The 230686-nt window shown below is 49.4% G+C and carries 208 protein-coding genes, 1 tRNA gene and 3 pseudogenes (2 of these 212 running past the window's edge); 64 read left to right on the top strand and 148 right to left on the bottom strand.

Going from position 1 to position 230686, the window contains the following annotated elements; translation table 11 throughout:
- A protein-coding gene (locus ABWH99_RS09785; RefSeq protein WP_375586093.1) for a SusC/RagA family TonB-linked outer membrane protein crosses the window boundary here: on the bottom strand, nucleotides 1–134 show its 5' portion. Its footprint begins 3178 nt before the window's first position; 134 of the gene's 3312 nt are visible here — the first part of the coding sequence; the start codon lies at nucleotides 132–134; its stop codon lies off the left edge, out of view.
- A 259-nt stretch (nucleotides 135–393) separates the two neighbouring features.
- A complete protein-coding gene (locus tag ABWH99_RS09780) occupies nucleotides 394–2385 on the bottom strand; it encodes a glycoside hydrolase family 127 protein (RefSeq protein ID WP_375586092.1) in 1992 nt (663 codons plus the stop codon).
- On the opposite strand from ABWH99_RS09780, the gene ABWH99_RS09775 reads away from it, so the two are divergent.
- Together ABWH99_RS09775 and ABWH99_RS09770 are read left to right on the top strand one after the other, a co-directional pair.
- A complete protein-coding gene (locus tag ABWH99_RS09775; protein WP_375586091.1) occupies nucleotides 2365–2676 on the top strand; it encodes a hypothetical protein in 312 nt (103 codons plus the stop codon). The genes ABWH99_RS09780 and ABWH99_RS09775 overlap by 21 nt on opposite strands.
- 379 nt (nucleotides 2677–3055) lie before the next feature.
- Nucleotides 3056–3388: a YegP family protein gene (locus tag ABWH99_RS09770; RefSeq protein WP_375586563.1), complete on the top strand. Its 333-nt coding sequence runs from the start codon at nucleotides 3056–3058 to the stop codon at nucleotides 3386–3388.
- Nucleotides 3389–3545: 157 nt separating this feature from the next.
- On the opposite strand, the gene ABWH99_RS09765 is transcribed toward ABWH99_RS09770, so the two are convergent.
- Complete coding sequence (locus ABWH99_RS09765; RefSeq protein ID WP_375586090.1) at nucleotides 3546–4949, bottom strand: hypothetical protein; 1404 nt, start codon at nucleotides 4947–4949, stop codon at nucleotides 3546–3548.
- A 199-nt stretch (nucleotides 4950–5148) separates the two neighbouring features.
- Nucleotides 5149–6795, bottom strand: coding sequence for an arylsulfatase (locus tag ABWH99_RS09760; RefSeq protein ID WP_375586089.1), 1647 nt, complete (start codon nucleotides 6793–6795; stop codon nucleotides 5149–5151).
- 281 nt (nucleotides 6796–7076) lie between these two features.
- Here ABWH99_RS09760 and ABWH99_RS09755 point away from each other — a divergent pair, with 281 nt between their 5' ends.
- Nucleotides 7077–8039: a Na/Pi cotransporter family protein gene (locus ABWH99_RS09755; RefSeq protein WP_375586088.1), complete on the top strand. Its 963-nt coding sequence runs from the start codon at nucleotides 7077–7079 to the stop codon at nucleotides 8037–8039.
- A 58-nt stretch (nucleotides 8040–8097) separates the two neighbouring features.
- Here the strand turns inward: ABWH99_RS09755 and ABWH99_RS09750 are convergent, their stop codons facing one another.
- On the bottom strand, nucleotides 8098–9513 hold the full coding sequence (locus ABWH99_RS09750) for a sulfatase (protein WP_375586087.1): 1416 nt from the start codon (nucleotides 9511–9513) through the stop codon (nucleotides 8098–8100).
- A gap of 176 nt (nucleotides 9514–9689) precedes the next feature.
- The gene (locus tag ABWH99_RS09745) at nucleotides 9690–9887 is read right to left on the bottom strand and encodes a hypothetical protein (RefSeq protein WP_375586086.1); all 198 of its coding nucleotides are present in this window, start codon (nucleotides 9885–9887) and stop codon (nucleotides 9690–9692) included.
- A gap of 381 nt (nucleotides 9888–10268) precedes the next feature.
- Here ABWH99_RS09745 and ABWH99_RS09740 point away from each other — a divergent pair, with 381 nt between their 5' ends.
- Both ABWH99_RS09740 and ABWH99_RS09735 read left to right on the top strand, forming a co-directional pair.
- Nucleotides 10269–13484, top strand: coding sequence for a discoidin domain-containing protein (locus ABWH99_RS09740; RefSeq protein WP_375586085.1), 3216 nt, complete (start codon nucleotides 10269–10271; stop codon nucleotides 13482–13484).
- Complete coding sequence (locus ABWH99_RS09735) at nucleotides 13436–13939, top strand: T9SS type A sorting domain-containing protein (protein ID WP_375586084.1); 504 nt, start codon at nucleotides 13436–13438, stop codon at nucleotides 13937–13939. Before ABWH99_RS09740 ends, ABWH99_RS09735 begins: the two co-directional genes overlap by 49 nt.
- A gap of 263 nt (nucleotides 13940–14202) precedes the next feature.
- Here the strand turns inward: ABWH99_RS09735 and ABWH99_RS09730 are convergent, their stop codons facing one another.
- The 3 genes from ABWH99_RS09730 to ABWH99_RS09720 form a co-directional block, all read right to left on the bottom strand.
- Nucleotides 14203–14874: a phosphonatase-like hydrolase gene (locus tag ABWH99_RS09730; RefSeq protein ID WP_375586083.1), complete on the bottom strand. Its 672-nt coding sequence runs from the start codon at nucleotides 14872–14874 to the stop codon at nucleotides 14203–14205.
- A 149-nt stretch (nucleotides 14875–15023) separates the two neighbouring features.
- Nucleotides 15024–15731, bottom strand: coding sequence for a hypothetical protein (locus ABWH99_RS09725; protein ID WP_375586082.1), 708 nt, complete (start codon nucleotides 15729–15731; stop codon nucleotides 15024–15026).
- Nucleotides 15732–15991: 260 nt separating this feature from the next.
- Nucleotides 15992–17164: a lipase family protein gene (locus tag ABWH99_RS09720; protein ID WP_375586081.1), complete on the bottom strand. Its 1173-nt coding sequence runs from the start codon at nucleotides 17162–17164 to the stop codon at nucleotides 15992–15994.
- Between the two features lie 219 nt (nucleotides 17165–17383).
- Here ABWH99_RS09720 and ABWH99_RS09715 point away from each other — a divergent pair, with 219 nt between their 5' ends.
- Nucleotides 17384–20113, top strand: coding sequence for a hypothetical protein (locus ABWH99_RS09715; protein ID WP_375586080.1), 2730 nt, complete (start codon nucleotides 17384–17386; stop codon nucleotides 20111–20113).
- A 331-nt stretch (nucleotides 20114–20444) separates the two neighbouring features.
- Here ABWH99_RS09715 and ABWH99_RS09710 read toward each other — a convergent pair whose 3' ends face one another.
- The 3 genes from ABWH99_RS09710 to ABWH99_RS09700 all read right to left on the bottom strand — a co-directional run bounded on the left by ABWH99_RS09710 (nucleotide 20445) and on the right by ABWH99_RS09700 (nucleotide 22970).
- Entirely contained in the window at nucleotides 20445–21653 is a 1209-nt protein-coding gene (locus ABWH99_RS09710; RefSeq protein WP_375586079.1) for a flavin monoamine oxidase family protein, read from the bottom strand.
- Nucleotides 21654–21710: 57 nt separating this feature from the next.
- Entirely contained in the window at nucleotides 21711–22253 is a 543-nt protein-coding gene (locus ABWH99_RS09705; protein WP_375586078.1) for a porin family protein, read from the bottom strand.
- A gap of 144 nt (nucleotides 22254–22397) precedes the next feature.
- Nucleotides 22398–22970 carry a Crp/Fnr family transcriptional regulator gene (locus ABWH99_RS09700; protein WP_375586077.1) on the bottom strand — a complete coding sequence of 191 codons (573 nt, stop codon included), beginning with the start codon at nucleotides 22968–22970 and terminating at the stop codon, nucleotides 22398–22400.
- Between the two features lie 437 nt (nucleotides 22971–23407).
- On the opposite strand from ABWH99_RS09700, the gene ABWH99_RS09695 reads away from it, so the two are divergent.
- Complete coding sequence (locus tag ABWH99_RS09695; RefSeq protein WP_375586076.1) at nucleotides 23408–24673, top strand: aminotransferase class V-fold PLP-dependent enzyme; 1266 nt, start codon at nucleotides 23408–23410, stop codon at nucleotides 24671–24673.
- A 247-nt stretch (nucleotides 24674–24920) separates the two neighbouring features.
- On the opposite strand, the gene ABWH99_RS09690 is transcribed toward ABWH99_RS09695, so the two are convergent.
- The 27 genes and pseudogenes from ABWH99_RS09690 to rimO all read right to left on the bottom strand — a co-directional run bounded on the left by ABWH99_RS09690 (nucleotide 24921) and on the right by rimO (nucleotide 52173).
- Nucleotides 24921–25304 (bottom strand): hypothetical protein, encoded by a 384-nt coding sequence (locus tag ABWH99_RS09690; protein WP_375586075.1) that lies wholly within the window; start codon nucleotides 25302–25304, stop codon nucleotides 24921–24923.
- A gap of 8 nt (nucleotides 25305–25312) precedes the next feature.
- Nucleotides 25313–26377: a serine hydrolase domain-containing protein gene (locus tag ABWH99_RS09685; protein WP_375586074.1), complete on the bottom strand. Its 1065-nt coding sequence runs from the start codon at nucleotides 26375–26377 to the stop codon at nucleotides 25313–25315.
- Between the two features lie 95 nt (nucleotides 26378–26472).
- The gene (locus ABWH99_RS09680; RefSeq protein ID WP_375586073.1) at nucleotides 26473–27588 is read right to left on the bottom strand and encodes a helix-turn-helix domain-containing protein; all 1116 of its coding nucleotides are present in this window, start codon (nucleotides 27586–27588) and stop codon (nucleotides 26473–26475) included.
- 550 nt (nucleotides 27589–28138) lie between these two features.
- The gene (locus ABWH99_RS09675; protein ID WP_375586072.1) at nucleotides 28139–28822 is read right to left on the bottom strand and encodes a DUF2490 domain-containing protein; all 684 of its coding nucleotides are present in this window, start codon (nucleotides 28820–28822) and stop codon (nucleotides 28139–28141) included.
- 16 nt (nucleotides 28823–28838) lie between these two features.
- On the bottom strand, nucleotides 28839–29297 hold the full coding sequence (locus ABWH99_RS09670) for an SRPBCC domain-containing protein (protein ID WP_375586071.1): 459 nt from the start codon (nucleotides 29295–29297) through the stop codon (nucleotides 28839–28841).
- 21 nt (nucleotides 29298–29318) lie between these two features.
- Nucleotides 29319–30044, bottom strand: coding sequence for a hypothetical protein (locus ABWH99_RS09665; RefSeq protein WP_375586070.1), 726 nt, complete (start codon nucleotides 30042–30044; stop codon nucleotides 29319–29321).
- A gap of 141 nt (nucleotides 30045–30185) precedes the next feature.
- Nucleotides 30186–30809, bottom strand: coding sequence for a hypothetical protein (locus tag ABWH99_RS09660; protein WP_375586069.1), 624 nt, complete (start codon nucleotides 30807–30809; stop codon nucleotides 30186–30188).
- A 348-nt stretch (nucleotides 30810–31157) separates the two neighbouring features.
- Nucleotides 31158–31580 carry a hypothetical protein gene (locus ABWH99_RS09655; RefSeq protein WP_375586068.1) on the bottom strand — a complete coding sequence of 141 codons (423 nt, stop codon included), beginning with the start codon at nucleotides 31578–31580 and terminating at the stop codon, nucleotides 31158–31160.
- Between the two features lie 24 nt (nucleotides 31581–31604).
- Nucleotides 31605–32552: a hypothetical protein gene (locus tag ABWH99_RS09650; protein WP_375586067.1), complete on the bottom strand. Its 948-nt coding sequence runs from the start codon at nucleotides 32550–32552 to the stop codon at nucleotides 31605–31607.
- Entirely contained in the window at nucleotides 32552–34330 is a 1779-nt protein-coding gene (locus ABWH99_RS09645; protein WP_375586066.1) for an arylsulfatase, read from the bottom strand. Before ABWH99_RS09645 ends, ABWH99_RS09650 begins: the two co-directional genes overlap by 1 nt.
- Complete coding sequence (locus ABWH99_RS09640; protein WP_375586065.1) at nucleotides 34327–34959, bottom strand: hypothetical protein; 633 nt, start codon at nucleotides 34957–34959, stop codon at nucleotides 34327–34329. The genes ABWH99_RS09645 and ABWH99_RS09640 overlap by 4 nt, the downstream gene beginning before the upstream one ends.
- A complete protein-coding gene (locus tag ABWH99_RS09635; RefSeq protein ID WP_375582540.1) occupies nucleotides 34895–36478 on the bottom strand; it encodes an IS66 family transposase in 1584 nt (527 codons plus the stop codon). Before ABWH99_RS09635 ends, ABWH99_RS09640 begins: the two co-directional genes overlap by 65 nt.
- Nucleotides 36479–36552: 74 nt before the next feature.
- Nucleotides 36553–36900, bottom strand: a complete 348-nt coding sequence (tnpB, locus tag ABWH99_RS09630) for an IS66 family insertion sequence element accessory protein TnpB (protein WP_375582539.1) — start codon at nucleotides 36898–36900, stop codon at nucleotides 36553–36555.
- Nucleotides 36901–36902: 2 nt separating this feature from the next.
- A complete protein-coding gene (locus tag ABWH99_RS09625; protein ID WP_375582538.1) occupies nucleotides 36903–37199 on the bottom strand; it encodes a hypothetical protein in 297 nt (98 codons plus the stop codon).
- Nucleotides 37200–37254: 55 nt separating this feature from the next.
- Entirely contained in the window at nucleotides 37255–37887 is a 633-nt protein-coding gene (locus ABWH99_RS09620; protein WP_375586064.1) for a hypothetical protein, read from the bottom strand.
- Nucleotides 37888–38652, bottom strand: coding sequence for a hypothetical protein (locus tag ABWH99_RS09615; protein WP_375586063.1), 765 nt, complete (start codon nucleotides 38650–38652; stop codon nucleotides 37888–37890).
- A 160-nt stretch (nucleotides 38653–38812) separates the two neighbouring features.
- Nucleotides 38813–40618, bottom strand: coding sequence for a hypothetical protein (locus ABWH99_RS09610; protein ID WP_375586062.1), 1806 nt, complete (start codon nucleotides 40616–40618; stop codon nucleotides 38813–38815).
- An 85-nt stretch (nucleotides 40619–40703) separates the two neighbouring features.
- Nucleotides 40704–41540 carry a hypothetical protein gene (locus tag ABWH99_RS09605; protein ID WP_375586061.1) on the bottom strand — a complete coding sequence of 279 codons (837 nt, stop codon included), beginning with the start codon at nucleotides 41538–41540 and terminating at the stop codon, nucleotides 40704–40706.
- A 4-nt stretch (nucleotides 41541–41544) separates the two neighbouring features.
- A complete protein-coding gene (locus ABWH99_RS09600; RefSeq protein WP_375586060.1) occupies nucleotides 41545–42354 on the bottom strand; it encodes a hypothetical protein in 810 nt (269 codons plus the stop codon).
- Nucleotides 42355–42960: 606 nt separating this feature from the next.
- Nucleotides 42961–43710 (bottom strand): DUF1835 domain-containing protein, encoded by a 750-nt coding sequence (locus tag ABWH99_RS09595; protein ID WP_375586059.1) that lies wholly within the window; start codon nucleotides 43708–43710, stop codon nucleotides 42961–42963.
- A 158-nt stretch (nucleotides 43711–43868) separates the two neighbouring features.
- Nucleotides 43869–44324, bottom strand: coding sequence for a GNAT family N-acetyltransferase (locus ABWH99_RS09590; protein ID WP_375586058.1), 456 nt, complete (start codon nucleotides 44322–44324; stop codon nucleotides 43869–43871).
- Between the two features lie 616 nt (nucleotides 44325–44940).
- Nucleotides 44941–46680 carry a hypothetical protein gene (locus tag ABWH99_RS09585; RefSeq protein ID WP_375586057.1) on the bottom strand — a complete coding sequence of 580 codons (1740 nt, stop codon included), beginning with the start codon at nucleotides 46678–46680 and terminating at the stop codon, nucleotides 44941–44943.
- A complete protein-coding gene (locus ABWH99_RS09580; RefSeq protein WP_375586056.1) occupies nucleotides 46677–47351 on the bottom strand; it encodes a hypothetical protein in 675 nt (224 codons plus the stop codon). The genes ABWH99_RS09585 and ABWH99_RS09580 overlap by 4 nt, the downstream gene beginning before the upstream one ends.
- A gap of 70 nt (nucleotides 47352–47421) precedes the next feature.
- Complete coding sequence (locus ABWH99_RS09575) at nucleotides 47422–48594, bottom strand: tyrosine-type recombinase/integrase (protein ID WP_375586055.1); 1173 nt, start codon at nucleotides 48592–48594, stop codon at nucleotides 47422–47424.
- A gap of 224 nt (nucleotides 48595–48818) precedes the next feature.
- Nucleotides 48819–49655, bottom strand: a complete 837-nt coding sequence (locus ABWH99_RS09570; RefSeq protein ID WP_375586054.1) for a penicillin-binding transpeptidase domain-containing protein — start codon at nucleotides 49653–49655, stop codon at nucleotides 48819–48821.
- Nucleotides 49652–50814, bottom strand: a pseudogene (locus tag ABWH99_RS09565) (hypothetical protein). Before ABWH99_RS09565 ends, ABWH99_RS09570 begins: the two are co-directional and overlap by 4 nt.
- A 33-nt stretch (nucleotides 50815–50847) precedes the next feature.
- Nucleotides 50848–52173, bottom strand: coding sequence for a 30S ribosomal protein S12 methylthiotransferase RimO (gene rimO / locus ABWH99_RS09560; protein ID WP_375586053.1), 1326 nt, complete (start codon nucleotides 52171–52173; stop codon nucleotides 50848–50850).
- Nucleotides 52174–52665: 492 nt separating this feature from the next.
- Between rimO and ABWH99_RS09555 the strand changes: the two genes are divergently transcribed.
- Both ABWH99_RS09555 and ABWH99_RS09550 read left to right on the top strand, forming a co-directional pair.
- Nucleotides 52666–53298 (top strand): hemolysin III family protein, encoded by a 633-nt coding sequence (locus ABWH99_RS09555; RefSeq protein WP_375586052.1) that lies wholly within the window; start codon nucleotides 52666–52668, stop codon nucleotides 53296–53298.
- Between the two features lie 115 nt (nucleotides 53299–53413).
- Nucleotides 53414–53806, top strand: a complete 393-nt coding sequence (locus tag ABWH99_RS09550) for a DUF302 domain-containing protein (RefSeq protein WP_375586051.1) — start codon at nucleotides 53414–53416, stop codon at nucleotides 53804–53806.
- A 432-nt stretch (nucleotides 53807–54238) separates the two neighbouring features.
- Here ABWH99_RS09550 and ABWH99_RS09545 read toward each other — a convergent pair whose 3' ends face one another.
- Entirely contained in the window at nucleotides 54239–54910 is a 672-nt protein-coding gene (locus ABWH99_RS09545) for an FAD-binding oxidoreductase (RefSeq protein WP_375586050.1), read from the bottom strand.
- Nucleotides 54911–55019: 109 nt separating this feature from the next.
- Between ABWH99_RS09545 and ABWH99_RS09540 the strand changes: the two genes are divergently transcribed.
- From ABWH99_RS09540 to ABWH99_RS09520, 5 genes and pseudogenes are all read left to right on the top strand, one after another.
- Nucleotides 55020–56327 carry an MFS transporter gene (locus ABWH99_RS09540; RefSeq protein ID WP_375586049.1) on the top strand — a complete coding sequence of 436 codons (1308 nt, stop codon included), beginning with the start codon at nucleotides 55020–55022 and terminating at the stop codon, nucleotides 56325–56327.
- A 192-nt stretch (nucleotides 56328–56519) separates the two neighbouring features.
- Nucleotides 56520–57137, top strand: a complete 618-nt coding sequence (locus ABWH99_RS09535) for an NAD(P)-binding domain-containing protein (RefSeq protein WP_375586048.1) — start codon at nucleotides 56520–56522, stop codon at nucleotides 57135–57137.
- Nucleotides 57138–57394: 257 nt separating this feature from the next.
- A complete protein-coding gene (locus tag ABWH99_RS09530; RefSeq protein WP_375586047.1) occupies nucleotides 57395–58318 on the top strand; it encodes a LysR family transcriptional regulator in 924 nt (307 codons plus the stop codon).
- Nucleotides 58319–58518: 200 nt separating this feature from the next.
- Nucleotides 58519–58959 (top strand): hypothetical protein, encoded by a 441-nt coding sequence (locus ABWH99_RS09525; RefSeq protein ID WP_375586046.1) that lies wholly within the window; start codon nucleotides 58519–58521, stop codon nucleotides 58957–58959.
- Between the two features lie 29 nt (nucleotides 58960–58988).
- A pseudogene (locus ABWH99_RS09520) lies at nucleotides 58989–59947 on the top strand (sodium-dependent bicarbonate transport family permease).
- Here ABWH99_RS09520 and ABWH99_RS09515 read toward each other — a convergent pair.
- From ABWH99_RS09515 to ABWH99_RS09505, 3 genes are read right to left on the bottom strand one after another with little or no spacing between them, the layout of a single operon-like run.
- The gene (locus ABWH99_RS09515) at nucleotides 59944–60840 is read right to left on the bottom strand and encodes a DUF5777 family beta-barrel protein (protein ID WP_375586045.1); all 897 of its coding nucleotides are present in this window, start codon (nucleotides 60838–60840) and stop codon (nucleotides 59944–59946) included. The pseudogene ABWH99_RS09520 and the gene ABWH99_RS09515 sit on opposite strands and share 4 nt — an antisense overlap.
- Nucleotides 60837–61358 (bottom strand): YceI family protein, encoded by a 522-nt coding sequence (locus ABWH99_RS09510; RefSeq protein ID WP_375586044.1) that lies wholly within the window; start codon nucleotides 61356–61358, stop codon nucleotides 60837–60839. The genes ABWH99_RS09515 and ABWH99_RS09510 overlap by 4 nt, the downstream gene beginning before the upstream one ends.
- A 34-nt stretch (nucleotides 61359–61392) precedes the next feature.
- On the bottom strand, nucleotides 61393–61893 hold the full coding sequence (locus ABWH99_RS09505; RefSeq protein WP_375586043.1) for a ubiquinol-cytochrome c reductase iron-sulfur subunit: 501 nt from the start codon (nucleotides 61891–61893) through the stop codon (nucleotides 61393–61395).
- Nucleotides 61894–62135: 242 nt separating this feature from the next.
- Here ABWH99_RS09505 and ABWH99_RS09500 point away from each other — a divergent pair, with 242 nt between their 5' ends.
- Nucleotides 62136–63107 (top strand): hypothetical protein, encoded by a 972-nt coding sequence (locus tag ABWH99_RS09500; RefSeq protein ID WP_375586042.1) that lies wholly within the window; start codon nucleotides 62136–62138, stop codon nucleotides 63105–63107.
- A 51-nt stretch (nucleotides 63108–63158) separates the two neighbouring features.
- Here the strand turns inward: ABWH99_RS09500 and ABWH99_RS09495 are convergent, their stop codons facing one another.
- Together ABWH99_RS09495 and ABWH99_RS09490 are read right to left on the bottom strand one after the other, a co-directional pair.
- Complete coding sequence (locus ABWH99_RS09495) at nucleotides 63159–63302, bottom strand: hypothetical protein (RefSeq protein WP_375586041.1); 144 nt, start codon at nucleotides 63300–63302, stop codon at nucleotides 63159–63161.
- Nucleotides 63280–64005: an alpha/beta hydrolase gene (locus ABWH99_RS09490; RefSeq protein ID WP_375586040.1), complete on the bottom strand. Its 726-nt coding sequence runs from the start codon at nucleotides 64003–64005 to the stop codon at nucleotides 63280–63282. The genes ABWH99_RS09495 and ABWH99_RS09490 overlap by 23 nt, the downstream gene beginning before the upstream one ends.
- 156 nt (nucleotides 64006–64161) lie before the next feature.
- On the opposite strand from ABWH99_RS09490, the gene ABWH99_RS09485 reads away from it, so the two are divergent.
- Nucleotides 64162–65280, top strand: a complete 1119-nt coding sequence (locus tag ABWH99_RS09485) for a DegT/DnrJ/EryC1/StrS family aminotransferase (protein ID WP_375586039.1) — start codon at nucleotides 64162–64164, stop codon at nucleotides 65278–65280.
- A gap of 3 nt (nucleotides 65281–65283) precedes the next feature.
- On the opposite strand, the gene ABWH99_RS09480 is transcribed toward ABWH99_RS09485, so the two are convergent.
- A complete protein-coding gene (locus ABWH99_RS09480; RefSeq protein ID WP_375586038.1) occupies nucleotides 65284–66747 on the bottom strand; it encodes a deoxyribodipyrimidine photo-lyase/cryptochrome family protein in 1464 nt (487 codons plus the stop codon).
- A 39-nt stretch (nucleotides 66748–66786) separates the two neighbouring features.
- Here ABWH99_RS09480 and ABWH99_RS09475 point away from each other — a divergent pair, with 39 nt between their 5' ends.
- The gene (locus tag ABWH99_RS09475; protein ID WP_375586037.1) at nucleotides 66787–67053 is read left to right on the top strand and encodes a TIGR03643 family protein; all 267 of its coding nucleotides are present in this window, start codon (nucleotides 66787–66789) and stop codon (nucleotides 67051–67053) included.
- Between the two features lie 28 nt (nucleotides 67054–67081).
- Here ABWH99_RS09475 and pgi read toward each other — a convergent pair whose 3' ends face one another.
- Complete coding sequence (gene pgi / locus ABWH99_RS09470) at nucleotides 67082–68728, bottom strand: glucose-6-phosphate isomerase (RefSeq protein WP_375586036.1); 1647 nt, start codon at nucleotides 68726–68728, stop codon at nucleotides 67082–67084.
- 621 nt (nucleotides 68729–69349) lie between these two features.
- Between pgi and ABWH99_RS09465 the strand changes: the two genes are divergently transcribed.
- Both ABWH99_RS09465 and ABWH99_RS09460 read left to right on the top strand, forming a co-directional pair.
- Nucleotides 69350–71353 carry a tetratricopeptide repeat protein gene (locus ABWH99_RS09465; RefSeq protein ID WP_375586035.1) on the top strand — a complete coding sequence of 668 codons (2004 nt, stop codon included), beginning with the start codon at nucleotides 69350–69352 and terminating at the stop codon, nucleotides 71351–71353.
- Nucleotides 71354–71557: 204 nt separating this feature from the next.
- A complete protein-coding gene (locus ABWH99_RS09460) occupies nucleotides 71558–72217 on the top strand; it encodes an MCP four helix bundle domain-containing protein (protein WP_375586034.1) in 660 nt (219 codons plus the stop codon).
- Here the strand turns inward: ABWH99_RS09460 and ABWH99_RS09455 are convergent.
- The 6 genes from ABWH99_RS09455 to ABWH99_RS09430 all read right to left on the bottom strand — a co-directional run bounded on the left by ABWH99_RS09455 (nucleotide 72214) and on the right by ABWH99_RS09430 (nucleotide 79983).
- Nucleotides 72214–73701, bottom strand: coding sequence for a sodium:solute symporter (locus ABWH99_RS09455; RefSeq protein WP_375586033.1), 1488 nt, complete (start codon nucleotides 73699–73701; stop codon nucleotides 72214–72216). The genes ABWH99_RS09460 and ABWH99_RS09455 overlap by 4 nt on opposite strands.
- A gap of 19 nt (nucleotides 73702–73720) precedes the next feature.
- Nucleotides 73721–74746, bottom strand: a complete 1026-nt coding sequence (locus tag ABWH99_RS09450; RefSeq protein WP_375586032.1) for a dihydrodipicolinate synthase family protein — start codon at nucleotides 74744–74746, stop codon at nucleotides 73721–73723.
- On the bottom strand, nucleotides 74718–75872 hold the full coding sequence (locus tag ABWH99_RS09445; RefSeq protein WP_375586031.1) for an exo-alpha-sialidase: 1155 nt from the start codon (nucleotides 75870–75872) through the stop codon (nucleotides 74718–74720). Before ABWH99_RS09445 ends, ABWH99_RS09450 begins: the two co-directional genes overlap by 29 nt.
- Before the next feature lie 2 nt (nucleotides 75873–75874).
- Nucleotides 75875–77473 carry a fucose isomerase gene (locus tag ABWH99_RS09440; RefSeq protein WP_375586030.1) on the bottom strand — a complete coding sequence of 533 codons (1599 nt, stop codon included), beginning with the start codon at nucleotides 77471–77473 and terminating at the stop codon, nucleotides 75875–75877.
- A gap of 132 nt (nucleotides 77474–77605) precedes the next feature.
- The gene (locus ABWH99_RS09435) at nucleotides 77606–78826 is read right to left on the bottom strand and encodes an FG-GAP repeat domain-containing protein (protein ID WP_375586029.1); all 1221 of its coding nucleotides are present in this window, start codon (nucleotides 78824–78826) and stop codon (nucleotides 77606–77608) included.
- Entirely contained in the window at nucleotides 78823–79983 is a 1161-nt protein-coding gene (locus ABWH99_RS09430) for a sialidase family protein (RefSeq protein ID WP_375586028.1), read from the bottom strand. The genes ABWH99_RS09435 and ABWH99_RS09430 overlap by 4 nt, the downstream gene beginning before the upstream one ends.
- Nucleotides 79984–80138: 155 nt before the next feature.
- Between ABWH99_RS09430 and ABWH99_RS09425 the strand changes: the two genes are divergently transcribed.
- On the top strand, nucleotides 80139–81506 hold the full coding sequence (locus tag ABWH99_RS09425; RefSeq protein ID WP_375586027.1) for a Gfo/Idh/MocA family protein: 1368 nt from the start codon (nucleotides 80139–80141) through the stop codon (nucleotides 81504–81506).
- A complete protein-coding gene (locus tag ABWH99_RS09420; protein WP_375586026.1) occupies nucleotides 81499–82671 on the top strand; it encodes a hypothetical protein in 1173 nt (390 codons plus the stop codon). The genes ABWH99_RS09425 and ABWH99_RS09420 overlap by 8 nt, the downstream gene beginning before the upstream one ends.
- Nucleotides 82672–82726: 55 nt before the next feature.
- On the opposite strand, the gene ABWH99_RS09415 is transcribed toward ABWH99_RS09420, so the two are convergent.
- The 12 genes from ABWH99_RS09415 to ABWH99_RS09360 all read right to left on the bottom strand — a co-directional run bounded on the left by ABWH99_RS09415 (nucleotide 82727) and on the right by ABWH99_RS09360 (nucleotide 94468).
- A complete protein-coding gene (locus ABWH99_RS09415) occupies nucleotides 82727–84193 on the bottom strand; it encodes a Gfo/Idh/MocA family protein (RefSeq protein ID WP_375586025.1) in 1467 nt (488 codons plus the stop codon).
- Between the two features lie 193 nt (nucleotides 84194–84386).
- Nucleotides 84387–84626 (bottom strand): VF530 family DNA-binding protein, encoded by a 240-nt coding sequence (locus ABWH99_RS09410; RefSeq protein WP_375586024.1) that lies wholly within the window; start codon nucleotides 84624–84626, stop codon nucleotides 84387–84389.
- A 121-nt stretch (nucleotides 84627–84747) separates the two neighbouring features.
- A complete protein-coding gene (locus ABWH99_RS09405; RefSeq protein WP_375586023.1) occupies nucleotides 84748–85458 on the bottom strand; it encodes an energy transducer TonB in 711 nt (236 codons plus the stop codon).
- 246 nt (nucleotides 85459–85704) lie between these two features.
- Entirely contained in the window at nucleotides 85705–86193 is a 489-nt protein-coding gene (locus ABWH99_RS09400; protein WP_375586022.1) for a hypothetical protein, read from the bottom strand.
- A gap of 9 nt (nucleotides 86194–86202) precedes the next feature.
- Complete coding sequence (locus tag ABWH99_RS09395; RefSeq protein WP_375586021.1) at nucleotides 86203–87492, bottom strand: aminopeptidase P family protein; 1290 nt, start codon at nucleotides 87490–87492, stop codon at nucleotides 86203–86205.
- Nucleotides 87493–87752: 260 nt separating this feature from the next.
- Nucleotides 87753–88016, bottom strand: a complete 264-nt coding sequence (locus ABWH99_RS09390) for a DUF4235 domain-containing protein (protein ID WP_375586020.1) — start codon at nucleotides 88014–88016, stop codon at nucleotides 87753–87755.
- 79 nt (nucleotides 88017–88095) lie between these two features.
- Complete coding sequence (locus ABWH99_RS09385) at nucleotides 88096–89229, bottom strand: acyltransferase family protein (RefSeq protein ID WP_375586019.1); 1134 nt, start codon at nucleotides 89227–89229, stop codon at nucleotides 88096–88098.
- Nucleotides 89230–89281: 52 nt separating this feature from the next.
- Nucleotides 89282–90403, bottom strand: coding sequence for a family 20 glycosylhydrolase (locus ABWH99_RS09380; protein ID WP_375586018.1), 1122 nt, complete (start codon nucleotides 90401–90403; stop codon nucleotides 89282–89284).
- 21 nt (nucleotides 90404–90424) lie between these two features.
- Nucleotides 90425–91630: a DUF5009 domain-containing protein gene (locus tag ABWH99_RS09375; RefSeq protein WP_375586017.1), complete on the bottom strand. Its 1206-nt coding sequence runs from the start codon at nucleotides 91628–91630 to the stop codon at nucleotides 90425–90427.
- Nucleotides 91631–91637: 7 nt separating this feature from the next.
- Entirely contained in the window at nucleotides 91638–92150 is a 513-nt protein-coding gene (locus tag ABWH99_RS09370; protein WP_375586016.1) for a phosphoheptose isomerase, read from the bottom strand.
- Nucleotides 92151–92225: 75 nt separating this feature from the next.
- Nucleotides 92226–93080 (bottom strand): ROK family protein, encoded by an 855-nt coding sequence (locus ABWH99_RS09365; protein WP_375586015.1) that lies wholly within the window; start codon nucleotides 93078–93080, stop codon nucleotides 92226–92228.
- Entirely contained in the window at nucleotides 93077–94468 is a 1392-nt protein-coding gene (locus tag ABWH99_RS09360; protein WP_375586014.1) for a hypothetical protein, read from the bottom strand. Before ABWH99_RS09360 ends, ABWH99_RS09365 begins: the two co-directional genes overlap by 4 nt.
- A gap of 235 nt (nucleotides 94469–94703) precedes the next feature.
- Here ABWH99_RS09360 and ABWH99_RS09355 point away from each other — a divergent pair, with 235 nt between their 5' ends.
- Nucleotides 94704–94922 (top strand): PspC family transcriptional regulator, encoded by a 219-nt coding sequence (locus ABWH99_RS09355; RefSeq protein WP_375586013.1) that lies wholly within the window; start codon nucleotides 94704–94706, stop codon nucleotides 94920–94922.
- On the opposite strand, the gene ABWH99_RS09350 is transcribed toward ABWH99_RS09355, so the two are convergent.
- Complete coding sequence (locus tag ABWH99_RS09350; protein ID WP_375586012.1) at nucleotides 94919–95929, bottom strand: glycosyltransferase family 2 protein; 1011 nt, start codon at nucleotides 95927–95929, stop codon at nucleotides 94919–94921. The genes ABWH99_RS09355 and ABWH99_RS09350 overlap by 4 nt on opposite strands.
- Nucleotides 95929–96261 carry a YbaB/EbfC family nucleoid-associated protein gene (locus tag ABWH99_RS09345; protein WP_375586011.1) on the bottom strand — a complete coding sequence of 111 codons (333 nt, stop codon included), beginning with the start codon at nucleotides 96259–96261 and terminating at the stop codon, nucleotides 95929–95931. The genes ABWH99_RS09350 and ABWH99_RS09345 overlap by 1 nt, the downstream gene beginning before the upstream one ends.
- A gap of 217 nt (nucleotides 96262–96478) precedes the next feature.
- Here ABWH99_RS09345 and ABWH99_RS09340 point away from each other — a divergent pair, with 217 nt between their 5' ends.
- Complete coding sequence (locus tag ABWH99_RS09340) at nucleotides 96479–96772, top strand: hypothetical protein (RefSeq protein ID WP_375586010.1); 294 nt, start codon at nucleotides 96479–96481, stop codon at nucleotides 96770–96772.
- A 13-nt stretch (nucleotides 96773–96785) separates the two neighbouring features.
- On the opposite strand, the gene hisS is transcribed toward ABWH99_RS09340, so the two are convergent.
- Entirely contained in the window at nucleotides 96786–98159 is a 1374-nt protein-coding gene (gene hisS, locus ABWH99_RS09335; RefSeq protein WP_375586009.1) for a histidine--tRNA ligase, read from the bottom strand.
- A 165-nt stretch (nucleotides 98160–98324) separates the two neighbouring features.
- Here hisS and ABWH99_RS09330 point away from each other — a divergent pair, with 165 nt between their 5' ends.
- Nucleotides 98325–98471, top strand: a complete 147-nt coding sequence (locus tag ABWH99_RS09330) for a hypothetical protein (RefSeq protein WP_375586008.1) — start codon at nucleotides 98325–98327, stop codon at nucleotides 98469–98471.
- A gap of 36 nt (nucleotides 98472–98507) precedes the next feature.
- On the opposite strand, the gene ABWH99_RS09325 is transcribed toward ABWH99_RS09330, so the two are convergent.
- Nucleotides 98508–99008: a metallophosphoesterase family protein gene (locus ABWH99_RS09325; protein WP_375586007.1), complete on the bottom strand. Its 501-nt coding sequence runs from the start codon at nucleotides 99006–99008 to the stop codon at nucleotides 98508–98510.
- A 207-nt stretch (nucleotides 99009–99215) separates the two neighbouring features.
- On the opposite strand from ABWH99_RS09325, the gene ABWH99_RS09320 reads away from it, so the two are divergent.
- Entirely contained in the window at nucleotides 99216–100196 is a 981-nt protein-coding gene (locus tag ABWH99_RS09320) for a pyruvate dehydrogenase complex E1 component subunit beta (protein WP_375586006.1), read from the top strand.
- A 210-nt stretch (nucleotides 100197–100406) separates the two neighbouring features.
- Nucleotides 100407–100937, top strand: a complete 531-nt coding sequence (locus ABWH99_RS09315) for a hypothetical protein (protein WP_375586005.1) — start codon at nucleotides 100407–100409, stop codon at nucleotides 100935–100937.
- A 312-nt stretch (nucleotides 100938–101249) separates the two neighbouring features.
- Here the strand turns inward: ABWH99_RS09315 and ABWH99_RS09310 are convergent, their stop codons facing one another.
- The 15 genes from ABWH99_RS09310 to ABWH99_RS09240 all read right to left on the bottom strand — a co-directional run bounded on the left by ABWH99_RS09310 (nucleotide 101250) and on the right by ABWH99_RS09240 (nucleotide 118380).
- Nucleotides 101250–101834, bottom strand: coding sequence for a hypothetical protein (locus tag ABWH99_RS09310; protein ID WP_375586004.1), 585 nt, complete (start codon nucleotides 101832–101834; stop codon nucleotides 101250–101252).
- A 180-nt stretch (nucleotides 101835–102014) separates the two neighbouring features.
- Entirely contained in the window at nucleotides 102015–102848 is an 834-nt protein-coding gene (locus ABWH99_RS09305) for a metallophosphoesterase (protein WP_375586003.1), read from the bottom strand.
- Between the two features lie 358 nt (nucleotides 102849–103206).
- Complete coding sequence (dnaN, locus tag ABWH99_RS09300; protein ID WP_375586002.1) at nucleotides 103207–104331, bottom strand: DNA polymerase III subunit beta; 1125 nt, start codon at nucleotides 104329–104331, stop codon at nucleotides 103207–103209.
- Between the two features lie 239 nt (nucleotides 104332–104570).
- Entirely contained in the window at nucleotides 104571–106259 is a 1689-nt protein-coding gene (gene gldG / locus ABWH99_RS09295; RefSeq protein ID WP_375586001.1) for a gliding motility-associated ABC transporter substrate-binding protein GldG, read from the bottom strand.
- Nucleotides 106252–106974 carry a gliding motility-associated ABC transporter permease subunit GldF gene (gene gldF / locus ABWH99_RS09290; protein WP_375586000.1) on the bottom strand — a complete coding sequence of 241 codons (723 nt, stop codon included), beginning with the start codon at nucleotides 106972–106974 and terminating at the stop codon, nucleotides 106252–106254. The genes gldG and gldF overlap by 8 nt, the downstream gene beginning before the upstream one ends.
- 4 nt (nucleotides 106975–106978) lie before the next feature.
- Nucleotides 106979–107887 carry an ATP-binding cassette domain-containing protein gene (locus tag ABWH99_RS09285; protein ID WP_375585999.1) on the bottom strand — a complete coding sequence of 303 codons (909 nt, stop codon included), beginning with the start codon at nucleotides 107885–107887 and terminating at the stop codon, nucleotides 106979–106981.
- Between the two features lie 250 nt (nucleotides 107888–108137).
- Nucleotides 108138–109337, bottom strand: a complete 1200-nt coding sequence (locus tag ABWH99_RS09280) for a phosphoglycerate kinase (RefSeq protein ID WP_375585998.1) — start codon at nucleotides 109335–109337, stop codon at nucleotides 108138–108140.
- A gap of 37 nt (nucleotides 109338–109374) precedes the next feature.
- Nucleotides 109375–110337, bottom strand: a complete 963-nt coding sequence (locus tag ABWH99_RS09275; protein WP_375585997.1) for an L-threonylcarbamoyladenylate synthase — start codon at nucleotides 110335–110337, stop codon at nucleotides 109375–109377.
- The gene (locus tag ABWH99_RS09270; RefSeq protein ID WP_375585996.1) at nucleotides 110337–111050 is read right to left on the bottom strand and encodes a tetratricopeptide repeat protein; all 714 of its coding nucleotides are present in this window, start codon (nucleotides 111048–111050) and stop codon (nucleotides 110337–110339) included. The genes ABWH99_RS09275 and ABWH99_RS09270 overlap by 1 nt, the downstream gene beginning before the upstream one ends.
- Nucleotides 111051–111135: 85 nt before the next feature.
- Nucleotides 111136–111687 carry an NUDIX hydrolase gene (locus ABWH99_RS09265; RefSeq protein WP_375585995.1) on the bottom strand — a complete coding sequence of 184 codons (552 nt, stop codon included), beginning with the start codon at nucleotides 111685–111687 and terminating at the stop codon, nucleotides 111136–111138.
- Between the two features lie 3 nt (nucleotides 111688–111690).
- A complete protein-coding gene (locus tag ABWH99_RS09260) occupies nucleotides 111691–112278 on the bottom strand; it encodes a hypothetical protein (RefSeq protein ID WP_375585994.1) in 588 nt (195 codons plus the stop codon).
- Nucleotides 112275–114197, bottom strand: a complete 1923-nt coding sequence (locus tag ABWH99_RS09255; protein WP_375585993.1) for an ATP-dependent DNA helicase RecQ — start codon at nucleotides 114195–114197, stop codon at nucleotides 112275–112277. Before ABWH99_RS09255 ends, ABWH99_RS09260 begins: the two co-directional genes overlap by 4 nt.
- A 64-nt stretch (nucleotides 114198–114261) precedes the next feature.
- Nucleotides 114262–116244 (bottom strand): ComEC/Rec2 family competence protein, encoded by a 1983-nt coding sequence (locus ABWH99_RS09250; protein ID WP_375585992.1) that lies wholly within the window; start codon nucleotides 116242–116244, stop codon nucleotides 114262–114264.
- A gap of 727 nt (nucleotides 116245–116971) precedes the next feature.
- Complete coding sequence (locus tag ABWH99_RS09245) at nucleotides 116972–117421, bottom strand: GNAT family N-acetyltransferase (RefSeq protein ID WP_375585991.1); 450 nt, start codon at nucleotides 117419–117421, stop codon at nucleotides 116972–116974.
- On the bottom strand, nucleotides 117418–118380 hold the full coding sequence (locus tag ABWH99_RS09240) for a PhoH family protein (RefSeq protein WP_375585990.1): 963 nt from the start codon (nucleotides 118378–118380) through the stop codon (nucleotides 117418–117420). Before ABWH99_RS09240 ends, ABWH99_RS09245 begins: the two co-directional genes overlap by 4 nt.
- 100 nt (nucleotides 118381–118480) lie before the next feature.
- Here ABWH99_RS09240 and ABWH99_RS09235 point away from each other — a divergent pair, with 100 nt between their 5' ends.
- From ABWH99_RS09235 to ABWH99_RS09225, 3 genes are all read left to right on the top strand, one after another.
- On the top strand, nucleotides 118481–119251 hold the full coding sequence (locus ABWH99_RS09235; RefSeq protein ID WP_375585989.1) for an S-adenosyl-l-methionine hydroxide adenosyltransferase family protein: 771 nt from the start codon (nucleotides 118481–118483) through the stop codon (nucleotides 119249–119251).
- A gap of 167 nt (nucleotides 119252–119418) precedes the next feature.
- Nucleotides 119419–119500, top strand: a tRNA-Leu gene (locus tag ABWH99_RS09230).
- Nucleotides 119501–119571: 71 nt separating this feature from the next.
- Entirely contained in the window at nucleotides 119572–120822 is a 1251-nt protein-coding gene (locus ABWH99_RS09225) for a site-specific integrase (protein WP_375585988.1), read from the top strand.
- Here the strand turns inward: ABWH99_RS09225 and ABWH99_RS09220 are convergent.
- From ABWH99_RS09220 to ABWH99_RS09175, 10 genes are all read right to left on the bottom strand, one after another.
- Nucleotides 120801–121259 carry a hypothetical protein gene (locus ABWH99_RS09220; protein ID WP_375584292.1) on the bottom strand — a complete coding sequence of 153 codons (459 nt, stop codon included), beginning with the start codon at nucleotides 121257–121259 and terminating at the stop codon, nucleotides 120801–120803. The genes ABWH99_RS09225 and ABWH99_RS09220 overlap by 22 nt on opposite strands.
- Nucleotides 121256–122086, bottom strand: a complete 831-nt coding sequence (locus ABWH99_RS09215) for a hypothetical protein (protein WP_375584291.1) — start codon at nucleotides 122084–122086, stop codon at nucleotides 121256–121258. Before ABWH99_RS09215 ends, ABWH99_RS09220 begins: the two co-directional genes overlap by 4 nt.
- Complete coding sequence (locus ABWH99_RS09210; protein ID WP_375585987.1) at nucleotides 122083–124356, bottom strand: hypothetical protein; 2274 nt, start codon at nucleotides 124354–124356, stop codon at nucleotides 122083–122085. Before ABWH99_RS09210 ends, ABWH99_RS09215 begins: the two co-directional genes overlap by 4 nt.
- On the bottom strand, nucleotides 124357–124854 hold the full coding sequence (locus ABWH99_RS09205; RefSeq protein WP_375585986.1) for a hypothetical protein: 498 nt from the start codon (nucleotides 124852–124854) through the stop codon (nucleotides 124357–124359).
- A 7-nt stretch (nucleotides 124855–124861) separates the two neighbouring features.
- Nucleotides 124862–125398, bottom strand: a complete 537-nt coding sequence (locus tag ABWH99_RS09200) for a phage holin family protein (RefSeq protein WP_375585985.1) — start codon at nucleotides 125396–125398, stop codon at nucleotides 124862–124864.
- Nucleotides 125399–125511: 113 nt separating this feature from the next.
- Entirely contained in the window at nucleotides 125512–125952 is a 441-nt protein-coding gene (locus ABWH99_RS09195) for a hypothetical protein (RefSeq protein WP_375585984.1), read from the bottom strand.
- A gap of 243 nt (nucleotides 125953–126195) precedes the next feature.
- Nucleotides 126196–128007, bottom strand: coding sequence for a hypothetical protein (locus tag ABWH99_RS09190; RefSeq protein WP_375585983.1), 1812 nt, complete (start codon nucleotides 128005–128007; stop codon nucleotides 126196–126198).
- Between the two features lie 2 nt (nucleotides 128008–128009).
- Nucleotides 128010–131546: a phage tail tape measure protein gene (locus ABWH99_RS09185; RefSeq protein WP_375586562.1), complete on the bottom strand. Its 3537-nt coding sequence runs from the start codon at nucleotides 131544–131546 to the stop codon at nucleotides 128010–128012.
- A 7-nt stretch (nucleotides 131547–131553) separates the two neighbouring features.
- Nucleotides 131554–132111, bottom strand: a complete 558-nt coding sequence (locus ABWH99_RS09180; RefSeq protein ID WP_375585982.1) for a hypothetical protein — start codon at nucleotides 132109–132111, stop codon at nucleotides 131554–131556.
- A 2-nt stretch (nucleotides 132112–132113) separates the two neighbouring features.
- A complete protein-coding gene (locus ABWH99_RS09175; RefSeq protein ID WP_375585981.1) occupies nucleotides 132114–132491 on the bottom strand; it encodes a hypothetical protein in 378 nt (125 codons plus the stop codon).
- Here ABWH99_RS09175 and ABWH99_RS09170 point away from each other — a divergent pair.
- From ABWH99_RS09170 to ABWH99_RS09155, 4 genes are all read left to right on the top strand, one after another.
- Complete coding sequence (locus ABWH99_RS09170) at nucleotides 132475–132861, top strand: hypothetical protein (RefSeq protein WP_375585980.1); 387 nt, start codon at nucleotides 132475–132477, stop codon at nucleotides 132859–132861. The genes ABWH99_RS09175 and ABWH99_RS09170 overlap by 17 nt on opposite strands.
- 247 nt (nucleotides 132862–133108) lie before the next feature.
- Nucleotides 133109–133522 (top strand): hypothetical protein, encoded by a 414-nt coding sequence (locus ABWH99_RS09165; protein ID WP_375585979.1) that lies wholly within the window; start codon nucleotides 133109–133111, stop codon nucleotides 133520–133522.
- A gap of 2 nt (nucleotides 133523–133524) precedes the next feature.
- Nucleotides 133525–133995 carry an ArdC family protein gene (locus tag ABWH99_RS09160; protein ID WP_375585978.1) on the top strand — a complete coding sequence of 157 codons (471 nt, stop codon included), beginning with the start codon at nucleotides 133525–133527 and terminating at the stop codon, nucleotides 133993–133995.
- A 2-nt stretch (nucleotides 133996–133997) separates the two neighbouring features.
- Nucleotides 133998–134639, top strand: a complete 642-nt coding sequence (locus ABWH99_RS09155; protein ID WP_375585977.1) for a RadC family protein — start codon at nucleotides 133998–134000, stop codon at nucleotides 134637–134639.
- 440 nt (nucleotides 134640–135079) lie between these two features.
- Here ABWH99_RS09155 and ABWH99_RS09150 read toward each other — a convergent pair whose 3' ends face one another.
- Together ABWH99_RS09150 and ABWH99_RS09145 are read right to left on the bottom strand one after the other, a co-directional pair.
- Nucleotides 135080–135274 (bottom strand): hypothetical protein, encoded by a 195-nt coding sequence (locus tag ABWH99_RS09150; protein ID WP_375585976.1) that lies wholly within the window; start codon nucleotides 135272–135274, stop codon nucleotides 135080–135082.
- Between the two features lie 72 nt (nucleotides 135275–135346).
- Complete coding sequence (locus ABWH99_RS09145; protein ID WP_375585975.1) at nucleotides 135347–135715, bottom strand: hypothetical protein; 369 nt, start codon at nucleotides 135713–135715, stop codon at nucleotides 135347–135349.
- A 117-nt stretch (nucleotides 135716–135832) separates the two neighbouring features.
- On the opposite strand from ABWH99_RS09145, the gene ABWH99_RS09140 reads away from it, so the two are divergent.
- The gene (locus ABWH99_RS09140) at nucleotides 135833–136015 is read left to right on the top strand and encodes a type II toxin-antitoxin system HicA family toxin (RefSeq protein WP_375585974.1); all 183 of its coding nucleotides are present in this window, start codon (nucleotides 135833–135835) and stop codon (nucleotides 136013–136015) included.
- 48 nt (nucleotides 136016–136063) lie between these two features.
- Nucleotides 136064–136450, top strand: a complete 387-nt coding sequence (locus ABWH99_RS09135) for a hypothetical protein (RefSeq protein ID WP_375585973.1) — start codon at nucleotides 136064–136066, stop codon at nucleotides 136448–136450.
- Nucleotides 136451–136634: 184 nt separating this feature from the next.
- On the opposite strand, the gene ABWH99_RS09130 is transcribed toward ABWH99_RS09135, so the two are convergent.
- The 19 genes from ABWH99_RS09130 to ABWH99_RS09040 form a co-directional block, all read right to left on the bottom strand.
- Nucleotides 136635–137066, bottom strand: coding sequence for a hypothetical protein (locus ABWH99_RS09130; protein ID WP_375584278.1), 432 nt, complete (start codon nucleotides 137064–137066; stop codon nucleotides 136635–136637).
- Nucleotides 137063–137980 carry a hypothetical protein gene (locus tag ABWH99_RS09125; protein ID WP_375585972.1) on the bottom strand — a complete coding sequence of 306 codons (918 nt, stop codon included), beginning with the start codon at nucleotides 137978–137980 and terminating at the stop codon, nucleotides 137063–137065. The genes ABWH99_RS09130 and ABWH99_RS09125 overlap by 4 nt, the downstream gene beginning before the upstream one ends.
- Nucleotides 137977–138996 carry a hypothetical protein gene (locus ABWH99_RS09120; protein WP_375585971.1) on the bottom strand — a complete coding sequence of 340 codons (1020 nt, stop codon included), beginning with the start codon at nucleotides 138994–138996 and terminating at the stop codon, nucleotides 137977–137979. The genes ABWH99_RS09125 and ABWH99_RS09120 overlap by 4 nt, the downstream gene beginning before the upstream one ends.
- A gap of 2 nt (nucleotides 138997–138998) precedes the next feature.
- Nucleotides 138999–140378, bottom strand: a complete 1380-nt coding sequence (locus ABWH99_RS09115; RefSeq protein WP_375585970.1) for a hypothetical protein — start codon at nucleotides 140376–140378, stop codon at nucleotides 138999–139001.
- The gene (locus ABWH99_RS09110) at nucleotides 140375–140656 is read right to left on the bottom strand and encodes a hypothetical protein (RefSeq protein ID WP_375585969.1); all 282 of its coding nucleotides are present in this window, start codon (nucleotides 140654–140656) and stop codon (nucleotides 140375–140377) included. The genes ABWH99_RS09115 and ABWH99_RS09110 overlap by 4 nt, the downstream gene beginning before the upstream one ends.
- An 81-nt stretch (nucleotides 140657–140737) precedes the next feature.
- On the bottom strand, nucleotides 140738–140974 hold the full coding sequence (locus ABWH99_RS09105) for a hypothetical protein (protein ID WP_375585968.1): 237 nt from the start codon (nucleotides 140972–140974) through the stop codon (nucleotides 140738–140740).
- 323 nt (nucleotides 140975–141297) lie between these two features.
- The gene (locus ABWH99_RS09100; protein ID WP_375584272.1) at nucleotides 141298–143046 is read right to left on the bottom strand and encodes a hypothetical protein; all 1749 of its coding nucleotides are present in this window, start codon (nucleotides 143044–143046) and stop codon (nucleotides 141298–141300) included.
- Nucleotides 143015–143944, bottom strand: a complete 930-nt coding sequence (locus ABWH99_RS09095) for a hypothetical protein (protein ID WP_375585967.1) — start codon at nucleotides 143942–143944, stop codon at nucleotides 143015–143017. The genes ABWH99_RS09100 and ABWH99_RS09095 overlap by 32 nt, the downstream gene beginning before the upstream one ends.
- Before the next feature lie 44 nt (nucleotides 143945–143988).
- Nucleotides 143989–144225, bottom strand: a complete 237-nt coding sequence (locus ABWH99_RS09090; RefSeq protein WP_375585966.1) for a hypothetical protein — start codon at nucleotides 144223–144225, stop codon at nucleotides 143989–143991.
- A 254-nt stretch (nucleotides 144226–144479) separates the two neighbouring features.
- Nucleotides 144480–145067, bottom strand: coding sequence for a hypothetical protein (locus ABWH99_RS09085; RefSeq protein ID WP_375585965.1), 588 nt, complete (start codon nucleotides 145065–145067; stop codon nucleotides 144480–144482).
- Nucleotides 145064–145741, bottom strand: a complete 678-nt coding sequence (locus ABWH99_RS09080) for a hypothetical protein (RefSeq protein ID WP_375585964.1) — start codon at nucleotides 145739–145741, stop codon at nucleotides 145064–145066. Before ABWH99_RS09080 ends, ABWH99_RS09085 begins: the two co-directional genes overlap by 4 nt.
- 55 nt (nucleotides 145742–145796) lie before the next feature.
- Nucleotides 145797–146705 (bottom strand): hypothetical protein, encoded by a 909-nt coding sequence (locus tag ABWH99_RS09075; protein ID WP_375585963.1) that lies wholly within the window; start codon nucleotides 146703–146705, stop codon nucleotides 145797–145799.
- A 65-nt stretch (nucleotides 146706–146770) separates the two neighbouring features.
- Nucleotides 146771–147334 carry a hypothetical protein gene (locus ABWH99_RS09070; RefSeq protein ID WP_375584266.1) on the bottom strand — a complete coding sequence of 188 codons (564 nt, stop codon included), beginning with the start codon at nucleotides 147332–147334 and terminating at the stop codon, nucleotides 146771–146773.
- A gap of 15 nt (nucleotides 147335–147349) precedes the next feature.
- Nucleotides 147350–148768 (bottom strand): hypothetical protein, encoded by a 1419-nt coding sequence (locus tag ABWH99_RS09065; protein ID WP_375584265.1) that lies wholly within the window; start codon nucleotides 148766–148768, stop codon nucleotides 147350–147352.
- Between the two features lie 164 nt (nucleotides 148769–148932).
- Complete coding sequence (locus ABWH99_RS09060) at nucleotides 148933–149874, bottom strand: S49 family peptidase (RefSeq protein ID WP_375585962.1); 942 nt, start codon at nucleotides 149872–149874, stop codon at nucleotides 148933–148935.
- A gap of 1020 nt (nucleotides 149875–150894) precedes the next feature.
- Nucleotides 150895–152856: a DUF1565 domain-containing protein gene (locus tag ABWH99_RS09055; protein ID WP_375585961.1), complete on the bottom strand. Its 1962-nt coding sequence runs from the start codon at nucleotides 152854–152856 to the stop codon at nucleotides 150895–150897.
- A gap of 2 nt (nucleotides 152857–152858) precedes the next feature.
- Complete coding sequence (locus ABWH99_RS09050; protein ID WP_375585960.1) at nucleotides 152859–154736, bottom strand: hypothetical protein; 1878 nt, start codon at nucleotides 154734–154736, stop codon at nucleotides 152859–152861.
- Nucleotides 154737–154738: 2 nt separating this feature from the next.
- Entirely contained in the window at nucleotides 154739–155173 is a 435-nt protein-coding gene (locus tag ABWH99_RS09045; protein ID WP_375585959.1) for a hypothetical protein, read from the bottom strand.
- Nucleotides 155174–155228: 55 nt separating this feature from the next.
- Nucleotides 155229–155756 carry a hypothetical protein gene (locus ABWH99_RS09040; RefSeq protein ID WP_375585958.1) on the bottom strand — a complete coding sequence of 176 codons (528 nt, stop codon included), beginning with the start codon at nucleotides 155754–155756 and terminating at the stop codon, nucleotides 155229–155231.
- Between the two features lie 845 nt (nucleotides 155757–156601).
- On the opposite strand from ABWH99_RS09040, the gene ABWH99_RS09035 reads away from it, so the two are divergent.
- The 4 genes from ABWH99_RS09035 (at nucleotide 156602) to ABWH99_RS09020 (ending at nucleotide 162837) form a co-directional block, all read left to right on the top strand.
- Nucleotides 156602–157198 carry a hypothetical protein gene (locus ABWH99_RS09035; protein ID WP_375585957.1) on the top strand — a complete coding sequence of 199 codons (597 nt, stop codon included), beginning with the start codon at nucleotides 156602–156604 and terminating at the stop codon, nucleotides 157196–157198.
- Between the two features lie 9 nt (nucleotides 157199–157207).
- Nucleotides 157208–158179, top strand: a complete 972-nt coding sequence (locus tag ABWH99_RS09030) for a hypothetical protein (RefSeq protein WP_375585956.1) — start codon at nucleotides 157208–157210, stop codon at nucleotides 158177–158179.
- Nucleotides 158180–158325: 146 nt separating this feature from the next.
- Nucleotides 158326–162006 carry an Eco57I restriction-modification methylase domain-containing protein gene (locus tag ABWH99_RS09025; RefSeq protein WP_375585955.1) on the top strand — a complete coding sequence of 1227 codons (3681 nt, stop codon included), beginning with the start codon at nucleotides 158326–158328 and terminating at the stop codon, nucleotides 162004–162006.
- A gap of 309 nt (nucleotides 162007–162315) precedes the next feature.
- Nucleotides 162316–162837 (top strand): hypothetical protein, encoded by a 522-nt coding sequence (locus tag ABWH99_RS09020; RefSeq protein WP_375585954.1) that lies wholly within the window; start codon nucleotides 162316–162318, stop codon nucleotides 162835–162837.
- Between the two features lie 32 nt (nucleotides 162838–162869).
- Here ABWH99_RS09020 and ABWH99_RS09015 read toward each other — a convergent pair whose 3' ends face one another.
- The 14 genes from ABWH99_RS09015 to ABWH99_RS08950 all read right to left on the bottom strand — a co-directional run bounded on the left by ABWH99_RS09015 (nucleotide 162870) and on the right by ABWH99_RS08950 (nucleotide 169176).
- Nucleotides 162870–163046 carry a hypothetical protein gene (locus tag ABWH99_RS09015; protein ID WP_375585953.1) on the bottom strand — a complete coding sequence of 59 codons (177 nt, stop codon included), beginning with the start codon at nucleotides 163044–163046 and terminating at the stop codon, nucleotides 162870–162872.
- 39 nt (nucleotides 163047–163085) lie between these two features.
- On the bottom strand, nucleotides 163086–163310 hold the full coding sequence (locus ABWH99_RS09010; RefSeq protein ID WP_375585952.1) for a hypothetical protein: 225 nt from the start codon (nucleotides 163308–163310) through the stop codon (nucleotides 163086–163088).
- Complete coding sequence (locus tag ABWH99_RS09005) at nucleotides 163307–163543, bottom strand: hypothetical protein (RefSeq protein ID WP_375585951.1); 237 nt, start codon at nucleotides 163541–163543, stop codon at nucleotides 163307–163309. The genes ABWH99_RS09010 and ABWH99_RS09005 overlap by 4 nt, the downstream gene beginning before the upstream one ends.
- Nucleotides 163544–163545: 2 nt before the next feature.
- On the bottom strand, nucleotides 163546–163938 hold the full coding sequence (locus ABWH99_RS09000) for a hypothetical protein (protein ID WP_375585950.1): 393 nt from the start codon (nucleotides 163936–163938) through the stop codon (nucleotides 163546–163548).
- 24 nt (nucleotides 163939–163962) lie between these two features.
- Nucleotides 163963–164160: a hypothetical protein gene (locus ABWH99_RS08995; protein WP_375585949.1), complete on the bottom strand. Its 198-nt coding sequence runs from the start codon at nucleotides 164158–164160 to the stop codon at nucleotides 163963–163965.
- Nucleotides 164153–164452, bottom strand: coding sequence for a hypothetical protein (locus tag ABWH99_RS08990; protein ID WP_375585948.1), 300 nt, complete (start codon nucleotides 164450–164452; stop codon nucleotides 164153–164155). Before ABWH99_RS08990 ends, ABWH99_RS08995 begins: the two co-directional genes overlap by 8 nt.
- The gene (locus tag ABWH99_RS08985; RefSeq protein WP_375585947.1) at nucleotides 164445–164741 is read right to left on the bottom strand and encodes a hypothetical protein; all 297 of its coding nucleotides are present in this window, start codon (nucleotides 164739–164741) and stop codon (nucleotides 164445–164447) included. Before ABWH99_RS08985 ends, ABWH99_RS08990 begins: the two co-directional genes overlap by 8 nt.
- Nucleotides 164734–164952 carry a hypothetical protein gene (locus tag ABWH99_RS08980; RefSeq protein WP_375585946.1) on the bottom strand — a complete coding sequence of 73 codons (219 nt, stop codon included), beginning with the start codon at nucleotides 164950–164952 and terminating at the stop codon, nucleotides 164734–164736. The genes ABWH99_RS08985 and ABWH99_RS08980 overlap by 8 nt, the downstream gene beginning before the upstream one ends.
- Nucleotides 164949–165176 (bottom strand): hypothetical protein, encoded by a 228-nt coding sequence (locus tag ABWH99_RS08975; RefSeq protein WP_375585945.1) that lies wholly within the window; start codon nucleotides 165174–165176, stop codon nucleotides 164949–164951. Before ABWH99_RS08975 ends, ABWH99_RS08980 begins: the two co-directional genes overlap by 4 nt.
- A gap of 5 nt (nucleotides 165177–165181) precedes the next feature.
- On the bottom strand, nucleotides 165182–168067 hold the full coding sequence (locus ABWH99_RS08970; RefSeq protein WP_375585944.1) for a hypothetical protein: 2886 nt from the start codon (nucleotides 168065–168067) through the stop codon (nucleotides 165182–165184).
- Nucleotides 168067–168414, bottom strand: a complete 348-nt coding sequence (locus tag ABWH99_RS08965; protein ID WP_375585943.1) for a hypothetical protein — start codon at nucleotides 168412–168414, stop codon at nucleotides 168067–168069. Before ABWH99_RS08965 ends, ABWH99_RS08970 begins: the two co-directional genes overlap by 1 nt.
- Nucleotides 168415–168422: 8 nt before the next feature.
- Complete coding sequence (locus ABWH99_RS08960) at nucleotides 168423–168653, bottom strand: hypothetical protein (protein WP_375585942.1); 231 nt, start codon at nucleotides 168651–168653, stop codon at nucleotides 168423–168425.
- Nucleotides 168631–168867, bottom strand: a complete 237-nt coding sequence (locus tag ABWH99_RS08955) for a hypothetical protein (RefSeq protein ID WP_375585941.1) — start codon at nucleotides 168865–168867, stop codon at nucleotides 168631–168633. The genes ABWH99_RS08960 and ABWH99_RS08955 overlap by 23 nt, the downstream gene beginning before the upstream one ends.
- A gap of 87 nt (nucleotides 168868–168954) precedes the next feature.
- On the bottom strand, nucleotides 168955–169176 hold the full coding sequence (locus ABWH99_RS08950; protein ID WP_375585940.1) for a hypothetical protein: 222 nt from the start codon (nucleotides 169174–169176) through the stop codon (nucleotides 168955–168957).
- Nucleotides 169177–169302: 126 nt separating this feature from the next.
- Here ABWH99_RS08950 and ABWH99_RS08945 point away from each other — a divergent pair, with 126 nt between their 5' ends.
- Nucleotides 169303–169707: a TetR/AcrR family transcriptional regulator gene (locus ABWH99_RS08945; RefSeq protein WP_375585939.1), complete on the top strand. Its 405-nt coding sequence runs from the start codon at nucleotides 169303–169305 to the stop codon at nucleotides 169705–169707.
- Between the two features lie 139 nt (nucleotides 169708–169846).
- Here the strand turns inward: ABWH99_RS08945 and ABWH99_RS08940 are convergent, their stop codons facing one another.
- From ABWH99_RS08940 to ABWH99_RS08890, 11 genes are all read right to left on the bottom strand, one after another.
- The gene (locus ABWH99_RS08940; RefSeq protein WP_375585938.1) at nucleotides 169847–170587 is read right to left on the bottom strand and encodes a hypothetical protein; all 741 of its coding nucleotides are present in this window, start codon (nucleotides 170585–170587) and stop codon (nucleotides 169847–169849) included.
- Between the two features lie 177 nt (nucleotides 170588–170764).
- Nucleotides 170765–170980, bottom strand: a complete 216-nt coding sequence (locus ABWH99_RS08935; protein WP_375585937.1) for a hypothetical protein — start codon at nucleotides 170978–170980, stop codon at nucleotides 170765–170767.
- Between the two features lie 71 nt (nucleotides 170981–171051).
- Entirely contained in the window at nucleotides 171052–171636 is a 585-nt protein-coding gene (locus ABWH99_RS08930) for an RloB family protein (protein ID WP_375585936.1), read from the bottom strand.
- A complete protein-coding gene (locus tag ABWH99_RS08925) occupies nucleotides 171614–172924 on the bottom strand; it encodes an ATP/GTP-binding protein (protein WP_375585935.1) in 1311 nt (436 codons plus the stop codon). Before ABWH99_RS08925 ends, ABWH99_RS08930 begins: the two co-directional genes overlap by 23 nt.
- A gap of 139 nt (nucleotides 172925–173063) precedes the next feature.
- Entirely contained in the window at nucleotides 173064–173243 is a 180-nt protein-coding gene (locus ABWH99_RS08920; RefSeq protein WP_375585934.1) for a hypothetical protein, read from the bottom strand.
- Between the two features lie 46 nt (nucleotides 173244–173289).
- Entirely contained in the window at nucleotides 173290–174210 is a 921-nt protein-coding gene (locus tag ABWH99_RS08915) for a coiled-coil domain-containing protein (RefSeq protein ID WP_375585933.1), read from the bottom strand.
- A 13-nt stretch (nucleotides 174211–174223) separates the two neighbouring features.
- Complete coding sequence (locus tag ABWH99_RS08910) at nucleotides 174224–174790, bottom strand: hypothetical protein (protein WP_375585932.1); 567 nt, start codon at nucleotides 174788–174790, stop codon at nucleotides 174224–174226.
- Between the two features lie 49 nt (nucleotides 174791–174839).
- Entirely contained in the window at nucleotides 174840–178268 is a 3429-nt protein-coding gene (locus ABWH99_RS08905; protein ID WP_375585931.1) for a DEAD/DEAH box helicase family protein, read from the bottom strand.
- Nucleotides 178269–178280: 12 nt separating this feature from the next.
- The gene (locus tag ABWH99_RS08900; RefSeq protein WP_375585930.1) at nucleotides 178281–179429 is read right to left on the bottom strand and encodes a restriction endonuclease subunit S; all 1149 of its coding nucleotides are present in this window, start codon (nucleotides 179427–179429) and stop codon (nucleotides 178281–178283) included.
- Nucleotides 179426–181009, bottom strand: coding sequence for an N-6 DNA methylase (locus tag ABWH99_RS08895; RefSeq protein ID WP_375585929.1), 1584 nt, complete (start codon nucleotides 181007–181009; stop codon nucleotides 179426–179428). The genes ABWH99_RS08900 and ABWH99_RS08895 overlap by 4 nt, the downstream gene beginning before the upstream one ends.
- Nucleotides 181010–181642: 633 nt before the next feature.
- Nucleotides 181643–181882 (bottom strand): hypothetical protein, encoded by a 240-nt coding sequence (locus ABWH99_RS08890; RefSeq protein ID WP_375585928.1) that lies wholly within the window; start codon nucleotides 181880–181882, stop codon nucleotides 181643–181645.
- Between the two features lie 336 nt (nucleotides 181883–182218).
- Here ABWH99_RS08890 and ABWH99_RS08885 point away from each other — a divergent pair, with 336 nt between their 5' ends.
- Together ABWH99_RS08885 and ABWH99_RS08880 are read left to right on the top strand one after the other, a co-directional pair.
- A complete protein-coding gene (locus tag ABWH99_RS08885; RefSeq protein ID WP_375585927.1) occupies nucleotides 182219–183922 on the top strand; it encodes an asparagine synthase-related protein in 1704 nt (567 codons plus the stop codon).
- Between the two features lie 356 nt (nucleotides 183923–184278).
- A complete protein-coding gene (locus ABWH99_RS08880) occupies nucleotides 184279–184659 on the top strand; it encodes a hypothetical protein (protein WP_375585926.1) in 381 nt (126 codons plus the stop codon).
- 14 nt (nucleotides 184660–184673) lie between these two features.
- On the opposite strand, the gene ABWH99_RS08875 is transcribed toward ABWH99_RS08880, so the two are convergent.
- From ABWH99_RS08875 to ABWH99_RS08865, 3 genes are read right to left on the bottom strand one after another with little or no spacing between them, the layout of a single operon-like run.
- The gene (locus ABWH99_RS08875) at nucleotides 184674–185393 is read right to left on the bottom strand and encodes a DUF4197 domain-containing protein (protein WP_375585925.1); all 720 of its coding nucleotides are present in this window, start codon (nucleotides 185391–185393) and stop codon (nucleotides 184674–184676) included.
- Nucleotides 185390–186328, bottom strand: a complete 939-nt coding sequence (locus ABWH99_RS08870) for a hypothetical protein (RefSeq protein ID WP_375585924.1) — start codon at nucleotides 186326–186328, stop codon at nucleotides 185390–185392. Before ABWH99_RS08870 ends, ABWH99_RS08875 begins: the two co-directional genes overlap by 4 nt.
- A 6-nt stretch (nucleotides 186329–186334) precedes the next feature.
- Nucleotides 186335–187564 carry an MBOAT family O-acyltransferase gene (locus ABWH99_RS08865; RefSeq protein ID WP_375585923.1) on the bottom strand — a complete coding sequence of 410 codons (1230 nt, stop codon included), beginning with the start codon at nucleotides 187562–187564 and terminating at the stop codon, nucleotides 186335–186337.
- Nucleotides 187565–188056: 492 nt separating this feature from the next.
- Between ABWH99_RS08865 and ABWH99_RS08860 the strand changes: the two genes are divergently transcribed.
- Nucleotides 188057–189121 (top strand): AI-2E family transporter, encoded by a 1065-nt coding sequence (locus ABWH99_RS08860; protein ID WP_375585922.1) that lies wholly within the window; start codon nucleotides 188057–188059, stop codon nucleotides 189119–189121.
- Nucleotides 189122–189340: 219 nt separating this feature from the next.
- Here ABWH99_RS08860 and ffh read toward each other — a convergent pair whose 3' ends face one another.
- Nucleotides 189341–190678: a signal recognition particle protein gene (ffh, locus tag ABWH99_RS08855; protein ID WP_375586561.1), complete on the bottom strand. Its 1338-nt coding sequence runs from the start codon at nucleotides 190676–190678 to the stop codon at nucleotides 189341–189343.
- Between the two features lie 285 nt (nucleotides 190679–190963).
- Between ffh and ABWH99_RS08850 the strand changes: the two genes are divergently transcribed.
- The 6 genes from ABWH99_RS08850 to ABWH99_RS08825 all read left to right on the top strand — a co-directional run bounded on the left by ABWH99_RS08850 (nucleotide 190964) and on the right by ABWH99_RS08825 (nucleotide 201515).
- Entirely contained in the window at nucleotides 190964–191452 is a 489-nt protein-coding gene (locus tag ABWH99_RS08850) for a DUF6508 domain-containing protein (RefSeq protein WP_375585921.1), read from the top strand.
- A gap of 291 nt (nucleotides 191453–191743) precedes the next feature.
- The gene (locus tag ABWH99_RS08845; protein ID WP_375585920.1) at nucleotides 191744–196108 is read left to right on the top strand and encodes a gliding motility-associated C-terminal domain-containing protein; all 4365 of its coding nucleotides are present in this window, start codon (nucleotides 191744–191746) and stop codon (nucleotides 196106–196108) included.
- A gap of 1 nt (nucleotide 196109) precedes the next feature.
- Complete coding sequence (locus tag ABWH99_RS08840) at nucleotides 196110–197087, top strand: type IX secretion system membrane protein PorP/SprF (protein WP_375585919.1); 978 nt, start codon at nucleotides 196110–196112, stop codon at nucleotides 197085–197087.
- Nucleotides 197088–197192: 105 nt separating this feature from the next.
- A complete protein-coding gene (locus tag ABWH99_RS08835) occupies nucleotides 197193–199622 on the top strand; it encodes a hypothetical protein (protein WP_375585918.1) in 2430 nt (809 codons plus the stop codon).
- Complete coding sequence (locus tag ABWH99_RS08830; RefSeq protein ID WP_375585917.1) at nucleotides 199619–200665, top strand: glycosyltransferase family 4 protein; 1047 nt, start codon at nucleotides 199619–199621, stop codon at nucleotides 200663–200665. Before ABWH99_RS08835 ends, ABWH99_RS08830 begins: the two co-directional genes overlap by 4 nt.
- Nucleotides 200658–201515: an FkbM family methyltransferase gene (locus ABWH99_RS08825; protein ID WP_375585916.1), complete on the top strand. Its 858-nt coding sequence runs from the start codon at nucleotides 200658–200660 to the stop codon at nucleotides 201513–201515. The genes ABWH99_RS08830 and ABWH99_RS08825 overlap by 8 nt, the downstream gene beginning before the upstream one ends.
- Here the strand turns inward: ABWH99_RS08825 and ABWH99_RS08820 are convergent, their stop codons facing one another.
- Together ABWH99_RS08820 and ABWH99_RS08815 are read right to left on the bottom strand one after the other, a co-directional pair.
- The gene (locus tag ABWH99_RS08820) at nucleotides 201516–203822 is read right to left on the bottom strand and encodes a T9SS type B sorting domain-containing protein (protein ID WP_375585915.1); all 2307 of its coding nucleotides are present in this window, start codon (nucleotides 203820–203822) and stop codon (nucleotides 201516–201518) included.
- A 10-nt stretch (nucleotides 203823–203832) separates the two neighbouring features.
- The gene (locus ABWH99_RS08815; protein WP_375585914.1) at nucleotides 203833–204474 is read right to left on the bottom strand and encodes a hypothetical protein; all 642 of its coding nucleotides are present in this window, start codon (nucleotides 204472–204474) and stop codon (nucleotides 203833–203835) included.
- 187 nt (nucleotides 204475–204661) lie between these two features.
- Here ABWH99_RS08815 and ABWH99_RS08810 point away from each other — a divergent pair, with 187 nt between their 5' ends.
- On the top strand, nucleotides 204662–206152 hold the full coding sequence (locus ABWH99_RS08810) for a lipopolysaccharide biosynthesis protein (RefSeq protein WP_375585913.1): 1491 nt from the start codon (nucleotides 204662–204664) through the stop codon (nucleotides 206150–206152).
- Here ABWH99_RS08810 and ABWH99_RS08805 read toward each other — a convergent pair.
- Together ABWH99_RS08805 and ABWH99_RS08800 are read right to left on the bottom strand one after the other, a co-directional pair.
- Nucleotides 206149–207435 (bottom strand): glycosyltransferase family 4 protein, encoded by a 1287-nt coding sequence (locus ABWH99_RS08805; RefSeq protein WP_375585912.1) that lies wholly within the window; start codon nucleotides 207433–207435, stop codon nucleotides 206149–206151. The genes ABWH99_RS08810 and ABWH99_RS08805 overlap by 4 nt on opposite strands.
- Before the next feature lie 63 nt (nucleotides 207436–207498).
- Nucleotides 207499–208965: an NADP-dependent isocitrate dehydrogenase gene (locus ABWH99_RS08800; protein ID WP_375585911.1), complete on the bottom strand. Its 1467-nt coding sequence runs from the start codon at nucleotides 208963–208965 to the stop codon at nucleotides 207499–207501.
- Nucleotides 208966–209279: 314 nt separating this feature from the next.
- Between ABWH99_RS08800 and ABWH99_RS08795 the strand changes: the two genes are divergently transcribed.
- The 14 genes and pseudogenes from ABWH99_RS08795 to gcvH form a co-directional block, all read left to right on the top strand.
- Nucleotides 209280–210065 (top strand): enoyl-CoA hydratase/isomerase family protein, encoded by a 786-nt coding sequence (locus ABWH99_RS08795; protein ID WP_375585910.1) that lies wholly within the window; start codon nucleotides 209280–209282, stop codon nucleotides 210063–210065.
- A gap of 18 nt (nucleotides 210066–210083) precedes the next feature.
- Complete coding sequence (locus ABWH99_RS08790; RefSeq protein ID WP_375585909.1) at nucleotides 210084–211613, top strand: lipopolysaccharide biosynthesis protein; 1530 nt, start codon at nucleotides 210084–210086, stop codon at nucleotides 211611–211613.
- Complete coding sequence (dut, locus tag ABWH99_RS08785; RefSeq protein WP_375585908.1) at nucleotides 211603–212034, top strand: dUTP diphosphatase; 432 nt, start codon at nucleotides 211603–211605, stop codon at nucleotides 212032–212034. The genes ABWH99_RS08790 and dut overlap by 11 nt, the downstream gene beginning before the upstream one ends.
- 193 nt (nucleotides 212035–212227) lie before the next feature.
- Entirely contained in the window at nucleotides 212228–213973 is a 1746-nt protein-coding gene (locus ABWH99_RS08780) for a tetratricopeptide repeat protein (protein ID WP_375585907.1), read from the top strand.
- Nucleotides 213966–214709 (top strand): DUF4292 domain-containing protein, encoded by a 744-nt coding sequence (locus ABWH99_RS08775; protein ID WP_375585906.1) that lies wholly within the window; start codon nucleotides 213966–213968, stop codon nucleotides 214707–214709. Before ABWH99_RS08780 ends, ABWH99_RS08775 begins: the two co-directional genes overlap by 8 nt.
- A complete protein-coding gene (locus tag ABWH99_RS08770; RefSeq protein WP_375585905.1) occupies nucleotides 214678–215961 on the top strand; it encodes a murein hydrolase activator EnvC family protein in 1284 nt (427 codons plus the stop codon). Before ABWH99_RS08775 ends, ABWH99_RS08770 begins: the two co-directional genes overlap by 32 nt.
- 113 nt (nucleotides 215962–216074) lie before the next feature.
- A complete protein-coding gene (locus tag ABWH99_RS08765) occupies nucleotides 216075–216284 on the top strand; it encodes a twin-arginine translocase TatA/TatE family subunit (RefSeq protein ID WP_092176689.1) in 210 nt (69 codons plus the stop codon).
- A gap of 4 nt (nucleotides 216285–216288) precedes the next feature.
- Nucleotides 216289–217723: pseudogene (gatA, locus tag ABWH99_RS08760) on the top strand (Asp-tRNA(Asn)/Glu-tRNA(Gln) amidotransferase subunit GatA).
- Between the two features lie 13 nt (nucleotides 217724–217736).
- Complete coding sequence (locus tag ABWH99_RS08755) at nucleotides 217737–219128, top strand: LysM peptidoglycan-binding domain-containing protein (RefSeq protein WP_375585904.1); 1392 nt, start codon at nucleotides 217737–217739, stop codon at nucleotides 219126–219128.
- Between the two features lie 78 nt (nucleotides 219129–219206).
- Nucleotides 219207–220304: a DUF4837 family protein gene (locus ABWH99_RS08750; RefSeq protein ID WP_375585903.1), complete on the top strand. Its 1098-nt coding sequence runs from the start codon at nucleotides 219207–219209 to the stop codon at nucleotides 220302–220304.
- A 32-nt stretch (nucleotides 220305–220336) separates the two neighbouring features.
- Complete coding sequence (locus tag ABWH99_RS08745) at nucleotides 220337–222601, top strand: NADP-dependent malic enzyme (protein ID WP_375585902.1); 2265 nt, start codon at nucleotides 220337–220339, stop codon at nucleotides 222599–222601.
- Nucleotides 222598–223200 (top strand): Holliday junction branch migration protein RuvA, encoded by a 603-nt coding sequence (gene ruvA / locus ABWH99_RS08740; protein ID WP_375585901.1) that lies wholly within the window; start codon nucleotides 222598–222600, stop codon nucleotides 223198–223200. The genes ABWH99_RS08745 and ruvA overlap by 4 nt, the downstream gene beginning before the upstream one ends.
- A gap of 103 nt (nucleotides 223201–223303) precedes the next feature.
- On the top strand, nucleotides 223304–230374 hold the full coding sequence (gene sprA, locus ABWH99_RS08735; RefSeq protein ID WP_375585900.1) for a cell surface protein SprA: 7071 nt from the start codon (nucleotides 223304–223306) through the stop codon (nucleotides 230372–230374).
- Between the two features lie 50 nt (nucleotides 230375–230424).
- Nucleotides 230425–230686, top strand: partial view of a glycine cleavage system protein GcvH gene (gene gcvH / locus ABWH99_RS08730; RefSeq protein ID WP_375585899.1) — the 5' portion only. 116 nt of this gene lie beyond the right edge of the window; 262 of the gene's 378 nt are visible here — the first part of the coding sequence; its start codon is at nucleotides 230425–230427; the stop codon falls past the right edge of the window.

Genomic DNA, 230686 nt, shown 5'->3' with positions numbered 1-230686 from the left:
AGGGGACCGGTCGCGAATATCAGGCAGGCCAGGCACCCAAGAAAATAACCCGGGAACCTTTTGATAAAAGCGACTGATCGTTGATCAAGCCGCTTATCTTTTAGTTTAACTCTATCAGTATCAGTTGTTTTCATAATATTTTGGTTAAATAAATGATTCTTAAATGTATCAAGACCACCCGGCTTTCCTATCCAGTATTTTAACCAAAATGTGTCCTATGTTGACAAAGGAGCCTTTCGGCACCACCTAAAAGCAAGATTTCATCTGGATTGAATAAAAAAAACAGCCCGCAGCAAAGGGCTGTTCGATCGGTCGAAGGATATGCGAAAGGGCCCATAGGCATGCGGGGAACGGGCAAACCGTGGCATTCCCCTCAGGTCGGATGGACCTCGATTAATCCGAACCTGCCCATACCTGCATCTTCCCATTTTTTCGGTTGGCCCATCGGTGGTAGGGCACAAAGGTCAGGTCGAGGGATTCGTTTTTGGCATTCGTAGCGCGGGCTGTAATGGCGACTACTCCTTCGAGCAGGTTGCTCTCAAACCCGTTTTCCAGTTTTTTGTAATGAATTTGATACCTTTCCCTGTCCTGAAAATACTCCGGATTATCCACCTCTTCCATGCAATATACCAACGGACCCCGCACCAAGGCTACCTTGCCCCTGGTGTCTTCAATTTCCGGACGACCCACGACCGCTCTCGCCTCCATGGGGAAAGAAAGGGTGATTCGATCCCCCGGCTGCCAGGCACGCTCGATGAGCAGGTATCCGTTGGAAAGGATTGGATCTTCTAAAGGTACGCCGTTCAAAGCGATTGAAGGAATTGAAGCCGCAGAATCCATTTTATCAGCAAAGGTATACAAGTCGCTGCCGGGAAGGAAGTCTCCCCTGCTCCATCCGGGAATACGGATATGTATGGAAAAAAAACTCTTTTCTTTCGGATTCACCAAAAGCGATACGTTTCCCGCCCAGGGAAAACCGGATTCCATCTGAAGCGAAACCGGTTGGTCCTTCACCAGCAGGTGGGCCTCGTTTCCAATAAACTGGTGAATATAAATGCCCTGTTCGTCCTTCGCATAGACCAAACCGCCTATTGCTGGAAGAAAGCGCACCATATTGCTGGGACAACAGGCCGGATTAAACCAGGGCCTTCGTTGGTACTCTCCGTCGGATTCCAGTAAGTTTCGATAAAAAAACCGGTCCCCTTCCATCGATACGCTGGAAATGGCGGCGTTGTACATCAGGTATTCCACGAGGTCGGCATACTTGCTCTGTCCGAATAGCAAGCCCATTCGATTGTTCCATAGCGTAAATCCAATACCCGAACAGGTTTCGCTGTAAGCAGAAGCATTGGGTAATGTATAGGGGCTGCCAAAGCCTTCGTCCCGAAATTCATGGGTGCCAATTCCTGCCGTTACGTACATTTTTTTGGTGACGATATCCGACCATAAGGAATCCAGGGCAGGCAGGTACCGGCCTGTCCTGGATTCCATTTCCAGGTCTGCCATGGCCGAATACATGTACACCGCCCGCACGCCATGTCCCCTGGCACGGTATTGCTGGTCCACCGGCAAATGGTCCTGCCGGTAAAAGGGATGCCTCCATCGTAAGGGCGTATTTGCAAAAGGATCGACTTTGGGAGGTACCGTATCTATACGTTGCGGATTTCCCCGCTCGTCCAGAAAAAAGGCGGCGAGCCGGAGGTATTTTTCCTCTGCGGTGGTTTGGTAAAGCCGGTACAAGGCCAATTCAATCTCCTGGTGACCCGGTACCTCCTGCCGCTTGTTGCCCGGACCAAAAATGGAATCGATATGGTCCGCAAACCGGATCGCCACATCCAATAGCTTCCGTTTTCCGGTCGCTTCCTGGTAGGCAACCGCAGCCTCAAAAAGGTGCCCGGCACAATACAATTCGTGGTCCCGGTTGATATCGGTCCATCTTCTCGTCCGGTCACCGGCAATATGAGGTGTAAACAAGTATCCATCGGGCAATTGGGCGGCGGCGATCGTGTCGATCAGTTGATCGGTAAATTCTTCCAGTTCAGCGTCCGATTCGTGATGAAGCGCATGGGCCACACCTTGAATTAGTTTATACACGTCCGAGTCGCTGGCCATCATTTGATTGTGCTGCCCCTGGCGCATGCCCGCCGCAATTGCGAAGTTGGCCAGGGAAGATTCGGCTTCGCTGAAGACAGAACGCAGGCCGTTCACCCTGCTCCGGTGGATTTTTGGACCCCAAAAATCATCAACGATGCGGACATCCCGGTAAGAAACAGCCTCCAGGTAGGCGGGTTGATCCGAAGCGAGTTGGTCGGAGCCGGGCTGCTCGGTACAGGCAGTACCAATCGTTGCCGCCAGGAGAATCCAATGGTAGAAATTTTTAGGCATTATACGGTCTTTTTGTTTTTTTGCACTCCTGATAGCCAGGGAAGAGGGACCATCGGTTTCGTCCGCTGCCAGCGAGAACGGACAGGCCGCCCCAGTTCCTACCTGTTACCGGCAAATTCACCCATGATTCTGGGTGGAGAAGGTGTCTGGATGCAGGTGCATCTTTCCGAACACAATCAGCCGGTGTCCGATTTACAGCAGCTGGCACTACCGGAAGGACTACCCAGAGGCCTCTTCAAACAGGCGGGGAAAGATAGGTACATTGGCTTGGAAAGGCATCCTTCATCTTGACCAAAATGCATGCTATCTTACCCTTTCTGTACCACACTTGCTTTGTAATGCCTCCTCACCGGGGCTGTCCGATAGCCGGTTTACCGTACAGGCCCCGGTATTCGGAACACGCTCTACCTGTACCCCAACAAATATCCTCCCTGGTCGCACCTATTCTACCCATGAATGCGTCGTGCTGTCGGCAGCAATTTTGCGCGGGTATTTAGCCATTTCGCCCATCCACAACCCCGACGCGCTGTGCCCATTCGGTGTCTTTTTGGAGCAGGAAGGCGGCCTTTTCGGGAGGAGAAAAAAATAAGAAAACTCCATACGTTTTTTCCCGGGAACGGCACCGATATAAAAGGAATTTTTTATATTGATTTCGAATCCAACGTAACAAATTATGGGAAAATTTGAAGTTTATACCGACAAGGGTGACAAGTACAGATTCCGATTGAAGGCGTCCAATGGTCAGCCCATTCTGGCTAGTCAGGGTTATGCCTCAAAAGCCAGCTGTATGAAGGGCATCGAATCCGTTAAAAAGAATGCCGGTGACGATGCCAAGTTTTTACGACTAACTGCAAAAGACGGAAGCCCTTATTTTGATTTGATCGCCGAAAACAAACAAGTCATCGGCACCAGTCAAATGTACAGCTCCAAAGAGTCCATGGAAAATGGCATCGCTTCGGTCAAGAAGAATGCCCCCTCCGCTCCAATTGAGGAACTGTCGTAAGGCAGTGTTGATCGAAAGTGAAGGCCACCCCTGCGTGGCCTTACTTCCCCCCATACCCATTCCGGCAAAAAAATCAAACCCCCACGACTTTCCAGCAGTCTGCGCTTCCCAGGCAGAGGAACGGTATTGGTTTCCTATGAAATACACGAGTCGAAGGTTACGATGCGAGTAAGTTGGCTCGGGAAATGGACGCTGAATTCAGACGTTTTGCCTGCAGGCTAACATACAAGGCAGAAGCCAAAAAAACGAAATGAACAAACAATACCCGAACCAGTAGATCAGGCAGACCCTGGAATCGGAATGCCCCCTCGATGAAAATATCCGAAAACAGACTGACAAATGCCACTACAACGGTAGACCAGATCAATAACTGAAATAGGGAATAGATTACCTCTTCTTTCCGGCTACTGACAGCTACCAGGTAGGCAACGAGCAATGTAGATAGAAACACGACGGATACCTGGATCCAGGCGGAAACTTCCACTTCAGGAGAGGGCCGAAGATCGCGCATGTAGTCGATGGCGGTATGGCAGAAGGTCAGTGTAATCCCCACTTGCCAGGCCCAGGCACTTCGATAAAGAGCGATCACCACAAACACCAATCCGTAAAATGCGTAGGAATCAAATACCTGAAGGAAGTGTAGCAATACCCCCCCGTTACCATCCGGATAAAGGGTATCCATGATTGTGTCAACGAGCCAGGGAAATACGTAATAGACCAGCGCCACGAGGATACCGGACAGCAACCATTCGAAACCCGGAGAAACAGTTTTCGGTGCCTCGATATCCGGGTCTCCGATCTCTTTTCTTGACTTCCAGGCGGCGTATCCCAGGCCCGCTCCAAACAAAAAACCAAAAGAAAACTCCATCATCTTCCACCAGCTCTTAAACAGCACTTCAGGAAGGAGACTTCCGAGGAATATCCACAAGCCGCCTAGACCAAATCCAAGGCCTCCCGCGATCAGTCCGTAACTGCTAAATCGAGCAACCAACTTGAAAAGCGGCTTTTCGATCGTGAATCTCAGGTAGCCAATCAGCGCAAGTGCACCCAGCAACAAGCCTGCCCAGGATTCCGATCGGGGTTTATTTACCGGATCAGAGAAATAAATCAATTGGGGTGTATTGATCAGCCCAATTCCCAGGACCAGCCCAACGATCAACAGCACGAGCGAAAGGACGACCGTAGATTTTTTCAGCTGATGATGAATAAGGCCCAGACCGAGCAATGCACCGCCACCCAGGCCCCAGACCGCGCCCTTAACGGTTGTTCCCATGCATCCCCACCACAGCGTATCGGGATCACGCAAAAACCCAAGGGTCTGACCATAGGTCATTTCTCCGCCGAGGCCTATGCCTACCACCCCAAAAACAACGACCATCGAAAGGAAGGAAGGCCTCAGGCGCAGCAAAATTCCAATGGCAAGGGCGACCATCGCTCCGGGTATCATGGCTCCAAAAGGCCCTCCCCCGATATAGCCACGCAAGCCCCAGCCCAAAAGCATGGCAACTCCCGGAAAGAACAGGAACAGGGAAAGAGTGGCTTTGGATGGTTGTTTTTGCATAAGACCCAAATGATTTTCTACAATACTATTAAATTTCAAACCAAACACGATCAAAATCATCATTTTTTTCCGCCTGTTTGGTTTCACCGGCCAGAACTCAGGTTGCGTCAACCATTTCCCTGGCAAAAAAACGAGCCCTGCACCGAGCTGGCTGCCAATCGGGAAGGGCTATTTCTACCTGTCAAATAGCAGCCCTGCCTCAGCGATTCCGCCAATCCACAACCCCGACTCGCTGGGCCCATTCGGTGTATTTTTGGAGCAGGGAGGCAGTAATTTCGGGGTGTACTTTCGCCAGATCACGCGTTTCCGTTCGGTCAGCTTCCATGTCGTACAATTCCCATGCTGCTTCCGGTCCTTTGGTCGCTACCAGCTTCCACTTCCCCTCCCGAAAACCCCGGTTTCCTTCGTGTTCCCAGCCAATGGGCACATGAACAAAGGATTGGTTTTGAAAAACCGGAACCAGACTTTGCCCCTCCATGGGTTGGATGGTCTCGCCCCGGTACGCCTCCGGATAGCTGGCCCCCGTTACTTCTACAATAGTAGGCATGATATCGATGATGTGTCCCAGTTGCCGGGAAATCCGGGAAGGATTTCGGATCCCCTCCGGCCAGAACGCAATCAAGGGGGTGGCAATGCCTCCTTCGTGCACGTAATGTTTGTACAGGCGAAAGGGCGTATTGCTGACCTGGGCCCACTCCGCCGAATAACTCATGTAGGTGGCCTCCGGACCCGGCATGACCTGTACGTCGTTTCCCCGGAGCAAGGGAGCACCGCCTCGCTGAAAAGCGGGAAAATGAAGAGAACGGGGCCAGCGATCCGTCAACACCTCGTGGCAGCCGCCGTTGTCCTGCAAAAATAGGATCAAGGTATGCTCCAACTGCCCCGTTTCCTCCAGGGCCCGGATAATCTTGCCGATCCCCTGATCCATCCGATCCACCATGGCCGCATATACTTCCATACAGGCAGCCCACCAGGCTTTGTTCGCTGCAGATTCCCAGGATGCGATTTCCGAACCGCGTGGGCTGAGTGTCCAGTCGGCAGGAATGATGCCCGTTTTTAGCATGCGTTCCATCCGTTCCTCCCGGAGCCGGTCCCAACCCGCATCGTACCTGCCTTTGTATTTGGCGATGTCTTCGGGTAGGGCATGCAGGGGCCAATGGGGGGCCGTGTAGGCTATGTATCCAAAGAAAGGCGCATCCTCGCTTGCAGATGCCCCCAGGGTCCGAATCTGCCTGGCGGCATGATCGCTGATGGCGTCCGTATAATAAAAGTTTTCCCCCGGAGATACCGGCGTGTTGTTTTGGGTAAGCGTGGCGGGGTCGTAATAGCTGCCAGCACCGTGAATGGTACCAAAAAAGGTGTCAAATCCTCGCTGCAGGGGCCAATTTTCCTTGGACAAATAGATCTTCTGCTCGGGGGTCAACCAGGTTCGCCAGCCGTCCACATGCTTGGTCAAATGCCACTTACCGGACATAAAGGTGCGGTAACCGCTGGCCTTTACCGTTTCCGCGATGGTGACGCATTGCCGGTTAAGGTCTCCCCGGTAGGAAGCAACGCCCCGGTCGTTGGTCATGCCGCCCATCCCTGCCTGATGGGGATACAGCCCAGTGAGTAGGGAAGCCCGGGTGGGACAACACCTGGCCGCATTGTAAAACTGAGTGAATTTGATCCCCCCTTCTGCCAATCGATCCAGGTTAGGTGTCTCGATTTCTCCTCCAAAGCTTCCCATGTCCGAATAGCCCATGTCGTCCGCCATGATCAGGAGAACATTGGGTCGCTGCTGGGCAGCAAGCGAGTGATAGGCAAACACGGCAGCAATAAGGGGAATAAAACGGAAAAATGTCACGGCAATTTGGTTGGAGTATACATTGAGTCTATATGCTTAAATTTATTGGATTTTTTTGGTTAAATACCATGCCACAGGGAATTAATCGTCGCAAAACCGGATTTTCTGCCAGCCAGGACTCGTTGCCAAGCCGGGCAATCGACCTCGGTTTACGATAGGACGTATCCGGGTCTGTTCTCAAAAAGCCCCACTATCAAGAAAACTTCATCGTTTGATAATACTGCCGGCGGCATAAAGGATCAACCATTCCTTATTTTTACAGTCCGCATTGTTCACTTCAAATGGTTGCTATTCTATTATCCTTGGTCGCTGGTCTGGTCTTGTTCCTGTTTGCCGTGGGGAGTTTGTCCAGAACCATTCAACGAAGCCTGGGGGACAAGTCAGCGTACTTGATTCGACGGTACACCTCCACCATTTTCAGTGGTATTCTGGTCGGTACCGGAATAACAGCACTTTTGGGATCCTCGTCGGCGGTTATCATCATCGCCATTGTGTTAGTGAACGCAAAGGTTCTACCTTTCAGGCATGCAATGGGCCTGGTACTAGGTGCAAATATCGGAACCACCGTCAGCAGTCAACTAATCGCATTGGATGTGGGTAAGTACTCCCCGCTGCTGTTACTGATTGGGTTTCTTCTACTTTTTCTGTCCAAATCGGAACAAGTCCGTAACAGCGGCAAAATCATTTTTTTCTTTGGCCTGTTGTTTTTCGGCCTGCTCACCATGGAAACAGCGGTGGCTCCGCTCAAGGAAGAAGCATTCTTTTTTGACTGGATGAAAAAAACGGAAAATCCACTTCGCGGCAGCCTTACGGGGGCGCTGGTTACCCTGCTTGTCCAATCCTCATCGGCTACCGTGGGCATGGCGATTGTTCTGGCCAAACAGGAACTGCTAAGTATGACCGGGGGATTGGCCATTATGCTGGGAGCGGAATTGGGTACCTGCAGCGATACCCTGATCGCAACCATTCGGGGAAATGCTGCGGCCCTAAAGACAGGATTATTTCATGTCACCTTCAACCTAATGAGCCTACTGCTGGGTTTGCTGTTTTTCCTCCCGTTTGTAAACCTGGTAAAAATCCTCAGTATGGATGCACCGATCGAACGTACAATTGCCAACGGACACCTGCTGTTTAACCTACTTGGGGTAGCGTTTTTTGCCTGGACCATTCCCGTCTTTGAACGGGTGCTAAACCGGCTGCTTCCCGACCAGCCCTTAATTGATACCGGTGTCTCCCGCGGCTAGGTAAATGGTTGCTGCAAAGGGGAGGCAATTGGAAACCTAACTTGGCGGCCAAACTGTTTTACAGGCCTGGAAACCAGAATTCCTCAAATTCTTTCCGAATTCCCTGCAAGGCATCGCGGTAGTCCGGGTCTTCCGTGACATGGGTGGTTTCATAGGGATCCGTCTCCAGGTCCATGAGCCGCTCCTCAAACCCTGCCGCGTCGTAGCGAATGTATTTCATTCCGTCTGCCTGAATCACCGCACGGCTTATTTCTCCTTCGATGCCCAGGCTTTGTCTCCACGCCACCGGGCGCCCCTCAAATAACGGTTGCAGGCTCCTACCCCGGGGATCCGTACCGGCGGACAGGCCGGCATATGCCGATAAGGTGGGCAGGAGGTCCAGGCCCACCGAAACCAGTTGCCGGCTAACCTGTCCGGGAGGGATCCGTCCTTTCCACATGGCCGTTAAGGGTACCTTTACCGATTCCTCGTAAAGCACATTCTTGTGTTCCAGTCGGTGCGAGCCGTCGTTGTCACCGTGGTCGCTGGTAAAGATCACCAGCGTATTTTTCTCTTTTCCGCTTTCGATCAGCGCATCCAGCAGGACCTGTACATGAGTATCGACCATTTCGGTCAGCCGGGCATACGCCCAACGGTGCATGCGCCACTGTTCCTCGCTGTAGTCCCGTCGGGCCCCGGCCCGAAACGAGCGGGGATCCCGATTGAGAAACAGTTCAATGGCTTTTGCTTCGTCTTCCTGGGGCTCAAAATTGGCTGGCAGGGGCGGACAGTAGTTCTCAAAAAACTCCTCCCGGCTGACGCCTGCCGGCAATTCCAGGGCTTTGTCCAGCAAGGCCAATTCCGTTGCAAAATTTCGCTCCAATTGCTGCCGGTAGCTGGAGTCGGCGAAGTCCCGAATGGCCATGAAACAAATATCGTGCGGATTGATTAGGGAAACCACCATAAAAAAGGGTTTTTCCCGGTCCTCCCGGATACGATCGGCAGCCTTTTGCGCCAGTTCTCCCCGCGCATCGTTGGTCAAAACCTGAAAGCCAAGCACTTCGGGCTCCAGGAAAGAAGGCAGGTGTTTTTTGCCTCCGTACACCAACTCATAGCCCGCTTGCTGCAGGTAGTCGGGTAAATTGGCCCGAAAGGCCTCTGGAAGGGAATCGGGAATATTCATGGCTCCCGCGTTGTTGCGCACCAACTGCCCGCTGGAATCGGTAAAAAAGCCGGGGAATCTTCCCGTCAACATACTGACCCGGGAAGGGGAACATACCGGATTGGTGACATAGGCGCGGGTAAAGCGGATGCCGTTTTCAGCAATGTAATCCATGGCCGGTGTACGCAGGTAGGGATTACCCGAACTACTCATCATGGATTCACTCTGCTGGTCCGTAACGATCAATAGGATATTTGGCCGATTCGCCTGTTCCGTACAGGACATTAAAAACAGCAGCAGGGCTGCGACAGCAGAAATGGTTGGGTGTTTCATGGAGGTACCGGTGTAATCAGCCGCATAAAACAAAATTTACGGAACATTTACAACTACTCCAAAAAAAAGCAATGACTGTAGTCAGCGGTCATTGCAACGCGCAAGGGCATTCGATGCAGGGATTCGCTACCAGGCAGTGCTTCCGGAAATTTCCGAGGGCCAGAAGTAAGCGCCCACTATCTGTCGAATGGACGTATTTCCGTGCAAGTATCGAAAGCGTTCGACAGGTAGGACAAGTCTTCCGTCGTCTCCAGGAAAGCGGTTGATTTTTCCGGAAAGCCCAAATCGGTAATCAGAGACCCGATCAGCAGTTGGTATTTCCTGGTAACCGGTTCATTGGCATCGATAACTAAGTCCCCGTTTTCTTTCGGCATCGTTAATTTTTCAAAGGCAGATGCACGCGCTTCGAGCTTTTTTAGGGCTGTGTCCGGCCCATACAACGGCTCGCAACGTTGGCATGTGCTTCTTTCATTACCACCACTTCCAACGTGTAACCGACAATTACCTGCGGCGGTTTACGGGTATTTCCAAGCCATTGCCTTCAACCAGGTAGCTGGCAGCCGGGGGCATTCAACCGGTCTTCACCCTGCCGCACCTATCCAAAAAAAACCAGCAGCCAATACCCGGCAAGCCCAGCGTCCAGACAGCAGCCTTCCGGCCCACAAAAACGAACCCAAATACCCTCTCCCTTCGGATAGCTCGCCGATGTCGATATTATTCTAAAGTCCATTTTTATGTGTTTCAAATGCTTTTTTATGATTTTTTATTCCGTTTTCCTTCTTTTTCCCGCAATTATCCCTATCTTTCATGCACAATCCAACCAACCCATCTGCATGTACCGTATTTACCTACTGCTTTGCCCTTTGCTAGTTTGGGCAACGGCTTCCATTGCCTTATCCGGAGAGCCCAAACTTACCCAGGTGACTGGCACCGCCACTGCCAGTTCCTCTGCCGCCAATTTCCCCGCCCAAAACGTACTGGACGGTGACCTCAATACCTCCTGGCTATCCGCCAATCCCTTTCCAAACGGATATTTCAGCAATCAGGAACAAAATATCCTGCTGGGACTGCCCCTCAGCAGTCCGGCAGGCACCGACCTCAGCCGCGCCACCGATGGAAAACTGGGTACCTACAGCCCCCAGATTCCCTTGGTCAATGGTTGGGCGGGGGCGGAATTTCTCTTTTCCGAGCCAAAAATGCTGCACCTGCTTGGCCTTCGGCTCGGCGGTCTGCAAGCGGATGTTGTAGTGGAAATCTGGGATGAAGCGGGAGCCCTGACCACCTTTTTGTACACCCCCCAGCAAAACAACGCGACCATCCGCCTGACACCAAACATCGAGAATACGGTCAAAATCAGCCTGTCCAGCACCGCGCCCTTTTTCATCTACGAACTGGCAGCCCTGGACCAATCCGCGGTTGAATACCTCACCATCGAACTCGAACAGGCGGAATGGATCAAAGAGATCCACAGCAAGCATTGGGCGGGCTGGGGCAATGCATCGGCTACGGCGTTATTGCTGGGCACGCACCCCGACAGTCTGGTACAGGTAGCCAGCCTCAACCCCGCTGAACTTTCCATGATCATCACCGAATTGCCGCAGGCCATAAAAGCCCGTTACATCCGGATTGCGCATACCCTGGTGCCTGAAAACTACAAAAAAGTATCGGTCTTCGAACTGGAAGTTTATAGCGAGCCCGCACCCGAGCCACCGCCTTCCCGTACCTGGGACCCTCATGCAGGGCTGTACCCTTCCCTCTCCTCCGAAGCAGGGGTACTTCCAAGCTCCACCGCTCCCGGTGAGCAAAATCAAGCGGAGCGGGTACTGGACAATGACTTTTCCACGGCCTGGGTATCGAGTAATCCCCTACCCGACGGGTACGTTTCCAACCCCCGACAAAACCGATTGCTCGGCAGAAACGGGGAGGCTTCAAACGGTGTGCCCGTGGACCGAGCCACGGATGGCTCGCTGGGAAACAGCACCCCGGACATACAGCCGGCCGAAGGGGAAAGCCTCGCCTGGTATCGGCTTGTCCTTCCCGCAATGCCGATCCATCGCCTGGGCCTACGCCTTGCAAGCAATTTTACCGAGACGGTAAGCATACGCCTCAGCCGTTCGGACGGCTCTGAAATCTCCCGTACCTATGCAGTGGGCAGTAGCGGCCACCAGCGCTTTATCATCGAATCGGATCAGGTGGTTGAGATTTTTCTAAGCTCGCCGGCAGCCTTTCGTATTCAGGAGATCGCCGCCTACAGCGAGCCACTCACGGAATATCTGACCCTGGACCTGGGCGAGACCAAACCCGTGTCCTGGATCCGGTCCCGGCATTGGAACGGTCGCGGCACGGCACGCGCCGCCCGGCTTTTGCTGGGGAATTCCCTGGACAGTCTGGTGGCCGTGACCGATCTGGATCCAAATCTGCTGGATTTCCAAACCATTCAGTTGCCCCGGCCGGTACCGGCGCGCTACGTGCGTGTGGAAGTGACGCTGGCCGATGAGAATTACAAAAAAGCTTCCATTCAGGAAATCACGGTTTACGACGAATACGGCGTGTACGGACCGGCCCCTGCAGCCAGGCCGCAGGATCGCAGTTTTGGGGAGCTTTTTGGCCTGAACACCGTCTGGGCCTGGGGAACCAAAAAGGTACCCAACCTCCAGGGACCCGACGAGGGAGCCCAGAAATTTATCCGGGCTGCTTCTCAGGCACGAAATTACCACAACATTCACTGGGATACACCCGACCCGGACCAGATTCCCAGCTACGACCCGGATAACCTGCAGGTACACCTGAAATGGACGCAGTGGGAACAAGAATATTCGGATTGGAAAAGAAAAGGATTTACGGTGGACGCCACCTATACGTTTGACCGCTTCCGGGAATCCGATTGGGATCGCCCTTACGAGTCTGCCGAAGCCCTGGGACAAGCCTTTGCCGGGACTTTTGGGCCAGGCAATCTCAACCTGATTCGCTCGGCAGAGATCGGCAACGAACCCTGGGATTACAGCGATACCACCTATCGCCGCATTTTGGAAGGCATGGCAAAGGGCATGAAATCCGCTGATCCGGACCTGATCGTACTGCCTGCAGCCTTGCAAGCCTCCAACCCCGAGGCCGGGAATTCGGGCATTAGCAAAAATTACATGGGCTACAAACTGTCCGAGGACGCCGCTCCCTACCTGGATGGCATCAACCTGCACCTGTACAGTTACATCCGAAACGAACAGGGCGTCCGGCTGGCCGTGCATCCCGAGCACCCCGCCTCCGAAATGCGGGCGCTCTTTGCAGGGCTGCGATTCCGGGACCATAATTTACCGGGAAAAGAAGTGCATGTTACGGAATGGGGCTGGGACGCATCCAGCGCCAACGAAACCGCTTCCAATAGCGAAGCCGTATCGGCCATTTCCCAGGCAGTTTATGCCGTACGAGGACTGCTCTGGCTCAGCCGAATGGGAGTGGATCGGGCCCATTGGTACTTCTACGCCAACGTGGACCTGGAAAGCAACGATTCCGAACGAAACTACGACCGCTCCGGCCTTACCGACTCGCGCAATTTCAATTTTCAGGAAAAACGGTCTTTTGTGGCTGCCGAGGCGGTTCAGAACAATCTGGCAAACCTGCGCTTTCAGGAGGTGCTGAAGGAAGACGAGGACGCCTACATCTACCTGCTCCGCAACGAAGCCGGAGAAGACAGCCATTTGGTCGCCTGGAGGCCGGTAACCGGAGACGATACCCTGGCCATTAACACACCTTTCCCGCATGCGCTCCCGGCACAGGATGCCCGGTACCTTTCCGGATTGGATCCCCGGGGGAAGCCGTCACCGTTGCCTACGAAAACGGGGCCCTTCAGCTGCCCCTTTCCTCCAAGCCCCTGCTGGTTTCCCTGTCACCCTCTTCCGAAGCTACCCTCCGGGTCGGCCAGGAAGTGCAACTGCTTTCCGAAGAGGATGCAGGAAAAATCAAGCTTACGCTGAAAACCGGAACTCCCCTGGAGAACGTAGAAAGCATCGAATTGACCCAAGCCATGCAGCCGGCAGATGCATCCCCAATCTGGGAAGCCAGCGGTGAGGGGACCTGGCAGACCTATCTGGAACACCTTCCTCCGGGTAGCTACACCACGGCAGCCATGCTGCACGGAAAGGACGGGGCTTTGTTGCAAACCAATGCGGTAACCTTTGAGGTCAATAGCCACTTTTCCCTGCAGCCCAATCCCTCCAGGGGTTGGGTCAGCCTTCGGACAAAGCGCCCTTTTCCAGAACCCAGCCAGCTGTCCATTTTATCCGTGGACGGACAGGTTCTGGAAACCCATGTGTTGCCCACCGCGGAAACCATACTGCTGCTGAACCTCCATCACCTGAATACCGGAATGTATGTATTCAAATTGGAAAACAGCAGCATGGTAGATCGGCTGCGGTTTTTGAAGGAATAGCGCTTTCCAAACGGGAAAAGCTGCCGCTGCCGGAAAATCGAACGCAAATCCCTGCGGACACCATGGAGCATTACCGGATACGGTTGACTTTTCTCCGCTAGGTGCTGAAAAAAACTTCCGGAACAGGCGGCACGGGTCTGCCGGCTACGGCTGCGAAGGGCCTTTGGGTAGTGTGCCCGGTTATTCCCAGGGCTGCGCCCGTTTCGACAGTCTAACGTGTATTTCCTCAGGCTTTTGGGACGAAACCCAGAATGGCTTTCAGCTCAAGTAATGAGTCGATCACAGCATCCGGTGAGGCCTCGGCGAAGCTGCGCCGCCGTCTGCGCTCCGGTGGTGACCCCGAGCCTCAATCCGCATCCGGCGGCCTTTCCTTCGGCAATATCCACCATGGAATCGCCTACTTTGGCTACCTTGGATGCCTCAGAAATGCCACAGCGCTCCATGGCTACCAGGATCATGTCCGGAGCGGGCCGACTGTTTTCCACGTCGTCTGCAGTGACCAGGACATCGAAGGTCTCTCCCTCCTGCCAGTGTAGTTTTTCTAAAAGGGAGCGAGCCGTCTGTTCGTTGTAGCCGGTATTCAAGGCTACCTTCACGCCATTCGCTCGCAAAAACGCGAACAATTCCTCGGTTCCGGGGTAGGTGGAAACCTCCAGCACCGCATAGGCCTCTTTGAGTAGCTGCAGAAAATCGGCAAAGGCAATCCGGGCATTTGCTTCCAAATCCGCTGCCGTCGGGTAGGCATCCTTCATGATATCGCGCACCGCCTGTAGCTTTTCTTTCCCTCCTCCGTGCAACAGCACCTGTTCCAGCGAGTAGCGGTGGCCCAGTTTGTTAATTGCCTGTTGGAGGGATTTGTAGACGACATTGTTTTCGTTTACGGTGGTTCCGGCCATATCAAAAACAACCAGGTCGATGGTGGGGTGTCGATCCATTTATTCGATGGGTTGGTGGTGAAAATAAATTACTAGCGGGGGCTTTTTTTTACACAAAAACCCCCAGGCGAAGCGTTCCGGCCGCGTTCCTCGCCTCCCTTCGGGAGCGATCCGGCGAAAGGCTTTCCCAGGGCCAGCTTGCAGGCAATTTAGTCGCTAGCTAGCAACTTGCCAATGCTTTCCCCGATTTCCTGAATCGTTACTAGTACGGCCTGATTTTTTATTCGATTTGCCGCTTCGCTGTCGTTCAGTTCCGCTTCCAGTCGTTTCGACTGGAACTCTTTGGTGACGATGGTGGTAAACGGGATCAGCCCGGTCCGTACATCCAGCACGACGAGTTGCGTGGTGGCAAAAGCTTTGATATCCGATTTTGAAAACAGTTTATAATTGGCATACAGGTCGCTGGTAATGGTATAGACTACCACGAGATCGGATTGTGTGCGGACGGCAGCCTCCCGAATACTGGTAAAGGTAGGGCGATCCGAGACCAACAATTCAGGCAATTGAGCGACCCGGGTTACCCGGTCCGATCGAAGAAATGCAGCGCTCAGGGAGTCCACATACGCCTGTTGGGATTTGAGGTATTCTTCGCTGTTCCAATAGTAAGTGCTCCGGCCGGAACCTGGTTCGAGCTTTACCAGTGCAACCCGCAGGTTTTTTGGCAGGGAAAAACTCCCGTCAAGAATTCTACGGATGTTTTCTTCCGAAATCGTCGAGGAAGCATCGTCAAATAACGACTGGGTAATGCTCGGCTCGGGGGTATAGGTCGGTAGTCCCTGACTGCCCGATCCCATTGGTCTGCTGGTCGTACAGGAAACCGCTGCAAGGAGCAGCAACAAGTAGCATACATGCTTCATGGTATACGTTTCTATTCTTTTTCATCCGGGGCCGGACAATTGATCCAGGTCGCTGCGAATTTCCCGAATGTAACGGGATTTCCGAAAATTTACGAGAAGTTTCGTCAAAAAAATTACCCCTACCTCAGGGGAGAAGCGCGGCGGCACCACCCCTGCTAGATGAGAGCCGTCGCCCGGCACGCCACCCAAAAACCGCTGGATTTTCCCGATACCCCCGGGGGCGAGCGCCGGTAGGCGCAAGTTTCCGTAGCTGCCTACCGCTACAGCCGACTGGCTAAAAATAAATACGGAACAATCAGGTGATGGGTCCAAACCTCGGTGCTAGAAGGGGTATTCGGATACCGATCCCAATACGCTTGATCGGGTACCAAAACAATTGTTCGTCCCGTTCGCACGTAATGGTTGCTTTCGTAGTATTCCGGCAGTTGAATGTCCGGAAGCTGCTTTTTTACTGCCACCGAAACCTTCTCCCCCAAATACTTTTGGTAGTTTTTCTGGGCTTTCAGACTGGGTTTGCTCAATTTGTTATACAAATGTTTCAGCACCAGGTTTTTTGGGAATTTCTGTTTTTTTACAACCTGATCGGCCTGGCTAAAGGGATTTACTTCGGTAAAATCATTAATTGTCTGCAGAGAAAACGGTACATCCGGCACCCAATCGGCGGTATTTACCACATTAAAGGCCCAACCACCGTCCGTCATTTTTTCGTATTCGTAGGCAAAAAACAGGTTACCGGGTTTGGGACCCGCGCTGCAATAGGTTTTGAATTGAATGTCTGCCGGGAGGCGGTTGTTCTTTTGCAGGGTACGCAGGTATGCAGTCAGCAGGTACGTGATGCCTCCACCCTGGCTGTGGCCGGTAAGGATAAAATCCTTCACTCCGGCCTGGTAACTGGAATCGATTTTTGATTCAATCGTTTCCGTTAGATGGGCCATGGCCAGCAGCCAGCCCACGTGTACGGCGGCCTTGGGACTTTCCGCGAGCGCGTAAGGAAATTTCGTTGTTTTTCCCCATTCGATTTCCCCTTTTGCCGGGATCATCGCCGCATAAAAATTAGCCAACCAACTGGCCTCCGTTGCAATGCTCCCCCGAACGGATAGCACCGCGATCGGCTGTGTTTTGTGAAACCACAGATCCCAGCGATTGTCAAAGGCCAGTTCGGGTGATCGATAGCTAAATGCATACTTCTCGGGCATGGTGACCAGGCTGTCCGTCGCCCACTTTTCCAGGGGAAGGTGGGTCTTTTTATTGATTTTCAGCAATTCCACGTACTCCTCTTTGTCAAAATGTGGCTGCAAGACCTGGGTGTAGGCGGTGGTGGAAAGCAGGCAGAACAAAAACAATAGTCGGGTAAGCACGATGCAGTCGTTGGTACCCGTCCAAGATACAACAAAACAGTCGTTGTCCCAAGGATACAAAAGTCCCCTACCCATTTTTTACCCGATAGGATGAAATAGTAGTTCCTACCCTAGAGCCTACCCTATCCCAATCCCGGCCCTTTGCATCGGATCCTGTTGGGAACTCCGCCGTTTTTTCACGCATCGAACGTATTTTTAACGAAAAAACCCAGGATATTATCCACTACACCTGTACATTGGGCCACAAATAGTACCTTCGTTTTCAATCAAACGGACAAAACAGATTTTCATTCCATGCGAAGCACCTCTTATTCCCAGGCCCCTCTCTTTCTCATTGCCGCCCTTGGACTACTGCTGGCCCTCGGAGGCCTCCAATCCAGCCTGGCACAAACCGGAGACGATACCACCGTGTACCACAACGGAGGAAATCGGGTGCATGTAGTGGATTGCATCCGGTTTCAGCGACTTGGAAGTGCTGCACAAGCGTCCATGCAACCCATGACGCTGGCAGCGGCGCGAGCCCGGGGACTTGCCCTTTGTTCGCGGTGTCCGGCAGATACGGCCTCCCGGCAGCAGACCGACCTTCCCCGGTCTTGGGTAAGCCCGGCGCCTGCAACGGTACCCACCCATGCGTTCGAACCCAGTCCGCTGCAGCCCCTGGTGGCTCCGGGCCCGGACGGAAAACTTGTTTACCGGCCTTACAGCGATCGGGGTGACCGGCTACTCGATTGGTCCCAAACCGGGTACCGACAAAGCAATGTTCCCATTCCCCTGGTCCCGATCCGGAAGACCATCCGCCCTTCCCAGGGAGAGATCCTTCCGGACGGCTCCATGGCCTATCCCAAAGGACCCGATAGTTGGGCAGAAATTCAAGACGCCCTGCAGGCCGTCGGAAACCTTAAGCCCGATAGCCTGGGCATAAAAGGCGCCGTCCTGTTGAGCGCCGGTACCTACTACATACATGCAAGCCTGCAGGTCCCCTCCGGTGTGGTCCTTCGCGGGGAAGGCTCCTCGGAAAACGGTACCCGACTGATCTTTCGTACGGAGCAGGGAGGCGGAAACGCCATTGCGATCGGTGAAGGAAAAATCAAGCAGTTTCCGGAAAATGCCGTTCGCATCACGGACGACTATGTACCATCCGGCAGCTACGAGCTGTCCGTAACGGACGCCAGCTCCTTTGCAGCGGGTGACTTTGTATACGTCCGGAAAACCGTCAATCAACAATGGATAGACGAACTTGGCATGGGGGAACGGCTGCGTCACATTCGCGGTGGAGCAGAAGGAGCCAAGAAAAAACCCTGGAAGCCGGAGTCCTTCCAATTTATGCACCTGCGGCAAATCGAAGCCGTGCTGGGCAACACCCTTCGCCTTCGGGTCATGCTGCCTCAATCTATCGCAAAAGAACATGGCGGCGGAGAGGTATTCCCGGCGGATCTGGGTTCGCTGGCCACCCACTGCGGAGTGGAGTCCCTGATGATCGTATCCAATTACGACACCCGGGTGGAAGATACCGGCAAATCGGCAAATTTTATGAATTTCAGAACGGCCGTGTCCATCAGCAATGCCCGGGACAGCTGGGTTCGGAACGTTCGGGTCAAACACCTGCAATTTGCGGCAGTTGCCCTGGGAAAAGGCTCGCAACAGGTGACCGTTCGCGATTGCGCCTACCTGGAACCCGTCGGTCCGAATCGGGGTGGATTCCGGTACGCCTTTGTGATGGGCGGCGGAACCGGCCACCTGGTATACAAGTGTTATTCAGAAGATGCCCGCCATGATTTTGCGGGAGGTGCCCGGACCATGGGACCCTTCGCCTTTGTACAGTCCACCGCGGTCCGGGGCCAGCAATCCGAGCCCCATCATCGATGGGGTACGGGCTTTCTGTACGACAACATTACCAGCAAAGACGGAAGCATTGCGGCGATCAATCGCGGGGATTCCGGCACCGGGCACGGATGGTCGGCCGCCAACACGGTGATTTGGAACAGCGATGCACCCAGTATCGTCGTTTTCGATCCCGAAACCGTTGGAGAAAACAACTTCGCCATTGGCTACACCGGAGATAAGAAAGAGGGCTTCGATGCCAATGGCGTCCGGTACGCCAACACCCGTTCCGGCTACTGGGACACGCATCAGCAGGGGAAATTCTATGGATACGCATTGATGGGCAGCGGCTATATCGAAAGTCCGGACGGGCCCGTTAGCCCCCAAAGCCTCTTTGTGCAGCAGCTTATCGATCGTATCGGGCGGCAGCAGGCTATGCGTGTACTTGACGATGCACCGGAAACGGAGCCCCGGGTTCTTTTTGAAGACCCGATGACGGGAGACTGGCAGGAAAATTGGTTTTTGGACGGAAAACATGCCCGCCTGCGCTCATCGGAGGAGGGTTTGTTTTTCTCCGGAGGGACCGTGACCAAAGAAGAAGATTCCCTGGCCTACCATGCCCACCACGCGGTACTCTGGACCAAAAAGGAGTTTGAAGGCGATCTTACCATCAGTTACGAGATGCGCCGCATCGACGAAAGCGACTACGGTACCACCCTGTTGTACATTCAGGCGCAGGGCATCGGAACCGCACCCTATCTGAAAGATATCTCCACCTGGAATCACCTTCGGGAGGTTCCCGACATGAGCATTTACTTTACCTACATGGACTTGCTCAGCCTGAGTTTTCGCGAAAACCTCCGCAACAGGCGCTACCCCTGGCGGGACGAGGAGCTGAACTGGTATCCCGGCAGGGGCCTGATCGAACCCATGGTCGACTACGGCGAAATTCTTCCCGGAAAAGCCTACCTGGTGCGTGTAGAAAAGCGAGCCGGCTCCCTACGGCTCCGTTTGGTTGAAAAAGACAGTGGCCGCTGCATGATCGATCATACCTGGAACACCGATGCCATCGCCGAGGGCATTGCCCCCAAACGCATTCAAAAAGGTCGCATCGGCTTGCGCCACATGGCTACCCGGCAATTTGTCTACCGCAATTTCAAGGTGGAAAGCTACGAAACCCAACTGACCGCAACTAGTAAGTAGTTGGCAACCGTGCCAGCAGGGTACGGTGGTACGGCAGGTATCGGAAACCCGGATACCCGTCGCAACAAAAATCCAGGTTACCCGGATACGGGGTATGCCGTACGATAGGGATTTCCTTCCAGGACAAAGCGGCGCAGCCGAAGGAAGTGATTGCCCTGGCCAAAAAAAAACGCCAAAAAACCGGTAGACCTGCTTCCCCGGGAATCAAAGGCAGTTGTACATTCAGGGCTGCCCCGTCGGTCCTCCACTTTCCTGCCTTTCACGGAAAGCTTCGCACCGGTCCCCAGGAGGGGTAAAACCCGCGCCGCCGGCAAACCTCCGTTGCGGCAGGTTACGCTCCTTCCATCATGCGGGCCACGGTGGCTTGCGCCGATTCGCAGGCCCCATGCACCGTCGCCTGGTGGTCGAGTGAAAGTGCTTCCCCGGCAAAAAAGATCTTATTCCCTAGGGGTTTTTCTATTTCCCCGACAATACGTCTGCGATTTCCGTCAAAAGTATAGGAATACGCCCCTTGGATATAGGCTTCCCCGGACCAGTTCTGCAGCAGGTGCTTTACATAATTGGCCGATGCTTTTCCCTCGAATATCTCGTCCAGCTCGCCTAGCACCTTCTCGATGATCGCAGCCTCACTTTTCAATTGGGTGTAGGCCTGCGCCATTTCGTTGATCGCAAACAGGCCCAAAATATGCCGGTCCGACTCTTTCCGGAAAGCGGCATCGTAGAGGATTTTGTTTTCCTCACGCATGGCCCGAGACAGCTTATCAAAGACCAGAATATCCGGATAAAATCGTTCCCTGAATTCGATAAATAGCTTCATTCCCTCGCCCATGTACACCCGGTTGATGGCCTTCGTTTTGGCAAGGGGCAAGGCGGGCACAAAGGCAATTTGTTGCTGCTGAAGGGTCTTGATCGAGCTGGTGAGGAGCACCTTGTCTGCCTCGTAGTGCTCGCCGGCCTGCGTTGTCACGCGCACTTTTTTGCTTTCATAGTTGATTTCGGAAACCGGTGCACGAAGTGCCAGCCGATCGGAAATCGTTGGCACGATGAATTGCTCAAAAAAGTCAAACCAGGTCGTGCTGGCAAATTTCCATTCCCGGTAAAAATTCCGGACGAAATTGTGGGAGTTGAGTTTTCCCGCATGCCAGCTTTTGATGGTTTGGGGATGGTAATCCATGATTTCGACCGGGGTAGGCGCATTGGGATCGTTGCGAATGGCCGACAGTACCCTCGGGTGGGTATGAATCCACTCCGCCCCCAAATCCAGGGGGAAATCGGCAAAATCATCGGCTTTTTTTAGCCGCCCGCCGTAGACCGGGGCCGCTTCCATCAGCTGAAAATCTACGCCGTACTGCTGGAGCAAATACCCTGCGGAAAGACCCGCAGCACCCGCTCCGATGACGATGATTTTACCCCGGAAATTCGTTTTAAATTCCGGTAAGCGCAATCTTTCTCGCCCGAAGGCAGGCAGCAGTAATGACGAAAATAAGGGAAGAGCGGCACCCATGCGCAGGCTCTTTTCCATAAACTCTTTTCGTGTCATTTTCTCTTGGTTTTGACGGGTAACCGGGCCAGGCAGTAATGCTGGCAGGCCGGTCGCCTAAAACAGTCGGTGAGCAATACCCAGGTAGACGACGTTGTTTCGCAAATCCCTGTCCGCAACCACCGGGGTCAACCCCTGGCAATAGCGTATTCCTATGTACCAATCCTCCGTCCATTCGTATCCCAATCCGGCATTTACTGAGAAATCAATCGTTTCCACATTTTCCAGCTGCAGATGATCGGGTACGGACTTGCTGGTAGTAAGGGTAAGGAAGCCCAGTTGTGGACCCAATTCCGTATAAAACTTCCCCTCCGTCCATTTCAACATCAGCGGTACGTTGATGTAAGAAATTTTGTACCGCCCGTTTTCCTGCGATTGCTCCCCTTGCAGGGACCAAATCATTTCGGGCTGTAGTTTCAGCACCTTTGAGACCTTGAATGCGGCGTAGGCACCCAGCGAATAACCGACTTTTCGGTCACTTTCCGGAAGGGCGTCGGTGCCCCATAATTCGGCAAAATTCACACCTGCCTTGATCCCGTACTGTGCCTCCCCCTTACCCCCGGTTTCCTGCGCGGGTACCGGCACAGCGTGCAGAAGCATCAGGCACACAGCGCCGGTTACCAAGAAAGGAAATCGTTTGAATGGATTCGGGGCGGGCAATCGTTGGAGATAACGCAAGGGACTCAGTTTTTTTTGTAAAATACGTCAATAAACGCGACAGGACATTTGACATGGATCACAAAATCACCGGGACCGCAGGCGACTCAGCGTTTCCCGGGAGATACCCAGATAGGAAGCGATGTAGGTGAGCGGTACGCGCTGAAACACCTCCGGTTGATGGGTCAACAGGGCACGAAACTTATCCGCTGCTGATTTCATGTGTAGGTCAAAAAATTTGTCTTCCATAAAAAGCGCGTATTCCAGAATGGTTTCATTCACAAATCGCAATACTTCCAGGTTTTCCGCCATCAGGCAACGAAGTCCGGGCAGGTCTATGGCGATCAAGATGCTGTCTTCCAACAGTTCGATGTTTTCCCGGGAGGGAAGCTCGTGGAAACATCGTAGCGAACCGATGACTTCCTTTTCGAAAGCAAACCAGGTGTGCACCTCTGTGCCGTTTTGCAGGTAAAAACTTCGGGAGGCTCCCTTGCCTATCCAATAGAATTTGTTGCACACCTCTCTTTCCCGAACCAGCAGCTGCTTTTTGGATACGGTCACCTCTGTTAACAGGGGATACAGCTGGGCAAGGGCCCTTTCCGATAGCTTCGGCTCAAAATCCGCCAAAAAATCTGCAAGGTGGGGTGTCTTTTCTGTCATAGCATACATCGTTTGAAGGCAGGCTGCCAGTCGAACAGGCCGAACAGGTTCCACCTTCCCAAGGCTAGCGGCTACCCCGCTGTCCGCGGTTGCCGGGCTTTTCTGCCGATCGGCCCGACCATTTGCCGTAACAAGCTACGGAAAAAACTGCTATCTGCGAAAAAGCAAAAAATCTCCTCCGCTTTCTAGCTGCGGCATGCAATGAAAAAGAACCGACACTACCCCCATTAAGGGGCCGAATACGCCTTTGCCGGAAATCCGCTGTGCCTTCCTTCGGGCAGCTCTGCCCAGCGGTGAGAAGGAAAGCACACCCCCGCTGCTGAGAGGACTGCGAGCGAGGCCACCGGTTCATGAACGGCATCCCGCACCTACCGTACGTAGCATACCCCTTTTATTTTCGCTTTGTTTTTTTTACTTTCCGCAAAACGTTTTTACCGATGAAAAAAAGATCCTTCCTGAAAAATCTTCTGGCCCTGGGTGTTACGGCCAGCCCCGGCGTTCATTCCTTTGGCAAGGCCCTGTCCCGGTTTGAGCACATCCCCCCGGCGCAACTTGCCTCCAACGAAGACTTCTGGGCTGGAATTCGGGCCGGTTACAAACTCAAACCCGACTACATCAACCTGGAAAATGGCTTTTATTGCTTTGTACCGCAGGAAACCCTTGAAAATCTGATCGGGCATGTGCGGGAGGTAAATTACCAGGGATCCTGGTACATGCGGAACGAACGCAAGGCAAACAAAGCGGCCACCACGGCCCGACTGGCGGAATTAGGGGGCTGCAGCCCCGAGGAAGTGGTGATCACCCGAAATGCCACCGAGTCCCTGGATTTGATCATCACCGGCATTCATTGGAAGGAAGGAGACGAAGCCGTCATGGCCGAGCAGGACTATGGCGCCATGTTAAATCAGTTTAAACTGGCCGCCAAACGATACGGGGTGGTAAACAAGGTGGTATCTGTTCCCAACCTGCCCCAATCCGACGAAGAAATCGTAGACCTGTATGCGGCTGCCATTACGCCCAGGACAAGACTGCTGATGATCTCGCACATGATCAACATCACCGGGCAAATCTTGCCCGTACGGAAAATTTGTGACATGGCCCATAGCAAAGGGGTGCAGGTGTTGGTGGATGGAGCCCATGCCTTTGGCCATTTTCAATTCAACCTACCCGAGCTCCACTGCGACTATTACGGGTCCAGCCTGCACAAATGGCTGAGTACACCGCTGGGTGCCGGCCTGCTCTACGTAAAAAAGGGAAATGCGCAACACGTATGGCCGCTGCTTGCCGAAGGGGAGCGAGACCCCAACGACATTCAGCGCCTGAACCATATCGGTACCTACCCGGCCTATACCGATCTGGCCATCAACGATGCCATCAACTACCACCATGCCATCGGAGGAAAACGAAAAGAAGAACGGCTCCGGTATTTGCAAACGTACTGGACCAGCAAGGTCCGGGAGATCCCCGGAGTACGGGTCAATACGCCCGCCGATCCGGCACGGTACTGCGGTATTGGTAACGTCGGCATAGAAGGAATGAAGCCTGCAGATTTTGCAAAAACCCTGATGGAGCAGTACAAGATTTTCACGGTACCGATCGACGGATCCAATGTGCACGGCTGCCGGATCAGCCCCAACCTCTACACCACCCTGGAGGAGCTGGATGTGCTGGTAAAAGCCTGTACCGAACTGGCCCGGGCCTGAGCGCCACACTAAAAAAAGGGCGCTAGGACAGACAAGAAATGGGAAAGGAGGGTTCCACATTAGGCCGTAGGTGTTGCCGGATCCCTAAAAAAAGAAAACATTTGATTTGGGCGACTGTATATGCGGCAAGGAACAGGGGTGTCATCGGGTAGCGGCGCCGAAATCTACGCTCTGTTCTTTTCTTGATTCTGATTTTTTTAAGTAACACCCAAACGGCTATTGGTTTTATATAATGGAACACTCTTTTTTACTCGATTCTCCGGCCCTTCCATGGCTGTATCAAATTTCGATTCCTACTATAGGTAAGTCCCTCTATCCTATTGCCATCGATTAATTTTATAAAGTGATAGTAGGTACTTGACTGATCGTTCGTCGTAAATGCCAGGAAAACAGAATCAAATTTTTCGTTTACCAATCCATCTTCAAGGCTACTTTCATAAAAAGTACCTTTTAATGATGTCCCCGAGATTTCAGTGATTACTAAATATTGAATAAAAGGCTCAGAATCAGGGCTGGGCCGCAAATCAACCTCCCAGGTACCCAGGATGTTCGGTAGATTTTCCACACTTTGTGCATGAAGGGTGATCAGGCTGAAAGCTGTCAATACAACGGTAACAAATAGATTTTTCATAACGAAAGTTACTTATAAAGTACATGAATCAATTTTTCCCTTAAATTTTCGGGATCTCCATATGAATCCGGGTTGAAACGGTCATCATTACTCAAGATGATAAGGGTATACTTCTCACCAGTTAACCGCACCAGTACCACATTCGCCCCTCTTATTTTCCCTCTTCGCTCCATTATGGTAGGCCTAGCCGCTACAAATGGGTAATCATAGTTCCACACACCATAGCCCGCATACCCGTATTCTGGGTAGGATTTACTAAGCAATCGCTTGCTACTCTCGGATAGTAGTGCCTCTCCGTAGAGCGCCTGATCGAGTTTTAGCAAATCTGAGGCGGTTGAATACATACTACCTGCCGCATAAAAATTTTCTATAAACCATAACGGATCCTGCTTCAATCCACTACGTCCATTGCTAAAGGTGTAGGCAAAATTTTGTGGATAATAGCCATATTCCAGAAAGCCGGTCTGACTCATCTTTAACGGTGTTAGAATCGCATCTGAAATCTCCTTTTCCCAGGAATTACCCGTGAGTCTTTCTATAATCAGGCCCAGGAGCACGTAATCGATATTATTGTAGTTGAATACACCCCATCTGCTCTTTGTTCGGTGTGCTAAGACTTTTTTTACCCAAGCTTCAGGTTTGAATCGGCGTTGGTACATCTTACCCCGTTCTTCAGGTAATCCAGAAATATGAAGAAGCAAATGGTGTATAGATACGTCATTCGAAACATACTCTTGGTACTCCGGTAAATAGGTATTGATCGTGTTTTCGAGAGATAGTTTTCCTTCTTCCTGCAATTGCAAAATCCTTATTGACGTAAAAAGTTTGGTAATGGACGCTATCGAAAAACAGTCCTCTTTCCGAAGGGTATCTGGAGTCGAATAATAGGCAAAACCATACGATTCGTGAAAAATCGGTTGGCCTTCATTAGCGACTAAAATAGTACCTGAAAAACCGTTTTGACTGATATAGCTTTCAACAGCTTTTGAGATTTCTGATTCATTTTTGCTTTGTGAAAAACCCGAAGCTACGAAACCAATTGACAATAGAATTATCCCGATCACTCTACGCATGCCTTGTTTCTTTACGTGTATGTACAGGGCAAACTTCTCACGATTTGGCCGTTTGATTGTCTCAATTCGTTCTTTGAGACGACCCAATTCATGAATTAGGACTCTTTAAGGAAAGATGAGGGGCTTTTTCCCTCCATTTTTTTGAATACACGATTAAAGGTTGATTTGGAATTGAAACCACTCTCGTAGGCAAGCCCCAAGAGGCTTAGGTGTTCAACTTTTTTGCTGCTCGCCAATTCCTTGAAACGCGCAACACGATATTGGTTAATAAAATCAATGAACGTCATGTCAAGGCCTCTATTGATGAGACGAGATGTTTCTCTGGGAGATAGCCGGAAATGCTCTGAAAAGTCTTTTAACGTGATATCCGGAATAAGAAAGAGTTCTTGCTTTATTAGAATGCTTACAATTCTTTTTACTTCTTCCGGGTCCACCTCCTCATCGAATTCTTGAAGGGCTTTCGTATCCAGAATTTCGTCCGATAGGTCTTCCGTCGTACGAGATACGTCTTTTTGCAGAATCCCTCCAATGGCTATCAAGAGAAGGATGAAACCTATGGTTAGTGACGAATATGGGGTGACTGGGTAAACGTTCCACGCAAGCCTGGCAATTGTTTCAAATAGCCAAAAAAATGAAAGTATAAACAAAGCAAGCTGCAGCTTATTTAGCCAACTAAGCGTAATTCTATCCACATCCGAAAAAGAGTTTTCAATTTTTTTCCGATACCGTACGACCTGTTTTCGGCTTCCCAGTAAATAAATCAGCAGCAACAAAAAACTCAGCGCCAGCTCAATGTCATAGGTGTATGGGCGGTGGATTTCAAGCCAAAACTCACGTCTGTAGCTATAGTCCTTAATTTGTAGGTGAACATAAAAAAGAAATTGAATCCATACAGGTAGGAAGTGAAAAATCAGTCGGGGAGAAAAGTGAAATTCCTTTTTTGTCAATTGTAGGGTGTAAACGTAAATGAGTGGACCGAATCCGAATGAAAAGTAAATGGGTAGGAAGTAAAATTTTGGTTCCTGCTCGTAAACACCAGCCATTCGAAAAAAGGTATCAAAAAGCCAAAGGGAAAGAAAAAAAACAAGTAGTGCCAAATACCGATTGGCTATTCTGTTTTCCCGCTTTAGAAGTAATAGGATGGATGCGAATAGCCCGCTAGAGATGAGGGCAAACACCACCATACCGGGTATGTTGAGTGTTAGGTTCATTTATCCACGGAGTGCTCGGTACATGGTCAAAACGGTGCCGGGTAGCCTGTCATAATCGACACTAGAAATTCTGCACGGTCGAAATGCGTGTGCGCAGCATGCGCAGCTGGTGTCGAAGATACCAAATTATTCCTGCCAACGAAAGTAACAGATAAGCAATATTTCCTGATAAATATCGGTACAGCTTGGCGTTATAAACCCGGATTAGGAGGTCAGCATCACCGGAATATCCGCAGTAAATAAACAAGGTAAAAATTGCCTTCGTTTATTTATATTTAAGACGTACCATCCAATTCCACTTTAAATGAAACAGGCGCTTGGCGAATGGAAGAAAGATCACCCTTAATGACACTCAGTCCTGTGAGAGGCACACTCTCCTTGAAATGGTAAAGCCGATAGCGGTACTAATTATCAGGATATTGTGTACTCCCTTGCAACTCATTGTTGGTGATGAAGAAGGTTTTTAGGAGAAAACCTGTACCAATTATAGGAGGATAAAGGAAACTTTATGAGGAACTCCGAAAAAATAAAGCGCTTTTTTCCTTGAGGTTTAGAATGAATAACCAGATAAAAAAATATACCCATTTCCCCGTTGGGTTTCTCTATTATAGAATTCCTCCAATCTAAAGATGAAGTAAAATTCATGTTTGTTTTTTAATCTTTTGGTCACCATTATGCCATAATCCCTTTCGTTGGGGAATCGTTCAAATGTAGACGGGTCCCTTATGAGGAACCATTCAACATAGGGACGTATAACCCATGAAGACTCCCTTTCAACAGGAATTGGGATATCCATACCTATTTGATAGCGAAATCGCCTATAGTTTTCTCTTCTCGAATTGTTTTCCTTGGTGTAGAAAAACCGCCATTCGTATTTGAGTCTTTGCCTTAACGTCATGTCCCCAAAGATTGGAATCCTGTATTGTACAGCTGTCCATGGCCGGACTTCAAAGAAGTTTGTGATACTTCTATTGAAGGTATAATAACTGTTTGCGCCAGCGAGAATATTGAATCGTTGAATTCTACGAACTCCGGCGAATGATAGGCCCCATCTTCTCCAAGCGGGTTCATCATAGAGGTATTTAAAGTTAGCTTCACCGACAAACTCCCATTCTTCTTGCTCAATCAGGGTTTTTTCTAAAACTAATTCATGGAAAAATTCATGCTGACCCAGTGCCTGATGACTTATAATAATAAACAAAGATCCTAAAATACGTAACAAATACTTCTCCATATCGTTCGTTGGGGAATCAATCTTTTGGGTAGAGAAATTCTACCCGCGTTTTTAGTTCTTTATTGAACTTCTTATACATTGCTGTCATTTTGTGCTCCGCAAGAAAATTGAAAAATGCGCTGTGAGGGCCGTGTAATCCGTCCTCTTGCTTAAATAGTGTTGTTCCATTTTGCGTAGTTTCTAATGAATAGATATGATGATCTGTTACCTTTCCAACGATATCACCTGACCATCCAAATTTTTTGCCTTCTTCATAGTCCGTGCAAACATGCGCTAATTCAATGACTTTACCCGTAATCGGGTTTTTGAAGTAGGAGATGAAACGCTCACCTTTCACCATCTTTTCAGTAGAAATCCCTATGAAAGAGGAGCTCCATTCTATTAATTTGCCCCAATCCGTCAAGACATTCCACACCTGCTCTGTCGTGGCATCGATTTCTATTTCGGTAAATACAGCATTCTTTTGATTTTCCATGAATTTGCACAACGAGTTTTCCTAAAAACTATAACCAATAGAAACGGCATAGCGAAATGTCCAGTACCAAAAACTGGTTTCACCTGACGAACTATTGAGCTCGATTTCCTTGTAATTTCCTCCAATACCAAAATTTCGACTTAAAGCATCTGACAACTTGTCAAGGTCACTGTTACTTAAGGCGCTACTGGTATTATAGTTAATCCAATTAGGGGAATAACCCAACCCCCCAATTTCAAAATCAATTAGCCAATTATTTAAATTGATTTGATAGCCCACCATTGGCCCAAAATTGAAGGACCGAAAATCCAAAGCGATCTTGGTGTCAAGATTGGTGCTATTACTTCCAAATTGTAGATCAGAGGAAATACTTAGACTGTTATACCGAACAAATCCACCTGCATAAAAGCCATGTAATGGAATATGGTCACAACCACAGAAATCAATATAGCGGCGTATTTCAGTTAAGAAGTAGCGATTTTTTATATCTCGGTTTAAAAAACGCAAATCAGCACTCGGATTTAACACAAAATCGGATAGATTACCCCTCAAGTTGGCTCCAATAGCCGCAACAATACTCAGATTTGGTTGTAACAAACGCTCATACGAAATTTCGCTTGTAGCACTCAGAAGGGGAGGCACAATATTACTTTTGATTGCATTTTTTCGATATTGTTCACTGTTGAATTGACCGTGAGCAATGGAAGTAGCCAAACAAAACACAACTATTAACAGCGATTTTATCATTTTTCTTAATTAAATATTCCATTTCCCTTTAAGTTGTCAATTTTGTTGCAAGATGTGTTCCGCTAGCATCGACCTACTCTGATGTTGCATTAATTTCTATTTCTATAAAAACATGGTTTCTATCGTTCACCGTGATCACAATTAGTTAGCGAGTCGAAAAATAAGCCCTGCCCCTAAGTCGGCTTGGATAAAATATGCAGAAGCGCTAGCAGAAGCTCCTGATCCCCCTGTACCCGCATAAAACCCAAAACCATTGAACTGCACAGGGAAATTTAAACGCCCATGAAACCTTAACCCTAAAATGTCCGAAAGGTAAATATTCGTACCCGTTTGAAGCCCAAAGGATAAGGCAGTCTCGTTATATCGGCTAGGTGAGGAATCCAAATTAAAGTTTGTCAATCCCAGAGAAGCTCCTGCAAATGGTACAACCTTTTCATTGGTGCCAAATCTTTGCCTCACACCTACATGGTACCAGCTAATTCGTAAATCAGAACGCTGATTATTGAGGTCTGGGTTGAAATAGTCCCGGTAATTTCCAGTGGTAGGTTGATAAAAGTATTCAATTTGAAAAGAGGTCTTTTTATTTACAATATCAAGTGATATGCCATAGCTCTCACTACCTTGTATTTTTAGTTCCCCATACCGACCATGTATTTTCCCTCCAAAGGTATAGTTACTTTGAGGAATTATCTCAATATGCTGTGCCTGAGTACGAACGGTAATTGCTAGGAACAGCAATAATGTCAATTTTATAATTTTAAACATGTGTTTTTATTTTGGTTGCTGCATATCGGATTATCTCCCATTGTTGGGTTTGTAAAGGGTCTATCGAAAACCTGATAACCTCTTTCGTTATCGTTCTAATTAATCTACTCTAATGGTATAATCTTTATTTTCACCTTCAATTTTTACACTTTCTACAGGTAAGTCAAGTTTCGTTATCGTGATGTGATTTACCCCTGACGATTTGAAGGTTTTATATTGTACCTCCCCAGAAATGGGATTGGCATTCATTTTGGTGGAAAAATGCTTGCTAAGATAAAACTTGGTTTCCGCGTCTATATTAATAGTCAGCTCATCACCATCCACATATATATTTGTCCCTTTTGCGATTCAAACCCCATCTTTTTCAACCACTTCTGCTTTATCGAAAAAGTCGAGTAGCTGACCTTTCGTCATGTAGGTATAAGCCAAGGCATACTTCATAGCTTTAACGACATATTCAGCCTTGCTTTCGATGGCATTTTGCTGCATTTTACCTCGAACACCCGGTTTCTTTTTGATATTGGTTTCGCCGTCCACCAAATTGATGTTTAACTCGCCTTTGTCGCCATAGCTAAACTCGCTGATAAGTATTATTTTATTTCCACCTTCGCCAAAGACGTCTGCATAAAATTTCCAAACATATTCTTTTAGTTTTTCTGTGTTCGTAGCATCTACTTTACTTACTTCTAAGGCTAATTCGTCTTTGTTTATTTGAGAGAATCCCGGTATGCTAAATACCATTAATGCTAATAATGCTAGCCTATTTTTCATGTTTGATTGTTTTATGAAAATCGTTTAGAGATTTGTGATGTTTATGGTTGTTTCAGGGTTTAAATCTTCTCTTGGGTCAGTAAGATGACCTGCTGGAAAGGAAACAGCGATCGGGTCCCCTGTAACATTTAAACAAAGTTCATGGTTGTTATCACCATCTCCCAAATCGGCTATGGCAAAGGGAGTTACTTCTATTTTTCTGCCATCTTTTTGTTGAACGGTGACTTTGTAAAGTTGTCGTTCATTATCATCCACTTCTATACCTCCCGGTTTGGTGACGCCTCCAGCCCATGTTACTCGTACAACTTGCTTAGTACCTTCTGCAACGCCACTTCCACCGCCCCAATTGAGCTCCGTAGCTTTTTCACCAATATGCCACTCGTTTTGGGGCACAATTTCAGACCAAACCATCGTAGGTCCATCTTCTAAGGGAGTAACATCAATGCTCACTCCTTTAAAATTAATTGTTCCATCCAGGGAAAGAATATTGCCTACAACTTCAACCTTAACCGGCTGATCCTCAATGCTACCATAATGACCCGCAAACAAAACGGTTCTCAACTCGCCTTTGTCATCGGCGGGAGCAAGTGTAACCCACGAGATTTTTCCGATTTTGCCGGAAGCAGTCATAACCTTAAAATCACCAGGCTCCAACGTATTTGGGTCGATTTCGTGTGAGAAAATGACAGGCATTCCGTCAGCACCACCCGCTCCTTCACCAATACCTCTATTGGCTGGCTTGGGAAGCGCATCGTCAAGACCATAGAAGGCTGAAATCAATGAAGCTTTACGTCCTTGACTGTCCCGATTTGCAGTAATATTTGTGACTGTTGTGTCTTCCTGAGATGAATTTGCCGTTGGATTGGTATAAGACTTCAACAGTATGGCTTGCTTTACTTTGCTATTTGAGTCGCAACCTGTACCGAGTAGAAGTATCAAGACTAAAATAAAATGGTAATTGATGGTTTTCATTATTTATTTTTTTTCTTAGCTAATCTTTTTATTAACCACACAAGTAAGACTACGATACCAACTAAGAAGATAATGAGATAAACAAGATTGTTTTTTATCATAGATTTAGTTGCTCTTTTAGCTACCTCTCCTCCTGCTGAGTAATCTTCATCCATTTCAATTACGCCCACTTCTCTGGAATAATTCTCATATAAAGCAAGCATCTTTTGAAAGGTTTCTGGTTTTTCAGCCGCCAAGTCGTATACCTCTCCCGGATCACTTTCAATATGGTATAAATGCCATTTTTTATCTCCTAAGGGGATGTTATTTTTTACAATTTTATATCCGTTAAGATAATAAGCAGCACTATTTGCTGATTCTAAACCAACCCCTTGGTCGCTTGCATAAACCGGCCGAGCGGGATTTTCAATATGCGGCAATATGCTTTTTCCAGTAATAGGCGCATATCCCTCATTAGCCGAAGTAGATATCCCAACAATATCATAAATAGTTGGTGCGATGTCTGTAAAAAAGCAAAATGCATCAGAACGTTGATTTTTTGGCATTCCTTTTCCTGTAATAATCAATGGAACACGCACCCCGCCTTCACCTGTGTAGAGTTTGAAGTAAGTGAACGGAGAGGAAACCGCATTCGCCCATTCTGGCCCCAGATACCCAAAAAAACTCTCAGCTCCTTTTTTGTCATAATCACGATTATATCCATTCCTTAGTGCCCACGGCATGCCTAAACGGTAGTCTCCACCATCTGGTCCATTGTCTGAAGTGATGATAAAAATGGTATTATCCATCAGGCCTTTTTGGGTAAGATAGTCCACGTATCTACCAACATGGTAATCCATTGCTTCCAGCATAGCTGCTGTAACGGCCATATTATTAGCATAGCTTTCTTGGTCTTTGGCAGAAAGATCATTCCATTTTTTAAATTGAGGAAATAGATCATTCAATACAGCACTTTCAGGAATGAAGCCCATTTGTTTAGCTTTTTCAAATCGCTTTTTTCTCAAATCATCATATCCATTTTTATAAGTCTCGCGATACTTGTTTATGAATTCTATCGGAGCTTGTACAGGTGCATGAATGGCTTGAAAAGCAATGTACGAGAAAAAAGGATTTTGCTTTTTTACTTCTTCTTCATGAAATGAAATTGTTTTATCAATATAAGTTTTTGATGAATAGAAATCATCTGGGAGTTCGGTTTCCTCACCATCTGCATACCAGTGAGCGATGGGCTTTTGTGGCAAGTACCCTTGCGCTTTGTAGTTGTTTCCGCCGGAACTCCCAAGTATAAAGGAACGATCAAAACCTCTTTTGTTTGGGAGCGTGGTTTCGTCATGCCCTAAATGCCATTTACCTGCAACGTAGGTATTGTAATTGGCTTCTTTTAATCGAGTAGCGATGGTTTGCACACGATCGTTGAGCTTACCTCCATAACCTGGTTTTGTTAGGTATTCTTCGGGAAGCATTTCTGGTAGGTTAGCAACACCAGCCAAATGGCTATCCGACCCTGTCATCAACATGGCTCTGGAGGGAGAACACGAAGGCGAGGAGTGCATATTGGTAAACATCAACCCATCGGACGCTAGCTTATCGATGTTGGGTGTCCGTGCTTCACCGCCGAAAGCACCAAAATCCATTAGGCCTGAGTCATCAACTAAAATGAGTACAATGTTTGGCTTATTTTTTTGGGTCAAGTCATTTTGACTCACCGCAGGCAAGTAAATTCCGAATAGAATTAAAAAGCCAAGTGAATGCCGGCTAATTGCGCTAATTTTCATCATTCTTTTTCTGTTAGCGTTTTCATCATAAGCTGGGCAGTGTCATGACTTGCATTTTGGTTCTGCCCTGTTACAAAGCGCTTTTCCTGGTCAATCACCGTAATGGTGGCGAATTGGTCTATACGCTTAGATCTGTCTGCTTTGTAGATAGCACCGGCTTTCTTGAGTTCTTCTTCCGGATGAAAAGGAGTAAACTCAATACCAAATGATATGATCTGCTTTTGCGTAACCCCGGTCATGGGTCTGCCTTTTATTAGGTATTCACCATTTTTATCCCTCGCTTCTGTAAAAGCCAACGCCCCATGGCACACACTTCCCATTATCACATCGGAGTTATAGTAGGCATCGGACACTTTACTAGCGACGATCTCTGAATTCATGTCATAGGCCGCACCCCAACCACCTGCGAAAAAGACGAGATCGTATTCTTTGAGATCAATGTCAGCAATCGGGATGGAATTTTTTACTTTTGCTTGTAGTGTTTCATCTTCTTCAAATCGTTTGTCTTCCTTGGATTCGAGAAAATAGTAGTATGACTGTAAGCAAACGGCCAACCCCCTATTAAAATTAGCTGGGATTCCCTTGATGATTTTTCCACCTGTGGGGCAGCAGGTCGGAGAACTTGCCGTCATAGGTGGGGTTGTTGAGTTTTCGCAGCACGTCGAGCAGCCAGTCATGGGGATTTACCTCGTGCTTTTTGCAAGTCGCGAACAGGGAGTAGATCATTGCGGCGTTCTGAGCAGTGGCGTGGGTACCAGCGAACAGGTAGTTTTTCCGTCCCAGGGCAATCGGTCTGATGGCGTTTTCAATAAGGTTGTTGTCAATCTGAAGTTGTCCGTGGAGGGTGTATAGCTTCATGCTGTCCATGAGCGGAAGTGCATAGGCGATTGCCCTTCCTATCGGTGAGGAAGGGAGTACCTTGGGATACTCGGCGAGCATCCAGTCGTGGATTTCCCGCAGTATGGGTTGGGATTCCTCCACCCGTTTTTTGACGATGAGGTTTTCGGGAAGGGGCGGTTCGGCTTCCCTGATCTGTTTTTCTACTGCATACAGTTTGGCAATCGTCCCCACCGCCCAAGAAGCCCTATCTCTGTCATAAACTGCTGCCTCGTCGAACTTGCGGCGGATATGAGCCATACAATAATAGTGCTTTATGCCTTTGTTGCGGGCAAAAAGACTATGGTAAACCTCATAGGCATCTGTCTGGACCACGCCCTTGTAATTGGCCAATATCTCCTCTGGGCCGGATTTGTTCCTGGCGGTCCGGTAGTCAAAGAATACCAACCCGTCCACGGGGGCATGATAGGCCCACACGAAACCCCTATGGGAGGAACCCTTCACGCCTCCGTTTTCGAGTACCTGCATCCGGGTTTCGTCTGCCTGTAGATAGAGATTGGCCAGGGTTTCGCGCTTGAGTGCGTTGTAGATTGGGGTGATTGCTTTACAGGCTGCATTGGTGTTGTCGATGAGCGTGGAGGCGGGGATTTCGAGCCCTATTCGCCTGAACATCTGCTGCTGCCTGTACAGGGGAAGGTGATCCACGAATTTGGAGGTAAGCAGGTGGGCCAGAACCGATTCATCGAAGAGTCCCCTGTTTACGGTCCTGGAAGGGATTGGGGCGATCAGCACTCCCTTTTTGCCGGTTTGCGAAGGGTCAATGAGGGCCCATTTCCTGCGAACGGTCCTGCGCACTTTAAAACTGGCGGGTACCATCACCAACACCTCGCTGGTTTCTTCTCCGATGATTTTGTATCCTTCCAGGTTTTGGTTGGGGTCTATGATATCGATTTCCCGCTCCAGGCTTTCGGGAAACACCATGCGGGGACCTCGGGCTGCGGCTTTCCTACGCTTGCGTGCCTGTATGTCCTGCTCCAGGTTCGCCTTTTCCACCTCGGCGGCAGTAAGCTCCTCGGAGGCTTGAACATCGGCTTCCCCGGCACCCAAGGGGAAGAGGCCCAGCTGCCCGTTGCCCGAACCGCTCACCCGGTTGTCGGATTTTGAGGAGGAGAAGTGCCTGCGCCGCAGTTCGGCTGCGTCCAGTAGGGCTAACTTAAGTTTGAGTTCCGTTTCCAGTAGCATGCGCCTGCTTTCGGCCAACTGTTTTTGGCTTTCCAGGTAGAGCGCTTTATAGTCCGGTACGGCTGTATTCATAGTATAAAAATAAATATAAAAAGTGACTTTAAATCATTTAAAGGCCACTTTTTTACAATATTTTTCACTTTTTTTTAAGTGAAAATATTCCTTTCGTACCGCTTTCTGAGTTGTACGGAAGCAAGCTTCACGCCCTGCAAAACCAGGGTCAGCTCCCTGGCGGAAACCAGTGTTTTGCTGTTTTTAGGACGCTCGAACGTACCCGACTCCAGACGCTTGATGTACATGGCGTAGCCGTCTCCGTCCCACTGGAGCAAACGCATTTGGTTGCCGCGTTTGCCTATAAAAATAAACACGTCACCCGAAAGGGGATCAAGTCCCAGATTGTTTTGGACAAGGCCGGCAAGGGAGTAAATTCCGCAGCGCATGTCGGCAGGCTTGTGGTATAGAAAATAGCGTACCGAAGAGGAAAGGGAAAGCATGCTTACGATATCAGCGCTCTGAGCCAGGCGGTATCCGGAAGGCGCTGAAAGGAAAGCCTGGTCCCGTTGGGAAAGTTCAATACCGCAACAGGCTCAGGTTCGGGATCGCTAACACGCAACTCGGTAAAACCTGTGTCCACATTCTTTTCCTGCCCAAACTTCTTGGACCAGTACCGGAAAGTGGCGTACTTGACTGAGGATTGCTTGCAGAACAGACCGACGGAAATACCACTGGCCTTCCACTCTTCATAAAGGGAATGATAATAATCCCTGGGGGAAATAGTTTGTAAATCTTTCATGCAGGCAAAGGTCTCGAACCCCTGCCAGAAAAAATAGATGGGGGTGGGCGTTCGCTTACAAATGTTTAACTTTTTCATCTTTCTTTGGAGCAGAAGCTGATGAATTTGCAACTCTTGGGTTTCTTTGCATTGTTCCCATTAGAAACCCTTCCAACATGCTACCCATCATAATTACCGCACTTACGGTAGCCTTCGAGTCAATGCATATTTGTATTTCATCCCAACGATGTTGTAGTATTTCAGCTATTCCACTTTCCAATCCTAAATTTTTAAAATTGGGTGGTGGCAAGGGTTTTAATTCTCTTTCTGTTGTTATCTCGGTTTCTTCAAAGTTATAGTTAGGGGCTTCTTTTTTTAATTGAGGTTCAATTCCGTTTATCCTTATTTTCAAACCTTCAACCGCTAAAATCTCATTAAGAGTGGTCAAGGCCAACTTGATTTGCTCCCTATCACCACCATAGAGTTTTGGAGATGCTAATCGGAGTATTACTTTTTGCAAATCATGGCCGTTCAAATTTGAAATTATAGATGCAGTCCATGGATTGCGAGAAGAACCATCATGTGTGGCATTTATGCCAATATCCTGGAAAAATCTAGTTAAATAGGATGAACTTCTGTAAATAGGATGCTTCTCATTATTATCTCCGCAAATGAATTCAGCAATTTTATATTTTGTAGAAGCATCCATTTAATCTATAGGTTTAGTTTCAATTGCTAAGTCAAGTAGTCGGATACATTCTTCAATTGAGAAGGCAAAGACTGTATTTGAACCTTCAATTACAGACTGGGCAAGTCCTACCAACTTTCCTGATTCGTCTAAAATAGGAGCACCACTACACCCCCTGTAGTCATCAGCATCTAAAATTACTTCTGGAGTTTTAAAAAGGTGAAAACGTCCGAAACTCCCATTATAAGTTAAATCTAATTTTAACGTAGGTTGACTTGTCATCTGCAAACCTTTAAAATCATGCTTGATTCTACCGCAGAATCCAAATAATTTATCTTCTTCAGGTTTACCTGCTTCATTAAGGTTGAGATAGCATTTAGGGCCTGCATCAATTTTGTAAGCTCCAAAGTCCCATTCTGGTTGAATAATTGGGAATTCTTCTTTTATCTCACAAAAAGTAACATCTAGTGTTTCGTCAAACTCTAAACCTAAGTCTTCAATCTTCTTTATTTCAATTTGACTAAGGTCAGAACTCACTTTATATGAATCGAAATAACAAAGACTACCAACTGAATAAAGTGGGGTCTGTAAATCTTTTGGTGGTAAACCTGTTTCAACACAAGCCCCATAATTTTCAATATCTGTTACATGTGCGACTGATAGCAAATATTTCCTGTCGTTATATTGAACTAAACATCCACTTCCAAAACTCATAGGCTCCATGTCACTAGGTCGACACATTATTATGTGCTGTGAAGATTTAACTATTAAATTGATAATATCCATTTAGTTCGAATTGTCTTTACATGCCCGCCAACGTTTAGTATATGAAAAGTAGGCGATTTCGAAGCACGAAACTTTCAATTAAGCACAAAGTTTGATACGAGCAAAAACTCTTGAGTTTAGCACTAAACCGCCTATTTTTTATATATATTGTTGGCGGTAGTTATTTCTTTATTTTTCCTACCATATTTTTTAAAGTTTTATTATTCAGCTTTAAATAAATCGGACTTGAGTTGTCATTATTCTTTCTAATGTGTAACAGTTCATTGTACAATGTCCCTAAGAAAAAATATATTTCCGGAATTACTATCTCTGCCTTTTTCTTAGCAAATTTCAGTTTAGCAACAGTTGTCCTAGTTTCTAAAAACTCTTGCCTTAATTCAAGTGGAAGCATATTGTAAACATCCTTTTCAACAAGAATTCTTGTAGCAATACATACAGAGATTGGGTCGTAATTTCTTTTACCTGAAATGTAATTTTCAAAATATTCCAAAGTCTTTTCTTTGAACTTTTCTGAATTACACATATCACGATTTGGAATACCTAATTTCTGTTTGAGAAACTCTGTGCTAATCTCCGTTTCTATGTCAATATCAGCCGTGTTAAAATGTAAAAAGTGACTACTTATTTTATCTTGGTATAAACTATCCGTTGAATTATTTCGAGATACTACTATATTTTCAATTGCTCTATCTACACTGCCTTTCCATGGTTGTAAATAATGAACTTTTTGGTTTGAAAAGAAATAGTTCTTAAAGTAGTGTGGGTTTAAATGGGTTAGAATAATTGGGAAAAATGGAATTTTATTTTCTCTAAAAAACTCGATGAATTTCGTAATGTAAAACTGAACAGCTAAAAGATTTGCATCATCGAGATAATCAAATACTTCATCAATAATTAATATTGTAGGTTTTCCTTTAAAATTCATTTGTGCCTTGAACAGTGAACCGATAAAAGAAATTACATCTCTTTCACCATTTGATATGTCTATTGCTTTTGGAAACTGAATTCCAAAATTTTTCTGAATTAGAACTCTCTTTTTCTTTACTTTTCTGTAAATGGGTATTTCTTTTGGTGTTACTCCTTTCCAAGTTGTTTCGAAAGAATTGAAAAGTTCTAATATGTTATCTCTTTGATTACAATAAACTTTATAAGCGAATAATTTTTTAAAATCTTCCTGTTTTGCTTTATAAAGCTCTATTATTTGTAAGGCAATAAGATAGTTTTCGCCTTTATCTGTAACATTAAATTGTTCACAGACTTCAACTATTAATGGAAAAAAATCTGAGCTAAGAATTTCGTGTGTTGAAACATTTAATTTCTTAATTATTCCTTCTTTATTCTCTTCACAAGACTTAATAAAATCTAAAAATCCTTGTGTAAGTTTTTGTTGTGCTTTTAAGGTAAATTTATCAAGAACATTTAGGCTTTGAAGTTTTTCAATAAAAAGAGGGTTTTTCAATAAATGCGAAATATCACTCCAAATCAGTCTGTTGTCAGATATTATTTTTTTGAATTGGGAAACTTGATATGGTAATTCAAATTTATCTGGAATAGCTTCAATGATAAATATATCGCTAATTTCTATTGTCGGACTTGTAATATGATTGCCTTGGATATTTCGATAGTTAGCTTCTGGTTTTAATAGATTTTTAATGATTTCAATGTCGAACACTTTTGATATTTCATTTTTGTCTTTATCTGCAAGAAGTTTTATTGTTGTGTTGTCGCCTTTCGTGATTTCAAGTTCAATTTTAGGCAGCTTTGTAGTATCTCCAAAATGATAGTTGCTTTCATCAAGTTTCAGTCTATCTCGATTTAATGAATTAAAAGCTGTAGCGAATGAACTTTTTCCAAATCCATTTGGTGCTACAAAAAAATTCGGTTTGTAGGGGAATAGTGGTGTAGTCAAACTAAAAGATTCTATGCCTTTTACAAACTCAATATTTATTTCTTTAATGTTCTTCATTTATTTTGCTCTAATTACCGCCAACGTTTTGGGTATGGTGCGTGTCCCGCAGGGCATGCACTATACCTGTTGTTGGGCATATTTTTTAAATTATTGGAGGATACAAATCTTTTTTTGCTGTGATTTTCAAATATTCCTTAGATGCTGATTCATAAGAATCTCTTACTATTTTCTTTAGTGTTCCCATAGCATTCAGAAAATACTCTTCATTAACAGGAATATTTTGTCTTGTATCTGTGGCACGTGCTTTAATTCCTGCTTTTTCAACATAGATTTGATTCACTTTACCTTTGTTATGCACCAATAAATCTCTTGTAGCTTTTACCTCAATATAATCTGCAATCAAATCTTCGTCTAGTTTTATCTGAATGATAGAGCCCAGATATTTAAAGTAGTCCGCTGGAGAAGCATAGAATAATTTATGCAGTTTCTGGTTGATGATTTGATTATAAAGGTCATCAAGCGAAGTGGCACTCAAGACATCTTTAAAATCTACTTTTTTCTCTTCTTGAGCCTCCTTTTTAGTTTTGGAGTCAATGTCTACCGATAATTTACCTGGATGCTTTTGTAGTACTATTCTTATTATTTCCTCAAGGTAGTTTTCAGTCAAAGAGATTGATGACACCAAAGAATTGATAAATAACTCAGATCTTATGCTACTTTTAAGAATTTCAACAATTTTTGATTTGTTTTTTTCTTTTGTTATTTCCATTCCATTTGCAGCAGGGATTTCAATTTCAAACTTGAAAGGGTCGTTACTCTTTAATTCTTCGCGCAGTGTAACTAATCCTTGTCGTGCCAATTTCGTTGTAACATAAATATTGTTGAGTGAGTCAATGTTCTTTGCATATGGCAGAAAAAAAGGATTTTCCTTTTTTAGTTTCTTAATCTTATCAACCCGAAATTTCTTCTTTCTATCCATAGTTTTAGAAGATTGTCTTAATTATAGATTCAACTCCTGATATTAGGTCTTCTACTTCCTCCTTTTTTGGATCTCTTTCTTTATTATGGTCGCATAGGTTTCTAATATCTCCTAAATGCTGAATTTTTCTCCATGTTGGTGTGTCATAAACTGTTGAAGATTTTAAAAGGTCATTAAAATCCGAAATGGATGGATTTTTCTTACGTGTTTTTAAATTGTGATTTAAAAGAACTTGCGCTAGATGTTTCTCGAGAACAACCCCTGCAATTGCACCTGCACCACGCAAAAAATTATTTTTCAATAATTCCCTTGCTGTATCAATTTCACTATCAAATAAGTCTGCCTGTACCAATTGTTGTATGTCGAAAAGGGAACTTTCGAAACGTCTTTCAAGAGATTTTAAAATATTCAACTGTTGTTCGAATTGGTTAAGTGCAGCTTCTGGGCCTACTTTTTTCTCTCCAAAACCACTTCTTACAGTTAAATTCTGCAAATAATCTTCCATAACGTAATTGCCATATTCTATAGCTTTTCGAGACTTGGGTTTTTCATAGAGCCTGATGAAGTCAGATAATCTGTCAGGCATTAATTGCTTTATTAAAACAAGAGATTCAGAATACCAACTTTGATACTCTCGATTAAATGGAAGTATTTTTTTTAAGTATTCATTTGCTTTTTTGCTGTCCTTAAAAGCTGATTTAATTTGCTCTTCTATTTTTTCAGGATAGCATTCGTGCTTTATTGATATGTCTAGTTTGTCCCCTTTTTCAATAAGGAGAGTTAAATCATTCTTGTATTTTTCAATGTTCTTCAATCTGCAAATGTTTATTCTGAATTATGCCCAACGTCTGGGCTTTGGTGCGGTGGGCACTTTCGGAGCCACATCCGCCCGGCTTTCCCGAACTTCATCCAATGTACTAAATTTTATTTTATTCGATTGCTGCCCAATGCACGCAAGCCATTGTTACAGGCAGGGCTACCATTTTTTCTCTTGTTCAGTCGCTGTTGGATCCTAAAAACACGTATCCTCATCTCCAGACATCCTGGACCAGATCGCTTTACCAACACCGGAATGGATTCCCTTTTTAATTTCTGGCCCCTGCTAAATTCACTTTCTGATTTTTCCCAGCAGCATCCCCTAATGACTTCCGGGTTATCCTCATTCTTAAAAATCTTTTCCTCCCTGAATCCACTCGGCCTGGATGCTGGAAAAAATCCCGGATCTGGTCCTTCCTTCATTTCCGATGGGTCGACAACTTTCGTCGAGACCACCTTTTTTTATGTCATTGGCCTTGCCTGTAACGGTTTGCATATGGCTTGTGGCGGTTTCGAAGTACTTTTCTGTCCACCGAAACCAAAGCTGGATACGGAGCGAAAACCTTGCTGGGATTCGTTCACCCGCCATAAGCTATATGTGTTGTTAGCGGTTGTTTTTAATTTCATCATAAAGTCTTTTTACCTGTAAATCGCCGAATCCATAGATGCTTTCACGTTTGTTAAACTCTTTAAATACAGCCCCAAATGAATCTGTTCCTAAATCATCCATTATCTCAATTAGAGTTCGCTTAGGTCGTCCTGGACTACTTTCATTTGGAATTCTATCAATGTGAGCCTCAACAGCGTTCTGAATGAAAGGATATTTTTGCCCTAACTCTTTAGCTACCTCAACCATTCCCTCCATATCATTATTCTGATATAAATTCCACAGACTTGCTATTCTACCCACTTCATCAATTAGAGCCTTTTGCTTATAAGCGTTGATTAGCTCCAATTCGCTTAGTCCGCCAAATCCATATTGAGTGTGAATTGTTGGTCTTATTAGAAAAACTTTGCAGCCATTTACAAAATCCAATATCAGGTTAGTGATAAACCAAAAATTCACCTGGCAAAACAGGTCATCCTCAAACCATAGATTTATCTCGGAATTATCAGGTATTTTTTGAATATTTTGAAATTCTGAAACAGAATCTGAGTAATAGTCCTCTATCGAGTAGTTACCATAAATTTCGGCTATAAACTTAGCACGGATATCAAACAATTCATCTAAAGTATCACTACTTACATCTCCATCGACAAAGCATTCACGAGCAACAATAATCTTTCCGTCAATTTCATTAGGAAACCTTTCTTTCAGGGAATCACCATTTAGTATGTGATACTTATTTTTCATTAATTCTGATTTTAATAACCGCTAACGTTTAGTATATGAAAAGTAGGCGATTTCAAAGCACTAAACTTTCAGTTAAGCAGAAGCTTTGATACGAGCCAAAGCTCTTGATTTTATTACTATTTCGCCTATTTTTTATATACATTGTTAGCTGCAGGCTTTTATTCTATATTTTTCAAAAAATGCACAAGTTCATCTTCTTCCCAGAACCCTATTTTTTTGTGAAACTTTCGAGATTCTATATCAGTTAGCCAAGTATCAGAACCAATTTGGGTGCAGTTTTTTGTTTTCAACCATTGCTCTCCCATTTGCAAAAATCTCTTGGCAATCCCGTTCTTGCGAAATTGGGGTTCAACGTATATTCCTTCTAAATATCCCGTTGGTGTTTTATCAGCTCCTTCCACATAATCTTCTCTAATTGAAAAGATAGAGAAGCCAATTGCAATGTCCTTAGAATTTTTTGCAATCAATATTTTCTGATTATTTAGAGAACAAACTCTTTCTAGTTGTTCTGCTAATTTCGATTCTCCATAGTCCGTCCAAAGTTTCAGTCCCATTTTGAGTAGTGACTCAAAGTCTGACTTCTGAAAAGTAGAATATGTTATTTGTTCTTTCATTTTTTCAGCTTGCAGCTAACGGTCCAGGCTTTGGTGCGGTGGGCGCTTTCGGAGCCCTTTCCACCCGGTTTTCCCAAACTTCCTTAAAAATACTAAATTTTATTTTATTCGATTGCTGCCCAATGCACGCAAGCCATTGTTACAGGCAGGGCTCCCATTTTTTCTCTTGTTCAGTCGCTGTTGGATCCTAAAAACACGTATCCTCATCTCCAGACATCCTGGACCAGATCGCTTTACCAACACCGGAATGGATTCCCTTTTTAATTTCTGGCCCCTGCTAAATTCACTTTCTGATTTTTCCCAGCAGCATCCCCTAATGACTTCCGGGTTATCCTCATTCTTAAAAATCTTTTCCTCCCTGAATCCACTCGGCCTGGATGCTGGAAAAAATCCCGGATCTGGTCCTTCCTTCATTTCCGATGGGTCGACAACTTTCGTCGAGACCACCTTTTTTTATGTCATTGGCCTTGCCTGTAACGTCTCGGCTATGCGTAGTGCGGGATTTCAAGGCTCTTACCTTTCTGTTTAGCAGTTAGTCTATTTAATGTAAATAACTTCATATCAACACTTTAGCCCGCATTACGTATAGCCATTGTTGGGCGTTCGTACTTTTTTTTCAGAATAGTGTCATTTGTTCTGTCGCTTCTTCTTTTATCATTTCACTAAATTTCTCCCAATGTTCGGGTTCTAAGCCTTTTATTTCATTGCTTGCTTGTTCATAACCTGTACTTTCAAATGCCCTTGCAAAATCAATACGCATTAATGTGTCTTTATTGATTGACCTTTTAGAATCCGAAAATATTATTGATTTAAGGAACTTTTGAACTAATTCGGAATTCACCAAATAGTGAGCAATTTCAGCCATTTTTAAATTCTTGAATCCAATAAAATAGCAAGTGTCGTCAAGCATTATTGGTTTAGAATTAGAAGGGCTTACCAATGTAAAATGAGTTGATTTGTAAAGTCCTGAAATGGCAATTTTGTAAGGTGCAAACGAATAATCTCCAATACCAAAAATTGAAAAACTCGGTTTGTCTTTATAAATGGAAGATTTTCGCTTATCGAAATACTCTTTATGAGAAGTCAGATAATTGTAAGTAAGTGGATATTTATCTTTTATGTACTTAGTTTCTTGACCTATCTTTTCTTGAGTTATGATAGTCAACTTCCTAAATGAGTTAGTCTTGTCTTCTTTTAGGTCAGAACTCTTTAATAAGCCATAAGTCAAGTTATTTTCAAGATTGATTTCTTCGCCTAAAGCATTTTTGAAATGACCATTTACTTGTTCAAGCTCCATAACTTTTGAACAATCGTGTTTTACACCCGAACGCCAAACGAATGTTGATTTTCCATCCACTATACTTGATTCATCATAATCTTGAACGGAATACACAAACTTGTTCTTGTACCAACCAAAGGTTGTTAATTTGTCTTTTGTGTAAAAATCAAATGCGGTGCAGGTTAGTTCTGGCTCACAATTTAAATGAGTTAGGAATAAACAAGCATTTACTGAAACATTAAATTCTTTTTTTGAATCAATATTTAAGTTTTCGGTTTGACCAATTCTAAACTTGTTTTGCTTTTGGTCATAAATGAGATTTTTGACAACCGAGTTTTTGATTAAAAACGCGAATGCACCATTATGCCTATCGAAACATCTCAACATTATTAGTGAAATATATTCACCAATGTCAAAGTTTCCTTTACCTGTTATAGCTTCAAAACCACTATGTTTTTTGAAGTTTGATTTTTGAGGAAGATTTTTTGAGTCAATTGAACCGAGTTCTGAATTGGTAACCCAAGGCGGATTTCCAATTATTAAAGTTTTTAAATCTTGTGTTGATTTAGCTAAATCTTCATAAGAAAACTCAAATGCATTGGCGTGAATAATGTCAATTTCGGGTTTAGTATTTTCCTTTACAGAAATAAAGTGTTCTAAGATTTTGAATTTAGTTTCCCAAACGTAAGGTTGATATATTTCTACACCAACGACCTTTTTTAGTTTTTTTGATTGTTTGATTGCGGCAAGCAAGAAATTACCCTTGCCACAGGTCGGTTCTAAGACAAATTCAAAGTCGTTAGATTTAGAGAAAGTATAATCAACAACCTTTTGGGCTAAAATTTGGTTTGTTTGAAAGTCCCCGTATTCTCTTCTATCAGGCTCTGAAACAATTGAGTTATGTTCTTTTATTGTCTCAAGTAATTCATTTGCCTGCTCTTGATTGGTGAAAAAGTCGTTTATTCCACTAACTTCTTTTATGATTGAATTAACCTTGGTGAGGTGCAAGAGAGACTTTTGATTCTTTTGGAAGAACTCAAAAATTGAATCGCTAATATGTGTTTCAAAACAAATCATTTAGTCACTTTGTCTACAACTTTAGTAATACCTTCAACCGCTTCTGCAAGGTTAACTACTCGTGCGTATTGTAATCTCCATTGCAACGCATTTGAAATGGTCAGGTAGCCTTGTTTTGGTGTATTGCTCAAAATCTGGTTTGCAATTAAGCCAAGTGTAATATCATCTGCTGGGATATTTTTGTCGTTAAGATAGGCAATAATGTCTTCTTTGATTGCTCCATCTTTTATCATTTCTCTTATTCTGAATGTCGTTGTATAGTCGGCAGTTCTTTCTTTTTCAAGGAATGAACAGCTTACAAAGTCAAGCTTGGCAGCACTTGTTTTTGGATCATCAACTTTGTCATAGACAAAAACAAGTAGGTTATAACCTAAACCAAATATTTTCTGTTTTGCATCTTTGAATGGGCAAGAAGACTGTGGTTGTCTAATAGAAGTTACTTTAATGTCTGTCTGAATATTTGCTCCTGGTAAATCAATTCCTTTTGCGGACGAACCTTTATCATAGGTATAATGGTCTTCAAGATACTTTTGAAATTTGTGCTCAATGTAAGTTCCAACTGCTTTTCCGTCAGTTACTCCATAGAGGTCTCTATTTTGATAGGTAGATTCAATGTCGCAAAATTCCTTTGCAGCTTTCTTTAATGTTTCTATTGTTAAGTCTGGATTCATTTATTTTTTTTCCTGTTTATTTCTGTTCAAAGTTCGGTTTTCTTGTATGACGCCCAACAATTGTATAAAGCTATGTTTTAGGTGGGGAGTTGCGTGTATATGTACTATGTCCATCCCCCCTCTCCCGGTTTTCATTGGACAAATTAAGGATTTCGGATAAGGAATCAAGCGGAGACACCACATTTTTGTTGGAAACAGCCAGAATATGGCTGTAAATCTCCGTAGTCGTGGACCGGCTATGCCCCAGCAATACCTGGATCATCCGTAAATTGGTTCCCGACTGCAGCAGATGCGTAGCAAAACTGTGCCGTAGGCTATGCACCGTCGCCCAGGGGTTGATCCCGCTGGCTTTGACGGCTCTCCGGAAGACTGCCTGTATGCTTGTCGTTGAATAGTGCCCCCCGTCCTGTCCTTCAAATATCCAATAGGACGGCCGGTAAGCCTTGTAATACGCACGGAGTTCCTGCAATAAAACGGGTGAAAGGACTGTCTTGCGGTCCTTTTTGTTTTTTGCCCCCTTGATAAAAAGGTATCCCTCTGCAGAATGGATGTCGCAGATCCGCAGCCGAATGGCTTCACTGATCCGCAATCCCGCGCTGTAAATAGTCAATAAGATCGTCCGGTGCTTTTGGTTTTCGGTATGCTGTATCAGTCGTACTACTTCTTCCTTGCTCAATACATTAGGCAAACTGTTGCTTCGTTTTGGGCGTTGGATTTCGTAGTATTCTCTGGGCCTACCCAATACATGCTCAAAATAGGCTTTTATCCCGTTGATCAAGCTATTTTGGGAAGATTCGGAAAGTCTGAACTTGCTTACCTGATGGTATACAAAGCCTTCGATCTCTTCCTTGCTCAGATCCAGTAAATCCCGAGACTCAAAAAATTTCAGAAATTTTGAAAAGGCACTTTTGTAATTGCCTACGGTAGACGGACTAAAGCCCATCAGTACCAATTTCTGATGAAGGCGGTCTAGTTCCTGCTGACTTTCTTCGTTCAGGACAAAAACCGGCATTTTAGGCGATTGTGTCGGAGTACCAGAAACCTCCATTTTTTTACCAAAAAGCCTTTTCACAAGCTCAATGTTTTCTTCGGTATTTACCAGACTCCACAAACGCTGGCTGGGATGGTAAAAACTTCCGCTTATTGATTTAAATTGGGCCCGCTCCGTTTTACACGAATAAGGGATATACACCTTAAACCGTCCGGATTTTGGGTGAGGTCGGTAAAGAATTAGCTTTTCCATACATTTTTCTTACCAATAAAAATGTACCGGCATGCAAAAGCCGTAAAATAACCGTTTACAAACGATTATAAATGTTTGTAAACGTTTGTATTCGGATTGATACCGTCTGGCTTTGAGGGCGTATCAGCTGCAAGCAGCTATCGGGCTCCGCCAAAAATAACGGCGAAAGCGCGTACCTGTAACACACCAGGAAGTTGAAAAAGATAATCCCAAAAATTTGGTGCCTACAACATACCCAGCACCCGCAACGCCTCCAGGGTCAGGCTTTTTCGGGCCTCCAGAAAAACGGCATCCGATGTTCCCGGCAAGGGGGCCAGATTGCTGGCAAAAAAATACACCGCTCCCTCCTTCTCCAGATAGCCCACAAACCAACCGTTGTCTACGCCCCGATCCACCGACCATCCGGTCTTGCCACTCAGCCGGTAGCCCTGGCCTTCCTCGATCACCATCAGGGCACGAAATACCGCCAGGGTCTCCGGACGCAGCGCCAAATCCCCCGCATACAGGCGACGCAAAAAGCGGATTTGTTCCATGGGACTGATACGGGAATTTCCCCGCAGCCAAAATTGATCCAGGTTGTCGGCCCGTACGTCCATCTGTCCGTAATCCAGGCGCCCCAGGTACTCCCTCATCCGGTCCAGACCCACTTTCCGGGCAATTTCCTGGTAGCAGGGCACACAGGACCGGTGAAAGGCTTGGGTAAAGGTCAAATCCTGCTCCCATTGCTTCATGGCCCGTGGCGCACCGTCCCAAACGAATAGCGTGGTCGCGCCTTTCGCGATTCCCAGCTCCAGCGCAATCAGGGAATGGGGGATCTTAAAGGTAGAGGCAGGCAATTGTCCGCGCCGGGCATGTTCAAAATCGTTGGAATAGTACCGATCCTCGGCTGCACTGTATACCAGCAGGCTGCCGCTGAGCCCGGAACCCTGCAAAAGCGCGTCGAGCTCGGGGGCCTGACGGCTGCGTTCTTCCTGTGCACCGGCAAACGTAGTAAAAAGCAAACCGATCGCCCCGGTGCAGGCCAGTCGAAGCAGCTGATGAATCGTTCCGGTTTGCCTCATCCCAGTACTTTGTGACGTTCGAAGGGTTTTTCCCGGTCAAAAAGGTACCGGTAGGTATGGTGGGTTTTGTAGATGCTGGCATTGAGTTGCTCGCATACCCGCATCATCTTCGGGTTAAAGTCCCCGATCCAATTCATTTCAATCGTCTCGTAGGACAATTTCTTTTCGGCAATCGTATCCCGGTATTCGGTCACCATGGCGCTTTCCACACCCTTGCCCTGAAACTCCGGCACTACGCCAAATACCAGCCCCAGCATCTTATCGGGCGGATGCAGGGTCTTGTGCCAAAGAAACTTCAATTTGCCCATCAGGTCCAATTTGCCGTTGACGTACTTAAATACCTGATTGATCTCCGGAATGCTTACGAAAAAGGAGATGGGCTCTTCCTTGTAAAAGCCAAAATAGACCAAGTAGGGGTCCACGATGGGTTTCATGTTTTTCAGAATCAGCCGGGCCTCCCGCTCGGAAATGGTCTTTCCCAAATGGCCCGCCCAGGCCTTGTTATAGACCTTCATGAAATATTCCGGAAATCTATCCCAGAGTTCCTTTCCTTTCAGGTAACGAAAGGTGAGGTTCCGGTCTTCGCGTATGGCTTTGGCCCGGGCTTCCATCTTGGGGTCCATCACCACGCCGCGTACCTTGCGCATGTAGGTAAACTGACGGAAATAAATCTGAAAGCCGTATTCCTCAAAAAAGGAGCGGTAGTAGGGGAAATGCCAGTACATATTGTAGTTGGGCGGGGAGAATCCCTCCACCAGCAGGCCCCACCATTTGTCCCGCTCGCCAAAATTGACCGGACCGTCCATGGCTTCCATGCCCTGGGACTGCAGCCAATCCCTTGCCGCATCGAATAAGCGGAAGGCAGCCTCCCGATTATTCACGCATTCAAAAAACCCCAGCCCCCCCGTGGGCTGCTTTTCCTTCCACTTGGGGTTGACAAAGGCAGCAACGCGGCCAATCGTCTGCCCCCCGGCATCCAGCAACAGCCAGCGAATGGCTTTCCCTCCGCTTTTGAATAATTTATTGGTCTCGGGATGAAACAATCCCTCGATGTCCTGGTCCAGCGGGCGGATCCAGTTTTTCTCCCCCGGTACAACCGGACGGCCATTTCGATGAATTCTTTTCGATGTGCTTGGGTGCTGACTTCTACTAATTGCATAATCTGAATGATGATAGGATCGCAACGATTCGCTTATTCCGGACGGGCCTGGACTACCTCCCCGTACAGGTCAAATTCGGTGGCCTCCCGAATCCGGACCCGAACAAAGTCACCGATCCGGCAATACTGGCTGCCGGCGTCGATCAATACCTCGTTATCCACCTCCACGGAATCGTAGGCCGTTCGGCCCACAAAATACCCTCCTTCCTTTTTATCGATCAACACCTGAAAGGTTTTTCCGATTTTTTCCTGGTTGAGCTCGAAGGAAATCTGTTCCTGTACTGCCATCAGCCGATTCGCCCGCTCCTGCTTCACCTCGGCCGGCACCTCGTCGGGCAAGCTGTAGGCATGGGTATTTTCCTCGTGGGAATAGGTAAAAACGCCCAGTCGATCGAAACGCATACGCTGCACAAAGTCCATCATTTCCTCAAATTCCCGCTCCCCTTCTCCGGGGTGCCCGGCGATCAGGGTGGTGCGAATGGCAATACCGGGTACGCGCTCGCGGATCTGCCAGATCAGGGCTTCCTGCTTCTCCCGGCTGGTACCCCTTCGCATGGCTTTCAGCACCGCGCTGGATCCGTGTTGCAGGGGAATGTCCAGGTAATTGCAGATATTCTCCCGCTCTGCCATCACGTCAAGCACCTCCAGGGGAAAGCCGGTGGGGTAGGCATAGTGCAGGCGGATCCAATCGATGCCTTCCACATCGGAAAGCGCCCGCAGCAAGTCGGCCAGGCGCCTTTTCTTGTACAGGTCCAGCCCGTAATAGGTAGAGTCCTGGGCGATCAGCAGCAGTTCCCGGGTACCGTTGGCGGCCTTGTGTCGGGCTTCCTGGACCAACTCCTCGATGGGGCGCGACACGTGCCCTCCGCGCATCAAGGGAATGGCGCAGAAGGAGCAGGGACGATCGCAACCCTCCGAAATCTTCATGTAGGCATAGTGGGAAGCATGCGTGAGCAGGCGCTCCCCTACCAGTTCGTGTTTGTAGTCGGCTTTAAACTTCTTCAATAAGGCCGGCAAATCCCTGGTGCCGAAAAAGGCATCCACCTGGGGAATTTCTACCTCCAGCTCGTCCTTGTATCGCTGCGAGAGGCACCCGGTGACGTAGACCTTGTCGACCAATCCCTGCTCCTTGGCCTGCGCATACTCCAGGATGGTATTGATCAATTCCTGCTTGGCATTGTCGATAAAACCGCAGGTATTGATAATGACGATGTTATGGTCCCCGGCATTGGATTCGTGACGGGCGTCAATGCCGTTTCCCCGAAGCTGGCTCAGCAATACTTCGGAATCCACCAGGTTTTTGGAACAGCCCATGGTGACGATATTGACTTTGTCTTTTTTTAAGGTTCTTGCTTTCATAAATTCCTGCAAAAATACAAAAATAAACCGAGATACCGGCTGTATCCGGACCGGGTTGGGAAAGATGTTACTGAAATATTAACCGGCCGATGATTTTATAACGAATCCTTAACCGGCGATCGCCGGCTTTCCGGATCCTTCAACCTACTTTTGGTACAGTAATACAGCGACCATTTTTTTATTACTCCTTGAATCTTTTTTAAAAAAAGGCTCCGGTGCTCGCCGGGGTCTTTTTCTTTCCGCCGGACCGCCGGAGACCGGCAGGTCGGCCGGGGACAGGTGGCTCTCTCTAAAATCAGTAAAAGCAAGCCTGCGCATCCCGGCGGGTCTGCAGCCCTGCAACCTACCCCGGGAAGCCGGACACCCGGTAACCGTTCCAGGCTACCGACAAATCGGGCAAGCAGCCAATAAAAACAAGGGATAAACCGGGGAACTACTGGTTCCCCGTGCTTTTGTACCCGATATTTGCACCGGTACCCACTGTCCTGCCCCATGGAACGAACGCAACGCCTGAACGAAGAGTTTGCCAATAGCATCACCCATCTTTTTGGGATATTGTTTAGCATCGTAGCCATCGCCTTGCTGGTGGTATTTTCGGTACTGAACGGCAGCCCCTTGCACGTGGCAAGTTGCAGCATCTTTGGCGGTACCATCCTGCTGATGTACACCTTCTCCACCCTCTACCATGCCTTTCCTCCCGGCCCGGTCAAATCCCTGTTGCGTACCTTCGACCATATCAGCATCTACCTGCTCATCGCCGGAACGTACACTCCCTTCCTGCTGATCGGACTGGGCGGAACCGCCGGATGGATCTACCTGGCCATCGTATGGGGCCTGACCCTGCTCGGATTGGTGTTTAAACTCTTTTACACCCACCGGTTTCCAAAATTATCGCTGGCCCTGTACCTGAGCATGGGCTGGCTGGCGATTTTCTTTATCCGACCCTTGCTGGCACAGCTGTCTTTGCAGACGATCCTGTGGATGGGAGCAGGAGGTCTGGCCTACACCCTGGGCGTATTTTTCTACACCCGAAAAAAGATGCGGTTTGCCCATGCCGTCTGGCACCTTTTTGTGCTGACCGGTACGGTGTTTCACTTCCTGGCCATTCTTCGAATGATCAGCTAAGGAGCCGCCCCCGGCTTTTCGATTCGGCAATCACGGCCCCTGTGACCGAAGTCACTGGCCCTGGCACGAATTTCGCGTACCTTCCCTTATTCTTTCAACCAAAATAAACGGAACGATGAATTACCACATGGATCAACTAATGGAAGCCGCTTCCATCGACATAGTCAAAGAAAAAGTAACCGCCGCGCTCAAGGAAGAGGGGTTTGGTGTACTGACCGAAATAGATATTCAGGCCACCATGAAAAAGAAACTGGACAAAAACTACCCGCCCATGCTGATACTGGGTGCCTGCAACCCGGTCTTCGCCGACAAGGTGCTGACGATCGATCCCAACATGACCGCCATGCTGCCCTGCAACGTGAGCATCCGTCAATTGCCTGATGGAAAATTTGAAGTATCGGCCATTGACCCGGAAGCCGCGATGGTACCGGTAGGTAAGGAGGAAATCAAACCCCTGGCCCGGGAAGTCAGGGAACGGCTGGCAAAAGTCATCGCCTCCCTTGCCTGATGCGGTACGGGAGCATGGCTGGAAAAAAGCATTCCTTGCGGCCCCAGCAAAGTTGAGCGGACCAAGGCTCCGCCTGATGCCCCCACTGCCAACCATCTAATCGCGAACAATTCCCCCTTGCCAAGAAAGCAGGGGGATTTTTTTTAACACAAACTGCTCCTCCATCAGGCGTTTGGACGCAATTCCTCTCCTACGGTCTTCGCCGGCATCCATCGATGGGTGTGGGCCAAACCTGTCCATTGGTACGGATCGATTTTTTAGGATTGATCGTCGGTTTCCGCCATTGCAACTGCCTTGATCACCCGATCGATCGGCTACCTGGGGTGGACGATTTTGACCTGGTCACCTCCCGCAATAGATGGCTTAATTACCTACGTCGGGGTAAAATCCAACGCTGGGCACCCCTAAATCCATACATGAATTGGTAGCGGATTACTGTTCAAAAACCAGGGAATCGGGTTTCACACCCAGTTCCCCCAGGGCCTGCTCAACCGCCTTCATGAAGCCCTCCGGGCCGCACAGGTAAAAATGCCGGTCCTGAAAATCCGTGATTTTCTTTTCCAAATACGCCTTGTCGATCCTCCCCTGATCGTAGGCCGTGTCCGCCTGCTTCTCGATGATATTGTAAAACTTATGGCCCAAAATCGACTTCAGTTCCTCAAAGAGGATGATATCGTCGTTCGTTTTATTCGCAAATACCAGTTCGTTGGTAGCTAGCGCATTCTTCTGTCGCAAGTCCCGAAAAATGGAAATAAACGGGGTGATCCCTGCTCCGCCGGCGATAAATACACCCGGACCCTTGTAAGCAATTGCCCCCCAGGCATCTCCTATTTCGAACCGATCGCCCACCTCGGCATCCCGGAGCCGTTTGGTGACCCCTTCGTGGTCCGGATAGGTCTTAATGATAAACTCCAGGTAGGCATCCGAAGGAAGACTCGTGAACGTAAAGGGTCGTTTTTCCTCGGCCCAACCTTCTTTCAAAAGGCTTACTTCCGTCGCCTGCCCCGGTTCAAAGGTATACCCCTTGGGCTTTTCTACCTGGAAAGCGTAGGTATCGTGTGTCACTGCTTGCTTATCGAGAATTTTTACTTGAAATGTATCCATGAGTCGTATTTGTGTTAAAATATACCAACTAACCTGCAAACATTGCACCAATTACTGGATAGGACGGGGATAATTTTTACTTTTGAAGGCAACGATTTCCGGCTCCCGCATGAGAAAAAAAGAGGCTTTGACCGAAAAGGTATACGAATGGATCACAGACGAGGGGGAAGTGCGCGCATGTGCCAATATATCCGATTCGGCCTGTCGGGAGGTTCCCAATAATTTCGCAAAAAATGTCGCGAGCGGGGCCTTGTCCAAATTGGCCGAACAACTGGTGCATCCCGGGACCACCCTGCCCTGGATACTGGCAGCCATCGGTGTTCCGGGCGCCTTCTCGGGTGCCCTGGTTCCGATCAAGGACGCGGGATCGCTATTGCCACAGTTGCTGGTTTCAGCGAAGATTCGTTCCTATCCCCGGAGAAAATGGTTCTGGGTCATTCCCGCCTGGGTTCAGGCACTTTCCCTGCTGGCCATGGCCGGGGTGGTGTGGAACGCAGAAGGCGCCTGGGCTGGCTGGATGCTGCTGGCTTGTCTGGTCGTCTTTAGCGGCAGCAGTGGGGTAGCGAGCATTGGCTTTAAAGACGTCACGGCCAAGACCATTCCAAAGGGGAAGCGGGGACAACTGCTGGCCATGCGGGCCTCGGCAGGAGGCATACTCACGCTGGCGGCCGGATCACTGCTGCTGACCGATCTATCCGAAAACAGCGACCGAACGGTCCTCGCCTTGCTGGTGCTGTCCGGAGCGGTATTGTGGGCGGTTTCCGGCCTTATCTTCAGCCGGATCGTGGAGGACAAAGGCGCAACCTCGGGAGGGAGAACTCCCTTACAGGAACTAAAAAAAGCCTGGGGATTTTGGCGAGCTGACCGCAACCTTCGCCTGTTCGTGGTGACACGGGGACTCTTGATGGCCATCCCACTGGCCCAACCCTTTTTTGTCATCCTGGGGCGGCAGCAGCTCGGAGCGGCTTTTGCCAACCTGGGCTTGATGGTACTGGCAGCAGGGATCGCCGGTGTGATCAGCAGTCCCTTCTGGGGGCGATTTGCCGACCGATCCAGCAAAAAACTCATGCTACTCGTGGCTGCACTTGGTGCAAGCAACGTGGCCCTTATGGCCTCCTTTCCCTTGTGGCCGGATGCCCTGCAGCAAAACTACTTCCTGGCCCTGCTATTCCTGATCCAGGTCATGGTGCACGGGGGCGCCCGGTTGAGCCGAAAGACCTATTTGGTGGATTTTGCCCCGGAGGCGGATCGCCCCTCCTACGTCTCCCTGTCCAATACAGCCATCGGGCTCTTCACCCTCATTGGCGCGGCACTGGGTACGCTGGCAGGGGTTTTTGGTGTGCAGGTGCTGCTTCTGGTTTTTTCCGGACTGCTACTCCTGGCCCTGTTGCCGGGTAGCCAATTGAAAGAAGTCTAGGGAATGTCCAAAAAAAACAATAAAGTTTTATGTGACACTATTTGCTTTTTGTCCCACCTTTACTGTTTTTTATTTTATAAATTCGATTTTTTCAGTATAATATTTTACATTTCCGACCTATTTATGTACATTTCCCAAACGAATGCGCAGTATCATTCGATTGGGTAATAATGAAACGAACGGGAAGATAGGATGAACATCGCAATTTTAGGAGACAGCTCACTGGCCAGGAATCTGGGGTACCGGTACATGAACCGGGGAATCAACGTGGTCTTTGGCGTAAAAAGGAATTACACAATCACGGACATCGCCTGGAAGATTTACAACAAAAATTCCGACAAGGTGCTGCCTTATCCCGCTGCCATTGCCGGTGCGGACCTGGTCTTTATCTGCTGCGAAACCCAATGCCTGCCCGGTATCTGCGACAGCCTGCTGCAAGCCAGGGATCCGAAGAAAATCATCGTGGACTGCACCAATGGTACGTATGAGGAGGAAAACGGCGGAGATGCTTTCCCACTCATGGAAAAGCTAGGTACCAAGAATCTCTACAAAGCCTTCAATAATCTGGGACTGGACTACCCCTTATCCGATCCCCTGGGCATCATTCAGGAAACGTACTTTTGCGGAGAAAACAACGAAAACAAGACCAAACTAAAAAAATGGATAGAGCTGGCCGGTTTCAAGGCAATCGACGCCGGGGAATACGACAGCGCCCGCCTACTGGAGGCATTCTACCAGCTTAAACTGAAAATTGCCAGGCAGCAACAACAACAAAACAAGCTGTGTCATTTTAAGCTGATTTCCCATTAGCTATTTCTTTCTCCATACACCTTCCGGGGCAAGCCCCCAGGGGTTGCAAGGGGCAAGCCAAAAGCGATCCCCCTGCATGCGTTGTGCATCCCCGGTTTCCCCTCCCTGCCAAAAAGACCTTCCCCGCTGGGAAACAGTCGATCCCTCGTGGGAAAGAGCGCGTCGTACCGGTCAGGAGGCGGGTACAAAAGATTTCCCTGGTGAAAATTTAGTAAAAAATAAATAAATAAATATATTTGATGTATAATACATAAGCGATGCATTATACATTAAACCAGCTGCAGGTCTTCCTGACAGTGGCCCAAACGCAAAGCGTGACGAAAGCAGCGGAGCAACTTCACCTGACCCAACCGGCAGTTTCCATACAATTAAAAAATTTTCAAGCGCAATTTGACATCCCGCTGACGGAGGTCGTGGGCAGAAAAATCTACATTACCGAGTTTGGAAAAGAAATTGCGGAAGCCGCCTCCGAAATCATCAATCAGGTAAACGGCATCAACCAAAAAACCCTGCAATACAAGGGGCAGCTGGCAGGGCGACTGAAAATCTCCATCGTCTCTACGGCAAAATACGTGATGCCTTACTTTCTTTCGGAGTTTTTGCGAAAGCATCCGGGCGTGGAATTACTAATGGACGTAACGAACAAACAGCAGGTCATCGAAAGCCTGGAGGATAACGCGGTGGATTTTTCCATGGTATCCATTTTGCCCCAAAAACTCAATCTGGAGCACATTGACCTGCTTCCAAACAAGTTGTACCTGGTAGGGAATTCCAAAGCTACTATAAACGATAGCCTGACGGTCAACGAACAGTTTAACGCCCTGAACTGGATTTACCGGGAAAAAGGGTCCGGAACCCGGCAAATGATGGAGGTCTTTGCGGAACAAAGCCACTGGTCCATTTCCAAAAAAATCGAATTAACTTCCAATGAAGCCGTCAAACAAGCGGTCATCGCCGGACTGGGATTTTCCATCATGCCGCTCATTGGATTGAAAAACGAGCTGAATAACGACGATATTAAAATTTTCCCCTTGGAAGGACTGCCCATGGCCACCATGTGGCAATTGGTATGGGTGAAAGGAAAAAACCACAGCCCCGTCGCCCAGGCCTTTATCGCTTATATCAAAGAAGAAGCCCCCGCCATTATCCAGAAGAATTTTGAATGGTATCTCAAATACTAGACAAAAACAGGCAACTCATCGAGTTTAGCAAGGTATTAGTATAAATTTTTGTTATGCATTTTATAATAATTATAAATTTTCATTAATAAGATATCCTACTTAAGTTTGCAAGGACAACGAAATGCTGTACCATGCAACGAAATCTGTACTTAGTTTGCCCGATTGGTTTTTCGGAAAGCTACATCCAAAGAAAATTCGGAATGCACCATTATTTCCTAACCGCACTGGGTTCGGTATTTCAATTTCAGGAAGTCCGCTTTATCGAAGCGGTCGTCGATTTTTTAAGAAAGGGGCAAGTGGAGGAAATCAACCTGGTCCACAACCTGGACTGTCCGTTAAAGAAAAAAATCATCGGCCATTCACAGGAACTGGATTCCCGTGCAGAGAAACAGCTATTTGACCTATACATCGACCATTACGACCGGATTAACCGCTGCGAATCGGAACGGGAAAAAGTGCGCGAACTGGCGCTACTGCACATGGAGCGTTTCATCCCGACCCTGGCCGGACATCCGTTGTTAGCCAGAGTCATCGCTGAGGAAGGAATCCGAATGAACGGCATGCTGATCGATACCCAAAGCCAAAAAATAGAATGCCTGCCCGCAAAAACTTGGACGAGATCGGTTTATTCTGTTAATTAAGGCTGCGAATCGTCCCTTAATCCCTTCTCATGAACCTACAATTACTTTTGGAGAGCCTGACCAATCCGGCCCTCCTGTTTTTTTTCTGGGAATACTTGCGGTAAAACTGAAAAGTGACCTGAAGATCCCGGAAAATTCCTCCAAATTTATCTCCCTGTACTTGTTGTTTGCGATTGGCTTTAAAGGCGGGCAGGAACTGGCCCACAGTCCTTTTGGCATGGAAATCGTATGGTCCATCCTTTTCGGCATGGTCACGGCTTGCCTGATTCCCTTGTACACGTTTTTTATCTTGAAAAAACGCATGGGAATCGAAAATTCCGGGGCAATCGCTGCTGCCTACGGATCGGTGAGCGCGGTCACGTTCGTGACGGCGGCCAGTTTTCTGGAGATACAAAACTACACGTTTAGCGGCCATATGGTTGCCATAATGGCGTTGATGGAAGCCCCGGCGATCATACTCGGGGTATTGTTGATTCGCTGGTTTGGCGGTGGTGAGGGCAAGCAGACCAGCCTGGGCGGCCTGTTGAAACATTCCATGACCAATGGAAGCGTATTCCTCATCCTGGGTAGCCTGGTCATCGGTTTTCTTGCAAACGAACAGGAAGCAGAGGGAATCAAACCGTTTACTACCGATATTTTCAAGGGCTTCCTGGCGATCTTTTTACTGGACATGGGAATCACCAGCGGAAAGAAATTATCCGACTTCTTACGGTCCGGCTGGTTTACCAGTTTGTTTGCCGTGGTCATTCCACTTATCAACGGCTCCTTGGTCGCCTTGCTTAGCGCTTGGGTCAGTCCGGAGCCGGGAGACCGTTTCATGCTTGCCATACTGGCCGCTTCAGCCTCCTATATCGCTGTTCCCGCAGCAATGAAGATGGCTGTTCCCAAAGCGAATCCGGGCATCTTCTTACCCATGGCATTGGCAGTAACCTTCCCCATCAACATTACCATCGGCTTCCCCATTTACTTCATGCTTATCCTTCTCTAGCGGACCTGCGCCCCCATCTGCAACGGGCCCCTAGTTACCGCCGGTAGCAAAGATGCGGTTGACGTTGAATCCGAGGCGAAACGCTTCCCGGGAGCTCCGTTGCCTCCCGCCAGGAGGTACTGTTCGTTTAAGTTCTGGGACGTGACGAAATAGAGTTGAAACACGTGCCCTCCTGCTTCCAGGTCGATGCCCAGTCCCAGGTTGTTCTGCAGATCGCTGTTCAAATTCGGAATCCATTGCACCGTCAGCGAAGACTTTCCGGTAATCTTGTATTTTCCGGAGAAACCCAGTGCCAGATACAGTTGCTGCTCTCCTTCGATGAGGAAAGCGGGCAAGGTTTCGGTGAAATAGGCTGCCATGGGGCTGACTTGCAGGCTGAGTTTTTCCGAAAACTTTCTCGCCAGCATCAGTTGCCCGGCAAAACTGCTCCGCTCCGCAAAGTCTGGTGCTGCTTCCTGTAAAAAAGCATAATCTGACGTGTTGACGCCTGCCGCGCCCATTAGCGAAACAGAAAGCGGCACGCTGCCACTCTCGGTTTGCTTCAGCAGGTGGTACCTCCCAAACAAGTTGTAGAATTTATCCCGTCCGGAGCGGGAAGCACCCAGGGAAAACCGTTCGTCGAATGCGTATTCAAAGCTAAATTGGATATTGGCCCCATTATCCAGGCCGTACAGATTCCGCAGCCCTCCGGACACCGGACCGAAGGTATGCATGATCGCAAAATGCAATACCTTTTTGTCCAGCGGCTCCACCGTCAGCAGGTTGATGTGCCGGGGTGCATGGAAGGTCAGCTCGGTAGGACGATCGGCATCGGCCAGTTTTCGTTCGAGCTGGGCCTGGGATACTCCCTGAACCGCCAGTAACGCCAGGGTGAAAAGAAATAAACGGATCATAAGTCAACTTTTTGTAAACGTGCCTGAATGGTGACCGTTTGCGTTTCGGATAATTCGTAAAACATCAGTTTTGGAATTTCAATGTCAAAATCTCCTAACGTCACTTGAAAACCCGTTTCCAACAGGATTTCCGAGGGAGAAAGCCGGGTGAGGGTCCCGGTGATGTTTAGGGATTTCTCCTTTCCATGGAGTGTAAAGGTTCCCCGGGCCTGCACCTCCGTGGGCTTGTTTACTTCCAGCGGGCCGGATTTTTCCAGCTTTCCGGTGAATTCTGCAAAGGGATACTTTTTTGTCTCCAGGTAATTGTCGCGCATGTGTCGATCGCGCAGACCGATGCCCGTATCCAGGGTATTCAGGTCAATGTAAAAATCAACCAGTCCGCTGTCCATGTCGAGCAGCCCGTTTAATTGGCCGGACTCTCCCGTAAATTCGTTCAAGGCGGCCGTTGACAAAAACTCAACCGCTCCGGACTCGGTCCGGTACTGCTGGGCACCCGCATGCAGGCACAGCAGCAGCAAGCAGCCCCCCAGAGCGAACCAACTACACCTGCCCTCATGACAAGCTAATGGTCAGATTCTCCCCGTCCCGGCTGACCGGATAGGATCGCAGCGGGCTGGCAGCCGGCCCGTTGACTACCTGCCCGTTGGTATCAAAGCGGGAACCGTGGCAGGAACAGGTAAATACCTCGTTGCCATAGGACCAGTTTCGGTCACATTGGGAGTGGGTACAAACGGAGGTGAGCGCATTGAACTGCCCATTGACGTTGACCACCAGTACCCGGGCCTGCGTGATCAGCAACCAACCCCCCGAACTGGCCAGGGCCTCGTTTCGATCCAGATCGATCTGAACCGCCTGCTGTGTCACCTGAATGCCATTGCCGGCCCCACCAGCGTTGCCGGCATCGGGATCGGCCATGGGTTCGTCGGCATCCGTACAACTGGTAAAAAAACCCAGGCCAAAAAGGGCCATACAGGACACCATTCCCGACTTTTCCAGGAACAGTCTCCGATCGATTGCTAATTTTCCTTGCTTACATGCGGCTGTCTTTCTCATTGTTGTTGATTTAGTTAGTGGGTACTGATTACCCGGTTAAACGTCGTGTTTTCTAAGCTACGCAGTAGGTCGTGGATTTGGATCGATTTCACGGGTCGATTCGCAGCAAACCTTTGCCGCCGAACGCTCCCGATGCACCACCTGATCCCGGTAGGCCACCTGTCCGCCGATCAAAACCGAAACAAACACTTGTCAATTATCCCGTATCCGCTACCTTTACAGCGATCAATAAACCGGAGGAAATGAAATTTGTTTTTGCAGCTTTAGTTCCCATCGCCTTCCTGCTCTCGTCTACAAGTAGGGCTCAATCCACAGACCTACACCTTGTACCTAGTTTCGAGCAGGTCTTTCACGATTTGCCTACCGAACCTACGCAAACAATTTTTCTCGAATATCACCGGACATTTGACCCAAGCGGTGGACACCTGCAGGGAATTCAGCGCTGGGGAGATTCACTTCTGTACCTGAGCGGCAGTACGGAAACACACAGCTACATGGCCCTGGGAAACACACAAAGCAATCGGATCCTGGGGGTGGATCGCCTGATGCCTGCCCCCTTTCGCCACGCAGGGGGCTTTCAGATTTACGGCAGGTACCTGGCGGTAGGAATTGAGGACAACCAAAAACGAACGATTTCGCGTGTACAGATCTACGACCTGCAGGCCGCTAATCCCTGGGCCCTACCGCGCTACACCCTCCCCCGGGAGGGAGCCTACGAACGGGTCACGGCCGGGGCCGTTGGACTTACCGCCTACCGGAAAAAATTATGGCTACTGGTAGCAAACTGGGACAGTAGAAACCTGGATATCTACAGCTGCCCCAAAGCCGCGTTTGAGAAGGGGAGCGGCTCTTTTGTGCTGGAATTCAGCCTGGACATGAAGGCCCATTCCCGCTCCTCCTGGTCGGACCCGGTTTGGAATTCCTACCAAAACATCAACTTGTTTACCGATCAGCAGGAGCGCCTGTACCTGGTCGGTACAGGCAGAGACGAGCAGGGAAATCACTATGCGGACTTGTTTGAGCTCCTGCTGCATACACCCGGGGCTACCATCCAAAAATTAGCGGGAAAGGTCTTTTACCCCGGACAGCCGGTGGATTTCAAAGCAGCTGCCGGGTTGGTCATGGGCACAGACGGCAGCCTGGAGTTGGTAGGTGCACCCTACCAGCTGGAAGACCGTACCCGCATTGACGTGTTCGCCTCTCAACCAAGGTAAGCCTTTCCTATCCGGTAAAGGAACGAAAGACCCCGGATCAACCCCCGAGGATCAGTCGATTTCCTGTACAAAATCCCGCACCCAGCGAAATGCCCTTCCGGGCGTGTACAGAAACTGCGCCATCATGGCTACGTGCCGTTTATTTTTTTGGTAGTTGAAATTCGGATCGTCCTCAAATTCCCGGTAGGCATCCATAAAACGCCTGGTTCCTTCCAGAATGCTTTCGTAGGTTTTTCCACCCATCAGGATGAGCAAGGGGGGGCATGTCCTCGTGTAGGAAGTAGATCGGCGATGCCGCTTTCCATACCTCGGGATCATCCGTAAACGTCTTGAGATGCGACGTCCCTGGCGCATAGGCCTGTTCCCTGAGGTAATGGTACATGTCCAAGCCGGCCGCGTCGATCAGTGCGGCGCCAGCTACCGGATTATCCACCCCCAGTCGCTCAAAATACCGATTGTTGAGCGTCACCAGTGCAGCAAGGTGCCCGCCCGCCGAGTGGCCCGACACCACGATCCGACCGGGGTCGCCTCCATAATCCCCGATGTGGGTGGCGACCCAATCCAGGGCTTTGGCCGTGGCCAGGCCCATGGCATGCACCTGATAGGCAGGACTCAGCGGGTAATCGATGATGACGGTCAAAATCCCCCGACGGGCCATCCGTCTGCCGAAAAAACCGTACCGCTCCTTATTTCCCGATCGCCAACTTCCCCCCTGAACAAAGACCAGCACCGGCAGGGGTGCCGCTGCTTTTTTGGGAATGAATAACGAAAGGTGCTTTTCCGGCAATTCCCCAAGGAAGCCTTCCTCCATGTAGCGAATGTTTTCGCTCACGGTAATCCCCCGAAACGAGCAGGAGGCCAACACCGCAAAAAGCAGCAGGTAAAGATAGTGTATCATGAATTCGTTTTAATACCTACCTTTGGTAGGTGAAAAGAGACCAATTTTCCGGCAATAAATGAAATATCCCAACATAAAGGAAATGAACGGGGAAATAGTGTGTTTCCCGATTTGGATTCGCTCGTTTTCCCGCATTCAACAGGAATCTTGTTTTCCATGAAATCCAGCACCTACATCCCCTTTCTCGACCTGAAGGCCATCAATCAGCGCTACGAGCCGCAGCTGAGCCGGTCTGCCCTGGAAGTAGTGCAGGAAGGGCAGTATTTGGAGGGAGCACAGACCCGGCAATTTGAGCAGGAATTCGGAGCCTTTGTCGGTACCCAGCATGTCCTGGCGGTGAGCAACGGCACCAATGCCCTGGAGCTCATTCTGCGAGGTTATCGGGAACTGGGTCTGCTGCAGCCAACCGACGAAATACTGGTTCCAGCCAACACCTTTATTGCCACCTTGCTAGCGATCGTCAATCAGGGCATGGTGCCGGTGCCGGTGGACGCCGAACTACCGACGTTCCTACCGGACCTACGGAGCCTGCAACGTTCGGTGGGTGGGAAGACCAAAGCATTGGTGCTCGTCCACCTTTACGGGAGAACTGCCTACTCGGAAGCAATTGCCGATTGGGCAAAATCCCGGGGCCTGCTGCTGATCGAAGACAATGCGCAGGCTGCGGGAAGCCGATGGGGCAACAAAAAAACGGGCAACCTGGGGCATGCCGCGGCCCATAGCTTTTACCCCACCAAAAACCTGGGCGCGCTGGGGGATGCCGGCGCCGTGACTACAAACGATCCGGAATTGGCCGGTTGCGTACGGGCCCTGGCGCATTACGGTAGTACCGAAAAACACCGGTATGCCTATACCGGATTCAATTTTAGGATGGACGAGATTCAGGCCGCTGCTTTACGGGTGAAGTTGCCCCATTTGGATAGGGACAACCAAAACCGGGCGGTGCTCGCTGCCCGCTACCTGGAGCAGATCAGGCATCCCGATTTGCTTCTCCCGGGACCAGAATACCGGCCTTTTCACCATACCTGGCACCTGTTTACCGTTTTGACCAAAAAAAGGGACTCCCTGCGCGCTTTTTTGGCGGAACAGGGCATCGAAACGGCCTTGCATTATCCGAGGCCCCCGCATCGGCAGCCGGCTTTCGCCTCGCTGCTACAGGGATACCGCTTGCCGGTAACCGAGAAAATTCATCAGCAAACCCTCAGTCTGCCCCTTCATCCGGCGCTGAGCGCGGAGCAGCAGGAATACATCATCGACCGAATCAACCGCTGGTAACCCTTACCGCCAGCGTTTTGCCAGGGTATGCTTGGCAAGGATTCGTTTCGCATCGGCCTTTACTTGGGGCAGGGATTGCGCTTTCCAGATGGTTTCGCGCGCTTTTTTTGAAGCCCGCTCCAGATCCACTACCGGTAAAGGGTAGGTTTCGCCCAGCCTGAACCGGTAAAATTGTTGCTCAATGGGCGGTATTTTCCAGGGTTCGTGGATATACGGAATGGGAATGTCCGCCAACTCCGGCACCCATTTTTTGATAAAGAGACCCTCCGGATCCTGCTCCCTGGACTGTTTGATGGGGTTGTAAATCCGCACCTGATTGATGCCGGTGACACCCGCCTGCATCTGCAACTGCGGATAGTGGATGCCGGGTTCGAAATCCAAAAACAGCCGGGCCAAATGGGCCGCTCCCTCCCGCCAGTCCAGGTGCAGCTGATGGCTGAGGAAGGAGACCAGCATGGCCCGCATGCGGAAATTCAGGTAACCCGTCTCGGTCAGGCAGCGCATGCAGGCATCCACCAACGGAAAGCCGGTAGTCCCCTGCTTCCAGGCGTCCAGCAGAGCGGGATTTTTATCGTACCCGTAGTCGCTAAAGCCAGCATTGATGGGGACCGACTCCATCCCAGGCTCCATTTCAAACTTTTGGATGAAATGGCAATGCCAGCGGAGTCGGGATTGAAAATTCCTGAGCTGGCCGGCATACCGACCGCTTTTGCGCAAGGCCTCCGCCGCCTGAAACACCTGCCGCATCGAGAGGTTGCCCCAGGCAAGGTAGGGAGAAAGCCGGGAACAACTCCTGCGACTTGCCTCCGGTTTGCTGATGTGCCGACTGTACCCCACGACCCGTTCTTCCAGAAAGCCACGAAGGTATCGAATGGCTTTGTTTTCGCCCCCCTGCTGCATACCCGGGGGATTGGGAGCCGGGGGCTGCTTCCAAAAGGCCTCCCTCAGAAAGTCCAGTCGCTCGGGGTTCAGAAAACTACCGCAGCCCCAATCCGGATTTTCCAGGGGCCGGTTCATAAATGCTTCCCATTGCTCGGTCCAGCCGTCACGGTTTTTCCTCCCCCGCTCTACACCCTGCTGCCGGAATTCATGCCAGGCAATTCCCTCGGAACGACAAAACTTTTTCACCGCTTTGTCCCGCTCGTAGGTAAGGCGGATACCGGTCTCTTGGTGAGAATACAAGTGGCGGATGGAAAAATGTTGCCGAATGAGCGACAAGGCCGGAAGGACCTCCGAATGCATGCTCAGAATCTTTGTTCCCAATGGCTTCAGGGCTTCGTTCATCTCGCACAAACCCTCCCATACAAAGCGCCAATGCCGGGGATCGCTTTGAGCGGCACGCAGCAAGGAGGGTTCTGCGAAGAAAACCAGCAAAATCGGGAGCCCCCGTTCTATGGCCCGTTTCAGCGGAGCATGGTCCCGCATCCTCAGGTCTCTTTTCAGCCAAACCAGGGTAATTTCTTCCATACCCGGAAAACCATTGGCGCAAATAAAAGTTTACCAGACATGGAACGACCGACCGAAGAACTGGACCGCATCGTGGAAATGGCCTGGGAAGATCGAACCCCCTTCGAGGCCATCTTCCGCCAATTTGAGCTCACCGAAAAGGAGGTCATCCGCCTGATGCGTCGCGAACTAAAACCGGGAGCCTTTCGCCGTTGGAGAAAACGGGTACAAAACCGGCCTACCAAACACGAAAAGTTGCTCCCCAAAAAGGAGCCCCGGTTTAAATCCACCCGACAAAAGTCCATCAGCCACAACCAAATAACCTGATTCAGCGGAGGAGAACGGCTGGAACGTATTACTCCTGTCGGAATTTTTTGAACGCGTTGATCAGTCCATTGGTAGATGCATCGTGCCCGGTGACTTCATCCGGCGAAACCAAATCGGACAAAACGGATTTGGCGAGCACTTTCCCCAATTCCACGCCCCACTGATCAAAGCTGTAAATATTCCATATCACTCCCTGAACAAAAATCTTGTGCTCGTAGAGAGCGATCAAGGCGCCCAAGGTTGAGGGATTGATCTTCTTCACCAAAATCGAGTTGGTGGGTCGGTTGCCTTCAAACACCCGGTGAGGAGCAATTTTGTCGATGATCTCGGGAGCTTTCCCTTCCTTTTCCATCTCCTCCCTCACTTCTTTCAGCGATTTTCCATTCATCAGGGCTTCTGTCTGTGCAAAAAAATTGGACATCAATTTGAGGTGGTGATCGCCGATGGGATTGTGGGTGTGTGCAGGGGCAATAAAGTCGCAAGGCACCAACTGGGTTCCCTGATGGATCAATTGGTAAAAGGCATGTTGGCCGTTGGTACCCGGCTCGCCCCAGATGATCGGGCCGGTGGTATAGCTGACCTGCCGACCTTCCCGGTCAATGTATTTGCCGTTGCTTTCCATATTTCCCTGCTGAAAATAAGCAGGAAACCGGTGCATGTACTGATCGTACGGAAGAATCGCTTCGGAGGCAGCTCCCAGAAAATTGGTATTCCAGATTCCAATCAGGGCCAGTAACACCGGCATGTTCCGTTCAAAGGGTTCAGTTCTAAAATGGGTATCCATGGCATGCGCACCTTCCAGCAGTTTTCGGAAGTTGTCAAACCCGATCGAGCAGGCGATCGTAAGGCCGATTGCCGACCAGAGCGAGTACCTTCCTCCCACCCAATCCCAAAATTCAAACATGTTGTTGAGATCAATGCCGAATTCGCGTACGGCATTGCCATTGGTCGAAAGGGCCACAAAATGCTTGGCTACCTCTTCCTTATCCCGGGCATTTTCCAAAAACCAATCGCGAGCCGTATGGGCGTTGGTCATCGTTTCCTGCGTGGTGAAGGTCTTCGAGGCGATAAAAAACAGGGTGGTTTCCGGATTTACCTGTTTCAGCACCTCGGTGATATGGGAGCCATCTACGTTGGATACAAAGTATGTCTTCAGGTGGGGAAACTGGAAGGGCTTAAGCGCCTCCGTTACCATGACGGGTCCCAGGTCACTTCCTCCGATGCCAATATTCACCAGCGCAGTGATGGGTTTTCCCGTATATCCTTTCCACACCCCCTTGGAAACCTTTTCCGAAAAAATTCGCATTTTTTCCAGAACCTTGTTTACTTCCGGCATTACGTTTTTCCCGTCCACGTAAACAGGGGTATTCGATCGGTTTCTCAATGCGGTGTGCAGTACTGCCCGGTTTTCGGTACCATTGATCAGTTTGCCCTCAAACATGGCTTCGATGGCCGCTTTTACCTGGGTCTGTTCGGCCAAATCCAGCAATTTTTGTCGGATATCGTCCGTAATCCGATTTTTGGAATAATCCAATAGGATTTCCTTGAATCGTACCTGGTAAGTATCGAACCTTGCTGAATCCGTTTGGAACAGCTCTTTGATGACAATGGGCTCCTTGGCCGCCTCGGAAAGGGATTTCCAGGCCTTTGTGGTGGTGGGATCTATGTTTTTCATGGATGGGTATGTTCGCATTTCGTCGGTAAAACTAAAAATAAAACGGTAGCTTGTGAAATTCAGGGCTCAAATTGCTGCGTTTGCCCCTGCCGGTAACCGGCCGATCCGGGGCCTTTTGGATAGAACCGGAAGGCATCGGAGGTAAAAAACAGAAAATCAGTATTTTGCAGGGGAATGCAGGCCTCAAAATAGTGCCATGCCCCGGTAAATTATCAGGCAGGCATAAAAAATTGCCGATTTTATCTGCTTAATTATTTAAATTAAAACAAAAATTAAATGAAAATGAATAAATTAGGGCCGTATTCAGATCCAGCCCTACAGTTATTTGGTTTATTTTTTAGATTAAAGATTTCTGAACATTTCTGAACCGAAGTTAATTTTGATAGGATATAAATAGGTAAATTCTCTGTGTTCAAACCTGTATGAAAGAAACCGGCTCTAATGCGTACATAATCCCAAAATTGCACCATTTTTGCAACTAAATTTGCTAGTGGTATCAAAAATCAATTACACGGAATCTTGAAAGTGATCTTGAATTCGAAAATTCTTTTTCTCTCAGTAACCTTTGTTGCAGTTACCTGGTCGTCCTACTCTTTTGGCCAGAGAGAAACGATTGATTCCATGAAATGGCAATTGCAGGACATCGAACGCCGGGAAAATTTTTCTCCGAACAAATCGTATATCGACTTGATCAATCGATTGGGAGAACTGTACTACAACGTGGATCCCGACAGTACCTTTCTTTTGGGAATGAAAAGCCTGAACGCCAGCGAAAAGATAGGCTACCTTGAAGGCATGGTCGATGCCTATCGAAACATCGGAGCGTCCCACAACGTGCGAGGCGACTACGAGCAAGCCATGGGCTTTTTTGAGGAGGCGCTGGGCATGGCCAAAAAAAACCAATACTGGAAGGGGCTGGCCAATACCTACAATAGCATGGGCCTTAGCTATCACGACCGGGGGATTTTGGATAAATCGGTGGACACCTACTATCAGGCCCTGGAAATAAAAGAACGGCACCTATCGAAAATCGAGCAAAGCAGCACCCTGAGTAATCTGGGCCTGGTGTTTCTGGATTTGGGAGATACCGACAAAGCCCTCGATTACCACCAACGAGCGCTGGAGATACGCAGAGAAGCAAACAACCCGCTGGGTATCGCTTCTTCCATGCTAAACCTGGGAGATGTATACATGCACACCGGTGCCTACGAACGTGCCCTGGAAAACTTTCAGTCTACACTGGCCATCGGGAAAAAGATGGACAACAAACAACTGGTATCCGTAAGTCATTTCAATATGGGTGAAATCGCCCTGATACAGAAAAACTATCCGGAGGCATTGTTCCATTTTGAATCGAGTCTGAGCCTGGACCAGGAGCGAAACGACAAGGCAGGTACAGCCGAAGATTACCTGGGCATCGGCGAAGCGCAGATGAATTTGGGGAAACTGTATGCCGCCAGAGATGCTTTTCAGAAAAGCTTGGAAATGGCGATGGAAAGCAATCTCAAATCCGTGCTACAGCAGGCTCATTTGTTGCTAAGCGAACTGAACGAGCTGCAAAAAAAACCCACCGAAGCCCTGTACCATTTCAAGCTACACAAAGCCTACCAGGACAGTATATTGAATCAGGAGACCGATAAGAAGATTCAGAAACTGGCCGCAGAGTATGACTTCGAAAAAAAGCAGGCCGAACTCGTCCGGCAACAACGGGAAAACGAGCTTCTGAATGAGGCCCGGATGGAACAACGGCTGCGGATCGGCACTACCATTATCCTGGTGATCTTGTTGATTGCCTTTTTCGTGGCGCTTCGATCCATCCGCTATCAGGTAAAAGCGAGAGGCGTCGTGACGCGGCAAAAAAACGAGTTGGAGAAGCTCAATAAAAAAATCCTGCAGCAGAAAAATGAAATTGAGAAAGTGGCCAATCAGCTATTCGAGGTAAATCAAACCAAGGACAAGCTTTTCAGCATCGTCGGCCACGACCTCAAAAGCCCGATCAATAGCCTAAAAGGCCTGATGCAATACGTGGTCGATGAAAAGTTGAGCCAGGAGGAATTTCTGTTGGTATCGGCACAGCTAAGAGACGAGGTCGAGCAGGTACATTTCACCTTGATCAACCTGTTACATTGGGCAAAAAGCCAAATGAAAGGAATTGTAACGGACACGGAGAAAGTATCTCTCAATAAAGTTGTCAAAGAAAATATCGGCCTTTACAAACCGGTGTCGGAAGCGAAGGACATTACCATTCTCGACCAGCTTTCTCCGCGAACCAATTGCCTGGCAGACCGGGAACAATGCAATCTAATCGTCAGAAACCTGCTGAACAATGCCTTGAAATTTACCAACCGAGGCGGTCAGGTCTCTATTTCTAGCAACAAAATCAACGATTCCTTCTGGGAAATCTCTATTCAGGATGACGGCATCGGCATGGACAACACCACCCTGTCCCGATTGTTTACACCCGTCCTGAAGGAAAAACACCGCTATGGTACCGCCGGGGAAAAAGGGACGGGTCTGGGGCTCCAACTCACCAAGGATTTCATTCACAAAAACGGAGGAGAAATCCACGTCGAAAGCGAACCCGGTAAGGGAAGTAAATTTACGTTTACCTTACCCATCGCCTGAATATTTTCCCTCTGTAAGCGGTTATTGTGCGGGGTAAATTGCTAATTCGGTTTATTTTTTCTTTATTGAAAACGATAGAAAAATAAAAAATCTGGAAATAAAATGATTGTTTTTTGCAAGTATGTTGCTTTTCGCAGGTATATTTAAGCAGGCGTTTCTCAGGAAGCCGGAAGCAACTAATTCACGCACCAAATAGTAATAACAATGACTGACCGTTCTTCTAAAGCATTTAAAATCAAGATAGCCATTGCGCTGTCCCTGGTACTGTTTCTGATTTTTGCAAAAAGTCTTGTGGACAAAAGCAACGTGGATGAATTGGAAGCCTCCTTCGTCACCGTATACGAAGACCGGCTGGTGGTACAGGACTACATTTTCAATATAACCGAGCTCCTTTTTCGCATGCGTTTGCTGGTAGCGGATACCGAATCGCTGGAACAATACCTTTCGGTGAAGAAACAAGTGATGGATTACCACGATCAAATACTCAACATCATTTCTTCGTTTGAGGAAACACACCTCACGCCCAAAGAGTCTGAATACTTAAAGGAATTCAAATCCCTGATTACGGAAAAACTGGAGATTGAAAGTTATTTTACCGATCTGGAAGAATCGGAACAAAACTACCAAACGACGGTGGAAAAGTTCAATACGGACTTCGAACGGGTTTTTTACGATTTGAGAGAGCTTTCGAAAATCCAGCTCAGAGAAGGTGAAAAACTCACCAACCTGAGTTACCGCATCAAAGCCCGGTCCGATATCTGGATGCAGTTTGAATACGCGGTGCTATTCGTGCTGCTCATCATCATCAGCATGCTGATCTATTCCTCCAGAGGAATTCCAAAGAAAGAGGAAACAGCGTCCTAAGCTGCCTTTTTTCGATTGGCGACTGCGGACAATAGAAATCCAACCAAAAAGATGACCAGGGTGCCGAAGACAATGGTTAGATTGGCATGAAACGGGCTTCTGAAAGCCATTCCCTCATCCAGGATTACCGGCGATAGACTCATCCACCCGATGAGCAACACGCCAAGTATTACGCCAATGGCGGCGTATTTTTGCCGAATATTCCTGCCGATAAACCCTAATAAAAACAAGCCCAAAATACCTCCGCTAAAAATGGCAGAAAGTGCCCACCAGGCATCCAGCGCACTCGTCACCCCATTAAAGGCGATGGCGATCACGATGCTGAGACAACCCATTACCAGGGAAGCGATGACCAATACCTTCATTTCTGCTTTTTCCGGTAGGTCCGGCAAAAGGTACTTTTTGAAATGATCGGTCAGAATGATCGTCGCCGAACTGTTGATGCTGGTAGAGATGGTACTCATCCCTGCTGCAAAGATAGAAGCGATCAACAGACCGGTCATCCCCACCGGCAAGCCATTGACAATAAAATAGGGAAATACCTTATCGGCCTGTTCGCTACCCCTAAATTCTGCCGGCAACAAATCCGGCGATGCCTGGTAGTATGCAAACAGGGCGGTTCCGATAAAGAAAAACAACAACGATACCGGCACATAAAGCAAACTGCCCAATAAGGTAGATTTTACAGCCTCTTTGTCGGTCTTGGCGCTCAGGTACCGTTGTACATAGTTTTGATCCACGCCGAAATTTTGCAAATTGATGAAGAGTCCATAAATTAGGATGACCCAAAAGGTAGCCTCCGAAAAACTAAATCCGAAGCTACCGAGGCTGAATTTTTGGTGCTCCGAAGCGATGGCAAACACCTGACCGGGCCCCTCGGGCATGGAAAAAAAGATGATACCCAAACAGGCCACTGCACCGCTGATCAAAATGATGCCCTGAATGGCATCCGTCCAGATCACCGCTTCAAAACCTCCCATGATCGCGTAAATGAGTACGCTGATTCCGGTGATGACAATAATTACCGGTACGCTCCAACCGAACAAGACGTTCATGGGCAGCGCCAGCAGGTACATGATTGCCCCCATGCGTGCCAATTGCGTCAGCAGGTAACAAACCGAGGCATAGGTCCTTGCCCAGGCGCCAAACCTTGTCTCCAGGTAATAATAGGCCGAAGGACTTTTGATACCCCGGTAAAGTGGAACAAAGAACTTCACCGCCAGTACGGCGGCAATGGGAATGGAAAGACTAAAGACAAAACCGTTCCAATTGGAAAGGTAGGCGTTTCCTGGCAACGCCAAAAAGCTAATGCTGCTGACAAAGGTGGCAAAGATAGACATGCCAATCGCCCAGGAAGGGAGTTTGCCCCCTCCCGTGATGAAATCTTCAGAGGAACGCTTCTTAAAATAAAAGGAGGCACCAAACAGAACAATCGCCAACATATAGGCCAAAAATACAACTAAATCAATAATGGGTAGACTCATCGGTTACCTGAATTTGAATTTATCGGTTTTTAAAGCAATAGTGGTACGCAGCCAATCGGGGCAACTTTTCCTGTATTTCGGTCAACCGCTCCCCTTCGAAGGCCGTCAGGGGAGCTGCGAGCAATCCATTTCCGAAACCCAGGTAGTGCAAACCCGCTTTCAAGCCCTTCAGAAAACTCGATCCATAGCTTCCCAGGTTGTAAAGTTCCGCGGAAATCTCCATCACCATCGCTTGCAACCGCGCCACCTCCGGTAAATTACCAGCTGCTGCCGCCTCGTACAGGTCCACGTATAGTTTTGGGAACATATTTGCACCCCCACTTACGCCTCCGTGGCCTCCCATCAGCACCGCAGATGCCAACATTTCTTCCGGACCCACCAGCAGGGTAAAATCCGGCTCCTCACGAAAAGCATGGGCCATGGCATTGAAGTACACGGCATTGCCCGAACTGTCTTTCAATCCCAAAATATTGGGGTGCCGGGACAGCTCAATCACGGTATTTTGACTTAGCATGGTTTTCGTATGCGAGGGCATGTTGTACAGGTAAAGGGGCAGTGGCAGCTCGTCGGCAAGTTTCTTGAAATACGCCAGAACCTCGCGCTCCCCCAGACCAAAGTAATACGGGGGAGCAGCCACCACAGCATCCGCTCCGGCATCCCGGGCCACAACTGCCAACCGCAGACTCTCCTGAAACGATGTGTCGGTCACACCCACCAATACAGGAAGGCGCTGGTTCGCTTCCCGGCAGGTCAGCTGTATCAATTCCCGCCGCATGGCGTAGGATAGGTTGGTACATTCTCCCGTGGTGCCCAGAATAAACAGGCCCTGTACGCCACCATCCATGAGGTGGGCCAATAGCTTCTCCATGCTCTCGGTGTCCAGGCGGGTATCGTCCAGTAATAACGTGGCCACCGGGGGAACGATTCCCCGGAGTGGCTGTTTGATTAAGTCTCGTTGCATGTATCGTGTTCCTACTTCGTGTAGCGATAAAAACCAGTAGTAGCTGGCAGTTTCTTTAAATTTTTGATGGATCGATGACTGCATATTTTACCGATATGCGGTCGTACGTGTACGTTAGGTGCACCATGCCGTCTTCGGCCTGAATGATGGCCGGATAGCTGTATCCGGCGTTGTTGGGTTCGTTTTCCAGCGTCATGAAGGGATGCCAGGTCTTTCCGTCTTCCGAAATCGCCAGGTTGAGGATATTTCTGCCTTTGGGCTCCTCTCCCTCTTTGGTGCTATGATTGTAAACCAGCAGATGTCTTCCGTCCTGCAGCGTCACTGCATCCGTACCGGAATTGGGATTCGGTAAGGGAGTCGCTTCCATTTCGGACCAGGTTTGTCCCTGATCCCTGGACCAGCTTTCGGCAATCACGTTCTGCCGGGTACGGCAAAGTACCTGCAGGGCACCGTCTTCGTGAATCAATACACTGGGCTGGATGGCATCAAAAGCTACCCCATCGTTGATGGGTCCCACCACCTGCCAGGTCTTGCCCATGTCCTTGCTGATCTCAAAGTGTACTTTCCAGAAGGTCTCCCCATCGGCTTCGATTTCGGTACTGGAAGGACTGATGATCGTGCCGTCTTCCAGCTGTACGGGCTTGTTTTTTACAGGCCCCAGCAACGCTCCGATCGCCGGATCCTCACCCAGCCTCACAGGAGATGACCAGGTTTTGCCGTTGTCTTCCGAGGTGATCAACATTCCCCACCAATCGCGGGGAGTTGGCCCCACTTTATAAAACAACATCAAGGGACCCTGCTCCGGCTGAAAAAGGACGGGATTCCAGCAGGGGTACCGGAGGCTGTCGTTTTGTACCCCATTGACTACTTCTTCGGGCCAGGACCAGGTACCGTTTTCCAGGTGGCTCACCCGGATGCCAACGTCTGGATTGCGCTCGTGGGTTCCGGAAAAAAAGGCCGCTACGATCCCTTCGGATGTCTCTACCAACGTGGACGCATGTACCTGCGGCGTGGGCCGATTATCCAGGGGATAAATCAACTCCGCATGCACCAGTGCCCCCTCGCCTACCACTGCTTTGGGAGGTAAGTAGTAATTCCCGGTAATGTCGTTTGGTTTCTGGTTGTGTTCGGTTTGAGAGGTGGGTTCTCCACCGCAGCCAACCAATGTCAGGGCAATTGCGGAAGACCCCATAACCGTTGCGAAAATCATTTTTACCCGATACCACATAATGCTGTTTTTATTCCTAGTTCATCCATGGCTGCGGCTTTTGCAATGCATGCCTCCAGCGCTTTTTCTTTACTTGGCGCATAGACCACCTGAATGTGGTTGGCCTTGTGGCGCGCCATCATTTGATCCCTACTCACGCCATGCAACACCCCGTGCATGATGGGCCATTGTGGCGTGGTCATGTCCCAACGGCGTTGGGTTTCCTCCGGGGGCAATGCTGCTACCTCTCCGGTACCGATATCGCAATGCAGCCGGTCATTCATGATGTATACCCGGCTCCAGACAATGTAGCCGGGTTTGCTGACTCCTTTCAGGCTACCCCCACCCAGGTGAAAATACATCGGGGGCTGTCGCTCGCTACTAGCCCCGGCATACCCACCGGTAAAATGCGATGCCGGAGCCGCTCCGGATATCAGAAACACCCAGACAAAAGCTTCTCCGTCTGCCAGCGAATAGTCCTCCCCATAGCGGAGATCGTGCAGGGTGTTGTCTCCTTCCAGGCCCAGTTGCTCCCATAACCGATAGGTAAGCAAGCTGTCCAGTCCGGCACATTCGTCTACTTCATTGAAATGAGGGAGTGCTTTTCCCGGTAGGATTTCTTTTCCCTCCCTTCCGAGGACCGGCGGTCGTTCCGTACAATTCAGCAAGCCCTCTGCCAAATCGCTGGCGGGGGTCAAATCCTTCAAGCCTTGCTGGTATTGGATCCCGACGGTATCGCAGCCAAACTCCTCCGCAAGCCGCAGGGCGGCAACGTACATTTTGCACTGCTCCAGCGTCTGTGCTTTCGTAAGCTCCGTGGCAGGATCCTCTCCCCAGACAAAGGTCATCCCCCGGTCCAGCAACCAGGCCAGCACCTGGGCCGCCTCTTCTTCCGAAACGGTTTTCATGGCGGCATAGAGCGTAGACTGGCTTAGCCGTTCCTTAAAAATCCCGGTGGGATGCAGCAAATGATCCGGAATAATGGCATTAAACATCCCCATGCAACCTTCGTCAAACACCCCCATGATCGCTTTTTGCTTGCGAAATTCACGGGCAAAACGACGGCCCGTTTCGGCAGGTCCTTCCGGAAAAGCCGCCGGATCGAAGTCCCGTACATGGCGCAGGTCATGGGTCACTTTTCCAGAGAAAATCCATTCCTTCAGCCCATTGAGGAAAAAGTCATCGGAAAAATCCCGACTCCAAAGGCTGGAATAGGACACCCCTGCTTTGGTCAACGAACCGTTCAGGTTCAGCATCCCTACCAGGCCGGGCCATTGCCCGTCCCAGTTGGCCAGCGTCAAAATCGGCCCTTTGTGTGTCGTCAGTCCGGCCAGGACGTGGTGGGAATATTGCCAGACACTTTCGGCAACTACCAGAGGCTTGGCCGGATCCAGGTTGCGAAAAACCTGCATTCCCATTTTCTGGGAATCGATGAAACCATGGCCTTTTTCCGCCTCATAGGGATGGGCTCGGATCACCTCCACGCCCATTTCGCTGAAAACGCGCCCCAGCTTTGCCTCCATTTCTTCTTGCGCCTGCCAGCAGGTTTGATTGGCTGCCAATCGCAGATCGCCGCTTGCTACCAGGTAAACTTCTTTTATCATACGTATATCTAGTTATTCACTTCTTCTCTTGCCGGTACCTTGGACCGAATTGCGGTCCTGCCCGGAATTAGTACGCCAAATTCTTCCAATCGGGCCCATGCCTGATTAAGAAATTTATTCCCGACAACCGGCTTATTTTGCCGGGTTTTCGTACCAAATTACACCCAGCCCTTTTTTACTTCCGTCTGCGGCTGTTTCCTCGGAAGTAATCAGGTCGGGATCCCCGTCTTCATCCAGATCGATGGCCGTAACAAAATCGTACTTGACGCCCTCCGGACCGCTGATGTCTACCAGCTTCGGGGAATTTGCCCGAAAATCCATGAGTGCCGCCAAACCGGATTTTCCCAGGGCCCCCTCAAAGGAGAAAATGAGGTCCGTTTTTCCGTCACCATCCAGATCCGTCAGTAGGGCGGATTTGCCTCGGGTTCCCACACCTTCCGGATAAGCCCGCCACTCGGAAAGCCAACGTTCGCCCTGCCGGCGAAAAAGCGCCCACCCTTCCAGCAAATCCGCGACAACGATGGCCTGTGGTGGCGCATCGGTACCGGGTTCCCTACCCAAAAACATGGGTTCACCGGCGCGCATGCCTAACACATGAGGCCTCCAACCACCCCGAACGCCGGAAAAACCTGGATTTTCAAACCAACGAAGGCCCCGAAGCGATCCTTTTCTGTCGGTAATTAACAGGTCCGGCCTACCGTTACCGTTCATATCTACCCATTCGATGGACATGATCCAACCCGCCGGAGAAATCTCGTGATACACCCACCCCTCCATGTTTCGCGGATCCGCCGGAGCCTCCAACCAGCCGATGGTCCCATTGGGATCCTTGGATCCGACAAGCAAATCCGGGCCGTTCAGTCCATCCAGATCCGCTGCCCTTCCAAACATCCATCGGGTCTTTCCCAAGGTGGCTGGAATGGCTTCGGACCGCCAGGCTTCCGAATCCAGGTATTTTTCGGGATCAGCGGGAGCCCAATGGATGGTGACTCGCTGATGCGCGCCCTCCGAGCAGGTGATCAGATCCCACTGTCCGTCACCGTCCAGGTCGGCAGCAAACGCATCCTCCACATCCGGCGCAGGTACTTCCACGTAGGGCCAGGTTTTTTTGGGATCCGCTGGCTGCAGGTACACACGCGCCACTCCACCTTCCTCCCAGCCTACCACCAGGTCAAGCTTCCCGTCGGCGTTCACATCTGCCGCTTTGGTACCGTCCGATCCCAGGGAGGTATCGTCAATCGTATGCCGCATCCAGGGACCGGTAGCCAGGGAACTTCGCCCCTCCTGCCCCTGGCCCGCCTTTGGCAAAAACGCCAGAACAAGTAATACGCCTAGCCGGATACCTGTGTTCATTCGCTTTTTGATTTACTACTGATGATTTTTCTCGACCGAAATACCCGGTACATCGCTTCGTCGTGGGCGCTATCCCACACGTCCTCCTCCCGAAAAGTCACCTTCAAAATTTCCCGCGCACCCGTGCGGTCGCGGTCGTATACCAGGTGAATGGTTCCGTCCTCCGACTGCTGTCCGTCCGGGTAGGATACACCGGAGCGTTGGTCCAGCAGAAGCCCCCGGGACCAGGTAAGCCCATCGTCACGGGAAACAAAGGCCATCAGGTGGGAGCGTCCGGTCCGCTGGGTCAATGGCCCGTGCTTTATCAGGAGCAGGTTTCCGGAATGGAGGCGGCGAATAAAAAAGCGGGCGCTCGGATGGGAAAACATAGCGGGCTGCAAGGGGGACCAACGCCTTCCCCCGTCCGTAGAATAGCTTTCTCCGATGCCATAGTTGGTTCGCAGCAGCGCCCAAAGCTTGCCGTCCTTTTTCTCTACAAATTGGTGTTCGTCGTAAACCCGGTTCGCCTGGGGCACATGAATGGCGCCCCTTACCTGCCAGGTTTTTCCCTGATCCGCAGAAACTACCATTTTGGCACTATTGTCCGTTAACCGCCAGGTCGACGCAGGCAAGACCCATTCCCCGGTGCTCAATACCGTAGGCTTGCACATCATGATGCCATCGGTGAGCCGTTGGGGTGCGGACCAATTGGCTTCACCCGGGGAACCCAGATCGGCCGTCATGGTCCATACGCCGGCCTCCGTTCCGTCCATCCCGATGGTTTGGGCCCAGAAAACCCATAATTTCCCCGTAGGATCGAACCATATTTCCGGATCAAATGCCCGGACCGGACCGGAACCATCGGGATCGATCACCAAAAGCTCTTCCCAGCTCTCTCCGGCATCTTTGCTGTAGGCCAGTACCACGTAGTTGTTTTCGTCTTCCCCGGGACTCGGTCCGGCGTACCAAACCGACCACATTTGCTGCCTGTCTGCGGTAAGGGCCAGACTGGGTATACCGGAAAATTGACGTTGGTCTGCCTGGTGCCGGGGGGCATAGCTGCCTTTCAGGTACACCTGAGGTGCCTGCAGGTAGGAGCGGTTTTCCTGGGCCCGTGTGGGGGAAAACGCATAAAAAAGACCTATAAGAAACAAGGCCGCGGTTATTTTCGGTTTCATGCGGGGTTTAGTCGGTGCAATTCTGAAAAATACACCAAGATTTTACGCTTTGAAAGAAATTTCCTTTAAATGTGGGCATTCCTTACAAAAACACGTATTCTGAGGGATTATTTTTCTATATTCATTCTTTAATCTGGAATAACATAATTTTCGCAATGGACCCTTTACACGTAAACAGAAGAAAATTCATTAAAAGTAGTACTGCCCTCATGGCACTGACCAGTGTTGGGGTACAGGCCATGCCCTGGGGGGCACGGAAATCGCCTTACAAAGTTGGGTTGATCGGAACCGGCTGGTATGGAAAAAGCGATTTATTTCGATTGATTCAGGTGGCCGAGGTGGAGGTCCTGGCGCTCGCAGACCCTGACCAAAACCTACTGGATGAGGCGGCACAGCTAGTCAGCAAACGGCAAGCCTCAGGAAATACACCCAAAAAATACACGCATTACCGACAGATGCTGGCGGAAAATGAATTGGACATTGTTCTGGTGGGGAGTCCCGACCATTGGCATGCCTTGCAGGCCATTGATTCCATACAGGCAGGTGCCCATGTGTACTTACAAAAACCCATCAGCGTGGACGTAATCGAAGGTGAGGCCATCCTGGCGGCGGCTCGCAAGCACAACAAGGTGGTACAGATCGGTACCCAACGGCGCAGCACCCCCCATCTGGTGGAGGCCAAAAAAAACATCGTGGACAAAGGCTTGTTGGGCAAGGTCTCGCATGCAGAAATGTGTTGTTACTACCACATGCGTGCCAACGGCAATCCGGAAGTGCAGCCGGTACCGGATTTTTTCGATTACGAGCTTTGGGTCGGTCCGGGTCCCATGCGCCCCTTTGACGGGCTTCCGCACCGACGTTGGTGGCGTACCATGATGGAATACAGCAACGGCATTACCGGAGATATGTGCGTACACATGTTTGATGCGGTACGTTGGACCCTGGGTCTGGGCTGGCCCAAAAGCGTTTTCGCTACCGGGGGAATCTACGTACAAAAAGGCGGGAAATCGACCACTGCGGATACCCAGACGGCCACCTTTCATTACGACGAGCTGGATTGTGTGTGGACCCACCGCTCCTGGGGTACCCCTCAAGATCCGGAATATCCCTGGGCCTACAAGATTTATGGCGATAAAGGAACCCTTAAAGCCTCGGTCACAAAATACGAATTTATCCCCCAGGGAGGGGGTGAGGTCATCAAAGGCGACGTGGTCTACGAACGGGAGCGCTACCCCGAAGATTTGACGGAAAAAGACATCGAACTGCACGCAGCCCCTGCTACCCGGGATCACATGCGCGATTTCCTTCGGGCCATCGAGCAGGGCGGACGTCCCGTTGCTGACGTGGAAGAAGGTCATATTTCTACCGCAAGTTGTATTCTGGCTAATATGTCCATGCAACTGGGCCGACCCCTGGTATACGATCCCGAAAAACGGATCGTGGTAGGCGACGAAGAAGCCACCCGCTTGCTGCGCCGCCCCTATCGGGCTCCCTACCAACACCCGGATCCCAACTTTGTCTAACGGAAAGCGGCCTTTCGCTAGTGGAGAGGCCGCTTGTTTTACCCAACCTAACCAAGCCATGGTGCGCTATTCTTCGTTTCCGCCTTTTGTGGCCCTGCTAGGTCTGGCTTTATTGCTGTCAGGCTATCCATCCCCCCCTACATTGGCCCAAACTACGGTAGCAATTCAGGGAGAAAAATTCTTCATCAACGGGGAACCCACCTATCCCAATCGACACTGGAACGGTCAATCGATCGAAGGCCTGCTTATGAATAGTCGCATGGTGCAGGGGATTTTCGACGATCTGAATCCGGAAACGGTGGATCGGTGGCAGTACCCCGACACGGGGGAATGGGATCCCGACCGAAATACGAGGGAATTTATCGAAAACATGGCTCAATGGAAAGCCCACGGTCTGCTCTCGTTTACGCTAAACCTGCAGGGAGGAAGCCCGGAAGGTTATAGCCGGAACCAGCCCTGGCACAACTCGGCGTTTACCGAAAAGGGAGACTTGCTGCCCGCCTACCTGGCCCGACTGAAAAAAATCCTCGACGAAGCAGACCGGCTGGAAATGGTGCCCATTCTTGGCCTGTTTTATTTTGGACAGGACCAGCGCCTGCAGGACGAGACGGCGGTTATCAAAGCCGTTGACACTATCCTCAACTGGTTGCATGCGCAGTCCTACAGACACGTACTCATCGAGGTAAACAACGAGTGCAACGTGCGGTACGACCATGAAATCCTGCAACCACATCGGGTACACGAGTTGATTCTACGTATCAAAGCCAAGGAAAAAAATGGCTTTCGATTTCTCGTAAGCACCAGCTACGGGGGCGGTTTTGTCCCCTTACCCAATGTGGTCAAAGTGGCGGATTTCCTGCTGATCCATGGCAACGGTGTTTCGGAACCGGACCAGATCGTGCAAATGGTAAGCAAAACCAAATCGGTGGAAGGCTTTCGGGACATGCCCATTGTGTTTAACGAGGACGACCATTTTGACTTCGACAAGGACTGGAACAATTTCATAGCAGCGGTTTCGGCCGGGGCTTCCTGGGGCTTCTTTGATTTCCGGAAGGCGGGGGAAGGTTTTGAACAAGGCTACCAGAGTGTACCGGTGGACTGGAGCATCGGCTCGGATCGCAAAAAGGCCTTCTTTGACTTGCTTCGGGAAATAACGGGGTATTAAAAAAAGCCCCTCGGACCGTAGACCGAGGGGCTCTCACTGAAGGTAAACGCAGGGTTCAGACCTTGAAGCCTTCCCGGTAGGTTCTGCCTACAAACTGATTGGCTTCTTCCAAATTGGTGATTCGCATGTTTTCTCCGTCCCACAGCAGTTTTTTACGGCCAAAGAACTCCGCCTGCCCCTTGCTGTTTTCACGGCGAAGCATGTAGCTCCGGATGGCCAGGTTACCCATAAGCACGGTCTCGGTCATGGGGCCCGCATAATCGAAGGATGACGTGAGTCCTCGGTGTTCGGCGCTGTTGAATCCCGCCTTGCAGGCGTCTACCCATTTGCGCTGGTGGCCGTATTCGGGCTCGTCGTTTTTCTCTACCTCTGGCCCAAACTCGGTGGTACCGTCATTCAGGTACAGCTTGGGCATGAGTGGCGAGCTATCGTTGATATTGGTAGATATAATGCCCTTGTCGCCGATAATCAATACCCCATTGGCGCTGTTTTTTCCTCCAATATCGTCGTCTGCAGGGATGATATCGGGATGAGAAGGACGAATGCCCCCGTCGCTCCAGGTCATCTCAATGGGCGAGCGGCTTTTGACTGTTTCGTCAAAATGCAAGGTGATAAAAGAAGCGGGCGGACAGCCTTTGGGATAATAATCCGCCGTCCACATATCGGTGTAAATGGAGGCCACGCTACATTCTGCATCCGTGGGGTATTTCAGGCCCAAGGTGCGGAAAGGAATATCGATCAGGTGACAGCCCACATCGCCAAGGGCGCCGGTTCCGTAATCCCACCATCCCCTCCAATTGAAGGGGTGAAGGTTCGGAGTGTAGGGAATGTACTCCGCCGGACCCAACCAGAGGTCCCATGACAGATCGTCCGGTTTATTAGAAGGAGCCGGTTCCGGAAAAGGAATCCCCTGTGGCCATACCGGCCGGTTGGTCCATACCTGTACCTTGGATACCTTGCCAATTTTGTCCTCATCGATCCATTTCTGCACCATGTCCAGCAGGGGGTTGGACCCGCCCTGATTTCCCATCTGGCTGACGATCTTGTTGGTTCGCGCCATCTCGGTGAGCATTCTTGCTTCCCGGATATTGTGAGTCATGGGTTTCTGTACGTAAACGTGCTTGCCACGCTCCATAGCATAGGCAGCGGCGGGACCATGTACGTGATCCGGCGTAGAAATGGTCACTGCGTCAATGTCTTTTTCCTTGTCAAGCATTTCCCGGTAGTCGCTGTACCGTTTGGCGTTGGGGAAATTCTCAACAGACCGGGAGGCAGAGCCCGAAAAATCAACGTCGCAAAGGGCAACTACCCGCTCTCTTCCGTTGACCGATGCATTTTTGATATCGCTGGCGCCTTTCCCCCCCGCTCCGATGGCGGCGAGGTTCAGTTGATCACTGGGCGCAGTGTAACCGACTCCTCCCAATACGTGCCGGGGAACAAAAATAATGGAAGAGGCGATGGCAGCGTTTTTAATGAACGACCGCCTGCCGGGATCGGATTTTTCTTTCTTTGGTGATTTCATGGTTATTTCAACTTATTGATTGAATAAAAACTTAATGTATATAAAATTTGCGGTACTTCTAACTTGCAGCTATCAAAACTATACCTCCGACATGCGGATTTCGGCAATTTGCCTTGCCACTATTTCCATAAATGGTCGTATTCCCGGATGAGTTGCTCTCCCGACTGAAAGCCTCCGGGGCCCTGTCGATGGATTACTTTTTAATTGACTCCATATACAATTGCTCTACTTTTGCCCGGGCCCAAGGTGTCTTTCGCAAAAAAGTTAAACTAGACTTCACGGAAGGATCGTGCGTAAAGCACCGAATGCGAATCCGTTTGCCCAGCACTTCCCAGCCATAGGTTTCCACCAAATAATCGACTATATCCACCAATCGAACCCCGTGCAAGGGATTGGCAGGTTGGGACATTATCCGATTTTCTTCCCTTTTCATTCGGATAAAAATAGGTATTCCGGACAGCTTCTCCTAACGAACCCGTATAAAAAAAGAAAGGGCTATTCCGGACTTGTCGTCCATGAATTGCCCTTGGGAGGTTATTCGTCTTCCCTACCTATTATCTAATCAAAGCTGGTAGCGTAGGATTTTTTTCGAAATCAAAGGTAATGGGTAGCACCGAAAGCGAAGCAACTTCTACGTTCTCAACTTCTGCGGGTTCCCATTCGCCGGAAGTAGCCTTAATCGCTTTTATCGCTTGCTCTTCCATGTCTTTCAGGTACCGTTCTACCGATGTTTCAATATTGCTGGTGGTCGTCGCGAACGGAATTTCGCCGTTTTCATCGACGACAAACTTCACAAAGATCGTACCTTCCAACCCCCAATTCTTAGCGGTTTCGGGGTATTTCAGATTACTCAGCACCGTGGTGCGAAGCGCTTCTCGTCCGCCTTCGAAATCTGCTTCCTCATCGACGGAATAAAAGACGCCCATCCGGTTCGCCGTAGTTTTCATCTTGTTTCGATTGCTCTTTAAGTCAAAAAGCACTACTTCCAGCTTCTTTCGATCAATTTCATTATCCACGCCGGTGACGACCACGTCATCCAACTTCCCATCCTTCATCTTATACGAATAAGAAAATGCGGGATAATCTTTGATTATTTCATTGATTTGAAACATGTAATTCATGTTCCGGTCTTGCATGCGTTCTAGCTCACTACCGGATAAATCACTGTCTCCCTGCTGCGCTTGCGCTCCAGCGCTAAGCATCAACAAGAAAAGGAAAGTTACCGGTATGGATAGTAATTTCATGGCGTTGTTTAACGTTTTCATGACATTTCTTTAGTTAGTTCGAAGATTTATTTTCCTGACCAGCCTCCCAGAAAGGAAACCGGCCCTATCGTTCCGATCGGAGGACAGGCCGGACCTGCGGTAAATTTTATGCACAAATCCTGGCTGTCACTCACAACCGAACTAGCTACTAATTCAGGTAGAAAATGTCCAAGGACCATGCCATTGATGGGTATTGGGATAAAAAGTTACGTTTTTGTTAGAATAAAAAAATTTTATCTTATTTTTCTACAAAATATCACTGATTTCGACCGTATGGCCGCGAAAATGAGCAGTTTCCCCTTTGCCCTTTCCTTTCAAAACCTGCACTAAAGGGGAGATGGCGCTAACGCCTTGAATTTCCCCCCGACCGGTAGCCATTTTTCCAAAGGAAGCAGCAACCCAAATCCAACCGATATCCAATAGCAGAAGCGCCCCCTCGCGTACCACCGAAGCCGGTTCGACCGAGAGCGCCTGTACGGTAGATTCCCATTGCCCGAGGGTGTGCCACTGTTTTTCAAGCAATGTCCGGCTCTGACGAATGCTTTCCCGGCCTGTTTCGTATTTATCGCCGGCACTACTTTTTGTATCGGCTGCGGCAGCCTCCTGAAGTGCTAAAAGCTGGCGATGTAGCTCGGCTTTGTTTTCCCGCAGGATATTCAGCACCTCCATTTTCAGGTTTGCCTTAAATTCCCGAATGACATCCGGGGTCCGGGGGTTCAGATCGTCGATTTCCAAGGGATGGGCTTATGCGTTCATCAACGTTTCGATTTCTTCCGGATCAATGGGGATATTTTTCATCAGATCGGTGTACCCGCTGTCTCCAATTACTATGTTGTTTTCCAAACGTATGCCCAATCCTTCCTCCCGAATGTAAATTCCCGGCTCTACCGTGAGCACCATTCCTGCCTGCAAAGGCTCGTACATGGTTCCAACGTCGTGAACATCCAATCCAAGGTGATGGGAAGTACCGTGCATAAAATAGTTTCTGTACGCTGGTTTTTCCGGATCCTGATTGCGGATATCGGTTTGGTCAAGCAGGCCCAGGCTAAGCAACTCGGACTGCATGATCAGTCCTACCTCCTTGTGGTATGCCTGAATGGTAATTCCCGGTCGAAGCAGGTTCATCGCTTCCCGCTGCACCCGCAACACTGCATCGTATACTTGTCGTTGTCGTTTGCTAAATCGTCCATTGACAGGCAGCGTGCGGCTCATGTCGGCATTGTAATTCCCGTATTCCGCACCCACATCAAACAATACCAGGTCTCCGTCCCGGCACAGTTCTTTGTTTTCAATGTAATGCAGGACGCAGGCATTCTTTCCGGAAGCAATGATGGGTTCGTAGGCAAAGCCCCGGCTACCGGATTTTACAAATTCGTGGATAAACTCGGCTTCAATTTCGTATTCCCTGACTCCGGGCTTAACAAAAGCCAGGACCCGCCGAAAGGCCCTTTCCGTAATGTCGCAGGCTTTTTGGAGCTGGGCGATTTCCTCTGGTTCTTTCACGCTGCGAAAGGCATGCATCATGGGAGAAATACGGTGGTACTCATGCAGGGGATGCCGTTCTTTACAGGATTTGATAAATCGGGCATCCCGGGTTTCTACCGTCACATCTGCCCGCAGGTGATCGTTGGTGTTGAGGAACACGTGCTTGCTTAGGGCCATTACGGTATGAAAGATACGCTCAAAATCCGTTGTCCACATGACGTTGCGGATTCCGGATACAGCGGTAGCTTCTGCTTTGGTTAGCTTATGCCCTTCCCAGACGGCAATGTGCTCGCTGGTAGGCTTGATAAAAAGTATCTCCCGCAAGGAAGGATCCGGGAAATCCGGACAAATTACCAGTACGGTCTCCTCCTGATCGATGCCGCACAGGTACAGCAGGTCGTTATTTTGCCTGAATTTCATGGTCCCATCCGCATTGGTGGGCAGGATATCGTTGGAATGAAAGATAGCAATGGATTTTGACGGCAGGTTGCTTTCGATCTTTTTCCGGTTCTTTTCGTACAGGGAAGCAGGAGCTGGCTGGTATCTCATAAGTAAATTGGTTTTTGCAAAGGTAAAAAATAATGCCTCCCCACACATTCCATTCGCCCGGGGATTCAAAGAAAAGTCTCAGCCGGCGGACCGACCCACAGCCCAATCCCCGAAACGGTTCGCATGGCACCGCCTGCCCTATGTCCACCGCCCCAAAAATTAAACCCCCCTTGGCACCATCCCCAGGCGCAATTCATTGGCCGAAACGACTCGATTTGGAACTACCACTGCCATTTTTCCGAAATGCTCTCGGACTGACATCATCGCTCGGATAGCCGATCGGCTCCGGCCGAAAACGTCCAATCCATAAATACCTTGGATACACTGACCAAAATACCCGTTGCCACCGCCCAGGCCATCACTTCCTTCAAGGAGGTTTCGGCCCGGTATGGGCTTGTTGGGGGAGTCTTTCCCGTGGCTTTTTCCCACGACTTCTCCAGGGCTTTCCGAACCAGGAAACCGCCAGCCATCGTCAGTCCGGATAGGGCCAGGGATTGAATGAATTTTTTGTCTTTGTTTTTCATGCGTTCCAGGATTTACAGCTAATGAACGATATGCTAGAAAAATCGTGCCAGTTTAACGCCCTCCTTTCTGTGGAAAGGCCTATACTTTGACATATACTCCCCGTCGATCCATTATCCACCCGATCAGCCAAATAAGCAGCATAAACGAGAGTGCAAAGAATAAACTCGCTATTTTTGGGGGAAACGTCCCCGTGAATACTCCCTCGTAGATCCAGTTTTTCAAGGAAGATCCGTTCACCGGAACCATCAGCATGATCCGAACCAAAACCCCCGAGAGCACGTAAAGCAGCAGCGGGTTTCTACCAAAAACCTCGAAGAAATAGGCCCAGCTTTTCCAGTTCCTGACCTCCAAGAGATACACAAGCAGCGCCAAAAGGCCCGTTACGTAACCCACGGACACCAGGACAAAGGAACTGCTCCAAATTTTCTTATTGATGGGAAAAAGGAGATCCCAGCTGTAGCCAACGACCAATAGCAGGCCAGCGAGCAACAGCAGGCGCGATACGGTTTTCACCCGTGCCCCTTCACCTTGGATAAAAATACCTACTGCGTACCCGGCAAGGACGTTTACTACCGCCGGAAAGGTGCTCAGCAAGCCCTCCGGATCAAAGGCGATTCCCTCTCCCCGGTACAGATTTCCCGCGCCGATCAGCCAAAGATCCAGTTTTCTGGCGGCATTGCCCTCCAGGGAATACGGATCGGGACCGGGATCACCAAAGAAATACATTGCACCCCAATAGGCAAGCAATATCACCGATCCGGTAAGCAGACATGCCCGCAGCCGCAGGAAATACACCAAAGTAGCCGCGATGCCGTAACAAAGGGCAATTCGCTGCAGCACCCCAAGTAGGCGTATGGAGGTAAAATCATACGGAACGAGGCTTCCCTCGACGACCCGGAAAAATGGGAATGCGGTAAGCAATAACCCGATCAGGAAAATAATGGCCGTCCTGCGGATCACTTTTTTAAAATAAACAGCCCCTCCGCGGTCGCGCAACCTGGCCAAACTAAAACTCATGGCATTCCCTACCACAAATAAAAAAGAGGGGAATACCAAGTCTGTAATGGTCAGCCCATGCCAGGGGGCATGCAAAAAAGGCCCAAAATTGGTGGACCAGCTACCGGGTGTGTTGACCACGATCATCAGGGCCACGGTCAGCCCCCGGAGTACATCCAAAGACTGGTACCGGTTGGTTTGAGGCAATGAATTCATAGCAATGGATGGGTCCTTCATAGTAGGTATAATAAATTCTGTAAGAAAAGCGCTAATTTTTTCCGAACATGCGAACAAAGGTCACCCAGGGCTCTTCCTGTACCTCCTCAGCGGGGGTATCTGAAGCCATGTACCGGGTATAGCCCTCCATAAATGCAGCCGCCCCCGACCAGACGGTTAACATCACCCCCTGAAACCGGTTCTTCAACTCCGGCGTTTGGTAGGTTCGGTAGCGGAGCATGTCTTCTACCTGCATCTCAGCCACCTCAGGCTTTCGCCAGGAACAACTGATCACATCAAAGCCTTTCAGGGCAAACAACACCGGCATCTGATCCGGGCGCTCGTAATGCCAATCACAGATGACCACATCTTTGGGGATCAGGTCAATGGCCCGGTGCGTGGAGTTCATGCTCGCCTCCCACATGCCGATTCCCGTGGTTTTGCCATCGATCAGCCGGTCACCCCATATCCAAAGCCGGGTATCCGTCTGCCGCAGGTGATTGCGTATGCGGGTAACTTCTCCGGCGAACAGCTCGGCCTTATCCCTTCCGCTGCAGCGGGGACAGCGGTCGTCTCCTATATAGAAGACCTCGTCCATCCCTGCATGAAAGGCATCCGTTTCGAATACCTCCACAATCTCATCGACCAGGTCAAACACGACCCCGTGCACCTCCGGATGCAGCGGGCAATAACTCTTGCAGTACAGTCCATCCGGATTCGGCCATTCGTATTCCTCCGGAAGCTGCACGTGGGGGGTTTCGTCAAATTCGGGATATACCGTCAACAGATTACCGAGGCTGGATGCCCAGGATTGATGCCCCAACAAATTGATCTGAGGAATCAGTTTGATTTCGTGCCGGTCGGCCGCTGCCACCAGTTTTTTTACTTCGGTTTTCGATAGCACTTCCTCATCGCGTAATTCCGGATGCGATTCGTAGGCATAATTGAAATCCACCCGCAATAGCAAGGTATTGACGCCTCGCGGTGCCAGTACTTCCTCCATGAAACTGACAAAGGAATCCACCTCGCCCGTTTGAGGAGCGGCGATGGCAAGTCCACGAATGGGCAGGCTCGTTGCATTGGTTGACTGCCGGGCCAGCAAGGATCCGGGAAGAAAACAAAACAGGCCGATACAGGCGAATGCGGTAGCGAATGGAAGGATCAATTGCCTCATCGTATATACATTTGATACATGTTAAATTTTTAAACGTACGCGTCTTCGTTCCAGAAATCCGGTAAGCTGTATAATGAGCCAGGCATACAGCAGGGATTTCAGGATTCCCGGCAGTCCCGTCCGCAATACTTCCGGCAAAACCAGCCCCGTCATGGCCAACAACCCGTAGTGAATGTAAGGAAGCAAATAACAGGTAAGCGTACTGGTCCCGGCCGCCCGGATTCCGTCAAACCAGTGCTTTTTCCTATGCTTTTCAACGAGGACAACCAACAAGCCGAAAACGGCCATGCTGATGGCGATACAGATGAGTACCCAGGACGGAGAGGAACCGATCTTATGGATGCCCCACAATGGCCTACTCGCCAACCCAAGGAAGAGTGCGGTCACTGCCAGGCCGGACAGCAGCCACCAGAACCGATCCTCCCTGCCTTTTTTAAAATGGTCTCGATAAAACCCAGTTACCAACATACCTGCCAATGCCAGTGCAGGCGTTGCCCCGTCGTCAATGAGCCAGATATAGGGTTTGATCGGCAGTAAAAACCCGAGCATTCCCAACTTTGCCAGGACACTGAAGCCCATACAGAGCAAAAATGCGAGGCCGATCCAAACCTGTCTTCCTCTGGTCGCAAGGTAAACAAGGGATCCAATCAGGTAGGCCCAGCCAATCAATCCCAATATTCCCCACCAGTAAAATCCCATCCAAATCGGTGCCTCGGGTGTGCCCCCCTCATAGGTAGCCGCCAGTAAAACCAACAGACCCCAGCCCAGCGTTTTTCCGACCCATTTTCTCGGTTTTTTCTCCGGTTCTTTGGGGTAATCCAACCAGATGAGAAAAAAGGACAGGGTCAGCAGCAGCTGCCAAAGCTGCTTGGAAAAGAGGGCCCCTTCGGCCTGATATGACTCTAGATTGACATGAAAAACCCCCATAATGAGCAATGCCAGGGACCGACTTAGCACATGTAATAAAATTTGATGGGTTCGTTCACCTTTTTTCCAGCGGTTGTTGATAGCCAGGGGAATGGACAAACCCACAATAAACAAAAAAGCGGGAAAAACCACGTCAGACAGCCCCATGCCATCGACTCCGGCGGGCACGTGAGGCAGCCACTCGGGCACCCCACGGAGGGTCCAAAGATCGTTGACAAAGATCATCAACATCATTGTTAGCGCCCGGAAAACATCGATCGCGTGGTTCCGGTCGTTCCGGGGTACAGCAGTGGCCGCCATTTAGCGCTTATTCTCTTGCAAAATCATCCTGTACCCGCACTATATCCGTTTCGTCCGAAGGGTTTTCCGGATCGGTGTGCATCCATATTTCAGCCACAATGGCCCAGCGATCCAGTCCCAGCAGGCGGTGCCTTTCCCCTTGCTCCAGGCGGATGACCTCGCCAATTTTCAACGTCTTTGGTTCACCTTCTTTGTCGGTGCTACTGGTGATGATTCCTCCATCGCCGGCGATAAGTTTCCAGATTTCAGCCCGGCGATGGTGGTACTGCCAGGACAGGCGTTTCCCCGGTCCGGCAAGTAGTATTTTTGGACTCAGCTTATTTTTAAGCTGTGCTTCGGTAAACTGCACTTCCGGAAAAAACTGTTCCCGGAATGCCCCGATCTGATCTTCGTCAATGACAAAAAAACCACCCCAGGGTCGGGTTTCGTCCCGACTGACGATCCGGTAGTTAAACCCATCCAACCACTCACCCACCTGCTTAAAAATGACATCTTTTGATACTTCTTTTGATACATTCATACTGACTGCGGTAAATTTTAAAAAACTACTTTTAACAATTTCAAATAAAATTTTCTTAAGATACTAAATTTTTTTTCAGATACCACGATGAATACTTGCCGCGCCGATCATCGCGGCTTTTTCACCAAGCTGGCTGATGCGAATAGCCAATTGCAAGCCCCTTTCGTCGATTAGCTCTCTGACCCGGGGGAGAAAGTGATCCGCTGCTTTCACCATGTTACCGCCCAGCACTACGCCGTCAAGTTCCCGGATTTTCGCCTGCATTTCGATTAGATCCGCTAAATTCCCCGCAAAAATCGCCAGCATTTCCAGGGTCTCTGCGCGTGTCTCCTCTGCTTCCAGCAGTGGCTTTAATCCGATCCCTGTCTGACCAAATCGCTCCTTCGCCCATCGAGAAAAAAAGGAAGTACTTAAATAGTCTTCCGCAATGCCCTCCTTAAAGGGGATGGACCAAAGTGCGCCGTCTTCGGCTAGCTCCCCGGATTTAAATGCCCCGCCGAGACCGGTACCAAAGGTCAGTCCCATGAGTCGCTCCTCCTTTTTCCAACCGGCTACCTGCGCTTCTCCCTGTAAAAAGGCGGCCGCATCGTTTATAAACCGAATGTTCCCGGACGGTAATCCCAATCGATCCGCGAGTTCTTCCTTCACATTCACTTCGTAAAGGGCCTGGTATTTGCCCTGTTCCACCATGAGTGAGATTCCTCTTTCGTAGTCAAAGGGAGCCGGCATGGCGATACCCAGCAAGCTAGTGGCTGAAGGCTTCAAACTTCCGATGCAGTCTGCCCAGGCGGATAAAATTTCCTCCTTAACGGCATGCGAGTTGACTGGCTGCCGCACCAGCTGCCGGTTGGGAATGTCTTTTCCATCTGCCGTTACCAACCCGGCACTTATATGGGATCCTCCGATATCAATTCCCAGGTACTGCCTCATTTCTCCTCAGCTTTTGTGCCCCGCAGCACTTCTTTAAACCCTTCCCGGTCGTGATACTGAAAAAACTCCCGGTCCGAAGGTGCCCGGCGTTTTAGAAAATCATTTCTCTCCAGGGCCTTTCCCAGATTTTCATATAGTTTGGCCTCCTCACCGTTTCGTGCGGCGATTAGCGCCAGGCCGTAAAATGGATACCCATTCGACCTGTTTTGAATGGCGCTTTCTTCAAACTTAATGGTGGCATTGTAATAATCCTTGGCAAGGAAATTGGCTAGCCCATGATTGAAAAGGTTGATAGGGTCCGCAGCGGCTTTATTGAGGTGAATGGATGCCAGCCGGTAATCTCCGTTAAATATGGAAACCGCACCCAATGCCCCCTCGTATATTTCCCGTAATGCGTCCGATTCGGTGAGTGCCAGGGCACGGTAAAAATTCGTATAGGCGCTAAATTTATCGCCCCAAAGCCAAAAAACGACCCCCAGGTTGTATACCGCAACCGGGTTCTCAAAAAAAGCATTGGATCGGTTGAGAGAAAATAGCGCATTTTCCAGCAACTGGTTTCGTTCCCGTACCGATTGCGTTCGCTGTGCACGGTTCAGAAAAACCATTCCCAGGTTGCTGTAAACCCAGGGACTGGGGTACACCTTTTCCATGGCCAGCAGTAACTGCTCTTGTTCCTTCCATCCGGGTTCCCGGCTTACCGCGTGGGCTAGTTCCCGCTCACTGAGTGTATCTGCGGGCACGCTTCCCTGCCGAATGCCTCGAGCCAAAATGGAAAGCTGCATGTCCGAAACGGGAAGCGAAGCCTCGGGTTGCCGACGGATCTCACGTTCAAAGCGCCTCAGCACCTCCCGGTTTATTTCCGGATAATGGGGCAGCCCATTCATTTTCCGCTTTTTGTAACTGTAGTCACCGGGGCCTTTCAAAATCTCAAGAAAAGGGTTTTTTTCGGTAAAAGGTAAATTGCTGTATGCCGACAGGCGGTCCTCCAGTTCTTTCCAGCCGCGGATCCCCATTCCGGCTTTTTCGAGAGAATCCGGAGGGAGCCACGTTCCCAAAACAGGAATTTTTTCCTCTCCCCGGTATTGCCCGATCTGCGAGAGAGAGGCCGTTGTGAGGATGCCATGTGCAAGCACCTCTTCGGTAGCCAGCACCGGGAGATCTTTTCGTCCCTTCCTGATTTCGGTGATCACCTGCAAGTCGCCCTTTTCCATCCCCTCGGAAAAAGGCATGCTGAAGGCTCCTTCCAAAACCACCGGCGCATAAGGGTCCAGGGTATCGCCACGCACCTCCAATTTCTTGTCAAAACGAAGTACCTCCGAACCAAAAGCAAACGTAGGCGTTAAGGAATACCTTTCGTTTCTGGATAGCAGGGAATTTGGTAACTCCACGCGTATCGTAAAACGGACGGAATCTCCCAACCTCTCGAGTACTTTGGGTGCGATAAAAATTTTTTGGTTATCGGCTTTTTTTATAACTTGGCCTTTGTTACACGAACACAGTACCAAAACAGCAAATAAACCTAAAGTAGTACTCAATTTTTTTGCAACAATCATAGGGCAATCCGGTTATTATCAGTAAGTTGTTTGTCTTAAGATGTTCCGTATGGTTAAATAGGTTAAAAGGATGGAAAAGATCAAATTATTCTTTCAAGGCAGCGCATTTGGCGTTTGCTCAAAATTAGGAGAAAAACTTCATTTCCCAATTGACAGCATCCGGTTGTTTTTTATTTACAGCTCCTTCATCACGCTGGGCTCTCCCATCATTCTGTATGTAAGCATGGCCATGTTGATGAAGCTCCGGACCTATTTCCGAAGAATGAACAATCCCATTCTTTTTGATTAGGTAAGGGAGGAGAAATACCGTTTTCCGAGCAAGTAATAGGAAACGATCAGCGAGTAGGGTTGGGTTGATGACTCCGAAAGTACCCTGTTTACCCGAATGGTGCTTCCGGGCGCCTTTTGGTTGCGGTCTTTCAAAAAGTCGAGGTAAGCCCGGCATACCGCCTTGCCTTGTTCCGAGCCAGTTCCGAGCCAAAGGTGCAACGCCGCCGCGGTGTCCAGCAAAACGCGGAAGCAAAACACAAGCCAAAAACTGCCTGACTTCAGGTTGCTATACAGCATAAAAAGACTATTCCGAAAGTTCAGGTACGTTTTAAATGGATTGGTGGCCGCCAGGGTACCGCCGCCGAGGTGATACACACGGGTGTCGCTGCAATGGTGAATTTGAAAGCCGGCGTTTCTCAAGCGCCAGCAAAGGTCTATCTCCTCCATGTGCGAAAAATAATTCGGATTAAATCCGCCAAATTCGTGAAATAGCTCCGCCCGAATGCAAAAGCAAGCGCCGGATGCCCAATCGATCGGCTGGGATCGATCGTATTGCTGCTTGTCCTTTTCCAGGGTATGCAGCATGCGCCCCCTGCAATACGGGTATCCCAGGCGGTCCAGGTAGCCGCCGGCACCGCCGGCATAATCAAAATACCCGCTTTTTTTCAACGAAAGCACCTTAGGCTGACAGGCCGCGAGCACAGGTTTTCCTTCCATGTAGTTTACCAGCGCTTCGTCCCAGCCCTGCACTACTTCCACGTCTGAATTCAAGAGCAGGTAGTACTCAAATTCTCCCTGAAGGCTTTGTAGGCCCAGGTTATACCCCTTGCTATAGCCGTGATTTTCACCCAAGAGCAGCAAGCGAATTTCCGGAAAATGTACTGTCAGGTAGTCAATGGACCCGTCCGTACTCCCGTTGTCCACCACAATTATCTCGAAAAGCGAACGATGAACCACCTGGGAAAGGTAGGTTCTGAGCATGCCTTTCCCATTAAAATTCAGAATGACAACGGCGGCTTTCTTCATCAGACCATGTTGCCAAAATCCATTCCCGGGATATTGGGCATCATCCCGGCGGTGGCCGAACTCATTTTTTCTTTGATTTTCAAATCGATATTTTCGAGGGCTTTGTTCGTGGCGCCGACAATCAGGTCTTTCATCATGTCCTTATCTTTTTCGTTTACCAGCGAACCGTCGATATCGATATCCAACACTTTGCGCTGCCCATTGACGACCACCTTCACCATTCCGGCACCTGCCTCACCCTCAGCCCGTAAGTGAACAAGCTCCGCCTGAGTTTCCTTAATTTTTGCCTGCGCCTCTTTAACCTTGTTCATCAGGTTCATGAAATCCATCATAGGTTTTATAGTCTATAGTTAATGTCCATACAAATATAAGCGAATATCTAACCTTTGCGGCCAGGACTTGTTTGCACTTCTTTCACAAATTGTACACAAGCAGGGAGATACTTTTACGAAAGCAAGATTTTACCAATTATTAAACCTCTTTGAATCATTTTCCGTATGAAATAGCATTGAATCCTTTTTGTTTCAATCAAACCTAACTGACACCTTTATGAATACACTCGAAAAAGAAATCATCACCATTGAGAAAGAGCAAGTGCAGGCCCTGCGTTTTTCCGGCAAGGAAGTTGTCGTCGATCCTGAGGCAAAACGAATGCGCTTGCTTGAATTGCAGAAATCCCAGATACTGGGAAATATTGCCCGAAACAAAGTTTGGATCTACTTTCAGACTGCGGATGGAAACGCTTACCGGATCAATACCACGGTTTGGGCCGTGGGAGAACGTTTTATTTCCCTGAAAGGGGGCATTACCATCCCGATATCTTCCATTTTCAAAATCGATTGAGACGGAAAATCAGCTACCCTTCGAGCCGGGAAATGGCTTTTTCCAGGCTCAGGGTTTCCTGCTGACCGGTACCCATGTTCTTTAGACTCAAGGTATCACTGGCCAATTCCTCGGTTCCCAAAATGGCCACGTAGGGTATATTTTTTTTGTCGGCATAGGTGAATTGTTTTTTGATTTTGGCCAAATCCGGATAGACTTCAGCGGTAATGCCCGCTTTTCTGAAAGCCGCCAGGTAGCGGACGGCCTGCTTCCTTTCCTCAGCACCAAAATGGGCCAACATGACGCGTGTACCCTCGTTTTGGACCTCCGGGAATAGACCCAGCGCATCCAGCACGTCGTACAGGCGGTCCACCCCAAAGGAAAAACCAACCCCGGAAATACCGGGAAGTCCAAAAACACCCGTGAGGTTGTCGTAACGGCCACCACCGCTGACCGAGCCAATGCCCACACCGGCCACTTTCACCTCAAAAATGGCCCCGGTATAATAGGACAATCCCCGCGCCAGGACCGGGTCCAGTTTCAGGAAGCTGGTGTCCTCACCCAGATCGGAAAGAAAATCCAGGACTTCCCCAATTTCGTCCAGACCCCGGGTTCCCAATGCACTGTTCCCGAGGTATTCCCTTAAAAAATCCAGCCATTCCTCGTTGCCTCGTTCCGAATGCGCCAGAACCGGAGTCAGGGCAGCCAAGGCCGCCGGAGAAAAGCCTTGCTGGCGCAGTTCATCCACCACCCGTTCCTGACCGATTTTATCCAGCTTGTCGATTGCCACGCAAAGTTCTGTTTCTTTACCCGCCGCTCCGGCCACCTCCGCAATACCCGATAGTATTTTCCGGTTATTCAGGTGGATGCGGTAGTCGGTCAATCCAAAGGCAGCAAAAACCCGCTTGATCATGCCGATAATTTCCGCTTCGCAAATCAGGCTGTCCGTCCCAACCACATCGGCATCGCATTGGTAAAATTCGCGGTACCTGCCCTTTTGGGGCCGGTCTGCTCGCCATACTGGCTGCATCTGAAAGCGTTTGAAGGGGAAACTAATCTCGTTTTGATGCATCACCACGTACCGGGCAAAGGGAACCGTCAGGTCGTAGCGCAACCCCTTTTCCGCCAGCAGGGGGAGTACGCTGCCTTCCCCGGATTTAAACGCGGTATCGGTCACTTTTTTCAAAAACTCTCCGCTGTTCAACACCTTGAATAACAACTGATCGCCCTCCTCTCCGTACTTGCCCGTGAGCGTACTCAGGTTCTCCATGGCCGGCGTCTCCAGTTGCTCGTACCCAAACAGGCGGAAGGTATCCCGTATGGTAGTAAAAATAAAGTTTCGTCGGGCCATTTCAACCGGCCCAAAGTCCCTCATCCCCTTTGGTAGGCTTGGTTTTTGTTTGCTCATGCGTTGGAAATTTGCTCAAAGTTATAAAATTATACAGGATTGAAAGCCGGAAAAAGGGGTATATTTCACTCCCTTCAAAAACTTCCTTGCCCGAACCTGACAGTTTTTTCCAATAATTTCCTACCTTTGCCCTTCCAATTCAGAAAAACGTAAACAAAAAATACCATGGCTGTTACTACTTTAAAAAGAAAGTTACGGAGAAAGAGACAGGCACAGAACGCCAGAGTTTTGAAAATCAAGCAATTAAATGCCAAGCCCGTGATCAAAAACGTGGATATCGAAGCGATCAAAAAGGAATTCTCCGAAAAGTAAAAACCAAATAAACCCAGCAGCTGTTGGGTTTATTTTTTATAGTTTCCCGCGCCTTCCCAACTCCACTACCTGCAGATTTTTTATTTTTTGGTCCAATTCGAAGGTGAGTAAGGTTTTTACCTGATGAAATCCCTGATTGCCCAATGCCCCGGGGTTTAGATACAGGCAATTCAATTGCGAATCGTAGACCACCTTACAGATATGGGAATGCCCACAGACAAACAGGTCCGGTTTCAAGGCACGAATTTTTGTTTTGACCCCGGTCGCGTAGCGGGGAGGCTTTCCCCCGATATGTAACATGAGTACCTTTACCCCGCCGGTTTCAAAAAACAGTTCCTCCGGATACCGGCTCCTGACCTCCGTATCATCGATATTTCCGAATACAATACGCTGAAGCGGCCCCTTTGGCAGGGAGGCCAGTACCCGCGAATCGCCTACGTCTCCGGCATGCCATATTTCGTCTACGCGCGCCAGAATCCCCTGGGCCTTTTCGGGCAAATCCCCATGGGTATCGCTAATCAATGCTATTTTTTTCATGGTTTGCTGCTTATCGGTGTCCCATAACGCATCCGGAATTGCGCTTCCCAATGCAAGATTCGGTGAGAAAGCGGGCCTGGGTGGGCCCTACACTTCTTCTGCAAATAAAGGCAGAATCTTTTAATTAAACTTCCCGAATGATACATCCTGCTTGGTAATTGTAAGATTCCTTTCTATTTTTACGACGATAGAAAATTTTGCGACTAAATGAGAGAAATACAATTCAGAGATGCAATCAAGGAAGCCATGTCGGAAGAGATGAGACGCGACAAAAACGTGTTTCTGATGGGCGAAGAAGTAGCGGAATACAACGGTGCCTACAAGGCCAGCCAGGGAATGCTGGACGAGTTTGGCCCCGACCGCGTCATCGACACGCCTATCTCCGAGCTTGGTTTTTCGGGATTGGGTGTGGGTGCAGCCATGAATGGACTGCGGCCTATTATAGAGTTCATGACGTTTAACTTCTCCCTGGTAGCCATGGACCAGTTGGTCAATTCTTCGGCCAAAATGCTCGCCATGTCCGGCGGGCAATATAGCGTTCCGATCGTATTTCGGGGACCAACGGGCAACGCGGGACAGTTGGGAGCGACACACTCCTCAAATTTCGAAAATTGGTTTGCCAATACCCCAGGTTTAAAAGTAGTGGTTCCCTCCAACCCCTACGATGCCAAGGGCTTGTTAAAAGCTTCAATCCGGGATGAAAATCCGGTAATTTTTATGGAATCTGAATTGATGTACAGCGACAAAGGAGAGGTACCGGATAGCGAATACCTGCTACCCATAGGAGTCGCTGAAATCAAACGTAAAGGCGACGACGTCACGCTGGTTTCCTTCGGGAAAATGATGAAAGTAGCGTTTGAAGCCGCCGACGAACTGGCAAAAGAGGGCATCATGGCCGAAGTTATTGACTTGCGGACGGTGCGGCCCATTGATTATAAAACCGTACTCGAATCTGTTAAAAAGACCAACCGTTGTGTCATCGTGGAAGAGGCCAATCCGGTCGCCTCCATTTCCACCGACCTGGCCTATACCATACAGCGACATGCGTTTGATTACCTGGATGCACCGGTCATGCGGGTAAACTCCATGGACATTCCGTTGAGTTATTCCCCCACTTACATTGAGGCCACGCTACCCAATGCCAAACGCACCATCGATGCAGTGAAATCAGTCACCTATCAAAAATAGTAGCTACGAATTCGGATTGAGAAAGGCAGCCCAAACGGCTGCCTTTTTTTGTGTTTATAGAGTATTCAATAGTGGTTTCGTAAGAATATCGGATTTCTCCTGGCCAGAGGCCGATTTGGCTCGCTTTTGTCACGGTTTTTGCGCCAATTAAGCCGTAGGCCACCGAGCCTGCGTATGGAAAGAAATTGTTCAAATAAAAAAATATACGCTATGCTTAGTAGAAATCAATTATGGACCCTTGCGCTGCTTTTTCTGACGGCTTCTTGTTCGGGAGAGAAAGAAGATCGGTACATTTTCGAAACCGACCGGATAGTAGACACCGAATCCGGAGATACCTATTACGTAAAGAATCCCGACACCCTGACCGTAGTGAATATCGATGGAGTTGCGGAGCCGGTAACCGTGAGCAGTACTCCCTTTGCGGAAAGCAATCAATTGAAGCAAATGATGGATCGGTACGAGCAAAAGCTACAAGCCCGAAAAGATTCCGTACTGCAAGCGCAAAAAGCACAAATAAAAGAAAACAGGAAAGAACGCTACGCTGACTACAGCGACGATGAATTGATGAATCGCTTCAATGAATTGAAAGAGGAAGGAGCGCCTTTTGCGCAACAAATGGACATGATGGCCGAGCTGGTCCGGCGGGAGGTGGTATTGCAAATAGACCTTCCCGAAATCCTTGACATCGATCCGGAGGACATCGACATGGACATTGAGTACAGTCCCGACGAGAAAAGTTAAATGACCAAAGGCGCCCTTTACGGGCGCTTTTTTTTACCCTTACTTCTTACTACTGCCGATGGTCCGTACCCGGGAGCTCCTTCCCAAAAAAAAAAAGTATCACCTGCGGGCAGAAATCCGTTGCTTTGAAAGAACGGTCGGGGCTATACCCCAATAAGGTATCAAAAGGCCGATAAACCACTGGAAACAGGATGGGGCGATTCTTAGTCAACTTCCCACGGTAGCGTTGCGTACGGTTTTTGGAGTTTAAAAAACCGATAAGAGGACCAAAGTGAGTTTATCTCCGATCCGAAGGGTATCATTTTTTGGAACTTAGGAAGGTTGATCTAGTTGAACCACCAATTCAGTATTCAGGCCAGAAGCCAATCGTTGGGCCTGATCCAGCGATTTATCCCGGCGTTCGTACACAAAGGATAGCAGCGGAGAAGCCGCCGCTGAAAAAACCAAAACCCTGAACGCGAGGTGCTTGCCAGATAGCGTTGGGCTTATCCCATTGGGTTGATTTGTATGCATGCGCTCAATTGCGACCAATTCCACCCGCAAAATGGGGGGCAGCGTTTTCCAGGCTCCTTTTTTGAACCCGGCAATGCTCCAATAGTCTTTGTAGCGATTTGCCGTAAAATCGATGCGCGTGCCCCCGTAGGTGGACACAATGAGAAGTCCCAGGAGAATGGCTGCCGTTCCTACCACGAGGTTCCTTTCCATCGTGCCGCCAAGGCTGACAAACGAAGTACCAACCAGGGCGATCATACCGGTCAGGATAAGTAGCGACCCCAACAAGTGTGGGCCCGAAATCAGGTTTCGCCGTTTAAAATCGAAGGTAGGCAGGCTCACGTGCAGCGAGTGATTTGTGCAGCGAGTGCATTCGTACACATGCACAGGGACATCGGTAGGCACGATTTCCTGATTTTGGTGGCTGCATACCGGGCAGCTGTAGATTTTTCTTGCAGTATCGTCATATATATTTCTTTTTCGGTCAAAGGAAGATTTCCGACCGACAATCCGGCACCCATACCGGCACGTTTACTTGCGGGGCTACCCGTTCAAACATTGTCCGTGTACCGAACCCACGCGATTCTATTCAGGAAGTGCCTTCACAGAATCAACCTGCCTCAGGTCCAGGGGGACAAATCGATGATATACGATGTCCGCCGAAACCTGCCATATCCGAAAGCCCAATGGCCTCCCGTCAAAATTCTTGCTACTGGTCTCACCGCTTACCAATTGCATGTTTTCGTAGGTATTCGTCGTCAACTTGTGGGTATGGCCGGATAAATAGGCCACCACGTTGTTTTCCAGGAACAACTCCAACAATCGCTTTCGGGTCGGTAGGGGCAGGTTGTAGTAGTGTTCTTCTTCGTTCGGATCCTCTGTAAACAGGGGGTAATGTCCCAAAACGAACACCGGTCTACCGCTATCTCCCTGCCGCGCCAAGGTTTCTTCCACCCATGCGCTGTGTTTTTCCGATTCGCTTTCCACGGCCACCTTCCATAACTGCGTATTGGTAACCACGAAAGAGCAACGTTTGTGGTCAAATTGGTAATAATCCTCCCCGATCGTTTCCCGGTAGTACGCTAGGCTTGCGCTTGTGGGCGTATTGCCGACGTCATGGTTACCGGAAACGAGGTAGCTGGGCAGATCCAAGCCCTCTCGAACGGATTTAAAGTCGGCATAGGAACTGTCGGTGGCATCGTGAACCAAATCGCCACAAATCACTACAAAATCCACCTCCAGCTCATTGATTTGTTTGACGGCCTGTCTGAATGTCTGAAGATCGTGTTCGTAGCCACCCATCCCGAGCTGCGTATCGCACATTTGAACAAAGGCGAAAGGAGCCTGCCGTTGTTCGGAACAAGAGATCCCGGCAGGAAGCAAAGCAAGCAGGCAAAGAGCGTGTAGTAATCGTCGCATCGCATGGAATGGTTTAATAATGTCTGGAAAACGCACGGCTACCATCGCCTGGCAGACCCCATCTGCGGACACTGTATGTGACGGATAGGAAGTAGGCCTGCGGTAAATTGCGATTATATCCGTACAACCGTCCTCCTTTCACTGGATCACCGTCCTGGCAGGCCTCGGAAAGCTGTGTATCCCCGGAGAAAACCCGGGAATCCCAAAACGAAAAGACCTCCCCTGGACATTGTACGAAATAAACCTGCCGGACGAAGTAGGAATTTCTCCTGCATTAACCGCGGCGGCTGCTCCGAATAGCTGGCAGGTACACGGTACGGAGGCCGGATTTCCGGCATCAAATCCCCTAGGCGCCTGTTTACACGTAATTGCTAAGCATTACCGGCATGACCAGCATGAGGATATCCTCGTTTTCACTCATATCGGAGGGCAGGATCAGACCGGCCCGATTGGGGGCACTGAACTTCAGTGTTACTTCTTTTGCCGAAATGTTGTTTAGCATTTCCACCAGGAATTTGGCGTTAAACCCGATTTCAATGTCCTCGCCTTCGTGTTCACAGGATAGCCGTTCGTTCGCTTCGTTGGAAAAATCCAGATCTTCGGCAGAAATCTGAAGCTCGCTGCCTGTTAGTTTCAAGCGAACCTGGTGGGTGGTTTTGTTCGCATAAATGGCGATTCTCCGCAACGAGCCTAAGAACTCCTGCCGGTTGATCACCATGTCGTTGTTGTTATCCACCGGAATGACATTTTCGTAATCCGGGAAACGCTCGTCGATCAACCGACAGATCATTTTGATGGTGTTGAACTTAAAGTACGCATTGCTGCTATTGAACTCCACGGTTACCGGCACGTTCTCGGCGGGAAGGGTAGTTTTCAGCAAGTTAAGGGCTTTTCGCGGCACAATGATACTGGCTGCTTCCGGAGAGGCGATGTCCACCCGTCGGTATCGGATAAGTCGGTGTCCGTCCGTAGCCACAAAGGTGGTATTGGTATCGCTGAGGTTGATGTACACCCCGGTCATGGCAGGCCGCAGTTCGTCGTTACTGGTGGCGAAGATGGTGTTTGCAATTGCGCTACTTAAGACCTCGGTCGACATTTCGACGGTAGTAGCGTTGGACACCCCGGGAATTCGGGGGAAATCCGTGGCATTTTCCCCGGCCAACTTGTATCGGCCATTATCGGAACTGATTTCGATGCTGTAGGTATCTTTGTCGATACTGAAGGTAACCGGTTGTTCGGGAAGGTTTTTGAGGGTTTCGATGAGTATTTTTGCAGGTACTGCGATATTGCCATCTTCTTTTGCCTCCACTTCTATTTCGGTAATCATGGACGTTTGCAGATCAGAAGCCGTCACCGTGAGTTTACTGTCCTTGATTTCAAAGAGAAAGTTTTCCAAAATCGGTACCACCGGATTGGTAGTCACTACCCCATTGATGGAAGACAGCTGCTTCAGTAGGGATGAAGAAGAAACAATAAATTTCATAGGTGTACAGTATTTATTAGGTCGGTCAATTGATTGCGCTGCTCTTCCGCTGTGTTACGGAAAAAACATCGGTAAAAAGAGAATTTCCGACAAACCAACCCTTGCCAGTGAGCAAATTCTGGTTCCACGGATGCATCCCATGTGTTTAACAGGGTAAAGTTATAAATAAAATCACAAAAGCCCTCATGGCGCTATGAATAGATGCCATAAAAATAGGTTCAAATTTTACAAGGCTACCGTTACCGGCCGTCCTTTTCGTACCGCCGTTTCTTAAAAATGTATTGCATCCAACCCATAAGGAATACCATTCCCACCGGCACTACCAGATTGATGGCCTGCCAAAACGTCCGTTGGCTACTGACCTTGCGTTTATTTAATGGCCGGATTTGAAACTGCTTCCGCTTCGATGCCATGATTCCATCCGGGTCGACCATAAAATTTACGGCATTTTGAAGAAATTCCCGATTTGCCATTTGATTTTCAGAGAAGGGGCTGATTCCCAGCGGTAAGGGCTGTTTTTCACTGGGGTCTACCCAACTTTTCACCAAGTCCGCATCACCCGCCACAAGTATTCGTCCGGTAGTGCCTTCGGAAATAAACAGTCCTGCATCAAATTCCTCCGGTACAAATCGATTTTTAAAATACGAGGTAAAGGTGCCTTCCAAAAGGTATACCAATGGCAGGTTTTGTAAGGTAAACGAGTCCATATCGGGGTCTTCGGCCATGTCTTCAAAGGCCACGCGCACGGGGGCACTCAGCTTTTTTGTAAAATTACTGCTAAATACCAGAGGCGTCTTTTTCACACCATCCGCCTTCACCGTGTCCAGGGTGCTTACAAATCGAAATTGAACCTGATCCAATCCCTTGGTAATGGGGTGATTGGCCATGTTTCCCGCGTGCACGTAGAAAGGCCATGGCAACGGGACGATTTGCGGCTGATTGCCAAAATCGCCAGCTACAACGGGATGGTACCCAAAATTCAAATCCTGAATCAAGTCACGGTTGATACGAATACCATACCGGAACAACATGTCGTCCAGCCCGGTATCAAAGGGCATGGCCACTGTCCCCCCTTCTCCGGCATCCTTCAGGTCTACCTGCAGCTGATCCACAAAAAACAACAGGTTTCCTCCATACATCAGATACTGGTCCAGGAGGTACTTCTCTCGCTCCCCATAAGCCGCCTTCGGGCCGGCTACCAACAATACCTCGAAGCTCAGCAAGTCTTCTACCGACTTTGCCTGATCAAAAGGTACCTTGTACACCTCGTAGTCCTCGTTCAGAGCTTCCACCATCCCAAACCCGTTATCGGCATCCATTTCCCCCTGACCGATGATGACTCCCACCGCAGGTTTGTTCTCGGTATACAATCGTTTCAATGCCTGGGCGATTTCGAACTCCAAATTCTCAATAGAAAGATTAAGAATCTCGTCCGGCCCCATTCCCATTTCTCCCTTTAATAACAGCACACCCAACTCGTAGCTGTCCGTACGAAGGACCACACCGGGAAATATCAGGCGGGAGGTTTGCGCCCCATTCTCTCTGCTGTAGAGGTTGGTGGGGTTGATCCCAAAGGCTGCAAGCTCCGCAATATAGGTTTCTCTGGACGCGGGATCCAGTTGTAGGGGGTCTCGGTAGGCGATTCGGATGTCTTCGTTGGCGTAATTTCGGAAGGTTTTGATGGTTTCTTCAATCCCTTTCTGAAAGCGCTTCATTCCGGGAGGCAAATCTCCATCCAGCAAAATATCCACCTCCAACGGTCCGTCCATAGTTTCAAGGATCTCCAGGGTTGCCTCCGAAAGGGAGTAGCGCCCTTCTTCGGTGAGGTCCAGACGAAACTTCCAGCGACTTGCAAGCAGGGCCAGGACCAGCCAGAGCAGGAGAAGGAAAACACTTCCAAGCAAGATGGTGCGGAGGCCTTTAGTCATTTCGTTCGATCAGCATCCAGGTTAAAACAAGCCATGTCAAAATCATGCCCAGAAAGTAAAACAAGTTTTCGGACACGATCACCCCTCTTCCCATTTGTTCAAAATGAAAACCAATACCGAGTTCTTCCAACAAAACCGCCGAGTCACCCGAGCTCAACGCTGCTAGGGCACCGACTCCACCATACAATAGAAAGCACAAAAACACCGCTATGACGAAGGCCATGATCTGATTGGAGGTAAGCGAAGAACTGAATAAGCCAATAGCAGCAAACAAGGCCGCCACCAGAAACAATCCAATGTAGGAGCCGAAAAAACCGGCACTGTCAATATTGCCTACGGGATCGCCCAGTTGAACCACACTGAAATAATAGACCAAGGTAGGCAGCAGCGCGAACAAGACCAGTAACAAAGCGGCCAGGTATTTTGCTAAAATAATGTGGTGGCTGCGAAGCGGAGAGGTTTTTAACAGCTCCCAGGTCCCTGTGCTTTTTTCTTCCGCCACCATGCCCATGGTGATGGCAGGTAATAAAAAGATAAACACAAAAGGAGTATAGGTAAAAAAGCTATCCAAATCGGCATACCCATAATCCAATACGCTGCTTCCCGGAAATACCCAAACAATCAAACCCAGTGCCACCAGAAAAATACTGGTAATCAGATAGGCCGAAAGATTGCTGAAAAACGCATTTATCTCCTTAAACAACAGACTTACCACGACGTTAATGTTGGGTTAGTTGATGAAATATAGATTCCAGATTGTTCTCCTGCTGCCGGATACTGACCAGGTTTATATTCCTTTCCTGTACCAACCGCATCAGTTCCAGCCGTAATGTTTTGGGATCCGGACAGGAAAAGACGCAGGTAGTCGGATTGGGTCGCAAAACCTTGGAAAATGACAAATCCTCCAGCCATTCAGGTGCCAGTGTTTCTTCGGACTCAAACACCAACTGATTTTCCCCTTGACCAGCCTTCAAGTGCTCCAGCAGGTCCTGTGCCACCACCCGTCCTTTGTGGATGATGACCACCTTGTCACACAATGCTTCCACCTCTTGCATGATATGGGTACTCAAAATGAGTGTCTTGTCCTGGCTCACGCTTTTGATCAATTGCCTGATTTCCACCAGCTGGTTGGGATCCAACCCGGAAGTCGGCTCGTCCAATACGATGATTTCCGGATCGTGTACCAGGCTTTTGGCCAGTCCTACCCGCTGCTTGAATCCTTTGGAAAGCAAGCCTATTTTCTTTTTGCTTTCCGGCATCAGGCCGCATTGCTCCATCACCGTCTGGACCCGGCGGCCCAGGTCACTGCCATTCAGCCGGTACATCCCTCCTACAAAACGTAGAAACTCAGCAATGTACATCTGGGGATACACGGGATTGTGTTCCGGCAAATACCCGATGAGCTTACTGCATATTTTCGGATGCCTGGCAACGGAAATTCCTTTTACCAACACCTCCCCTTCATCCGCCGTCAGGTAACCGGTCAGGATCTTCATCGTCGTCGACTTGCCGGCGCCATTGGGCCCCAGAAAACCAAGAACCTGGCCCGGCTTGGCCTGAAAACTCACCTCATGGAGAACCTGCTGCTGCCCGAACTTTTTAGATAGCTGATGGATTTCTATGGACATGAGAAGCTACAAATTTTAAGGTGAAGCCCATTTCCCAAACGATAAGAAAACGAAAGCAAAGCCTCTACGGCAAACCCTTCTCCCGCTGGAAACCTTCCGGTCAGCAGGAGTCTTTCAAGTGAACCGGATAGCCGGCTGCCCGGATACAGATGGGACAGCCGCTACATTTTTTCGGCACGCAGGCCCGGGAACAGTTGCCCGCAGCCCCGCTTCCTACCCCTCCGCTTCGGCGCGTCGACTGGACCGTTGCCTAGGGTTCCAACGCCTTGACCCCCGGCAAAATCTTTCCTTCCATCAATTCCAGCAAGGCACCTCCACCCGTAGAGACAAAGGATACCCGATCGCCATAGCCAAATTTGTTCACCGCAGCAGCCGAGTCTCCTCCTCCGATCAGGGTAAAGGCGCCTTTTTCGGTGGCTTCGACAACGGCCTCGGCAATGGCCCGGGTGCCTTTTTCAAAACTGGACATTTCGAATACGCCCATGGGACCGTTCCATAGCACGGTTTTCGACGCCCGGATGGCCTCCGCAAATTTTTCGCAACTTTCGGGCCCAATGTCCAGTCCCATCCAGCCGTCCGGTATCTGACCTCTTTTGGCCGTTCCCTGCTCCGCATCGTTGGCAAATGCCCTGGAAGTAACCGCGTCTTCTGGCAGCAGCAGGTTTACATTCAGTTTTTTGGCCTTTTCTACCAGTTGGAGTGCCAGGTCCATCTTATCTTCTTCCAGCAGCGAGTCGCCGATGGTTCCTCCCTGAGCTTTCGCAAAGGTATAGGACATGCCCCCTCCGATAATCAATGTATCCACCTTGTCCAGTAGCTTGTCGATCAGTAAAATCTTGTCGGATATCTTGGCCCCGCCCATAATGGCTGTAAACGGCCTTTCCGGCGCCTCCAGCACCTTTTCGGCATTTACCAATTCTGCCTGCATCAGGTAACCGGCCACTTTGTCATTGAAAAATTCGGCGACGATGGCCGTGGATGCATGTGCACGGTGCGCGGTTCCGAAGGCATCGTTTACGTAGATATCTCCCAAACCCGCCAATTTCCTGGCAAATTCCTTATCTCCTTTTTCTTCTTCCTTATGAAACCTGAGATTCTCCAATAGCAGCACCTCGCCAGGGTTCAGACTGGTGGCCAGCTGACTCGCTTCCGTTCCAATGCAATCCTTCGCAAAAGTGACCGACAGATCCAGGGCTTTGTTTAGCTCGGTTACAATGTGTTTTAAGGAGAACCTATCTTCCGGACCCGACTTTGGTCTGCCCAAATGCGACATCAGGATGACGGCACCCCCGTCATTCAAAATCTTCTTGATGGTAGGCAGGGCGGAAACAATACGCGTATCGTCAGTAATTGTAAATTTGTCATCCAGAGGGACATTAAAATCCACCCGAACCAGGGCTTTTTTACCTTTAAAATCAACATTATCGACTGTCTTGATTCTATTATTCATACGTTGTAGGTTTAACATTCACTCAAAAATAATCAATTTATTTGGCAGCTGCCCGTCGCAGCCGGTCATTTATGGCTTTTCCCAAATGAATTTCGGGCAATTCCTCCGCCAGAATCAGCTCCGCCTCGCTGGCATCCAGTAACCGCATGGAGGAAAACAGGTTCTTGGCGGCTTCGTCGTAATCTCCGGATGGACTCAAGGCCAGTTGCAGGGACCCTGGCAACTCAGAAAAGGTCCGGGTAAAGGACAGTACCGCAAATACGATTCCTTTTTGCCGGTAGGTATCCATCAATCCATCGAGTTCACCCAAAATTACGGGCTTTTTCGGTGCATAGTGACTTTTCAGCATGCCCGGAGATTTGGGATTGCTGCTGGATTGGGGCAGGATCAATACTTTTCCCACCGTTTGTTCCAGATCGGAAACGGATATGCCACCGAGGCGGTACACAATTACCTGCCCTTGTTCCATTCCCACGATGGTACTCTCCAGACCTACGTCGCAAACCCCTCCATCCAGAATGTACGGAATCTGCTGGCCCAGTTGATCCTGAACGTGGCTGGCCCGGGTAGGACTGATGTACCCAAAAGGATTGGCACTGGGGGCTGCCAGGGGAAAATCCAGGTGCTGAAGCAAACCCCGGGTAAGGGGGTGACGAGGAATACGTACGCCTACCGTATCCAATCCGCTGGTCACCAGATCGGAAATGACTGCTTTTTTAGGAAGCAATAAGGTCAGAGGGCCCGGCCAGAACCGATCGGCCAAACGTTCCAATTCTTCCGGTATTTCGTGAACATAGTCGTCTAACTGGCCCTTGTCACCCAGGTGCACGATCAGTGGGTCGAACTCCGGACGGTTTTTTGTCTTAAAAATTCGCAGGACCGCCTGCTCGTCCAAGGCATTGCCGGCCAGACCGTAAACGGTTTCGGTGGGAATGGCCACCAGCTCCCCGGCGGCCAATAACCGGGCCGCTTTGTCGATATCTTTTCCTATCTCGGCCATTATTCCTCGCAAAATTCATCCAGCCACTCCTTGGCCTGCGTATAGCCTAGAGACAAGGCCATTTTCAATTGCGTACAGCCCTTTTCCTTATTTCCGAGGGCACTCATCTCGGTGACTCCCAGCAGGTAATAGGCCGAGGCATTGCGCTGATCTTGCCGAATCACTTCGTTTAACGTAGCAATGGCGTTTAAAGGGTCGTTGTTGCCTAGTTGGGCTTTTGCCTTGTTGAACAGCACCGCTGGCTGTTCGGGATTTGCCTGCAAGGCCTTATCAAAATCAACCAGGGCATCTTCGTACATCTCCAGCCCCAATAGGGACAAGCCACGGTTGTAATAAATGTCTGATTGCCGAAAATCGAGCCCATTTGCACGGTTGTAGTCGATGAGTGCCTCCCGATAGGCCTGCTTTTCCATCCAGGCATTTCCACGATTAAAAAAGGGTTTGTAATTGAGAGAATCCAATTCTATGGATTTTGTAAACGAACCGATGGCCTGATCCCATTTTCCCTGTTCGAAAAATGCCACTCCCCGTACATTCCAGGCTGCCGCATGGCTGCTGTCTTTCGCTACCAGCCGGTCAAAGTGAGCGATGGATTCTTCGTATTTCTCTGCTTCCAGGGAGGTGATCCCTGCCTGAAAGAGCTCCTCCACCGAAGGTTGGCAGGAAGCCAGCAAAAGAAAAAGGAGCAGGTACGTGAAAAGGTAGTTGTGCATGTGAAAATTTTTGCCAAAGATACGAATTCCCCCGCGCAGAAACCGAATAAACCTCTTACAAAAACCGAGAGGAAATCGCCTCTCCTTATAATAGGATTTCCGACCGGCTGGTTTTTTCCAACATGCGCAGGATGGAGGAATCGTATTGGACGAGCTCTGCTGTCATGTCGAACCCCACCCAGGCCAGGTCCTTGCTCTCAGGGCTAATGAGCAGTGGCTCGTCCATCTCCGCTTCGATCAAAAACCGAACATCGTAGTGAAAATGCTGCGCATCGGTACCATGGGCAGGTATGAGGTGCACATCCAGATCAAAAATAAATCGGTCTACGAGTCGGAGGGAAGTCAGGCCACTTTCCTCACGGGCTTCGTTCATGGCTACCTCCAAAAGGTTTTGATTGTCGTCCGCATGGCCGCCAAGCTGCAGCCATTTTTGCAATTTCCTATGCAAGGTAAGGAGCGTGTGCGTTCGTCTTCGGTTCACGATCCAGGCCGAGGCGGTAAAATGCCCCTCCTCCCGTTGACGACTAAACGCCATGGGATCGTCAAGCAGCCGCAGAAAATCAGGAATCATCACCGTTTCTTCTTCGAATGGCGTCCTGTAGTTTCGTAAGTATTCCCTGAGTAGTTTGCTATCCATACACTAGTCTTGGTTGAATATTTCTTCCATAAAACGATCAAAAGGCAATGCCTTGTGGTACAGGCTATCCGCATATACCGTGACCAATACTTTGAGGTAGCTGGGAATATTGTTTACGTAAATTTTCTCGATACTGACGTTTCCAAAAAGCTGGTTGATCTTGCTTTTCAGATCGTTGGCTGAAAGCGGTGGTTTCAGGTAGCATTTCTCGGTCACCTTTACCTGCTCGTGGGTCTCTTCAATTTTTCTATCCAGGCTGACCCTACGGTACCCCAGGCCGGAAACCCCCTGCACCAGACCAAAAAACAGGTTGGAAAAGGTTTTTTCCGTAAGCGGGTCCTGGAAGGTCACCGCAAAGCCGTTGGCATAGGGGGACTGCAACACGTGCACTTCCGGTTGCATGTTCACTCCTGCCATTTTCAAATGGTAGTTGTCATAGATTTGCTTGACAAGCGCCCTTCCCTCCGGTGAAATCATCCAATGAGAAACACGGGTTTCTTCTTCCCCAGAAACCGTAAAGTTTTCCCTGATGGACACCTTACGGTCTTTATTGGGAAACAGTCCCCCCAGTAATTCATCGATAAATTTCATTTTAGTCGTATTTTTCCGTTCTCAGCGGTGTAAATGACCCCTGCGTCCTCCAGTTCGCGAAGCACCCCCACCGAGAAGTCATCGGGCTCCTCGCCACATTGAGCAAGCAGGACTTTCAAAGAGAACGCTTCTCCCCCTGCTAAGGTTTTGAGTATTTTACTTTCCAGCCGTTTATGGTGCTCCGAAAGGGCATTTTCCTTCTTCTTTTGAATACAGGTATCGCAAATCCCGCAGGTAAAATCATTCTTTTCCCCAAAATAATCTAAAATAAGGGAGGTACGGCAACTTTTTTCATTTTTTGCATAGGCGACCATTCGCGCGGCCTTTTCAGAAGCCTGCTCCCTGCGCTGCCCGATGCGCTTTTTATCCAACGGTAGTCTGCCTGCATCCAATCTTGGGGTCAGAAAGGTAACTTGTGGCTTGTCCTTCTTTGCGGTATACGCCGCCAATCCCAGTTCGTCCAGGCGCCGAAGCATGCCGACTACTTCCTTCTCCGGAAGGTTTAAGAGCTGACCGATTCGACCTTCCTGTATGCGAACGTAGTTGACAAAAAGCTCGCCACCGTACATTCTGAGAAGCAGTTTGATCAATGGATCCAGCCTGGCATAGGCAATTTGTGCTTCGTAAATTTTGGTCTGGGACACGAGAAAATGAAGCGAAGAAGGCATGAATACACTTTCAGAAAATAGCAGCAGGTCCACCTCCTGCAGCACTTTGATCGCATTGTAGGCCATTTTCATGTCCAGCGAATAAGTTTGTGTAAAGTTGCCGAAATCAAAATCAAAACTGCTCATCTCGGCACTCCCTACTGCCAGCCTGTAATAATTGGCCAGGCATTGGTACACCCGCTTGATCTGGTCTTCGGGCGGATACGCTTCCGCTGCACGTTGGGTTAGTTCCCGACAGTCTTGTTCCCGCACCAGTAATACTGCATAAGCCCGGATGCCGTCCCTGCCTGCCCTACCCGCTTCCTGGTAGTAGTGCTCCAGGCTCTCGGGTACATCCAAATGCACGACCAGCCGTACGTCCGGCTTATCGATCCCCATGCCAAATGCATTGGTCGCTACCATGACGCGTACCTTACCCTGAATCCAATCCTGTTGGCGTTGGGTTCTGACCGGCTGTTCCAGGCCGGCATGGTAAAAGGTGGCTGAAATCCCCAATTGCAGCAGGTGCTGCGCTGTTTCCTTGGTACCCTTTCGGGTTCGGTGGTACACAATGGCACTTCCCGGAACCTTCTGAAGAATTTCTACCGCCTTTTCCAGCTTATTCTCCACCCATCGGACCGCATAGGAAAGGTTTTTTCTGGCAAAAGACTGAACGAATACCTTACCCGGCCGCAGGGCAAGCTTCTCGGTAATGTCCTCCCGGACCGAAAGGGTGGCTGAAGCAGTAAGGGCCAGTACCGGCACACCGGGGAGAAGCTCGCGGATTTTCACAATCTCCAGGTACGAGGGACGAAAATCGTATCCCCACTGGGAAATGCAGTGGGCTTCGTCCACGGCGACCAGATTCACCTTCATCTGCTTGACCCGCTCAATGAATAGTTCGGTCTTTAACCGTTCCGGAGACAGGTACAAAAACTTATAGTCCCCATACACACAATTATCAAGTAAGGTGTCAATCTCTCTTTTTTGCATGCCCGAATGCACGGCGAGCGCTTTGATCCCCCGGTTTTTAAGCTGGTCCACCTGATCCTTCATCAGCGCTATCAGTGGACTGATTACCAAGCAAATACCAGGACGCATCAACGCCGGTACCTGGAAGCAGATGGATTTTCCCCCGCCGGTAGGCATCAGCGCCAACCCGTCATTTCCCTGCGCAGCGTGCAATACAATCTCTTCCTGCAAAGGCCGAAAATCAAGGTAGCCAAAATACCTCTTCAAGGTAGCCAGTGCAAGTGTTTTCAATTCATCCATTCCAAAACGGAGCTATGGTATGCCTGAAAGTAGGGTAATTTTATGCAAAAAAAAACCAGTTAGCCTATCGGAACATATCTGGCGAATCGGGAAAGGTAATTTTCATTGCTCCCTGCGGTGGCAGAAGCCCGGAATAAGGCGCTTTTTGCAGGTGCCAGGCCCCTGCCTGCCAGAAATACAACCGAATGTGTTCACTATCCACGGGTCGAAAGGTGCGCTTTTCTAGATCCAGTTTTTTACCATCGGGCAACTCGAGCCGAATCAGCTTGCCCCGGTCCAGCGTCAGGAGGTTACCGGCCCGGGTTCCCGTCCGCTTGATTCGGTGTGGCAGTACCTGATAGGTAAAATCCGACTCGTCCACGCCCACGATCGTGCTGTACAATTGACCGCGAAACGTGTAGTCCACCGCCAGCCCCTGCCCTACCCGGTATACGAGCAGGTAATGTTGGTTGATTTTTTTCCAGGTTTGCCCAATCCGGTAGCCCCCAAGTAGAAACAACACCAACAGGACCAGGTAAACGTGACTTTTTTTTCGCCGCGTTATCAGCAAGTAGCTAAAAAACAAACCCATCCAGATCAGGAATATCTGAGGGAGATTAAAGTGGAGAAAATCGATTTTCGCAAAAGGGAGCCGCTGAAAGCTGAAAATCCCCTCATTGACCAGCCAGGTGGCTCTGTTGACCCATTCACCAAGAAACTCCGCAATAGCGGGAAGGGAGGACAGCAATAAAAACGGTAAGCCGAGCGCCATGATCAAAAATGCACCCGGAATCGCCACCAGGTTGGAAAGGAAAAAGTACGTAGGAAAGGCGTGGAAATAATAAATGGAGAGAGGAAAGGTGGCAAGTTGGGCTGCCATCCCAACGCTGCTGATGTCCCAAAGATAGCTCAGCCATCGGGCACCGGGATTCCATAACGACCGGATAATCGGCTGAAAAAGGAGGATTCCCAGTAAAGCGGTATAACTCAACTGAAAGCCGACAGCATATACCAAAAAGGGATCGTATAGCAGTAGCAACATGGCGGATAGTGCCAGCGGGTTAAATATGGACGGATTCCGGGATTTCATCTGCGCCAGGGAAATAAAGGTAAACATGGCAGCAGCCCGAAGCACCGATGGAGACAAACCGGTAAGAGCTGCGTACAGCCAAATAAGCAGGACCACAGCGCTTAACAGAACCACTCGTTGGTACCGGGCAGCCCGGTGGGGTTTGAAAAACAAAAAGATGAACCCATACACCATGCCTACATGCAGTCCTGACACCGCCAACACGTGCATGGCTCCCGCAGTGGCGTAGGCCGCTCCAATTTCTTCGTCCAGGTCTTTTTTTTGGCCAAGCAGTAGGGCTTTCGCAATTTGCGCAGAGGCATCGTCGCGGATATACCGCTCCACCTGTTGTTCCAGGTGCTGGCTTAGCCGGAGGATTCCGGTATACCAGGAAGCCAAACTCCCGGTTTGCAATAGCTGAAAATTCGCCCCAATAAAGTGACTGAAATAGATCTGCTTCCGGGCCATAAACGTCTCGTAATCAAAGGCCTCTGGATTTTTTGCCGGCGCGATTCGTTCCGGAGAGCCCTGGATCATCAGGACCGATCCGGGCAACAAAGGTGTGGACGATCGGTGGTACACCTGCACCTTTCCCCTGGCTTCCTGCCAACCATCCGCGGTACGAACGGCATAGACATCCGCCAAATTCACCACACTATTGGGCTTTTGCTGATCCGTTTCCCGGAAAACCGCGAGGTACGCCTGGATTCCGGAAACATGTAGCAGGTGCGTTGGGTCCTGGCTCACATCGCGTAGGGAGGCCGTATACATTCCCATGACTACCAGATTGGTATAGGCCAAAAAAGGAAGCAGCTGTAGGTACCTCCGCCGAAATTTTGGACGATACAAAAAGGCCAGGGCCAGGTACAGTGCCGTACCCGCCAGCAGTACCCACAAAAAAACATACGGGCGAAGGTCCGATCCGATAGACGGGTAGATCAGCACCCCCAGGATAAAGAAGGCGGTGTATCGGAGGAAGGGAAACTCATTGAATCTCATCAAGACGGGAAAAAGCGGACCCTATCGGCGCAACGGTTCTATTTTTCTCCGCCGGAAAACCTACCGGCAGTCCTGTGCACAAACGTTAAATTAAGTTAACTTCTTTCGTGCAAAAAAACAATACAGCTCGTTGAATTTCAGCTGGATAAATGTGTAGCGCGTCTCGTGAGCAGCTGCCTACCCATGTAACCTGGGGAAATCCGCTTGCATGCCGTACAAACAGGCGACCATCCATGCAGACGGATCCCGGCGAATCATCTGTAACCGGGAGCAAACCCGATCTATGGTTGCCGTCCATCTCCCTTGCCCGACCGCGGCCCGCCGTTGGGGACGGCAGGACTGCTCCTGTTTCGCGTTTTACCCGGATACCCAGGCAAAAAACCCGAAAGCCCTTGCGGGAACGTGTAAAAAACAGCCGTAGAGGCATAGCAGACCGGCCAGGTCAAGGCTCATCCATTGCGGGTCTCCGGTGGTCAGGAAAACAGAACCATCCGCAGCCGTTCCAATTCCCGGGGCGAATTTGCCAGCATGAACCACTCATTATCGGGGTCCGGGGAATGCGAGATAGGGGGGTGGTAGAACGATTGACGGTATCTTGACAGGCATATCGGGGAGGAGGTGAGCTAAAAAAGATGCTGAACGCGGCCATGCAAGAGCAAAAGGACAAAAAAAAGAAGCAAAGGCCCACCCCGCCATAGATGCATTTGCCGGTACCGCTAGCGGATACTCAGGGTTGATCGCTCACTGCCCGTCTCATCAGGTAATGGTCGATTCCACACTCAACAAAAAGCTGCCCGGACTTCTGAAAACCAAATTTTTCATACAATCCCATGGCCGTGACTTGTCCGTGCAGGTAGATGGTTTTGCCGGTGCTTTCCGGATGCCCTTGTATATCGTCCAAAACCGCTTTTACCAAGGCTTGCCCGACTCCTCTACCCCTGAACGGCTTCAACACGGCAAACCGTTCGAGTTTGATACCATTCTTTGTAAACCGCCATCTGGCCGTGCCTACTTCCTGGGTTCCGACATGGGCGATAAATTGGCTGGCCTCCTGTTCGAAGGCATCGTATTCTTCCTTCGGGTCGACGGCTTGCTCGCGGACGAACACTTCTTCCCGGATCCGAAAGGCCTTTTGCAGTGTGTCGGCATCTGCAATCTTTTTTACCGAGAGCTTCATTGGGGTTGCTTTACTTCCACTTCATTTTTTTCGTAGGCATCGATGATGGATTTGACCAGGCGGTGCCGAACCACGTCCCTGCCCGAAAGGTGTACCACGCCGATTCCCTTGACATCTTTCAGAATACGTAAAGATTCCCGGAGGCCCGACTTTTGCTTGGGGGGAAGGTCCACCTGGGATTGATCCCCGGTGATAATGACTTTGGAATTGGGCCCCATGCGGGTGAGGAACATTTTTATCTGCTCGCTGGTGGTATTTTGCGCCTCGTCCAGCAAAATAAAGGCATCGTGCAGGGTTCTTCCGCGCATGTAGGCCAATGGGGCAATTTCGATGACCCGATTTTCCTGGTAAAACCGTAATTTTTCAGAAGGTACCATGTCTCCTAGTGCATCGTAAATCGGTCGTAAGTAGGGATCTAGTTTTTCCTGCAAATCTCCCGGTAGAAAACCCAGGTTTTCCCCCGCTTCCACAGCAGGACGGGTAATGATGATTCGTTTTACCTCACGGTTTTTCAGCGCCCGTACGGCCAGGGCCACGGCAATGTAGGTCTTTCCGGTACCGGCCGGTCCCAGGGCAAAAACCAGGTCGTTTGCAAAGGAAGCATCCACCAATTTCTTTTGATTGGAGGATTTGGGGCGCACGACCAGCCCCTTATTCCCATACAGAATAATGTCATTCTTCGAATTCGATGGTCCCGACGGCGTACCTTCCAGGGCAATGTATTCTTTCACATTATCCGGCGTCACCTGCCCGAATCGACTGAAGTGTTCCAGCAGCATGTTGAGAATATCATTGATTTTAAGGATTTCGGGGGCTTGTCCTTTGATCCGTATTTCATTTCCCCGGGAGACAATTTTGCTCTGAGGAAACGCAGCTGATATTTGCCGGATGTTTTCATTTTCCGATCCCAGGAAGTCCAGGAGGGAAATGTTTTCCAATGTAATGACTTTTTCTACCAATATATTTTCTTCTGTTTACCGAATTCAAAAAACTAATATAAAATGCCTATTTTTGTTTAAACTTTACACAAAAGTACGAATTTTTAATTGACTTGCTTGTATGGCTTTGGTAACATTCATCTCTGATTTTGGTAACGCGGATTACTACGTACCGGTGGTAAAAGCAAAGATGTTGTCCATTAACCCCCAATTATCCATCGTAGACATCAGCCACGACATTGCCATTTACGATATTGCGCATGCGGCGTTTGTACTCCGTGCAAGCTATAACGAATTTCCGAAGGGCACTGTTCACCTGGTGGCCTTAAATGCGACCAGCAACATTACGGATGGCTACATCGGCATCAAATTAAACGAGCATGTGTTCATCGGTCCCAACAACGGGGTCCTGAGCATGTTGGCCGATAACGACCCGGGCATCGTGGTAAAATTTTCCGACATTCACATCCGGAACAGCAGCTTTCCGGCAAAGGATATTCTGGCACCGATCGCCGCCAAGGTGGCCAGCGGGGCCGCCATCCATGATTTTGGCGGGCCTTTGCCGGCAATCAAGAAAATGATGGGCAGGCAATTCAAGGCCAGTAAGAAACAGATTGTGGGCTATGTATTGCGGGTAGACCATTACGGAAACTTAATCACCAATATTCCCCGAGAGGTATTCGAGAAGTTAAATCCCGGAAAATTTCAAATTGCCTTTGGCCGGGAGACGCTGGAATCGATCCAGCAGAATTACGACGAGGTAGAACCCGGCGATTGCTGGGCGTTTTTCAACAGCCTGGGTTTGTTGGAGATTGGCATCAATCACGGGCACGGGGCCGATTTATTGGGTTTGAAATACGACAGCGCCATTTACATCAATTTCGATGGCTAAGGAATTGATTGCGAAGAAAATGGAGGGGCGCAACGGCCGGAATGGCAGTACTTGCCCGCGCGGTGTTCTAAAAAAATGCCGGTTTCCGGGCCCAAAAGTATTGTTTGAGAAGATTTCTTTGCTCATATTTGCAACCCGTTTGGTACGGAACAGAACCCCATCGAAATGCCCAGATGGCGGAATTGGTAGACGCGTTGGTCTCAAACACCAATGCCTTCGGGCGTGCCGGTTCGACTCCGGCTCTGGGTACAAAACAAGGCGAAAACCGCCTTTTCGGTACTGTTATGGTAGATTTTATGTTCACATAAAATTTACACAAAATGCCTTCACAAGAAGAGAAAGGCAAATCACTAGCTCGCAGGAAACATTTTTTTCACACTGAAAAAAGTAGATCTATGCGAGCTAGTGTTCTTTGCCGAATCCGAAAAGATCGACCAAGAAAAGACGGCTATGCGCCTGTTTTTCTTCAGGTGATCATCAACAGAGAGAAATTCCACATCCATCTCAAAGTATCATGGCCTGTCGCTTTTTTTGATAACTCTGCAGGAGTTTTCTTGCCTCGTTTTGAGGGTGACAACGAGGCAGATGATTACAACATGTTGGCCAGAAAATATATTTCGAAAGTCAATGAAATCTTCATTTTTTACCGGCATTCGGACTTGGATTTGACTGCTGAATTATTTCATAAAGAATACAGCAGATTTGGCGCAAGAAGCAATTTTATCGTTTGGGCTGAGACCGAAATCGAAGACAGGTATGAGAGGAAACGAATAGGACTTCAAACCAGAAAGAATGCTCGCTCATCGATCAAAAAAATTAAGCAGTGGCGCAGCGAGATTAAGTTTTCTGAATTGAACGAAACACTCTTGTATGACCTCCAGGCCTGGTTAAAAAACGACCAGGGCATGAAGATTAATTCGGTGGGTTCGATTTTGAAGACGGTAAAGATTTATTCCAGGGCTGCGTATGATCAGGGATTGGCGGTTGATATGGATAATATCTCAAAATTTAAATTGCCTCAAGCAAAAGGTCGGGTTATATTTTTAACTCCAGAGGAATTAACCAGGATGCATCGTTACTACCTTAGCGAAGAAATCACCCCCAGTCACAAACGCGTACTTGGCCAGTTTCTGTTTGCAACACTGACCGGGCTTAGGTACAGTGATGTTGAACGCGTAAGCTGGAAAGATATCGATGGCGACTGCCTGGATTTTGAACCTTACAAAACCCGCAACCTCGAAAAAAGGGTACGCTTGCCTTTGACAGAATCTGCATTCTTTCTTATTGAAAATGAAAGAGGAAAGCTTTTTGATACAGCTCCGCTACAGGTGACCAATAGAATTCTGAAAGAAATAGCTTCAAAATGCAACATCCGGAAAAACCTCACCAGTCATGTGGCCAGGCATACCTTCGCGACGGAGTTTCTCCGACGGGGCGGAGCTATCGAGGTGTTAAAGGAATTTCTTGGGCATACAAAAATGGAAACGACCATGGTCTATTCACACGTAGATGAGGCTAGGAAACGTGAACAAATAAGGTTGATGGAATATCAGATATTTTGCAAATCGTAGATTTCCTGCATGTTTACCAGGAGAGCGCTGTACACTTTTTCGGCCAGGGTTTCGCCTGGGAAGGCGGCGGCCGGTAGGCTTTGCCAGTACTGCAGCTGCGTGATGGCTCCCTCCGGGTAGTCTCCGTTTTCGTCCGGCTGGACCAATTCGCCGGTTTCTGGCAAAACCCTGGATCCACGGGTACTGCTGGACCACAAGCGGGTTCGGAATAGTTCCATATCGTTCCTTTTCTGATTGTCTGATAAGTTGGGATCATTGGCGATCACCTCCAGCAAGGGTTGATCAAAGTCACCTTCAGCGTCTTTGGTCCAGAACTCGATGCGGATGTGGGCACGCATTTCCAAGTCTGCGTCGATCTCTAATTTGTGATGCACCAGCTTAATCAGGTAGTCCGAATGCCGGTGCTGGATTTTGAAAGGATGTGCCAATTGGTTCATAGTCCCGGATGGTATAGTGATTTACGATTTTTGATGATGTTGCCCCTGGTTGCCAGGAGCCGGTCTGGGAAGAAAAATAACTCGTGGATTTTACCCCGATACACTTCCCCGGTCACCGCTCTTGCGCCAAGCTGATTAAACCGCCAGCTGGGCGTAGTTAGTACCGAAAAGTAACTAACGGGTCCTTCCATGTATTCATCGAATATTACCGCTTGCTCATTGATGGTATCGATCTCAAATCCAATAATCTTTTTTGCTGAAATCGAATTAAAGGAAGCACCTGGCGAAGCAATACCCGCCAAATCAAGTTGGTGGGCAGAGGAAGACCGAAACTGGGTATTTTCTGATCGATTGCTAAAAATCTGTTGTAACGAAGCGGTATCGATCCGATCGATAACCGCCATACACAAGCTGCCATTTGCCGTAATTGTCTCCACCATGCTCTCGAAGATCATTCGGCGGTTGGCAGTCCCTTCAAAGTCTACCGCTGGCAAGCCCTCCAATCCGGTCACAAAGCCGTCGTTCCAAATCAACGGTTCCTGTACAGCTGCAGGAGCTACCGCATGGTTCGTGCCGGCCTGGTTGTAAAACGTATGCAGCCTGCCCTGGCCGGTGCCCAAAAATGCCACCAACTCTGCCTCGCTTACCATTCCGCCTCCGTCAAAACCGATATCAAGCAGGGCCGCATCTGAAACCCTGCGGACCTTCCAACAAGCACCGGTATACTCCGGGCGGATCAGAAAGGGAGATAATACCACCGATGCATTTTCAAAGAAAAAGCGGGGATTCTGGATGGTGCTCGGAAAAAACTGATTTACGGTCCTCATAGCGTGTTCTGAGTAATCGTGTAGTTGACCGCTACCACATCCCCGGATGGGTTCTTATCGATAACAAACAGGTACAGATTATCCTCAGATGGTTTGTACTCTCCCGATAGGAGTCTTTTCGTGACTCCCCCAGGGACCGAAATGGCTGGCTCTGCACTGTCGTTATGAAGCAGCTTGACCATGACGCTATCGTCTGCATAAGCCGTAGCAATGGTGAGATTTCCCGTCACCGGTGTTCCATCCAGTCCGAAGGCTCTTGGCTTATCGAATCTGAGTGTATTACCTGTCGTGGGAATATAGCTGCGACCGTTCCAGCTTGGCCAATTGTCGCCCGCAGGCAAAACTCCGTAGGCTTGCCCCGCCTTCAGACTATCCTGGTTTACCGTATTGGTCTTCGGTCCGGAATAGCTAAAGGTAAGCGTCTGATAAAACGCGGTTTTCTTGACATAGATGGCAGCCGTGGTTGTGTTGACCTGGACCAATACGAAATCACCTGATTTCGGACTTATATCCAGCGTCTGAACATTGATGCGCTCGGGATCCACCTGGCGGTTTGTACCACCCGTTACAAAATCCACCATCAGAAATCCATTTAGCGGACGCTGCCGGTTGGAACTGTAGTCGGAGGCCCAACCGATGTATGCAATTTTGAAATCGTAGTAGGTATTTGGCTGCAGGGTCTGCCGCCAGATTTCTGCAAATTGCTCGTATTTGCCGGCCTCGTTTTTGGTTTGGGGGTCGTCCGCATTTTGTGGCGTGATGATGTTCTCCCCGGTATTTAGTCGCAGCACCTGGTGCAGGAGCATTTCACCGGCCGGTGCATTCGGGATCACCGGATCAGTGGTCGCAATCCCGGCCAAATACCCAACGGCATTGGAGGATTGGGTATAGATGATATCAAATCTATCCTCCGGAGCGGATGGCGTGCCTACCAGCGCGACCGGGCCGGTATATTCATAGGTTACCCCACCTTTGACCCAGGAAGCACCATACACATAGCCATTGGTGCTGTTATTGACCTCAAAAAAACCCGGATCAATGATCCGGTCTCCGGAGGGAATCTCCAACTCGCTTCGCAGGTAGTCCAAGATCGTTTGGAAAGTCAGCCCTTTCCAGGCCTGTTCACCGGCCACCTGCACCGGAAAGATGGCATCGGTGGGATTATCCAACTCCGGAAAGGTCCACAGCCGAGGAGCCAGGTAGTACGGCTCCTGGTCCGGGCCAATGATCACCAAGATATCCAGCGGTTCGTCGGAGATCCAGTCCAGGTACTCCACCTGCCGGGTAAAGACAAACTGAAAATCGAAGGCAATCAGGTCGTACCGGGCCGCCTCAAACTGTGGCTCCCTGGTCAGGATCCGCCGGAGCTCCGCTCCGAGTACCAGGTACTTTTGCAAGCTGCTGAAGAAATCCTGCGACCAGAACAACTGCCGGCGGGAGCGAAAAAACCCGGTATTCTTTTCATATGCCTTATCCGGGTTGATGTCGTACTCGAGTTCGAATTCGTCAAAAAAGATTCCGGTATCAAACTGCTGCTTATTGAGCAGGGTTTTTTGACCCGTGAATCGGATCGTGTCGATCCCTCCCAAGGTATTTTCAAAAACAAAGAGGTCGTCAAACTCGAATACCTGATCGGTCAGCACGTACCGCTGTCGCCAGGTATTCTCCCCATCGTCTCCATTTTGGATCCAAACATCAAAGTAAATGGGTTGCTCTGGAAATAAGCTATGGATGTGCTCAAAGGTGACATTGACCGTGTACAATTGCCCTGCAGGCAACACGTAGGCATCCGCCGTACTATCGGTGCCATCTTCAAAATAGGCTTTGACCTTGACCGTCACCTGCTCCTGGGCATAGTAGCCCAGGTACTCCGGATCCCGGTACTTGACCTGCTTTACCTGGGGCTGCCAGGTCAGCCAGTTGAGGGTGAGGAAATCGGATGTAGTGAATTCTTTTCGGTCTACGCCGCCCTTAACCATCCGGAAATCAATCTCCTCAGTTCCCATCAGGCAGTCAACATCCTTTGCCCCTTGGTCCTGTGTAAACAAGTTTACGTCTGGCACCTGCAGAGAAAGCTGCTCTTCGAGGAGCGCCCGCAGCGGAACGATGATCTTGCCATCGGCATCCGCGGTGTAGTATTCCTCCAGGAGCAAATCTCCTCCGATGGTGATGGAGAAATCATGCCCGGCATCCTCGGTAGTGACGATGATATCGGGGAGATTGCCGGCAAAGCAAAGCGCGGGCGGTGCCTGTAGAACGGTGATGGCCATTTAGAATAGGTTGAGTTTCGAAAACAAACGCAGACCGGTAACCAGCAGGAGAATTCCCAGGGCAACGCCGATCCAAACAAAGAAGTTGGGGGACCGGCTGACGTCTTTTTCCTGCTCACGAACCGAGAGGCTTCCCTTCTGGTCTTCGGTGGTAGCTAATTTGGAACGGCTCCGGTCGGCTTTCTTCTTATCTATCCGCCGGGTTTCACTGATTTGGGTGGTGTCCCGATGATGGATCCTAACCTGAGATGCTTCGCCCTCAAAGCTGCCATCCGGTGAAATTCGGAAAGTTCCCCGGGGGATAACTTCAATGTACGATCCAGATCCTGTCCTGGTAAGGACTGACTCATCAAGGGAAATTGCTTTTTCAAGGTCTTTTTCATGGCTTTGAACGGTTTCATAGTGAACACTCAGCTCCTGATCAGCGCGCTTGCTGCTGATATTCTTTTGTGTATTGCAGCTCAGGAGCAGGAATAAAAGAAAAAGGAATGGTCTCATGAGCGAATCACGATTTCGTATCGCGGTTTGATTTAGCGTCCTTAAAGCTTTTAAAATCGCCGGTTTCGTCGAATCCCTTTAGCCTGGCAAGGATAAAATGAGGTACCAGTTTTTTGGATACCTTCCCTGCGTTGTCAAGCACCGAAATAGCTTCTTTGATGATGATGGCCACGTAGATCAGCAGCTTCATGTAATCGCCCCCGGGGATGGTATCACCGGAGACCGTGAAGTTTTCCAGTACGTGGCCGACAATCAGGCAGGAGCTGTACACGGTGATCTTGATCAGGATATCGCCAAAGCGATCCTTGTCTATCTCCCGGCGACTGATTGCCAGGCCAAAGCCAAGCGCCGTATCTAGCGCAATCAGGACCACCAGCCATTTGAGGTAATCGAAATCGTTAAAAATATAGGTCTGAAAAAACATAAGAACCGGAGTCAGTAGCAATGCCCACTTGCTCTTATCAAAAATATCTGTGATAATTTCGGTCGATCGGTGGAGCAAGTGCGCATTCATGAGGCTGTGGGATTTGATAGCGTCTGCCATGTATGTCAACTAATTTTTACCCAAATTACCTGACATTCCCGACCGGGAAAAGGACACAAAAAAACCCCTCGGAAAAACCGAAGGGTCTGGACTAGTACAAATCAATGAATAAACTACTCCAACTCTACCGGGTTACCCGTGGAGTCATAGATTCGGTGGGGATCCATGCCAGTGATGGAGGTGATCTCCTGAACCAGGCGATGAACGGCCTGCAGATCACTTGTACCCATCCGGTAGCAGATATCCACGTGTACCGGACCAGGACCTCCCTCCATGCGCTTCATCTCCTCCCTGAGTTGCTGATCGGATAACTTCTCTGCTCCCTCTTGGTAGATGAGGGTAAGACTATGCAGTAACTCCATAAGCTGATCGTAACCTTCCAGCCAGGAAGGATGGAAATAATCCTCCATATCCAGCCTGCCGGACAGTAAAGCATGCGATTTAACAAGGTACATGATCTGTGGGGTGAAGCTCCCCTGCATCTGACGGAGCATTTCTACAGCATCAAGAATCTGCAGCTCCTTTTCGGTTTTTACTTGACTTTTGTTGAGCATAACAATTAAGTTTATAAGGGTCCCGACGGCTGCTCAACAAAAGCCAAACGTACACGTACGAAGGATTGATGCCGCTCCAAACGGCTCCGCCGGGACTTATCTTGGTTCTGAAATTAGATTGATTGGTGTACATTTGAGTAATTAACTTTTATTGAGCATAGTAAAAGTACACCCTTTTTCTATTTAAAAAAACCGTAAATAGTACTGCAAATATACTGTATTTACGGTGTAAATTCCACAGGGTTACCAATCTGCTTGTACTAAATCCACCTGGGCAGGCTCGATCTTTTTTTGCCGGATGGTAATATTGATGCGCTCTATGAAAAAGTTCATGCCCTGCAGGTACACTTTTCGGCTCAAATCCATGTTTTTCAGATCCAGGGCGCTGAGCAAAAACAGGCCTCGTATGAAGCGTTTTTTTGCGCCGATGTAATCCCGGTAGTCGCTGTGAAAATTGGCAAGCAATCCGTCCGGACCCTCCCACTCCAGGGAAAGGTCTCCCAGGCGGTTGCCGTGGGCGTCGTAGTTATGCGGGGTCATGAGGGGATAGAGATTTGGCGAGCTCTGAGAATCAGAGAGCGTACTGAAGCTTTCCCGGGCTCCATGAAACAAACCGATCTGCGGACGCTCGGGCCTCGTCAACCGGTTTCCGCGAAACTCCGGAACGTACCAGCTGCCCAGCTCTATGCCGCTGCTATTGCTATCCTCGTGCCAGTACTCATGAATGCCCATCCGAACTGGCTCCAGATTTGGTTTCATATCGAATCCGCCCTGATCCTCACTGGGGGCAGCACCGAGGCTGCTTCCCTTCAGCTCAAAAAGAAAACGCTGAGGATCGGCCGGATCGGCCTTTTCGCGCAGGCGTTTGGTCCATAGTTCTTTGGTATCATGCACGTAGACGTCAATTTCCCCTTCCGAGGGAACCTGGTAATTGAAAAGATCCAGCACCGAGTCCACTTCCACCCCGTCAAATTCCTCGATTGCTGGCGCCGCCTGTCCATACCCGTAGGCGTAACTTTGCCCTTCCCGCTGGCTAATCGCAAGCCGGTTGATCCGTTTTCCGTCCCAATTGGCCCGCCTGGTATCGGCCAGTATATCGGCATTGGTGCGAATACTGAAACCATTCCCCGACGGGAACATGGTGGCAGCAACCAATTTCAATAATTCACGAACCAGCTCATTCGCCGGCAGGCTGGGAAGAAAGGAATTCAGGTAGAAGAAATTGTCCGGGGCTTCGCCTCCGGAGCTGTAGCCATCGAGCAGGATTCCCCTCCGGATGGAAAGCAGGGATTCGTTGTACCGGGGATGGTAGGTACTGGATAGGACTATCTTTTGCAGCTCCCCACTGGCAAAGGGATTGACATCCAACCTGCCATCAAAAAACGCTTCGAAAATGTATCGGGCCCGTGGAAAGGGAAATACGACCGTATGAACCGGCGAGCTAGACCCGAATAATACGTACTGCTCATCCCGGGCGTTGAAAAAATTGATGTACTGCTTCAGTGAAGCAAAATTTCCAGCACTCTTCGGGATTTCGTTGGGATCATTCAGGTACGGCCAGGGCACGTCCGCAACCCGCATCACCGGTGCGCAAAAATCGGAATTGTTGAATAATGTTGGCTGGATCAACTCCCGGTATGCAGAAGCCCAATAATCCGGGCTAAACAGGTTGTTGGAGCTTGTGTCTGTACCAAATCCGTAATAGGTCATCGGCAGCTGGAATAGAGGGGAGCGCATGCCATCAGTGACCACGGAGCCCCGAAAAAAGCACTTGATTTCCCGCTCAAACTCCTGCACGACCAGGACACCGGAAAGTATCCGGACCGTACCAAAATAGATCTCGAAACCGTCGTATTCTTTGAAGGAGTTGAAGCTATTCATCCGGTCCGGCCGATTGAACAGCTTCAGGTTATGATTCGTGGCCGGAAGGGAGAAGTTCAGGGAATGATTGGAAGGAATCCGATCGTTGAAAAAGAAAGGATTCTCGTAGATCAGGTTCAGGGAAATGTCCGGAGGGTAATTAACCGGTGCTCCCTTCAGCAGCATTTTGAGCATGGCTAGAGGTTTACGTTTTGTTCGATTTCCTTGTAATCTTTCTCCGCCTCGTAGAACCCACGACGGCCCAGGAGGCTGACATCCGCCCGGATTCCCTTGCGAATCTCTCCCCGCAGATCGGCCATCAGTTGGTTATTTTGCCGGATTAGTTCCTTGGTTTCGTTGTCCTGAACAGGGCTGGGAGCGGGAGTGCTGCCCTGATCAGTGGTGTATCCACCTCTTTGCCTGCCCGGCAGGGTAAACATTTCCATGCGCCTGGCCATGACTTTCTCCAGGTTGATGCTGGAAATGGTGCCGTTTCGCTGGGCGGTGTCGATGGCATCGAGGACGGGCCGAATGGTGGGATTTTCGTAGGCTTCGTTGCTGGCAATAAATTCCCGTCCCGACTCTGCAACGAGGATACGTGGATCATTGACGTAGCCCGGACCGGCAAAACCACGAGAGCGAAACATCTTTTTGTCCTGACTACGGACAACATCCGCGAAGCCCCCAGATTGTGCGCCAGGGATTTCGGGGAGCGGTTCTTTTTTGATGGTAGCGATCTGCAGGCCGCCCATCAGCCCGACAATGGCAGCAAGTGCCAGGTTCGGCAGAGATTTTGCCACGCCTGCAGCGGTATTAACGATGGCGGACATAAGCGCAACGTTGCGCTCACGCTTCGCTCGGTTACGCTCATATACCGCCCTCTTTTTGTCCAGGTCGGCATTGAGCCGGTCAACCTGTTGATTGTATTGTTCCTGGGATATCAGTCCCTGATCCAGTCTTCGCTTGAGCGCAGCTTCCTTCTGCTGATTGGCTAGTTCGTACTGCTGCAGCTCGCGTTGCTCACCAGCGGTACGCATGGCATTGTACTGGGACCACACCTGACCCAATGCCTGGGTGGCCATAAGCAGGCCATCCATGGAAACGGCTCCCTGCTTCAGGTTGGCAAAGAACGTTTCCCAATCGTCCGGAGTGAAACCAAGCACATCGACATTGGACCGGCGCATGCCGCGGTCTTCGGCTATCTCCGTACCGGTGCCCAATCCCAATTCACTCAGCTGCTGCCGGACCTCTGCCAGGCGGGCGTTGATGGTTTCCCTTTCTTCGTCGGAAAGAATACGATCGGAAAGATCCAGGCCTTCCCATTGCCCGGTATCGAGGACGGCCTGCAGTTCACCTTGCAGCTCTTGCAGGTGGGCCTTTACTAGGGCTTCCTCTTCCCTGCGGAATTTCTTGTCTATTTCTTGCTGTGCCTGGCGCATGTTCCGGAGACCGGCCAAGGCCTGAGGCGTAAGTTCATCACTTAGGAAGGCCCGTGCCTCTTCCAAGGATTTGATTTCCTTGTACTGCTCATTATGGGCAATGCGGAGTTCCTGAAGTTCCTTATCGAAAGCGGCCTGCTTCTGTTCTATGCCTTTTTTGAGGGAATTGGCATCGAGTTGGTTGAGGTTGGCATGATGCTCTTTTTGTAACGCTTCGAGGACGCGAATTTCTTCCTGGGTCATATCTTCCCGCTGCTTGCCAAAAATACCCGCTTCCTGCAGACGCCTCTGATAGGCTAGCCTTTCCTGCTCGATCAAGGACAACTGCGACTCAAGGACCTGCTGACGGTATTCGGCTTGTTTTTGGAGTTCAGCGGCTAGTTTTTCTTCCTCCTTCTTTTGATCCGCTTCACGCTCCTTACGCGCTATTTCGGCAAGCTTTTTTCGTTCCTCCTCACGCTTTGCCTCTTCCTCACGCCGTTTGATTTCCTCTTCGGAAAGTCCATTTGGATTGTCGTCAGTTCCGGTAATAGTCGCCACGATATCTTCGGCATTTTCTCTCAGGACCCTGGCCATCGCATCTTCTTCGGCCTTAAGCGCTTTTAACTCTTCGGCTACCCTGGAAGCAATGACGTTACCCCTTCCTACTATCCCGGCTTTAACATTGTCCAAGCTGAAAAACGGTATGTCCGAGGCATTCTTGACCAAGTCCCTCCTCTCCTGAGCAATTTCATCAATCCTGCGATTCGCGGCTTTTACTTTTGCTTGCTTTAGCAGTGCGTCGATGTAATTTTCCGTTGCTGTCGTAGCTTTTTGCGTATGGATTGTTTCCAGATCCAACGCGCCAAGATACTTTGGTGAAAGGTCATTTAGTGCCTTGATCGCTTTTTGGCGCATTTCGTCGGACTGAGTTTTGTCCCGGGCGACAGCCAAAAGCCTCTCCATTTTTGTTCGCTCGTCAACAATCGAGTCCCTGGCTTCGGCACTGACATTATTGAGCGCTTTTTGGGCTCTTTCCGCCGCACTTAGATTTTTCGTGTATTGGTAAACCGCAACACCGACGGCCGCCAGCACAGAAACCAAAATAGCAAGTGGGTTTGCCCGAACTACCAAATTAAACAGGCGCATTGCTGCAGATGCTCGCCCTATATTGCCGGTAAAAACTGCTTGAGCTGCTGCAGCTAGTAATGAAGAGGCTCTCATTGCCTGGTCCCAAAAAACCTTCAATTTGGCCAGAGAATTATAGGCCTGCATGCGAGAGTTCGAGATAAACATTGCTGCATTGTACCCAACGATAGCACCCGTTAAGATCGTGACCAATTTCCAGTTATCCTGGATAAAGTCGAACAAAACGGTCAAGATGCGAACGAAATAAGTAAATCCGTTCGTGCTTACCGTCATCACTGGCATTAGCTTTTCACCTAACTCTTCAACCATGATTTGCAGGCCTTTGCGGGCTTTGTCCAGCTGGGCTTGTGCCGTTTCGTTTTTGATGCCAAATTCCTCCGTAATACCGGTTCCCCGTTCAAATGCCTGGTTGGATAATTCTTGCTGCTGACGGAGCTTTTCGGTATTGTTAGCCAACGATCCCAGCACACCGATAACACGGCCACCATCCTGCCCCAGATCCCCCAGGGTATCGGCCAGGTTGGTAAGCCCATCCGCATTGTTTCTAACGCCATCCAAAACACGTAGAAAGGCCTCGTTTGCATCGGTATTGAGCAATTCCCTAAATCCAGCGGCATCCATCGATGCATACCGGGCAAAAACATCGGCATTTTTTGCCATCTCCAGGAAAAGCTTGGAAAGCGCCGTGGTACTGACTTCGGAGGTCTGCCCAAGACTGTCCAGCGTAGCGGCCATGCCCATCAGATCCGTTATGGATACATTGGCCAACGGTCCAACACCGGCCATTCGCCGGGTGAATTCGACGATAAAACCTTCATTGGCCGTCGATGCCATCCCCAGCTCGTTGATAGCGGACCCGACTTTAAGTAGTGCGTCCTCGAGGGGAACGTCCTCGGCGATTTTGAAAATATCCACCAACTTGCCGACTTGGGTAATGGCAGCTTCCACGTCTCCGCCCAGGTCTTCGGATAATGCTACTCCTATTTGATCGGACGCACGTACAAAGCCCAAGATGTCGTCTTTTCCCTGTATGCCTAACTTACCAGCAACACGGGATAGTCCAAGGAGGTCGTTTTGTGAAGTTCGGGTGTCAATCTTTCTCAATTCCTCATTTAGTTCCCTGACTTCCTCCTTGGTCATGTTGGTCGTTTTCATTACATCCGCCAGCTTATCATCAAATTCTGCAAAATCGTTGATGGTCTTGCGGATTCCGGAGACTGCCAGCGATCATGGTGGCAAATCCAGCGGTCAAAACCCCGATGTAGTGATTAAACCGGCCGGCCATACGTTGCAAGGAGGATCCGGTAGTTCTAGCCCGACCGTCTAGCTCCTGGTAACGTGCGGTGACTTCTTTCAGCCGTTGGTCATGCTTACGCCATTCCTCGGTATGTGGACCAGCCAAATCCCGTAATCGCCGGACCCGGTTCATTTCGCGCCTTAGATCGACCAGGGACATTTTATTAACATCGATCTGGGAACGAAGGACTTTTAACCTGGATTCGGCAATAGTCAATGCGTTGTTTTTCTGCTTGATTGCATCGGTTACGGCCCGGTACTGCTCGGTGTTTTGCTTGCCAGATCGGCGAAGTCTCTTTTCTTCACGCTCCAGGGCACGCAATTCCGCATTTGTGTCTTTTACGGCTCTTTCGAGTTCGCCAATTTCCTTTTTGCCACGGTCACCATTGACCACGATATTTAGGATTAAATCTTCGTCTCTGAGTTTTTTGGCCATGGCTACCGTTCCATTTCACGTTTTAAACCTGCTGCTACGTCGTTGGTAAAGTCTACCATAAGCCTATTGGCAATCACATAGTAATGGCCAAATACGAACTTGTTATGGATGGGGTAGTTTTTCCGTTTGATCCTCCTTCCATCTTTCAATTTGGGTTTCTTTCGAAGGTCAAGGAATCGCTGATAGGCTCGATGTTTAAAGGTTAGCTTTCCGTCCAGTTCTGTGTCCTGGTTAATGTTGAAGTCCCGCTCTCTTTCCAGGGTACCGGTATGGAAGTGCAGGAGTTTTCTCATTTGCAACCCTTGATTTCTTTCCAGGCGGGAGGCTTCGTCTTTTAAAATCCGACGGACAAATTCCTTTTTAATGATCGCATCACTCACAGCAGTAGCATTTTCTTACGAAGCTATGGGTGTGGGTAGGGTAAATAAAGGACAAGGGCTGGGGATTTCCCTTCCGCCGGTCGGGCCGGGCTGTTGCGGGCTACACATTCGTTTCGGTCTTCCTTTCGTCAGAATGCCCCTTCGCATTCCTAAACCAATGAAAAAAAGTTTAGGATCTGAAAAAAATCAAGGTGTGCTACTGGGGCAGCACGGGTTAAACGGTGGGATTTTTTTGGGGGCGGGGGGCGGCTCGTCATATATCCATTTACAAAATGACTTTTTGCAATTGCAAACGCTTGGCGGGGCGGAGTCGGGGTCAATTCTGACTGAATTACTTTTAAGAAAAGTAATCAAAACCCTAAACACCTGAAAATCAAACAATAAAATATTTTTTACCTGTAAAAACAGGGCATTTTTAGCCGTTTTAAGCCCTTAATCGGCCTTTTTTCCTGAAAAATGAGGTAAAATATTTTTGCGCCTGTCCTGATTCGGATTTCATTATTTAAATGATAAAAACAAACTTAACATACTGTTTACCAACGTTTTAGGGTTTGTATATATATTATTATATGTCTATATTTAGATAACAAAACAAACAAATAAAACCTTTAAACATCATGAAAGAACAGACCAAAAAAACGACAACACAGCCCACCGAAAAAAACGAAGTGGAGCAGCTGAAAGCCCAAATTAAAAAGCTGGAAACGCAGCTAAACCAGCAGCCCCAAAGCCTAGAGGAAAAAATCAAATTTTTCCAGGAGAAGCAGGAAATGATAAAGCGCCTTTCCCTTTTGAATAAGTACGCCGACAACCTTGTAAAGGTGGGCGAGGAACTACAGAAAGACCACGAAGAAGACGAGTTTTTAACCGACCGTTATTTTTTGCGAATTACCTACAAGGCCACCAGCTACGGGAGCGAGCAGGAAGCGCTGGTAATCCAAAACCCTAAGTTAATCGGGGAGGTCCTGGGCTTCGCCATTGGCAAGATCGACGAGAAAAGAAACGAATTGCAAACCTTAATAAACGCGTAACCATGGAAAAGCAAATGAACCCCAAAAGGGCGGAACTGATAGCCCTAAGCAACGAAGCCAAAGAACTCCGGGAGGACATGGCAGAAGCAGCGGAAACAGCAGACGAGGCCCTTTTTTGGGCCTCCCGTACCGTGAATTACATGCTTTTAAACCACATGTACGACACCGAAGGGGCCGAGGAATTTAACACTTTCAAACAATGGAAGAAACAAGGAGCCACCATAAAAAAGGGATCCAAAGCCTTTTTGGTTTGGGGGCAGCCGGTAGGCAAACAGCGAGCCCAGGAAGCCCAGCAGAAAGGGCAGGAAGCCCCAGAGGAAGACGAGTACAGATTTTTTCCTATCTGCTACCTGTTTTCGGATCGGCAGGTAATTACCCCCGAGGAAATGACCCGGGAGCGGGCCGAGCCTTCCAAAGTCGAAGAACCCCATTTAAAATTTATCGAATCCGTAAACCTTGACACCGTAATTTAATCATGAGACTAAAAGAACCAATTCAGACCCTGTACGACAAAGGAAAGGCAAGCATGAGCGATACCATGCTAATCAGTGCCGCATTCCAGTTGCAAGAGGAAACCGCGAAGGAAATTTTAACGCTGGCAAATTTCAACCTTGGCAACCTTGCTAAACTTTCCACCGCTGACCTGATGAAAATTAGGAATATCAGCCACAGCAAAGCGGCGGCGATTGTATCCACCTTTGAAATTGGCCGGAGGCGATGGATGGCAGACCCCGAGAAAAAGGTAAAAATAAGCAGTTCAGCCGATGCATACACCTATTTTCGCCCCATTTTACTGGATGAAGTGGTAGAGTATTTTTATATCCTGCTTTTGGACCGCAGCAACAAAATAATCTGTCACAAACTGATCAGCCAGGGGGGGACCTATGCCACCATTGCAGATGCTAAACTAATTTTTAAACATGCATTGGATCACCTGGCAAACGCTGTTATTCTGATTCACAACCACCCCAGCGGAAATTTAAGACCGTCACAGGCGGATATTGCCCTAACTAAAAAACTGGTTACAGCTGGCCAAACGTTGGAAATACCCGTTTTGGATCACCTGATAATTGCAGATACCGGCTATTATTCATTCGCGGATGAGGGGATGATTTAAACAGTCGATTTCTTTTTAATGTTGGGAAACTACTTAAATAGTAGGTGGGTTCCCGCGCTGGAAGCGGCATTTTCTCCCGTACCCTCTCCTTCTGTCGGCATTTTTCTGCAAAAAATAATCAGTACTATCGTACGATGGGCCCGGGAGAAAATAAGGTGGTTTGTCTGCTTTTACCCTTCAACAGGCCCTCCCACCACATTCTGTGAATGTTGCAGGGTAAAAGATACCTGCCTGACGCGCATTCCTAAAAAAAAATTATAAGCTCGTTAACGAGAACACACCGCGGGGCGGAGCCTTCGGCCCTGGGAGAAGGGGAAAAAAGGGACGAAACGTCCCTTGAATATATGGTGCCTTCGGCGAATTTTTAAATTTCAGTGAAACAATTTCACTTCAAGTTTTTTGGTTTTTTTCCAATACTTCCAGTAAAAAGAATGACTTGCTTAACCGTCCATTTCCCGGGCGACCCCATTCACTACCTCCTTACGGAAATACCAGCCCTTGTACTCAAAAGGAAACTTCTTTGACTTGATGTACTCATAGGAGAATTCCGGATGGTATCGGCATAAAAGCTTCAACCCAGACCAAAATTCCTCCCGATTTTCGTTGCGGATTATGATGACATTTTTATAAACCATGTATCAATATACATGTATTTTAAGATGTTTCAAAGCCTAATAGCAACTTTGAAAAGGCCATCAGAAAAGCGATTAATTTTTAATATCAAAGCCGGACGTCGTGGACCAGTAGCCAATATCTTTATCGGTGTTTTTGTCTTTGAATTCAATAAAATTAAAGTCATATTCTTTCACACCCTCCATGTAGATCATAATAGAAGACATGATTTCCTTTTTCCCATCAACATCTACCTGATTCCAAAGACTAGGGGAAATATGTACTTCGTACATTTCAGGGTTAATTTTCAAATAGTCTAATCCCAACCATCTATCCACCCTTTCCTGAGATATTCGTAACGCACTGTCACTATATTTTTGCTCATCATAGCTGTTCGCACTTCCACTGTCACCACAGGAGAAAAAAAGCAATCCAAGTACCAAAATCAATGAAATAGTTCTCATAGCTACTAATTTTAGTTAAAATCAACTAAATATACCCAACTTCCTATTAAATAAAAAAGTATCAAAATAGTTACCTATTTAATTGCTTATTGGTAACATTTTTGTTACCTTTACAATATGAAAGTAAAAGAGTTACTTAAACTTCTAAAAAACGATGGCTGGATAGTAAAAACACAGAAAGGAAGCCATCAACAGATGATCCACCCGGATAAACCGGGAAAAGTAACCGTCCCCATCCATGGGGGTGATATTCCAAAGGGAACCTTAAGTTCCATCCTAAAGCAAGCGGGGCTAAAATAGCCCCGCCTACTTCGGATGTAAATCGTAGATAATATAAATTGTAAAGAGATGAAAACTGTAAAAATCGACCTGGTCATCGAACGCCAGGAAAACAAACTGTGGGGAAGGGTTACCTATAATGGCAACCTGATCACCGATACCGCTCCTACCGTGGCAGAGCTGGAAACCAAAATCAAAAAGCTGTTGGAAGACTTTGAAGACGTAAACCCCGATACCGTGGAGTTTACCCATTCATACGACATCTATGCCTTATTTGAACACTTTGATTTTCTGAAAATATCCAATGTGGCCAAACATGCCGGTATGAACCCCGCACTGCTAAGGCAGTACGTTTCCGGAGCAAAAAATCCATCAGAGGAACAGGCCAGGCGTATAGAAGAAACGCTTCATCGATTGGCAGACGAGATCAAGAAATCAGTTCTTGTAGTAAGTTAAAAAAGGGCTTTGACCCTTTTTTAACTCCTACCAAAAAAAATACGCACAGCTCCCGCCATGCGTACCATCCGGGCTAAACCCATTCAAAAACCCGGATTACTTGATATGAAAAAATAGCACCCTATTGCATTTCGTGCAGCGCTCGATTTCTACCCGGCCATCGAAGGCACTTCGCTCCCGGAGACTAGAAGCTGAGCAACATGGACCAGCCGTTCCAGCCGCCGAAGACGTTGAATTCGGGATCGATGCTGATGCTGTCTGCCTGCAGTCGCCAGAAGGGGCCGCAGCCCTCTTCAAAGCTTTCCAATATCTCCTCCCGAATGGCCAGAATAATTTCCTGCGTCTTTTCATACTGATTCAGTTCTTCTTCCTTCAGCTGCCCGGTCCAGCCCTTGTCGATCACAAACAAATAGGTACTGTGCACATCTACCAGGCTGGACGGATCCCGGCCGGAGGCATTGGCCGAGGGGATCACGGCGACCAGCTGAGTGCCCCGCTCGTCCTTCAGGGAATGGATGGCGTGATTGTCCTGGGCTACCAGGTGATGGCCCTCCAGCCCCGGGATGGCAGCTACCCATCCGGCACAGATGGCGTTAAAATCCTTGATTCCGATCATTTCTTTTTGAGTTTTCGCTTCATTTCCCGGTTCTGATCGTCGCAGTCTTTCATGTACAGCAGCACATCAAAGAGCCCCATCCGGTCGGTTTTCTCCACATCGCCAAACGGCCCTTCCTTGGCCACGTTGTGCAGGACAGATACCCAGCCATTGCCGCGGCTCCGGCGTTCGTCCCCGGATCCACCGCCAAACAGGCTGGCAAAACTCACTTCCACGCCTCCCAGCACCAGGGTTTCTTTCTGTATATAGCCGATCAGGTAGCTAAACCAGAGCAAAATGGCGGTTTGTACCACCTGCCCCACCTGGGCGGTATGTTGGGCGTTGATCGGGAGCCGGGACCGGTTAAAGGGTTCCCGACGAAAACCGTCAAAGTCTTCCCGCCGGGAGAGCTCCGCAAAGCCACTGCGCTCCGGACGGTACAGGCAGGCCAGAAACCGGCACATGCATTCCGATTCCCGCGTGTCAAAGTACTCGTTCATTTCTTCCAGGGCAGCGCGAAACTCCCCGAAGGTCAGGTCGGCCAACAAATGATCCGGACCGTACAGCTTCACCTTCCCTGCCCGGATTACCGGAAAGTGATTGTATACCGTTTCATAGCAGATCTCGAGCTCGTTGGCTTCGTTTTTCCGGAAGATAAAGCCGCACAGCGCTTCGGCCAGCAACCAGGTACGGCTTTGCTTTTCCATGCGCTGCTCCACGCTCATGATCCGCTCCATGGCCAGGCTTTTGTAATCCCGCTGGATATCGGCCAGGTGATAGAAGCAGCGGACCAGGGCCTCTTCCGGACGGATCACCCCGGCACTGGCCAGAACCGCCTGCTTCAGGCAGTACAGGCGCTGCGCCGGATCCATCTCGTCCCAGTGGGAGGGAATCTCGATGTGAATGGATTTTTCGGGAAGCTCCAGGGTATTCATGTGCGGAAAAATTTATTGCTTTCTTCATTCTCCGGAAGTAGCGGGTAGGTACCGGATTCCGGATCGGCGCGCTGCAGCCAGAGCCGCATGTCATCCAGAACCTCCCCGGCATCCTCTTCCAGGCGCCTGGCATGCCAGCTGATCAGTTCGGGTAGGGCGGCTGCACTGGCTGCCCGGCTTTGCATGTTGCTTTTAAACTGCTGCACCACGCCCTCCGGCAGCACCTGCAGGCTAAGCCGCTTGACGGCCAATACCATTACCAGGAGGGGGATGGCTTTTTGTACCAGGTCCAGCAATTCCGACAGCTCCGGATCCCCATCTGCAGATGGGATTCCCGAACTGCCGGATCCGCTTCCAGTCGTTCCCTCCAGGTGATAGGTTAGCAGTTCCGAATACTTCGCCCCCAGGGCTTTTTTAATCGCTCGTTCCTGAACTTCCCGGATCCAGGGCAGTACGGTATAGTAAAACCGCGGACTGGCATCGATGGGATAGGCATCCTGAAAGATGGCCTCGTTATGCACAAAGAGCCGGCGGGCGGTCTTCCGGTTCTGGCTATTCGTCCATTCGGGTAGTTGCTGCTCTTCCAGCCAGGCGAGCAGCAGATCCGTGGTCTGATGGGCTTTGCGGAGCTGCGCTTCATCGTCCCGGTCCAACATCCATTCCCAGGGCATCTTCTCGTTTTCCGGATCCAGTTTTACTTTCCGGCCGGCATCTTCATGGGATACCAGATTCGATTGGTAGTAGTTAAAGGTGGCCCGGTAAGCAATGGGGATCTGCAGCAGCAGGACAAGTTGGTCATTCAGCGCCTGGGTTGCGTTCGGATTGGCGGCCTGGTAGTCGGTACTTTGGTAGTGCGCATGCGCCCGATCGTAGACGGCCTGCCCTACCAGCTTGGCAAGCTCCGATTCGGCCAGCAGTACGTCCGTGGCCACGCGCTCAAATTTATTATTGGCGTAGTAAGATCCGGTCCGGTCCCGGAGCTCTACAGCTCCATTATTGTCTTTGTTGAATAGCATGATTAAGCGGGGTTTTCGGCGTTATTGACTACCCGGTCGTTGGGGGCTACGTCTTCCTCCTTCATTACGGAATGATGGTAGAAGCCCATGCGCAGCTTTTTGCCGGGAAAATTGGCAGCAATGGCCTGATTAATGGGCTCAAAGATCACTTCCTCGGGCAGCGTGGTATCGGATGCCATGTATAGCTTCAGGGCGTAGAGCATCTGGGAACCACTGCTCAACTGCCCATTAACGATGATATTGGAGAGGGAAGGATGCAAGCCCATGCCGGAGGTGGTGGCCGAATCGGCCTTTTCTCCAATCTTTACCTGGCTTTCGACAAAATCCTTGATCTTTTGATCGATGGCTTCCACCTTCCATTCGTTTTTGTTGCCGTCCTCGTCGTAGAAGTCTACCGTCTCGATAAACTTCCCCGCATTCCGCTTACCGGTCAGCACCCGGGCCATTTTCTGGAAGGTCTCGTCCTTCAGCTCTTCCAGGCGCTTGCTGCGCTGGGCATCCGTCTCCCCGGGATGCATCTTTTCGATTTTTTCCTCCTTGGCTACCCAATAGCCTTCAGGGCTATGGATATGGTAGGCCGAGGTGATCCCGTTTTCGCTGAGGTATTTGAGCACTTCCGGAATATCGGAGCTGCGCATGATCCAATTCAGCGAGCCGTAGTAACTGGGTACGCTGTAGAAGTTCCGGCCAAAACTGTACTTGTTATGGTAGCCGATGGAAATGCCGTATTGGAACGGCTTCCAGGGATCGTGCATGGGGTAACCAGTCATGCCGGTATGCAGGCAGTGGTTCTGGAAGTCACCCACCCAGATACGCTTGACGGATTCCAATCGCTTCGGTCCCTGCTCCGGCCACTCCAGGCGGGCATCCGTGCCGGGTACCACTTCCAGGTACTTGATCATGCCGGGGCCGCCGATCCGTGGGGCCCGGTTCCGGACCCGCTTCACGTACACGCCCTTCATGTACTTGTATTCCACCATGGCCATGTCGATGTAGCGCTTGTAGTCCCAGCTATCCAGCCAGGCCTGCACCGAAGCGTCTTCCACATATTCCCGGCTGACTTTGCCCTCCTCGTACTTGACCTGGTATAGCTGGGGACCATCCCCATACAGCAGGCCCATTTCCCGTTCCAGGATGCCGGGTGCCAGGTTGTTTTTGTCCATGATATCCCGGATGATCACGGGCAGGTCGTTATTCAGGCCGTGAGGTACCAGCTTTTGCCCGCCGATGATCGTAGGATCTGCTTCCCAGTCTACTGTACGGGAGAGGCCCGCATATTCATCAAAATGGGCAAAGGGATTGTTTCCCATCACAAAAGCCCCGGCATCGGTATTGACCAGGCGGGATTTGCCGATTTTCTGGATGTCTGTGGTTTCGCTCATAGCAAGGTGGTTTTTTGGCCGTTAAAGGTCATCAGCGTGGGGATATGGAACCGCCGCTGCTCCAGGGTATCCAGGTCGGTATAGGGTTCCAGTAGCTCTCCGTTTTCGAGGTCGATATCCTTGCTTCGGGGGCGCAGCCTGGCGCGACGCACTTCCACGATGCCCTCCGTTCGCTGCCTGGATTCGGAATACGACATAAAGGAAAAGGAAACCTCCTGCCCCTGGGCAGAAAGTTTCCGCATGGCTGAAATGGCTTCGTAAACGGTTAATGGACCCATGCGACTAATTTCGCATAGGATAGGGAGGGGGAAAAGGACAGCAAAAAGAAGGTGGCTCTCCTTTGAGCAACTAACCGAACGTTAGGGTAGGGTCACTCCGTATTCGGGGCCCAAACGCTCCAAACTTACGTAGGCCAAATCAAATGCTCCTCCCACATCCAGCCTGGCTCTCAATCCATAGGAATCGTCTACAAATTGCCTGGCTGTTTCCTCCGGATCCCACTTGCTCAATCTGAATGCGATGGAAAAGTCGTTCCATAGCTTTTCGTTCTGAGGATACACAAAAACATCTAAAATCGTAGCCTCCTTGAATTTCATTCCAATGAGATTCAAATTCTTTCTTCTACACTCGATCGCCTCTGGATATCCCATGTGTTTTTTGTTGCTATTTACGTATATTTCATACTCAAACCAACCCATTTCATTTATTGTTCTAAAATAAAAAGCAGTCCTTTACTACTCGATTTTTTTGCTTGCTGATTTTTTACGTTGAACGATACGATATTTTTGATGTACTGGACTTCTCCAAACTATAGGCCTCAGGCGGTCTGTTTATTCCAAATTATTCTTTTTTTGGATACCATTCTTATTCCGCCTACGCCTATTCTCATTAGCACGTTTGATGCGATCCTACCAGAAAGTTAACGCACACTCGCATCACCCACTTCCGGCCGTCTGGCTCCGCGAACATGCCGCCGCCAGGTCTTGCGCATCATCAGGTATTTGAAGCTGTCGGAGGGGTTGGTGCTTTCCAGGGGCAGCCGGTGGATGGGTAGCTTTTCGCCGGTTTTGTCTTTGGCGACGATGTTCCGGCCCCGGTCGGTTCGCTTTTTGGTTTTGGCCAGCTGCAGGGAGGCGCGCAGGGGCTTGCAGTGGAAGTAATCGATCAGCACCCGGGGCAGCTTGCGGTTGTGCTCCTGGAAGAGCTCCTGCATAAAGTTATACTCCTCGTTCTGCCCGATATTGCCCTGCCCTTCGCTCATCAGGATCACCTTCCATCCGGTGCGGTTCCCTTCTCCATCCACTTCCAGGGCTTTCTTTAGTTGCGTGGCCAGGTCCTGACCGGCCTTTTTGTAATTGTTGGCCGCCCGGTCGTAGTACAGGTGTACGGTCTTTTCCCGCTGGGGCTTGTAGAAGGCTAGGAATTTATCCGCCAGCTCCCGGATCCACTCCGGGCTGAGGGTGTAAATGAATTTGCTGATCCGGTAGTGCTTGCCGATTTCCTGCGCCAGGGTCATGGAGTGCATGTTGCCAAAGTCCAGCCCCATGTCGATGGCCTTGCTGCGGTCGTGGTACTTCAGGATTCGGCAGTCTTCCTCGTCCTGCAGGCCAAAGCGCAACTCCCAATCCGGACTGGTGCCGTCCTGGTAGAAGTGCCGCTCGCCCAGGTTGGCATAGAAGAGTTCGCCGGTCTCCGGAGAAGGTTTGAGCGAAAGTACCGTCGTCTTGGCATCGATAAAGTCATCGCTAAAGGCATCCTCAAACCAATCCGGCGTCAGGATATCCACATTCACATACGAACTGGCAATGTAAAACAGGCTATGGGCTTCCTTCACCAGGCGGGTAGCGGTCCAGCGTTCTACCCAGCGCTGCCAGGTGCGCTTCTTGGCGAGGATCTCTTCGGTATTTCCTTCTTCGCAGGCGGCGTAGTATTCGCCCAGGGCTTCGTTTACCACAAAGGCCGTCCGCAAGACCCGCAGCAGCGCCGGGGTATGCATGCGGTTTCCCCGCTCGAGTACCCAATCGTATTCTCCCACGTGGTCCACATTGGGCATATCGGTGGTGAAGGTATGGCCCCGGTAAAATACCGAATGCCCGTACTTTACGCGCATGCCCCGAACGGCCTTCTGCAAGTTCAGAATCCGCTCTTTGCGGAAGTATTTCACCTCATCCCCGAAGACGTGCACGTAGTTACCACCCGCCAGGGAGGCCGGCCGGTCCAGGCTGCCAAAGGTGATGTTAAAGCCGGTGAAGAAAACGATGGTATGCCGGTAGGAGCCCACTTCATTGTATGGCTTCCAGAAATGCTCCTTCAGCTCCGGAGGCAGATCGGGCCGTTCGTTCAGGGGGATCTCCGGCGGCCGCTTGCCGATCACGTAGTGCACCCCCTCGATCATGCCCTTGGCCGTAAGGCCTTCCTTGACGGTCCGCAGCACGTTCTTTTGCAAATTGCTATAGGTATCGGCCACCCAGGCCACCGGTGCACCTGGCAGGTCGTAGACCATTTCCAGCAGGCGTTCCACCTGGATGTCGGTAGTCTTGGCAGATCCCCGGCCGGCGATCATGTACAGGGACTTGGGCAGGATCATCATGCAGAGCTGGGAAAGCCAGTTGGCAAAGACCCGGTCCAGGCCTGCGCTATTCTCCTTTGGCTTCTTTCTCCAACTCATGAAATCGTTCTTCGAGGTTGATATGCTCCAGGCTGGCTTCCTGCTTCAGGCGGACTTTTTCCCGCTCGGGGATTTCCAGCGCTTCTATCTGGCTGGCCAGTTCCTGCCGGTTGATCGATGGCAGCCCCACACTGGCGGGATCCAGGGAGTAGTAGCGCAGGGGCTTGAGGTAGATTTCTTTGTCCAGCTTCTCCGGATCGGGTTTGTCCAGCTCGCGCATGCGGGCAGCCTTATCGATCAGGTTGCCGTACACTTCCCAGTCTTTGGAGGATTCCGCATTGTCCCGGACGATCAGGGCCGCTTCGTCCAGCTGATCGGCGTACATATTCCGAAGGGCTTTCTTTTCTATATTCCGATCGGTGTAGAAGAGTGTGACGGCCTCGTCGTACATCTCCGAAGCCCGGCGGTAGGCCAGATTCCAGGGCGGACGGGTAAAAAACCGGATGGTGTTACGCCTGCCGTATTTCCGGGCCATGGAGTTGATCAGGGTGAGCGCGTCCAGGTAGATGGCTTCCTCGGTGCTCAGCTCGTTGATGCTGCCGCCCTGGATGTAGTCCTCGAGCTTTCGCAGCAGCTTCTTATCGATGGCCCCGCCAAAGATATCCAGTCGGGACAACTCCCAGCCCCGGGAGCGGCGGATTTTACCCAGCTGCTGGGAAGCGGTAACATTTCCCTTTTCCGCATCGCCCAGCAGGGCCATTTGCTCTTTGGCCACGGACATGAGCTGGCCCCGCTTGATGTGGTAGTGGATCTTGCTTTCCACGTCCACGGCCGCCTTGACAAAAAAGAACTTGTCCACGTCAAAGTAAATGGCCATCTCCTCCGGGCTGTAGCCCAGAGCGGCCAGGCTTTCCAGTTCGGCTATGCGCTCCTCATCCAGGGGAAATATCAGGTCCATGCTCAAAAATAAATGTCCTTCCCCGGGCAGGGAAGGACATCGGATTATTTCGTTCTGTTCTCCATCACCTCCGAACACTTCCGGAGTACCTCCATCAGCAACATCAGCTGCTTGATTTCCCTATCACAAATGCGATCCCGCAAAAAGGGAAAAATACTTAAGAGCGCGCAGATCCTCGCCAGGATACACAAATACGGAACAAAGCTCCGTTCGAAATGGTAAAATAATTCCAGCTCCCGGCCCAACTCCAGGAGCTTTTTTTTACGACTTTTTTTCGTCATGGTAAAAATTGGATGCAAGGCTCCCGGCACCTCAGCCTGCAGCTTCGTTTTAGATACCGGTCACCTTTGGTTACGTCATCATTTACTCTACAGGCTGTGTGGTTTAGTAGCGTCAAAAATCTGTATAATTTTAGTTATAAACAACACTTTTTAGTATTTAATTAGCATTTATTTATATATTAAAATATTTTTAGATCTGCATAAAGAAAACAAATGGATTACCCGCTTTTCTGCGTTTTTGAAGTACCTCGTAATCAGATTTCCAGACCCATCAGGCAGTTTTCCCGAAAGGCATGGACTTCCCGGTCGTTGAGAAAGAGGTATTGCTCGTGCAGGGCGTTTTCGGAGAAGTTGCCGCTTCCCTCGATCACGAAGTAATTGCCCCGACTGCGGATCAGCGTCACCTTGCTGTGGTTCCAGCAATAGCAGACTTCGAAGGCGCGCTCCTTGCGCTGCAACTCGATCAGGTCGTAGACCTTGGGCATACGGTGCCGGACGGATTCGGAGATGGACATGCGGATTTTTCGGATACTGCCGTTATCGTACCAGCGGAGCAGGCTGGATAGGATCCGCTCGTTGATGGAATAGGTACTAAAGGTCAGCTCGTCAATCTCCCCGCAGTGCTTGATAATGTAGGTGATAAAGGTAAAGGCGTTGAAGCTTTTCAGGGTATAGAGAAAAAAGGCTTCGCCGGGTTCGGGCAGCTTTCCCATCAGGTTTTTCAGGGAGGCGATCTTGGCCAGGTGCTTGCTTTCAAACCGTGCCCGGTGGATTTCGGCTTTGTCTTCCTTGCCTGCCGACTCCTGCCTGGGGGCAATCTCGCGTAGGTCAACTAGTTTCATGTCGTACGCTCGATTAGCCGCTTTACTTCCTTCAGCTGCCGCCTTTTGATCCGCAGCCGCCGCTCCCGATCCGCCTGCAGGTGGGGCTTTTTGTTTTTGCGCAGCTCGTCCTCGATGCGCCAGATATTGTGCTCCAGGCGTTCTTCCATTTTTATCAGGTCGATGGGGCCCAGTTTCCGCAGCTTCTCGAGTTCCTTCATTTCCCGGAATACCGGATGCTTTCCCAATACATGGCCATGATCCCGATAATGGACGAATTCGGCGATGATGGCCCGGTTTTCCTTGTAGTTTTCCACCAGCATTTTTACCGTGGCCCATTGCTCCTCCCGGGAGCTGCAGTCAAAGAGTTGCTCGTGCGCGCGAACGTAGTTCCAGTAGGCGGTGATCTTATCGGCTGCCAGTACTTTCAGCTCCGGAGGGCAGCCCGGATCGGAGAGGAAGGGCCAGTTCTCCCGAAAGCTTCCCTTGGCCTCCCGGATCCGGCGCAGCTCGGACGGGCTGATACCTGCCCGGGCGGCCAGCTCCCGGATCAGGATGGGATAGGCCACCTGGTGATTGTACCGGACCAGTCGGACAAAGGGATGATCCTCCCCGCTGTCCACGACAAAAAGCCGGAGCCCCTCATCCAGAGGAGCCCCGGCCTTTAGCCAGGTGTATACCGTGACTTTATCCATAGGTAAATTTAGTTGCGTGAAATGCTAATTAAATGGCGTTTTATGCAAATCCGTTTTACTTCTCAAACCGGCACTTGTCGGGAAAAAGCTCCTTTAGCTTAGGCTCGACTGCAGTCCATCCGGCATCGTTGTTATTGACCCACTTGCGGGTGGCCAGTACCTTGTCCAGGATGCGCGTATCGGGATTGGGCCGGTACACAGAGGCAATGATGGAGCCCCTGCCATCATTCTGGGTGATAATGGGCCTATGGTCTCTAAAGAAGGAATTGGCATACAGGGTGTACACCAGGTGTCCTTCCTTATCACAGCCAAAGTCCTCGATGATCTTTGCCAGGCTCTCCTTCTCCATCACTACCGGCGTATGGGTGGCGTAGTCATAGGGGGCAGTGATCCCCAGTTTTCGCAAAGCTTCCAGGGTTCGTTTGGCATTTTCCTGGTAGACCCCGTTGGCTTTGCCCCGGTTGGCCAGCAGGCCGTGGCTCTTCAGCGTCATGATATCGGCCAGCTGCACGGGGCAGAGGGTATAGATATCGTCATTGGTCCAGACAAACACGTCAGGCACCAAGTCAGAAGCAATGGCGGCCATCATCTTGTGCGCTACGTCTACCTGGGGATTGTTGCTGAGGGGCTTGTGGGCAATGTGCAGCAGCTCCTTGCCTGCCCAGGCGGGCTTGTCTCCCACGATGACGATCCGGATACCGGGCAAGCTTTTTTCCCAGGCACGGACGGCGTAGCGCAGTTCGTCCCCTTTGGCCTTGGCCGCCAGGTAGGGGATCACAATGCAGATGGGGTCGGCCTCGGATTTCGCTTCTTTAGCCGGGGCCGGAGGTTCCTCCGCTTCCGGTTTTGCATCGGCAGCGTCCGCAGTTGCGGCAGCTGCTTTCTGGCTGGTCTTTTTTTTAGGCGAAGTTTCGACTTTCGGGAGGTCTGTCCCGGATTCCTGGATTTTGGTTTCTTTTTTCATAGCAGTAAATGAAAAGCCCTCCGTCCGGAAATCCGGGCCGGAGGGCGGTTGAACATGGATTCGGTTTAGATACCTGATCCGGCAGATCCGCTGCCTTCGGCAGGGGGATCGTAGGCAGGGGGATCGTCGTGCCTGTAGTGGATCATTTTATTGAAGGACCGCTGCCCGCTGACAAATGTCAGGGTGCTGCTGATCCCTTCCTGATTGTCCTGTGCTTCCACACTCATGAAGAGCGGGTTACAGGGTGTTCCCTGCAGGCGGGTGCCTTTGGCATCGCCACACTCTTTGCTGAGGATGAGGAAGCCCTCGTTCAGGTGCTCCTGCAGCCAGGCGGCAAAGTGCTCGTCGTCCCCGGGACGCAAGGCCTCGAAGTTGCTGAGCCAGCCGCCCATCTCCTCGCTGGTCTCTCCTTCGGAGGAATCAAAGCGATTGATGGACTTGGGATTGAAATACACCGCCATGGCCTTTTTGCCTTCCTTCAGGACAATGGCCGAGGTGGAGACCACCCCGTCTTTGCCGGGCATGGTCTGCACGTCTTCGGCCAGCATGAGCAGCACATTGGGCTCCTTGGGCTTGGGCGCTCCGGCCCCTACCCTGATTTTTGGAATGGATACTTTTACGTACGTCATGGTTTACCTCCTTTTTTAGATACCGCCGCCGGCGCTACCGCTTCCAAAATCGGTCACGGACTTGGTGAGGTCCGTGCCCTTAAACTGCTGGTAGGTGTCGTGTGCACCGTAGACGCTGGTGATCAGCGCGTGCGGATCGTAGTCCGCCGGACAGAAAGCAAACACGGCCTCGCCGTAGTCAAAGCCTGCACCCAGCCAGTACTCCCCGAAGATTCGGGCTTCGTAATCCTGCTTCTGCACATCGTTGATCACATTGGGCGCAGCATTGATGTGGCGCAGCTTCACCATATTCGACTTCGGCGTGGCAAACAAGATCGGCGAACCGTACATGCCGTCCATCTCGGTGAGCACGTGACGGCTGTAGTCGATCCGGTTGCTGCCAAACTCGTGGTTTTCGGTACCGGAGCCGGTACCCCACTTGTTTTTGTAAGCTTCCCGGTAGCGCATGCGCAGCTCGTAGGAGCAGCCCACGTTCATCGGCATGGTGCGGAATACGGGAGCCATCCACTTGAAGAAATTGGCGAAAAAGTCCAATACTTCCTGATCCGTGGCGGTCTTGTAGTCAAAGCCCTCTCCGTCAAAGAAGCGGATATTCGCCGGATTGCCTCCGGTGCGGTTGGTGGCGATGATGGTCTCCAGGCCGTCCATGGACTTCTCCGGAGCCTGACCGGCATCCCCGGCATTCACCGCAGACCAATCCAGTTCCTCGTACTTCCCTTTCCAGATCATGCGCAGCTCGATGTCCTGCATCAGCTGGGGATACATCAGTCGCTGCCAGATATAGAAGAAGATCGGCATCTGATCGATGGCCAGGTTTTCCCGGTACATGTCAAAGATGTAGGAGGTGAGCACCTCGGATGGGATGATGGGGAAGTTGATCTTGTGCCGCCTGTTCTGAATCTTCAGGGGCCGGAACTGACTCTTGCCACTGGGTGTCCATTTGTTCACGTACTGCTGTGACACGGAGGTGATCAGTGCCTGCAGGGCCCTTCTTTCCGTCACCGCCGGGGCTTCGGTAAAGTAGCTCGCAGAGCTGAATCCCTGAAAGATGGTATCCAGCATGGCGAAGTTATTCGCCCCCTGGCTCAGGTAGGTACCAAACTCCTGCAGCAGATCCGCTACGTCGATGGTGGCCCCAGCCGCCATGTAGCCTCGTTGCATGAATGCGGTCAGTGCCTTGTAGTGCGGTTTCGCGGCATCCACTTTCAGAATGGTTTTTACGCCCTCTTTGCGGGGCATACCTACGACTGCAGGGGTAGGCTCAGGCTCGGGAGCGGAACTCAGCTGGGCGATACTCGCCTGCAGCGTTTCCTTATCCTTTTTGGCCTGGTCCAGTTGTGCCTGCAGCTGGCGTACTTGCTCCTGGTTCTGCGAGGCATTGTGGGAAGTGATGGCGTCGATCAGCGGCTGCGGATCGGTGCTGGCTTCCTTCATGGCCTCCTTGAACTTGTCAACGAACGGTTGACCGAGCACATCGGCGAGCTTGCTGCTTTCCTCATCGGAAAGAGTCAGCTGGCCGGACTCGTCCTTGGAGAACTCCTTGAGTCCGAGAAGGCCGAGTACAATGGCTTGCATTTTTTTGAACATCGGATAAAAATTTATATGAATTGTTTTGCGTGAGACTTGGCTATAGCGATTTCCACCGCCGTGGTACCGGTGCCGACCCGGTCTATCAGGCCCAGGGCCTGGGCTTCATCGGCAAAGTAGGTTTTGCCGTTCAGGATTCCTTTTGCCTGGGTATTCAGCTTGCCGGCCCGATTGGCCTTTACTGCTTGCTGGAATCCTCTGGCCAGGGGGTCCAGTTCTTCCTCCCGGATCAGCTCGTACTTGCCTTCCATTGCCAGCTGAAAGGGCTTGTTTTTCTCGCTGCTTTCGCTGCTGTAGATGTGGTGAAAGGTGATACCCTTTTCCTCGTAGTAGGCCTTCATATTGACCAGACTCATCATCACTCCGATAGATCCGACCTCGGCACTGATTCCGTTATCGGCCACGATGTAGTCCGATTCCGAAGCCACCCAGTAGGCAGCCGAACAGGCCATGTCTACCGAAGCCACCACCGGCTTGCCGGCAGCTTTGGCCATGCGGATCACATCCACGAGGGGAGCCACCGCATCCACGGCCCCGCCTCCAGAGTCCACGTCCAGGACGATCGCCGCAATGTTCTTGTGCGCAACGGCATCCCGCATAAAGGAGGCAATCTCCCTGGTGCCGTATTCGCACATAGTGCCGTATTTGAGCATGTTGCCTTTTACGGGAATGATGGCAACCGAACCTTCCGGAGCACCGTCATAGGGAGAGCCGGTTTCTTCCTCGGCTTCGTCGTCGTCTTCGTCAAAAAGCAGGGAACTACGAACGAGTCCGGAGGGAGCTACCGAGGCAAGGCGGATGGATCGCCGCTCCCGGCTGTTTCGTTCGGTACGGTTCAGGATATCTGCCGCCTGTGCACCCAGCCCCAGCGCGATCTCCGGACGAAGAAAAAACTTCCCCTTCAGAAGCTGCGACATCAATAAAAACTGCCAGTTACCTGCGAGACGTGTCATAGTGGAATTACTTTGATACAAGTATACCAGCAGCCCCGCAAGGGGAAAAGGACATCCTTCGATGGGCTCAGGACAAAAAATGTGTCTGGCGCGCGTTGCCAAAAAGTTTATAAGCTCCTTAACGGAAACATACCGCGGGGCGGAGCCTTCGGCCCTGGGAGACCGGGGGGAAAAAGGGACGAAACGTCCCTTAAAAACTATGGTGCCTTCGGCGAATTTTTAAATTTCAGTGAAACAATTTCACTTCACGATTTTTGGTTTTTTTTTCTACTGGCCTGCGTTTGGCTAGAAAGCGTTGCGAATTTCAGCATCTATACTTTTATAAAACTAGTGATTATTCGGTGAAGCAAACCTTATTAATCCGGGCTAAGCCTGGAATTGGGGCTTTGTGTAAAATCCCCCTTCCCCCTTAATTAAGGGGGATTTGGTGCAGTCTGGGAAGTTAGATTTCCTTTTTGATTTTCCGGCACATTCACCTTTATACAACTAGTGATTATGCGGTGAAGCAAACCCTATTAATCCGGGCTAAGCCTGGAATTGGGGCTTTGTGTAAAATCCCCCTTCCCCCTTAATTAAGGGGGATTTGGTGCAGTCTGGGAAGTTAGATTTCCTTTTTGATTTTCCGGCACATTCACCTTTATACAACTAGTGATTATGCGGTGAAGCAAACCCTATTAATCCGGGCTAAGCCTGGAATTGGGGCTTTGTAAAAAATCCCCCTTCCCCCTTAATTAAGGGGGATTTGGTGCAGTCTGGGAAGTTAGATTTCCTTTTTGATTTTCCGGCACATTCACCTTTATACAACTAGTGATTATGCGGTGAAGCAAACCTTATTAATCCGGGCTAAGCCTGGAATTGGGGCTTTGTGAAAAATCCCCCTTCCCCCTTAATTAAGGGGGATTTGGTGCAGTCTGGGAAGTTAGATTTCCTTTTTGATTTTCCGGCACATTCACCTTATGTAGCATCGGACTCGGATTACCCGCCGCAAAAAAGAGAATGATTGAAAAATCTTCGACCCTGCTAAGGAGCGGTTTCCACAAAGCGGAAGCCTCGTACGTAATTCACCGGATAGCCCGGCCCCGGGAAGTCGCCTACCCGGAAGAGCAGCACCGATTCGTTAGGATCCAGGATGACCTCCCCGGTGGCGTTCTCCACCTCGTCCCAGTCTTCGTACACCCCATCGAGAGAAAAGGCCTTGGGAACAGCGGTATCGTTCACAAAGAACACCGTATCCGAGGGATCGTAGGGATCGGTCGTGCTGTTTAGATCAAAGCCGTAGTCCGTACGCCAGGCCGCCAGGTTGATCCTATTGTCAAAGTTATTGGTCAGGTGTGCATTGATGGGGTTCGCATCGGCCGCGTCGATTTGGTTATTATCGATCGTGCCGAAGTCAAAGGGTGCATCTCCGGCAAATACGCCGAGCACCCGCGCCTCGTACACGAGCTGCCCCGGAAGTGCTTTCAGGGTATTGAACTGCACGTCTATATTCCGAATCCGCCGGGTGGTGCTGACGCCCTGGGTGGTATCGTCTGCAAAACGGAAAAGCACGTCGCAATCCTCGGCAATGTTGTGCCGGTACACCACCCCGTCGTTATTATGAATGTAGAAGCCAAACCCGCACTTCCTGGCAATATTGTTCCGGGTAATGTGCCAACGGCAGTTGTCATCGGTGTAGAACCCGCAGGTATCGTACCTGGGCGTACCGCCGATGCCATCGATATTGCCCCGGCAGTCGTAGGCGATGTTGAATTCGCAAATGACGTTGGTATCCGGATTGGCAAAATTACCGAATGAATAGAAGGCCGCTGCATCGCTGACCGTCCAGCCACATTTCTCCGCATAGTTGCGGGCCACGTAGCAGTTATTGCCCCGATAGGATACCCCGTTATTGCCGACCTGGAAAAAGAAATTGCCCTCGATCAGGGCGTTGTGTTCGGTATTGTTGATATGCACGCCGTTTTGCTGCCCGGATCCGCTCTGTCCCAATCCTGGGATGGACGCAATACGAACAAAACTGCTACCGGTCACCGTCAACCCCTCGCTGGCATCGCGGTTATTTACGCCGTGGTTGTTCGTATCGTACATGTAGCCATCGATCCAACTGACATTTTCGGAGACGAAGGTTTTGAGTCCATCGATCCCCGCCAGGCGGGAGATGCAGCCGGTAAAGCTGGCATGATGCGAAAACTCGAGAAAGATATTGTGGCTCGAACCTCCCTCAAAGATCAGGTTGTGAAAAGCATGGTACTCCGAACTTTCCAGATGCAGGGCATGCTCATCCAGGCTGATGGCGATGTCCAGGGAATTTGGATCCGTGGTACTGTAGAAGTACACCGTATCCGTACCGGCTTCGTAGCACCAGTCGCCCTGGGCCGTCAGGCAGTTGATATGATTCTGTACAAAATAGCCGTTGCCCACTACGTAGTTGCTACCAAATCCGGCCACGCTGATCGTGGAGCTGGTTTGCCCCGTGATAGTCGCCCGGTCGATGGTCCATTTTCGCTTCTTGCTGACCAACTCGCCGCCCACAAAATTCGGCGCGGCTGATAAGTTTGTATTGTCCGTAATGGAGGCGTTTCCAGAAGCGGCATCGATGGGGTAGTATTCGGCCACCTCAGGCTTTGGCCAGCGAGCCAGGGGTTGATTGGTCCGGGCTACGGCTAAGACATTTACCTGGTCAAACAAGCCGTTTTGATACGACCAGATATTGCCTCCCTCGTCCGTCCAGGAGCCGGCCGGATCTACAAAGGCCGAGATGATCGGATCCGTTCCGATGCCGTAGGCCGCCCAGGTATAAGGGCTGCCGGCGCTACCGTCTTTACCGCTGATGTGCAGGGCACTGTAGGTATAGCCTCGCGCCAGGTAGATGGTATCCCCCGGACTGGCTGCCAGGATGGCCCTTGCTATGGTAGCAAAGGGCTGCGCCTTGGAGCCTGTAAAGGTATCGTTACCGGAAGAAGGATTGACGTAGTATTCGTCCATGGTTACGCGTTCGTGCTCAGGATTCGGTTATTGGTGCCGTTTTCGCAGGCAGCCATGATCACAGCTTTGCCGTCTATGTACGTCCAGCCCATGGCCACGATGGTATTGGCCGTGGGTGCGGGGATCAGATCCTTGGTGGTTAGGTCTTTGGTACGGATGATGTATCCCGAGGCGCCAAACAGGTACAGCCATTCGCCGATGATCGCCATTCCCTTCAGGTCGTTGCCGGAGGCATCCGCATCCAGCCGCCCTTCCCAGGTATCGCCCTGGTCACCGGAAACCACGATATGCGGCTTCAATCCGGTACCGGATCGCATTAAGACCAGGTGATTGTTAAAAAAACAACATCGGGTGAAAAATTCATTCGGGCTAACCGGTTTTGCCGTGAACGTTTCTGCCCCGTCTGTGCTTAGCTGGAATCGGTTGGTGCCGTTATTCGACACCATAAACACCAGTCCATTCGCAGCGGCGATGTCTTCCATGGCATTCGTGCCGTCCGTGGTAGCCATGGTCCAGGTGACCCCATCGTCTTCCGACCAGGCGGCGACGTTGCCCGATCCATCACCGGTACGCGCGCACAAGGCCCAGCGGCCCGCTGCTATGTAGACGATCCCCGTGATCTCGATGCTGGCCGGCAGCGTGATCGTATCGAAGCTGCCGCCCCCGTTGGTGGAGCGCCGGACATTATCCGGACCCCCGCCGCGGCCGCCCAGAATGATCGTTCCATGCGGTGCCACGTCCAGGGCGTAGTAGCTCAATGAGCTGGTATCGCCACCCAAGAAAAATACCCGGCCGTCCAGGCTGACGTGCAGTCGGTTATTGCCCACATTGGAATTGCAGGCATAGAATACCCCGTTTCGCCCGACGATGCGGCGTATACTTCCATTGAAGGTATCCGCCGTCGCTGCCAAGGTGGTCAGGAAGCCCGGAGTCAGTGCTCCGCCTCGTGGGTTCGCCTGCTCGTAGGCAAAGAGATCCCCGCTGCTGATGAACTTGGCCGAGTTCTCCGTGGGTTCCTCGTCCGTCTTGACGTACAAGGCCCCGGTCTGGGCATCTACGCCCAGTTGATTGCCATTAATGCCCGATCCCTGGATAGCCGTATTGGGGAGTTTCTCCGCTTCCTCCGTGATGGAGCTAAGCTTGGTGACGATCTCCGCCGGGGTGTCCGGAGATCCTTGAAGGCTATCAATGAAATCTTGTTCCGATCCAGAATTTCCTTCATTGAGCCAGACCTGGTAAGCAGATAGTCCCTCATCGCCGGCATTGCCCTGATCACCTTTGTCTCCTTTTATGTCCAGAAGAAAGTCGGATTCCGATCCGGTGTTTCCCGCATTAAGCCAAACCTGATATGCAGATAGTCCGTCATCACCTGCATCTCCCTTTTCCCCTTTGTCTCCTTTAATATCCAGGAGAAAGTCCGATTCCGATCCAGTGTTTCCCGCATTAAGCCAAACCTGATAGGCAGATAATCCGTCATCACCAGCATCTCCCTGATCCCCATTGTCTCCTTTAATATCCAGGAGAAAGTCCGCCTCCGATCCAGAATTTCCTTCATTAAGCCATACCTGATAAGCGGATAGGCCGTCATCCCCGGCATCTCCCTGATCCCCTTTGTCTCCTTTCAGGCTATTGATAAAGTCCTGTTCGGTACCGCTATTGCCCAGGTCCAGCCAGGCCTGGTAGGCGGATGGGCCGGGATCACCTTGATCACCAGGATCGCCTTTGTCTCCTTTGGGCAGCGGGGAGTCTTTGTTCCACTTATTGAGGATGATGTCGTTAAACATGGCCGCGATCAGCTGTGGATCGATGCTGTTTTCCTCCGTCTTGCTGCCGATGGCATTGGCTTTGGCTACTAATTGACTATCACTGAACGCTGTCATGGCTAGGTAAATGGTGGTGTAAACTGCGGTGAAAAGATGCCCGTGCCTGTCCAATCCACGATCCGAAAGGGATAGGCCCAGAACCGGTGGGTAAACTGCAGGTTCTTTTGCGTAAGGCTGTGGTCTTCTACAAAGCGGACCGGATGGTCCACCGAGCCGATCAGAATGGGCGGCTGTCCGTCGTTAAAGTCCAAGCGGACGATCACCGGATCCTGCACCAGGCGCCGCTCCTGAATCCAGGCGCGAAAGGTAGCCGTAAAGCTGCGCCCGGCTTTGCTGTACTCCTCGGCAATGGTCAGGCTGGGCGGCTTGCTGATCGGCAGCTCCTGCCAGGCCGCCGTCACTGCCAGGCCCCCGCTGGGACTGTAGACGAGGCGCGTCACTTCCGAAAGGGAGGCATAGCGCACGCGGCAGATATGGTTGATGGAGCGGATCATTGGCGGTTCGTGGTTTTTTCCCTGATTTCCCCGATTTTACGAAATAGTTTTTGGGTCAATTTACCAGGATGTTTTGCATGCCCGATTCGATTTTCTCGTGCCGGTAATAGGCCTTTTTGCACAGGCTGCGGCAACGTACCTGTAGCAGCCGCAGCCCTTCCCGGTATTCCCTTTTCTTCAGGGTCTCGTTATCCTGTAGTAAGTTGGTCAGCTTTCGACTCACAATGAAGGACTCGATGATATCCTTCTGCATCATGCCCAGCTTGCGGCCCTTCAGGTAGAAGCGGTCAAAGTCGATGTGAAAGAATACTTCTAACAGATCATTGATCCGGAGCCCGTCTTCCCGGGAAAAATACAGGTAGTAGTTGGGTGCATTTTTGAGGCCGTCCGATTTGGGCAGCAGCAGGCGCAGCGCCTGGGGATCCGCTTCCGGCTTGGTATGCGTATAGCGCACAAAGCTGCAGATGGCTTTGCCCAGGTCCGAGCTACGGTCGATAAGGTATCGGCCCCTGGCGTCCAGGGGGAAGAGGTACCGGAAATATTCCCGGAGCAGGTCTTTGGTGATGGTGAGCTGAATATCCATGTTGTTTTTTTCTTCAATTTAATGAATTCGCATCATCATCGCAACTATATCGCATAGTGAGAATATGTGCCCGGACCTATTTCCGCTCAAAAAGTTTTGTAACTCCTTTTCCCTGATTCCCAAGAATCGTGTAACTCTGTAACTCTGTGTTTTTTATCCGGTAATCCCCTAAAAATCAACTTACTAAAAAGTTACTTTTCGGATCATCGGAATTGTGCCTGAGGTATTGGGATTTTGTAACCCAAGCAGGGCAGGGGAGCGGTTACAAAACCGTTTGTAACCGGGCTGCTTTTGCTACGAAAAAAAATAGGGATTCGTAACTTACGTAACATGCTGATTTATATACATTTTGAGGCGTATTATCGTAGAATTTCTTTCTTCGTTACAGCGTTACAAAAATTTCGTGTAACTTATGATTTAATGGATGTAGGAAAGAAGGCGTAACGGGCCGGCCCGGAATGGCCAGGGGCGGAAGAAGAGAAAACGGCGTCCCTCCCGTCCCGGATCAGCCGCGGTATTGTGGCCGTGTAGCTGCTGAATGGTGGCAGCAGTCAATCCGAAGCTGAGCGGGCGCTGGCCGGGAGCGACAGGGTTTGGAAGTATGATTGAAAAGGGAACAAAAGACTAGGTAGATAAGCCAGTAATCAGCAATAAGAAAAAGTGATTCTATCACTTGGGGAACAAACAGGGGGAAGGAATCTATTAACAGCTTTAAGTGGTTCCGCCCTCTGTTATTCCCTTGATCGAGATGTATTCGATTCAAGAAAGACCTACTCAACCAAGACAGAATTGCTATGGGATTCTATGCTGGTAGGTAATTGTATAATTTGAGACCTAAGACTACGATGAATATGCCATTTCAAAATTTCGATGCGCAGCTCTTCCAATTTCGGGATAAATTGGAGACCATTGTCAAGATTCCCTCCGGTAATGTCGATTGTGTGGCATCCAAAATAGCGAATGAAATAGAGAATAATAAAGGCGTTCTCAGGGATAAGATTATGCTGGCTTCACCTATTCCCCTTGAAACGAGATTAGAAGAATTGAATTCTTTCCAAACAATGATGGACACCTTCAATAACTTAAAACCGTTGCCTGAAATAATTAGAACTCAAGTAATAACGCAAAACTATATCTGCTTTGTTTATTTGAAAGATACGCTATTTGATGTCTTAAGGAAAAACTCTGAAAAAGGCTCGGTTACGAAAATTTGTACAAATTTTCTTTTGGAAAACCCAGTTAGATCCTTTAGAAATGCTATAGCACATGGAAATTGGAAATTTAACCAGGATTACACTGGTATCGAATTCTGGGCACGAAAGGGAGGTAATTCTGGTGATCCACTGACTAAATTTCTGGTTTTGCAGTCTGAATTAGGTTTCTGGCAAATGCTGGCGAGGGCGGTAGCCTACACGGCGTACTTAAAGTTGACTGGAAAATAAAAAGTTACAATGCTCTGGAATAGAGAAGAGAAATATACAGAAATTCCGTACGAAAGGGAATCTGAGTTGGAAGATGCAGTCAACGAAGTAAAAGACGCTTTGTTTGGATCTACGCGGATTTACCTAGACGATAAGAAAAAGATTGGGCAGAAAGGAGGCACCAACAATCTACCGGATGGATACCTGATTGACTTGACCAACAAGCAAGACCCGAAAATATTTGTAGTTGAGAATGATTTAGCAAGTCATCAGCACCTAAAGCATATTGCCGTTCAAATACTCGAATTTTCATTGGCTTTCGAGACCTCAAAAGTAAAAGTCAAGAATATCATCAAAGAAATGCTTCAGAAGCGAGCCGATAAATGGCGGAAGTGTGAATCGTTTGCGCAGAAAAATGGATATGAAAATGTAGACTATTTGTTAGAGTCGATCATTCACAAAAAGGATTCCTTTAATGCCCTATTGATAATCGACGAACTTGGTGAGGAATTAGAAACCGTTTTAATTAGTCGTTTTAAGTTTCCGGTAGAAGTCACGACCTTAAAGAGGTACAAATCAGACAGTGGAAAAATGCTTTATGAATTCGAACCGTTTCTAAATGAAGTAGCGGAAGACACCGAAAAAGTTGACATCTCAGACATTGATACTATCGTAATTCCAGCGAGGGAAGATGGATTTAAAGAGGTTTTTATCGATAAAAATTGTTGGTATGCAATCCGGCTAAATTCATCCATGATTCCAAAAATAAAATATATTGCTGCTTACCAAGTTGCCCCGGTATCAGCTATAACCCATATCGCAGAGGTGAAATCCATTGAACAATGGAACGATACCAATAAATATATCCTTCATTTTACGGAACCAGCAGAAAAGATTAGAAAAGTACCGCTAGGGACAAGAAAGGGTAAAGCGCCTCAGAGTCCGAGATATTCGTCCAGAGACAAAATTATCCATGCGAAATCCCTTGAAGATGTATTTTAAAAAAGGAAGCACTAGTCATGTTCCTAGCTATACTCCAGTATGTAGTTGGCACTTCTCAAGACAGAGAAGCTGCGCATTTTTTCTTCAATTCTTGTAACTTTTGCCTATGAACAGACTAAAACTATTTCTTTAAACATATACCCTAAATGAACCTCAACCCACTAAAACCACGAAAAGCCCTTAACAAGGCCTTTCTGAAAGTAAAGCCGAATCGGAAGGAAATTGAGGGGTTTAAGGCCAACCTGATCCAGCTGCTCGATCGTACCAATGATACGGAATACGAGGAGTTTCACAAGAACCTGGTCCGGGATTTTCTCAAAAAGACCTACTACGAGCCCGGCCATTTTATCAATACCAAGGGGAGAACCGACTTGGTGATCCACAACGGCGAGAAGGCCTCCAGTCCGGTAGGCGTGATCATCGAGGCCAAAAAACCCACCAATAAAAGCGAGATGGTCCGCAAGGAGGAGCTGAACGCAAAGGCCTTCCAGGAACTGGTGCTCTACTACCTCCGGGAGCGAATCAGCCAGGGCAACCTGGAAGTCCGGCACCTGATCATCACCAATATCCACGAATGGTTTATCTTCGATGCCAGTACCTTTGACCGGCTCTTTGCCCAAAACAAAAAGCTGGTCCAGCAATTTACCGACTTTGAAGCCGGCCGCCTGGCGGATACCCGGACGGATTTTTTCTACAAGCAAATCGCCGAACCCTTTATCGCCGGCATCGATACCGCAATCGATTTTACCTACTTCCACCTGCAGGAGTACCAGAAGCCCCTGCGCAACGCCGACAAAAAAGACGATACGGTACTGATTGCGCTTTTCAAGCTCTTGTCTCCGGAGCACCTGCTGAAGCTTCCCTTTACCAACGACAGCAATAGCCTGGACAAGCGCTTTTACAGCGAGCTATTGCATATCATTGGCCTGACCGAAACCAAGCAAGGAGGCAAAAAACTAATCGAACGAAACCCAGCAGGCGAGCGAAACAGAGCCTCCCTGCTGGAGAATACCATCATTGAACTGGACAGCCTGGAGAAGCTCAGCCGCCTGGAACGCCCCTCCCAATTCGGCGCTACCCAGGAGGAGCAGCTGTTTAGCGTGGCCCTGGAGCTGTGCATCACCTGGATCAACCGCATCCTCTTTCTGAAGCTACTGGAAGCCCAGCTGATCAGCTACCATAAGGGAGATATCTCGTATGCCTTTCTCAACCTGGCCAAAATCAAAAACTACGACGACCTGAACGGCTTGTTCTTTCAGGTACTGGCCCGAAAACACGAGCAGCGCAACGAAGACGTGATCCGGTTATTTGAGAAAGTGCCCTACCTCAATTCCTCCCTGTTTGAGCCTACCGACATCGAGCAGGACATGCTATTTATCAGCAACCTGCGGAACGATAAAACCTTGCCCATTCTCTCGCGAACGGTGCTAAAAGATCCACAGGGAAAAAACCGCACCGGCCAGTTAACGACCTTGGAATACCTGTTTGAGTTTCTCAATGCCTATGACTTTAGCAGCGAAGGATCGGAAGACATACAGGAAGAAAACAAGTCCCTGATCAACGCCTCCGTTCTAGGGCTGATCTTCGAAAAGATCAACGGCTACAAGGACGGCTCCTTTTTTACCCCGGGCTTTATCACCATGTACATGTGCCGGGAAACCATCCGCAAAGCCGTGGTTCAGAAGTTTAATGAGGCCAAGGGCTGGAACTGTACCGACCTGGAAGGGCTGTACGATAAGATTGAGGATCGGGAAGAAGCCAATGCCATCGTCAATAGCCTGAAGATCTGCGATCCAGCCGTGGGATCCGGTCACTTTCTGGTCTCGGCGCTGAACGAGATGATCGCGGTAAAAAACGACCTGCGGATCCTGCAAGACCGGGAGGGCAAGCGGCTAAAGGAATACCAGGTGGAAGTGGTCAACGACGAGCTGATCGTCACCGACGAAGACGGGGAGCTGTTTGACTACAATCCCCGCAACAAAGAGCAGCAGCGGATCCAGGAAGCCCTCTTTCACGAAAAGCAGACCATTATCGAAAACTGCCTTTTCGGCGTGGACATCAACCCCAATTCGGTCAAGATCTGCCGCCTGCGGCTCTGGATCGAGCTACTCAAAAACGCCTACTACCTGCCTGCCCGGCAGGCAGGCGAGACCCCCACCGAACTCGAGACCCTGCCCAATATCGATATCAATATCAAGTGCGGCAACTCCCTGGTCAGTCGCTTTGCCATCGATGCCGACCTAAGCCAGGCCCTGAAGAAAAGCAAGTGGAGCATCGATAGCTACCGGGTAGCCGTGGATACCTACCGCAACGCCGAAAGCAAGGAGCAGAAAAAGGAAATGAAGCGACTCATCGCCGATATTAAATCCGATTTCCGGAGCGAGATTGCCAAAAACGACCCGAAGATCAAACGCAAAGCCCAGCTGGCCGGCGAGCTGTACAACCTCACCATGCAGCAAAGTATGTTCGACGAAGATCCCAAACAGAAAAAACAACGCCTGGCCCGGGTAGCCAAACTCGAAGAAAGCCTAAACAAGCTCGAAACAGAAATCGAGGAAATCAAAGCCAACAAAATTTTTGAAGACGCTTTCGAATGGCGCTTTGAATTTCCCGAGGTGCTTAATGATGTCGGTGATTTTATTGGTTTTGATGTCGTTTTAGGAAATCCTCCTTATGCAGTAGTAGAAAAGGAAAGGAACACTCCTCTTGAACCATATAAAGCAATTTTGGAGTACTCGAAGTCAACGAATAGGTATACTGAAATCGAAGGCGGCAAGCAAAATTTATATAGAATTTTTATAAAACTCGCGTATGACATATCAGCAGAAGATGCATCGTTTAGCTACATTGTACCCTTATCGTTAATTGGAGACAATAGTCTTTTCACCACCCGTGATTTCATTTTTAAAAATTTAGATAATATATTTTTTCACTGCTTTCCACAAAAAGACATTCCCTCAAAAAGAGTTTTTGAAGATGCTAAACAATCAACTCTCATAATTATGGGAAACATTACAAATAATCACAAAAAAAATAAAAAAATAAGCGTTTTCACTTACCCTAATAATTCTTTTACAGATCAATGTAAATATTTTGAGGCAACTGTAAACGACATTAAGAAATTTGACTCATATCGATATTCTGTACCATTAGTATCCGAACTGGAATGGGAGTTGCTGAAAAAGCTTCATGAAAACCCCCCAATAAGAGAAATTGCAGAAATAAAAGTTGCACGAGGTGAAATAAATCAATCGATCTATAGAAAGTATATTTCATCTCAAGAATCCTTATCCAGATTAGTTAAAGGAGTAGAAATAGGCAAGTATAAGTTGAACATTACTTTAAGCCAAGGAAAAAGGGAATATTTCAATGAACGACTATTTACCGTAAATGGCAAGACAAACACTAAAGCAAAAAAAAGACGAATAGCTACCCAGCGGATTACCGGAGTTGATGAGAAATTGAGATTGGTAGCAACTATCATCGAGCCAGATGCTTACTTTGCTGATTCAACGAATTCTATCGAGATAGATATAAATGAAGGGTTAGAGTTCTTCTTGGGCCTGATAAATTCAAAACTCCTAAATTGGCGTTTTAAAAAAACTTCTAGTAATAACAACGTCAGCACTACCGAAATTGAATCATTGCCGTTTACAAGGAAAAGTGATATAGATTTCTCAATTATAAAACTCGTTAAAACAGTACTTATATTAAAGAAAAAAAACCCCGAAAATGAAACTACTCTACTCGAAAACCAAATTGATCAATTAGTTTATATTCTTTATGGATTAACGGAAGAAGAAATTAAAATCGTCGAGGAGAGTTAAAAAAATGAACTAATGAAAAAAGTATGGTTGACTTACTCATGGGAAGATAATAAAGACCAAAGCGTTGATTTTATTGTTCAGGAATTAGAACAAAGCGGCTTAAAAGTAAACTTTGATTAATGGAAAATTCAAGCTGGAAAAAGGCTATGGTATCAAATAGAAAATTTTATAATAAACAAAGATGAATGTGACGGATGGATCCTTTACGCAACAAAGAATAGTTTAACAAGCGAGCCGTGTAGGGAAGAGTTAGCTTACGCACTTGATAGAGCTCTACGTTCTCGAGATTCAAACTTTCCTGTAATTGGATTGTTTCCAACTGGAATTGATTATGAGTTAATACCAGCCGCAATAAAATCAAGACTCTTCCTCAAATTAGGCGATTCAGATTGGAAAGAAAGAATTAAATCAGCTGTCGAAGGAAGAGATCCTAAAATTGATAGAAACATCATTCAGCCCTTTGTTTTAGATTTTCATTCCCTTAAAGTGAATGAAAAAGCTTTCAAAATAATTGAAATTAGGACAAGAGCTGGTAGTTGGTCGCCGTCGTTTGTGGCAGTTCCAATATCGGAAAAAGAAAAAATAAAACCCATTTCTAAATATGGACCTAAAGGGATTTTTAATCAAGGAAGTATAAAACACTTCCCGGGAGAGTGTGTTAGCAATGATGGAAAATGGTGGCTAATGTATGCAAATAATGAAGTGACCCCAAACGCAAGTATTTTTCTAAAGTGCGATGAATTACCAAGTCAAATAGGCTTTGGAGTTTATAATGGAGACCCTCAATATTTAATACCCCTGGAATTACCACCTAATGATTTAAAGTTTTAATCAAATCATTTTGCTAAGCTATCAACTATTTTTTATCTACGATCAATAACCCGCCAGCTTTGGGAGCCCCATGGTAAGGAGCCGCCGGCTTGCCTGGTTACGATTCGTTTTGCTTTGGCAATGATCACCTCGTTTTCGTCGTCCGGATCACAGGGGACTTGTACTTCTCCCTGGTAGGTGGCGACGCGGTATTTTACAGTTGCAGTCATGATACAATGGGTTTGGTTTTTCGTTACTGAGTTACAGAATTATTGATCGGTTTGAGTGGTCGCGGAAAGGTATCCCAGCCAGAAGATATCGCTCGGAGTGATCAGTTGCTCCTTGGGCTCGATTTTGACCAGGGAGAATCCCTCGTGGTGTTGGATATCGCCGAGCCGATAGGTGCGCTGGCTGTGCTTCTCGTCAAATTCGCATTGCTTTCGGATCTGCTCGGCGGTCTCCCGGTTGGTGCAGATGGTGAAGTAGTTTTTCATGGTTTTTTTGGCGGTGGTGGTGGATTGCGCATTCTGGGAACATCGCCTTCTACCCGATCTGGTGGGAATTGGGGCCGATCGGGTCCGGGATCTGCTTCGGCTTCTTTCATCCGGCGTTGGAAGCGGGGAGAAAGGATCAGCAGCTCGACCTCCTGTAGCTCCAGGGAAGAGCAGGCGTTGAGAAACTGCTCAACGCCTACCTCCAGGCTGTATACTTTATTGATTTTCGGCATAGCTATTTCTGGTTAAGGGATTTGGTCAGAATCGCATATGCGTAGCCCTTGCGCTCTCCGTGGCTGAATAGTTCGCCTTTGGTCGCAAGGAGTACCGAGATCGACTTTCCCTCTTCGGAAAACTGTTCGAGGAAAGCATGCGTCCAGGAACTGGCATTCAGGCAGAAACCTTTGTCTTTTTCTCTAAAGGGAATACCAAAGTCACGACCGCTGTACTTGATCAGGTACCAGTCTTCCGGACGCTCCGGATCACGGGCCAGGTCCACGCGGGTATCTTTGGTAAGGCCCAGCTCTTCTGCAGCGGTTTTGGATAGGTTGATCAGCCCTGTTTTGGAAAACAGGATGGTGGGCTTGCCACGCTTTGCTTGTTTTAGGGGAATAAATTCTAAGTTCATGATTCGATGGGTTTGGATGAATAGTTACTTGGTGCGGCGGCGGATCTGATGTCGGAGCCAGCCTTCGCGGATTTCGGGGGCGATGCCTTCCGGTGGATCGTTGCGAGCGATCTCCCGTACCAGGTACAGGATCGTGGAGAGTAGCACGCAGGTGGCCAGCAGGCAAAACAGCCAGAGGTACACGTAGAAAAAGGAGGGGGTATAGGCTACCTGCTCAGTCATGGCTCCTCCTTTTTCTGATAATCAGCTCGGCCTCGAGGGAGCGGAAGTCTACCGGTCCCAGGCCGGGAAAATGGAACCATTCGTAGGCGCGACCGGGTGCCCCGGCCGCATCCTCAAACTGGATCAGCAGCCGGTCGCCGTCCCGGCTGATCACCTCTGCAGCCGGCACCAGAGCCCTGATCCGGGCCGGTGTGCAGGAGCTGGTGCAGGTGCCCAGCAGCAGCAGGATACAGAAGAGCGAAAAGAAGGCATTGACCAGGCAGCCGTTGTAGGTGTTTCCGTACTTAGTCATTGCGCACCTCCTTTACCGGGATCATGACCAATCGGCCCAGTTCGTATACTTCTACCTTCAGCATTCCTGCTTCGGGCATGTAGGTTTCGGTTAAGAACCTGACAGGCTTGCAGCGAGGGAAGGTGCTTTCCCGAATGGATTTGATCTCCTCGATTAGCTCCTTTTCCAGCTTCCTGGGATTGCGGGTAAGGCTCCGGTCCAGGCTTTCGAATCGTGCATCGATCCACTCGTGGTACTTGTTCTTAGGTGATACCTTGTAGGAATACTGGATAAAATACAGGTCAGTCACGATGTCCCTCCTTTCCGGATAGGTACTGTTCCAGGCGGATGTCCACCAGGGCTTCCATTTGCCGGGAGCTGTCCAGGCAGCTTTTTCGCAGGGACCAGAGCTTGGGCAGCTTCTTGGCTTTGGCTTCTTTCGTGAGCTCGAAGAAGCGGCGTTGTTCCTCGCGCATGTCTTTGACAGCGATCAGGAAACTGAGATCTACGGTTACGTTCATGATGTTTCAGCGATGTTTTCGTTTTCTTGAATAAATAATTTCCCTTTCTTGATCATCCGCAGCAGCCAGACTTTGTCGGTGCGCTCGGATACCACCCGGGTGATCAGCCCGGAGCTTCCCTCCAGGACCTGGAAATAGACCAGGCCCATTTTTCGGGATTTCTTTTGCTTGTCCATGAAGTCCTCCAGGGACATTGCAGGTCGGAGTTTGAGTAGAATTTCCATATCCATCAGAAGTTTGAAAAGGCGTCGGTTTGCCCACCGGGTACCAGCTTCTCGTTGCCGGGTGTGGTGGGAATCTTTTCTTCGCTGGCAGGCGCAGCAGCGGCCTGGGTAGTACGGATGTAGATCATCTCTACGGAGGTCGGATGGCCGTCCTCCTGGATCTTGCGGATGATGCGGCCGGAGCTGTTTTTGAATTCCTCCGGATCGAGCTCGTAGCCGTAGTACCGTGCCCAGGCGCGCAGGGCTTTGGTAAATTTCTGGGAGGTCCACTTGGTATTGGTACTGCGGATAAAGTCCTCCATGGCGTACTTTTTGACCACGTCGGCATTCATCCGGTCGCTGAAGTAGGTATCCGCCCATTCGTGGAAGGCCGTGCCCATTTCGCTGAGTAAATTGCGCTTCTCGACGTTTTCCATGGGCGGATCGATCTTGCCGTGGTTCAGGTAAAACCGGCAGCACTGGATCATGAAATTGTAGAAGTCGTTCCAGTCGTCCTCGGTATAGTCCGGCCCCAGGATGTTCTTGCCGAACTCCTCCCGGGGATTGCGGCTCTCCCGGAAGTAGCCGTCTTTGTTTTCGTGGTAGTAGTCTGAAAAGACACAGTACAGCACCCGGCGCAGCACGGAGCTGTCTATATTGCGCAGGGGGAAATTGGAGCTGAAGGCAAACTTGGGCGACTCCTCGTAGGGGATTTCGTAGGACTTGTTGTTCTTGGGATTCACGATCATGTTGCCCGTGATATCGGAGAAAAACACGTCGAACTTCAGGTACTGATTGGCATCGTCTACCAGGATGTAGTCCGTGTGGATGGTCACCCGGTCGTACATATGCGGGTTTTCGGTCATCTTGGGATCCCTTCCCCGCAGCGTGACCGACTTCATGAATCGGCTAACCGCTCCCATGGCGATGGACTTACCGGAACCCCCGTGACTTTCGCCCTCGTCGCTGATCCGGTGGTCCATGGTCCAGATGGCCCAGGGCCGGGAAGGGTCTTTGTACCGGTGCAGCAGGTAGCCCAGGACGTAGATCTTATTGACCAGCTGGTGCATCTGCTCCCGGATCTCCTCTGCAGAGAGGTTGGCCCCGGCGATATCGAACAGGTGCTTTTTCTTATAAGCCGCCTGCTCTTCCGGACTTAGGGCGTCCAGGTTGTCCTCGAGCTCCGTGCGCCAGTGGGTGCGGCTGGTATTGATGAGGAAGTTCAGGAAGATATTGTCCTTCTTCAGGATATCGATGTGCCAGTCGCCGTCCTCGTTTTTGCTGATCTGGAAATGCGGCTCCTGCTCCTGGTACCGGTGCTTGATCACCTCGTCTTCCCAGACGTAGCGCTTGATCTCGCCCAGCTTGTGCACCCGAATGCCGGACTTGCTGACTTCCACGGTTTTGTTTTCGAAAAAGAAAAACTGCCGGTCCCGGTCGAAGTCCGAAAAGTCCACCTCCGTCATGGGCAGGTTGGACATGGAAGCCTCCTTGAGCTGGGTACTGCGAAAAAATACGTCCCGCAGGTCTTCGTCCACGTATTGCTCCTCCAGAAAGCGGTGCACGTGGGTTTTGACCTCGTTTACCTCGATCTCCCGGACGATGTTGTCTTTGATCTGGATGTAGATAAATCCCTGCTTTTCGTTTTTGTTCTGCAGGCGGTAGAAGCCGTTTTTGGTGAGGAAATTGTAAAGGCGGGTGTTCTTTACTTCAAACTTGGACCGCCAGTTGCCGGCCTTGTCTTCGTAGTAAATCTCGTCCCAAAAGCGGTAGGGCAGGGCCGTTTTGACCAGCTGCTTGAAATCGTAGTAGGTATGGTACTTCAGGTAGTCGCGCACGTCCTTGGAGGGATTGCCCCGTTTGTCCGGACGCTCCCGCAGCTCGGCCGGTAGTACGATGTTGTACAGGTCCAGGTGCTCCATGGCCAGGCGATGCGCTTCCCTCAGGCCGGTATGATCGATGTCCGGCATGTTCATCACCTTGTCTGCCAGCTTTGCCAGGGTCTTGAATTGCCTGTCGGAGAGCTTGGCCGTTTCGCTATTGGGCCAAACTACCTGGTAGCCGATCATGGCCAGGTTCATGCCGTCCGACCCGCCGCTGCAGTAGACGATCTCCGGCAGCTTCTTTTTCTTTTTGGAGCGGACCTCGCCGGTCTCCTCGTCGATGTCCTCCCCTTCCTGCAGGGAATCGAAAGCCAGGTGGCATTCCGCCAGGCCGTGCAAAAAATCCTTGTCCCGCTTGCCGTAGTACATAAAGCGTCGACCCTTGTCCGGACTCAGGGGCTGGTAGATCTTCTTGAAAGAGCCCTCGTCCCACATAAAAATCGGGTACCGGTCGGTGGCTGCGATGGTGATCACCTTCCGGTTTTTGACGATGGAATAGCTCAGCAGGGAATGAAAACGGTAGCGCTTGAAGATCCGCTCGATTTTCTCCCAATCGATTTGCTTCTGCCCCTGTTCGTCCTTTTTGTAGGGGATGGCTTTTTCCGCCAGGACGGTCGTCACATCCAGTTCCGTGAATCCCTCCCGTACCTCAAAGTACCATTCCCCCTCGTTCTCTTCGGGCCGGGCCTCCCGGGTGCTGATCTCCGGCTTCAGGATCTCCGGTGGCTCTTGTCCCTGGATGCCGTATCGGGAGGCCAACAGCTCCAGGGCTTCCTTGAAGTCCAGTCCCTCCTCCTCCATGGCTACCAGGATGCCATTCTTTGGCTTCTGATCCCCGCCAAAGTCGGTCACCACCCAGTTGCCATCCGTGAGCTGCTTCAGCGTGGCAGAGGCGGTCTTTTCGCTGGCGCGCAGCTTGAACTTGGCGCCCTTGCGCTGCAGGGCTTTCTCTGCCTGGGGGTAGTAGTGCAGGATGATCTTCAGACCGCCATCGGTCCCGTCGAGTATCTTTTGCTGTTCGATGTACATTAAAAAAGCGTGAGTTCTTGCTGAAAACCGAGTTTAAGAAGCTGCCGGACGTAGTACCGGTCCGGCGGGGGGATCTCGTTTACCGAGCTGTAGGGCGTATGGATGCATCGCCGTTCGGTCTCAATGCGGTAGCCTATGCTGCGCAGCTTTCGGATGAGGTAGTACCGGCGCTGGTACATTCTATGCCGCCTACTGGCTGCGGTCATACTGGCGGGGAAAGAGTCCCCATTCCTCCCCGGCAGCGTCACGTACGCGGATGTACGCTCCTTTGCCCTGGTAGACGATCGGAAGGGCTTTGCCCTGGAGGTACTTTTCGAAATGGTCTGGGGTGCAGGGGATGTTTTCATGGCGGACTTTAGGACTGATTTTCACTTTCTCGTAGGGCATGTTGCAGGACTTTGATTTTTACTTGATAGCGGTCCACTGCCTTGTGCAGCAGGTCAATTTCGTTTTCCAATTGTTCCAGCTGTGCTGCCGGCGTTTCCAGGTTGCGCAGCCTTATCAGTTGCTGCTGGCTTTCGCGAAGTTCCTGCCGGGCAAAGTCCAGCAGCTCTTCGTAGTCTCTAAGCGCGATTCGTGGGCTCATAGTCAAGGGCTTTATAGAGTTCGTCGGTTGGGATCTTTTGATCCATCACTTCGTACAGGTTGGTGCGGATGGCGATTTCCCTCCGGATCCAGTTGTGGGCATGCAGTCGGTTGGCCGGTTCGAAGATGCCCTTCAGTCCCCGGGCCTGTTCGGTCCAGTACTTCTTTTTGATCCGGGCGATGTTGTGGTCGAGTAGGAGTTTGAATGGGTTCATGGGATGTGTGGGAAAATGAACCCGGGGAACCTGCCGCTGTGGCCACCCGGGTTCGGGTTCGGTACTGATATGGTAGAACTTGCGGCATTATCCTCCGGAGGCGACTTGCCTCCGTTTCAATTCCCTCAGCTGGGCCTGGTATTCCTCGGCGATGTCGAGCGCTGCCTGGTGGATTTCGATGTGGTAGCTGACTCCGGAAAAGAAATTGGCGACGGTCTTTTCGGAAAAGTCTACCTTTGCCAGGGTTCTGCGGAAGTATCCCCGAGGGAGGCGGGACTTGAGGTCTTTGAGCTCATTTTTGGACAGCATATGGTAGGGTTTAGGAGTAAATGCAGTATTTATACAGTAACTTTATTGTAATTTTACCGTATATACAGTATATATGCAAGAGTTTTTATTGTTTTTATCAATATTTTTTTTCTTGAGCTTTGCAATATGCTGATTCACAGAGGTAAAGTATTACGCGAGGCAGTAGATAGGTACTGCAAAAAGTACGGCGCGCCAATCACCCGTATTGCTAAAAAGGCGGGCTATGATCAATCGACGATCTACCGACATTTCGACAAGGATGACCTGAGTTATCCGGTATTGCTGAAATACGGGAAGGCCATGGAGCATGACTTTTCGGAGGAGTTCCCGGAGATGGCGGATTTTTTCTCCTTTGAGCGGCCTGTAGCGAAAGTTGAGGATGTTCGGATGAGCAATGAGGAGTGCATGGAGCAGCTGAACTACTACCAAAAAAAGTACATCGAGCTGCTGGAAAAGCACAATCAAATGCTCACCAACCGGCTGACGATTTATGAAAAATCGCTTGACGATACCACTGAAAAAAATCCGTAGTTCACATGCATAAATGCAAGTATTTAACAATTAACTCATTACAAATGTCAGTGTTTAACGGCTCTGGGTACAAGAAACCCCTTCAGAAGCGATTTTGGAGGGGTTTTTGCTTTTTTTGGCAAACCATTGGCAAACCATTTCAAAAAATCAACTTTCTGTGGTCGGGAGAGATCAGGCATTCCTCCGGTAAACGACTGCAAAAGCCAGATCGAAAAAGACTGATTGCCGATTCGTTTTGATCCAAAAAAGTGGCAGCGTAGATAAGCAATGCTTTTTCGCTATCGGTCAATAAATTTTCCAGAAATCTTAGCCGGCTCTCCAATCCGCCTCTCTCAGCAATTTCCAACAACGGATAGATCATTCTGAGAAACTTTTCCAATTGACCCGAATTTTTATTGAATGAGCTCTCAAATAAATGCTTTTGCAAAGAGCCTTCAAAACTATCAGCCTGATTGATATCGAAAGATTGGACTTCCGCATCTTTTTGTACAGATCCTTTAACATTTGACCAGAATGAATCAAGCGCCTTTGAGCCGGTGCTTTTGTCCCATGAATAGGTTACCCCGGATCTAAACTCGTACCAAAGCGATAGGTACTCACCAAACTCCCTCGATGCCTCCTCTTTGTCCATTCTTTTCCGTTGTTCGTCTAGTTGCCTTTGCTGACCTAAAAAGGTTAGATACACATAGATAAACCCCACCAGTGCAGCAAGTGGGCCTGCGATTCCACCGACATATTGAGCGTAATCCGTAGAATTGAAATGAAATGTATCAGAAAACATCAGCGGGGTGAAGTAGACAGCTAAAATAACTCCTAAGATCACGTTTGCAATTAGAATCAGCGAGCGATCTATACCTGTCCTTTTTTTAGTCCTCTTCATAGACTAAAATTAGGCATTTTTGAATAAACCAATTCCGATTGTAAAAAATACACCCTTTTTCTGCTATACTACATGTTTGAAAACGGCCCTTTTCTGAAATTCTTCCCAAGCGGCAAAAAGGCTGTAATTTCTACACGGTTTTTTTGAGGCAAAAAGCATGTGAAAAATGCATACTATTTAATGGACCGGTACGCTTTTTAGCAAATCGATTTTCTGATTTAAAAGTATAACTAGCTTTTCGTTGTAATCCTCCACTTCAAATTCCTCCCGGAGTTCCTGCAATCTCTTTTCGTAGCTTTTGTAGGTTCGGTAGTTCGATTTTTTCTTCAATACTTTGCGGTAGTCCGGATTACTCATAAAAACAATTACCGATGCATCGTGAAAATCTTTCATTGCCATGGGGTTAATTCCGTAATCGAATCCCAGCGAGTGAACTACTTCTCTCAATTCGTAAGCAAGCCCACTTAACCTCCCAGTGACCTAAAATAGGCAATCAGGTCAGGGATAGTGAAATAGGGATTCCGCTCGAAAAGAGGCAACTCTTGCTGACTGAGGTTGATCCGGTTGGCTCTTGCCGTGGCTTCTTCCAGCCTATCCCTGAGAAGGGAATAGTGGTTCAATTTTGTTTTATGGTAATTTGTCCAAAATTTCTTCAGATGCCCTACCACTTCTTCTCCTTTTTGGAATGCCCTGCCGCAATCCTGAAAATGCAGGATAAACCAATGCTCCAGGCACAAGGCGGAATAGGCTATTTTAAACCCTTCCTTTTCCATTTTGTGCAAGGCTTCCTGAAGCTGCGGCCAATTGTCATGATCAAAAAACAACCAGATCGAATCGTAAGGATTCTTTTCTTTCTGCGCTTTCTTTCTTTTGGCCATCGCTTCTTTGAAAAGGTGTAGCGGGTTCTGTTCACCTCCCTTGACGATATCTACCGAAATGCTCCTCTGCTGGGAACGGGGAAGATCGGAGCGAAGAGACGTGGCATAGAGCTGTTCAGTAACCCCTTCACAAAGGATCAATATCCGTTTATTCGGTTTCCTCAGGGACATTTTCCTGCATTTCGATTAAAAAATCCACATCGTTGATGATCGGGGTGGCTCCTAATTTACCCGAGGCATACCATTTGTCCAGGGGGTTTTCGGACCGCACCCCTTTGATTTCTGAACAGGCATACAATTCTGTAGCCCCAAATTCGTTCTTCTCGGTAAACCATATCTGATCCCTACGGAATTCCCCGCTTGCCAATTGCGTGATGTCATGGGTAGCAAAGATCAATTGTGCGTTTTTGGGATTGGTTAGCGGATTATGGAAAAGACCGATCAGATAGTTGGTAATGGATGGATGAAGGTTTTTCTCGAATTCATCCACTACCAGGACCCTGCCTGCTTCCAAAGAATCAAGAATAATGCCCCCTATGACCAGCAAACTTTTGGTCCCGGTAGATTCTTCCTCCACATCAAACAATTCCTTTCCTTTTATTTTATTGTTTTCAAATAGCGGATGTGCTGTCCTAATATCGTATTTAAAATCATCTTTAATCTTCTTTTTAAGGTCCTCTGGCATATGGTCTGGAAATTTGAAACTTTTTTCATCCACCTCTTTGGCCGATACTGCTAAAATCCCAGTATCCAGGGCACAAATCAAGGCATTTAGCTTGCGTGAAAAGCCAGATTCTCCTTCTTCAGCCAACCGCCTGGCATATAATCTGGTCAGGTTGGATTCGTGATTTTCATTAAGAAACGGAAATACCATCATTCCTTGACCGAAAAAGCGATAAGCGGGAAGTAAAGATTCTACATTGTTTTCTGCCGCTTTTGAAATAAATAACTGATTGGGCAACAGTAGTCTTTCAATCGTCTTTTTGGCACCCCGAAAGCCATCTCCGAATTTGATGTCCTTGTCCTGCACGCGTTGGTATAAGAGCGATTGTACACCATTGGGATAGTAATACATTTCTTCCCGGACAATCTCTTTTTCAAGAAATGCCAATTCCAATTCGTACTTGATGTGATCTCCCCCAAAGAATTCAATACGAAATTCTACCGGCTGCTCCCTAAACGCCGTATCCAGAAGATGAGGTTCATAAGGGGGAATCGCCTGATCCGGTTTGAATCCTGCGGAACTCAACACCAAATATTCCAAGGCTTTAAATGCCTTTAAGAAGGTGCTCTTGCCGGAAGCATTGGGCCCATACAGGACGGCTGTTTTCAGCAGGCTGGTTTTGGAAGGTCCCTCAAAATAATTAGTGGGCATTCCTTTTAAACCTGTTTTCTTAAAACTGATTTCCATTCGCTCCTTGATGGAACGAAAGTTCTGAACGGAAAAACGAACGATCATGGTTTTCTTGTTTTGGGCCTTAAATATAGATTAAAATACAAAATTAACCGATTTGTTTAAAAAATTTACGATTTTTTAACATATTTAACTTTTAAACCCAGTGTATGCCTTGCTAGATCGGTATTGGTTCCAGTAGTTTCTAATTCAAAAAAACAGTATGCTGGCTTCGGGGGCGCAGCCTGGCCCGGCGCACTTCCACGATGCCCTCCGTTTGCTGTTTGGATTCGGAATACGACATAAAGGAAAAGGAAACCTCCTGCCCCCGGGCAGATAGCTTCCGCATGGCTGAAATGGCTTCGTAAACGGTTAATGGACCCATGCGACTAATTTCGCATGGGATGGGGAACGGGAAAAGGACAGGAAAATTACTTTGCGAAACCTAAACCTTTATAAGTTAATCCGTAAAATTGGTTATTCTTTTTTTCAAAGGAAAAAATTAAATCATTTCTCATTGCGAATTCAATTTTCTCAGACAGAACTCCTTCTAGTGTGTAATTTTCATTTTTAATTTCTTTTATGAGTTCCCCGAATCCAATCCCACTAGCCTGATCCCTAACCTCTAGAGGAATTAGATAATTTCGGTCCTCTTCGAATTTGCCTCTTTCTTGATGTAATTGAAGAAGCAACCTATGTACAAAGTTGAGCAGTTGAAAGCCGTCAATTTCCTCTTGCTTTTGGAAAGAAATCCCGTTACGAATTTCACTCAATAGTTCAGCATAATACTCATAAGCTCTATTTTTTAAGTTTATAGTTGTACCGATTGAACGTTGATTTTCCTTGATACGACTATTTAATTCGCTAATGTGTTTAGAACTTTGAGCAAGCTCTTCGTTTTTATTGGTAAGTTCAGCTTCTAAGGCCTCCCTCTTGGAATTTAATTCATCGAGCTCCATGTATTCAGCTCTTTTGATTTGTAAATCCCGTTGTCTTTCTGCTATTATTATTTTCTTATCGAATGAATAGATTTTAAAATCTGCTTGATCCTCCCAGTTTTTTCGTTTGATTTTGACCAAGGCTAGATGGGAAAGCTTCAGTAGGAATGGAGTCCCAAAAGTGTACAAAGTGGCCGCAGTCAATGGTAAAATATAAATATACCAATATGAGGAGTACTGGGAGGAAATTAAATTAATTCTTGCTTCAATGTCTGTATCAGATAAAAGGATGATCAAGACAATTTTCCAATTAATAATTATCCAAGAGATAATTAAAGAATTAAGAAACGGAATTTTTAATCTTTCAGAAACTGAATTAATCCATTCCTTAATCAACTCGAGCAAATCTTTCATATTAGTGTTTATTTCATGCCTGGTTATTTTCAGAATCAAACTGCCAAAACGCCATATCCATATCCCTTATCGGAATAGAAAAATGCTCTGCGTAAACCTCTAGCTCGCTCAAATACCGAAAATAGTCTGAAACTGAAAATGATGTTTTTATCTCACCAAAAATCTGCCTCCAATTCCGAAAATCAATTACTGCATATTTCTTGGGAAAACACATTGCCAATATAGCTGTCGCAACCGGTGTTCTCACACCATATAAAACACTGAGGGTGTTGATTCTTAGTTCGGTTTCAATTTCAAACTCACTATGGGTAAGATCAAAAGCAGCTTTGGTAATTTTCTCAATATTTTCATCAGTATTTTTCTCCCGGATTTTTAATTTTCTCCCATATTGTCCCCGTAACTTCCATTTGAGAATCTCCTCCAGTTCCTCGGATTTTAAATACATTGGCTTTCTTTCATAACCAATTTTTTCAAATTCATTGATAGATTCCGACCAATCACTTTTTGCTTTTTCAATTAACATATTGATTTTCTCCTTTGCTAATGAGCCAATTGCGGACTTCAAGATTTTATCATTCATTTCGTTGCTCTTTATTTTTCTTTAGTTTCAATAGGTTATCCAAGGTTCATCACCCCGCATCCGCATTCCCATTGATCCGATCCAAAATACTAATAATTTTGGTGACCTGGGCATCGTCAAATAGCCCAAAGGGACCATTGTCATTCAAATCCTTGAATGGAGATTCAAATAAGGCCCGTTTGTCTATCACCCCATTCTGGCTCAGGTAGCCAATGATCAGGTCTAGAAATTTGATTTGTGCGGCATTCAGGTTTTGCGCCTGTATAAATTCGGCAAAGGCAGCTTGTACGGCCTCCTTTTCCAAACCGATCAACTCCCGGATAAACAGCCCCAGCTTCTTGCCCTTACCCACTGCTTCAAATTCCTCCCTGGAACCTACCTCGGCTGCATTGAAAAAGATCTCCTCTAGCTGGCTGAGTTCCGCGGCTGTGATTGGCTGATTGGTTTTGATCTTGCTGATCACCAGGTGATCCTTGTGCGCGTGCAGGTAGCGTTCTACACGTCTCCAGTACGGCTCCAAAGGGGATGTCGAAATGATATCCTTCTCCTCCACCTTGGAAAGGTCCAGGTAATCCCTGAAATGGGTCTCTACCAAGGGTTGATCGACGGCATCCAAAAACTGCATCAACTCCCGCAGCGACTCCCGAACTTCTTCCAGATCCACTACATTGGCCCCTTGCAAAAAGCCTCCCAACACCTTCTTGATCGTTGGCATGCCTGCGCCTACCACGGGAATGTTCCCTTTTTTCTCCAGTACCCTACACGCGGTAGCAATTTTATTTTCATACCGCGTCGTGATTCGTCCGCCCTTTAGCGCCAACTGGTAATTCAACATCAATACATCAAATCTTCGGGCCGACACATCTTCATCATCATCAGATAAAATGAGCGGTATAATATGAGTTCCTATTTCCTGAAGTTTGGATGGACCCAAATCCGCCCATTGGTCTTTTTGATGGTATTTCACCACAAATTCCAACTGCTGCCGTACCACAAACCGATCCTGATTGAGTGCCGCTACCTGCTCGTGTAGCAGGTCGATCAACGCTTCGGCAAAGGTATTCTCCTCCTCATCAGATGATGCCCGCAAGGCCAGGGCCAGGTCAAGCCGCAACTGGAACGCCTGCTGGGTCAGGGACAGTCCGATGGTCCCCTTGCCCTCATCCGGATTGACTTCAAAAAATTCGAAGTTTTCGCAATAGTCGAATATCAAAAAGCTGTCTTTGTGCCGATCCGGCCCAAATAAATGAGGCCGTAAACGGGTCCCGCGACCGATCATTTGCCAGAACTTCGCTACAGATCTCACAGGCTTAAAGAAAACCAGGTTTACCACCCGGGGCGCATCCACACCCGTATCCATCATGTCTACCGATATGGCGATTTGCGGCTCTTTTTCCTCCTTGTCCAATACAAACCGCTCCAGTATATCTTGTGCTTTCTCTGTTTGGTTGTCGATGACCCGGCAGAACTTTCCGGAATATTCCGGATAATTTTTATTGAACCGCGCTTCGATATACACCGCATGTTTGTGATTCTTGGCAAAAATGATGGTTTTTCCGATTTTGTCCCCACCATCCACTTTGATGCCCGAGCGCATCAAATGGTTCAGTACCTGATCGACGGTATCGGAATTAAACAGCCATTTGTACAACTGACTCTTATCGATTCCTTCCTCTGCTTCTTCCCGGGTGGGGTCGCCAAACTTCTCCTCGTATTCCAATTTGTCTTTCTCGGAAAGCTCCGAATACCGGATGCCCTCCCGCATAAATTTCAAGGGAACACTGATGGCTTTCGGGGGAACCAAAAATCCGTCGCTGACGGCCTGCTCCAGTTCGTAGGCAAAGGTGGGATTGTCGTCTTCGATGTCAAAAAGTTCGTAGGTATTGCGATCCACATCTTTTTTGGGCGTGGCAGTCAGGCCTAAAATATAGGCATCAAAGTACTGGAAAATGGCGCGATACTTTTGGTAAACGGATCGATGCGCCTCGTCAATGATGATCAGATCAAAATGCCCTACGCCGTAAAAACGCCCCTCCCCATCCCGGGCCCGATCAATCTGATGCATCATCGTGGGGTAGGTAGAAAAAACCAAGCGGGTGGAATCGTTTTCCTTTTCCTTGGTCAGATCGATGCTGGTAAGATCGGGAAGATGCTCGGTAAAGGCATTTTTAGCCTGCGTCACCAGGGCATTGCGATCGGCCAGGAAAAGGATACGCTTAGCCCAGTTGCATTTCACCAGCATGTCGACGATGGCCGCAGCCGTCCGGGTTTTTCCACTGCCGGTGGCCATGATCAGCAAGCTCTTTCGGTGGCGTTGTTCGAGTTTTCCTTCCTTGATGATGGAAAGGTTTTCCGCCACTCGCTGTATGGCTTCGGTCTGGTAGGGTCGCCCTGTGATGGCCAGGTTTACCTGAAAATCCCGCAAATCCCTGCGGTCCTTTCGCCTGCGAATGGCCAGTTCCAGTTGATCCTTGCTTAGAAAGCCACTGACCTTGCGGTCCGGCGCAAAGCAATCGTCCCAGAGATAAAAATCAAAGCCATTGGTATAGTAAATCAGCGGACGCTGCTTGAATTTCTTTTCCAGGCAATCGGCATAGAGCACCGCCTGATGCCGGCCCTTGGCGGGATCCAGGCTGGTCTTCTTCGCCTCCACCACGGCCAGGGGCAAGCCATTGTCGCTCCAGAGCACGTAATCCACGAAGCCCCTTCCCGTGGGATTGGTAGACAGCGGCATCCCTTCAACTTCGAACTCCAATTCATAGCCCTCCCGGAGCTTGGTCCAGCCCGCATCTTTCAGGGCCGAATCGATGTACAATTTGCGCGTATAGGCTTCGGAAGGGGCTTTGGGCAAGGCCTTGGGGATGGCTTCCTTCTCCCGGGCCTTGCGCTGTGCTTTGAGCTGCTCCTGTTGCTTTTCGTGGCTGATGCGCAGCAAATCGTTGGCGGCCTCCTTTTCTTCCAGGGCACGCCGTTTGTGTTCGTTTTCCTGCTCCAATTCGGCAAGCCTTTCCCGCAGCAGGTCCACCTCCTTCCGGGATTTTTTTAGTTCATCACCGCTGGGAATCAGGGCATCATCAAAGTCCGGCACCCGTACTTCCTCCTCCCCATAAGCGGCCACCAGAAAGGCAGCCAAACGGAAGAGGCACTGCAACAGGTGCACCGCATCCTGCTGCTTGACGGGACGGTTGTGAACGGCATTGTTTCCGATCCTGCGGATCAGGTGCAGCTCCCGGTACAGGTTGCCGTAGGCATCAAAGATGGCCTTAAACTCCGCCTCCTGCATCAGGCTGGACAGGTTTTTGTCGAAGGGCCATTCCAGGTCGGCATCGTTTTCGTACATCCAGTTTACGGCCAATTCCAGAGCCGCCCGTGCATTAAAGCAGGACTCCACCGGGCTGGTTCGGGCAAATTGCTCCGCCTTGATGGCCCGATCGGCAATTGTGGGGAATTCGTTCGCTATAAACCGAAAGTTGCTCATCTATTTCATAGACTATTTTACTAATTCTCCTTTGAAAGCTTTTTGTAATAGGCTGTTAAACAGACTCTCAGATTCTTCAAGTTCACTCAGAATTATATCTTTCTGACATTCAATGGAATTTATTGCAGCAGAATACTTTTTCTGAAACTCAATTCTAGGGACCATAAAATCTAGATCTCGTAGTATTTTGAGGTTTATATTCTTTTGAGCCGATTCAGGTGCAGAATCTTCAATGATCTTTTGAAGGAATTTCATCCAACCTTGCACATATTCATTATTGGTTTTTTTATTTGGAATGAAACCAACCACGCTGTCGGGAAAACAAGCGTCAAATTTTAATATTCCCGTTTTAGCGATATTTGCCGCTATAGTTATACATAAAGTACCTTTTGGCCACATTTTACTTTGCCGAAGTCCCAAATCTGAATAGGTAGAGGTGTAATTTTTAATGTATCCCCCGGAGTTGGCAACATCACCAGTTTGGATTAAAGGATGAATGCCTCCTAATAATTCAGTAGCATTTCTCGGCCGGTGTTTTGATTTACCTCTATCTAACTTTCCAACTTCAGAAAATTTTACAATCTCCCACCCCTTCGGATTAGTCACCGGATCCCCAAACATCTCCAAGAAGATGCTTTGTGCGAGTGCATCGTATTTGGCGAGGAGCTGCCTGGTTTTTTGGCGGTGGGCATCCGCTGCATCCAGGATGGCGGCTATCTTCTTTTGGGTGGATAATGGGGGGAGGGTAAGCTCTAAACTATTGATATGCTTTATCTTAATTCCCTTTACAGTAGCACCAGAAGACACTCCTTGAAAATAAGCATCGTTTGCCTTTAAAAAATAAAAAAGATATTTTCTATCGAGCTCTTTCTGAGGTTCTATAACTTTTAAATCTTGATTTATTGCCATATCATCAGAAGCAAACGCTACTTTGCCTACCGCCATTCTTGTGGCAATAATAAGACTTCCTTTAGGTACTATTCTAGTAGCACTATTCTTAACACCAGCTTCAGTTATTCTATCCGTAGGAAATATAAAATTTTCCTCCTTCAAATCTTTTACACTAGCCCAGGGGATTTCACCATTCCAATATGATTCAACCTCTTTACTTGGCGTACCTCCCCCATATAGATTTATATGATTGCCTAATTGAGTCTTCATGACAGCAATTCCTTCAACTTCTTCAAAGACTCCAACCTTTCGTTGTCCAATTGCTCTATCATTTTGATAATATTTTCCGGCTTTTCATATCGCACCTCTTCGTAAACAATTTCCTTATAGCGATTGATACTGAGATCATAATCCTTCTCAGCAATTTCTGACTTTGGCACCAGAAAGCTTTGCTCGGTACGGGCCCGGCCGGCCTCCTGGTCCCGGTTTTGCCAGCGATTTTGGATATCGGGGATATTGTTTTTGGTATGGGCTTCTTCGTCGGACTTTTGGCCATAAGGTACGCTATCTTCTGCGGCGATACCCAGACCCAAGGCACTTTCTATCTTTTCCTCTACCGTCTCATTTTTACTCAGCAATGGCGTTCGCTTATCATCCAGACTAAAACCGTCTGCTTGCATGTCGTAAAACCAGACCCGATCCGTGCCCCCACTGTTGGTTTTGGTAAAGACCAGCACGGCCGTACTCACCCCGGCATAGGGCTTGAATACGCCGGATGGCATGGAGATAATGGCCTCCAGCTTCTGTTCCTCGACCAGGGTTCTCCGCAGCTCTTTATGCGCCTTGGAAGAGCCGAAAAGTACTCCGTCCGGCACAATCACGGCAGCCCTACCCCCTACCTTCAGCATGCGCAGGATCAGGGAGATAAAGAGCAGTTCGGTCTTTTTGGTTTTGGTGACGCTCAGTAGGGAGCTTTCTACCACATCGTAATCCAGACTCCCCTTAAAGGGTGGATTGGCCAGAATGAGGGAATACAAATTGGTTTGGTCCTCGTTGGCCTCACTCAGCGCATCCTTGCCGATCAGCCGGGGGCGTTCGATCCCATGCAGTTGCAGGTTCATTGCCCCGATCCGCAGCATGGTGGCATCGAACTCGATCCCGGTAAACATTTTTTGGTTGAAGTGCTTGCGAAAGTCGGCATCCAGAAACCAGTCTTCGTGGTTTTGGTACAGGTATTCGGCAGCGGATACCAGGAAGCCTGCCGTACCGGCGGAGGGATCACATATCGTGTCCTCCTGCTGCGGCTGCATCATGTCCACCATCATGCGGATGATATGCCGAGGGGTTCGGAATTGCCCGTTGGTACCGGCGGTAGCTATCTTGGATAGCAAATACTCGTACAAGTCCCCTTTGGTATCCCGATCCTGCATGTTGATCTTGTCGATTAGCTGCACCACCTGATCCAGCAAGCGCGCAGTAGGAATCATAAAGGTGGCCCCTTTCATAAACTCCGCAAAAGCCCCGGCCTTCTTGTCCAGCTGCTTCATGTGCTCAAAGACCGTCATCCCCTCCGCATCCGGACGGGTGAAGAGCGCGTACATGGTCTCCGGATCCTTGTCCTTGAAATGACTCCAGCGAAATTTTTGCTGCTCCGCAGTAAAGAACTCTAACTGCTTGTCAATCCCCATTTGATTGGCCTTTTTCTCTTCGAGCGTTTCCATCTCGTCTATCCTTCGGATAAAGATCAGGTAAGTGAGTTGCTCGATAACGGTAAGCGGGTTGGCCACCCCTCCGGTCCAGAAGGAATTCCAGATTTTGTCTACTTGTGATTTGAGTTCTCCGGTGATCATGTAATTATACTAAACGTTTTTTCTTAATTGGTACCAACCCCGAGCCCTTGCGAGCTGCTTCCGTAGGCAGGGGCTATCCAGCCCCTCGCTGAACTCCTCCCATCGCGTAAGGGGCAGAGCCAAGCGGTTGACCCCCCCAAAACGATGCCGGGTCACAACGTGGAAATGCGGTGAAAGAAACAGGATTCGTGGAGAAAGATACTAGGAACAAGTGAAAGGGCAAAATGAAAAAAGGCTATCAACGGAAAATCCAACTAAAAGCATCTGCAGCGAAGTGAAAAAAAAATTGGATCATTTACTTCTATTCACGCAAGCCCTTCTAACCATTGTCGGACTACGAAGGCCTGGCTTTGTCCACTGATTCACTAGATAGCCCCAAAGGTCTAGGATCGCAAACTATTCCGGGATAGTGATGGGTTTCTTGTCAATCCAACGTAAAAATTAAACTAAAAACCCCTATAAAAGCAAAAGACACACCCTGGGACGCTGTCCCTATGGGTAGCGTGGTGTGTACTGTTGCTACAAGTGTACGGGTATAGGTACATATTTCCAACCCTTTTACCAAAATTAGTCATGCATTAGGATACATTTTCACTCGCCTTCTTCACCATTTCCAAAAACAAACGGGCATTTTCATCGGGGCTTATGGATGTAAGCCAAAAAGGTGCTTTCCCGGGAATGGCCGGTAATTTCCATCAATACCGGCGTTGGTATGATCTTGTGATAATTGGTAGCAAAGGACCGCCTGCAGCTATGTGTGGTGATCAAATCGTATTTTGGGAAATCCCCGAAGATTTTTCGCCCGGTTAATTTATCGTACTTTTTCCGTTCGACCATTTCATTGCCGATAATTGTGTCGTATGGATGAGACACAACCTGTTTTTTGTATCATTCCTGAGACACTACCCATAATCAGTTTCCTGGAAATTCTCACAGGTTGTACAAGTAGCTTATTGTTGTTGAATAGTGCTGTATCGGTCTGAACCGGAAGCGAGCGCTGCTGAGGAGCACCCCGACAGGGATCAATTCGGCCCAACGAAAGGGTACCGGGACGGTAATTTCCATTCGTTATTTCCTAATCGTAAAAAATAGTTTCATTTTTATATTCTTTTTCATTGATTTAAAATACATTTTTTTATCTTTAAAAATATTTTCTAACATAGAATCAGATTTTCCTAAACTTTCACTGATACACCTTACTTTCCAATTATGCTTGGATTATCATTATTTTCTCGCGAAGGCGGATGGGAAAATTCCGCCTCTGCACACCGCGTTTTGTTTTCCAACGAACGACTGGTCGTCACCCTGAACAGTTCCTACGATTATCCGCACGAAATCAGGAAGACGGATACAGGTGAAGTCCTGATCCTGGAAGGTAAAATCTACGACCGATCCACTTCCGCACTTTTCGATGGCTTGCAGGAACGCCTCGGCTCCGAACATGAACTCGAACAATACCTTTTTGATACGGATGGGGAGTTTTACCTCTATGTAATCGATCTCAAAAACCCTACCGTAAAGGTGTTTGGAGATCACCTGAACCGCTTGCCCCTTTACTACGGCAGTCGCGACGGGAGATGGATCGTCTCGCGAGATATCGGGTTCGTTCAAGAGTATTTACGGGCTCCAATGGATCCGCTACATCTCGCTGAATTTCTCGTGTTTGACTACAACCTGGCCCAACATACGCTCTTCGATCAGGTGTTTCACCTTCAAATTGATGAGAAACTTGTCGTCGACAGTACCCTGGGCGAGGTAACCGCGCTGACACGGCACTTTTCCTACGACTTTTCTTCCAAACCGATTGACCGGGTCGATCAACCCCGGCTACAAAAGATGGCCTCGGTTTTCCTGCGAGCGTCCAAACAGCGGGCTACTGCGTTAAATATCCTATCGCTCAGCGGAGGCATGGACTCGCGGTCGGTAGCGGCCAGCCTTCACAAAGGAGGAGCAACCCTAACGGGAATTACGTTTGAAGATGAAGAAAAATCGGCTGCGAACGATGTACTGATCGCCAGAGAGATCGCCGAAACGTTACAAATGAACTGGCAGAAAATCGACTTAACTTCCGCTAGTTTTCTCGAAGACATCGAGGAAACCATCCGCTTTAAAATGGGTATCCAACCTGCAAGGTTCTATTTTCTAAACCAGTTTTGCAAAAAGGTTTTCCATCGATTCGGAGCAGATATCACATTTTTTACCGGTGACGGAGGCGATAAGGTGTTTCCCGACCTGACCAATTCGATTGATTTTTCCGACGACCGAAAGCTCGTTGACCTTATCCTTCGCGAAAATTATGAGTTTTCCATTTCCGAAGCAGCCAGGTTGGCAGGCATTGATCCGGAAGTACTGTCTCAATACATTTACCAAACGATCGCCGGGTTCCCTGGAAAAACCAGCGGACGAAAACACGAATATTTTCTGCTAACCTGCAGAATGAAACGGTATATTTTTGAAGGGGAGGACCGAAACAGGCGATTTTTTTGGGCGACCACACCGTTTTTGAGCAGACCCTTTTTTGACCTAATGGTTCAGATTCATGAGGACGTAAAACGGTCCGATGATTTTTATAAGCGTTTCATCCGGCAACTCAACGAGGAAGTCGCGGCCATTCGGGATGAAAACTACTCCAGTGGAAAAGTAACCGTAAGCAAAAACTTCTACCGATGGGTGAAAAACAAAGCCAATTCCTTGCTGAGCAGGAAACAGAAGGAAAAACTAAAGGCGGTATTCGAGGGCAGAAAAGCTTCCAAAACCATCGCGGGCTACAAGGACCTGATTTTAAATTGGGAAACCAAGGAGTCGCCCATTGATTTGGCCCTTGCTCAGAAAAACATCGATCAATACAGTCAGGGACAGCTGTCGCTGATTACGACCGCCCTGCTGGTACATTCCATCGTCAACGAGAATTGACAGGCTAGCGAGCCGGAGGTTTGCCGGAGTTGCGAATCAAGACGAACCATCCGTCTACCGAATCGGCCGGTCCACTACTTGCGCCCAACCGCCGGCAATCGCACAGAGCGCTAAGGCGCCGAATCGTTATCCACTCCCTGAACCCGAACGTCGACTTGCGTTTCGATTTTCTTCCAAGGGTAGGGTGGTGTCGCTATCGAAAAAATAACGAGCAGTGGTTGTACCTGCTGCCTTGTAGTCCGGTGAAAAAAAACCGGAAAACCCATGCGCTCGGTCCTTTGCCCGGTAGCAACCTGTCCGGTTCGGGTCTTGTCACCTATTTTTCGTACCTTCAGGTGGCTAAAAAAAGAAAAACCATGCTTACACTTGACCTCGTCATTCGCAAGGAAAACGGAGGCTACACCGGTAGCCTGACCTACAAGGACAACCCCATTACCCAATCGGCGCCCAGCATCCCGGAACTCGAGACACAGATAAAAAAATTGTTGTGGGAATTTGAAAGCCTGGGTCCGGAAACCGTCGAATTCGAACACTACTTTCAATGCCCGGCTTTTTTTGACGCTTTTCAGGTATTGGATGTGGACCAACTGGCAGTCTTGACCGCTATCGATGCCGGCAAATTAAGGGCTTTTGCTTCCGGTACCCAAAAACCGGTTCCGGAAGAAGCCGAGAAGATCGAAAAGGCCCTAAAAGCCCTGGCCTCCCGACTGATGAAAGCCTCTCTGGTTCTTTCCTGAGGCAGCAGAACAACTTACGTATCCTGGGCAGCGAAAACCCGGCGCAACAAGGCCGTGGTTCGTTCGGCAGGATTTTCCCGAATGGCTTTTTCCTCTTCCGCAATCAGGACAAACAAACCGGAAATCGCCTGCTCGGTTACGTATCCCTGCAGGTCGGGATCTAATTTCCGGGAGGTGGTTGGAAAATTATTGTAGGCAGAAACCAGGTCTCCGTAATAGCGGGTGGCACCAACCTGTTCCAGGGCCTCCTCGATGTGCGGCGCAAACAATCCGTTCAATTTTTCTGCCGTTTTCCCCTGCAAATACCGGGTAGCCGCATCCTCGCCTCCATTTAGTATTTCCCAGGCATCCTGAACGGTGAGTTGGCGAATGGCATCCACAAAAAGGGGCCTGGCTTCCTTTGCAGCGGCTTCGGCACCCCGGTTGATCGTCAGCAGCACCCGATCCACTTCGCCACCCAGGCCCAATCGTCTCAGTGTGGACTCCACCCTTCGGACATCCTCAGGCAAAGCAATTCGAATCCGTTCGTTGGCAAAAAAACCGTCCAGCTGCGAGGCCCGGTCGGTACCGGTAACGATCCCTTTTACCAGCGCCTCTTTCAGGCCATTCCCCACATCCTGTTCGGTCAGACTGGCTTCGGTAGCCCCCTGTATAAACCGATTGACTTCGGAGGCGGTGCAGCCCACCGCGAATACAAACAGGCATGCGAGGTAAACTATTTTCGATGTTTTCATGGATGGATTTGGTTTATTTCTTTTACCAATAATTGCTGACCCTTGGTACTCAAATGTCCGTGGTCGATATAATTTGTCGTGTCCGAGGAAAAGAAATCGTAGGCAGGACGGTTAAAATTTTCGAACCGAATGTTACCGCTCTGCTGGGTATAGGTGGCTTTTATTTCCTCCCAATAGGTACGGAATTCTTCAGCATGGGCGGTTCGGATTGCCCGCGGAACCGGATGAAAATACACCGTGGTTGCTATGTGATGGGCGTCCAGGAGCTGCCAAAGGCGTTTCAGCGACTGTTCTGCCACAGGAGCAATCTGAAAATCTTCGCTAGTTACCAACGCTTTCTCGGTTTCGATTTTGGCAGCCACATCGGGCACGCGAAATAAGGGTTCAAATTGATTGGTTCCATTTTCCAGGTACTGATTGGGCGGATATTTGCCCGGCGCCAGCCGAAGCCACCGCAGCAAGGCAAAGCCGTACACCCGTAACAGGTGTATGGATCCAAACCCACTCCAGTAGGAACTGGGCCTCATCAGGACTGGGTCCACCACTCCCTCCTGCTGGGTCATGTAGGGGTGCAGGCAGACCCATGCTTTCCGCATTTGGTGATCGGAGGCAAGTACTTGTTCCAGCAAGGGAAGCATCGTTTGGATACGTGCCCCCATCAGACTGGCATTGAAATACCGCGGGTCTCCGATCGGTTGGGGGTTCAGGTTGGCCGAAAGCGAGGGGCCCAGTATGATGCCTTCGAAGTTTTCGGGAATGTACCGAAAAGCCATCAGGTACTTCGAAATTCGCTCTTCCCCGTATACCCGGGTGCTTTGTACCCTTCCAAACAAGCCGAACACGTCCAACCAGACCGAAAACAGCACAAATCCGGCCGCCGCCAGAAAACAGGCAGGGATGACACGTTTGAAATACTGTCGAAATGCGTTGTCCATGGTCATTTAGAAATCGAAATACAAAAAGTCCGTTTGTACAACGGAGTTAAGGAAAATCAGGTTCAGCACAAAGAGCAGAACGGTCGCGATGCCATAGCTCGGAGTGGGGGTCATCTTTCGCCCCAACTGCATATCGTTTGGCAAAAAAAGCAGTACCAGGCCCGCAAGCCAGATGGGCAGATTGTGCAGATTGCTCACCAGAAAAAAATCCGGAGCACTAGTGGCGGAAAAGCGAAACATGGCAGCGAGCATGCCCAGTGCGTCCTGGAAATCTTCCGCTCTGAAAAACACCCAGGTGAGGTTCACGAAAAAAAAGGTGATCAGAACGGAGACAATGGAAGGAAGCTCAATGCCTAGTTTTCTCCAATACCGGTGTCCCACCAGCGCGGCGCCATGCAGCAGGCCCCAGGCGATGAAGGTCCAGCCTGCCCCGTGCCAGATCCCCCCCAGCAGGAAGGTAATCATCAAATTCGCATGGGTTCGTCCGGGACTTACCTTGTTTCCTCCCAGGGGAATGTACACATAGTCCCGCAAAAAGCGGCTGAGCGTAATGTGCCAATTTCTCCAAAACTCCTGAATGGTAGCGGACCGGTAGGGAGAATTAAAGTTTTGCGGGAGCTGGATATTAAATAACAAGCCCAGGCCGATCGCCATCGAGGAATACCCGCTAAAATCAAAATACAGCTGCAAGGAATAGGAAAACGAGGTGATCCAGGCATCCTTCGCACCCAGAAGATCAATGTTTGCATACCCCTTATCCGCCAGTAGACCAAAGGTATCCGCCAGCACCACTTTTTTTGCCAGCCCCATCATGAAAATAAAAAAACCTTTGGAAAGGTTTTGGTAATTGGCACGTGTCAAAAAAGGATCGCGGAATTGCGTCATCATTTCTTTATGGTGCACAATGGGTCCGGCGATCAACTGAGGAAAGAAAGACACAAACAGGCCGTAGGACACAAAATCCGTCTCGATCCGGACACCCTTGTAACAGTCCACCAAATACGCGATCTGCTGAAACGTGTAAAACGAAATCCCCAGGGGAAGCGCCCAATCCAGGTAAGTGATGGAAGCACCCGAGAGGGTGTTGATATTGAAAACGACAAAATCGGCGTACTTGTAGAAAAAAAGGATCAAAAGGTTAAACGCGATGCCCCCGACCAGAAAGGTTTTCTTTCGCTTCGCCGCTTGTTTGCTGATGAGGTAATTGATGAGGATGGAAATGCCTATCAGGATCAAATAACTGGGTTTCCACCAACCGTAAAAAAGAGGGAACATGAAAACAGCCAGCCAACGATGTAGGAATGCCTTATTTTTGATCCCAATCCGTAAAACCCCGCAAGCACCACTGGCAAAAAGAGAAAAAGAAAAACAAAAGAATTAAATAGCATGGCTAAAAAAGCATTATCATCCAAATATACACTTGTTCGATAAATATTGACGAAAAAATCCCCGGAAACCTTTTGAATTCCTTAAGCAAATGCAGCCTGCAACATAACAATCCTTTCTATCCGACTTGTCCCATGGCTGGCGAATATCCAAAGGGATTCTTCCAATACGTGTAATTTTTCTGTACCTTCATCTACAAAACGAAAAAGGCGAAAGCAGGCCGGTATCGGTGACCAGCAGGAGGTAACTCCGGTAAACCGGAGGCTTGCAAACAGGAAACTACCGTTTTTTTACAATCGATCTGCGACCAAAAAAAGTATCACGGCTAACCCAGGCACTACCATGCAACTCTCCTTTCAACATTTGTTTTTTACGCTTGCCTTTGCATTTCTGAGTATAGCGGCCCTTGTCCTTGCCAAATCCATCCTGATTCCGCTGGGATTGGCTCTGTTGCTTTCTTTCATTCTGCACCCCTTGCATAAAAAATTGCATCAGAAGAAATTCGGCAATATTGGAGCCGCCCTGACGGTGATGCTGCTATTCTTTTTGATCCTGCTCGGTATTTTAACGTTCTTTTCAGCCGAGATTCTCTCTTTGTCCGATCAATTAACCGATTTTGGCGATAAATTGATGGCCATTTTCACGGATACCGTGGTCTTCCTGAACGAAAACTACAGCTTCCTGGGTAATCTGGAAAAAGATCAACTGCTGGAAGAAGGACGCGCCTGGTTGAAAGACGCGGGTGCGGGACTGCTTGGCAAAACCTTTAGTAGCACGGCCAGCTTCCTTACGGGTATGTTTACCATGATTATTTATACCTTCCTGTTTTTGATTTACAAAGAGGGACTGGTCAAGGCATTCGTAAAATTTGGTCCGGAAGGCAAGGAAAAGGAGTACCGCGCCATGTTAAAAAATATCCAGCAGGTGGGCCAAAAATACCTCTCCGGCATGTTGACCTTAATCGTTATTCTGGGTTTGGCCAACAGTACCGGATTATGGATCATCGGACTGGATAATCCCTTTCTGTTCGGATTTTTAGCCGCTACCCTGTCCATCATTCCCTATATCGGAACCACCATAGGGGCCAGTATTCCGGTGCTGTATGCCTTCATGTCCAACGACGAACTCTGGGTACCCCTGGCCGTCGCGGTGATGTTCTGGTTGATTCAGGTGATTGAAAGTAACTTTCTAAGCCCGAAAGTGGTGGGAAACAGCGTGAATGTCAACGCTTTTGCCGCCATCCTCAGCCTTATCGTAGGCGCCTCGGTCTGGGGCGTTGCAGGGATGGTTTTATTTCTTCCCTTTGCGGCCATGCTCAAGGCCATCTGCGAAAGTTACGTACCCTTGCAGCCGCTGGCCCTGCTGATTGGACAGGATTCCTTCTCCGAAAAACCAAAAAAATCGTAATCGAGCAGGATTACCCAACCAAGGGATGTAGGGGCAAAGAGCCGCATTGCTCACGGCTTGGTAGCGAAGTATTCCCTGCTGTCGTGTATTCCGAACGTGTACGGTAGCCAATCATCTACCTCGCTCCTCCCCTCGAAATACCGCAGGTGCAGCTCACCAATTCGGGTCGGGAGAAAAAAACTCTCGGTGGGGGGAACGAGGCGGTTAGAAGCAGGCCGTCTACCTCCGCTTCATACCTCCACTCATGGCCCCGAGCGCTTTTTGTGCGCCTCCCATTTTGTTCATTTGCTTCATCATCTTGCGCATGTCCGAAAATTGCTTCATCAGGTTATTGACCTCTTGAATGCTGCGACCGCTGCCTTTGGCTATGCGCTTTCTCCGGCTGCCATCAATCAGGGAGGGGTTTCCGCGCTCCTGCGGGGTCATGCTACGAATAATGGCCTCTATGGGAATAAAAGATTCGTCGTCAATATCCAGTCCTTTGATCGCCTTTCCCATTCCAGGAATCATGCCGAGCAGGTCCTTGATATTGCCCATCTTTTTTATCTGCTCCAGTTGGGAGAGAAAATCGTCGAAGTCAAACTGGTTTTTGCGGATTTTTGCGTTGAGTCGTTTGGCCTCGTCCTCGTCAAAGGATTGCTGGGCCTTTTCGACCAACGACACCACGTCTCCCATTCCCAAAATCCGCTGCGCCATCCGGTCAGGATAAAACAGATCCAGGTTCTCCATTTTTTCCCCGGTGGAAATAAATTTTATGGGCTTGTTAACGACGTGTCGAATGGAAATCGCCGCTCCACCCCGGCTGTCCCCGTCCAGTTTGGTCAACACCACGCCATCAAAGTCGAGGCGCTCATCGAATGTTTTGGCGGTGTTGACTGCATCCTGACCGGTCATGGAGTCGACAACAAAGAGGGTCTCAGCGGGATCAAGCGTTTCTTTGAGCGAGGAAATTTCGTTCATCATGGCCTCATCCACGGCAAGCCGCCCTGCGGTATCGATGATTACCGTTTTCTTGCCCGATTTTTTGGCAAATTCGATGGCATTTTGTGCGATCTGAAGGGCGTTTTCATTGCCTGGCTCGGCATATACCTCGATTCCGATTTGGCTTCCCAGTGTTTTGAGCTGCTCCACGGCTGCCGGACGGTACACGTCACAGCCCACCAACAGCACCTGCCGGCCTTGCTTTTTTAGATACGCGCCCAATTTTCCAGAAAAAGTCGTTTTTCCCGATCCCTGCAAACCGGAAATGAGAATCACCGCGGGATCTCCCTTGAGATTGATCTCTTCCTTACTTCCCCCCATCAGCTGGGTTAGTTCCTCCTGGGTAATTTTTACCAAAAGCTGACCTGGAGAAACGGCAATCAACACGTCCCTCCCCAAAGCTTCTTCCTTGATTTTGTCGGTAACTTCCTTGGCTACCTTATAGTTCACGTCTGCGTCGATCAAGGCTCTCCGGATTTCTTTCACCGTGGTCGCCACGTTTATTTCCGTGATCTTCCCCGTTCCTTTTAGGGTTTTAAACGCTCTGTCTAATTTATAACTCAGGTTGTCAAACATGTCTTTTTTCTTTAGAAGGAACAAAAATACGTTTTTTTTTTAACCTTGTCAGGTATCCGGGCTAAAGTATTCGGGCAAAGATAATTGCCCATTTTCTTGGATTTGCGGGTATTTCTCTTAAGTTTTGTTCCAAAAAAAAGACAAAAAGGTGTATTTAATATACAAAAATACCCCGATCGGGGTATTTTTTTGATGAAAAAAAAGTTGTTACTTACACGTTCAAATAAATCAGTTTCAAGTATTTACGAATGATCGATCAAAAATTTAACCAAAAACCAAAAAACGATGATGAAAGACCAAATCCCGCTGTTTATTCCCCTTGGGAATTTTTCTGACCACTGCAATACCCTTGATAAAAAAAAGCTCGTGCCAATAATTGAATTGGTACACGAGATGGAGCTTACCTTTTACAAGGCAGAAAAGCTCATGGGCACGCAAGATCTCAGTGAGATCTCGCTTCGTAACCTGGGCTTATCCGGCATACACGTTCGCTTGCTTGATGCGATATTGAAACTCCGCCTGGTGCCATTATTTGACTGGATGGCCTGGAAAAGCGAGGCAGAACGCTATTACAAAGATCCAAGCCACCTGTACGAACTGGATACCGTCACTTTGGGAAAAGTAATGACGGTTTTGCTACGTTCGCAAACCCTGTACGGTCCGACCTTTCTGGAATCAAAAATCAAGGATCGCTTTGTCCTGAACCTGCTGAAGGCAATCCTGCACTCTCTGGGAGGAGCTAATTCCTGGACCTACTCGGAAATATTGGATTAACCTCCCCAGTTTTACCCTACAAATGCCGCCCTGCGGTCCAAGCTACTTTTTCGATGCTTAATCACCCTGACTTTTATTTTTACCGGGCAATTCGACTTCTCCCGTCATCGTGCCTTTTTCAAGGCAGAGGTTGATGATTTTGCCGATTTCCTTCCAGGATTCTACAAATTTTTTGTAAAATAACTACCTATAACCAAGCTTTTCTGGCAATTTCTACGTTATTTGAAAGGTACGATAATACCCCCTGTGATAGGGTTTTTTACTCGTTGCGCAGGCTTAAATTGATGGTTAATGAGGATGGATCTGTCCGGAAATTGCTTCGCCCCTTTTATTACTGGATGCTTGCTTTTAGCTGCCGGTCTCCTGGCGCATTTTGAAGCGAGCGCACAGCAAGAGCCCGAGTTGGTCCTGCAGACCAATCCCGTGACCTGTTCCGGCGACGGATCCATCCGTGCTACGCTTAACGTCGAGGGAAGTGTTTCTGATCTCATTTATCGACTGTTTCGCAGCCCCGAGCGAACACCTCTTGACAACAATACCACGGGCTTTTTTTCCGGACTCGCAGAGGGAGACTATGAAGTCGGCGCAAGCTTCGAACTCGCCGGAGAACCCCGTCAAATCTCGGCAGAAACCTCCCTTTCCTCTGATTTCGAATCCCTGTCCTATTCCATTCAGGCTCAAAGCCTTTGCAACAACGAATTTGGCAGCATAGAGGTGGTAGTGAATCGTGGAAATCCGGCCACCTTTGAACTGAGAGGCGATACCGAACGACCTCCCCAGGAAAGCCCGGTATTTGAATCGCTTCCCGCTGGGAAATACACCGTGATCGTTACAGATACCTGCGGAGACCGCCTTTCCCAATCCTTTGAAGTGCAAAAGGCCGAATTCATACTGGATCCGGAATTTCAGCAATTTCAACCCGAACTTAGCAGCTGTAATGAGATCAGTGTGGGCCATTTGATTCGCTCCGTCGGTGCAGAAATTGCCTATCCCCTGGATGCGATTTTCACCATTCGGACGCCAGAGGGCAGTGTCCAGGAAGTTAGGCTTGACGTAGTTGAGGGCGGGACCACCGAAGGGCTAATCCTGGGAAACCTTCCTTTCTTTCCGGGAGAGGCCTATACCTACGATCTGTCGGTAACGGACAATTGCGGACAGGTGGCCCTGTTGGAAAACAACAGAATCGATCGGCGCCTTACCATCTCAAGAGACCTTTTTTGGGGAGCAGGGCTTTGTGGCAAACGAAGGCTCTCTATCAAACCCGCAAATTATGTCGCTCCCTATACGGTTACCTTTACCGAATACCCAGAAGCTTTTGACCCCGTTTTATTCAATGAAGCCCATCCCGGACCATTTAGCCAGGGAAATCTTTTTTACGGATCGGAAGCAATGCCTATACCCTTCGGAACCTATAGCTTTAGTATTGAGGACGCCTGCGGAAATACGGCAAGTATTTCCGAAGAATTTCGTGACTTACTCAGTGGGCCGGTTGCGACCGTTTATAAAGGCTGTGGTCCGGACACCGGCTCGATCCAGTTAAACAGTTTTGACTATGAATTTACCCGCATTGACATGACGGAAGCCCCGGAATCCTTCCCCGGGCAACTTCCTCTGGACGTTTCGGAAAATATCAGTGCAGCCGATCCACGCCGGTTTTTCATGAATGACCTACCCGCCGGAGCGTACGAATTTGTGGCCTACACTACCTGCGAAACGGAACATACCACCCGGGTAAACATCGAAGGAGAGAGTATTTTGACCAATGAAGTGACCGTGGAGGAAAACTGTGGCGCTTTCAACCTTTCCCTCCTGCACGAAGACAACCTGGAAGCAAACCAAACTACCCGCTTTGGTATCCAACGCCTGGACCCCGAAACCGGGGAATGGGGCCACCCCGAGACCGGATTGGCCTACGAAGCGGGCGCGGAACTAACGGATGAAAACGCCATCCTTATCGTCAACCGCGCCACCACCATTAATTTGAGTTACTACGGCGACTTGCGCGTGGTCAAGTCCATCCGGGTATGGAAAAACGGGAAAGACATCCTCCCCAACCAACCCTCCTACGGCTTCTGCCTGGAGACCCTGGAAACCTTTGAAGTGAAAGAACGCAGCAGTTTTACCAGTTTAAATACCTTTCAATGCGTGGAAGACAGTTATGAACTATCCGTCGATGCAACCGGCTATCCACCCATTACCTACAAAATTGTAGAGAAAGACGGATTGCCGTTCGAAATAGATAACGGCAACAATCCTCTGTTTCAAAATCTCGAGGCAGGTAAATACCGCCTGCAGCTAGAGGATGCCTGCGGCAACCTAACCAATACCACCGTGCTGATCCGCGGCGAAAACCTTCCCAAAATCATACCGGAGAACCTTTGTGAAGGGGAAAACGGATCTCTTTCAATCAAAAATCTGGACTTCCTATCTTTTGAATGGTTCAATACCGCAAATCCGGATGATATCCTGAGTAATGGACCCCGTCTGGAATTTACTCCCTTTAACCTGGCGACAGACGGAGGCGTGTACGCCGTGCGCCTGCGCGACGATACCCCTGGAAGTTGCCTGAACGAGGTGTTGGAATTTACCATCGATGAGGCTGGACTAAACCCCGAGTCGGGGCAGGGACAGGAGGCAACAATTTGCAAGGGAGAGATCATCGACCTGTTCGATTTTTTGGACGGTCCTTTTGACGATTACGGTACCTGGGAGGAACTTAGCGCTAGTGGTGCCCTGGTCGGCAATATATGGTCCTCGGCTAATCTCAACGCGGGTACCTATACCTTCGTTTATACCATCTCCGGTATTTGCTCCGGGGAAAAATCCACCCAGGTAACCATCAACCTGAGTGAGGTACCGCCGCCACCTGTTGGAGAAAGTATACAGGAATTCTGCAGCCCGGGGGAATACACCCTGTCAGATCTGCTCGTGACCGGAGAGAATATCCGCTGGTACCTCAGCCCTGAAGGGGCCGATTCCCTCGCTTCGGAGACCCCGCTGGAATCCGGGAGAACGTACTATGCGGAACAAGTATCCGACGCCTGCCCTTCCGATCGGCGCCTGCCGGTAGCCGTCCAAATCTACCAACCATTGACAGGTAATGGGATCGGCACGGACCAGACATTGTACCAGATGGAGGTCCCTGCTATCCTCGAAGGCGAACTTCCCTCCGGCGGGTCCGGGAATGTTTCCTTCCAATGGGAAATTCAAACCGAAGACGGATCCTGGACACCGGTAGCCGGAGCGACGGATAAGGATTTTGCCCCTCCACCCCTGATGGAAACCACACAAATCCGAAGAATCACCCGGGACGAAGTATGCGGTATTTTTGTAAGCAATGAAGTAACCCTTGTCGTACAGGTTGCTCCCATTGTCGCCAATGACGATGTTTTCGGCCCTTTGCGGAATTACGAAGTACACCGACTCCCTTCAATACTTGCGAACGACAGTCTCAAATTAGCACCCGTATCCGGCGGCGAGGTATCCATTTCCATCCTTTCGATCACCGATGAAGCGGGTGAGCAGCAAAATCTCGTGTACTCCCTGGATGAGAACGGTTCTTTCTTTATTCCGGAAGATACACCGGCAGGGAACTACCTACTGGAGTACCGAATATGCCAAACCGAGGTCCCGGCAAATTGTGCCGATGGACTCATCCAACTTCAGGTCATTGGGATCACCATGGATGTGGAAAAATCAGTGGACCGAAACCAGGCCATGCGCGGGGAAATCGTTGATTATTCCGTCGAACTAACCAATACCAGTTCTTTTGCGCTGGAGGATGTGCTGGTGACCGAACTGCTCCCCGAGGGACTGGTGCTCCTGTCGGCCAATCCGCCGGTTTCGGAGCAGGCTACCTGGACAATACCGGCACTTCAACCCGGGGAAACGACAGGGCTGGAGCTGTCCGTGCTGGCCGCATCGCAGGGAAATTACACCAATAAGATTCGTGTGCAGGTTGAAAACTTCGAAGAAATCGCTGCCAGCGACGAACTTCAGGTACGCCCAAAAATGGTAGATGTTGCCATACGGGTATCCTCTGCGGTACAATCGGTTCGGGATGGTGACGAATTCGAATACCTCCTAACCATCACCAATCAGGGAATGGATGATGCAGACCAGGTGAAAATCGTGGATTTTTTGCCACCAAACCTCATTTATCAGGCCTCCAGCGTCCAGGATACCGGTTTGCCACAGGCGCCGCAGTTCCGACAGGAAGGCCGACAACTGATTTGGGAAGTGGACCGGTTCCCTGTGGGTGCAGAATTGCAGATTCGTGTCACCGTTTTCGCCACGGAAGATGGCCGGGTCAACAACCGGGCCGAGGTGAGTGCGGCCGATGTGGATACTTCCCCGGAAAACAATACGGCCCTGGAAGAAAAAAACATTCTGCCCTTGTTTATTCCAAACGTAATCAAGCCCGATTTTGACGGGAAGAATGATACCTTTGTCATTCGGGCAACCCACAAGTTTGATCAAGTGGAATTGCTCATTTTCAATCGATGGGGAGATTTGGTTTTCGCGTCTGAAGATTATCAAAACGATTGGTCTGCTGAAGGGCTCCTGGCAGGCACTTACTATTACCAGGTGACCGGCACCAATGCACAGGGTAGACGAAAGGAATACACAGGTTGGGTACAAGTGATCAAAGACTGAGATGAACGCACGTTATTTTTTATTCGGGATGTTGGGAATGCTAGGGGTACTGTTCGTTCAACTACCCGCGAAGGGTCAGCAAATTCCCCAATTCAGCCAATACACCTTCAATGCTTTGCACGTCAACCCGGCGTATGCCGGCTACAAAGTGGATCCCTTTGTACAAGCAACCTACCGCTCTCAATTTGTGAATTTTCCCGGAGCACCAAAGACCTTTACCCTCACGGCAGATATGGGAAACGCCGAGGAAAGCATGGGCTATGGACTATCCATTGGTTCCGACCAGCTGGGGCCCAATTCGGTTCACTCCCTACTGCTGACGTATGCGTACAAGATACGACTCAACCGAAGCAGCTTCCTGGGATTAGGGGTAAGTAGCGGGCTGTCCGAATACGTACTGGATGCCGGAAAACTCCTTCCGGATGATCCCTCCGATCCGGGTATTCCTCAAGGAAGAATCAATGCATTCACTCCCAACCTGAATGCGGGACTGCTCTACCATTCTCCTCGATTTTTCTCCGGGATCAGCGCCTTTAATCTGCTGGGACAAGAGCCACTGCGAAACAAAGATCTGGCATTGGCTACCCACAATTACCATTTTTATTTTCAGGTAGGTGGCCTGCTGCCCCTAAGTGCCGGCGTCACGCTCAAACCCGCCCTATTGGTACGTGAGGACCTGAATGGTCCCGGTAGCTTCGATCTGAATGCCATGTTTTTATTCAACGAACGCTTCTGGCTGGGGACCTCTTTTCGGTCGGGCTTTGGAAAAAACGCCATTCCCGAATCCAGCAACTTCGCTACACGGAGGGCCATTGCACTGCTAATGGATCTGTTTATTACCGAAGATATCCGGTTTGGCTATGCATACGACTTTAACCTGAATAGCCAAAACAACTACCGAGATAACAGCCATGAGTTTTCAATTGGCTACTACATCCAAAGCAAATGGCTCAAAAGCCCCGAACCGCGTTATTTTTAACCGATAGGAATTCGGTCGGAATCCTTTCTCTTACGAATATTCCCGCGAATTTGCTTAATTTGCAGGACATTTCCTTTCGAAAAACGTAGACCGACCTTTTGGACCATGGATTTTATTAATAAGCATACGATTGTCCCGCATTTTTTGGCCGTACTTTCCTTTTACCTCCTCGTGGTGACCTACTTTTCTCCGCTCGTATTTGACGGGAAAATGATGTTTCAAACCGATATTTTGCAATGGGAAGGATCTGCCAAAGAGCTTCTGGACTATCGCGAAAGCACGGGAGAGGAGGCATTGTGGACCAACCGCATGTTTGGCGGCATGCCCGCCTACCTGATTCACCTCGATCCAAAAGGAGATATTACCAACACGCTGCTGAAAGTGATCACTCTGGGATTACCCCATCCCATCAGTGCCCTGTTTTTCGGGATGACTTCCATGTACCTGTTGTTGCTTGGATTCCGGATTCGATCGCTGATTGCTGTGTTGGGGGCATGGGGCTTTGCATTCAATACCTTTAACTTTCTGAGCCTGGAGGCCGGGCACAATGCCAAAATATGGGCCGTATGCCTGATTCCATTGCTCCTGACCGGCGTCCACTTGGCCTTTCATGGAAAAAAACTACCCGGCCTCGCCCTGACGGCACTGGCTGTATTGCTGCAACTCAAGTTCAACCACCTGCAAATCACCTATTACACCTTAATCCTGGTAATCGGCTACGGGGTGGCACAGTTGCTGGTCTTTTTTCGGGAAAAAAGATTGCCCGAATTTGCAAAAATTACCGGATTCTTGCTGGCAGCGGCGGTTCTGGGTGGCTTGGGAAACCTGGCGCGTTTGTCCTCGGTTCTGGAATACGGTGCGTTCTCCATCCGGGGAGAAAGCAACTTGCAGGAGACCGGACAGAATAGCAGCGGCCTGGATCGGGATTACGCATTCAGCTGGTCCAACGGCAAATTGGAGACCTTTACCCTGCTGATCCCCAATTATTTTGGCGGTGCCAGTCAGCAGGCCCTCCCGGAGGATTCAAAATCGGAACAGGCCCTCCGCGCACAGGGAGCCGATCCCGCACAAATCAATCAATTTGTACAGAATGCCCCCACCTATTGGGGAGATCAACCTTTTACGGGAGGGCCGATATACGGAGGGGTCATCCTGGTGTTTTTCTTTGTATTGGGGCTGTTCTTTGCACCACCGCCCTACCGAAACGCCTTTCTTACCCTTACTCTGCTGAGCCTGATGCTTTCCTGGGGGAAAAATCTGGCCTGGTTTAATTTCACCTTGTTTGATTACCTTCCCGGGTACAACAAGTTTCGGGCGGTATCCATGGCCCTGGGAATAACCCTTTTCCTGATTCCTTTACTCGGTGCGCTGGGATTGGAAAACCTCCTGCAACAGCCCCAGAATCCGCAGACCAAAAAAGGCTTTTTTATGGCCCTCGGCACCACGGTAGGCCTACTCCTGCTGGGAGTTATCATTGCTTTTGGTTTGGATTTTCAGGGTACTGCATCCGCAGGTTACCCGGATTGGCTGCAGCGTGCGTTGAAGGCCGACCGGCAGCACCTCCTGCTTTCAGACACCTACCGCTCCCTGTTTTTTATCGGGGGAGCGGCCTTACTGATTGGACTGGTGCGCTACAAGGTACTGCAAAGCCGATGGGCCTTGCTCGGCGTCGGCCTTCTGATCCTGGTGGATGTCTGGACCGTCAACAGGCGGTACCTAAACGAGGAAAGCTTTACCGAAAACCCAAGTGCGCAACATTTTGCGGCAAGCGCGGCCGACCGTAAAATCCTTCAGGATACTGCCTACTTTCGGGTATTAAACGTTCAGAACCCCTTCAATGAAGCCCGCACCAGCTACTACTTCAATAGCATCGGAGGCTACCATGGTGCAAAAATGAGTCGGTACCGGGACCTGATCGAGCGGGTACTGACGCCGGAAATGAACCGTTTTATTCAAAAAGCCCAGGAAGGGAATTTTGACTACCAGGGCATCCAGGTATTGAACATGCTGAACACCAAATACATATTGGCTGGGAGAGCTGAAAATGCCGTATTTACCAACCCCGAGGCAAACGGCCCCGCCTGGTTTCCCGAGCAAATCATTCCCGTTGGTTCCAACAAAGAGGAAATCGGCGAATTGGCCGAAATGAACACAAAAATTGAGGCTACCTTTACTCCTGCCGATGGGGAAAGCGTACCCCCTCCGGGTAGCGGGCAACTGTCCCTGAAAAGCCGGGGGCCCAACCACCTCCACTATGTTGCCCAAGTGAATAGCGCCGGTCTGGCGGTGTTTTCCGAAATCTACTATCCCAAGGGCTGGGAAGCCTTTGTTAATGGAGAAGAAACGGAGATCCACCGGGTAAATTATTTGTTGCGCGGCATTGTGCTTCCGGAAGGCGAAGTAGAGGTAGAAATGGTATTTCGGCCGGAAAGCTATTATCGAACCCGAACGCTTTCGGCTATCTTTCAATACGCGGTGGTACTGCTGCTACTCCTAAGCGGCTACCTGGAAATAAAAACCCGATTTCGGGCATGAGAAAACGGAAATTGCTTTTTGTGGCCCCGTTTTTCCCTTCCTTTATTCGAAGTGACATTCGTTTGCTACAAGAAGACTACCTGGTGCGAATCAATACCTATCCCTGGCAGCACAAATCCCTCGCTCCCTTGTTCTTTTTTCTTCAGTTCTTTTCAGTGCTGTTCGGTATTCTAAGAACCGATGCTGTCCTGATAAGTTTCGGGGGGTATTGGTCGGTTTGGCCGGTACTATTCGGGAAACTGCTTGGAAAAAAAACACTGATCGTGTTGCACGGAACGGATTGCGCTTCCATCCCGGAATTGGGCTACGGTAGCCTGAGGATCCCTTTGTTAAAATGGGCCTGCGGCCTCTCCTATCGACATGCGAGCGCATTGGTACCGGTAAGCGAATCGCTGGCCGGTACCGAGCTGGATTTTGATCCCACCGTGCTCCACCGATTCCAGGGAATACGTCACCATTTTCCGGCGATCACCACATCGATACATTCCGTACACAATGGATTCGACCCGGAGCGTTGGCCTTTTGAGCATTTTGAAAACAAAGCACCGGACTCCTTTCTGGCCGTCATGTCCGCCGCACAATACCGGCTAAAAGGAGGAGACCTTATTGCAACCGTGGCGAAGTTATGTCCCAATTTTACATTCTCTATTGTGGGAATGGATGCGCCCGGAACGACCCATCCGGCAAACCTTCATTTTCTGGGAAAGGTATCGCAGGAGGAATTGGCCCGCCGTTACCGCCAACACCGGTATTACCTGCAACTTTCCTCCTTCGAGGGATTTGGCTGCGCACTGGCGGAGGCAATGCTATCGGGTTGTATTCCCATCGGCTCTTCTGTCAATCACATTCCCAGAATCATTGGAAGCAACGGGTTGGTACTCGAAAAGAAAGATCCCGACAAGCTATGTCGGCTGATCGATCAACTGGTCAACTTAAAAGATCCGGAAAAATGGGCGCTAAATGCCCGAAGGCGGATCGTGGAAAATTACTCGCTTGCTTCCCGAAAACAAAAACTTACCCAGCTACTAAACGGCCATGCGTAACAGAATTGAAAACTTTCTTGCAGGGATATCCCGGCATTTATATCGGATTCCCGGTGGTTTTTTTGTCGTGGTACTCTTGAAACGGATTTTTCCCGCTACCAATACCTCCGAGTTTTGGAAAACCTTCCGCTTTAGGGGCATGGTGTTTCGGGTGGATGTGTCAAAGGGCATGGGAAACGCGATTTTCTGGAGGGGTGCACACGACTGGGCGCCGTTATTCGTTTTGGAGCGGGTGTTAAAAAAAGGAGAAACCTTCATCGATATCGGGGCAAATCAGGGGGAATATACCTTGTGGGGACTGCGCAAAGTTGGCCCTGAGGGAAAGGTGCTTGCCTACGAACCATCGGAACGCATTTATCGGCAACTTGAAGAAAATATCCGGCTAAATCCCCGTTACAAAAACGCCATCGTTCCCCGTAAGTTGGGACTATCGGATCGTCCCGGAACACTGAACCTGTACACCAAATCCGGAACCAATGAAGGGGTGAATAGCATGTTTCCCTCGGCCGAACACGATGTTTTCCTAAACGAAATTGATTTATCTACCCTGGATGAAGAAGTAGAAAAATTGGGTTTAAAAAGAGTGGATTGCCTGAAAATTGATGTAGAAGGCGCCGAGTTGGCCGTTCTGAAAGGTGGCCTGAAAACGATTGCGACATTCAGACCAAAAATTCTGGTAGAAATAAACAAGGAGTCCTGCAACGCCGCAGGATACGAGGCAACGGAGCTGGTTCATTTTTTAGAAAATCAACACTACAACCTGTTTACCATCGGTCTTCGTGGAAAATTGATCCCCCTAAAAAAGGATCGCATTCCCGAATTTAGCAATACCCTTGCGTTTCCCCTTTGATTAGTTGACGAGACTGAATGAGCCGGCGTTTTGGTTATCTCTCTCTTGCAAATCGGTGTACCGTAGCTTGTACAAATAGCTTCCAGGCGGCATTTCGATCCCCTTGTGCGTACCGTCCCAGCCCTTGCTGTGGATATCCTCGGTAAAAAACAGCAGTTCTCCCCACCGATTAAATACCCAAAATTGAAGGCTTTTCACCCTGGAAAAAACAGGGAAAAAGTAATCGTTGGGGCTATCCCCATTTGGGCGGAAAGCAGTGGGTACCCTGAGAAAAAGTCCGCTTATTTCTACATATTCTTCGTAACTGCGCTGACACCCATTTTGATACGTCACGTCCAGCCGCACCAAATAGGTACCAGGTTCACCATACCTTACAGTCGGGCGCTGTTGGGTACTTTCCTGGCCATTTCCAAAATCCCAATGAAACGAGTGGTCCCCTCCCGAATTTACCTCACCAAAAAACTGGATATCGGAATCTTGAAACAAAACTCCGGATTCGGTATAGGAGGCAGAGCTGAAGGAAAAGGTCGCCTGCAGGTCGGGATCGTCTACCTGGGTTAGTTCAACGGTTTGACTTGCTGTACAGCCGTTCAGATCGGCGAGGGTTAATCGGTACACGCCTGCTGCCAAATCAGGGATTACATGCCGCCCACTTTCCACGATAACTACCTGTTCAGAAAAAGCGCCTACGGTACCACTTTCTTCCACAATGTCCAGGACAAAAGGTAGGTTTCCGCCTTCGACCATTATAACGATGGTTCCAAGGGCATCTTGATCGCAACCCAGGTTCAGGTAACTTTCACTTTCCGAAACCTCCAGGACAAAATCGGGAGGGTCAGGTACGAGTAATGTAATTTCCTCGCTGCAACCCAAGGAATCTGTTACTTTCACCGTATATTCCCCCGGCGCAACATCGGTTAACGTAGGGGTGGAAGCTCCGGTAGGATCGTTCCAGAGATAGGAAAAGGGCTCCACGCCGCCAGTCACCAATACTCCGATTTCATTTTCGTTCTCCTGACCACAGCCGGCAGAAATAGTCAGCGCTGGCAGCAGGGATATATCATTCTTGTACAGTGTAAACACCTGGTAGCATTCGCTCTGGGGCGAATGTAAGGCATAGAGCGTCAATTCATTGGTATCCATGATGAGGTCCTGCCCGATAACCACCCCTGGTTCGCCCTGATTATTGGGTGGATGCTCATAAAAATCAGTACCCGCTGGAAAAAAACCAGCGAAGCTACTGACAATCACCTGATTGGTTTCTGATACGCATACAGGGATCTCCAAACTTTCCAAGCTCAATCCACAATTTTCTTCTAAAAACGGGTTGATCGCAACCTCTACAAGCAGTGGGCCGGTGATGGATTGGTTCAAGCAGGCTTCCGATTGGATGTAACCTGTGATAAAAGGAAGGGGATCAAGGGGAGTTTGGGTGAGCGCATTCTCTCCAAACAGCGTGCCGTCAATCGCTAGTTTCCCGTCACAGATACGCAGAAGTTCGGAACAATCTTCCGAAACCTCTACCACATAATCAAATGTACCCATAATCCCCTGATTGTCTTCCCTCACCGGTAATTGTCCCATTTCCCAAACGATCGTCCCGGCGGGTCCACGTGCAGGTACAAATGTAAATTCGCCATTGGAGTTTTGGTCGACAAACAAATTCGGGGTAGCCTGCGAAAAGGTGAGGCCTGCCGGCAGGGGAATTTCAAGCCTGGATTGATCCACCGCAATTTCACCCTTGTTTTTTACGGTGGCCCTGAATTCCAACGCATCACCAGGGAAGATTTCAGGCGACTCTTCGTCTACCTCAATTCCGTTTACAGAACGTAATTCGTGAAACGTCTCCACCTCCACATCGTTGGCATCTATGGCCATGGTGATGTTGTAGATTACATAAACATCCCAGGTGGACCCGTACCGGAATCGCGTACGCGTTTGGTTGTTTCCTAGTATTGAATTGTTGGGATTATCGACTTCAAAGACAGCAACATCCATTCCCGTGTTGTTTTTCAGGTTCGGGTTTCTGGGATTGCCTCCGGTATAAATGGACGAATTAAAGAAATTAGCAACATCGTTATTACCATGGCTCAGTCTTTCAAAATCGTTGGTTGCCTCCCCTTTTTCTATTGCAAAATAATCGCCATCTGCACCTACGTCCCCCTCACCGGCCATTACCCCCAATTTGACGCGTACGTCCCCGCTTTCGGTAGCAGAAAAACCAGATACGTCGAAATCATAAAAGGCCGCACCCTGCCCCCTCACAAAAGCATAGCCATCAAAAACAGAAACATCTCTTTTTTTCATGACCGGGTTTTCATAGACAACCACCATCCCCCAGCCTCCGTAGTGGTAATTTGTGCCTTTCTATCAACCCAATATCTGCAACCGTGTAGGCTCCTTCTCCCCAGGCACGAACCCACTCGGTAACATCCTTGTATCCTACAAACATGCCCAGATCCTCGTTAAGCGTAGCGGGATACCTGATCTCATCATCCGTCACCTCCAGTTCGAGGTATTCGAGCTGACCCGGACCTTTAAATTTCACTTTTCTTTTGTCAAACGGTTTGCGGAAGATACCTTTGGTTACATCAAAGGTAACGTCTGAAGGCCCCCTTCCTGACCAGTATAAGCCGGCAAACAACACCCTGGAGCAAGCAGAATTGGCGCCATTTTCTCTAGAAAACTGAAGGGTGGCGGTTGAACTGTTGAACGTCTCGGGGTCGGCATCCACATCGACGAATACCATCATGCCGTCGTTCATCAAATCCTCTCCGTAATTCGACAAAGTCATATTCGTATTTCCGATCATGGAGAAATCACCGTTGATACTGTAAATGGACCGGGAAGGGGACAAAAGGGAAGTCCGCTCCGAAAAATCAATCCGAACCTGAGAAAACACGGTCCCGGTCAATGTAAAAAACGAGAGAAAAGCTACTACTAAAAATTGTCTCTTCATAAAACCGAATGCTATCCCGTCAACTTTGAATCACAAGAATACGACAAAATCTAATTTCTCCATGCCTCTTGCTAAATTAATTTTCTAGTACAAAGTCCTGTAATTAAAAACCAGTAACTTGGTCCAAATTTAACGGATACCGGATACCTTTACGTCGTACCGTTTTACGTAATCCGAAAGCGTCCCTTTGAGCAAATTAGCCAAACAAAGCATCCTAACCACCATCTCGGCCTACCTGGGCGTGGTAATCGGGTATTTCAACCTGCTGTGGTTGCTTCCGTTTGTGTTGGAACCGGAGCAAATTGGCCTGTTTAAGACCATTCAGGACATGGCCCTGCTGCTAATGCCCTTTGCACAAATGGGTGTAGGCAATGGGATTACCCGGTTTTTTCCGCAGGTAAAAAATGACCCCCATTCCTTTTTTACCTTTAGCTTGTTTTTGGGATTGGTAGGCTACACGCTGGTTTTGTTTCTTTTTATCCTGTTTAAGGAGCCGCTCATGGCTGCATTTTCTGAGAAAGCACCAGAAGTAAACGAATACCTGCAAGTAGCCCTGCTGATCACGTGCTTGTCGGTGGTCAACAGCCTGCTCGATGCCTTTAGCCGCTCCTATTTGAAAATTGCCATCCCTTCCCTGATTCGGGATGTGCTCTTGCGCTTGTTGATGGGTGCATTGGTGCTGGGCTACTATTTTGAGTGGTATTCCTTTCCCCATATGCTATGGGGCATGGTATTGGTGTATTTTCTGACCGTACTGAGCATGGTCGCCTACATGCGGAAAACCGGCATGTTATCCCTGAAATTTAATTGGGCCGGAATACCCTCTCCACTAAAAAAAGCCTTTTTCCGGTACAACAGCATTACCTTACTGGGTACGGCAGGAGCACTGCTGATCATGAAAATCGACAGCCTGATGGTGAGTTCCATGATCGGACTGGATGCCAATGCCATCTATACGATTGGTTTTTCCATCGCGGTGGTGATTGAGATGCCTCGAAGAGCCATTTCACAGGTAGCCATGCCCATAATTTCGGAAAAATTTGCTGCCCATAAGCTGGATGAAATACATAGCCTGTATAAGAAAATCGCTGTGAACCAATTGCTGGTATGCGGGCTGGTCTTCCTGCTAATCTGGGTAAACATCGATTCCCTGTATCATTTTGTACCCAATCGCTCGGTCTACGAAGCAGGTAAATGGGTCGTACTACTCATTGGACTGGGAAAATTGACCGATGTGGTTTTCTCGGTGAACGGTGAAATCATCGTCTTTTCCCGATTTTACCTGTTCAATATCACGGCCACCCTCCTGATGGCGGTCGCGGTGGTGGCCTTTAACCTGGCGTTAATCCCCCGCTACGGCATCGAAGGAGCGGCATTTGCCTCCTTGCTGGCCATGTTTTTTTACAATTTTTTGAAGTTTCTTTACGTGAAAGTAAAGCTCGGATTCAACCCCTTTACCAAAGCGGTATTCCAACTACTCCTCGCGGGAGGCCTAAGCTGGACGGTGGCTGGCCTTCTATTGCCCAAAATGGATTTCATCCTCCTGGACCTGCTGCTGAGAAGTGTCTTGCTGCTGTTGGTATACCTCTCCCTGGTGCATTGGCTAAAGGCTGCGCCCAAAGCAGAAAAGTGGCTGCGAGACCGGGCAAGCAGGTGGCTACCCTCGCTCCGTAACTAGGGATGCTGCATTCCCTGCAACAGTTCTGCCAATTGCCGCGTCAGGTTCCTTCGGTGAAAGGGCTGCCCCCGGTCTTCCCTCCCCTCCTCCGGGGATAGCTGGCGGATCTCCTGCAAGTAACGAACCAGGCCGGCGGTATCTTCGTGTGCGAGTACCTTCCCTGCGCCCGCTTGGGCAATAATCTTTGCTGCATCCCCTTCCGGATCCCCCAGCCCGATGATTTCCCTGCCGGTAGCCATGTATTCAAAGAGCTTACCGGGGATATTGCCACGGGCATTTTTGGTCTGGGTCAATATCAGCAGTAGCCGATGGGCTTTTTCGTAGTAGGAAAACACCGCTTCGTGATTTAGGTAACCCGTCAGGTGTACGTGCTCCTGCAGCCAATCGTCCTCCCGAATCCGGTCCAGCAGTTGTTGGCTGACTTTTCCAACGAAGGTGAGGCGCACCCGATTCCGGCTGGAGCCAAACACCTCCTTCAAAGCCTGCAAAAAAGGAAAGGGATTCCGTATACTGTCGATCACACCGGTGTAGACAATCTCCAGGGTTTCGCCGGGCTCGGAAACGGGGGAAAAACCCGCGGGAAGGTCCTCCGGATCAAAGCCATTGGTTAACAAATGCACCTTCCGTGAAGCCAGCTGCTCCATTTCCCTGGCAAAGGTAGGCGAAATGGTCACCAGCACATTCGCTTCGCGAAAAACCGACGTTTCAAGTTTTCGGTGTTTTTTCCTGGCAAAGGACGTTAGCTTCAAGGTATCTAAAAACTCCCAGGCGGACCAGGGGTCGCGGAAATCCGCCAGCCAGGGCGTACCGGTTTTTCGCTTCAAATCCCGGCCGATCAGGTGCATGCTATGGGGCGGGCCAGTGGTGATAATGGCCTCAAATGCATTGTCTTCCCAAATGCGCTGCAAAAACTCAACGGAAGGCTTCACCCAGAATCGTCTCGGGTCCGGTATCAGGACATTGCCCCGCAACCATACAGCAATTTGATCCAGCAAGGAGGGATTTTGTTGCTCCAGAATCCGCGAGGGGTCCTTGATCCCTCCCTTCTTGATTCGCCGGAAAAGCTGGTAAGGCTCCCAAATGGGAAACTTCAACACCTCGGTACCTGCCGCCACTTTTGCCTCGAGTGATGGATCTACCAAGGCAAAATCCGGATTCTCGGGCGTAAAAATCACCGGTTGCCAGCCGAATTCAGGCAGGAATTTGGAAAACTTGAGCCAACGTTGTACACCGGAGCCGGCGCTTGGCGGCCAGTAATAGGTGATAATCAATACCCGTTTCATACCGAATAGAAGAAACGCAAGCAAGCCCGAAAGGAACCGGCTGGCGTAGGTGAAAGTTTGGATTTATTCCCCTTGTGCCAGGGAAAAACCCCTGACCCCATCAAAAGTGTACAAATTTTCCGTCTTGATAAAGTCAAAGCCCAGCTGTTTTACCTGCTGCAGAACCTCGATCAACTGCTCGTGGGTAATGGCGCTCTCATCTGCGTTAAAGAAACGTACCCGCCAATGGTCCGAACAGAAGGTTTCTTTCATTCCGCCCGGATACACCCGCACCCCTCTGTTGGTGATCAACTGCATCTTCAACCCCTCCGCATCTACTGCGCGCAGGGCTTCGCCCAGCACATTTGGATCCCGGTCGTCCCCTTTCCAATCGATGAAAACGTCCAATCCAATCAGGACTTTTTTGGAGGTTTTCCCAGGTTTGATGCTCAGGGCTGCTTTCATTTCCTCCTCAGACCGGGTGGACCTGGGAAAGGACGCTTTTTTCATGGTGACTGGACTGTCCCCAAGCCGGTCGATGACCGCAGCGGCAAACTCCTGCGTTCCGACTCGCTTTTTACTAATGCCTTCCTGAAAAATATCTCCCGTATGTATGCCTTCTTCCAGGGTTCGCATCCAGGCATTGCTGATCGTTTCTGCTACCGCCGGTTGCCCGATATGCACCAGCATCATGATGGCCCCATTGATCAGTCCGGAAGGGTTGGCGATGTCTTTGCCGGCAATGTCCGGGGCAGAGCCGTGGATGGCTTCAAACATAGCGACCTCTTCTCCCACATTAGCCGATCCCCCCAGTCCGACAGAGCCGGTAATCTGCGCCGCTACATCCGAAATGATGTCACCGTACAGGTTCAATGTCACGATCACGTCAAACATCTCCGGACGGTCGGCAATCAAGGCCGTACCAATATCGATGATCTTGTGGTCCGTTTGAATGTCCGGATATTCCCTGGCCACTTCATTAAAAACCTGATGAAAGATGCCATCCGCCATCTTCATGATGTTGTCTTTGGTCATGCACGTGACCTTTTTCCGGTTATTCATACGGGCATATTCGAAGGCATAGCGAACAATCTTTTCACTTCCCGGACGGGAAATCAATTTGAGGCACTGATACACTTCCTCGGTTTGACGGTGTTCGATTCCCGCGTACAGATCTTCCTCGTTTTCCCGGATAATCACCATATCGGTCTCGGGAAAATGCGTGCGGATAAAGGGAGAATAGGCCTTGCAAGGCCGCACGTTCGCATACAATCCCAATGTTTTTCGGGTCGTTACGTTCAAACTCTTGAACCCCCCTCCCTGGGGGGTGGTGATGGGCGATTTTAGAAAAACCTTCGTTTCGCGAAGGGAATCCCAGGCAGTTGGCGCTATTCCCGAACTAATACCTTTCAGGTATACCTGCTCTCCGATTTCGATGACTTCAGTCTCTATGGCTGCACCGGCAGCCTCCAAAATGGACAGGGTGGCTGTCATGATTTCCGGACCGATTCCATCCCCATAGGCGACTGTAATTTTTCTTTTGTCGGACATATAATTTGCTCACGTTAGGTTTTAAGATGGGACAAAAATAGGAAAAATTGATACAGTAACATTTCAACCGCCCGTTTATTCGGCAAGAATCGACTGCATCGCTGGTACCTGAGAAAGCCTCCTCACGAGCTCCTTAAATTTCAACGACATATTTTTTGCTATTTCAGTTTTGAACAACCATTTTATAAATTCAAAACACACTTTCTTGATGATTTATTTTAAATGTCGGTTTTTGATCCTCACGATTTTTAACCGAATCTTTTGTGATTGTTTGCACTCCTCGTATATTTGAGCCGTATCATTGAAGAATTGGAATGGCAGAACAAAAAAATATTCTTTTCGAAACGAAAGACGGAATACTTTACCTGACCATCAGCCGAGAGTCTAAACTCAACGCCCTAAATTTCAACACCTTGGAGGAGTTGAAAAATATTTTCAACGAGGTGAACGATAATCGATCCATCCGTGGGGTGATCATTACCGGGGCCGGAGAAAAAGCATTTGTGGCGGGTGCGGACATCAATGAAATTTCGGAGTTGAACGAACTAAACGCCCGAAAATTCGCTGAATTTGGCCAGGAGGTTTTCGAAATCATTGAATCCTGCCATAAACCGGTGGTGGCCGTGGTCAATGGCTATGCTCTGGGAGGGGGCTGCGAATTGGCCATTGCCTGTCACATGCGCATCGCAACTACCAATGCAAAATTTGGGCAGCCCGAGGTGAATTTGGGCCTCATTCCCGGATACGGTGGCACCCAACGCCTCACCCATCTGATCGGTCGGACCAAAGCTACGGAAATCCTGATGACCGGCGACATGCTTGATGCAAACGAAGCCAAAGCCCTGGGACTTTTAAACCACGTGGAGGCAACCAAGGAGGAAGCCATCGCAAGGGCCGAAGAGATTCTGAAAAAAATCATGAGCAAAGCCCCGCTCTCGATCGGCATGATCGTGGACTGCATCAATGCAGTTTTTGCCAACGATGAAAATGGCTACCAAATCGAAGCCAACAGTTTTGCCCGGTGCGTCAAATCGGAAGACTACCGGGAAGGCACCACCGCTTTTCTGGAGAAAAGAAAACCTAACTTCAAAGGGGAATAATCCCCTTTTTTTATTTTTATGGGGCTATTAAAAAAATTAGCCGGGCAATCCGCCATCTACGGTATCAGCAGTATCCTGGGAAAATCCATAAACTTTTTATTGGTTCCTCTCTATACGGGCTATCTACCAAAAGAGGATCTTGGTTCCTTTACCATTCTCTATGCCTTGATCGCTTTCCTCAATGTGGTATTCACCTTTGGTATGGAAACCTCCTTTTTTCGTTTTTCCACGGGTAAGGGCCTTGCGCCCGAAAAAGTCTACCGGAATACGCAGTCGCTGGTATGCCTGGTGGCACTTGCCCTGGGATCGATCCTGTACCTGGCAGCTGCTCCACTTGCAGCAGTATTTGATTTTTCCGGAAAAGCCCACCTGTTTCGATGGGCCGCGCTGATTCTTACGATCGATGCCTTGATGGCCATCCCTTTTGCCAAATTACGGTTGGATGGCAGGGCGGTCACCTTTGCATCCGTGAAACTAATAAACATATTCCTCAATGTGGGATTCAATATCTTTTTCATTGTCTTCGCCTTTCACGTGGCCAACGGAGATATCCTCCCGGATATGCAGCCCTGGGTCACACAATGGTACCGGGCAGAGGGGGGCGTGGACTACATTGTCCTATCCAATGTCCTGGCCAACTTTTTGATTTTACCCCTGGTATGGAAACTCGTGGGCAGCTGGACATTTGAGCTCAAGGCATCCATTCTTGCTCCCATGTGGCAGTATGCCCTACCCCTGCTTTTTATGGGGCTCGCCGGAGTTACCAACGAAGTCTTTTCCCGGGGACTTTTCGAATACGCCCTTCCGGAAAATTTCTACCCCCAACTCAGCGCGCGGGAGGCAGGTGGGGTGTTTGGTGCAAATTTCAAGCTGGCAATCATCATGAGCCTGATCATTCAGGCCTTTAAGTATGCGGGCGAACCCTTTTTTTTCCAGCAATCCGGAAATGAAAACAATCCGGCAGTATTTGCCCGGGTCATGCACTGGTTCATTATTTTTTGCTCGCTGCTCATGGTAGCAGTAGCGGTCAACCTGAAACTGATCGGGAGCCTTTTTTTTCAGGCGGGGGGATACGAGATCGCCCTCCCGATGGTACCCATTTTGCTAATGGGCTACCTGCTGTTAGGGGTGTATTACAACCTAAGTATTTGGTTTAAAATCACCGACCAAACCCGATTCAGTTTTTACATTACCTTTGCGGGAGCGCTGGTGACCGTGCTCATCATCCTGACCCTGGTGCCAGTATTCGGATTTGTCGGCGGCGCACTCAGCACGCTCGGATGCTACCTGACCATGGTGATCCTGTGCTACCAGATCGGGCAAAAGTACTACCCCATACCCTATCAGACAAAAAAGGGGCTGAGCTACCTGGGATTGGCTTTTCTATGTAGTTACGCCGGGTTCTGGCTGGATACGGGAAACCCTACCGTCGATTTTCTCCTGCACAACGGGGTATTTCTGCTGTTTCTGGCCCTGGTGTTCTTTATGGAAAAAAACGAACTATATACATTATTTCATTCCATACGTAAGCGTAATCATGCAAATTAACGTTATCAACAAATCCAAACACCCGCTACCTGCCTACCAAACCAAATTGTCCGCCGGACTCGATCTGCGGGCAGCCTTGGATTCACCGGTGGTTCTGAAGCCACTGGAGCGGCAATTGATCGGAACGGGCTTGTACATCGAACTCCCTCCCGGTTACGAGGCTCAGATTCGTCCCCGGAGTGGTTTGGCCTTTAGGTTTGGGGTGACGGTGCTTAACAGTCCCGGAACGATCGATGCCGACTACCGGGGAGAAATTAAAATCCTGCTTGTTAATATTTCCAATACCGATTTCATCGTTCAAGATGGAGAACGGATCGCACAGATGGTGGTGGCCAAACACGAGCAGATAGGATGGAACAGCACCGAAAATCTCTCCAAAACCGACAGAGGGTCAGGAGGCTATGGAAGTACCGGAAAGTAGTCTGAATCGGCCGTACCGGAAAGGTAGGGGCGTCTTTTGGGGAACCAATTGCGGGCATTAATTGTAAGAAAAGATAATACGAGTAAATCCTGTCGCCCTTCTGAAAAATCGTCGAGAAAGCGGGGACCAACGCAGCAAACGTCTGTAGGTACCCGAGGGGACGTGTAGCAGGTACTAAACAAGTAAACGATCAATGAATAAGTGGTATCAACGACCGGTGCTCTGGGTTTTTTCTTTGCTGATTGCGGCCCTGCTGGGCCCTGATACGGTCCTTGCACAGAAGAAACTAAGCCGGAAAGAACGAGTTCTAAAAGAAAAAGAGATGATGGCCGACCGGCTATTTATCGAGGGACAAAAGCAGCTCATGCTGGAAGAATACGAAAAGGCCTATTTTTATTTCACCAAGGCCCTGGAATTCAACGAAGAAGAACCGGCCGTTTATTTCAAGCTATCGGAAATGATGGTACGTGCCAACCAGACCGAAAAAGCCCTGGAGTACGGACAGCAGGCATTGGCCCTTGACCCGGACAATAAATACTACCACCTACAACTGGCTGAAATTTATAACGGGCAAAACAAAAGTAGGGAAGCTGCAGAAATCCTGGAGAAATTGATGGAAAAAGACGGGAACCACCAGCAGTACATTCTGGATTTAGCCTCTCTCTACCTGACATTGAACGAATTCGATAAAGCGCTGGACGCCCTGGACAAAGCGGAAGACTATTTTGGCGTGGTGGAACAATTGACCGCACAAAAGCAACGCATCTACCTGCGAAAGAACAATCTGCCCATGGCAATCAAAGAGGGACAGAAGCTGATCGAGGCGCATCCGGGAAATGCCAATTACGTCCTGGCCCTGGTGGAAATCCTTTTTAACAACAACCGAACCGATCAGGCCCTGGAACTGGTGCTGGAATCCATCGCGACCTATCCGAATCAACCCGAATTGAAAATGGCAGCACACACGCTGTACAAAGAAAAAGGAGCGGACATACCGTCCAAAAAATACCTCCTCGAAGGAATCAGCCATCCGGACCTGGACGCATCCGCGAAAGCCCGGGCATTTTCGGGCATCCTTGGACAATTGCAGCATTCCGCCCGCGACCAGTGGCTGGACACCCTTGCCTTCCATATGGAAAATCTCCATCCTCAAGACCCCGAGATTCTGGAGGCGCTCGGCAACTGGAAGCTGCAACAACGGGAAACCAAGGCAGCTATTTCGTATTTCAAACGATCGCTGCAGGAAGCACCGGACAATGCTGAGTTGTACCAAACACTGGTACCTTTGATGTTTGAGGCGCAAGAGCCTTTCGAAGCGATCGTGGAAATGGCGGGGGCCGCTACCGAATCTGCTCCGGAAAGTGCCGAGCTTTGGTTCTACCTGGGTACGGCACAATTGGGCAATAAGGAAAACGAAGCGGCGAAAGCCGCACTAAACAAAGCCCTTGTGCTCAATGCGGGGGCCAATCGCCAATTATTGCTCATGGCAAATGCGCAGCTCGGAGATGCGTTGCATGCCCTTGGCGAAAAAGAGGCGGCATTCGAAGCCTATGAAAAAGTTTTGGCAGAAAATAAAAATTATGAGCATATTTTAAATAATTATGCCTACTTTCTCTCGCTGGAAAAAAAGGAACTGGAGAAGGCCTACCAGATGTCGTTTAAATTAGTCAATCGATTTCCAGAAAACCCTACCTACCTGGACACCCACGCATGGGTGTTGTTCCAACAGGGCCGGTACGGAGAGGCCAAAGGCTACATGGAACGAGCACTTGATCACCAAAAAGATCCCAGTGGTGTGATGTTCGAACATTACGGAGATATTCTGTACAAACTCGGGGAGAAAGAACAGGCACTTAGCTACTGGATCAAAGCGAAAGAGATGGAGGATACGTCTGAGTTTTTAACGTTAAAAATCCAAAACAAAACATATTATGAGTAAGGGTAAGTTAATTGCCTTCGTTTTAGGCGCATTTATGGTCTTCTCCTGTGCACGGAAACCCCTTTCCTACAGCGCTGACGGGGTGATGAATGAATTTGAACCGTATTATTTGGATTACAACTACCTTACAGCAAAAGGAAAAGTCACCGTAGAAGAGCAGGACGGGAAAATCACCAAAGGCACCTTAAACATTCGCGCAAAAAAGGACAGTATCATCTGGTTTAACATGTCACCAGGACTCGGAATCGAGGCGGTCAGGGGTTACATTAGTGCCGATCAGATCAAAATACGGGACCGGATAAATGGCCAAAAAATTGATATGGGCTATCAGGAATTTCAACAAAAATACGGCGTTCCGCTTTCCTTCTCCCTGTTCCAAAACCTACTATTCGCAAACATTCCCCATGAATTTACCTACCGCGACCGCCTGATTCGGGTGGGAAAAACCTTCGAGTTGAGACAAGAACGCGAAAATATTCAATACAAGACGCTTGTGGATGCCGGTCATGGCAAAGTAACCCAGTTGGAAAGCGAGGCCTCAAAAACCCGGTCGGGTAGTCTTTCGGCTTCCTACATGGACTTCCGGGATTTGAACGGGCAACCGTTCCCCTACCAGGCCATCATAAAAATGGTGCTTAGCTTACCACAAAAGCCCAAATCGAATTTTTTTCTGAACGCAGAAATGGTAAAAGTAGAACTAACGGATGACCCACTCAGCTTCCCATATAATTTTTAACCAGGTTTCCCGTAGTTTCGTTTATCTACTATTCTACCTCCTACTTTGCGCGGTGCCCTTGCCCGAGGCCCTGGCTCAGGTCACCGCAAGCAGGGCCGAACTGGAAAATGAAAAGGCAAAAATCCAGAAAAGGCTCCGGGAATTTGACACGGTCTTGCAACGGACCACTAACGAAAAGCGTGCCTCATTGAGTGAACTCCGGGCTGTCAACCAAAAGCTGGAAGCCAGGGAAAGCTACATCGCTACCCTAAACCGGGAGCTAGGACTTTTGAAAACGGAAATCCGACAGACCGCTACTCAAATCAACCGGCTACGCACCGAATTGGAAAACCTCCGGGAAGAATATGCCCAAATGATTTATACCTCGTACAAGCTTAACCAGGGGGTCAACCTGCTTACCTTTATTTTTACCTCTGCTACGTTTAAACAGTTCTACATGCGGCTGAAATACCTGAAACAGTACAGCGACGCGCGAAAAAAACAAGTGGAACAGATGGAGCAGGTCGGTCGGGAACTGACCGACAAGCAGGCACAACTGGAGAAACAGGAAGCCGAGCAACGGGCCGTGCTCAGCCAGGAGGAAGCGCAGCGACAGGAGTTACGTGTGCTAAAACAAGAGCAGCAACAACTCGTGAATTCCCTAAGCCAGAAAGAAGAGGAACTGAAGAAAGAAATCGCCGCTACCCGAAAACAGCAGGAAGAACTGAATCGGGTAATCAAACGGGTAATTGAAGAGGAAATGCGCCTGGCAAAAGCCCGGGAGGAAACGGAAAGCGGGCAAAACCGGGAAAAACCGGCTGCACGCAATTTACCGGCGACGCCATCCAGCCCGGCACTTTCCGCTTCATTCGCCAGCAACCGGGGGAAAATTCCCTGGCCGGTGGAAACCGGGTTTATCTCCCGAAAATACGGAACTTTCCCCCACCCCACGTTGAAAGGAATCACCGAAACCAACGATGGCGTGGACATTCAGACAAAAAACAATGCGCCGGTAAAGGCTGTATTTGCCGGCGTGGTCACAAAAATAACCACGGTCCCAGGCATGGGCGGTACCATCATCATCAAACACGGGGAGTTTTATACCATGTATAGCCGCTTAAAGACCATTGCTGTAAAATCAGGGCAACAAGTATCTACCTCCACCGTCATTGGCACGGTGTATACGGACGCCAATGGCGTCTCTGAGCTGCATTTTCAAACCTGGAAAGGCCTGCAAGTAATGGATCCAAGTATTTGGCTTTCTAGCAAATAATGCGTATATTTTACCATAATTAGAAAAAATAATTACAACATGCTTTATTTCCTTTGCGTTAGAAAAGCACAGTGATATATTTGTAACAATTTCATAATCAAAATAAGCAAAACATGAGTACATTGGGTTTTATACAAAATATCGGAGGGGGATCACTGGTGATCATCGTTCTGGTAGTCATTCTTCTTTTTGGAGCAAAAAGAATCCCTGAGTTGGCGAGAGGTCTTGGCAGGGGGATTCGCGAATTCAAAGACGCGACCAAAGAGATTCAGGATGATCTGGAGGAAGGATTGAAGGACGACAACAAAAAAGCAAAAAAATAACACGTTGGAAAAATTTCTTTCATTCGATGAGATAAAAAAATCGCTGGAAAAAAAGGAAACGGATTGTAAGGCGATCGTAACTTATTACCTAAACAACATTGAGACGAAGGCGCATTTAAACGCCTTCGTTGAAGTTTATGGCCCTTCGGCTTTGGAGCAGGCGGCGGCCATAGATGACAAAATTGCTGCCGGAAAGGCCGGCAAACTGGCCGGTATGGTGGTGGGCATCAAAGATGTACTCTGTTACCAAGGACATACGTCCAATGCTTCCAGTAAGATCCTGGAAGGTTTCGAATCCCAGTTTACCGCCACCGCTATCCAACGATTGATCGATCAGGATGCCATCATCATCGGCAGATTGAATTGCGATGAATTCGGAATGGGTTCCTCCAACGAGAATTCCGTGCATGGTCCCGTGAAAAACGCCCTGGATGAAAACCGGGTTCCCGGAGGCTCTTCGGGTGGTTCGGCAGTAGCCGTTCAGGCCAATCTCTGCACGGTATCCCTGGGAACCGATACCGGAGGTTCCGTGCGTCAGCCGGCCGCGTTTACGGGAGTAATCGGCATCAAGCCCACCTACTCCCGGGTCTCCCGCTATGGACTCATTGCCTACGCGTCTTCCTTTGACACCATTGGCGTTTTTTCTAAAAACATAAAAGACAATGCCCTGGTGCTGGAAACCATGGCCGGTTCGGACGATTACGACAGTACTGCCTCCAGAAAAGATGTGCCGGCATACAGCAACCTGCTTCATTTCGATAAGCCTGCCAAAATTGCCTACCTGAAGGAAACGGTCCATTCCGATGCATTGCAGCCGGAAATAAAAGCGCACACCCTTCAGGTGCTCAAAAAACTGGCAGACGAAGGACATCAGGTAGAGGAAGTAGCCTTCCCCCTGCTGGATTACGTCCTACCCACCTACTACATCCTGACTACAGCCGAAGCCAGTTTCGAACCTTTCCAGATTCGATGGTGTTAAATACGGATACCGAACGCCGAACGCGCACAATCTGGAAAGCATGTACAAATTGACCCGGTCGGAAGGATTCGGAGAAGAGGTAAAACGAAGAATCATGCTGGGGACCTTTGTTCTCAGCGCAAGCTATTACGATGCTTATTTCACGAAAGCGCAAAAGGTAAGACGGTTAATCAAAGAATTTACGGAAAACCTATTGACCAAATTCGACTACATCGTGCTGCCCACCACGCCGAGTACGGCGTTTAAATTCGGAGAGCATTCCAACGATCCGGTAGCCATGTACCTGGAAGACCTGTTTACCGTGCAGGCCTCGGTTTCGGGAGTTCCGGCCTTGTCCATCCCCAATGGAACGGATGAAAAGGGATTGCCCATCGGACTTCAAATCATGGCCAATTCATTCAAGGAAGCCGAATTGTACGCCTTTGCCAATTACCTGACGAAAGCCGCATCAAACAATTAACTATACGACTGATATGAGGGAAGGATTTTTCAAAAACGTGTGTAGAAGCGTGCTGGCCGGGAGCTTGTTTTTTCCCGCAGCAATCGCCCAGGAACCGATCAATTCATTGGCAATCGAGACAGGAGAGACGGAAACGATCGCTCCATTTTACGATTACGAACACATCCCTGACTTTACCTACGAGGAGGTGGAAAAGCGTGTCGCGGCCATGGAAACCGACATGCCCTTCGAGCTGAACGAAACCATCTTTGCTTTCATTAACTATTTTACCGTCCGAAACAGGGACTATACACGCATGGTGCTGGCCAGACAGGACATGTTTTTTCCGCTTTTTGACGAAGCCCTGGAAAAACACGACATGCCCGCCGATATTAAATACCTGGCCATCATTGAATCCGGACTGAATCCCAAAGCACGGTCCCGAGTTGGGGCCATTGGACTCTGGCAATTCATGCCAGCCACCGGCAGGGAATACCAACTGTATGTCAACAGTCACGTAGACGATCGGATGGATCCGGAAAAGTCTACCGATACAGCGCTACGCTACCTGAAAGTATTGAACCGAAGGTACAACAATTGGGAACTGGCCTTGGCCGCGTACAATTGTGGCCCCGGAAACGTCAACAGGGCCATCCGCAGGTCCGGCGGGAAAAGAACCTTTTGGGGCATTTACCGGTACCTACCCAGAGAGACCCGGAGTTACATCCCCCAATTTCAGGCCATCATGTACGTACTGCGGCATGCCGAGGAACATAACCTGATACTGGAAGAACCGGCCTATGCCATGGATTTTGACAAAGTGAGCCTGGGAGCCGGATTTACGCTGCAAGACCTGGCCAAACATGCCGATCTTTGCCTGGAGGATCTGGAATACCTGAACCCCTCCCTGCTGCGGGCCGAGGTACCTGATTTCAACAAAGACCGAACCATCAATGTACCCCGCCACAAACTTGCCTTTATTACGGAAAACCAACCCTGGTTGGTGGATTCCCTGCAGGTGGAAAAGGAACGGTACCTGGCCTCCCTTCCGGAAGAACCCGAGAAACCCTTGCATAATCTCACCTACAGGGTTCGGAGTGGAGACGTATTGGGGAAAATAGCCCAGCAGTACGGGGTATCGGTAAGCCAATTAAAATCCTGGAACAACCTGTATTCCAATACCATACGTATCGGGCAGGTACTACACATTTACCAGGACCGGGATACCTTCGAGAAAAGCCTTGCTTCCTCCCAGCAACCCGCCGTTTCGGAAACGAGTTCCGGAAAAATGTACACCGTACAACCCGGCGATTCCCTTTGGCTGATTTCCCGAAAACTACAGGGAGTGACCATTGACCAGCTTAAAAAGCTGAATAACCTCAACTCCAACCAAATCAAGCCCGGACAAAAATTAATTATTGGATAGTATAATAACTATATTTTTAATTTTATTTTTTCCATTGGGCAAATTTTCCTAATTTCGGCATAGGTAAAAAAACAACCAATGGATACATCTATCAGATCGTTTGTGCATATGCTGCTTGTGCTCGCATTCCTTACCGGATGCGACGAGGGGGGAAGCGGATCTTCCAGCAACAAGCCCAAGGCCCGGGGTTCCCTCGGCGAAATTTTGCTGGTAATTGATTCGACGAAATATGCCGGACCCGTAGGAGACGCATTGAAGGACATTTTTGAGGCAAACATTCCGGGGATTATCCGGGAAGAATCGCTGTTTTACGTACGAAAGGTAGACCCCCGCAAACTTACGCGAATCCTGAAAATGGCAAATAACATGGTGTACGTCACGACCTTCGACGATACCAATCCCGCCAGCCGCGTCATCAGCAGCCAGTTTACCGCAGAATCCAAAGAGATGGCCCAGGAAGATTCGTCGCTATTTATGTTACGAAGCAAGGATGAATTTGCCATTGGCCAGGAGGTCCTGTATCTATTTGGGGAGAACGAACAGGAACTGGTCCGAAACCTGCGGGAAAACAAAACCCAATTGCAAAACCTGTTTGTCGGCAAAGAGCGCGACCGGCTGGCAAAAGCCTTATTCAATCGAACGAACGGCGAGGCAGCAGTGAAATCGGCGGAGAAATTTGGATTCACCCTGCAACTGCCTGCCTCTTACCAATTTGTCAGGGAAGCTGACAATTTTCTTTGGTACCGGCAACCTACACCCCGTCCGGACAAGCCCGACATCAGCTTGTTTTTCTACGAAAAACCCTACACCGATGAGGAGCAGGTATTTCCGGAAAATATCATCAAGCTCAGGGACGGGATCACCAGAGAACATATTTTTGGTGACCCGGATAAAAAAGAATCCTATTTGGTAACGGAGCGACTGGAGCCGCCGGTGTTTCGCACCCTGCAGATCGATGGAAAATATGTCATGGAAATGCGCGGAGCCTGGAAAACCAATAATTTATCCATGGGAGGGTCGTTTTTGTCCTATACAGTGGTAGACGAGGTACAAGGCAAAATCTTCTATCTGGAAGGGTTTGTGTATTACCCCAACGAAGCCCACCGGGCTTCCCTCAGAGAGATCGAGACCATTTTAAACGCCACCTCCTTTCAATCAACCCCGGAAGAACAGTAAGGACGGAACCCATCATTTTTCCCAGCCCACCCATGAAGATCAGAAAAGAGGATGCACTAAATTACCACCAATTCAAAAAACCGGGGAAGATCGAAGTGGTTCCGACGAAACCCCTTTCCAGTCAGCTCGATTTGGCACTTGCCTACTCGCCCGGTGTGGCCGAACCCTGCAAGGCCATACAGGAAGATCCGGATGCAATATACAAATACACCGCCAAGGGCAACCTGGTGGCGGTCATATCAAATGGAACAGCCGTCCTGGGATTGGGAAATATTGGTCCGGAAGCGTCCAAACCCGTCATGGAGGGAAAGGGCGTACTTTTCAAAAAATTTGCGGGCATCGACGTATTTGACCTGGAAATCGACGAAACGGATCCCGATCGCCTGATAGGCATCATTCGTTCCCTTGAACCCACCTTTGGAGGCATTAACCTGGAGGATATCAAAGCTCCGGAATGCTTCATTATCGAAAAACGGCTGAAAGAATTAATGAAAATCCCCGTGATGCACGACGATCAGCACGGGACGGCGATAATTTCCGGTGCTGCCTTGCTCAACGCATTGGAGATGATAGGAAAAAAAATCGAAGATATCCGGTTGGTGGTGAATGGAGCGGGTGCGGCTGCCGTATCCTGCGCCCGGTTTTATGTAGGTCTGGGCGTAAAACTGGAAAACCTCGTCATGTGCGATATTGACGGAGTTATACGGCAGGACCGACCCGGGCTGAACGAAATCCACCAAATGTTTGCCACCGATCGGGACCTGTACCACATTACCGAAGCGATGGAGGGAGCGGATGTGTTTCTGGGACTCTCAGCAGGCAACATCATCAGCAAGGAGCAAATCAAGTCCATGGCAGAGAACCCCATCGTCTTTGCCTTGGCAAATCCTACTCCCGAAATCAGCTACGAAGATGCCATGGCGGCCCGAAAGGACATCATCATGGCCACCGGCAGGTCGGATTACCCCAATCAGGTCAACAATGTGATTGGCTTCCCCTATATCTTCCGTGGAGCGCTGGATGTACGGGCCACCGGAATCAACGAAGAAATGAAACTGGCAGCTGCCTATGCCATCGCGAATCTGGCAAAAGAGCCCGTTCCCGATATTGTAAACAAAGCCTATGGGGAGAGCAAGTTGGCTTTTGGAAAAACCTACCTCATCCCCAAGCCTCTGGATCCCCGGCTCATCACCACCATCGCGCCGGCGGTGGCCAAAGCTGCCATGGCTTCTGGTGTGGCAAAAACCCACATAAAAGACTGGGAGGCCTATGAATTGGATCTGCAGGAGCGTATCGGAATCGATCAGCGCCTCATGTCCCGCGTCATTTCCCGGGCCAAGAAAGACCCCAAACGCGTGGTATTTGCGGAGGCGGACAACCCCAAGATTCTCAAAGCGGCTCAGCTTATTCGGGACGAAGGAATCGGAGAGCCTATTTTACTCGGCAACCGGCAAAAAATCAAGAAGCTACTGAAAGCCAACTCTCTGGAATTGGATTCGGTGCAGGTGATCGACCCAAACGAGGAAAAGGCCAAACTCAAGCATTTCGGTTCAATCCTGTACGACAAGCGGAAACGAAAGGGCCTCACGCTTCACGAATCCACCAAATTCATGAAAGACCGGAATTATTTCGGGGCCATGATGGTGGAAGTGGGCGAGGCAGATGCGCTGATTTCCGGCTTGACCAAAGACTACCCGCGAACCATCTTACCCTCCCTGCACATCATCGGTGTGAAAAAAGGCGTGGATAAAGTCGCCGGTATGTACATCATCAATTCGGACAAAGGGCCGTTTTTCTTTGCCGATACCACCGTAAATGAAAATCCCAGCGCGGATGAATTGGTAGAGATCATCGGTCTGACGGCCAACGGTGTGCGGTTTTTTGATATCGATCCGAAAATCGCCATCTTGTCTTATTCCAATTTTGGCTCGGCAAAAGGCAATGTCCCGGCCAAAACTGCCCGGGCGACCCTATTGGCCAAAAACCGTTTTCCGGAATTGGTTATCGAAGGGGAAATGCAAGCCAATGTAGCCCTCGATGAGGGTATTCAAAAAGAGAATTATCCCTTCAGCGCGCTGATCAATAACAAGGCCAATACCTTAATTTTTCCCGACCTGGCCTCCGGAAACATTGCCTACAAACTGGTGTCGGAAATAGGAAATGCGGAGGCCATCGGCCCCATCCTGCTAGGCATGAATAAGTCCGTGCACGTGCTCCAGTTGGGGAGCTCGGTTCGGGAAATCGTTAACATGGTGGCCATCGCTGTAGTGGACGCCCAAAGTACCCCCGCCACATGATTGCTTATCTGAAAGGAAAACTGGCCTACAAGGATCCTACGTATGTGATCATTGATATCCAAGGGGTTGGCTACGAAGTGAAAATTTCGTTGACTACCTTTGGGAAAGTGAAGGAGGAAGAGCAAATACTCCTGCACACCTACCAACACATCAAAGAAGACGGTCATACCTTGTATGGATTCAAGGATCCGGCGGAGAAAAAAGCATTTTTAGCACTGATTTCGATCAACGGAGTCGGACCCAATACCGGACTGATGATTTTGTCTTCCCTTAGCGTGGAAGAACTGGAGCAGGCCATTTTGCATAACGACCACGGTACCATTCAACGAGTGAAGGGAATCGGGGCAAAGACCGCCCAGCGGATTGTGTTAGAGCTCAAAGATAAAATCAAAAAAGAAGGCATAGCTACGGGCGACGGAACGGTGCCGGGCTTCATTCAAAACAGCAATAAATTAAAACAGGAAGCGTTACAAGCCTTGATTACCCTGGGCTTTACGAAAGCACAGGCGGAGAAAAATATCCTCACTGTTTTGAAAAAAAGTGGTCCCGATGTTTCGTTGGAAGCATTAATTAAAGCATCTTTAAAGTCGTCATCATAACCAAGCACCATTGGCCTTTACTTTCTCACATATTTTTTGGAGAAAAAAGTCATTTCATCGGTACAGCATTCTTTTACGCGGAGTGTTTTATCTGATGTGCTGTATGGGCTTATCCGAGGCTCAGGCATTTCAGGAGTCGGCACCGGATAGCCTGCCGACAAAAATGGACACCCTTACTAAACGAAAAGAACTGCCCTCTTTTCTATTGTGGGACGACCTCGACACCCAGCCGCTGTATCCCTACCAAAATCCTTTCCTTCGAAACAAATCACCGTTTATATTCTCTCCCTATCAGGAGCAGCGCATCGAAGTGGAAGTCGATACCGCCGTGAATTACCGGATCTATCAGAACCTGGATTCCGGAGCACTGGATCCGGGCTATTCCCTGGACTTCGAAGACTATTCGCGCATGCAGGAATTGCGCATTCGCCAGGAATATTGGCGCAACCGCTCCCGTGGGCTGGATGGTGAGAGTGCCGTGGGAGGCCGGGGGCTCATTCCTCCCATCACCATGAGTCCTACCTTTGACCGGATATTTGGGGGAAACGAAATCACCATTGTACCTACGGGAAACGTAAACCTGGATTTTGGCGGCATTTTCCGACGCATCGACAACCCTTCCATTCCCATCCGGCAGCAGCGCAATGGCGGATTCAACTTCAACCAGCAAATCCAGATGAGTGTCAATGGGATGCTGGGGGAAAAAGTACGCATCGGGGCCAATTTTGACAGCAACAATTCCTTTGATTTTGAAAATCAGCTAAAGGTAGAATACGCGGGCTTTGAAGAGGATATCCTCAAAACCATCGAGATCGGCAACGTCAGCATGCCCGTGCAAAACAGCCTCATCCAGGGAGCGCAGAACCTTTTCGGCGTCAAAACCCAAATGCAATTTGGTAAATTCTTCATGACTACGGTCGCCTCCACTCAGCGGGGGCGACGGGACGAAATCATCATCGAAGGTGGTAACCAGGGCCGACCCTTTGAAATTCGTGCATCCGAATACGACGAAAACCGACACTTTTTTCTGAGCCACTTTTTCCGAAATAACTACGAAAATTGGCTCCGGGGACTCCCCCAGGTACTTTCCGGCGTACAGATCACCCGGCTGGAGGTGTACATCATGAACCGGGCAAACAATACCCAGACCCTGCGAAACTTTGCCGCATTCATGGACCTGGGCGAAGGACAGCGCATCTACAACCCGGAAAATCCAGGGATCGGCAGCGGGAACCCCCAATCCCCGGCATCTAACAATGCCAACGAACTCTACAATACCCTGCGTGGCAATCCGGCATACCGGGATTTTGAGACGGCTGCCACGGCCATTAGCTCCGATTTGGGCCTGGAACGAGGCGTGGAATTTGAGCAAATCAACGGGGCCCGAAAACTGGCCGAAAACGAATACACCTTTAACCGGCAGCTGGGGTATTTCAGTTTGTCCCGAAAACTGCAAAACGACGAAGTGATTGCGGTGTCGTACGAATACACCTACAACGGGCAAAGTTACAAAGTGGGGGAGCTATCGGAAGACTACCAAAACCGACCGGAAGACAACGTCATTTTTATGAAAATGCTGCGCCCGGCACGGATCAATACCCGCATCCCAACCTGGGACCTGATGATGAAAAACATCTACAACCTGAACGCCAATCAAATTCAGAAAGAGGGCTTTCAATTGCAGGTAATCTACCGGGACGACCGTACCGGCCTGGATAACCCCAGCTTGCTCGAAGGGCAAAATGTAAAGGATATCCCGCTGATACGCCTGCTCAAACTGGATAACCTCAACCCCCAAAACGACCCCCAACCGGACGGTAATTTTGACTTTGTACAGGGACTGACCGTTCGACCCGAGCAAGGCCTGGTTATTTTTCCCGTACTGGAACCCTTCGGTGAGACCCTGGAAGACTATTTCCTTCCCTCCGAAGTCAACCTGGTGGATAAATTCGTCTACGACACCCTATACCGCACCACACTGGCCGATGCCGAACTGGTCACCCGACTCAACAAGTACTTTCTGAAAGGAAGTTTCACCTCGGGTTCAGCGTCGGAGATCATGCTTCCGGGCCTGAACATCAGCGAAGGTTCCGTTCTGGTTACCGCAGGCAACATCCCCCTGACGGAGGGAGTGGATTATACCGTGGATTACAATATCGGTCGGGTAGTCATTATCAACGAAGGAATTTTACAATCCGGCAAACGTATCAGTGTCAGTTTTGAAAAAGCCGATTTGGTCTCTTTTCAGACCCGGAGCCTGCTTGGTACCCGCCTGGACTACCTCGTTAATGAAAACTTCACTATCGGCGGTACCTTCCTTTACCTCAACGAACGCCCCAATATCTCCCGCATTGCCACCGGCAACGAAACCTTGCGGAATTCGCTCTGGGGCCTGGACGTGAATTACGACGAAGAATCCCTGTTCCTGACCAAACTGGCCGATGCCCTGCCCTTCACCGAAACCAAAGAACCTTCATTGATTCAATTCAGCGGGGAATTTGCCCATCTCATCCCGGGTACCTCCAACCAGGTGGACGGAGAGGGTGCCTCCTACATCGATGATTTCGAAACGGCCATCATCCCGTTCAATCTGGGTTCCTCTCCGCAGAACTGGAAACTGGCCGCCACTCCCAACACCGAAGACAATCAATTTGACGAAAGTCCGCTTACGGAAGACCGGCTGGGAAACGCCTACAAACGGGCCCGACTGGCCTGGTACTCCATCGACAACGTATTTTACCGTCCGGCTGGAAGGGGCGTGCCACCAAACATTACCAACGACGACCGAAGAAATCACTACGTGCGACGCGTACTGCCCCAGGAGATTTTTAGGGGCCGAAACCGGGACGTGTTGATCACACCGGAACCCTTGTTCGAAATGGCCTATTTCCCACACGAGCGGGGCATGTATAATTTTAACCCGTCGCTGGACGCTTCGGGCTTGTTACCGAATCCCCGGGAAAACTACGGAGGAGTCACCCGGGCCATTACCTCGGAAGTGGATTTTGACCGGACCAATATCGAATACATCGAATTCTGGCTGATGGACCCTTTCATTACAGGGCCAAACGGACGCGTATTGGACGGCATTTTCAACGAAAACAATACCACTGGCGGTAAATTGGTCTTTAATCTGGGGGAAATTTCGGAGGACGTGGTCGTGGACGGCAGGCATGCTTTCGAAAACGGCCTTCCGGCGGATGGATCGGAGGCAGGGACCGCCGTGAACGAGTGGGGACGGGTGACCAACCAACAGTTTCTGACGCCTGCCTTTGATAATTCACCGGAAGCACGGGAAAATCAAGACGTGGGGCTAAACGGGCTAAGCAGCGAAGATGAAATCGAATTCTATCGGGATCGTTTCCTCGACCGACTGAACGTAACCCCGCAAGCCCTGGATCAGATCCTGGAGGATCCTTCGGCCGATGATTTTCACTATTACCTGGATCCCGAGTTTGACCAAAACGACGTAAAAATCCTGGAACGCTACAAAAGATTTAACGGACTGGAAGGAAATACTCCCATCACCGCCAATACCAACCTGCCCTACACCCCCTCCGGTTCCAACGTGCCCGACAACGAAGACCTAAACAACGATAATACCCTAAACGAGGTAGAGAGCTACTACGAGTACGAAGTGGACCTGCGCCCCGGGGGATTGGAAATAGGCGAAAACAACATCGTCGATCAGGTTACCCACATTGAAAACGGAGAAGAGGTCAACTGGTACCTCTTCCGCATTCCGGTGCGGCAGCCCGATGCCACCATAGGCAATATCTCTGGCTTTAAATCCATCCGGTTCATGCGTACCTACCTGACCGACTTTCAGCAACCCGTGGTCTTGCGCATGGGCCATTTCCGGCTGGTAGGTAGCCAATGGCGAATATTTCAGGAGTCCCTCTTCGAAAAAGGATTTTCAGAAATCCCCGAGCCCGACAATTCCAACTTTACGGTGGGCGTGGTGAACATCGAAGAAAATGGACAGGGAGGAGAAGACCAAAGTCCGTATGTATTACCTCCGGGCATCTTCCGGGACCGGGACAATACCTCGACGATCGAGCGCCAATTGAACGAACAGTCGTTGCGGCTGTGCGTGGAGAACCTACAGAGCAGGGACTCCCGGGCCGTATTTAAAAATGTCAGCCAGGACCTGGTGCAATACGGCCGGTTAAAAATGTTTTTGCATGCCGATAGCCGGGATGCCGTCAACGGAGAGTTAACTGCTTTTCTTCGCCTGGGAACGGACTACACGGACAACTACTACGAAATCGAGGTTCCCCTACAGATCACGCCGGCGGGCACCCGGGATCCCCGGCAAATCTGGCCGCTGGAAAACGAAATCGATGTGGCCATCGACGAAATCGTTGGCGTAAAAGCAGAGCGGGACAACAACCAGCGACCCCAAAACATCCCCTACTCCGTGCAGGTCCGGCAATACCGTGTAACGGTGGTGGGCCGCCCGGAATTGAACTTCATTCAAGGAATGATGATCGGCGTCCGCAACCCCGGAACCACCGGCGGAGCCAGTAAATCGGTATGCATCTGGGCCAACGAACTGCGGGCGACGGATTTCAACAAGTCCTCCGGATGGGCAGCCAATGCCCGGCTCAACGCTCAAATTGCGGATGTGGCCACCGTTTCCTCCTCCATCCGGCACAATACCTTTGGTTTCGGCGGTTTGGAAACCAGACTTTCCGAACGAGCCCGCGAATCCACCACCCAATACGATATTTCCGCCAATGTCAATGTGGACAAAATTCTACCCAAGGGATTGGGGCTGAGCATACCCCTGTATGTCAGTGTGGAGAATTCCACCACCAAACCGGAATTTGATCCGCTGAATCCGGATGTGCCTTTCGAGATCGCCCTGCAAAAGTTCAGCAGCGACGGGGAACGGGAAGCCTATCGGAACCTGGTGTTGGACCAATCCAAACGAAACAATTTCAGCCTCAACAACGTGCGGAAAATCCGTAATCCGGACAAGGAAACCAACCGACTTTATGACCTGGAAAATTTCTCCTTTTCCTACGCCTACGGATCCGTCCGCCAAAGCAATATACAGCTGGAAAGCTATAATTTTGAGACCTACCGGGGAAGCATCGCCTACACCTACCAGCCGGACCCCCTGGTCATCACACCCTTTCAGAAAATGGGATTCCTGCAAAGCGACCACCTGCAATTGATCCGTGATTTTAACATCAATTTTGCACCCAGTCAGCTCTCCGCACGATTGGATGTGGACCGGCGGTTTATGCGTACGCAAAACCGAAACGACCAACTCAGCACCGCAGGTGTGGATCCGCTGTTTCAGAAAAGCTTCTACATCAATCGTTTTTACAGCCTGAACTGGGACCTGACAGAGAGCCTGTCCGTGGACCTGAGTTCCAGCATCAACGCCGTGGTAGACGAACCAGCCGGAGACCTGGACACGGAAAGCAAACTGGATTCCCTACGCGCCAACATACGAAGGCTGGGAAGAGTGACCAACCATAGCCAACAGGCGGTGGTCAATTACAGCGTACCGCTGCAAAAATCCCCGATCACGGACTGGATCAGTGCCGACCTGCGCTACGAAGCCACCTATAGCTGGCTGACGGGGGCCATCGGGCAGCGGGACAGCCTGGGTAACGTGATACAAAACTCCCGCGACCGATCGGTATCCGGTAAGCTCGACCTGGCACAACTGTACAACAAAAACAAGCGCCTGAATGCCCTGAATGCGCCGAAGCGGCCAACCATCCCCGGCAGGCCGGCCTTACCCACGGCAGAAGGGGATGAAGAAGCGAAAGACAAACCCTCGACGGAAGGCCTGACCGCCAGTGCGCTGAAGTTCCTGATGATGGTGAAGGAGGTCAACTTCCGGTACCAGATCACCGAAGGTACCTTCCTGCCCGGTTACCTGCCGAATACCGGGCTATTTGGTATGGACCGCAGTTTCATGAACCCCGGATTGGGCTTTGTTTTGGGGAGCCAGGATAGCGACATCCGCTTCGAACTCGCCAATCGCGGGGTGTTGGCGGCCAGCACCGCATTGACGCAGGCATTTCGCCAAAACCAGTCCAAAAACCTGCAGGTCAGTTCGCTGATCGAACCCATTACCGATTTCCGGATTACACTGGACTTCCGAAAGCGGGAAAACGGGGATTATACGGAGATTTTCCGAAGGTCCGGGCCCGGTGCCGAAGACTTCACCTCAATCAACCCCAACCGCCTGGGCTCTTACAGCATCAGCTACAATGCGTTACGGACCGTCTTTCAACGACAGGATACCCAAAATGTATCTCCGCTCTTTACGGACTTTGAAAATTACCGATCCATTATCCAATCCAGGCTGGAAACCGAAAATCCGGGAGGGGCTTACAACATCAACGGACAGAACGTACTCATACCGGCTTTTTTGGCAGCTTATTCCGGACAAGACCCCGGTGCGGTATCGCTTAACCCTTTCCCAAAAATCCCCCTACCTAACTGGCGGGTAGACTACCGGGGACTGGCACGACTACCTGCGTTAAGCGAGTACTTTTCTTCGATAAATCTGACCCATAACTATTCTTCTCTGTACGAGGTGAGTAATTTTTCCAATGCCCTGATTTATCAGCAAGGGCTGGAATTGTACAACAGCCTTCAGGAACTGCCCCTGCCGAGCATCACCGATGAATTTGGGGCATACATTCCCATCCTGATTTTAAATCAGGTGGTGATCTCCGAGCGATTTGCTCCTTTGATTGGCGTAGACCTACTCACCAAGGACCGGATGAATATCAGCTTTGAATACAACACCGAGCGAAACATTGGCCTGAATTTTTCCAACGCCCAGGTAACCGAGCAAAATAGCCAGGATTTTCGATTCGACCTGGGCTATACCAAAGCCGGTGTAAAAGTACCCTTCAAAATCCAGGGGAGGCAGGAAGTGCTCAATAACGACCTGACCGTACGAATTTCCACACGAATCGTGGATACAAATACCATTCAGCGCAAAATTGAAGGAGAGAACACGCTAACCAACGGAAACCTGAATGTGCAACTCCGACCCAGCATCGGCTACGTGGTCAACCAAAAACTCAACATACAGTTTTACTTTGATCGCACCATCAACGACCCCAAAGTATCCACGGCATTCCGAAGAAGTTCTACTTCTTTTGGTGGACAATTGACATTTAATTTAAGTCAATAATTTTATCCTGTGAAGAAACATTGTAATTTTGATACATTAACTAACCGCCAATGAATTTCCCAAAAGAATTAAAGTATACCGAAGACCACGAATGGGTCAAGATCGAAGGTAACACGGCCACCGTAGGCATCACCGACTTCGCACAACGGGAGTTAGGTGACATTGTTTTTGTCGAGGTAGATACGGTAGGCGAGAGCCTCGAAGCCGGAGCGGCTTTTGGGTCGGTAGAAGCCGTTAAAACGGTTTCTGATCTATTCATGCCCCTTTCTGGGAAAATTCTGGAAATTAACGAATCCCTGGAAGAATCTCCGG

Origin of the sequence: Cyclobacterium xiamenense (assembly GCF_042140265.1) — a bacterium.
GTDB lineage: Bacteria > Bacteroidota > Bacteroidia > Cytophagales > Cyclobacteriaceae > Cyclobacterium > Cyclobacterium xiamenense_A.
This window is presented reverse-complemented; position numbering and strand designations above follow the sequence as displayed.

Bases quoted from the DNA above. Each gene is read 5' to 3' on its own strand.
- ABWH99_RS08915 (WP_375585933.1), bottom strand. From the start codon at position 174,210: ATGAAAGATTTGCTCGAGTTGATTAAGGAATGGATTAATTCAGTTTCT.
- ABWH99_RS09660 (WP_375586069.1), bottom strand. From the start codon at position 30,809: ATGTTTAAAATTATAAAATTGACATTATTGCTGTTCCTAGCAATTACC.
- ABWH99_RS09170 (WP_375585980.1), top strand. From the start codon at position 132,475: ATGATCGCATCACTCACAGCAGTAGCATTTTCTTACGAAGCTATGGGT.
- ABWH99_RS08830 (WP_375585917.1), top strand. From the start codon at position 199,619: ATGAGAAAACGGAAATTGCTTTTTGTGGCCCCGTTTTTCCCTTCCTTT.
- ABWH99_RS09115 (WP_375585970.1), bottom strand. From the start codon at position 140,378: ATGAGCGAAACCACAGACATCCAGAAAATCGGCAAATCCCGCCTGGTC.
- ABWH99_RS09575 (WP_375586055.1), bottom strand. From the start codon at position 48,594: ATGGAAAAGCTAATTCTTTACCGACCTCACCCAAAATCCGGACGGTTT.
- ABWH99_RS09410 (WP_375586024.1), bottom strand. From the start codon at position 84,626: ATGAAAAGGGAAGAAAATCGGATAATGTCCCAACCTGCCAATCCCTTG.
- ABWH99_RS09130 (WP_375584278.1), bottom strand. From the start codon at position 137,066: ATGATCGGAATCAAGGATTTTAACGCCATCTGTGCCGGATGGGTAGCT.
- ABWH99_RS09480 (WP_375586038.1), bottom strand. From the start codon at position 66,747: ATGGAAGAAATTACCCTGGTTTGGCTGAAAAGAGACCTGAGGATGCGG.
- ABWH99_RS09305 (WP_375586003.1), bottom strand. From the start codon at position 102,848: ATGCGACGATTACTACACGCTCTTTGCCTGCTTGCTTTGCTTCCTGCC.
- ABWH99_RS09285 (WP_375585999.1), bottom strand. From the start codon at position 107,887: ATGTCCATAGAAATCCATCAGCTATCTAAAAAGTTCGGGCAGCAGCAG.
- ABWH99_RS09570 (WP_375586054.1), bottom strand. From the start codon at position 49,655: ATGAGGCAAACCGGAACGATTCATCAGCTGCTTCGACTGGCCTGCACC.
- ABWH99_RS09045 (WP_375585959.1), bottom strand. From the start codon at position 155,173: ATGATCCGCTCCATCAACCATATCTGCCGCGTGCGCTATGCCTCCCTT.
- ABWH99_RS08815 (WP_375585914.1), bottom strand. From the start codon at position 204,474: ATGAAGAGACAATTTTTAGTAGTAGCTTTTCTCTCGTTTTTTACATTG.
- ABWH99_RS09075 (WP_375585963.1), bottom strand. From the start codon at position 146,705: ATGAAAAAAGAAACCAAAATCCAGGAATCCGGGACAGACCTCCCGAAA.
- ABWH99_RS09640 (WP_375586065.1), bottom strand. From the start codon at position 34,959: ATGACGGCAAGTTCTCCGACCTGCTGCCCCACAGGTGGAAAAATCATC.
- ABWH99_RS08780 (WP_375585907.1), top strand. From the start codon at position 212,228: ATGAATAAGTGGTATCAACGACCGGTGCTCTGGGTTTTTTCTTTGCTG.
- ABWH99_RS09010 (WP_375585952.1), bottom strand. From the start codon at position 163,310: ATGAAAAACTACTTCACCATCTGCACCAACCGGGAGACCGCCGAGCAG.
- ABWH99_RS09585 (WP_375586057.1), bottom strand. From the start codon at position 46,680: ATGATTTGTTTTGAAACACATATTAGCGATTCAATTTTTGAGTTCTTC.
- dut (WP_375585908.1), top strand. From the start codon at position 211,603: ATGCAAATTAACGTTATCAACAAATCCAAACACCCGCTACCTGCCTAC.
- hisS (WP_375586009.1), bottom strand. From the start codon at position 98,159: ATGAGCAAACAAAAACCAAGCCTACCAAAGGGGATGAGGGACTTTGGG.
- ABWH99_RS09455 (WP_375586033.1), bottom strand. From the start codon at position 73,701: ATGAGTCTACCCATTATTGATTTAGTTGTATTTTTGGCCTATATGTTG.
- ABWH99_RS09235 (WP_375585989.1), top strand. From the start codon at position 118,481: ATGGCTTTGGTAACATTCATCTCTGATTTTGGTAACGCGGATTACTAC.
- ABWH99_RS08905 (WP_375585931.1), bottom strand. From the start codon at position 178,268: ATGAGCAACTTTCGGTTTATAGCGAACGAATTCCCCACAATTGCCGAT.
- ABWH99_RS09035 (WP_375585957.1), top strand. From the start codon at position 156,602: ATGAATATGCCATTTCAAAATTTCGATGCGCAGCTCTTCCAATTTCGG.
- ABWH99_RS09150 (WP_375585976.1), bottom strand. From the start codon at position 135,274: ATGGTTTATAAAAATGTCATCATAATCCGCAACGAAAATCGGGAGGAA.
- ABWH99_RS09405 (WP_375586023.1), bottom strand. From the start codon at position 85,458: ATGAAAACGTTAAACAACGCCATGAAATTACTATCCATACCGGTAACT.
- ABWH99_RS09665 (WP_375586070.1), bottom strand. From the start codon at position 30,044: ATGATAAAATCGCTGTTAATAGTTGTGTTTTGTTTGGCTACTTCCATT.
- ABWH99_RS09375 (WP_375586017.1), bottom strand. From the start codon at position 91,630: ATGGCGGCCACTGCTGTACCCCGGAACGACCGGAACCACGCGATCGAT.
- ABWH99_RS09065 (WP_375584265.1), bottom strand. From the start codon at position 148,768: ATGAAGGAAGCCAGCACCGATCCGCAGCCGCTGATCGACGCCATCACT.
- ABWH99_RS09515 (WP_375586045.1), bottom strand. From the start codon at position 60,840: ATGATCCGTTTATTTCTTTTCACCCTGGCGTTACTGGCGGTTCAGGGA.
- ABWH99_RS09125 (WP_375585972.1), bottom strand. From the start codon at position 137,980: ATGAATACCCTGGAGCTTCCCGAAAAATCCATTCACATCGAGATTCCC.
- ABWH99_RS09005 (WP_375585951.1), bottom strand. From the start codon at position 163,543: ATGCCGAAAATCAATAAAGTATACAGCCTGGAGGTAGGCGTTGAGCAG.
- rimO (WP_375586053.1), bottom strand. From the start codon at position 52,173: ATGAAAGCAAGAACCTTAAAAAAAGACAAAGTCAATATCGTCACCATG.
- ABWH99_RS09685 (WP_375586074.1), bottom strand. From the start codon at position 26,377: ATGCGTAGAGTGATCGGGATAATTCTATTGTCAATTGGTTTCGTAGCT.
- ABWH99_RS08765 (WP_092176689.1), top strand. From the start codon at position 216,075: ATGAGTACATTGGGTTTTATACAAAATATCGGAGGGGGATCACTGGTG.
- ABWH99_RS09225 (WP_375585988.1), top strand. From the start codon at position 119,572: ATGCCTTCACAAGAAGAGAAAGGCAAATCACTAGCTCGCAGGAAACAT.
- ABWH99_RS09080 (WP_375585964.1), bottom strand. From the start codon at position 145,741: ATGGATAAAGTCACGGTATACACCTGGCTAAAGGCCGGGGCTCCTCTG.
- ABWH99_RS09200 (WP_375585985.1), bottom strand. From the start codon at position 125,398: ATGGCAGACGCTATCAAATCCCACAGCCTCATGAATGCGCACTTGCTC.
- ABWH99_RS09465 (WP_375586035.1), top strand. From the start codon at position 69,350: ATGAAATGGCAATTGCAGGACATCGAACGCCGGGAAAATTTTTCTCCG.
- ABWH99_RS09180 (WP_375585982.1), bottom strand. From the start codon at position 132,111: ATGGCCAAAAAACTCAGAGACGAAGATTTAATCCTAAATATCGTGGTC.
- ABWH99_RS09355 (WP_375586013.1), top strand. From the start codon at position 94,704: ATGGAAAAGATCAAATTATTCTTTCAAGGCAGCGCATTTGGCGTTTGC.
- ABWH99_RS09095 (WP_375585967.1), bottom strand. From the start codon at position 143,944: ATGGACCTGATATTTCCCCTGGATGAGGAGCGCATAGCCGAACTGGAA.
- ABWH99_RS09440 (WP_375586030.1), bottom strand. From the start codon at position 77,473: ATGATAAAAGAAGTTTACCTGGTAGCAAGCGGCGATCTGCGATTGGCA.
- ABWH99_RS08875 (WP_375585925.1), bottom strand. From the start codon at position 185,393: ATGAAAACATCGAAAATAGTTTACCTCGCATGCCTGTTTGTATTCGCG.
- ABWH99_RS09500 (WP_375586042.1), top strand. From the start codon at position 62,136: ATGAAATTTGTTTTTGCAGCTTTAGTTCCCATCGCCTTCCTGCTCTCG.
- ABWH99_RS09765 (WP_375586090.1), bottom strand. From the start codon at position 4,949: ATGCAAAAACAACCATCCAAAGCCACTCTTTCCCTGTTCCTGTTCTTT.
- ABWH99_RS09040 (WP_375585958.1), bottom strand. From the start codon at position 155,756: ATGGATATTCAGCTCACCATCACCAAAGACCTGCTCCGGGAATATTTC.
- ABWH99_RS08820 (WP_375585915.1), bottom strand. From the start codon at position 203,822: ATGAAAAAAAGAGATGTTTCTGTTTTTGATGGCTATGCTTTTGTGAGG.
- ABWH99_RS08745 (WP_375585902.1), top strand. From the start codon at position 220,337: ATGAAGATCAGAAAAGAGGATGCACTAAATTACCACCAATTCAAAAAA.
- ABWH99_RS09120 (WP_375585971.1), bottom strand. From the start codon at position 138,996: ATGCTATTCAACAAAGACAATAATGGAGCTGTAGAGCTCCGGGACCGG.
- ABWH99_RS09030 (WP_375585956.1), top strand. From the start codon at position 157,208: ATGCTCTGGAATAGAGAAGAGAAATATACAGAAATTCCGTACGAAAGG.
- ABWH99_RS09260 (WP_375585994.1), bottom strand. From the start codon at position 112,278: ATGAAATTTATCGATGAATTACTGGGGGGACTGTTTCCCAATAAAGAC.
- ABWH99_RS09395 (WP_375586021.1), bottom strand. From the start codon at position 87,492: ATGAGATACCAGCCAGCTCCTGCTTCCCTGTACGAAAAGAACCGGAAA.
- ABWH99_RS09280 (WP_375585998.1), bottom strand. From the start codon at position 109,337: ATGAATAATAGAATCAAGACAGTCGATAATGTTGATTTTAAAGGTAAA.
- ABWH99_RS09110 (WP_375585969.1), bottom strand. From the start codon at position 140,656: ATGGGTCCATTAACCGTTTACGAAGCCATTTCAGCCATGCGGAAACTT.
- ABWH99_RS09495 (WP_375586041.1), bottom strand. From the start codon at position 63,302: ATGGATGCCTACCGGGAATTTGAGGACGATCCGAATTTCAACTACCAA.
- ABWH99_RS09320 (WP_375586006.1), top strand. From the start codon at position 99,216: ATGAGAGAAATACAATTCAGAGATGCAATCAAGGAAGCCATGTCGGAA.
- ABWH99_RS09460 (WP_375586034.1), top strand. From the start codon at position 71,558: ATGACTGACCGTTCTTCTAAAGCATTTAAAATCAAGATAGCCATTGCG.
- ABWH99_RS09550 (WP_375586051.1), top strand. From the start codon at position 53,414: ATGAATTACCACATGGATCAACTAATGGAAGCCGCTTCCATCGACATA.
- ABWH99_RS08965 (WP_375585943.1), bottom strand. From the start codon at position 168,414: ATGAAAACATCCCCTGCACCCCAGACCATTTCGAAAAGTACCTCCAGG.
- ABWH99_RS09490 (WP_375586040.1), bottom strand. From the start codon at position 64,005: ATGATACACTATCTTTACCTGCTGCTTTTTGCGGTGTTGGCCTCCTGC.
- ABWH99_RS09155 (WP_375585977.1), top strand. From the start codon at position 133,998: ATGAGACTAAAAGAACCAATTCAGACCCTGTACGACAAAGGAAAGGCA.
- ABWH99_RS09670 (WP_375586071.1), bottom strand. From the start codon at position 29,297: ATGGAAAATCAAAAGAATGCTGTATTTACCGAAATAGAAATCGATGCC.
- ABWH99_RS09595 (WP_375586059.1), bottom strand. From the start codon at position 43,710: ATGAAAAATAAGTATCACATACTAAATGGTGATTCCCTGAAAGAAAGG.
- ABWH99_RS09650 (WP_375586067.1), bottom strand. From the start codon at position 32,552: ATGAAAACCATCAATTACCATTTTATTTTAGTCTTGATACTTCTACTC.
- ABWH99_RS08990 (WP_375585948.1), bottom strand. From the start codon at position 164,452: ATGACTAAGTACGGAAACACCTACAACGGCTGCCTGGTCAATGCCTTC.
- ABWH99_RS09425 (WP_375586027.1), top strand. From the start codon at position 80,139: ATGGACCCTTTACACGTAAACAGAAGAAAATTCATTAAAAGTAGTACT.
- ABWH99_RS09215 (WP_375584291.1), bottom strand. From the start codon at position 122,086: ATGAGGACCGTAAATCAGTTTTTTCCGAGCACCATCCAGAATCCCCGC.
- ABWH99_RS09000 (WP_375585950.1), bottom strand. From the start codon at position 163,938: ATGAACTTAGAATTTATTCCCCTAAAACAAGCAAAGCGTGGCAAGCCC.
- ABWH99_RS08840 (WP_375585919.1), top strand. From the start codon at position 196,110: ATGAACGCACGTTATTTTTTATTCGGGATGTTGGGAATGCTAGGGGTA.
- ABWH99_RS09250 (WP_375585992.1), bottom strand. From the start codon at position 116,244: ATGAGATTCAATGAGTTTCCCTTCCTCCGATACACCGCCTTCTTTATC.
- ABWH99_RS09140 (WP_375585974.1), top strand. From the start codon at position 135,833: ATGAAAGTAAAAGAGTTACTTAAACTTCTAAAAAACGATGGCTGGATA.
- ABWH99_RS09145 (WP_375585975.1), bottom strand. From the start codon at position 135,715: ATGAGAACTATTTCATTGATTTTGGTACTTGGATTGCTTTTTTTCTCC.
- ABWH99_RS09055 (WP_375585961.1), bottom strand. From the start codon at position 152,856: ATGGACGAATACTACGTCAATCCTTCTTCCGGTAACGATACCTTTACA.
- ABWH99_RS09345 (WP_375586011.1), bottom strand. From the start codon at position 96,261: ATGATGGATTTCATGAACCTGATGAACAAGGTTAAAGAGGCGCAGGCA.
- ffh (WP_375586561.1), bottom strand. From the start codon at position 190,678: ATGTTTGACAACCTGAGTTATAAATTAGACAGAGCGTTTAAAACCCTA.
- ABWH99_RS09475 (WP_375586037.1), top strand. From the start codon at position 66,787: ATGGAACGACCGACCGAAGAACTGGACCGCATCGTGGAAATGGCCTGG.
- ABWH99_RS09690 (WP_375586075.1), bottom strand. From the start codon at position 25,304: ATGAAAAATCTATTTGTTACCGTTGTATTGACAGCTTTCAGCCTGATC.
- ABWH99_RS08995 (WP_375585949.1), bottom strand. From the start codon at position 164,160: ATGACTGAGCAGGTAGCCTATACCCCCTCCTTTTTCTACGTGTACCTC.
- ABWH99_RS09705 (WP_375586078.1), bottom strand. From the start codon at position 22,253: ATGCTTCTGCACGCTGTGCCGGTACCCGCGCAGGAAACCGGGGGTAAG.
- ABWH99_RS09505 (WP_375586043.1), bottom strand. From the start codon at position 61,893: ATGAGAAAGACAGCCGCATGTAAGCAAGGAAAATTAGCAATCGATCGG.
- ABWH99_RS09635 (WP_375582540.1), bottom strand. From the start codon at position 36,478: ATGAATACAGCCGTACCGGACTATAAAGCGCTCTACCTGGAAAGCCAA.
- ABWH99_RS09720 (WP_375586081.1), bottom strand. From the start codon at position 17,164: ATGGGTAGGGGACTTTTGTATCCTTGGGACAACGACTGTTTTGTTGTA.
- ABWH99_RS08750 (WP_375585903.1), top strand. From the start codon at position 219,207: ATGGATACATCTATCAGATCGTTTGTGCATATGCTGCTTGTGCTCGCA.
- ABWH99_RS09695 (WP_375586076.1), top strand. From the start codon at position 23,408: ATGAAAAAAAGATCCTTCCTGAAAAATCTTCTGGCCCTGGGTGTTACG.
- gldG (WP_375586001.1), bottom strand. From the start codon at position 106,259: ATGACTAAAGGCCTCCGCACCATCTTGCTTGGAAGTGTTTTCCTTCTC.
- ABWH99_RS08930 (WP_375585936.1), bottom strand. From the start codon at position 171,636: ATGTCCCTGAGGAAACCGAATAAACGGATATTGATCCTTTGTGAAGGG.
- ABWH99_RS09245 (WP_375585991.1), bottom strand. From the start codon at position 117,421: ATGAAGCTCTCGGTAAAAAAGATTGCAGATGCCGACACACTGCAAAAG.
- ABWH99_RS09070 (WP_375584266.1), bottom strand. From the start codon at position 147,334: ATGACGTACGTAAAAGTATCCATTCCAAAAATCAGGGTAGGGGCCGGA.
- ABWH99_RS08870 (WP_375585924.1), bottom strand. From the start codon at position 186,328: ATGGACAACGCATTTCGACAGTATTTCAAACGTGTCATCCCTGCCTGT.
- ABWH99_RS09655 (WP_375586068.1), bottom strand. From the start codon at position 31,580: ATGAAAAATAGGCTAGCATTATTAGCATTAATGGTATTTAGCATACCG.
- ABWH99_RS08950 (WP_375585940.1), bottom strand. From the start codon at position 169,176: ATGCTGTCCAAAAATGAGCTCAAAGACCTCAAGTCCCGCCTCCCTCGG.
- dnaN (WP_375586002.1), bottom strand. From the start codon at position 104,331: ATGAAATTTATTGTTTCTTCTTCATCCCTACTGAAGCAGCTGTCTTCC.
- ABWH99_RS09060 (WP_375585962.1), bottom strand. From the start codon at position 149,874: ATGACACGTCTCGCAGGTAACTGGCAGTTTTTATTGATGTCGCAGCTT.
- ABWH99_RS08835 (WP_375585918.1), top strand. From the start codon at position 197,193: ATGGATTTTATTAATAAGCATACGATTGTCCCGCATTTTTTGGCCGTA.
- ABWH99_RS09620 (WP_375586064.1), bottom strand. From the start codon at position 37,887: ATGGATGCTTCTACAAAATATAAAATTGCTGAATTCATTTGCGGAGAT.
- ABWH99_RS09015 (WP_375585953.1), bottom strand. From the start codon at position 163,046: ATGACTGCAACTGTAAAATACCGCGTCGCCACCTACCAGGGAGAAGTA.
- ABWH99_RS09780 (WP_375586092.1), bottom strand. From the start codon at position 2,385: ATGCCTAAAAATTTCTACCATTGGATTCTCCTGGCGGCAACGATTGGT.
- ABWH99_RS09625 (WP_375582538.1), bottom strand. From the start codon at position 37,199: ATGAAAGATTTACAAACTATTTCCCCCAGGGATTATTATCATTCCCTT.
- ABWH99_RS09740 (WP_375586085.1), top strand. From the start codon at position 10,269: ATGATTTTTTATTCCGTTTTCCTTCTTTTTCCCGCAATTATCCCTATC.
- ABWH99_RS09590 (WP_375586058.1), bottom strand. From the start codon at position 44,324: ATGAAAGAACAAATAACATATTCTACTTTTCAGAAGTCAGACTTTGAG.
- ABWH99_RS09365 (WP_375586015.1), bottom strand. From the start codon at position 93,080: ATGAGGCAGTACCTGGGAATTGATATCGGAGGATCCCATATAAGTGCC.
- ABWH99_RS09535 (WP_375586048.1), top strand. From the start codon at position 56,520: ATGAACATCGCAATTTTAGGAGACAGCTCACTGGCCAGGAATCTGGGG.
- ABWH99_RS09160 (WP_375585978.1), top strand. From the start codon at position 133,525: ATGGAAAAGCAAATGAACCCCAAAAGGGCGGAACTGATAGCCCTAAGC.
- ABWH99_RS09580 (WP_375586056.1), bottom strand. From the start codon at position 47,351: ATGAATCCAGACTTAACAATAGAAACATTAAAGAAAGCTGCAAAGGAA.
- ABWH99_RS08975 (WP_375585945.1), bottom strand. From the start codon at position 165,176: ATGGAAATTCTACTCAAACTCCGACCTGCAATGTCCCTGGAGGACTTC.
- pgi (WP_375586036.1), bottom strand. From the start codon at position 68,728: ATGAAAAACATAGATCCCACCACCACAAAGGCCTGGAAATCCCTTTCC.
- ABWH99_RS09090 (WP_375585966.1), bottom strand. From the start codon at position 144,225: ATGACGAAAAAAAGTCGTAAAAAAAAGCTCCTGGAGTTGGGCCGGGAG.
- ABWH99_RS09380 (WP_375586018.1), bottom strand. From the start codon at position 90,403: ATGAGGCAATTGATCCTTCCATTCGCTACCGCATTCGCCTGTATCGGC.
- ABWH99_RS08805 (WP_375585912.1), bottom strand. From the start codon at position 207,435: ATGAAACGGGTATTGATTATCACCTATTACTGGCCGCCAAGCGCCGGC.
- ABWH99_RS08945 (WP_375585939.1), top strand. From the start codon at position 169,303: ATGCTGATTCACAGAGGTAAAGTATTACGCGAGGCAGTAGATAGGTAC.
- ABWH99_RS08920 (WP_375585934.1), bottom strand. From the start codon at position 173,243: ATGGGTCCATTAACCGTTTACGAAGCCATTTCAGCCATGCGGAAGCTA.
- ABWH99_RS09105 (WP_375585968.1), bottom strand. From the start codon at position 140,974: ATGAAATTCAAGGAGGCTACGATTTTAGATGTTTTTGTGTATCCTCAG.
- ABWH99_RS09390 (WP_375586020.1), bottom strand. From the start codon at position 88,016: ATGAAAAACAAAGACAAAAAATTCATTCAATCCCTGGCCCTATCCGGA.
- ABWH99_RS09540 (WP_375586049.1), top strand. From the start codon at position 55,020: ATGAGAAAAAAAGAGGCTTTGACCGAAAAGGTATACGAATGGATCACA.
- ABWH99_RS09135 (WP_375585973.1), top strand. From the start codon at position 136,064: ATGAAAACTGTAAAAATCGACCTGGTCATCGAACGCCAGGAAAACAAA.
- ABWH99_RS09415 (WP_375586025.1), bottom strand. From the start codon at position 84,193: ATGAAATCACCAAAGAAAGAAAAATCCGATCCCGGCAGGCGGTCGTTC.
- ABWH99_RS09220 (WP_375584292.1), bottom strand. From the start codon at position 121,259: ATGAACCAATTGGCACATCCTTTCAAAATCCAGCACCGGCATTCGGAC.
- ABWH99_RS09545 (WP_375586050.1), bottom strand. From the start codon at position 54,910: ATGGATACATTTCAAGTAAAAATTCTCGATAAGCAAGCAGTGACACAC.
- sprA (WP_375585900.1), top strand. From the start codon at position 223,304: ATGGGCTTATCCGAGGCTCAGGCATTTCAGGAGTCGGCACCGGATAGC.
- ABWH99_RS08770 (WP_375585905.1), top strand. From the start codon at position 214,678: ATGACCCACTCAGCTTCCCATATAATTTTTAACCAGGTTTCCCGTAGT.
- ABWH99_RS09025 (WP_375585955.1), top strand. From the start codon at position 158,326: ATGAACCTCAACCCACTAAAACCACGAAAAGCCCTTAACAAGGCCTTT.
- ABWH99_RS09050 (WP_375585960.1), bottom strand. From the start codon at position 154,736: ATGACAGCGTTCAGTGATAGTCAATTAGTAGCCAAAGCCAATGCCATC.
- ABWH99_RS08860 (WP_375585922.1), top strand. From the start codon at position 188,057: ATGCAACTCTCCTTTCAACATTTGTTTTTTACGCTTGCCTTTGCATTT.
- ABWH99_RS08980 (WP_375585946.1), bottom strand. From the start codon at position 164,952: ATGAACGTAACCGTAGATCTCAGTTTCCTGATCGCTGTCAAAGACATG.
- ABWH99_RS09775 (WP_375586091.1), top strand. From the start codon at position 2,365: ATGGTAGAAATTTTTAGGCATTATACGGTCTTTTTGTTTTTTTGCACT.
- ABWH99_RS09435 (WP_375586029.1), bottom strand. From the start codon at position 78,826: ATGAACACAGGTATCCGGCTAGGCGTATTACTTGTTCTGGCGTTTTTG.
- ABWH99_RS08885 (WP_375585927.1), top strand. From the start codon at position 182,219: ATGCTTGGATTATCATTATTTTCTCGCGAAGGCGGATGGGAAAATTCC.
- ABWH99_RS09645 (WP_375586066.1), bottom strand. From the start codon at position 34,330: ATGATGAAAATTAGCGCAATTAGCCGGCATTCACTTGGCTTTTTAATT.
- ABWH99_RS09485 (WP_375586039.1), top strand. From the start codon at position 64,162: ATGAAATCCAGCACCTACATCCCCTTTCTCGACCTGAAGGCCATCAAT.
- ABWH99_RS09330 (WP_375586008.1), top strand. From the start codon at position 98,325: ATGGCTGTTACTACTTTAAAAAGAAAGTTACGGAGAAAGAGACAGGCA.
- ABWH99_RS08790 (WP_375585909.1), top strand. From the start codon at position 210,084: ATGGGGCTATTAAAAAAATTAGCCGGGCAATCCGCCATCTACGGTATC.
- ABWH99_RS09265 (WP_375585995.1), bottom strand. From the start codon at position 111,687: ATGGATAGCAAACTACTCAGGGAATACTTACGAAACTACAGGACGCCA.
- ABWH99_RS08960 (WP_375585942.1), bottom strand. From the start codon at position 168,653: ATGAGCCCACGAATCGCGCTTAGAGACTACGAAGAGCTGCTGGACTTT.
- ABWH99_RS09530 (WP_375586047.1), top strand. From the start codon at position 57,395: ATGCATTATACATTAAACCAGCTGCAGGTCTTCCTGACAGTGGCCCAA.
- ABWH99_RS09680 (WP_375586073.1), bottom strand. From the start codon at position 27,588: ATGAACCTAACACTCAACATACCCGGTATGGTGGTGTTTGCCCTCATC.
- ABWH99_RS09340 (WP_375586010.1), top strand. From the start codon at position 96,479: ATGAATACACTCGAAAAAGAAATCATCACCATTGAGAAAGAGCAAGTG.
- ABWH99_RS08755 (WP_375585904.1), top strand. From the start codon at position 217,737: ATGAGGGAAGGATTTTTCAAAAACGTGTGTAGAAGCGTGCTGGCCGGG.
- ABWH99_RS08935 (WP_375585937.1), bottom strand. From the start codon at position 170,980: ATGAAAGATTTTCACGATGCATCGGTAATTGTTTTTATGAGTAATCCG.
- tnpB (WP_375582539.1), bottom strand. From the start codon at position 36,900: ATGCTTTCCCTTTCCTCTTCGGTACGCTATTTTCTATACCACAAGCCT.
- ABWH99_RS09275 (WP_375585997.1), bottom strand. From the start codon at position 110,337: ATGGCCGAGATAGGAAAAGATATCGACAAAGCGGCCCGGTTATTGGCC.
- ABWH99_RS09210 (WP_375585987.1), bottom strand. From the start codon at position 124,356: ATGGCCATCACCGTTCTACAGGCACCGCCCGCGCTTTGCTTTGCCGGC.
- ABWH99_RS09205 (WP_375585986.1), bottom strand. From the start codon at position 124,854: ATGAGACCATTCCTTTTTCTTTTATTCCTGCTCCTGAGCTGCAATACA.
- ABWH99_RS09430 (WP_375586028.1), bottom strand. From the start codon at position 79,983: ATGAAACCGAAAATAACCGCGGCCTTGTTTCTTATAGGTCTTTTTTAT.
- ABWH99_RS08850 (WP_375585921.1), top strand. From the start codon at position 190,964: ATGATGAAAGACCAAATCCCGCTGTTTATTCCCCTTGGGAATTTTTCT.
- ABWH99_RS09195 (WP_375585984.1), bottom strand. From the start codon at position 125,952: ATGCTCAACAAAAGTCAAGTAAAAACCGAAAAGGAGCTGCAGATTCTT.
- ABWH99_RS08880 (WP_375585926.1), top strand. From the start codon at position 184,279: ATGCTTACACTTGACCTCGTCATTCGCAAGGAAAACGGAGGCTACACC.
- ABWH99_RS09325 (WP_375586007.1), bottom strand. From the start codon at position 99,008: ATGAAAAAAATAGCATTGATTAGCGATACCCATGGGGATTTGCCCGAA.
- ABWH99_RS09615 (WP_375586063.1), bottom strand. From the start codon at position 38,652: ATGGATATTATCAATTTAATAGTTAAATCTTCACAGCACATAATAATG.
- ABWH99_RS09165 (WP_375585979.1), top strand. From the start codon at position 133,109: ATGAAAGAACAGACCAAAAAAACGACAACACAGCCCACCGAAAAAAAC.
- ABWH99_RS09610 (WP_375586062.1), bottom strand. From the start codon at position 40,618: ATGAAGAACATTAAAGAAATAAATATTGAGTTTGTAAAAGGCATAGAA.
- ABWH99_RS09750 (WP_375586087.1), bottom strand. From the start codon at position 9,513: ATGAAACACCCAACCATTTCTGCTGTCGCAGCCCTGCTGCTGTTTTTA.
- ABWH99_RS09725 (WP_375586082.1), bottom strand. From the start codon at position 15,731: ATGAAGCATGTATGCTACTTGTTGCTGCTCCTTGCAGCGGTTTCCTGT.
- ABWH99_RS09745 (WP_375586086.1), bottom strand. From the start codon at position 9,887: ATGCCGAAAGAAAACGGGGACTTAGTTATCGATGCCAATGAACCGGTT.
- ABWH99_RS08925 (WP_375585935.1), bottom strand. From the start codon at position 172,924: ATGATCGTTCGTTTTTCCGTTCAGAACTTTCGTTCCATCAAGGAGCGA.
- ruvA (WP_375585901.1), top strand. From the start codon at position 222,598: ATGATTGCTTATCTGAAAGGAAAACTGGCCTACAAGGATCCTACGTAT.
- ABWH99_RS08775 (WP_375585906.1), top strand. From the start codon at position 213,966: ATGAGTAAGGGTAAGTTAATTGCCTTCGTTTTAGGCGCATTTATGGTC.
- ABWH99_RS09715 (WP_375586080.1), top strand. From the start codon at position 17,384: ATGCGAAGCACCTCTTATTCCCAGGCCCCTCTCTTTCTCATTGCCGCC.
- ABWH99_RS09385 (WP_375586019.1), bottom strand. From the start codon at position 89,229: ATGAATTCATTGCCTCAAACCAACCGGTACCAGTCTTTGGATGTACTC.
- ABWH99_RS08895 (WP_375585929.1), bottom strand. From the start codon at position 181,009: ATGATCACCGGAGAACTCAAATCACAAGTAGACAAAATCTGGAATTCC.
- ABWH99_RS08940 (WP_375585938.1), bottom strand. From the start codon at position 170,587: ATGAAGAGGACTAAAAAAAGGACAGGTATAGATCGCTCGCTGATTCTA.
- ABWH99_RS08800 (WP_375585911.1), bottom strand. From the start codon at position 208,965: ATGTCCGACAAAAGAAAAATTACAGTCGCCTATGGGGATGGAATCGGT.
- ABWH99_RS09450 (WP_375586032.1), bottom strand. From the start codon at position 74,746: ATGCAGTCATCGATCCATCAAAAATTTAAAGAAACTGCCAGCTACTAC.
- ABWH99_RS08955 (WP_375585941.1), bottom strand. From the start codon at position 168,867: ATGAACCCATTCAAACTCCTACTCGACCACAACATCGCCCGGATCAAA.
- ABWH99_RS09710 (WP_375586079.1), bottom strand. From the start codon at position 21,653: ATGACACGAAAAGAGTTTATGGAAAAGAGCCTGCGCATGGGTGCCGCT.
- ABWH99_RS09525 (WP_375586046.1), top strand. From the start codon at position 58,519: ATGCACCATTATTTCCTAACCGCACTGGGTTCGGTATTTCAATTTCAG.
- ABWH99_RS09255 (WP_375585993.1), bottom strand. From the start codon at position 114,197: ATGGATGAATTGAAAACACTTGCACTGGCTACCTTGAAGAGGTATTTT.
- ABWH99_RS08910 (WP_375585932.1), bottom strand. From the start codon at position 174,790: ATGAATGATAAAATCTTGAAGTCCGCAATTGGCTCATTAGCAAAGGAG.
- ABWH99_RS08845 (WP_375585920.1), top strand. From the start codon at position 191,744: ATGAGGATGGATCTGTCCGGAAATTGCTTCGCCCCTTTTATTACTGGA.
- ABWH99_RS09370 (WP_375586016.1), bottom strand. From the start codon at position 92,150: ATGAATGTATCAAAAGAAGTATCAAAAGATGTCATTTTTAAGCAGGTG.
- ABWH99_RS09675 (WP_375586072.1), bottom strand. From the start codon at position 28,822: ATGGAGAAGTATTTGTTACGTATTTTAGGATCTTTGTTTATTATTATA.
- ABWH99_RS09190 (WP_375585983.1), bottom strand. From the start codon at position 128,007: ATGCTCAAAATGCTGCTGAAGGGAGCACCGGTTAATTACCCTCCGGAC.
- ABWH99_RS09445 (WP_375586031.1), bottom strand. From the start codon at position 75,872: ATGATTTTCGCAACGGTTATGGGGTCTTCCGCAATTGCCCTGACATTG.
- ABWH99_RS09700 (WP_375586077.1), bottom strand. From the start codon at position 22,970: ATGACAGAAAAGACACCCCACCTTGCAGATTTTTTGGCGGATTTTGAG.
- ABWH99_RS08900 (WP_375585930.1), bottom strand. From the start codon at position 179,429: ATGAAGACTCAATTAGGCAATCATATAAATCTATATGGGGGAGGTACG.
- ABWH99_RS09350 (WP_375586012.1), bottom strand. From the start codon at position 95,929: ATGAAGAAAGCCGCCGTTGTCATTCTGAATTTTAATGGGAAAGGCATG.
- ABWH99_RS09555 (WP_375586052.1), top strand. From the start codon at position 52,666: ATGGAACGAACGCAACGCCTGAACGAAGAGTTTGCCAATAGCATCACC.
- ABWH99_RS09270 (WP_375585996.1), bottom strand. From the start codon at position 111,050: ATGCACAACTACCTTTTCACGTACCTGCTCCTTTTTCTTTTGCTGGCT.
- ABWH99_RS09755 (WP_375586088.1), top strand. From the start codon at position 7,077: ATGGTTGCTATTCTATTATCCTTGGTCGCTGGTCTGGTCTTGTTCCTG.
- ABWH99_RS08825 (WP_375585916.1), top strand. From the start codon at position 200,658: ATGCGTAACAGAATTGAAAACTTTCTTGCAGGGATATCCCGGCATTTA.
- ABWH99_RS09085 (WP_375585965.1), bottom strand. From the start codon at position 145,067: ATGAAACTAGTTGACCTACGCGAGATTGCCCCCAGGCAGGAGTCGGCA.
- ABWH99_RS08970 (WP_375585944.1), bottom strand. From the start codon at position 168,067: ATGTACATCGAACAGCAAAAGATACTCGACGGGACCGATGGCGGTCTG.
- ABWH99_RS09100 (WP_375584272.1), bottom strand. From the start codon at position 143,046: ATGAGTTGGAGAAAGAAGCCAAAGGAGAATAGCGCAGGCCTGGACCGG.
- ABWH99_RS09730 (WP_375586083.1), bottom strand. From the start codon at position 14,874: ATGGATCGACACCCCACCATCGACCTGGTTGTTTTTGATATGGCCGGA.
- ABWH99_RS09315 (WP_375586005.1), top strand. From the start codon at position 100,407: ATGCTTAGTAGAAATCAATTATGGACCCTTGCGCTGCTTTTTCTGACG.
- ABWH99_RS09605 (WP_375586061.1), bottom strand. From the start codon at position 41,540: ATGGATAGAAAGAAGAAATTTCGGGTTGATAAGATTAAGAAACTAAAA.
- ABWH99_RS08795 (WP_375585910.1), top strand. From the start codon at position 209,280: ATGGCAGAACAAAAAAATATTCTTTTCGAAACGAAAGACGGAATACTT.